Raw genomic sequence first — 229154 nt, 5'->3', positions numbered from 1 at the left:
ATATCGTGACTCAAGTCGAGGGGGGCGAGAGGCTGGCTGTCGAAACGGACTGGCTGCCGGGCCGCAGCCTTGGCATGTTCCGGCTGGGCGATACGGTTCTGGCGGTAAAGATCGATCTGTCGCCATCCGCCATCCGATTGCGTTGGCATGGTGTGGACATCATCGCCCAGGTTCGCAGCCCTCGCGTCGCCGAACTTGCGCGTCTCATGCCGGAAAAGCTGCCGCCGGACACATCGAAGATGCTGCTCTGCCCCATGCCAGGCGTCATTACCTCGATCTCGGTCGCGGAGGGGGATGAGGTCGAGGCCGGACAGGCGCTGGCAACCGTGGAGGCGATGAAGATGGAAAACATTCTTCGCGCCGAGCGCAAGGGCCGCGTCGCCAGGGTTTGCGTGAAGGCTGGTGACAGCCTTGCCGTCGATGAGGTGATCCTGCAATTCGATTGACGAGGGTACCCACCTAAGATTCCGCTTCCCTGTCCTGCCTTTTCTGGAATAGATATTCCAATCCAGGAGAGACGATTTCATTTTTGGGGGAGTGAAACGAGATGCAGGATCTTGCTGCACCGGCAACGGTGAAGGAGTTTGAGGAGAGACTTGTCGAGGTTGCGCCGAAACTGCCGAAGAGATTGCGGCAGTGCGCGGATTATGTCGCAGCCAATACCGACCGGATCGCCGTTTCCACCGTGGCTGAAATGGCGGAAGCGGCAGGAGTCCAGCCTTCCGCCTTCATGCGCTTCTGCCAGATTTTAGGCTTTTCCGGCTTCTCCGAAATGCAGCGACTGTTCAAGGAAAGCTATTCCGGCCGCTGGCCGGATTACGATACGCGGCTCACCAACCTGCGCGACAAGGGTGAAGACAGTGGCGGACGGCTTCTGGCGGAATTTGTCGAAGCCGGGCGTGCATCGCTGGAAAACCTGCTGAAAACCGTCGATCAGTCTGCTTTTGAGGCCGCAATCCAGGTGCTGGCCGACGCGCAGATGATCCACATCGTCGGCTTGCGCCGCTCCTTCCCGGTCGCAAGCTATCTCGCCTACGCTTTCGAGAAGATGCAAGTGCCCTCCATGCTGCATGCCTCTGTCGGCCAGCTGCAGAGCGCCAATGCAATCCGCCAGGGCGATGTGGTTCTCGCCATCACCTTTGCGCCCTATTCGGCTGAGACGATGGAGATCGTTTCCTCAAGCCGTGCCCGAAAGATTCCGGTCGTGGCGATCACCGATACGGCTGTCAATCCGCTACGACAATTCGATGCCACAGTGCTGACCGTGTCAGAGGTCGATTTCGGCGCATTCCGTTCTCTGTCGGCGACCCTCTGCATCGCCATTGCCCTTGCAGTCGGTGTGGGAACGCACCGACAAAATTGAATATTCGTATTGAAAATAGAAAAAATAGAATTTATAGTCCAAATATAAACGAGGGAGAAAAGTGACGGATATTTAGTTCCGTCCTTTGTAGCGCTGACAGCGCGGAGGAGACAGATCGTGAAGACACTCGATCTCATCACGATCGGCCGCTCGTCGGTCGATCTTTACGGCGCGCAGATCGGCGGACGTCTGGAGGACATGTCCTCCTTCAACAAATACATCGGTGGCTCTCCGACCAACATTGCAGCAGGTGCCGCACGACTTGGTCTGAAGAGTGCCGTCATTACCCGCGTCGGCGACGAGCACATGGGTCGCTTCATCCGCGAACAATTGGTGCGCGAAGGCGTCGATATTCGCGGCGTGCAGACCGACAAGGAGCGCCTGACCGCACTCGTCATTCTCGGCATCCGCGACCAGCAGCAGTTCCCACTGATCTTCTATCGCGAGAACTGCGCCGATATGGCGCTGAGCGAAGACGACATCGACCCTGCTTTCATCGCCGACGCGAACTGCGTTTGCGCGACCGGCACGCATCTTTCTCATCCGCGCACGGAAGCGGCGGTTCTGAAGGCGTTGCGGCTGGCACGGGGCAGCGGCGCGAAGACGGCGCTCGACATCGATTACCGCCCGAACCTCTGGGGTGTGGCTGGTCATGGTGACGGCGAAAGCCGCTTCGTGGAATCGGCGAAGGTGACGCAGAAGCTGCAATCCACCCTCACCCTCTTCGACCTCATCGTCGGCACCGAGGAAGAGTTTCACATCGCCGGTGGCTCTACCAATACTCTGGAAGCGCTGCGCGCCGTGCGGGCTGTTTCCAACGCCACGCTCGTCTGCAAGCGCGGACCGATGGGAGCAGTGGTCTTTCCAGGCGACATTCCAGGCAGTCTCGACGATGGCGAAAGCGGCGAAGGCTTCCCCATCGAAGTCTTCAACGTGCTGGGAGCCGGTGATGGCTTCATGGCAGGCCTCTTTCGCGGATGGCTGCGCGGCGAAGATTGGCCGACCACATTGAAATACGCCAATGCCTGCGGCGCTTTCGCTGTGTCGCGACATGGCTGCACGCCCGCCTATCCAAGCTGGGAGGAGCTGCAATATTTCTTCCGCACGGGCATTCGCAACAAGGCGCTGCGCAAGGACGACGCGCTGGAACAGGTGCATTGGGCCACCAATCGCAAAGGCGACTGGAGCACCATGCGCGTCTTCGCCTTCGATCACCGCATGCAACTGGAAGCCATCGCAAAGGACGTCGGCGTCGACGACAAGAAGATCGGCTCCTTCAAGGAGCTTTGCCTGAAGGCTGCCCATCAGGTGGCCGGTGGCAATGCCGGTTACGGCATTCTCTGCGATGGTCGTCTTGGCCGCGACGCTCTCTATCAGGCCGCAGGCTCAGGCCTGTGGATCGGCCGTCCCGCAGAATGGCCGGGCTCGCGCCCATTGACTCTGGAGCCGGATCTTGGGCCCGATTGCGGCGGTCTGAACGAATGGCCGGCCGAACATGTGGTCAAGGTGCTGTGCTTCTACCATCCGGACGATGACGAGGCGATGCGCGCCGAGCAGGAAGAGACGGTCTCGCGTCTCTTTGCCGCTGCGCGCCGCAACCGGCTGGAATTTCTGCTGGAAGTCATCCCTTCCAAGGTGGCACCGATCGATGATGAAACGACTGCCCGCATCATAGACCGCTTCTACGAGATCGGCGTCTATCCAGACTGGTGGAAGCTTGAGCCTTTGAAGAGCGAGGAAGCCTGGCGTCAGGCGACCGATGCGGTAAAACGTCATGATCCTTACGTTCGTGGCATTGTGGTTCTCGGCCTGGAGGCGCCGCAGAGCGAGTTGGAGGAGAGTTTCAGGCTGGCGGCAGGCTTCGATCTGGTGAAAGGATTTGCCGTGGGTCGCACGATCTTTGCCGAGGCCGCACGCAACTGGCTTGCGGGCAAGGTGAGTGACGAGGAGGCGGTTGCCGACATGGCAGCCCGTTATGATGCGCTTTGCCGGATTTGGGACAAGGCGCGCGCCGCGCATGTAAAGGGAGAGGCAGCGTGAAGACGGTACGATTGACGGCGGCACAGGCGCTTGTGCGTTACCTGGCAGCCCAAATGAATGAGGATGGCGAGCCTTACATCGCCGGCGTCTGGGCGATCTTCGGCCACGGCAACGTAGCTGGCATGGGCGAGGCCCTTTATGGCATCCGCGAGGAACTGCCGACCTATCGCGGCCAGAACGAGCAATCCATGGCGCATGCGGCGATTGCCTACACCAAGCAACTTGGCCGCCGCCGGACGATGGCGGTCACATCGTCGATCGGTCCCGGCGCGTTGAACATGGTAACCGCTGCCGCCCTTGCGCATGTGAACCGCCTGCCCGTCCTGCTGATCCCCGGCGATGTCTTCGCCAACCGTGGGCCGGATCCGGTGCTTCAGCAGATCGAAGACTTCAACGACGGCACGATCTCGGCCAATGACTGCTTCAAGCCGGTGAGCCGCTATTTTGACCGGATCATGCGCCCCGAACAGCTTCTGACCGCATTGCCACGCGCCTTCCGCACCATGACGGACCCCGCCGATTGCGGTCCTGTGACACTCTCCTTCTGCCAGGATGTGCAGGCCGAAGCCTATGATTATCCGGAAAGCTTCTTCGACAAGAAGGTCTGGCGCCAGCGCCGCCCCGAGCCCGACAGAGCCGAACTCGAAGAGGCGATCGCAGCCCTCAAAGCCGCGAAGAACCCGATCATCGTCGCAGGCGGCGGCGTGCATTTTTCTGGCGCGACCGAGACGCTGAAGAGCTTCGCCGAGCGCCACTCCATACCCGTCATCGAGACTCAGGCCGGCAAATCCGCGCTGGCCTGGGATCACGAGATGAATTTCGGTCCCGCTGGTGTGACGGGTGCATCGAGCGCCAATGCGATTGCAGAAAAGGCCGATCTCGTCTTCGGTGTCGGAACCCGTTTTCAGGATTTCACCACCGGCTCCTGGGCGCTCTTCAAGAACCCGGCGCGCAAACTACTTGCACTTAACGTGCAAGCCTATGACAGCGCCAAGCACGATGCCATCAGCCTGACGGCCGATGCAAAAGTCGGCCTGGAAAAACTGACCGAAGCCTTGGGCAGCCACCGCTTTTCCGCACCCGATGCAAGCCTTAAGCAGGACTGGTTCGCCAAGGCCGACGCCGTGACCGCGGCACCGAAGGAGGCTAACAGCCTGCCGACGGATATGCAGGTAATCGGCGCGGTACAGCGCGCCTCGCGTGACAATACCGTCGTCATGTGTGCGGCAGGCACCATGCCTGGAGAGCTGCACCAGCTGTGGAAGGCGAAGCTGCCGCTTTCCTACCACATGGAATATGGCTTCTCCTGCATGGGTTATGAGATTGCCGGTGGCCTCGGCATCAAGATGGCAGAGCCCGAGCGCGACGTGATCGTCATGGTGGGCGATGGCTCCTATATGATGATGAATTCGGAACTCGCCACTGCCGTTGCCATGGGCGTGAAGATCACCGTCGTCATCACCGACAATCGCGGCTATGGCTGCATCAACCGGCTGCAGATGGGCACCGGCGGGGCGGAGTTCAACAATCTCTACGCCCACACAAACCAGAAGAACCCGATCGCCATCGATTTCACCGCGCATGCAGCCAGCATGGGTGCGGATGCGCACAAGGTCTCGACAATCGCCGAACTCGAAACAGCACTCGATGCAGCTCGTGGCGCGGAGGTTCCGACCGTGATCGTCATCGATACCGATCCCTATCCGACACCGGATGCCGGGGGATACTGGTGGGATGTCGCCGTGCCGGAAGTCTCTGAACGCAATGAAGTCAAACAGGCTCGTGCAGCCTATGAATCCGCACTGAAAGAAAGACGCTGATCATGATCCTTTACGGTACAAACCCCATCGCCTGGAGCAATGACGACGACCGCACGCTCGGCGCCCATATCAGCCTTGAACAGTGCCTGGACGAAACCTCCAAGATCGGCTTCGACGGCATCGAGAAAGGCCACAAGTTCCCACAGGAACCGGAAGCCCTTAAGGCTGTGCTGGAGCCCCGCAAGCTGCGCTACGTCTCCGGCTGGCATTCGCTCAACCTTCTGACCAACTCCATCGAAGACGAGAAGGCGGCCATGCAGCCTGCCCTCGACCTTCTGAAGGCGATGGGCTCCAAGGTCATCATCGTCTGCGAAACCTCCAATGCCATCCACGGCGAGGATGCAAAGCCGGTCAATGACCGCCCGAAGCTCGCCGACAGCGAATGGAAGCGCTTTGGCGAAGGCGTCGAAGCGCTGGCGAAACATGCGGCCGATCAGGGTGTCGCGCTCGTCTATCACCATCACATGGGCACGATCGTCGAGAGCGAAGACGAGATCGACCGGCTGATGGAGAACACTGGCCCGCACGCCAAGCTGCTGCTCGATACCGGCCATTGCCTTTTTGGTGGCGGCAATCCGGAGCGGCTGGCGAAGAAGCATATGGGTCGCGTCGGCCATATCCACGCCAAGAACGTGCGTCCGGTCGTCGCCAAGCAGGTTCGCGACGAAAGCCTCTCCTTCCTCGAAGGTGTGCGCCGTGGCGTCTTCACTGTTCCTGGCGATAGCGAGGGCGGCGTCGATTTCCTTCCCGTTCTCAAGATTGCCGCAGAGCATGGCTACAGTGGCTGGCTGGTGATCGAGGCCGAGCAGGATCCGGATGTCCGTAATCCTTTCGAGTATCAGAGCCTCGGCCTGAAATCGTTGCGCGCCTTCGCTCGCGAAGCCGGCCTGGACAAAGGCTAAAGGAAAGGTCCGACACATGGCAGATCTGCTGCGCAAACCCACCGGCACATCCGGCAAGGTTCATGACATCACGCCGGAAAGCGCCGATTGGGGCTATGTGGGCTTCGGGCTCTACCACCTGAAGCCTGGCGAAACCGCAACCGAACAAACCGGCGAGACGGAGGTCATTCTCGTTCTCGTCGAGGGCAAGGCGGAAATCTCGTCGGAAGACAAGAATTTCGGCGAACTCGGCGACCGCATGAATGTCTTCGAGCGCAAGCCGCCGCATTGCGTCTATATCCCGGCGGGCTCTTCCTGGACCGTTACGGCAACCACTGACTGCGCGCTTGGTGTGTGCACGGCACCCGCAAAGCCAGGCCGCGAGGCGCAAGTCATTGGACCGGCGGGAATTACTCTGGCGGAGCGCGGCAAGGGCGGCAATACGCGTTACATCTTCCCGATTGCCATGGAAGATCGCGACGTGGCCGATAGCCTGCTGGTCACGGAAGTCTTCACCCCATCCGGTCACTGGTCGTCCTATCCGCCGCATAGGCACGACGAGGACAACTATCCGGAGATGACCTATCTGGAGGAGACCTACTACCACCGCCTCAATCCGGAGCAGGGCTTCGGCTTCCAGCGCGTCTTCACCGAAGACGGCTCGCTGGACGAGACCATGGCCGTCTCAAGCGGCGATGTGGTTCTGGTACCGAAGGGGCATCACCCCTGCGGCTCTCCCTATGGCTATGAGATGTACTATCTAAACGTCATGGCCGGACCGATGCGCAAATGGCGCTTCCAGAACCACCCGGATCACGACTGGATTTTCAAGCGCGACAATCCATAAACGCGCAATCTCTGCCTGAAAAAAACGCTCGCACCGAGACAACGATGCGAGCGTTTTTTGTTGGTCCAAAAATCCGATCAGACGATTTGAACAGGCTTGCCTGTCTGCCAGCTTTCGGTGGCGGCATCGGCCAATTTCTGCGCCTGCAGACCGTCGAAACCGCTTGGACGCGGCGCGGTGTTGCCGGCATCGACCGCGTCGATGAAGGTGTTGATCTCGTTGGCATAGGCCTGGGCGTAGCGCTCGATGAAGAAGTTCTGCACCGGATCGCCGGCAATGCCGTTGGCGTTCCACAATTCGACGCTCGAATTCTGGATGTTGCGGGCCGAGAGCATGCCGGTCGAGCCATGCACTTCGATGCGCTGGTCGTAGCCATAGGTCGCACGGCGGGAATTGGTGATCACTGCGATCCGTCCCGATGCCGTCTGCATTTGCACAGCTGCGGTATCCACATCGCCTTCTTCGCCGATAGCCTTGTCCACCAGCGCGGAACCGAGCGCGTTGACGACCACGAACTCTTCACCCATCAGGAAGCGGGCCATATCGAAGTCGTGGATCATCATGTCACGAAATAGACCGCCGGAGGACTTCACATAGCTTGCCGGTGGCGGGTTGGGATCGCGGCTGATGATGGTGACGATCTCGATCTCTCCGACATCGCCATTGCGCAGGCGCTGCTCGACCATCGAGAAGTTGTTATCGAAGCGGCGGTTGAAGCCGATCATCAGCGTGGATTTGTTCTGTTCGACCACATCCAGGCACTGGTTGATGCGATCGACCGACAGCGACACTGGCTTTTCGCACAGGATATGCTTGCCAGCCTTGGATGCCGCCTCGATCAGATCGGCATGGCTTGGCGTCGGGGTGGCGATCAGCACGGCATCGACATCCGATGCGGCGATAATCTCTTCAACGGATGCGACCCGCGCGCCCGTCTGTAGCGCCAGTTGCTCCGCCGCCTCGGGAAAGGCATCCGCGACATAGGCAAGCTTTGCCTTGGGATTGGCGGCAATCGTTGCCGCATGGACCTTGCCAATACGGCCCGCACCCAGCACACCGAACCTGATCATTTCATTTGCTCCACGCTAAATTCCTCCTCGGGACGGCCACGCCTAAGAAGCGGGTCGCGCCCTGTCATCATCCGATCTTCTGTCGATGACGATCGATAAGACCCTAGCTCAAGCCAAGGCGAAATCAAGTGGAAATTCCATTAGAAGCGTCAGTGAAATATTTATTCTATTCACTGCTGGAATTGCGGCCTGTCGGACACTTATTGGCTCACATAGAGAGCGCTGGCCCGAAGGATGTTGACACTCTATAGCGCCTCAATGTGTAGAGCCGCGGCTCTGGGCTGCAAGCGCGGAAACGATGTGCCTGATTTCAGCTTTAGCGTCCGAGAGCACGAACGGCCCATGGTGGTGAGTGAGGGCGCTGGGGGGAACGAAAAAAATGTAAGGGATTGCTCTGCTGTCCAAGTCTTTCATCAACGGCAACATCAATTCGGCTCCGTATCGCGCATCGATGATTGCGCCGCTGAAATGCCAGTCGTGATCATGGACTGACGTCGCGGCGTAAGGACCTTGCAAAACCATCGATGCCTCAGACCACGCAGACTTGATAGCAGGCGTGAGCGTGTCGCTTTTGCCGAAGACGGCTATCGTCAAGCGGCCGTTCGTCCTCAAGCGCCGCTCCGCGTTCGTTTTGGTCATTTAGCAGTCCCTTGCATCCACCGATAATCGACTCGCCCTTCCGGCCCGTGGACGATCATCATGTCCATCCGTCTTCGCATCCCTTGAGGAACCGAACTGCGCAAACACGGTTTGGGCACATCACAAAATTGAATGTGAGCCTATCGGGAGGAAAAAATCATGAGCAATGACACGGTATTGATGCCCCATGAGCGCGGTTGGGCTGTGCTGCACAATGGCATGCTGACGAAGGTCTACCCAAGCCGTCATCTGGCAATGCAGAAGCTGAAGGACGAGATGAGCCGCCGCTCACTCAAGAACCAAAGGACGCATCAGAGCGAAGCCACCCATGCCCCGCGGCGACAGGAAAGCGCCGCGCAAAGACGAGATCAAGCATAGAGCCTCTGATTGACCCTCCGTTCCAGGATGAGGACGAAAGCACCCCCTCATCTTAAAAGACAACGTCGGAACCTCAGCCACCCTCCGGCGTTCGACCCCTGATGCTTCTGCGTCGCTTCAATGGAGGGTGGACGGATTTTTGGGGTGAACCAACCAGTTCCTTATTGCGGTCCTGCGCCGCTGCCATCGCAAGTCTGGGGTGCTTGGAACTTCGACCCGTTTGCTCTGGCGGTCGTCGTCGCGCTCACGATGCTGTCGGCGCTTTCGCTTCATAGACACCGGATATGGATTGCGACGGCCGTTTTCGCCGTATCCACCCTGCTCTTGATTTCACCACTTTGCGCTCTGACCACAGCGCTGTTTTCCGTGCGGGTGACCCATCACTTCATCTTGATGACAGTGCTTGCTCCGCTTCTCACCACGGTCTTCCGGACGAGAAGCGCTGTTTCCAGCCGCCTGCCACCGGAAATGGCGTTCATCTTTCACACTTTGATCTTCTGGTTCTGGCATATTCCGCCGGGCTATGCCTTCGCTCTTAATGGCATGATCCCCTATTGGATCATGCAGGCAGGCCTTCTTGCCAGTGCCATCTGGCTATGGGCGATCCTGCTGTCTCCGAGAACCAGTATCTTCACTGCCGTTGCCCTGGCTCTTGCGACCGTTGCGCAGATGGGCATGCTTGCGGCGATCCTGACGCTCTCGCGCGCGCCGCTTTTCGCCGCACATCTCGATACGACACAGGCCTTCGGCCTCGAGCCGCTTCAGGACCAGCAGCTTGCCGGCGTCATCATGTGGACGGTGGGCCTGCTACCCTATCTCATCGTGGCATTGATGCGCCTTTATCGCGGTGTCGCTAGCCGGGATGGCAAGGGCAGCTGGCAATGGTGATACTGCTGAAATTCATCCATATCGCAGCGATCTCCATCTGGGCCGCGACACTTCTCAGTCTGCCTGCGCTTTACGTCCAACGCGCGCATGTCGGCAATCGATCCGCTCTTTACGCGCTCCAGCGCCTCGTGCGCTTCTGCTACGTCGTCGTCGCGTCGCCAGCGGCCTTCGTCTCGATCCTGACCGGCACAGCCCTGATTTTCTTTCAGCACACTTTCACGCTCTGGTTCACCATCAAGCTTGGGCTCATCGGCGTGATGGTGACAGTGCACATCGTCACTGGGCTCGTCATCATTCGTCTTTTCAACGAGGGAGAGGTCTATCCCGTGTGGCGCTTCATCGGCGCCACCGTGCTGACCGCCGCGACCGTGCTCGGCATCTTTTTCGTCGTTCTCGCCAAACCGGATTGGAGCCTCGACATAATTCCGATCGAGGCTGGCGGGCTGAAAGAGATCGCACGGTCGATCAGTCCTTGGGCGATACCATGAGACCGACGCCATGATCGAAAATCAACTTACCGCCATGCCAGCCAGCCAGCCCCGTCAACCCCGACGCGATCAGCGACAGGACAAGGCCGTGGGGCAGGACCTCAATGCTGGAAAAATAGCGACCGCCCCAATTGGCCCCGCAAACCGCAATCAGCGACATGCCAGCCACTGCATGCGCCCAGCTTGCAACACGCGCGCGGATGCCTGGAACGAGAAAGAGCTCGGCCGAGCCGATCAAACCGGCCGCAATGGCGCTGAAGAACGCAATGCCCGTCGTCCACAGCCCGACACGCAGCCAGAATGGATCAGCGCCCCACCAGTACATGATGTCCGCACCGAGCGTCCCGAAGACAAGCGCAATCGGGAAATGCACCGTCATTGCATGAAGGGGATGGCCAGCAACGGCAACGGCCGAACTCGCATCCTTTTCCTCGAGCTTGGAGATGACCGGGTTTTTCTTCGGCGGTGTATCCAAAACACGTCTCCTCTTTCTCCGACAACCAGCGGGCCCGGGCAGAGGTTCCGCGCAATCGCGACGACGACCACCCTGCCGTTGATGCTGGCCGGCTGTTCCGGCGATCTTTCCACACTCGATCCTGCGGGACCCGCCTCAAGCGCCGTGGCGCAACTGTGGTGGATCATGCTCTTCGGATCGGCCGTCCTATTCGCTCTTGTGCTCGGCCTTTTCTTCCTGAGCGCCTTTTCTCGAAAGCTGTCACACGTCCCTGCTTCGCGCTGGATTATCGGCGGCGGGATCGTCATGCCCATCCCCGTTTTGACGGCACTTCTGGGTGCAGCCTTCCTCCAGGGCGAAGCTCTGTTCGGCGCGAGAGCAGATGCACCCGCCGACGTCATTCGTGTCCAGGCCAGCATGTGGAACTGGGATGTTCGCTATAGTGCGGCTAACACCGGTCCTGGTAGTCGCAATGTCCTCCATATCCCGGCTGGACAGACGGTCGAGATCGTCGTTTCCAGCACCGATGTGATCCACAGTTTCTGGGTGCCGCGCCTTGCCGGCAAGATCGATGCCATTCCAGGCCATGAGACGCGCATACGGCTGAAGGCGGACAAGGCCGGCACATTTGGCGGGATCTGCGCCGAATATTGCGGCACCGGCCATAGCGCCATGACTTTCAGCGTGATCGCCCATGAGCCGGACGACTATCGGCGGGTGATAGAAACACTTCCAGATGCACAGGGATCGACGTGACGCAAAAGATTTCACCCATTCGCCTGCATCGGGAACTGGAAGCCATCTGGGGCACAGGCAAAGGCTGGTGCCGCCTCGCCGCCGTCAATCACAACATTATCGGCGCACGTTTCATGCTCACCGCCCTCGTCTTCTTCGGGATCGGCGGCTTTCTCGGCATGCTGATCCGCACGCAGCTTGCGACATCCGAAAGCCGCTTCCTCGATGCGGCAGAGTATGCGCAAGTCTTCACCATGCATGGGACCATCATGATGTTCCTCTTCGCCATCCCATTTTTCGAGGGACTAGCGATCTATCTGCTGCCCAAACTGCTCGGCGCCCGCGACCTCGCCTTTCCGCGTCTCTCCGCTTACGGATACTGGTGCTACCTCTTTGGCGGCAGCATGCTGATCATCGCGCTCCTGGCCGGCGTCGCGCCGAATGGCGGCTGGTTCATGTATACGCCGCTCAGTTCCTCCACCTACAGCCCCGGCATCAACGCCGACGTATGGTTGCTCGGCATCACCTTCGTCGAAATTTCGGCGATGACGGCCGCGATCGAGATTGTCGTGACGATCCTCAAGATGCGCGCGCCCGGCATGTCGCTCGACCGGATGCCGATCTTTGCCTGGTACATGCTGGTGGTGGCGGGCATGATGGTGATTGGCTTTCCGCCGCTGATCCTGGGCTCGATCCTGCTGGAAGCGGAACGCGCCTTCGGCCTGCCCTTCTTCGATCCGACCCGTGGGGGCGATCCGCTCTTGTGGCAGCACCTGTTCTGGCTGTTCGGCCACCCGGAAGTCTATATCATCTTTCTGCCTGCAGCCGGCGTCATCTCCACCATCCTGCCCGTGCTCGCCCGCACGACGCTTACGGGATACAAGATCATCATCGCCGGAATCCTGTCGATGGCCTTCCTGTCCTTTGGGCTTTGGGTCCATCACATGTATACGACGGGCATCCCGCATGTGGCCTTGTCGTTCTTCTCGGCGGCGAGTGCCCTTGTTGCGGTGCCGACAGCAATCCAAATCTTTGCGTGGATCGCGACGCTAAGCCAAGGCCGGCCATCCTTTACCATCCCGATGCTGCACATTTTCGGATTCTTCTTCGTCTTCGTCATCGGCGGCTTGACTGGCGTGATGCTGGCGATGGTACCCTTCGATCAGCAGGCGCATGACACGCATTTCGTCGTCGCCCACCTCCACTACGTGCTTGTCGGCGGCTTCCTGTTCCCGATGCTGGCAGGCGCCTATTACTGGGTGCCTCACATCTCCGGTCGCCAGCCCATTCAGCATATGTCGCACGCAGCCTTCTGGATGATCTTTATCGGCTTCAACCTGACCTTCTTCATGATGCATCTGACAGGTCTCCTCGGCATGCCGCGCAGGGTCGATACCTACCCGGCAGAGTCGCCGTGGGAATGGCTGAACCTGATGTCGTCCATCGGCAGCTTCATCATGGCGATGGGTTTCGTGCTGGCCGCAATCGATCTCTTTCTGGTGTTTTTCTTTGGCCGTCCGTTCCGGCGCAATCCCTGGAACGCCGGCACACTTGAATGGGCTATGCCGACACCGCCGCCATCCTACAACTTCGCCGCCCTGCCATCTGTCGACAAACGGGCAGACAGGCTTGACATCAACCGCCTTGGCTCACGCCTTGCGGCAGGCGATGGCTATCTTGGCTTCACTCGCAATGGCTGGATGGAAACGCTGGGGGTAAGCGCCGTTCAGGCTCGGCCCAACCAGATCATTATCCTGCCACGCCAAACCTATCTTCCGCTCATCACGGCCCTGGCGACAGGGCTGTTCTTCGTCTCCTTGCTCGCAAAGCTCTACGTGATCGCGCCCATAGCACTTCTGGCGGTGATCCTTCTCTTCCTCAGATGGACGCCGAATGAGGCCGTGCAGACCACAGGCAGTGAACTTTACGCGGGCAAAGGGTTGGTCTTGCCACCGCATTTTGAAAGTGGAGATCCCCCCTCGCTCATGGCGATGCGCCTGACATTGCTGGTCACCGCCACACTCTTCACTTCGCTTCTCTTTGGGGGCCTGTTCCTCTGGGTCTCGGCGCCCGGCTGGGAGAACCTTCGCTCCTCCTCAGTCTCATCCATCTGGACGCTCTTGGCCTGCGTTATCGCGATAGCAGCTTCTGTGCTTGGCTCACTGCCCGCGAAAGCTCTTCTGCGCGCGCCATTCCTGCGCCTTGCAAGCATGGCTCTATACGGCATCGCGATGGCATTGCTCTTGGTGGACCTCGTCAGGACATATGGAACGGAGTTTCACGCCTCGGATGCCGTGATTTACGCCGTCAATATCTACGGGCTCATTCACATGGGTATCGGCGGGCTGTTGTCTGCGTTTTGCATCTGGAGAATCCGGACCGGCTACGTCACCGAAAACAGGCTGGTCGATCTGCTGATCGCGGGACTTTGGAACAGATATGTGGCCGCAACGACTACGATCGTGGCTGTCTATCCCTCTCTTCTGTCGCTTCTGCAGGGTGGAGGAAGCTGATGCGATATGCGCTGGCCATCGCCCTTCTGCTGCCCTTCACGGGCTGGAGCCTCGGCTTTCTCCTTCTATATGGCGCTCAGGCCACCGGCTGCTCGCTGGGATGGCAGGACATGGCGATCGGCCCAATCTCTTCGCTGAGAGCGCTTCTCATTTTGTTGTTCGCTGCCACCACCCTCACCATAGCGATAACCGTCTTCGTTGCGCTGAGTGCAGAGAAAATCTCCTCGTCCATGAGCGGAACGATGCTCTCCGTGACGCGCTACACGGCGGGCGCGGCGCTCTTCAGCACGGCTTATGTGTTTTCAGGCATTCTATGGCTGGACCTCTGCTAAAGCGACTTGGCTGACCGCGAATACGAAGAGTCGCGAGTACAGAACTTTTCTTCCGCTCAAGCATTCTCACCCTGGTGGCTTGAAAATCTGCGCCATTGCCGAACAATTGTGCCGCGAGAGGAAGCAGAATGACTGAGGAACACGAGAAACTTGCAGGCCAGAACCAATTGATCTCGTTCCTGCCGGATGACATTCGCTCAGAGCTCCTGAGGCGTGCCGTGGCTGTCGATCTGCCTGCCGGCGAAATCCTTATCAAAGCAGGCGAGAAGATTGAAAAGGTCTTTTTCATCTGCAGCGGCATCGCCTCGGTCCTCGTTCAATCGCGCTCCGGCAAGGTGACGGAATCCGGCATTGTCGGGCGGGAAGGTTATGTGCCGTCAGGCGCACTGGTCGATGCGGAGACAAGCTTTACGCAAGTCATCATGCAGGTCCCAGGACAGGCGATAGTTTTGGAGATCACCGCGTTCCAGGCTCTGCGCAATCGTCATCGAATTCTTGAGCAACTGCTGACCTGCGCATCGCATGCGCTGCGCACTCAGATCGAGTGCACGCTGCTATCCAATACTACGCAGCCCGTCAGCCAACGGCTGGCACGGTGGATTCTCGTCTGCCACAACCGGGTGGACGGCAACCAGCTTCATCTGACCCACGAATTTTTGTCGCTGATGCTGGCAGTCCGGCGACCGAGCGTGACAGATGCCCTGCATTTTCTCGAAGGCAGGGGGTTCATTCGCTCCGAAAGAGCCAAGATTACCATTCGCAATCGGGACGCCCTGGAAGAATATGCCGGCGATATTTACGGCCTGTCCGAGGAAGAGCATGACCGGGTCTTTGCCCGCTTTCGCGCCTCCGCACTTTTGCGCCCTGCGACGGCCGATACCCGCTCTGCGGGTTGAGCAAGAGCGCGGGGGCCGCCTCGATTGCGGACGGCCCCTTTCGCGACTTTGCTTTACCGCGAGGCGGTGCGGATGATCCGACAGAGCTTCACGAGATCTGCCTCATAGCCGCCCCTCATGATATCGACGCAACGCTTCGCCAGGCGAAGCTGCTCTGTGCGCGACATATCGTTGTAGGCACGGATAATGCCGTTGGCCGGCAGTGACGGGTTGGTGCCGGGGTTGACCGTTCCAGGGTTCGGTCTTCCAGGACCGGTGCCGACACCGATACCAAGATCGACGTCCAGGGCTCTCGCGCCTCCGACAGTCGCTCCGACCGAAGCATTCAATCCGCGGCTTCCGCCGACTGACGTGTTCACATCCGCATTTGCAATGCTCCGGCCTCCGACCGTCGCACTGGTATTGGCGTTCACGCCTCTGCTTCCACCAACCGAAGCGTTGACGTCTGCGCCAAGGCCACCTCCCGAACGGCCTCCGACGCTGGCTCCGGCGTTGATCCCGCCGCTTCCTCCGACAGAAGCACCGACACCCAAGCCGCCGCTACCATTGCCGCCGACACTTGCGCTAACTCCGCCCACACTGACGTCCAAGGCATGCGCATTGATCGGAAGCGCCAGACATGCGCTCACCAACAAAACACTACTCAGTCTTGTCATGATTTTTCCTCCTCACACACGATACTCACTCCACATCAGCATCAAAGATGCCATTTAAGAGTGTATATTAGAGGATTCTGTTTTGAAACACCAATGTATAAGTGAGGCCTAATATAGGGTGAAAATGACGTCACATTTCCGTGAAATCAGCAGTTTGTCTCATTTTAGTACAAGTAGTCTGCATCGGCGTGAAAGCAATGTGGTACTAAGATACTTGCCTTGCGAGTATATCGGTCATGAGGCGATTGTATTCGCTCTCTGCTTGGCCATATGAGCCACCGGCTTCCAACTCCAGCCCTTGCCGATTGATGATGGTAATCTGCCCCCGGGAGGCCCGGATCAGGCCTTTTCCTTCAAGAATATGAAGCGCGACAGTAACGCCAGGACGTCTCACTCCAAGAACAAGGGCAAGGAACTCGTGGGTCATCGCCACCGTTGCGCCATCGATCCGGTCATGGATCATCAGCAACCAGCGCGCGAGACGTTTGTCGAGTTTTGATAGACCATTGGCGACGACCGTCGACGCAGTCTGAGTGAGCAATGTGTGGATGTAGGTCAGGAATACATCACGCAAGGTATCGCTGACTCTCATGGCATCGACGATAGCGGAGGACGAAACGGCGATCCCGTAGCCGCCCACTTGAACAAGTGTGCGGTGCGTTGCTTCTGTACTACCGAGTACGATGGCGGAGCCCGACATGCCTTCACGACCTGTCAGCCCGACCTCGATGCTTTTCCCACTGGATAGATGACCGATGACGGAAGCGAGACCCGTTTCGAAAAAAATGACCCGTTCGATCGGGACACGCGGCTGCTCTATCACTTCATGGACGTTAAGCTTGACGATCTGCATGCTCGGGCGCAGCAGTTCGTAATCATCCGGACGCAAAGCTTTCAACAGTTTGTTGCGTACAGAGTTCTGTTCGGTATCCATTGAAGTCGTCATTCCCTTCGATCGTCCACAGGACGTTTGAGGGACACTAAACTGTTGAAACCTTTGAGCAATACAATGTCATCTACCGTACAGAAATTGACCCGCGGCAAACGCCCTATTCATATGATAATTATCTAATTAGTATACAGTGTACCGAGATGGGCCCACGTCATCAAAAAATGTTGGTGTTCAGGGAGTTGACGATGACATCCGCGGGATACCTCATTCGAAACACGCTTCTCAATGCCGCGAGCGAGTCAAGCTTCGGTTCTTTACGCGGCGCCCTGCAGCAGGTTAACCTACCCTCATGAACCGTGCTCATCAGGGCTGGCGAAAAGACCACCCATGTTTTCTTTATCGAGACGGGAATAGCGTCAAACCTTCTCACAATGACGGACGGACGTGATGTAGAGATTCTACAAACCGGCTTTGAAGGATTGATTGGAGGCCATGCGGTCTCAGCGGCCGCCTCAACACCGTACAGGACCGTGATGGCGACGGACGGCGCGGCACTGAGACTGTCAGTCCGTGAGTTCCACGCCGTCGTGAGCCACCACCGCACCCTCCAGCAAATGCTAGAGCGCTACGCCTATTGCCGTGAGCTTCAACTGGCGCAGCTTTCAGTATCCTGTCTCAGCCATCGTTTAAACGTGCGGGTTGCCCGATGGCTGTTGATGTGCCGCGACCGCATGCCGTCTGGTGTGCTTCCCTTCACCCATGACTTCATCGCAAGCTGTCTCGGAACACGTCGCGCCGGCGTGACAAACGAACTTCATATTCTGGAGGGGATGCATGCGATAAAGGCGTCCCGAGGAGTGATCGAAATTCGGGATGCGGAGCCTATCAGACGTGTTGCGGGAAACAGCTATGGACTGCCGGAAAAGGAATATCGACGCCTGATCCTGACGCTGGCAAAAGCCAGCCGCAAGATCGGCGTCAACTGAAGCCGAGGGCGTCTCTCTACTTCTGCATTCCCTTGACCATCTCAAGGTGATGCTGAAGGGCTGGAAGCGTGCTCGCCGCCCAGGTCTTCAACTCACCATGATCGCCGCCTTCGGAATAACGCTTGAATAGGTCGACAGCATTCTCATGCGCCGTCACCTGATCGTCGATATACCGCTCATCGAATTCGGCACCATTCAGTTCCTTCAAACCTTCCAACATATCCGCTTGTGACGACGCGAGCGTCGTTGATGGCGTGGCCTTTACCTTACCTGACTCGATCAGCTGCTTCATTTCCAGCGAGGTCTTTTCGTGATCGTCGATCATCTGCTGGGCAAAGCCTTTGGTCTTGTCGTTGCCTTTTTGAAGCGCAAGCTTGCTGGACTCGATTTCGAACATATCGCTTGCTGACGCCTGCTGAACGAAATCCTCCGTCGACGGCGCCACACCCATGACCGAGTTGATACCCGTCTTCTCGGCCGCGGATTGCGCTGCTGCGGGGCCTGCAATGGCGGCTGTTACGGCGAGTGCTGCAATGAGAAACTTCATCTCTTCGATCTCCTTTTGTCGGGACCGCCCTAACCGTAACTGCCACGGCATGTTCCCCGGTTGGAAAAAGCAAACTGCGGAACCCTCTTGGCGCACCCGGGTTGGGGCAGCCTGAAAGGAGAATGATATGACCAAAGACACGCCCTCCACCGGCCCGGCCGGTACGACCGACCAGTGGCCACGCTGGGAAGGCCCCACACCCCAAAAGCCACGAGGCTACATGCCAGCGACAGATGACCCGGAAACCGACAGGGATGCCGTCGGCGAAAATTTGAAGGATCCTGAAAAACGCAATATCGGTGACGCGCTGAAGACAAAAGATAATCAATGACAGCATGAAAGGGAGGATGTTCAATACCAGAGGTGATCCGACCGGACGGCAGCGGCGTAATTACGTAAACGCTAACATAAATCGTGAGACACCAATCCGCTGCCGGACCAGAAGAATGCAGAAATATTACTTCCATGTGCTGACGTCTGAAGCACGCGTTATCGATCCCGAGGGTAGCGAATTGAAGGACATGGACGCTGCCTATATCTCCGCGATCGAAGATGCGCGTGCTTTGATGAGCGAAGCTATTTTGGAAGGAAAGGATATTTCGTCGCGGCGAATCGAGATTTGCGATGAGATAGGGAGACCGCTGCAGGTCGTTCCGTTCCGCTCTGCCCTGACTATTCTTGACTAATCAAGACATGATGCTGAACGGGCAAGCACTTATCATCGACGACTACCTGTAGTCGCGTTCAAATCGCGCCATAAATCGCTCTATTGGGTACGCTTCCGGACGTTTACGGCCTTCAGGTACCGTCCTATACTTTGAGGCATTCTTCTTTCCTCAAGCATAGGCCGGGTTGGTACTGCTCGGAAGATATGATGTGTTTTCAATATGAACATCAAAGCCAGGGCGTTTTTTTAAACGATGATATGCGCGTCGTCCAAACCGCATATAATGGCGTGCTTTCCGAGCAGTGGGAACCAATCGGTCCCGACACCGCAGACGTGGCCCGCTACGTGCTTCGGATGTATGATCGGGGAATCGTCGACGCGGAAAAAATGACCCGTTTGGCGTCGCTGCACTTCCGCTACCGTCTTGATATGCTTCGCTACGGTTGACGCGATCCACCGCTTCAAAATCCGGAACCTCGCCCGTCCCTTGAGGTTAGCAGCCGCAAAGAAGACTATATATCTGGGGCGGTTGGACGATGGCTTACATCGATACGAATACTGACAATTGGCGGCACCTGTGCATCGACATGCAGCGGATGTTTTCGGAAGAGACACCGTGGCAGGTGAACTGGATGCCAAAGATCCTCGGCAATGTGAGCCGGCTGGTTCAGCAGTGGCCACAACAAACCATCTTCACCCGCTTTGTCCCGCCTGCCAATGCGAAGGCCGCCCACGGTCAATGGCAGTCTTATTACCGCAAATGGTGGATGATGACGGGCGATCATATTCGCCGTGAATTGACCGAAGTTATTCCGGAGCTTGCAGCCTTCATGCCGCCGGCCGTAGACTTTAGCAAATATACGTACTCTCCGTGGACCGATGGAAGACTGCACCACTATCTGAGCAAACGGGATGTCGGCACTGTCGTTATCTCGGGTGGAGAAACCGATGTATGCGTCCTCGCAGCGGTTCTGGGCGCAATCGATCTCGGCTACCGCGTCTTCCTGATCGAAGATGCGGTCTGCAGTGGGCAGGACGAAACCCACGATGCATCGCTGGCACTGCTGCGAGGCCGTTTCGCGGTCCAGTTGACGCTTGTGAAAACCGAGGAGATGATTGAAAGCCTACATGAAATTTTGGCCCACCCCTGAGATGCAGGAATGGGCCATGAAAGACATGGCAACGTGGCGGAACGCGTTAGTAAAGGTCGCGGCGCAAAGCTTCGCGAGCGCGGCTGACACGGCTCTTGATGGTGCCGATACGACACCCGCATAGATCGGCAGCGTCGGAGTAGCTGGTACCGTCCGCGATCAGGAGCAGAGCCTTCTTCTGGTCTGAATCCAGATCGCCTATAGCGCGCATGACCTGTTGATGTTCGAGGCGCCATTCTTGGCTCGGGGGCGTGGACATCATTTTCTCCACACCCGCAGGCAGGCCGATGCGCTCTCGCTGAGCGACCTTATAACGGGTGCAGAATGTGTTGCGCATAATAGTAAACAGCCAAGACTTCAACGCGGTCCCCGGCGTGAACCGATGAACGGCGCGAAGCGCCCTTAGAATCGTTTCCTGGACGAGATCGTCAACCTCTCCCTCCGTCCGAACAAAACGGCGGGCGAAAGCAGAGAGCGCCGGGCTGAGATCGGCAATGCCCATTCTCAATTCGGCAAGCTGGTCCTCGGTGACAACCAATTCGGATGCGGTGCTGGCGTTTTGCATGTCCATATTCCCCTCCGTGGATACAGTTCATAATGCAGGGGGGAAGGTCATCGTTGCTGTACGCCAGCGTACACACAGCGGTTGAATTAGAGAAAACTTAATGAACGGAACGAGAATCTGACGGTTCGAAGCATCTTTTATAGCAGGATGCCCGATGGGGAAAAGAGCCCTTCTACCGTTGGGATTAGAGCACGGTTTAAGCAAAACCGTGCAGCGGTTTTGCGATAACGACATGCGTCCCGAATACCCTTCACCGCACGTCCTCGATCAGAGCCAATAACGCAAGATGGCGACACACAATCTATGATTGAATACGCCTGCGTCTTCCTTCCATGGCGGCCAGCGCTGTACCGACGAGGATCAGCGGCAGGGCGGTGATGAAAGTACTGGAGAGCAGCGAGTTGAAGATCAGCAAGTCCGCCAGGATCGGCCACAGGATGGCGAGATATTCAAACGGCGCCAGCAAGGATGCTTCGGCGTGTCGAAAGGCCATCGTCATGGCGATATGCGCAAAGCCACCGAAAAGGCCGGCGAGAATGAGAAGTGAGAAACCTATGGGGTCCGGCATCACCCAGCCGAAAGGCACGGTGAAGAGACCGCCAATCATCGAGGCAATGACGAAGTAGAAGGCGATCGCGCCCGGATGTTCCGTTCTGCTGAGACTGCGCACCATGATCAGGGCGAAGGAGGTCAGCACCCCCATCAGCAGACCGAGGATATAACCCCACATTCGCGCGTCATCCATGACGCCGTGACCGATCTCCGGCCACACCAGCGTCACCACCCCGGCAAGCCCGAAAAGCACACCACCCACACGCCACTTGGTCAGCCGTTCGGAGAGAAGCACCACACCAGCAACACTGGTGAAGGTCGGCGAGAGGTAGGTGAGAAGCGTTGCCTCCGCCAGGGGCAGGCGCGCAATGGAGGCGAAGGACGCAAACATCGCAGCAGCCCCAAGACTGGAGCGCAGCAAATGGCCAAAAGGGCGTCGCGTCGCCAACCCACGCGGAAATTCGTTGCGCCACCATAGAAAGATCACGAGCGGGATCAGCGCAAATGCCGAGCGGAAGAAGACGATCTGGCCGACAGGCACCTCACCCGAGGTCGCCTTGATGCAGATCGACATGGCTGCAAAAAGAAATCCCGAGAGAACCCGAAGGCCAATGCCAAGCGTCTGGTTTTCGCTGATGGTTTTCACAAGTGTCCCTGGACCGTAGATGGGTGGTTGCTGCCACACATTCAGACGCGATGTTCTATCGAAGAAACTGGATATGTGGCTTGGCGTGGAAGCGCGAGGTCTCGACGACGGCTTCGACCGAAAAGACGTTCCGCAACAGATCCTGCGTCATCACCTCTTCAGGCGTTCCTGACGCCACGATCTTGCCGGTCTGCAGCACGATCAGGTGATCGCAGTACATGGCAGCATGGTTGAGATCATGGAGCGCGATGATGCTGGTGACCGGAAGCCCAGATACGAGGCGCAGAAGGCTGATCTGGTGGTGGACGTCCAGATGATTGGTGGGCTCATCGAGAATGAGTTCCTTCGGCGACTGCGCCAAGGCGCGGGCAAGATGAGCACGCTGCTTCTCACCGCCCGAGAGGCTCTGCCAGGCATCGTTGCGTTTGGCGGTCATCTCTGTGCGCTCAAGCGCTTCATTCACAGCCGCATCGTCTTCCCGCGTCCAGCCTGAGAACATTGACTTGTGGGGAAAGCGTCCCAGCTTGACGACGTCGATGACCTTCAGATTGACGTTCGTCGTGGCGTGCTGCTCGATGAAGGCGATACGCTGTGCAAGAGACTTGCGGCGGATCGTCCTGATATCCTTGCCGTCCAGCAGCACCTGGCCTGAATGGGGTTTCTTCAACCCACTGAGCAGGCGAAGCAGCGATGTCTTGCCGGAGCCATTCGGGCCGAGAAGTCCAAGCATCTTGCCGGGCTCGACCGTGAAGGAAATGCCATCCACGATCGTCTTTGCGCCGACCTTCCACACCAGATTGTCCGCTGTGATACTCATGACGCGCGTTGCAGCCTGTAGAGGATGACGGAGAAGAACGGCACTCCGACCAGAGCCGTCACCACGCCGATGGGCAGAACCTGCTGCGGCACAAGCGTGCGCGAGGCGATATCGGCGAGCACCATGAAGATCGCCCCGGTGATGGCGCAGGCCGGCAAGAGCCGTGCGTGCAGCGGCCCGACGACGAAACGTGCTGCATGCGGAACCACGAGACCGACAAAGCCGATCGTCCCCACCATACTGACGATGGTGGCGGTGATGACTGCGGTCAGCGCAAAGAGAATGATGCGCGTGCGCCCGACATTGACACCGAGTGAGGCGGCCGCCTCATCGCCGAAGGCAAAGGCATCCAGCACGCGCGCATGGAAGAGGCAGCAGATCAGACCGAGACCGACGACGATGGACACGAGACCGACATCCGGCCAACGCACGCCACCGAAGCTGCCGAGAAGCCAGAACATCACGTCGCGGGCCTGCTGGGCATTGCCGGAAGTGGTGACCACATAGGATGTGGCGGCATTAAAAAGCTGAGCGGCTGCAACACCCGCCAAGATCGTTCTGTCTGCGCCACCGCGCGCCCCATTGGACAGAATGGCAACCAGGAAGAATGCCGCAAAGGCGCCGACGAAGGCACCCAGAGACAGCGACACTGCGCCGGCACCGATCCCGAGAATGACGACGGCTACGGCACCGGTCGAGGCGCCAGCGGAAATGCCGAGAACATAGGGCTCAGCCAGCGGATTGCGCAGCATGGCCTGCATGATGGCGCCGCACATGGCGAGGCCCGCGCCGCAGAAGACGGCCACGAGAGCGCGGCTCAGCCTGTACTCCCAGATCACTGCCTCATGGATGCGGCTGATCTCGACCGACGTCCAGCCGAGCTTGTTGGTGATGGCGGCATAGGTGGTAGAGAGCGGAATTGGTAGATCGCCAATCCCGACACTGATGCCGACCACGAGGGCAATCGTCGCGAAGCACGCAAGATAGAGCGCTACGGAGGCAACAAGCCGCCGCATCCCGCTACCTGATCGATCCTTCGCCGCCACCGAACTCACTTCAGGCCGAGGGTCTTCAACTGCCGAGCAATCTGCTCGGCGCCGTAGATCGTCTGAACGCTTGGGTTCATCGCCTGCGCCGGCATGATGACGAGCGCCTTGTTCTTGACGGCATTCATCTGGCTGGTGGCAGGATCGCTATTCAGGAACTTGATCTTTGCATCTGCCTTGTCGAGTTCCCAGCGATTGCGGTCGACCTGCGTCACGACGATCACGTCGGGATCGGCGGCAATGATCGTTTCCCAACCAATGGCCGGAGATTCGGTTTCGGTGGTAATGGCATTGGTGCCGCCCAACAGATCGGCGATATAGCCCGATGGGCTGTTCTTGCCGCCGAGATAGGCGTCAGCCGACGGCGACGGGCTGGAGAACCAGAAGACATAGGAAAGCTTCTTGCCATCCTTCGCCGCATCAGCACGCAATGCAGCTTCGCGCTTCTTCAGGTCGGCGATGACGGCCTGCCCCTTGTCGGCCACGTCAAAGATCTGCGAGAGATCATCGATCTCCTTATACAGCGTCTCCATGTTCCAGAGTTTGGAGCGATTGCCATAACCGGACTTGTCTTTGGACATGTCGTCCAGCGCGCACATGCTGGGCGAAAGATAGGTGGAGATGCCAAGCTTGTCGAAATCTTCGCGCTTCGCCACCTTGCTGGTGGGGCCGACGAGTGTCGGCAAGGCGGCGGTCACAAAGTCCGGGTTCTGTGCCAGGATGGATTCGAAGGTCGGAAACTCGACGGTCAGAACCTTGACCTTGGCGTTAGCCTCGGCGACCTGCGGCAGAACCTTGTTCGGCCAGAAGGCAGTGCCGACCATCTTGTCCTGAAGACCAAGCAGCAGCATGATCTCGGCGCTGTTCTGACCGAGTGCCACGGCACGCTCAGGCGCCTTGTTGAAGGTGACCGTGGCGCCGCAGTTTTCGATCGTCAGAGGATAGGTCGTCGCGGCCGTCGCCGGGGTTGCCGCAAACCCCGCAAATGCACAAAATCCCACAGCCGCAAAAAGACGCTTCATCATCACCCAAGATCCTGTTGAACGCGGCTCCCGCCGCACAATGCCTGCGCCTATAATCACCTCTCCTTGCACAAAACAAGACCGTTTGCTTCATATTATGGTGTCGGGATTTTTCCTGTTGATATCAAGATCAGCCCAGTTCGCGTCGTTGCAACAGCCTATTGACGCACTGAACGAAATGCATACTATATCTGGTATTCAAGGTTCTTCCGATTCTGTCGGAAGCGAAGATGGGAATACGGTGCGCGAAGCCAGCAATGGTGGAGCAATGCCGCAGCTGCCCCCGCAACTGTAAGCGGCGAGCATTCTCTCAGCAGCCACTGAAACATAAGGTTTCGGGAAGGCGAGATGAATGTGACGACCCGCGAGCCAGGAGACCTGCCTTGAGTAAATACGTCCACCGGCGGGGTGCCCGGAAGGTCGCGAATGCGTACGGGATGACCCTGTGCGTCTCGCTTCCCCCATGCCTCCGCGTAGAGCCACTTCGGGGTGAAGTCCTATGATTACGAGTTCAGTCTTTTATCCGTTGGAGTAACCGGCGTCTGAGGCATGGTGCACAGAAGCGTTCGGCGCTTTTGCTACTAAGCCATGCCACAGCACTGTCCGGCAGGCCTCGGCTTTGCGTTCAACCCTGTTTTTAAACCGTCACGCGCCCCGCGGCGCGAGAGCGATTTCCCATGCCTTTTTCCAACGAGGATCAAAATGAGCATCACCGTCTACAGCAAGCCCGCTTGCGTTCAATGCACTGCGACGACGCGCGCACTCGATCGTCAGGGTCTCGACTACACGATCGTCGATGTCTCGACTGACGAGCAGGCCTATGAGCGGGTGCTCGGTCTTGGCTATCGCCAGGTGCCGGTCGTCATTGCCGGCGAGACGCATTGGGGGGGCTTTCGGCCCGACATGATCAGCACGCTTGCATCGTGACGCAGACTATGGCGGGGGAGATCGTCTACTTCTCGACGCGCTCGGAAAACACGCATCGCTTCGTGGCCAAGCTCGACACCCCCGCCCGCCGCATCCCGATCAGCGCTGCTGTGACTCTGCATGTTCCAAGCCCGTTCGTCCTCATCGTCCCGACCTATAGCGGCGAGAACGGCAAGGGCGCGGTTCCCAAACAGGTCATTCGCTTCCTCAACGATGCGAATAATCGAGCAAACCTTCGCGGCGTGATTGCTGCGGGCAATAGCAATTTCGGCGCGACCTTCGGGATCGCCGGCGACATCATCTCCGCCAAATGCGGCGTGCCCTATCTCTATCGCTTCGAGCTGATGGGGACGGGTGAGGACGTCGTCAATGTCAGACAGGGATTGGAACGATTTTGGACACGTTGACACTCGAGAGGCCCCTGAAGCAGTCGGACGCAGCAGTGCTGGATTACCATGCACTGAATGCGATGCTGAACCTTTACGATGAGGATGGCCGGATTCAGCTGGACAGGGACAGGCTGGCAGCGCGCCAGTACTTTCTTCAGCACGTGAACCAGAACACGGTGTTCTTTCACAATCTGCGCGAAAAGCTCGATTATCTTTTGAGTGAAGGCTATTACGAGCAGGTAGTGCTGGACCAGTACGCCTTCAACTTCGTCCGCGATCTCTTCGACCATGCCTATGCGAAGAAATTCCGCTTCCCGACATTCCTCGGGGCTTTCAAATACTACACGTCCTATACGCTGAAAACCTTCGACGGAAAACGGTATCTGGAGCGGTACGAGGACCGCGTCTGTATGGTGGCGCTGACGCTGGCGCGCGGCGACGAGACACTGGCGCGCGGCCTGGTGGATGAGATGATCTCCGGCCGCTTCCAGCCGGCAACTCCGACTTTTCTCAATGCGGGCAAGAAGCAGCGCGGAGAGCTCGTGTCATGCTTCCTGCTGCGCATGGAAGACAATATGGAGTCGATCGCCCGCGGCATCAACTCGGCATTGCAGCTCTCGAAGCGCGGCGGCGGGGTGGCCCTTTCACTGACCAATCTTCGTGAAGCCGGTGCGCCGATCAAACAGATCGAAAACCAGTCCTCCGGTGTCATTCCGGTGATGAAGCTCCTGGAGGATTCCTTCTCCTACGCCAACCAGCTTGGCGCGCGCCAGGGTGCAGGCGCCGTCTATCTCAATGCCCATCACCCCGACATCATGCGTTTCCTCGACACCAAGCGCGAAAATGCCGACGAGAAAATCCGCATCAAGACGCTGTCGCTCGGCGTCGTCGTTCCGGATATCACCTTCGAACTCGCCAAGAACAATGAGGATATGTACCTGTTCTCACCCTATGATGTGGAACGCATCTATGGCGTTGCCTTCAGCGAAATTTCGGTGACGGAAAAATACCGGGAGATGGTCGCCGACAGCCGGATCCGCAAAAAGAAGATAAAGGCGCGCGAGTTCTTTCAGGTGCTGGCCGAAATCCAGTTCGAAAGCGGCTATCCCTACATCATGTTCGAGGACACGGTGAACCGCGAGAACCCGATTGCTGGGCGCATCACCATGAGCAATCTCTGCTCGGAAATTCTTCAGGTCAGTGAAGCCAGCACCTATGAGGCCGACCTGTCCTATGAAACGACGGGGAAGGATATTTCCTGTAACCTTGGCTCGCTCAACATCGCAGCGGCGATGGATTCGGACGATTTCGGCAGGACGGTCGAGACCGCAATCCGCGCTTTGACGGCCGTCTCGGACATGAGCCATATCGCCTCCGTGCCATCCATCGCCAAGGGCAACGCAGAGAGCCACGCGATCGGCCTCGGCCAGATGAACCTGCATGGCTATCTGGCACGCGAGCGGATTTTCTATGGCTCCGAAGAAGGCGTGGATTTCACCAATATCTATTTCTACACGGTGACCTATCACGCACTGAAGGCTTCCAATCGCCTGGCAGTAGAGCGTGGTCAGCGCTTCAAGGGCTTCGAACAGTCCAAATATGCGAGCGGCGACTACTTCGACAAATACACGCAACAGGAATGGAAGCCGTCAACGCCGCGCGTTGCCGATCTGTTCGAAAGGGCCGGCATTCACATCCCGACACAGGAAGACTGGCTGGTACTCAAGCAGGCTGTGATGGAGGGTGGGCTGTACAATCAGAATCTCCAGGCGGTGCCGCCGACCGGCTCGATTTCCTATATCAACCACTCGACCTCCTCCATCCACCCGATCGTCTCGAAGATCGAAATCCGCAAGGAAGGCAAGATCGGCCGCGTCTATTATCCGGCTGCCTTCATGACCAACGACAATCTCGAATACTACCAGGACGCCTACGAGATCGGGCCTGAGAAGATCATCGATACCTATGCGGCCGCCACGCAGCACGTGGATCAGGGATTGTCGCTGACCCTGTTCTTCCGCGACACCGCCACGACACGCGATATCAACCGCGCCCAGATCTATGCCTGGAAGAAGGGCATCAAGACGATCTACTACATCCGCCTTCGCCAAATGGCGCTGACCGGCACGGAAGTGCAAGGTTGCGTCTCCTGCGCCCTCTGATCATTCGGTAACAACCATGAACATCCAACTGAAGACCACGGCGCCAAAGGCTGCCACCGCGATCCGCGCGATCAACTGGAACCGCCTTGAGGACGATAAGGACCTCGAGGTGTGGAACAGACTGACGGGCAATTTCTGGCTGCCGGAAAAGGTGCCGCTCTCCAACGACATCCCGTCCTGGGCAACGCTGAAGGCCGAAGAGCAGCAATTGACGATCCGCGTCTTCACCGGACTGACACTGCTCGACACGATCCAGAACGGCGTCGGGTCAGTCCGCCTGATGGAAGATGTGGCGACACCGCATGAAGAGGCGGTGCTTTCCAACATCTCCTTCATGGAGGCCGTGCATGCCCGCTCCTATTCGTCGATCTTCTCGACGCTGTGCTCTACGCCCGATGTGGACGATGCTTATCGATGGTCGGAAGAAAACGAGTTCCTCCAGCGCAAATCGTCCCTGATCCTGGAGCAATATGCCTCTGACGATCCATTGAAGAAAAAGGTAGCGTCTGTCTTCCTTGAAAGCTTCCTGTTCTATTCGGGCTTTTATCTGCCGATGTACTGGTCGAGCCGGGCCAAGCTCACCAATACGGCAGACATGATCCGCCTCATCATTCGCGACGAGGCGGTGCACGGGTACTATATCGGCTATAAGTTCCAGCGCGCGCTCGAACGGTTGCCAGAGGCGGCGCGCCAGGAGATCAAGGATTTCGCCTTTGATCTGCTGCTTGAGCTTTATGACAATGAAGCGCGATACACCGAAGCGCTTTACGACGGCGTCGGCCTGACCGAGGACGTCAAGAAGTTCCTGCACTACAATGCCAACAAGGCGCTGATGAATCTCGGCTACGAGGCACTGTTTCCGCCGGAGGCCTGCAAGGTCAATCCGGCCATCCTTTCGGCGCTGTCACCCAATGCCGACGAGAACCACGACTTCTTCTCCGGCTCCGGCTCTTCCTATGTCATCGGCAAAGCAGTCGCCACAGAGGATGAGGACTGGGATTTCTGAAGCGCCGCGCGTCCTTTGGAGCGCACGAAGGACGCCTTACCTATTTGAATCGACGCATCGGCCAGAAAATCGAGCCTGATTTTCTGGCCGATGCTGTAGGGTACAGTCAGTCCCGCAGCCTCAGGCATCTCCAATGTGCTTGAGAAAGTGCCTGAGACGTAGAGTAGTGGCGTGTCCCAACCGCGAACGATTGCGGCGATCATACTGGCGGCAAGTGTGAGAAAAGCGCCGCCAAGCCTTGTTGGATCAGCGTGCCTGTGTCCACTCCGGCAGCCAGTCGCGGTGGGCGACGAGAAGGTCATCCACCATCGACCAGATCTGATCGAGGTCGAGTTCCGCCGCCGTATGCGGATCCATCATCGCCGCGTGATAGATGTGCTCGCGGTTTTCGCTCATCATCGCCCGGACCGTCAGTTCCTGGACGTTGATGTTGGTGCGCATCAGCGCTGTCAGTTGCGGTGGCAATTCGCCGATAAAGGTTGGCTGCACGCCGTTATGGTCGACGAGGCAGGGCACTTCTGCGGCGCAGTTATAAGGCAATGAGGTGATGCAGCCATTGTTGCGCTGGTTTCCGTAGATTACCGAAGGCTCGCCGGTCCACACCGAGTTGATGATGGACGAGGCATATTCTTTCGATTGCTTGACCTCGATCTTGTCGGCCGAGCGATAGGCGGCCGCCTCACCCTTCCAGCGTTCGATCTGCTCGATACAGCGCTTCGGATATTCATCGAGCGGAATGCCGAATTTCTCGATCAGGTCCTCACGGCCTTCCTTGATGAAATAGGGCGTGTATTCCGCGAAGTGCTCGGAGCTTTCGGTGACGAAGTAACCGAGGCGCGTCAGCATCTCGTAGCGGACCTTGTTGGGGCAGCGTGGGTTCCAGCCGGGCTTCGGGGCACGGCCTTCGCGGTAGCCGCGCACCAGATCCGGGTAAAGGTTCTTGTAGCTGCCATCCGGCTGGCGGTGTTCGAATTCAAGGAAGAACGCCATGTGGTTGATGCCAGCGGAGCGGTAGCGAATTTCCTCGTAGGGAATATCAAGATCGAGCGCCAGTTCCATCGCCGTTCCCTGAACAGAGTGGCAGAGACCCACCTGGCGGATTGTCGGATATTTCTCCGCGATCGCCCAAGTGTTGATGGCCATGGGGTTCACATATTGCAGCATGATGGCGTTCGGGCAGACCGCCAGCATGTCCTCGCAAATCTTCCAGAGGTGCGGCACGGTGCGCAGACCACGCATGATGCCGCCCACACCAAGCGTATCGGCAATCGTCTGGCGCAGACCATATTTGCGCGGCACCTCGAAGTCGGTGACGGTACAAGGCTCATAGCCGCCGATCTGGAAGGCGACGACGACAAAATCGGCATCCGTCAGCGCCTTTCTTTGATCGGTGAAGGTTTCCGCCTTGGCGCTGACGCCGAGCGTCGAGATCAGCTTGTTGACGACGATGGCGCTCTCGTCCAGCCGCTGCTGGTTGATGTCCATCAGCGCAATGCGGGCGCCGGACAAAGCGGGGCGCTGCAACACGTCGCCGATGATATTTTTCATGAACACCGTGGACCCTGCCCCGATGAAAGCGATCTTGGGATTTCTTGTCATTTCTTTCTCCACTCTCGGAAATTATGCGATTTCGAACGCAGCCCGGACCAGCCGCTGCGTGTATTCGGTCTTGGGATTGGATAGGACTTCCTCGACGGACCCCTGCTCCACGATCTGCCCGCGCTGCATGACGATGACGCGGTGGCAAAGTGCCCGCACAACCTTCAGGTCGTGCGAGATGAAGAGGTAGCTCAAGCCCTTCTCATCCTGCAGCTTGCGCAAGAGATCGATGATCTGTGCCTGCACAGAGAGGTCGAGCGCCGATGTCGGCTCGTCGAGCAGCAGGAACTCGGGCTCCAGCGCGATCGCGCGTGCGATGGCGATACGCTGGCGTTGCCCGCCAGAGAACTCATGCGGAAAGCGATTGGTGACATTGTCGGGAAGTCCCGCATCTCTGAGAGCCGCTCGCACGCGATCCAGCCGCTCGGCGCTGTTGGCGCCGATATTATTGACGACCAGCCCCTCACCGATGATCTGGCCGACCGTCATGCGGGGATTGAGCGATGAAAACGGATCCTGAAACACCACCTGCATGCGTGAACGTAAGGGGCGCATGCCATCGCGATCCTTGTTGTGGATCGGCTGCTTGTCGAAGAAGATTTCCCCGCCCTCATTGCTGATCAGTCGTGTCAGTGCCTGCCCAAAGGTCGTCTTGCCGGAGCCGGATTCGCCGACGAGCCCGAGTGTTTCATGCCGCCTGAGGTCAAGCGACAGGCCATCCACCGCAACGAGATCGTGAAATACCGGGCGGAAAAAGCCGCCGCTGCGCAAACCAAACGATACCCGGACATTCTTGCCTTCGAGCAGGATGGGTTGGTCGTCCGACAGTGGCTTGGCTCGGCCGCGGGGCTCTGAGCCGAGAAGATGGCGCGTGTAAGGGTGTTGCGGCGCCTCGAAGAGCGCGGCTGTGGTATTGTGCTCCTGCAGCAGACCCTTCTGCATGACATAGACATAGTCGGAGAAGCGCCGCACCACCGTCAGATCATGCGTGATGAGGACGACGGCCATGCCGTGCTTTTGCTGCAAATCGCGCAGCAGATTGAGGATCTGCGCCTGCACGGTGACGTCGAGCGCGGTCGTCGGCTCATCGGCGATCAGCAGGTCCGGATTGTTGGCAAGCGCCATGGCAATCATCACGCGCTGGCGCTGTCCGCCGGATAGCTGGTGGGGATATTGATCGATCCTCAGTTCCGGATCCGGGATGCGCACTTCGGCCAGAAGCGCGATAGCCTGCTTGCGCGCCTCCGACTTGCTGACCCGGCGATGCGCGCGGATGGCTTCGGCAATCTGCGTGCCGATGGAGTAGAGCGGATTGAGCGAGCTCATCGGCTCCTGGAAGATCATCGATATCCGGCTGCCGCGTAGCAGGCGGCGTTTGTCGCGCGAATATTTCAGAATGTTTTCGCCGCGAAACTTCACCCGCGTATCGGGACTGACCGTGGCGCGCTTGGACAAGAGCCCCATGACCAGACGTGCCGTGACCGATTTTCCCGAACCGGATTCACCGACGATGGCAATCGTCTCGCCGCGGTATAGCTGGAACGAAATATCCTGAACGGCGGAGACTTGGCCATGCTCGGTCTTGAAGTTGACGCCGGCGTGGCGCACGTCGAGAAGCGGTTCGTCGGTATGAAGCGCTGCGTCGAGACGAAGTTCGGGGATGAGGTTTTGTGTCATCGTGATCTCTTTCTCGGCTCAATAGGGATCGATCGCATCGCGAAGACCATCGCCCAGCGCATTGAAGGCGAAGACAGTGACCAGCACGAAGCCGACAGGTGCGAGGATCCAGGGGTAGGAACCGATAACCGAATAATTGGCCGTATCCTGAAGCATCAAACCCCAGGAGATGAGCGGCGGCTTCACCGCAAAGCCAAGGAAGCCAAGGAAGGACTCCAGAAGCACGATCGTCGGAATGTTCAGCGTCACCGCCACGATCACATGGCTCATCACATTCGGGAAAATGTGCTGGAAGATGATGCGCCGGTCGGTTGCCCCGATTGCGATCGCCGCCTTCACATATTCGATGCGGGCAAGTGCGAGCGTCTTGCCACGCACTTCGCGCGACATCTGCGCCCAGCCGAGCGCCGACATGACGACGATGACGAAGCCGAGAAAGACATTGGTGGGTGCAGTAACCGGGATCAGCGATGTCAGCGCCAGATAAAGCGGCAGTTGCGGGAAGGCGAGCACGAGTTCGACAAATCGCTGCGTCCATGTGTCGAAGGCACCGCCAAGATAGCCGGAGACCATGCCGACGGTCGTGCCGATAGCGGTGACGATGGTGACGACGGTCAACGCAATCATCAGCGAGATGCGAGAGCCATAGATGGCGCGGGAGAGAATGTCGCGGCCGAGCTTATCCGTGCCGAGGAAGTGAATTGGCTTGCCATCCGTCGAGCCGAAGAAGTGGACTGTGGACGGAATGATGCCGAAGAGCTTGTATTCGAAGCCGGTCACGAAGAAGCCGAGGACCCGGGGGCTCTCATAGTCCGGTCCGCTGATGGGCTGGAACGTGATGGGATCGAGCTTTTCGGAATCGACGATCGGATAGACGCGGGGCATGACCAGATTGCCTTCCTGGTCATGGATCGAAATCGATTCCGGCGGCATGAAGGAGTCTTCCGACAGCATCGGATCGACGGGGGCTAGGAAGCCCGCGAAGACTGCCATGATGAGAAGAACGCAGACGAGCACGAGGCCAAGCATGCCGGTGAAGGATCGCCGGAAGCGGCGCCAAACCAGAGCCTGATAGCTTTCGTTGCCCGCTGTTGCAGTCGTTACGGTCGGCTCGATTGTGGTTTCGGCTGGAACCAACATGGTCACGCTCCTCCCAGTTTAATACGTGGATCAAGCGCTGCCAGCAGCATGTCGGCGATGATGTTGCCGACGATCAGTGTGGCGGCCAGCACCAGCATGAAGGTGGCTGTCACATAGACATCGCCCACATGCATGGAACCAACGATGGCTGGTCCGACGGTCGGCAGCGCGAAAATGATCGCCACCTCGATTTCGCCGGTCAGCATGTAGGGCAGAACCACGCCCTGATACATGATGAGCGGATGGAGCGCATTGGGCACGGCATGGCGCATGACGACGGCACTTTCACGCAGGCCCTTGGCCCGTGCCGTCTCGATATATTGCGCATTCAGCGTATCGAGCAGATTGCCGCGCATGACGCGCATATTGTAGGCAAGCCCGCCAAAGGTGGCGATGGCGACCACGGGCCAGACATGCTTCACCAGATCGACGAACTTGTCCCAGGACCAGGGAGCGCCGCCATAGCGGGGCGAGAAGAAGTTGCCGATTTCGCTGATGTTGAAGTGGAAGACCAGGAGATAGACCATGATCAGCGCCATCAGAAAGCGCGGAATGGTCATGCCGAGAAAGGCGATGCCGGAGAGGATCGTATCCACCCAGCTATATTGGCGTGTCGCGGCAAGAATACCGAAACTGATGCCGAGGATGGATGCCAGGATGTGGCAGACGAGCGCGAGGATCAGCGTGCGCGGCAGGCGTTCGGCAACAATCTCGCCGACCGGGCGGTTGTAGTACATGCTGTAGCCGAAATCGCCCTTCGACACCATGTTCCAGATCCAGTTGAAATACTGGATGACGAGCGGCTTATCGAGCCCGTGGGCAACGGCGTAGGCCTTGGCCTGAGCATCGGCCTGCTCGAAGGACGCGCCTCCGAGATTCATAAGCTGCGACCGGATATAATCTGCATAGTTGCCGGGCGGCGCCTGGATGATCGCAAATGTCACGATGCTCAGGATCAGAAGCAACGGTATTGCGGACAGAAGGCGAGTAACCAGAAACCTCAACATAAGAACTTCTCCTCGAGGGGACGGTGGTGGTCCGCGGCCTTAAAGCCGCCAAACCGCCACCACTTAGAGCGCCGTGCGTCCTGGAGGACGCACAAAGGACGCTCTAACTTTTTGAATCTACGCGTCGGGCTTTCCGAAAATCGGAATCGATTTTCGGGCCGATGCTGTAGGTTCCACGCCCCGCCTGATGCTGCGGGGCGCAGAGCCGGGAGGAAACGCTTACTTCTGCGGACCGTCACCGCCAGGCTTGCCTGGCAACGTGTCTTTGAAGAGCTGGTAATCACCCTGATCGGCTGCCGGAACATAGAGGCGTTCGCGGATGATCGAGTCTTCGGCCCAGTTGAACATGTAGATCGGCGCACCGTTCGGCACGTTCTTGAAGCGCTTGTTGATGATCAGAGCACCGGGATATTCCACGAGACCGACCGTGTTGACGTTGGTCGTGTAGATCTTCTGATACTGCTTGATCAGTTCGGCCTGCTCCTTCGGGTCGCTCGAGATGACGAACTTGTTGATCGTATTAGCCAGCTCCTTCTCGAATGGCATCAGGTCGAGCTCATTCTTGTTGTTGGCGCGGTGGAACCAGCTGGTGCGTGGACCGGTGGGAGCGAGCTGCGGCGTGTTCTGCACGACGGAAGCGAGTTCTGCCTGGGTGCGGTGTAGCGACCAGTCGAACTTGCCACCAAAGTTTGCCGCATCGCGATCCTTGCTGGCCTGGGCGTTCAGCACCACACGAATGCCGAGCTTCTGCATCTGAGCGATGACGCCTTCGCCAAGACTCTTGTCTGTCGTGTAGTCATTGCTGACGAGCATCGAGATTTCGACATCCTTGCCGCCGGCAGTCCCTGCCGGGAAGTTGACGATGCCATTGCCATCGGTGTCCTTCAGACCGGCTGCAGCAAGCTCCTTCTTGGCGCCTTCAAGATCGAAGGGATAGTAGAGGGTCGACTGACGATCGTAGAAGTTCGAGCCGGAAAGGATACCACCGGCATAGGTTGCGACGAACGGTCCCTTGACAAGAGAATCGCCCAATTCCTTGCGGTTGGTCGCCATGGTGATGGCTCGACGGAAGTGCTCATTCCGGTTCAGCTCGCGAATGGCCTGCTGGCGGGCATCCGGATCGCCCCAACCGTTGGCGGAGAAGTTCATCTCGATATTGTAGCCGATCAGGCGCGGTCCGAAGGCAAGTCTCGCGGGAGCGTCCTTCTGGGCGGAGCGCTTGAGCGACTCCACGAAGTTTTCCGGCTGCTCCAGGTTGGAAATGTCACCGGAGCCTGCAACTGCCTGGACGTCACGGTCGGCCCAGGTCGAGAGCTTGTAGTGCGTCTCGTCCAGGTAAGGGAGCTGGTTGCCCTTTTCGTCAACCTTCCAGTAATAGGGATTGCGGCGCATGACGATGATGTCGTCCGGGCGATACTCGACCGGGACCCACGCGCCCATTACCGGAAAGTTCATGTAGCTCGGCGGGAACGCGTTCTTGTACTGCTCGTAGGTGTTCTTCGAATACTTAGGATGCTGTGGCTTCAGCATATGGGCGGGGCCTGGGCAGAAGGTGCCATAAGCCATGTTGTAGATGAACTGCTTCGGAAACGCGTCCTTGAACGTCCACTCGATCGTGTACTTGTCGATGGCTTTCAGCGTCGTGCCGGCGCCGAAGGTCTCCTGGGTGGCACCGTTCAGCGGCGAGACGTTCGGATCGAGGACGTTATCGTCCCAGTAGAACATGACGTCATCGGAGGTGAAATCCTGGCCGTCGGACCACTTCGCACCCTCGATGAGCTTCATGGTCAGCTTGTGGCCGTCCTTGGACCATTCCCAGTTTTTTGCGAGGTTCGGCAGTGGCTGAAGGTCGTCCGCCTTGACCTGGAAGAGCGGGCCGGTGCGCGTCAGGCACTCGAAGAGACCGATATCGATGCCGCCCCATCCCTGGTTCTGACCGGCCCAATAGTTCCAGCCTTCCGGACGACCACCGATGACATGACGTAGCGTATCGCCATAAACGCCCACACCATCCGCCATGTTGCCGGTTTTGTAGACCATCGGCTCTTTCGGCAGGCGATCCTTGACGGGAGGCAACTTCTTTTGGTCGACGAACTGCTTCGTCACCCAGGAAGGCTCATGATATTCCGGCAGCGCCTTATATTCGAGGATGGCCGAGCCATCCACATATTGGACCTTGGTCTGCGCCGGAAAGTCCGGCGGCTGCGGCACGACGGTCAGTTCCGACGCCATGGCGCCATAGGCCAACGCGGACACGCCGACAAGAAGGGCGGCCGTTTTCACAAGATATCGGTTTGTCATCCTCACTCCCCTTTTTGAACAACGGGCAATACCCGCCGTGGCTCTTTGAACCGGGCCTCCCGCCCGGTCTTATCGACGGCCCTCCTCAGGGCCGTCTGATCTCTCTGCGGCGATCAGCTTGCCTGCTTGATGGCGCGCAGCTCCTCGACGGAGCGAACGGCGCGACGCGCTGACCCTTCCCAATCGCGGGTCTTGACCGTTGCGTTCTTCAAGCGCTCGCGCGCCGCTGGAACGGCATCGGCATATTGTGGCAGCCACTGGGCCTGCGCCACGACCATTTCGTCGACCATCTGCCAAACCTCTTCCGGCGTGGAGACCGCACCCACCAGCGGATCATGCAGCACGGCAAGCTTCAAGAGGTCGATATCGCCGGTCACCGCCGCATGCACCGACATGCGCTGAACATTGATGGACGCCATGCAGGTCGCCGCACAGGCTTCCGGCAAAGTGATCCCCGAGACCATGTTGATACCGAAGCGATCGACGAAGCCGGGCGACTCGATGATCGCATCCGAAGGTAGATTGCTGATGACACCATTGTTCTTGACGTTGAAGTGGCCACGATAGACGCGTCCGGTTTCCAGCGCCTCCAGAATATGGCTGGCATGTTCATTGGAGCGTTTGGCCGGATCGATCGGCTTGTCGGCAGCGGCCAGGAACTGCGGGAACTCGGTTTCGAACCAGTTGCGCGTTTCCGTCGAGTACCGGAGATAACCGCCGGTTTCGCCGTGGATCCAGTCCGACATGTCGATCCAGCGGGAGATTTCTTCCGGCCGCTTACGATACCATGGCAGATATTCCGACAGATGACCGTTGCTTTCGGTGGAATAGACGCCGAACCGCTTCAAGACGTCGATGCGAAGCTTTTCCTGCTGCGAGAAAACCGGATGGGCTTCAAAGGCAGAAGTCAGCTCCTCCTTGCCGATCTTGCGACCATTAAGGCGCAGGTCGACAAACCATGTCTGGTGATTGATACCGGAGCAGATGTAGTCGAGTTCGGAAAGCGATTTTGCGCCCAGAACTTCGGCAATCTGTTCGGCGCCATGCTGGACACCGTGGCAAAGACCGACAGTGTCGACCTTGCCATATTCGATGGCCGCCCATGTGTTCATTGCCATAGGGTTTGCGTAATTCAGGAACTTCGCATTCGGGGCAGCCACTTCGCGAATATCGCGGCAGAAATCGAGAATGACGGGAATATTGCGCTGGCCATAGAGAATGCCGCCTGCGCAGATCGTATCGCCAACACACTGGTCGATACCGTATTTGAGCGGAATGCGAATATCCTCGGCATAGGCTTCCAGACCACCGACGCGCACGCAGCTGATGATGTATTTGGCGCCTTCCAGCGCACGTTTACGATCCGTGTGCGCGGTGACCTTGACCTTGAGGCGGTTGGCTTCAACGATCTTGTCGAGAATGGCCTTGATCATATCGAGATTGTGCTGGCTGATATCCGTCAGCGCCACCTCGATATCGTGAAACTCCGGTACGCACAGAAGATCGGTAAAGAGCTTTTTTGTGAAGCCGACGCTCCCCGCCCCGATTATAGCGATTTTGAAACTCATAACGCCACCTCTTTTTCAAATGGAAAGGGTGAAACGGGCCAAAGGATTCTCGCGTCACAAAAACTCAGATGACCTTCCATCTTATTGGAAAATCAGAATTATTGACTATATCGTTTTTAAAAAATCCTGCTGGCTGTCTCCTCTGCGGGCGATTATGCGTATAAAGATGGTCAATGCCAGAGAAGGATTATGCTTTAATGGGTAATTTTGTGCTGCAAGATTTGATCGACCAAGGCCCTTGCATGCGCACCGTATCCCTGCCGCGCGGTCGCCAGACGCTTCATACGATGCCGACCAGCAGCGGGTACGAGATCCGCCGCGGCGGAAATTACGACTGGGATGGGCGAAAGCGTGGACAGACGCCGTTCACAGTCCTGCAATATTGCATCAGTGGTTCGGGCAATCTGCGCTACGACAATCGTCGCTACCTGGTGAAGCCCGGCGAGACGTTGCTGCTTCTTATTCCCCACAATCACCGTTACTGGTTGGAAGAAGGCCAGGAGTGGGAGTTTTTCTGGATCTCCATGAATGGCGAGGAGGCGCTGCGTATTCACCGCAACATCCTCGCCGTCACCGGCCCGATCCTCAAGTTGAAGACGCAGACGATCGATCAACTGGCGGAATGCTGCTCCCGTCTCGTCAACGGCGCGGAAACACCTGGGGCCGCCTCAGCGGTCGCCTATGAAGCCGCAATGACCCTTTATGATGATGTCTTTGGCTCTCACGCATCCTTCGGCGGCGAATACCGTACCATGCAACAGGTGCTGAGCTATATCGACGGACACCTTAACGAGCGCTTGTCAGTCAACGATCTGGCTGCCGTGGCTGGGCTCAGCCGAGCCCATTTCTCACGGATTTTCACAGCGAATGAAGGCGTTCCTCCAGCAGAGTTTGTACTGCAGCGGCGCCTTCGACGCGCAGCCAAGCTTTTGACCACGGCGGCGAATATTCCGATCAAGGAAGTCTCCGTCCTCTGCGGCTTTGACGACCCGAACTATTTCTCAAAGGTGTTTCGCAGGCTTTACGGCGCCAACCCAAGCGAATTTCGCACCAGCGGCATGTATCCAAGCGCGCCCCAGAAATAAAGCATGCCGTCGAAAAGAGAGATACTGCCATGCGGCGCCCTGGGCGCAGCCTCCACATGGCCGCTTTTAAACATATTTTTGAAATGACAAAGTTATGAAGTATTAACTTCCGTCGTAAGACGGGGTTTTAAACTTTTATCTTATCAGTCTCATCGACAGCGAGGCCAGTCAGACGATCGTCCGGTCGGTCAGCTTTCTGTCGCGCGATCTGTCACTCGATTGCGTCGTCGAAGGCGTGGAGACCGACGATCAGCTCAATATGCTGACCGAAATGGGCTGCAACCTGATCCAGGGCTACATCTGTTCCCGCCCGCTGAAAGCCATCGATGTTCAGCCCTTCCTGGACCAGCAGGTCCGGACGGATGTTGTGGCCGTCGGCTAACGAAGCCAAAGCATGGTGTAACTCAAGAGGTCTCAGTTCCGCGGTGCATTATTCTCGACCGGTCGCGGTGATGGCAACGGAACATCGGCGGCAGCGGCTTCATTCTGCCAGGTCGTGATGCGGTGAACGATGCCAGGTATTTCATCATTGAGATAGCTTGGCTGGCCGGGAAGCCCCATCGGATACATGGCCTCGCGCGACGCTTCATATTGAACGCTTTGATTGGTGCAAAGCCGCACTCTCATATCTTCCGGCTTGACCTCGGGCCTGTTGGCGATCGACTCCACGGTTCCGAAGCTCGGAGGCAGCCGCCCTTCAAAGCCCTCGTCCAGATATTTTGCAGAGCGTTCGTTGCGCTCGCGCTCGGTGGTCGCCCCCATCACCACCACCATGAGGCGGCGGTTGTCGCGCGTGGCGACGCCGACGAAGTTGCGCCCGGATGCGCAGAGGAACCCGGTCTTCATACCTGTGGTGCCGCGGTAGCGGGTGAGGAGCAAATTGTTGGATGGGATTTCCTTGCCGTTGATCGATACGGCAGAGACCTGGAAGAAGTTCTGGAACTGCGGGAACTGCTGTTCGATGGCGAGCCCCAGGATCGCGAGATCGCGTGCGGTGGTGTAGTTGTTCTTGTCGAACAATCCGTTCGGATTGGAAAAATGCGTCCCCGTCATGCCAAGGCGCCGGGCTGCTTCGTTCATCTTCTCAACGAAAGGTGCCTCGCCATGGCCCACCCGTTCCGCGACGGCCATCGCAACATCATTGGCTGAGGCGACGATCATGGCATAAAGAGCATCTTCCAGCGTCATCGCCTGACCTTGAGACAGACCGGACTCCAGAAACGCCTCGCTGACGGATTTCTTCGTCATGGTGACAGGCGTGGAGAGCGAAATCTCGCCATCACGCAAGGCCTCGAACGTCAGAAACGCCGTCATCAACTTGGTTGTCGACGCAGGATACCAGGGAACGCCGGCATCTTCCTGAACGAGCACCTGATGGGTATCGGCATCCAGCACGAGCACCGGAGTTGCGTTTGCAGCAATCGGCGCGGCAAACAAGGATCCCAACAAAACGGAGCCGATCAGTCTTTTCATCTTACTGCATATCCACTGTCTTGCAAAAGCGGTTCCCATATCAGCTAAACGATCCGGATGCCACCTGAGCAAAGATGGCCGAGCATGTGAGCTGATATGCAATAAAGACATATCGAAAGTTTTTGATTTTGAGAATTTGGAGCGGGCGAAGGGATTTGAACCCTCGACCCCAACCTTGGCAAGGTTGTGCTCTACCCCTGAGCTACACCCGCTCAAAGTCCGACGGTTCGGGGTAGATCGCTGAACCGCGGGTCGCCGTCATGCGGCAACGGGCGCTATATCGCTCAACCGACTTTCAAATGCAAGAGATAAATGCAGGGAGGGTGCGATATATCTTTCGCACGCCAGCGGCCAGCCGTTTGCGCCACAAACGCGGACTGCGCCGTGGTCTATGGCGAAGAAGGAGAATGAACATTGAAAAGAGAGATTTGGAGCGGGCGAAGGGATTTGAACCCTCGACCCCAACCTTGGCAAGGTTGTGCTCTACCCCTGAGCTACACCCGCTCAAAAATCCAACGGTTCGGGGTAGATCGCTGAACCGTGGGCGCCGTCTTGCGGCGACGGGCGCTATATCGCTCAACCGATTTTCAAATGCAACAGGGAAATGACGAAAACCCGGAGAAAAATTTGTGCCTCATCGCAAGCATCGGAAAAGGCTGATCTTTTGCGGGCTTCACGGCAGAATGGATTGCAAAAGCGGTGTGTCGGGCCTATTCACTTTGTCAAAGACAGACGAAATCCGGCAGAGGCACGCAGTGATGGTTGCAGAGCATTCCCCCAAGACGGCGCAGGATCTTTTCAGCTTTCTCGATGGCCTTGGCGTAAAACACACGACCACGCAGCATCAGCCGGTCTTCACAGTCGCTGAATCGGAATCCCTGCGCGATCTGATCCCGGGCGGCCACACGAAGAACCTTTTCGTCAAGGACAAGAAGGACCAGTATTTCGTTCTGACCGTCGAAGAAAACGCGACGGTGGACCTGAAGACGGTTCACAAGACCATCGATGCCGCCAGCAAGGTGTCCTTCGGCAAACCGGAAAAGATGCTGGAATATCTGGGCGTCGTTCCCGGTTCGGTCACCGTCTTCGGCGCGATCAACGATACCGACAATCAAGTGACCTTCGTGCTTGATAGCGAGTTGATGAAATCCGACCTGATCAATGGCCACCCGCTGACCAACGACGCGACGACGACGATCGGCCGTGACGATCTCGTGCGCTTCCTGGAGGCGACGGGGCACACGCCGCTGATCTTGAAAGTCACGGAATAAACCACGATCTGTGCGGTATGAGCGCACCGGCACGAGATGATATTGGAGACGAGATATGAGCGGAATGGATAACCCTTACGGAGCCTCGCTCGGAGGTCAGATGACGGGTTCGGCAAGCTTCGGCGGCGGACAATCCGGCGCTCAAGGCTCCTATATCAAGGATACGACGACCGCGAATTTCTCCAAGGACGTCATGGATGAATCGCGCCGGCAGCCGGTGCTGGTGGATTTCTGGGCGCCGTGGTGCGGCCCGTGCAAACAGCTGACGCCCGTTCTGGAAAAGGTGGTCAATGAAGCGGGCGGACGCGTCAAGCTGGTCAAACTGAACATTGACGAACATCCAGCCATCCCCGGACAGCTCGGCATTCAGTCCATCCCCGCGATCGTCGCATTCGTCGACGGCAGACCGGTCGATGGTTTCATGGGTGCCGTTCCGGAAAGCCAGATCCTGCAATTCATCGAGAAGCTCGCAGGACCGGCAGGCGATGATCAGGAGGCCGAAATCGGGGCGGCGCTCGCCGAGGCAAAACAGCTGCTGGAGGCCGGCGATTTCCAGAATGCCGCCCAGCTCTTCGGCGCCGTGATGCAGGCTGATCCTGAAAATGCCGCCGCTGTCGCCGGCATTGCCGAGTGCATGATCGCGGTCGGGCAATATGAGCGCGCCAGCGAGCTTCTGTCGGCCCTGTCGGAAGAACTTTCCAAGGACGCAGCCGTGCAGGCGGCGTCGAAAAAGCTGGCGCAGTTCGAAGAAGCCCGCAAGCTCGGCGATCCGTTGGCCTTGCAGCAAGCCCTACAATTGAACCCGGACGATCACGCATCAAGGCTGAAGCTCGCCAAAATCCTGAATGCGCAGGGCAAACGGGAAGAGGCCGTCGAAGAGTTACTGACCATCATGCGCAAGGATCGGACCTTTGAAGACGACGGCGCGCGCAAGCAGCTGGTGGAGTTTTTCGAGACCTGGGGTTTCAAGGATCCGGCCAGCATTTCCGGTCGCAGAAAGCTCTCCTCCATACTCTTTTCCTAAAACCGTCTTGCGCTTTGCCGACCCGCTCCTCATCTAGATTGGAGCGGGAACGATGAGACATAAGGAATCCCTCCGATGCATGTCGGAAATGCGAGATATCTGAAAGAAAGCGATCTACCCGAGACTATTCCCGTTTTTCCCTTGCCGGGCGCCTTGCTGCTGCCGGAAGGGCACCTGCCGCTGAACATCTTCGAGCCACGATATCTGGCGATGTTCGACGCGGCCATTGCGAGCCACCGACTAATCGGCATGGTCCAGCCCGCCCTGCAGGCTCTTGAAGCCGGAACCGAGGGTGGCGCACTGAGCCCCATCGGCTGCATCGGTCGCATCACCTCATTTTCCGAGACCGGCGACGGCCGCTACGTCGTGTCGTTGACAGGCGTCTGCCGCTTCAGGCTGCTGGAGGAGATCGAAGAAAAGACGCCTTACCGCGTGTTCAAGCAAGCTCCGTTCATTGCCGATCTCTCCGGTGAAGATGGGGAGGAAGATATCGATCGCGCCAATCTCTTGCGCATCTTCCGCAATTTCCTTGAATCGAACCAGTTGGAAGCGGATTGGGACAGCGTCGAGCGCGCGGGAAATCGTGTATTGGTCAATTCATTGTCGATGATGTCCCCCTTTGGACCGGCGGAAAAGCAGGCTCTCTTGGAGGCTCCTGATCTGAAATCCCGCGCGGACGCACTGATCGCCATCATGGAGATCGTGCTGGCTCAGGGCGGGGCAGAGGGTGGTGTCATCCTGCAATGAGCCACACCCATGGATGAAAAGCTGAGCAAGGTCGATCCGAAGCTTCTGGATCTTCTGGTCTGCCCTTTGACCAAGGGCAGGCTCACCTATGATCGAGAACATCACGAATTGATTTCCGAACGCGCCAAGCTGGCCTACCCGATTCGTGACGGCGTGCCGATCATGCTGATTTCGGAAGCGCGCAAGATCGAAGACTGACGACCTCAAGTCGCCCCCGTAGATAGACAGCACGCTTCCAAAAGACTCCGCGGCACACAGCACCCGCTTGCTTCACGCCTGGGAACCGGTATTCCCCCCACGCGTTCGATCTTTGACGACAATCGTCACATTGCGATGAGGAGTTCGAACGATGCAAGACAAAAACGCCCGCGAGGCGATCGAAGAAAAAAACGTGAAGACCGAGCGCAATGAAGATATTCCCGCTGCCGGTCCGCACGCGAAAAAGCATCTGACCGACAACAGCAAGACGCCAGGTGCCGGCTCCCTCCCAGACGAGGACGACAGCGAGGTCAACCCGGGAGCGGGCTAACCTCCAGGTAAAGTATTAGTATGGGTTCTGGCCGCAGCGATCACAAATTTTATGAACGTTGCGGCCATAACTGTGCTGGGTCAACAAGCGGGCTATCGCATCGGCTCGAAGACCGGGTACGAATTTCCAATATCGCGCACATTGCTCTGGTCGTCCATTTAATGGGCAGCCACTGACCGCTCATGGCACCAGCAAAAAATACGGTCTTTTTTTAACGCTTTTTCAAAGCTTGATTGCAAAAGTCTCCTCTGCCGGAAAACCGATAATAATCAACGGCATAATAATAATAGAGGCTCTGGGACAGCATGTTTATTGATAGAGTTCTGGCACGGTTTAAGATCCAGACAAAGGTTATTGTCTTCATTGCACCATTCATCCTTAGTATTCTTGCGGTTGGTCTCTCGGGTCTTTACACCTCAAAGCTGCTTCAAGGTCGCATGGATATTTCCAACACGACCCTGCAATCCTTGACCGGCTTCAAGCAGGTCTATGAAAGCATGACCTCGTTTCTTCACAACACCACCGAAGAGACGCGAAATACGCTTCATCATCAAATCGATGAGCAGATCACCTTTCTCAAGATGACGGGTGACGGAAGCGATCCGGCCATTCAGGACGCGATTAAAAGTACCTCGCTGATCGGCGTTCAGGTGGATGAGCTGTGGTCCTTTTACCAAAAAGAACAGGCGCTCAGATCGCAAATGAATGGCGATATGGCGGGCGTGACAAAAGAGCTTAATGGCCTTTTGGCAAACGCCACCAACATCCGCAGCACGCTCGAAACCGATGAGACGAAGGCCAAGGAGATGTTGCGCGAGGCCGACAGGCTGGTTCGCGGCGCGACACTGATCGCAACCGTCGTCACCGAATTCAACAAGCGTACAGTTCCGGAAGAAAAGATTGCGGTCATTCGCGATTCGATTGGCGGGCTTGAGGCTACGGCAAAGTCGCTCTCTGCCATCGCTAGTGCCGACCAGAAGCTGGTCATTGATCAGATTTCCGAAAATGTGAAGCAAATCCGCCAGCAGGTCGATGTCGGCGTCGTCAACGACATGACGGTCGGAACGATCGATCAGGCGATCAACATGATGCGCCCGGCAACCATCCGCCTTCAAGGATTTGCAACGGTAAAGTCGCGCCAGGCCACCGAGATGTTCGGACAGTTGGATGGCAAGATCGAGCCCGCCGTCAACTTCCTGACGATGGCGCGCCAGATCGGCGACGACGCAAAGAACATGCAGCTTGAAATGGCCGGCTTTGCCGCAGCCCCGACGAAAGACGGGTTGGAACGGTTTCGCGATATGGCCTTCCGTCTGAGCGTCTCTGCGGGTGCGGTGATGTCCGACAAGACGATGTCCGAAAGCGCCATCAAAAGCGCGACCCTGATCGATGCGCTGTCCACAAAGCTCGACAAGAATGCCACCGACCTTCTGACCATGTTCAACCAGCGCAAGGCTGCCTTCGCCAAGGCAACGGAAGAAATCGGCCATATTTGGGAGCAGCTGACAGGCTTTGCCGAATCCCAGCGTCTGGCGGCTGATAGCGAACGCAGCAAGGCTGACGGCATCTCTATCTCTGCCATGCTCACCGGCATCCTGATCGCGATTTTCGCCGGCATCGGTCTGGTCATGACCTTCAAGGGTCCGATCCTGACGATCGTCAGCGCCATGAAGCGTCTTGCCACCGGCGACGTCAACGTACCGCTCAACGGCAACACCCGTCATGACGAGATCGGCGACATGGCACGCGCATTGGAAGTCTTCAAGGAAAATGCCGCTCAACGCCTGCGCCTCGAAGCGCAGACGGAAGAGCAGCGCTCTGCCGCCGAAGCGGAGCGGCAGATGAACGAAGCGGAGCGCCGGGAACTCGACCGTCAGATCCAGTTTGCGGTGTCCGCACTGGGCGATGGCCTGGAACGGCTGTCTGCTGGGGATATTTCCACCATGATCGATACGCCCTTTACGGGACACCTGGAGGAGCTGCGTCTCAACTTCAACCAGTCCATGCAGCGGCTGCGCCAGACGATCGGCGGCATTCAGGACAATGTCGGAACGATCCGCGTCAACGTGCAACAGATGTCGGCCTCGACGCTTGATCTATCCCGGCGCACCGAGCGCCAGGCAGCCTCGCTGGAAGAAACCGCAGCAGCCGTGGATGAGGTCAACTCCAACATGCGCAATGCGGTGGAGCGCGCGCGCCAGGCCAACAGTATTGTCGACAATACGCGCCGCCACACAGACGAGTCCCTTGCTATCGTCAGAAACGCAATAGCGGCGATGGAGAGGATCGAGGCGGCTTCGCAGACGATCGGCAATATCATCGAGGTGATCGACTCCATCTCATTCCAGACCAATCTTCTGGCGCTCAATGCCGGCGTGGAAGCGGCCCGCGCGGGCGAAGCCGGCAAGGGCTTTGCAGTCGTTGCGCATGAAGTGCGGGAACTGGCGCAGCGTTCTGCCTCTGCCGCCAAGGAAATCCGCCAGCTGGTTGCCGTCTCGACGCAAGAGGTCTCGGCAGGCTCAAACCTCGTCAACCAGACCGGCGACTCCTTGGCGGAAATCGGCGTTCAGATTTCCAAGGTCAGTGATCAGGTGCACCAGATCACCCAGGCTACCCAGGATCAGGCGGTCGTACTGCAACAGATCAACGGCTCCGTCGGAGAAGTCGATGTGCTCACCCAGCAGAACGCCGCCATGGTGGAGGAGACGAGTGCAGCAACGCAGCAACTCAACACCGAGACAGACCAGTTGCTGCAATTGCTGCAGCAATTCCGCCTGACGAAGGACAGTGCTGCAACCCGTTACGCAGCCTGATTTTAAGAGAGCATGCCTTCTACAACAGGTCCGGTCATTCGGCCGGACCTATGCGTTTGTAGAAGAAGGTCGTGTCGCAGTAACGCCCATCGGGGAAGAGCGCGAAATCCGGGATGACGCCGGCGCGTTGCCACCCGAAGCGCGGATAGATGGCTTCGGCCTCGCTGCCTGTTGCCGTATCCAGCACGAGAAGCGTCCGACCAAGGCTTGCCGCCTCCGCTTCCACATGCGTCATCAGCCGGCGTGACAGACCAAGACCACGGGCTGTTCGATGGATCAGCAGCTTCATCACGTCGCCCCGGTGAGGCTGGTTGGGCTTGGTGGCAAGACCCACCTGAACCGTGCCAACCACTTTACCATCGCGCTCCGCCACCGCATGGAGTGTGGTGCCACGGCCCACCGCTTCTGCAACATCCTGCCAGAAGTTGCGCGCGTCGTCTGGTCCGAAGGGCAGCATGAAGCCGACAGAAGCTCCGCCATTGACGCAGTCCGACAGGACGTCGCAAAGATCCGGCAGGGCATTCAGTGTCTCCTGGCGGTCTAAAAGCCGGATGTTGATAATATTCTCTTCCATCATATGCGCTTTCTCTGGTCCAACACGACGGCATAGCGAGCGGGACTATCGGACGGATTGTGAAAAATGTGGCCCTCGCCAACGGGCATGAAGAGGCAGTCACCCGGCTCTAGCCGGTACGTTTCCTCGCCAAGCGTCATGTGGAGCACGCCCTCGAACAGCCAGACATATTGGGTCATGCCCTTGCTGGCCGGGTGGGGCGGGAAGCTGACGCGCGCGGATGCCGGCAACGAAACTTCGACGATGTCGACATCCGAGCCCGTACGGGGTGGCGAAATGGCGCGGCGGACATAACCGGTTTCCGGATCTTTCCACGTCGGCTGATCGCTTCGTTTTACCAAAGGTGATGGCGGCGCCTCGCCCTCGGCGAAAAACTGTGACAGCGAAAGGCCGAGTGCGGCGCAGATGCGCGCAAGCAATGATGCCGTAGGGCTCGCCTCGCCTCTTTCGATGCGGGATATCATGGCGCGGCTCACGCCGGACGCCGTCGCAAGTCCATCGAGCGTTAGTCCACTCTGTTTTCGCAGAAGCTTGAGCCTTGCGGCGATTACCGGTTCAAGCGGGTCACTTTGATTTTCCATGATAAGAGAATATTCGATCTTATAATGGAGTCAATGGACAAAAATGAAGCCGGGGCGCATCGCGCACTCCGGCTTCCTTACCGTTAATCAGACGCTTGCCCGTTCGACTTGCAGCTGCGCACTCTGCTCATTGAGCCTGACATCGATCCGCTTACCGGTGTCCTTGTCGAAGAAATGCAGCCTGCCGGGATTGATGGTGAGCGCGAAGATTTCCGGAAGCTCCAGTTCGGCGGAAAGCGACACCGTCAGCGGCTGATCGCCAACGACGCCATGCACCAGCCGCTGCGAGCCGAGCTCTTCGACATAATCGAGACGGAACGGCAAGGCTGGCTCATCACCATTTGCAATGCGCAAATCTTCCGCCCGTATGCCGACCGTCACCGGGCCGGAGGTCGGCGCAACACCATTCAATGACAAGACAGCAGGACCGATCGCCAGACGATCACCATGCAGTTCGCCAGACAGGAGGTTCATGGCTGGCGAGCCGATGAAGCTTGCGACAAAGGTGGAGGCAGGCGTGTGGTAGACATCGAGCGGCGCGCCGATCTGTTCGATGCGTCCCGCATTCAGAACCACGAGACGATCCGCCAGCGTCATGGCTTCCAACTGGTCATGTGTGACATAGATGGAGGTGGTGCCAAGGCGGCGTTGCAGCCGCTTGATCTCGCCGCGCATCGAGACGCGCAGCTTGGCATCGAGGTTGGACAGCGGCTCGTCGAAGAGGAAGGCCGCGGGCTTGCGCACAATGGCACGGCCCATGGCAACGCGCTGACGCTGACCACCGGAAAGCGCCCGTGGTTTGCGGTCCAGATAGGGCTCGAGCTGCAGCATGCGTGCGGCTTCCGCCACACGCGCATCGATCTCCGCCTTTGGCGTCTTGCGGTTCTTCAGACCATATTCGAGATTTTCGCGTACCGACATATGTGGGTAAAGCGCGTAATTCTGAAACACCATAGCGATGTCGCGCTCGGCAGGCTCCACGTCATTGACGATGCGATTGCCGATGCTGACGGTGCCCTCGGAGATTTCCTCCAGGCCAGCAACCATGCGCAGAAGCGTGGACTTGCCACAGCCGGAAGGGCCGACGAGCACGATGAACTCTCCATCCTTGATGGAGATATCCACATCATGAACGGCGCGCATGCCGTTGGAGTAATCCTTGCAGACCTGACTGATTTCGATCTCGGCCATTGTCGGTATCCTTTACTTATCGCTTTCGGTGAGGCCCTTGATGAACCAGCTCTGGAAGATGATGACGATCATCACCGGGGGCAGCATGGCGAGAACCGCAAGCGCGAAAGCCTCGTTATAATCGGGAAGTTGCGAACCGACCCAGACCTGTAGGATCGACTTGATGCCGCGCATCAGCGTGAAGAAGCTCTCATCATTGGTCATCAGCATGGGCCAGAGATACTGGTTCCAGCCATAGACGAACATGATGATGAAGATCGCTGCCACCATGGTGCGCGATAGTGGGATCAGCACGTCGATAAAAAACTTGATCGGCCCCGCACCATCGATGCGCGCCGCCTCCAGCAACTCGTCCGGCACGGATTTGAAGAACTGGCGGAAATAGAAGGTGCCGGTGGCAGAGGCCAGAAGCGGGACGATGAGGCCGGTATAGGAGTTCAAAAGCCCGAGTTTGCTCATCACCTCGTAGGACGGCATGATGCGCACTTCGAGCGGCAACAGCAGCGTGGTGAAAATGATCCAGAAGGCGAGCGTAGCGAAGCGGAAGCGGAAATAGACGATGGCGTAAGCCGCCATCATCGACAGCACGATCTTGCCGACGGCAAAGCCGATGCCGAGGATCAGCGAGTTCATCACCATGCTGAAGCCGGTCACCTGGCCGGTGAAGCCACCCTTTTGTGTCAGCACCTTCTCATAGGTCGCGACGAAATTATTGCCTGGCGTCAGAGCCAGTCCATTCATGTGGATTTCGGCTGCGGTATGCGTCGAGGTCATGAAGGCAACGATGACCGGCAGGACCAGAAACAGCGAGCCGATGATCAGCACCAGATGGTCGAGAGGCTTTGTCTTGTACATGGGTCAACACCTCAACCGTAATGGATGCGTTTTTCTAGAAAGCGGAACTGCATGACGGTCAGCACGAAGACCACGACCATCAGAATGACGGATTGCGCCGAGGAGCCGCCGATATCGTTTCCACGGAAACCATCGAGGAACACCTTGTAGACCAGCGTGATCGGATTGTTGGCCGCCTTGTCCTTCACCATCACATCGATGATGCCGAAGGTATCGAACAGGGCATAGGTGACGTTGATGATCAGCAGGAAGAAGGCGGTCGGCGCCAGAAGCGGCATGATGACGGTCCAGAACCGGCGAACGCCGGAACGGCAATCAAGATAGGCCGCCTCGCGCACCGAGACCGGCACACTCTGCAGGCCCGACAGGAAGAAGATGAAATTATACGGGATCTGCTTCCAGACGGAGACGAAGACCATGGCGAAAGCCGTGTCGAAGTAACTGACGCCCACCTGCATGTGCCAGCCGAAGAAGGAGGCGATCTTGACGAAAGGGCCGATATGCTGGTCGAAGAACATCATGCCGATCAGGCCCGCAACCGGCGGCGCGATCGCATAGACGGAGATCAGCAGCGTCTTGTAGGCCGAAGAACCGCGGATGACCGCGTCGGCCTTCACGGCCAGCAGCAGCCCTATGGCCAGAGAAAACACCGTGACGAGGATGGTGAATATGCCTGTAAACTTGGCGATGCTCAGATATTCGACGCTGAAAAGCGCATCTGAGTAATTCGAAAAGCCGACGAAGGTCGAGCCGAAGCCGAAGGGATCCTCGATATAGAAGGAGGACTGGACTGCCTGGACCGACGGCCAGTAGAAGAAGACGAAAATGACCAGAAGCTGGGGCGCGAGAAAGAGATAGGGCAGCAGCGAAGGGGAAAACTGGACGCGCTTGGCCGTTTCTGTCGCCACGACAGGCTTCTTCGCTTTCGCGGCAAGACCGGGAAGAACCTGTGTGGCGCTCGGTTGGGAGGGAACGTAGGTCACGTCCGCAAACCTTCCTTGGTTATGGACCAGACATCTTGTGAAGACGTCGGTCCCTGAATTTTGAGAGAGCGCTGCTTGTGTACTGTGCGTCACGCCCTGCCTTGGAGGCGAGGATGACAGAGCCTTGGAAGCGCCTTGCAATTGGAACGGACCTCCCCTCGATTAAGAGGAGAGGTCCTTCGATAGGGTGACGGTATGATCAGCCAGCGGTCTTGGCGAAACGGGCCAGAAGGTCGTTGCCTTCCTTCTCGATGATGTTGAAGGCGTCCTTTACGGAGACTTCGCCGGAGAAGATGCGACCATATTCACGTTCCATGATGGCGCGGATCTGCGGGTAGAAGCCGAGGCGGTAACCCTTGGACCATTCGCCGCCAGGCAGTGACAGCTGCTTGATGCCGACTTCGGCAACAGGCTGCTTCTCGTAGTAGCCTTCCTTCTTCGCCAGCTCGTAGGCTGCCTTGGTGATGGCCACGTAGCCGGTCGCTTCATGGTAGAACTTCTGGATCTCAGGCGAGGTCAAGAACTGGAAGAAGTCCGCCACGCACTTGTTTTCAGGCTCAGGCTTGCCGGACATGGCAAACAGGGCCGCACCGCCGATGAAGGAGTTGGTGCCAGCGCCCTTGATTGCGCCCCAGTATGGCAGGAAGGTTGCCGAGAACGGCATTTGCGCTGTCTTCTGCAGACCGCCGAAGGAACCCGAAGAACCGATCCAGAGAGCGACCTTGTTTTCTTCGAATGGCTTCTGGTTGTCGTTCCAGCCGGCACCGTAGTAAGCGAAGTAGCCCTGATCCTTCCAGGACTTCAGCTTTTCGAACATCATGATGAGGTTCGGGTCGGTGACCTTGAGCTTGGTATCTACAACGCTGTCATAACCGTTGTTGTTGGTGGCGAACTGGACGTTGTTACGCGAGAAGAAGTTCTCGGTGAACTGCCAGGTCAGCTGCGACTGAACGAGGGGTATGAAACCGGCTTCCTTCAGCTTCGGGGCAATGGCTTCAAACTCTTCCCAGGTCTTCGGCGCTTCGACACCGGCCTTCTTCAGGGCGTCCGTGTTGATATACATGATCGGCGCGGAGGAGTTGAACGGCATGCCGACGAACTTGCCATCAGCTGCAGCGTAGAAGTAGCGAACGCCAGGAATAAAGGCTTCGCGATCGAACGTGTAGCCAGCCTTGGTGATGATATCTTCCGCCGGGATGACGGCACCCTTGGCGTTGATGATGGTGGCGGCACCGGCATCGAAGACCTGGAGAATGTTCGGCTGCTCGCCGGAGCGGAAGGCGGCGATGCCGCTTGCCAGCGCTTCCTCGTAGGAGCCCTTGGAAACGGGCGTCAACGCGCATGCGCTCTGCGCAGCGTTGAACTTCTGCGCGACCTCGTTGATGACTTCGCCATTGCGGCCGCCCATGCCATGCCAGAAGGTGATGTTGGTTGCCGCCATGGAAGATGTTGCGGAAACGCTGAGGGCCATCACGGCCATGGAAATTTTCTTGATCATCTTTCGATCCTCTACCGCCCTTGTTGGGTGAGGATGCGAATAGGGACGTTCCGTGACGGGAATTTAACAATTTCATGTCAGATTTGTTACGTGAGAAGCTTCGAAATTGCAGGCCGATCGCGCCGGGCAATCGCAGGTAGATTATTTATCTCGGGTCGAGCGCGCCGGGTTGCCGACGACGATGTCGCCTGGCGCGGCGCTCTTCGTCACCACCGAACCGGCACCGACGATGGCTCCATCGCCTATTGTCACGCCCGGCAGAATGATGGCGCCGCCGCCGATCCAGACATCCTTGCCGATCACTACCGACCGTGCCCTTTCGATCCCCTGCCCGCGCAACGTGATGTCGCGATGGTGATCGGCACAATAGATGTGAACGGCAGGGCCGAGCATGGAGCCCGCACCAATCTCGACGCTGCCGGAGTCGAGGATGGTGCAGCCTGCATTAAGATAGACCCTTTCCCCCAGGCTGATATTGAGGCCGTAGCTGCAATGGAACGGCGCTTCGATGAAAGCGCTTCCGGCGGCCGATTTTAGAAGCTTGCCAAGCAGCGGGCCAATCGATCCACGCTCGTCCGGCGGCAGTATATTGTGCTGATGAACGGCAAAACGCGCTTTGACCCGAAGCGCGTCCAACTCGTCATCGAGACAGCAATACCATTCGCCAGCAGCCATTTTTTCACGTTCGCTCGACATGGAATCGTCCTCAAAAAGCATCGATGAAATGGACTGGCAGACGCCGCGGCAAGACAGCGACGATGTCGAAACGCAAAGACAACAGATGCGCATCTTTACGTCGTGCCAGCCAGAGATCGGCAGACGCGCGAATGCGCCGTTGCGATTGCCAGCTGACAGCATCAACCGCGCCATTTTCCGATCGACGGGCCTTCACCTCAATAAAGGCGACGACGTCCTTGCGCCGGGCAATGAGATCGATCTCGCCAAGCGGCGTGCGATAGCGCAGCGCCAGGATGCGATAGCCCTTCAGCATGAGATAAAACGCCGCCCAATATTCGGCAGCGTGGCCGCGTTTTTCCGCACGGCGTCTTTTCACATGCCGCACATCAACCGCCATGGCTGTCCTTCATGTCGAGCAGTCGCTGATAGAGTTCCTTGCGTGGCAAGCCGGTGAGCTTTGCCGCCTCGGCAGCCGCCTTGGCCGCCGGCATGGTGGAGACCAAATCCTTCAACAGCTTTTCGACATCCTCAATATCGGGGATGTCATCATAGGATGGCGGCTCGACGAGAAGCACGATCTCACCCTTCACCGTGCGGTCTTCGTCATAATAGTCCGCAAGCTCGCCCAAGGTCCCGCGACGGAACTCCTCGAAAGTCTTGGTCAGCTCACGGCACACAACGGCGCGGCGATCGCGCCCAAGCACCTCTGCGGCGACACGCACGGATGCACCGATGCGGTGCGGGGATTCGAAAAAGATGAGCGTTGCCGGAATTTTCGAAAGCTCGGCAAAGCGATCGCGCTTGCCACGATCTTTCACCGGCAGGAACCCCGCAAACAGGAAGGCGTCGCTCGGCATGCCAGATCCGACGAGTGCGGCAAGCGGTGCGGAGGCGCCTGGAATGGGCACGACGCGATAGCCCGCGTCCAGCGCCAGCTGGCCAAGCCGATAACCGGGATCGGACACGAGCGGCGTGCCTGCATCGGAAACGAGTGCCACCGACTTGCCCGCCTCTAGAGCAGCAACCAATCTCGGCCCTACCTCCTGGGCATTATGTTCGTGATAAGCGTAAGGGCGATTGCGAATGCCGTAGCGCTCCAGAAGGATGCGGGTGACGCGCGTATCCTCGCAGGCCAGAACATCGGCGGAGCTTAGCGTTTCGAGCGCGCGCAATGTGATGTCGCCCAGATTGCCGATGGGCGTCGCCACGAGATAAAGGGCATTCTCGAGCGGCCGTGCCGGAACCGAAACGCCCGCGATGCGAAAGCTCTTGCCCGAAGACGTCTCCGTCTGGTCGTCGTTGGTTTCGTCTGTCACGGGTCAGTCCAATCTATTTTGCCATTCCAAGGAAGCACTTATGGGCAATCGGACGCGGCTGAACAAGCGCAAGATGTCACTCTTATCTGTGGATCACGCACGTTAGCGGGGAATAGCAACGGCTAGCGTATGCTGGCCTCTTGCATTTCACACGATAACTCTGCCATTTTGCCTGTCCCATTATCCGGCATCAGGCCGGGAAAGACTATCTTGCCGATCCGGCACCGCCGGATCGCAACGGTTGAAAGCGGTAGCGTCCATGCGTATTACTCTTGAGCGGTCCAACCTTTTGAAGTCGCTGAACCACGTGCATCGCGTGGTCGAACGGCGCAACACTATTCCGATCCTGTCGAATATTCTGCTGCGCGCATCCGGCGCCAATCTGGACATGAAGGCGACCGACCTCGATCTGGAAGTGACAGAAGCGACACCGGCCATGGTGGAACAGGCGGGTGCGACGACCGTGCCGGCCCATCTGCTTTATGAAATCGTCCGCAAGCTGCCCGACGGGTCGGAAGTGCTACTCGCGACCAATCCCGACGGTTCGTCGATGACGGTGGCGTCCGGGCGCTCCAAGTTCTCGCTGCAGTGCCTGCCGGAAACGGATTTCCCTGACCTGACCGCTGGCACCTTCAGCCACAGCTTCAAGCTGAAGGCCACCGATCTCAAGATGCTGATCGATCGCACGCAGTTCGCCATCTCCACCGAAGAAACCCGCTATTACCTCAACGGCATCTTCTTCCATACGATCGAAAGCGGCGGCGATTTGAAGCTGCGTGCAGTTGCGACAGACGGCCACCGCCTGGCACGCGCCGATGTCGACGCGCCATCCGGTTCCGAGGGCATGCCGGGCATCATCATTCCGCGCAAGACGGTTGGCGAATTGCAGAAGCTCGTCGACAATCCCGAGCTGGAAGTCGCTGTCGAAGTGTCCGACGCCAAGATCCGTCTGACCATCGGCGACATCGTCATGACCTCGAAGCTCATCGACGGCACCTTCCCGGACTATCAGCGCGTCATCCCGACCGGCAACGACAAGGAAATGCGCGTCGATTGCAGCAGCTTCGCCAAGGCCGTGGACCGCGTCTCCACCATTTCCTCGGAACGCGGGCGTGCCGTCAAGCTTGCCTTGACCGACGGACAATTGACGCTGACCGTCAACAACCCGGATTCTGGAAGTGCGACGGAAGAAGTGGCTGTTGGCTATGAGAACGATCCGATGGAGATCGGCTTCAACGCCAAATATCTCCTCGATATCACGGCGCAATTGTCTGGCGAAGATGCGATCTTCCTTCTGGCCGATGCAGGCTCGCCCACGCTGGTGCGCGATACGGCGGGGGACGATGCGCTCTACGTGCTGATGCCGATGCGCGTGTAAAACAACAATCTTGGAAAAAAGCCGGCGGAATTTTCCTCCGGCTTTTTTTGGCTCCAGCATTGCGATAAGTTTTTCCACTTGCGACATTTTGCTTTTGATTTGCGCCATACGAGACAAGATGTCGCCACAGTTTCAACAAATGGTGTTTGACGACAAATAAGGGGACGAAAAATGGGACTGAGCCTGAAAGAACGCTTCGGCCGAAAATTCGAAGAAGAAATTCGCTTCTTCAAGGGGATGGTCAATCAGCCGAAAAAAGTCGGCGCGATCGTTCCCACCTCCGGCATTACCGCGCGGCGGATGGCAAGCGTCATCAACCCTCATTCAGGCCTTCCCGTTCTTGAACTTGGACCCGGAACCGGCGTTATCACCAAAGCCATCCTCGGCCGCGGTCTTCGGCCCGATCAGGTGACAGCAATCGAATATTCGACGGATTTCTATCAGCAGCTTTTGCGCAACTATCCTGGCGTGAACTTCATCAATGGCGACGCCTTCGATCTGGATAAGACGCTGGGCGAGCAGAAGGACCAGATGTTCGACTGTGTCATTTCCGCCGTTCCCATGCTGAATTTTCCGATGGCTGCGAGAATCAAGCTGCTGGATGAGCTGCTGAATCGCGTCCCGCACGGCCGTCCCGTCGTTCAGATTTCCTATGGCCCGGTCTCGCCGATCGTGGCGCAGCCTCACCTCTATCACATCCGCCATTTCGACTTCGTGGTGCGCAACATTCCGCCTGCGCAGCTGTGGACCTATACCCGCACCTAGTCTAATCTTTGGGCATGTACGCTCTCTACATAACCCATCCGCAGGTTCGCATCGATCCGAAGGTTCCCGTTCCGGAATGGGGACTATCGGATATAGGGGCAGAAAGAGCCCGAAGGGCGTTTTCGCAGCCCTGGGCTCGCAACTTTCGCCGTATCGTCAGCAGCACCGAGACCAAAGCGATCGAAACGGCGCAATATCTTGCTCGAGCCAGCGGTCTCGACGTCGAAACTGTTGAGGACATGCACGAGAACGACCGAAGCGCGACCGGCTTTCTTCCGCCTGACCTCTTCGAAAAGGCCGCTGACTGGTTCTTCGCCCACCCGCATGCAAGCTACAAAGGCTGGGAAACCGCAGCCGACGCACAGGCTCGCATTGTAAAATCGGTCGAAACCATCCTCGCCACCCACGATTCCAGCCAGCCCATTGCCTTCATCGGTCATGGCGCGGTCGGCACCCTTCTCAAAAGTCACCTCAGCCACGATGTCATCCGACGCAGCACCGACCAGCCGCCCGGCGGTGGCAATCTTTTCAGATTCGATCTTGCGGACCGGAAAGTGACATGCGACTGGACGCCCATCGAAAATTGGCAGGGGTGAAGATGATGACCACGAACGAGCGCCTGATCGTTGGCTTGGATGTTCCAACCGTCAAGGAGGCCGAGGCGATCGTCACCGCCATTGGCGACGATGTCATCTTCTACAAGATCGGTTATCAGTTGGTCTTCGCCGGTGGGCTGGAGTTCGCCCGCGAGCTTGCCCAGAGCGGCAAGAAAATCTTCCTCGACATGAAGCTCTTGGATATCGACAACACCGTTGCCTCCGGCGTGGAAAACATCGCCAAGATGGGCATGTCGATGCTGACCCTGCACGCTTATCCAAAGGCCATGCGTGCTGCTGTTGCTGCCGCCAAGGGATCGGATCTTACGCTTCTCGGCGTCACGGTTTTGACCTCGATGGACGATGCCGATCTGGTGGAGGCAGGCTACCAGGGTGACGCGCGGTCGCTGGTTCTCAAGCGCGCCGAACAGGCGAGACAAGCAGGCATGGGCGGCATTGTCTGCTCGGCTGAAGAATCCTCAGCCGTCCGCGACATCCTCGGACCCGACATGGCGGTGGTCACCCCCGGCATTCGCCCGACCGGTGCAGACGCCGGAGACCAGAAGCGCGTCGTCACACCTTTTGACGCCATTCAGCGCGGTTCGAGCCATCTGGTCGTTGGCCGTCCCATCGTCAAGGCGGCAGACCCGAAGGCTGCGGCACGCGCCATTCTGGACGAAATGCTGCGGGCCAGCTTCCCAGCCAATCGATAAGGACGACAGCCATGACCAAAGCCTACTGGATCGCCCGCGTGGATGTTCGCGATGCCGAGCGCTACAAGGATTATGTCGCGACAGCCAAGCCGGCTTTCGAACGCTATGGTGCAAAGTTTATCGCTCGCGGCGGTGCCTTCACAGAACTGGAAGGCCAGGCACGCGCCCGCAACGTCATCATCGAGTTCCCTTCGATGCAGCACGCTGTCGATTGCTATAACTCCGAAGAGTATCAGGCTGCAGCTAAAATTCGCCAGGAAGTGGCCGATGCGGAAATGGTCGTCGTCGAGGGAATTTGAATAGCGCCGGAAGGCTCTCTCAGTCGCCGTTCTGCTTCATACTGTTCTCTCTTCCCGTGCGCCTAGCTTTCGGCTAAGACACCAGAATATATCCATTAACGCTTCGCAGGAGCCGTCCCATGCCCTTGGCCAACCTTCCTCCTCTCGTCACCGTTTTTGGCGGCTCGGGCTTTGTCGGGCGGCATGTGGTTCGCACGCTGGCAAAGCGCGGCTATCGTATCCGCGTTGCGGTGCGCCGCCCGGATCTTGCAGGCTTCCTGCAGCCGCTCGGCAATGTCGGCCAAATCTCCTTTGCCCAGGCAAACTTGCGTTACAAGGACTCGATCGTCCGTGCTGTCGAAGATGCCGATCACGTCGTCAATTGCGTCGGGCTGCTGTTCGAAAATGGCCGCAACACCTTTGACGCCGTGCAGGAGTTTGGTGCGCGCGCCGTCGCTGAAGCGGCAAAAGCGGCAGGCGCGACGCTGACCCATATTTCGGCAATCGGCGCCGATGCGAATTCTTCGATTGGATATGCCCGCACCAAGGGCCGCGCAGAAGCCGCGATCCGCTCCATTCTGCCAGACGCCATCGTTCTGCGCCCGTCCATCGTTTTCGGCCCTGAGGATGACTTCTTCAACAAGTTTGCCGGCATGGCCCGCACGCTCCCCTTCCTGCCATTGATCGGTGGTGGAAAGACGAAGTTCCAGCCCGTCTATGTTGAAGATGTTGCGGAAGCCGTTGCCCGCAGCGTCGACGGTCAGCTGAAGGCGGGCGCCACCTATGAGCTTGGCGGCCAGGACGTTTTGACCTTCCGTCAATGTCTTGAGGCTGTATTGGAAGCAACCTACCGCGAACGCCCGATGGTCAACCTGCCGTTCGGCATTGCCTCGTTGATGGGTTCGGTGGCGTCCCTCATTCCGCTGATCAAGCCTCCCTTCACCTCCGACCAGATTGCCCTTTTGAAGAATGACAATGTGGTATCGGCTGAAGCGGAAAAGGCGGGTCTGACGTTGGAAGGGATGGGGATCACACCCGTTCGCATCACCTCGGTGCTGTCGTCCTATCTGGTCAGCTACCGCCCGCACGGCCAGTTCAGCAATGCGGGAAAAGCTGCTTAAAGCACAACTCTTCCTCTTCTCAGCACGAACGGCGCTTCAACTCTCTGAGTTGACGCGCCTCGTGCTTTGATGAGTCGATTGCGACTGCGCTACGATGCCTCCGGTTTTTTTCAAAACGCGCTGCAACCAAAGATTACTCCACCCGTTATGACCCCAACGAGCGTTCGGCGACGAATTCGTCGCTACGTTCAAGGGGTGGGAATGTCGCGGAAACGCGTGGGGAATGCCGCAAGCGTGGCGCAAGGGCAACGGTGGAAAAGTCTTCACATTAACCCGGTGTTCAGCAACGTCAGTTATTGGTAAACGCCACAATCACGACACATCCTCCATCGAACAACCAAGCAGCGGCGCGACCGCTCGTATTTTAATTTTGAAAGGCAATGAGAAATGGGCAGGTCTATCGCACTCTTTTTTGCGTGTGCGGCGTTGGTTGTTCTGGCAGGTTCGTTCATGGCTCCGGGCACGGTTGCCGCGGGCAAGACCGGTTGCTCTCCTGCCTATGGGGTTGACCCATGCGCAACGAGCTCCATCTCTGCGCAGTGAGGTCGATGGCCCTGACGGCCGTTGCGTGAAAAGGCTAAGCGCCCGGAGAGAAAATCCAGGGCGCTTTTTTATTGCAGCCGCTCAAGGCAGTCGCGAAAGAGAAAGAGTCCCGTGCATCCTTGAATGCACAAGGGACGCTCCATCTTATTCGAGCCCACCCATTGCGTTTTCTGAAAATCGTCTCGATTTTCGCGCCCATGCTGTGGTGCAACGCAGCATTAAAGTTACGTTAAAAAAACTTCGTCTATTATTTCGTGCCGAAGCCGCACTTTGAGCTTTTTTCCACCACAGATAAGCAACCGCAAGAAACACAAACTCTGAGCGCAAATGCCAACTCTTTATCATTCCTCCATGTCGACAGCATCACGGTTCGTCCGGCTGATCCTTGCCGAATATGGCTTCCAGATCGATCTTGTCGAGGAGCAGCCCTGGGAAAAGAGGCGGGAATTTCTAGCGCTCAATCCGGCCGGTACCTTGCCCGTCTATCTCGACGACAACATGCGCTCGCTCTGTGGGCCTTATGTGCTGGCAGAGTTTCTGGATGAGGCGCATGGCGTGCTGAAGCGCGATCGTCGTCTTCTGGCGGAAGAACCGTTTCAACGCGCTGAAATCCGTCGTCTGACCGAGTGGTTTCTTCAGAAAATGGAAAACGACGTCACCAAGCCCTTGGTGCGCGAGCGTGTCTACAAATTGCAGATGACGGCTGCCCAAGGTGGCGGACCGCCGGACTCGAAACTTCTGCGGACCGCCCGGTCGAACATTCGCCAGCATATGAAGTATCTCGAATGGCTTGCGGGTTCGCGCACCTGGATCGCCGGTGATCGCTTGAGCTATGCCGATCTCGCGGCCGCAGCATCGGTCTCCATTCTTGACTATCTCGGGGAGATCAACTGGCTGGAAGCGCCGATTGCCAAGGAATGGTACCAGCGGGTGAAGTCACGCCCGTCCTTCCGTCCGCTGCTGGCCGAACGCGTGCCACGTCTGGCACCCTCTTCCCATTATGCCGATCTCGATTTCTAATCCTGTCACCACGCATTATATATAGCGTCTCAGTCGGCGCAGTGCCGGCAGGCGTCCCAGGAGAGAAGCAATCGACACGGTCTTGCAGAAGCAGGAGCTGCGCGCACGCAAGCTGACGGATTTCGTCAAAGCGGAAGCAACGGCGCTTGGCTTCGACCTCTGTCGGATCACCTCGCCGGACGCTATTCCGCAGGCGCCGGAGCGATTGCGTGAATTTCTCGACAGCGGCTTCCACGGCACCATGGGCTGGATGGCGGAAACGCAGGAGCGGCGGGCCTCCCCCAAGACCCTGTGGGGCGATGTCCGCTCGATCGTGATGTTCGGCCTGAATTACGGACCGGATGAAGACCCGCGCACAATCCTTGAACAGCCGGACAAGGCCGCAATCTCCGTTTACGCCCGCAACCGCGATTATCATGACGTCATCAAAGGACGACTGAAGGAGATCGCAACACGCTTTGCGGCGCGTGCTGGCGAAGACGTGAAAGTCTTTGTCGATACCGCGCCAGTCATGGAAAAGCCACTGGCTGCCGCTGCCGGTCTTGGCTGGCAGGGCAAGCACACCAATCTCGTCAGCCGCTCTTTCGGCTCATGGCTCTTTCTCGGCAGCATGTTCACCACGGCCGAACTCTGTCTCGATGAGGCTGATAGGGATCATTGCGGCTCCTGTCGCGCCTGCCTGGACGCATGCCCGACCAACGCCTTTCCCGCGCCCTACAAGCTCGATGCGCGGCGCTGCATTTCCTATCTGACGATCGAGCATAAAGGGCCGATACCACACGAATTCAGACCGATGATTGGCAACCGCATCTATGGCTGCGACGATTGCCTGGCTGCGTGTCCCTGGAACAAGTTCGCCGCCAGCGCATCGGAAATGAAGTTGCAGGCGCGAGAGGATCTCAAGGAACCCCCCATCGACTTTCTTCTTGGACTCGATGACGCTGCATTCCGAACCTTCTTCAGCGGGTCGCCAGTCAAGCGGATTGGTCGCAATCGCTTCATCCGTAACGTTCTGATCGCGGCCGGCAATTCGAAGGACCAAGGCTTGGTCGAAAAGTGCAAGCGTCTGACAAGCGATGCATCACCAGAGGTGCGCGGCATGGCCGTCTGGGCACTCTCACAGTTAATGGACAGCCATAGCTTCCATGCTTACGCTGCGGCGCACACGACCGAAGACGATTCGGATGTGCAGGACGAGTGGCGTATCGCAGGAGCATAGATGTCGCAGCTGATGATTTTCGGTGCCGGATATTCCGGCAAAGCAATCGCCAAAAGTCTTCAGGACAGCATGGACCTGGTGTGCGGTACCACGCGAAGCGCCGACCAGGCCGACAAGCTGCAATCGCTCGGCATCACCCCGTTCATCTTCGATGGCGAAATGCTCAATGACGATTTGTGCGCGGCACTCTCAACCGTCACCCATCTCGTCCAATCGATTGCTCCCGGCAAGACGGGCGATCCATTGTTGCGCCTGTGCGGCGGGAATCTGCAATCGCTCATGCCGCAGCTAAAATGGGCTGCCTATCTTTCCACCGTCGGCGTTTACGGCAATCACGATGGCGCATGGGTCGATGAGGCAACGCCTTGCAAGCCCGTTTCGGCACGCTCGCTGGAGCGCGTGGAGGCTGAGCAGGCGTGGATCAAAGCGGCGAACGACGCCTCGGTGCCGCTCTGTATTCTGCGTCTGTCGGGCATTTATGGACCGGGCCGCAACGGCTTCATGAACCTGGAAAAGGGGACTGCCCGGCGCCTGATCAAGCAGGATCAGGTCTTCAATCGCATCCGCGTCGAGGACATCGGTGCAGTGAGCGCTTTCCTTGTGTCGCGCAACGCCAACGGCATCTTCAACGTGACGGACGACGAGCCGGCACCGCCGCAAGATGTCGTGACGTTCGCCGCGGATCTGATGGGGATCGACCCTCCTCCCGAACAATCCTTCGAGACGGCGGAACTGAGCCCCATGGCCCGGTCCTTCTATGGCGAGAACAAAAGGGTCTCGAACGGCAAGCTCCGCCACATGGGCTTTACGTTTCGCTACCCCGATTACCGCGGATCGCTGCGCCAATTGTCGGAAAGCGGCACCTGGAAAGATGAATGAACGTTCATCTTCAAAGGGTGAAAAATCCATCCAAGTGGCGTTTTGAGAATGTTTATCATCGTTAAATTTGTCTTTAACCTTTTATTAATGTACAAATTTAGAGGATTTTTTCAGCTTTTAGAAAATTATTTCACTCGACTTTTGTGAAGTCGTGACTCGTAGGCTGGTGCCGCAATCCTTTTGCGCTTGTGGTTTGATTCTAAAGAAATTTTTCCGAAACCATAGACGGCTATCTAAAATTGGCTTTCACGCCGGCGATCACGAATGTTACAGACTGTAACAGTTCGTGATTGGAAGAAGGCAAGTTTTTGCCATTTTTCCGCGTCCCTAAACTCTCCGCAATTCATTCGGCGCGGGGCCGAGTATCAGGGAAGCACAGTTTGACGACTATCCGACGCATGACTATCGCGGCAGCAACTATTGCCGCCTGCTGTTTTATCGCTCCTCTTCAAGCCAATGCTGCAAATGGTTGCGGCGGCGCATCTTGGTATGCTCTCACTTCCAAGACTGCTTCCGGCGAAAGGATGAATCCTTCCAATCTGACCGCAGCGCATCGCTCCTTGCGCTTTGGCACCAAGGTCAAGGTGACCAATGCACGCAATGGTAAAGCCGTTGTCGTTCGCATCAATGACCGTGGCCCGTTCATCAAGGGTCGTGTTCTCGACCTGTCCAAGGCTGCAGCCAAGAACCTCGGCATGGTTAGCTCCGGCACCGCCAAAGTCTGCTATGAGATCGTTGCCGCCAAGTAAGACTTGTTTTGCCGCATGTCGTTCTCGCGAGGCCGTTTAGACGCTTGACGTGAACCATGCTTTGATTTCCGAAGCGCTTGTTCGGGAATTCCAGCCTAAGCCTTGCCCTCGCCGCCATTCGCGTCTACCAACCGGGCAATCACGAGATGAGGTAGACAATGCGTTTGGGCGGGCGTTTGGCCGGAGCAATCGAAGTGTTGGCAGATATCGAGGCGCGCAGACGCCCCGTCGCCGACGCACTGAAGGACTGGGGACTGGCGCATCGTTTCGCTGGTTCCGGCGACAGGGCCGCCATCGGCAACATCGTCTACGATGCCCTTCGCATGAAACTGTCCCACGCATGGTTGATGGATGACGATAGCGCCACGGCGCTGGGCTACGCCGTCATGCTGCGCCAATGGGGCAAAACGCCTGAGCAACTGGCGCAAGAATTCGATGGCGATAAGTTCGCCCCTCCGCCTCTTTCCGAAGATTCAATCAACGCACTGAAAAGCCGCTCGCTGGCCGACGCGCCTCTGCACATCCAGGGCGATATTCCAGAATGGGTTCAGCCATCGCTTGAAGCGGCATTTGAAGACGACTGGCTCCGACAGGCAAAAGCACTGAATGAACGCCCGACGCTCGATCTTCGTGCCAACACGCTGAAGGCAAACCGCGACAAGGTGCTCAAGGCGCTGGAAGAGACCGCCGCCGTCGCAACCCGCATCGCGCGTCAAGGTATACGCATTCCGGCGGGCGAAGGTCCGTCGCGCCTGCCGAACGTCACAGCCGAGCTTTCCTTCCAGAAGGGTTGGTTCGAGGTGCAGGACGAAGGCTCGCAGATCGTTGCCGATCTCGCTGGCGCCACTGAAAGTGAGCAGATCCTCGATTATTGCGCCGGCGGCGGTGGAAAGACGCTGGCCATGGCCGCGTCCATGACCAACAAGGGCCAGGTTCACGCCTTCGATGCCGATCGCAAACGCTTGGCACCGATCATCGAGCGGCTGAAACGTGCCGGCACGCGAAACGTCCAGGTGCATGACAGGCCGGCCGGACTGAACGCGTTCCGCGACAAGTTCGACCGCGTCCTCGTGGACGCACCGTGCACAGGCACGGGCACATGGCGCAGGCGGCCGGACACAAAATGGCGTCTCACACAACGCAATCTAGACGAGCGCGTCGGTCAACAGGCCGAAGCTCTGGATCAGGCAAAGGCCTTTGTGCGTCCGGGTGGTGAGCTTCTCTATGTGACCTGCTCCGTGCTGCCGGAAGAGAACGAGCGTCAGGTTCATCGCTTCTGCGCTGAAAACCCGGAATTCTCCATCACGTCGGCACTTGACCGGTGGACGAAGACCTTCGGGCCGGCCGCAACCAAGCCCCATTCTGCAGATGGTGAAACGGTAACTCTGACGCCAGCGACGACGGATACGGATGGCTTCTTCTTCTGCGCCATGACCCGCAAGGGCTAGAAAGGATTTCCTCATATAAACGCTGCTGCAAGGCGATAAGACCGTGTCAGTCCGTTTGTTGGAAGCCTTCTAAACTAGAATATTTGACACCAGTTTACGATTGGTTCAGAACTCGCCTTCACAGCCTCGTTACCGCAGTGCTGGACAGGAGAGAGCATGTTTCGCAAAACCGTTCTAAGCGCCAGCATGGCGCTTTTCGCTGCATCGTCAGCCTTCACCGCGGCCCCCGCAAGAGCAGCGACCGATCCCGCCGCCGTGGTCAAGCATTATGCCGAGTTGGCTGAGGCGAAGTATCAGGATTCACTGACCACCGCACAAGCGCTGGACAAGGCGATCGACGCGCTGATTGCAGCGCCGAGTGACGCGACATTGAAAGCTGCCCGCGAAGCATGGATCAAGGCGCGTGTTCCCTACCAGCAGTCTGAAGTCTATCGCTTCGGCAACCCGATCGTTGATGAGTGGGAAGGCAAGGTCAATGCATGGCCGCTCGATGAAGGCCTGATCGACTATGTCGATAGTTCCTACGGCACTGAGAGCGACGAGAACGAACTCTACACGGCCAACATCATCGCCAACAAGAAACTGACCGTTGGCGGAGAAGTGGTCGATGCATCCAAGATCACGCCCGAACTGATCCGAAGCCTTGCAGAAGCCGGCGAAGTGGAAGCCAACGTTACTACGGGCTATCACGCGATCGAGTTTCTGCTGTGGGGTCAGGATTTGAACGGCACCGGCCCAGGAGCGGGCAACCGTCCCTACACCGACTACGACACGAAGAACTGCACGGGCGGCAATTGCGACCGCCGCGCCGATTATCTGAAAGCCGCTTCGACCCTGCTGGTCTCCGACCTGAAGGAAATGGCCGCGAACTGGGCGCCGGATGGCGAGGCGACGAAGAATGTCGAGGCCGATCCCAAGAAGGGCTTGTCCGCGATCCTCACCGGTATGGGCTCGCTGTCCTATGGCGAGCTTGCGGGCGAGCGCATGAAGCTTGGCCTGCTGCTGCACGATCCGGAAGAAGAGCATGATTGCTTCTCCGACAACACCTACAACTCGCATCTCAACGACGCGATTGGCATCGCTTCGGCTTATACCGGCGAGTACACGCGCGCTGACGGTACCAAGATGAGCGGACCTTCACTCTCCGAACTCGTTGCCGCCAGCGACAAGAAGCTGGACGACGAGATGAAATCCAAGCTCAACAAAACGCTCGATGCCATGCACGCGATGGAAAAGCGCGCCCAGACCGTTGAGGCCTACGACCAGATGATTGGCGAAGGCAACAAGGAGGGTAACGCCGTGGTGCAGGCCGCCATCGACGGGCTTCTCGACCAGACCAAGACGATCGAACGCGTGATTGCCGCTCTCGACCTCGGCAAGATCGAGCTTGAGGGGTCCCAGAGCCTCGACAATCCAAACGCCGTCTTCAAGTAAGATAGATTGATCCGAAAAATAGATGAGGCTGCCGTCCCGGACGGCCTCATCACCTCGTTTCCATTTCTCCAAGCCGGGTCATCGTGAGCCGAGGACATGAAGCGCACTGATCTCGTTCGGCTTGTCACGCCCACCCTCGCCCTTCTCATATGCGGCCTGCCGTCACTGGCTGCCGATGCGACACGCCGTGACATCTCCCAAAGCGATCTAGATCGCGTTCGCGCCGTCACCAGGCCTACGACCGATTTCTCCAAGGCCGAGCCTTTCGAAGCCATGTCCGCCGGTGCGGCGACAACGAGGGTTGCGCCGGGCAATACGTCCTTCTCCCAACCGTCCGCCAACATCGCCCTGGAGCAGGACCAGGACTTCAAGCTCGGCCATGCGCTGTTCCAGAAGCTGTGGGTGTCCTCACCTTCGTCGACGCAGGCCTCCGATGGTTTGGGGCCGCTCTATAACGCCCGCTCCTGTCAGACCTGTCATATCAATGACGGACGCGGGCGCCCGCCGCGTGAGGGCGAGGATGCCGTCTCGATGATCGCCCGCCTTGCACGCGCTCCACGCACGCCTGAGGAAGACAAGCTTCTCCAGGATCATCGGGTCCTCAACTTTCCCGACGTGACCTACGGCGCCCAACTGCAAAACCTCGCCGTGCCGGGTTTGCAGGCGGAAGGCAAATTGACCGTTTCCTATGAGGAGCGGACGGTGACGCTTGGCGACGGCGAAATCGTGTCACTGCGCAAGCCGACCTATCGCGTCGATGGCTTGGTCGATGGACCTTTCGAAGCCACAACCTCCATCTCACCCCGGATTGCGCAGCCCACGCTTGGCCTGGGCTTGATCGAAGCGATCGCTCAGGAAGACATTCTCGCCAATGCCGATCCTGAGGATAAAAACGGCGATGGGATTTCCGGCAAGCCCGCCTTCGTACGCGACCATCGTTCAGGCACGTTGTCGCTCGGTCGTTTCGGCTGGAAAGCCCAGAACGCAACCGTGCGGGATCAGGCCGCAATGGCCTTTTCGCATGATCTCGGCATATCGACGCCTGACGCACCCAATGCCTATGGGGATTGCACGGAAAGGCAGACGGACTGTCTTGCCATGCCGACCGGCGTGCAAAAGCGGTTGGGCGACACCGAAGCACCCTCTCCTGTCCTCGATCTCGTGACGGTCTATACCGAAAACCTGAGCGTTCCTGCCCGACGCAATGTGGATGCCCCCAACGTTCTGCGCGGCAAACAAATGTTCTACGACAGCGGCTGCGCCACCTGTCACACGCCAAAATTTGTCACAAGACGAAACGCCGACGATCCCCTTCACTCTTTCCAACTGATCTGGCCCTATTCCGATTTTCTTCTGCATGACATGGGCGACGGTCTGGCGGATGGGCAGCAGGTTGGTGACGCGACAGGCAAGGAATGGCGCACGCAGCCGCTCTGGGGTATTGGCTTGACGCACGCCGTTAACGGCAACGAATTCTACCTGCATGACGGGCGGGCGCGCAGCCCGACCGAAGCAATTCTCTGGCACGGGGGTGAGGCACAAAAAGCGCGCGACGCCTTTGCTGCCTTGCAAAAATCTGACCGGCAGGCATTGCTGACATTTCTGGAGTCTCTTTGATGGACATTTCGATGCGTAAACTTCTGGCAAGCCTGCCGCTGACGATCCTTCTCTTCATGGGTACGGCGAAGGCCCAGGATGTCGAGTTGATGCCACCTCCGCCGCTCGACCCCGTCAAGGTGCGTGTGACGATGGAAAAGGCTGTCGACGGGTTTATCCGCCCTGGCTATGAGACATTCCGCGACAAGGCACGCGCGCTGGAAAGCACGATGCAAGCGCTCTGTGCCGATCCATCCGCCAATAAGATGAACGATGCCAAGCAAGGTTTTGCCGATACGGTGGACGCCTGGTCGCATATCGAAATCGTCCGCGTCGGTCCGGTCATCGAACAGAACCGTTTCGAGCGCATTCTCTATTATCCGGACAAGAAGGGTCTGGGATTGAAGCAGGTGCAGCGCTATCTCGCCGACAAGGATGAGAGCGTGACGACGGCAGACGGATTGAAGACAAAGAGCGTCGCAGCACAAGGTCTGGGTGCTCTGGAGTTCGTGCTCTACGGTACTGGCGCTGAGGCTTTGACTGGGCAGAAAAATGATTTCCGCTGCCGCTACGGCGCGGCGATCGCCGGCAATCTTGCCAATATCGGAAACGAACTGGTGACGATCTGGACGGCACCGGACAGGACCGCAAAGAACTGGAAAGAGCCAGGCCTGGCCAACCCTGTCTTTCGCGATGAGCGGGAAGCACTGGTTGCCCTTCTCGGCGTTCTCGTCCACGCTTCCGAGGCGATCCGCGATCAGCGCATCGAGACCTTCTACAAGGGGACGGACAATGTGAAATTTCCGCGCACCGCTATCTACTGGCGCTCCGGCCTCACCTGGAAGAGTATCGGCGGCAACATTTCTGCCGTCCAGGACCTACTGCACACCGCCCGTATGGGCGATCTCCTGCCACCGGATCAACGCTCGATCATCGGCTCCATCGACTTCATCGCCAAATCCATGGTCCGCGTCTCCGGCACCATAAATCCCGATGTCGAAAAAGCCTTGGCTGACGACAAGGAGCGGGCCAAGGTCGATTACCTGCTGTTGAACGGCAAGGACCTGATCTACCGCATCAACGACCAGTATGGCGGCGCCATCGGTCTGAGCTCCGGTTTTTCGTTCTCGGACGGAGACTGACGTGGACAAGGACCGGCGGCTTCTTATCGACAGACGCAGCTTCATCAAGGCTGCCGGCGTCCCCTTTCTGGCATCGCTTGCGCCGCGGTCGCTCTTCGCGCTCGAGCGCACCGACGCCGTCTTCGCTTCCGCCTTCCGTAGTCGAGACGGTGCTTATGGCGTGGCGACGCTCAGCGAGGCGGGAGAGATCATCGACAGGGTCGCCTTGCCGGCACGCGCCCATGGTATGGCTTTCAGCCCGGAGACGGGTATGACGGTCGCCTTCGCCCGAAGGCCCGGGACCTTCTTCGTCGCCTTCGATGCACGCGATCGTCGCGCTTCAGTGGTGATCAACACACCCGAGGGGCGGCACTTTTACGGTCATGGACAGTTTTCGCCGGATGGTAAGACCCTCTATGCCAGCGAGAACGACTTCGACGGCAATCGTGGCGTCATCGGCCTTTATGACGCGCAAGACGGCTTCCGCCGCTTCGGTGAATATGACGCCCACGGGATCGGCACCCACGACATGACGGTGAGCACCGATGGCGCGATGATCGTGATTGCCAATGGCGGTATCGAAACCCACCCGGATTTTGGCCGCACCAAACTCAATATCGATCGCATGGAGCCCTCGCTGGTGCTTCTGGAGGCTGCGACCGGCAACCTGATCCAGAAACACACACTCCCGGAGCAGCTAAAGCAGCTTTCAACCCGTCATGTCGATCTTGGCAATGACGGTCGGATTTGGTTTGCCTGCCAGTATGAAGGCCCGCGCAACGACCTGCCGCCACTTGCAGGCTATTTCTCCAAGGGCGACGATCTGCGTTTCGTCGACCTGCCCGATGAGACGACCGGGCGGCTAGCCAACTATGTCGGGGCCATCGCGGTCAACCGCGAGGCGGGTGTCGTCGGATTGACGTCTCCCAACGGCAACGCCTTCGTCACGCTTGACGAGAAGCGTGGCACGGTGCTGACGCAGACAACATTGCGCGAAGCGGCAGGCGTCGCCGCATCGAATAGCGGCGTCATCGCCTCCTCCTATGACGGAGATTTTGCGGGCCGGATGAGTGCTGTTTCATGGGACCAGCACATCGCGCGCATCTCTCGCTAATTTGTTGAAATGGCGCGGGAACCAAAGCCTGTCGCCACCATTCATGCGGCATGAAGAACGCGCTCGTCGTCTATCTCGTTTTTATCGCTGTCGTCGTGACCTGTGGCGCGTTGATCGGCATCAACAACGTTCCCGGCGACTGGTACCAGTCGCTGAACAAGCCGCCATTCAATCCTCCCAACTGGATTTTCGGCCCCGTCTGGACGACGCTTTACGTGATGATCGCCATCTCCGGCGCGCGCACATGGTTGCGAAGCCGTATGGGCGGACGGATGCAGCTGTGGGGCAGCCAGATGCTGCTGAACTTCCTCTGGTCGCCGATGTTCTTCGGCATGCAGAGCCCGGCCGCAGGTCTGATCATCATCGTTCCGATGCTGATCTGCATCATCGCCTTCATCATTCTGACCTCCCGCCGCGACCGGCTGTCTATGTTGCTCTTCATCCCCTACGCGGCCTGGGTCGGCTTTGCCACGCTTCTGAATGCCAGCATTCTCTATTTGAACTAAAGCGCCGTGCGTCCTGCTGGACGCACAAAGGATGCCGGACCTTTTTGAATCGACACATTGTACTTTCCGAACATCGAGGCCGATTTTTGCAAAGCACGATGCTGTAGTCGCAAGTCTGCTCCGCTTCCGGCAACCATTGGGAGCACCGGAGTGGAAACCCAAACCGAAACTGGTTAAGCTCTCTCCGAGAGCCATGGGAGGCGGCGATCGAAAGCCGGCAGTCTATGAATGTTTCGGATCATATCAAAGAAATCGAGCATGTCGCAGATGGCAGGAACACCGGTCGCGATGCCGTCGTCCTGGAATCCTGGAGACGCTGCCTCGATACCTACCAGTTGGACCCGGCAAAAGCCCGGGAAGCGGTGATCGTTTCTGACACGCGGTTGCGTGAACATCGGCAGCGATCCGGAGATCTGGTGCACATTGCCCGTTCAGCCCTGGAAGCGCTCTATCGCCAGGTGGCGGAGCAGAATTATGTGCTCCTTCTCTCCGATCGGCAGGGAGTGACGGTGGAATTCCTGGGGGATCCCTCCTTCAACAACAATCTGCGCAAGGCAGGACTTTACCTCGGATCGGAGTGGTCCGAACCCCGCGCCGGCACCTGCGCTGTAGGGGCCTGTATTGCGACGGGCGAAGCGCTGACCATTCACCAGACCGACCATTTCGATGTCACCCATACGCCGCTCTCCTGCACCGCCGCACCCATCTACGATACGCAAGGCGCTCTCGCGGCCGTGTTGGATATCTCGCTTCTGAGTTCTCCCATCCTCAAGACGAGCCAGAACATGGCCCGCCACCTTGTGTCTTCGACGGTACGACGCATAGAACTGGCAAACCTGATGGCGAGCAGCCGACATGATCTCGTCCTGCGCTTTGCCAGCGCACCGGAGTTTCTGGATGTTGATCCGGAGGCGGCCCTTTCGGTCGATGGCGCCGGCCGGATCACGGGCATGACCCATGGCGCTGCCCGCTTCCTTGCCGCATCACAAGGTTTGGACTGGCGAAAGCCGGACGAACTTCTCGGACAGCGCGTCGAGGCGTTTTTCGAAGCCGACCTTGATGAGCTCGCGTCCCATACCCGCTCCAGCCTTCCGCAGGAAAGGCGGATCGTGGTCAAAGGCGGGACCATTCTTTACGCGCATGCAATCGAGCCGCAGCAGACGAGATCGACCGTGCCGCTCGTGCGCTCGAAATCTCAGGCGACGGTTTCCCGAATTGGTGATAGCGGACCGGCGGTCCAAAACCTCCAGCGGAAGGTGGAGAGACTGGCACCTTCGAAACTCCCGATCCTGCTGCAGGGCGAGACGGGTACCGGCAAGGAGCATCTGGCGCGCATCATTCATGATTTAAGCGGGCTCTCCGGCCGCTTCGTCACGATCAATTGCGCAGCCATTCCCGAACAGCTGATCGAAAGCGAATTGTTCGGCTATCTTCCAGGCGCCTTCACCGGCGCTTCGCCGAAGGGACGCAAAGGGCTCGTGGAAGAAGCGGATGGCGGCACGCTTTTCCTGGATGAGATTGGAGACATGCCGCTTGTCGCACAGAACAGGCTGCTGCGTGTTCTCGCCGAGGGAGAGGTTCTGCCGGTCGGTGGCTCGACACCGCAGAAGGTTGATTTCAGGGTCATCTCCGCGTCGCACCGCCCTTTGAGGGACATGGTCCTTACCGGAGATTTCCGCGAGGACCTGTACTATCGGCTGAATACCGCCGTCATGACGTTGCCGCCGCTGAGAGAACGGGAGGACTTTACGTGGCTGCTTGAGAGGACCCTGGAGAAGCACAGCGTGCCGGGCCGCCCACTTTCTCTCTCCAACGCCGCACGGTCCGCGCTCGTGCATCATCGCTGGCCGGGCAATATTCGCGAACTGGACAATGCGATAGCCTTCGCGGCAGCGCTCTGCGACGACGGATTTATCACGGTGGACGATCTCCCAGAGCATCTCGTTTTCGCCTCGACAACGCCTGTGACCGATGAGCGGGAACTTGATCTTCGTGCGCTGCTTGCCGCATGCGACGGCAATGTCTCCGAGGCGGCCAGAAGGCTTGGTATTGATCGCACCACGCTCCATCGTCGGATGCGCAGGCTTGGCATCGGCAAGCCTCACTGAGTGAGGCACGCGCCACAGCTGTAGCACCACAGCTGTGGCGGAATGCAAAACCGGCCTGTCGCGAAACCCCAGCAATCTCCGGCGTCTCAGCCTGGGAACGCGTCTGGCATGGGCATTGCACCTTCTCTGGCATCAGACGCCATGGAGGAAAAAAATGCGCGCCCTTAGATTTCATGCGGCCAAGGATCTGCGGATCGAGGATGTTCCAGATCCGAAACATCCCGGACCGGGACAGGTGCTCGTCCGTAACCGCTTCGTCGGCATCTGCGGCACCGATCTCCACGAATACAGCTACGGTCCGATCTTCGTGCCCACCGAGCCGCACCCGTTCACCGGCGCGCATGGTCCGCAGATCCTCGGCCATGAATTCGGCGGTGTGGTGGAGGCCATCGGAGAGGGCGTGACCTCGGTGCGCGTCGGTGACCGCGTATCGATCCAGCCACTGGTCATGCCGCGCTCCGGCGATTACTTTGCCGATCGCGGTCTCTTCCATCTGAGCCCGCAACTGGCGCTCGTTGGACTGAGCTGGGACGGCGGCGGCATGGCCGAGGCAGCGCTGGTCAATGAATACAACGTCCAGAAAATTCCGGACGACATGACCGATGAGGAAGCAGCGCTGGTAGAACCGACGGCCGTTGCCGTCTATGCCTGCGACCGCGGTGGTGTAACCGCTGGTAACAGCGTCCTGGTAACAGGTGCCGGCCCGATCGGCATGCTGACGCTTCTCGCCGCTCGCGCCGCCGGTGCCGCGCAGCTTTTCGTATCCGATCTCAACGATGCGCGCCTCGAACTTGCTCGAAACGTCATTCCCGACGTGATCACCATCAACCCCAAGCGCGATCGTGTCGGCGATGTCGTGCGCGCGGCAACCGAAGGGCTTGTCGGCTGCGATGTCGCGATCGAATGCGTCGGCAACGAACATGCACTCAAGGCCTGTGCCGATGCGGTACGTAAGCAGGGCGTCGTGGTCCAGACGGGCCTTCACCCACACGAAAATCCGCTCGATTGGTTCCAGGTGACTTTCCGGGACCTGGAAATCAAGGGCTCCTGGGCCTACCCGACCCATTACTGGCCCCGCGTGATCCGTTTGATTGCCTCCGGGCTGTTACCCGCCACGAAGATCGTCACCAAGCGCATCACGCTCGATAACGCCGTGTCTGAGGGCTTCGATACCTTGCTGGACCCGGCCGGCACGCATCTGAAGATCCTCATCGATCTTTCCAAATAGCCCATCCCTGTCGCAGCCCGGGAAGAGGAGCCCGGAATGCGGCAGGTCAATAGTCTGGCAAGTGGAGAGACCGCCGCTTGCCACAAGACCCAAGCAAACCATGGAGGAGATGAATATGCTTGACGTCAGTCCCGCCACCAAAATCGACACTGTTCTTTCCAAGTTCGGCACAGCGCTTGAAGCAGGCGACATAGATGCTGCCATCCACCTGTTTCAGGCCGATTGCCACTGGCGCGATCTGGTAACCTTCACCTGGAACCTGAAGACGCTGGAAGGCCGCGAAGAGATCCGCGACATGCTGCAGAGCCAGCTTGCCGCAATCAAGCCTTCGGGCTTTGTGCAAGACGGTAAAGAGCCGGCCTCGGAAGGCGGTGGCGTCACCGAAGGCTGGTTTGAGTTCGAGACTGCGACAGCGCGTGGATACGGCCATATCCGCCTGAAGGACGGACTGATCTGGACCTTGCTGACCACGATGAGCGAGTTGAAAGGTCACGAAGAGCCGAAAGGCATGCGCCGTCCGATGGGCGCCGAACACGGCCATGACCGCAACCGCCGGACCTGGAAAGAAAAGCGCGAGGCCGAAGCCAGCGAACTTGGTTACTCCGAGCAGCCCTATGTCGTCATTATTGGCGGCGGCCAGGGCGGCATTGCCCTTGGTGCCCGCCTTCGTCAACTCGGCGTTCCGACGATCATCATCGAAAAGAACGAGCGGCCGGGCGACAGCTGGCGCAAGCGTTACAAGTCGCTCTGCCTGCACGATCCCGTCTGGTACGATCACCTGCCCTATATTCCCTTTCCGGAAAACTGGCCGGTCTTTACCCCCAAGGACAAGGTGGGCGATTGGCTGGAGATGTATACCAAGGTCATGGAGCTGAATTACTGGGGCTCAACCACCTGCAAATCTGCGCAGTATGACGAGGCCAAAGGCGAATGGACGGTTGTCGTAAACCGAGCCGGTGAGGACGTCGTGCTGCGGCCGAAACAGCTGGTGCTGGCGACCGGCATGTCGGGCAAGCCAAACGTACCGAAAATTCAAGGGCAGGATATCTTCAAGGGTGAACAGCAACACTCGTCGCAGCATCCTGGCCCGGATGCTTATGCGGACAAAAAGGTCGTGGTGATCGGCTCCAATAACTCGGCCCATGATATTTGCGCCGCCCTTTGGGAGGCCGGCGCGGATGTCACCATGCTGCAGCGGTCGTCCACCCACATCGTCAAATCGGACTCGCTGATGGAAATCGGTCTGGGCGACCTCTATTCCGAACGCGCGGTCGCGAGTGGGATGACGACGCGCAAGGCCGATCTCATCTTCGCCTCGCTCCCCTACAGGATCATGCATGAGTTCCAGATCCCGATTTACGACAGGATCCGCGAGAAGGATGCCGATTTCTACGCGGCGCTGGAGAAAGCCGGCTTCATGCTGGACTTCGGCGATGACGAATCCGGTCTGTTCATGAAGTATCTGCGTCGCGGCTCCGGCTACTACATCGATGTCGGCGCCTGCGATCTAGTGATCGACGGCTCGATCAAGTTGAAATCCGGCGTGGATGTCTCGCATCTCACTGAAAATGCCGTGGTGTTGAAGGACGGCACCGAGCTGCCGGCGGATCTGGTGGTCTACGCAACCGGCTACGGCTCGATGAATGGCTGGGCCGCAGATCTCATCTCCCGCGAGGTAGCAGACAAGGTTGGCAAGTGCTGGGGTCTCGGCTCCAACACGACGAAGGATCCCGGCCCTTGGGAAGGGGAGCAACGCAACATGTGGAAGCCGACCCAACAACAGGCGCTGTGGTTTCATGGCGGCAATCTGCATCAGTCGCGCCACTACTCACAATATCTGTCGCTTCAGCTGAAGGCGCGCCACGTCGGGCTTGAAACCCCGGTCTATGGTCTGCAAAAGCCCCATCATCTGGCATGATGTGAAACTGGCCTCGATCCGTCGGTTGGCAACGACCGACGGATCAGCCACCCTTGTCTTGCGCGTGAACGGACGCCATGTCATTTTTGCGTAAAAATGAAAGGCAGGGGAATGGCATTCACCGATCCTGGCGATTTTCGCCAGCGCATTGAAAAGAGCTTTGCACGTCAGGGCGTCGTACAGGCGATCAAAGCCGAGCTCTCGCGTATCGAGCACAGGCTGGTCGAAATCGAACTGCCCTTTCATCCCAAGCTCACCCAGCAACACGGCATCTTGCATGCTGGCGTCATCGCCGCAGCGCTCGACACCGCCTGCACCTATGCCGCCTACACCATCGTAGAGCCTGAAGCGTCTCTTTTGACGATCGAGTTCAAGGTCAATCTCATGTCTCCGGGGCGTGGTGAGCGTTTTCTCTTCCGCGGCGAAATCACCAAGCCCGGCAGCAACATCATCGTTGCCGACGGGCGCGCCTATGCGATCTCCGACGGACCAGCCAAACTGATCGCCTCGATGACCGGTACGATGATGGTTCTCAAGGGCCGCGAAGGGTTCAACGAAAATGAGCTATGAAATGGTCGATATCGACGGCAAGCGCCTTCTCTTCGTCATGGCGGCAGATGCCGAGTATGGCCCGCATCTGAAGGCCCGCTTCCGGCCGCTGATGACCGGCGTTGGCCCGGTAGAGGCCGCCGTCTCCTTGACCGCGACACTGAGCGACCTTAACGGCCAGGCGCGCCTGCCGCATCTCGTCGTTTCGCTCGGTTCCGCCGGTTCGCGCACACTGGAACAGGCGGACGTCTATCAGGCGGCGAGCGTCTCGTACCGCGATATGGACGCTTCAGCCTTCGGCTTCGAAAGAGGGCGCACGCCCTTTCTCTATCTCCCGGCAGAGGTGCCGCTCCCATTCATCATCCCGCAGATCCCCACTGCCCGGGTTTCGACCGGCGCAAACGTCGTATCCGGAAGTGCCTACGAGGCGATCGACGCCGACTTGGTGGAGATGGAGACCTTCGCGGTTCTGCGGGCCTGCCAGCGTTTCGGCGTTCCGCTGATCGGCTTGCGCGGCATCTCCGATGGCAAGGCGGACGTCCACCATATCGGTGATTGGACCGAATATCTGCACGTCATCGACGAGAGGCTGGCAGAGGCCGTCGACAGGCTGAAGGACGCCATAAAGGCTGGAGAGATTCCGCTCTAAAGCTTGCACTGAAGCCCATTTTCTGGCTTTTCAAGGCATCTGCCGGGTTGCCTTACGCCCGGCAATTCTTTAAAGGCTCGCCATGACCCAGATAGCCCATCCCGACAGCATCCTCATCATCGATTTCGGCAGCCAGGTGACGCAGCTGATTGCGCGCCGTATCCGCGAAGCCGGGGTCTATTGCGAAATTCACCCGTTCCAGAACGCCGCCGAGGCATTCGAGAAGATGCAGCCGAAGGGCGTCATCTTCTCCGGCGGCCCCGCATCTGTCACGGCAGAGGGAAGCCCGCGCGCACCGCAGGCGGTGTTCGATGCAGGCATCCCGATCCTCGGCATCTGCTATGGCCAGCAGACACTCTGCACCCAGCTGGGCGGCACGGTCGAAGGCGGCCATGCGGCGGAATTCGGCAGAGCCGATATCGAGATCAAGAAGGCAAGCCCGCTCTTCGACGGTTTCTGGGAGCTCGGCGGCCGTTACCCGGTCTGGATGAGCCACGGAGACCGCGTCACACAATTGCCGGCCGGTTTCGAAGTGGCGGCGACGTCCGAGAACGCCCCCTTCGCCATCGCAGTCAATGAAGAGCGCCGTTATTACACCACCATGTTCCACCCGGAAGTGGTTCACACGCCGGATGGCGCAAAGCTGCTTTCCAACTTCGTTCACAAGATCGTCGGTCTGAAATCCGACTGGACGATGGCCGCCTATCGCGCCGAGATGATCCGCAAGATCCGCGAGCAGGTCGGCGATGGCCGCGTGCTTTGCGCGCTTTCCGGCGGCGTCGATTCCTCGGTTGCAGCGATCCTCATCCATGAGGCCATCGGCGACCAGCTGACCTGCGTTTACGTCGATCATGGCCTGATGCGTCTTGCTGAAAGCGAGCAGGTCGTCGGCATGTTCCGCGATCATTACAACATCCCGCTCGTCCATGTGGATGCCTCCGACCTTTTCCTCACTGAACTGGCTGGCGTTTCCGATCCCGAAGTCAAGCGCAAGACCATCGGTCGCCTGTTCATCGAAACCTTCGAAGCCGAAGCTGCCAAGATCGCAGCCGACGGGAAGGGTGCTCCGGCGTTTCTGGCGCAGGGCACGCTCTATCCTGACGTCATCGAAAGTGTGTCCTTCTCTGGCGGCCCGTCCGTCACGATCAAGAGCCACCACAATGTCGGCGGGCTTCCCGAGCGCATGAACATGAAGCTGGTCGAACCGCTTCGTGAATTGTTCAAGGACGAAGTCCGCGCTCTTGGCCGCGAACTCGGCCTGCCGGAAAGCTTTATCGGACGTCACCCCTTCCCGGGCCCAGGTCTGGCGATCCGTTGCCCCGGCGTCGTGACGCGCGAGAAGCTCGATATTCTGCGCAAGGCGGATGCGATCTATCTCGACGAAATTCGCAAGGCTGGTCTCTATGACACCATCTGGCAGGCCTTTGCGGTTCTGCTGCCGGTTCAGACCGTGGGTGTTATGGGTGACTACCGCACCTATGACTTCGTCTGCGCATTGCGCGCGGTCACCTCAGTCGACGGCATGACGGCGGATTTCTACCCTTACGACATGAACTTCCTCGGTCGTGCGGCCACCCGCATCATCAACGAGGTCAAGGGCATCAACCGCGTGGTCTATGATGTGACGTCGAAGCCACCCGGCACGATCGAGTGGGAATGATCGCGCTCCCGCTGTAAACTGGCAGCAAGTTGCGAGAAAATACTGAAAGCCCGCTTATTGCGGGCTTTCAGCTTTTTAAAACAGGCCGATTGATGCAACGTTTACGCGATACAATGAACCGATAGGCTGTCCTCACGCTGCTGGTCAGTACCTTGCGGTCAATCACCTCGTGAAAGCCCTCTCGCCGCGAAGGGTTTGCGGGCCGCTTCAGACTGTCTTGATCGTACCGCCATCGATGACAAACTCGGCACCGTGGATCGCAGCGGCCCGGTCGGAGGCAAGGTAGGCAATAAGGTCGGCAACCTCTTCGGGTTCGGCTCCGCGCCCGATCGAGATCCCGCCCAGCGCATCGAGCACGGACTGACGCGCGTCTTCGATCGTGCCGCCATTGGCATTGCGCAGCATGTCGAGGAAGTCGCCAGCGGCATCGGTCATGATCCAGCCGGGAGAGACGGAATTGACCCGCACACCTTTGGGCCCGAGTTCTTTCGAAATCGACTTGCTGTAGGTTCTCAGCGCCGCTTTCGCAGCGGCATAGGCTGTCGTGGATTCCGGCAGCGGCAGCACGGACTGGATGGAGGTAACGTGCACGACGGTGCCCTTACCGCGCTCCAGCATCTGAGGGATCAACAGTCGGTCGAGCCGGACCGTTGCCAGCAGGTTGAGGTTCAGTTCGGCAAGCCAGTGCTCATCCGTCAGCGCAGCGAAGCCGCCCGCCGGCGAAGCAGAGCCACCGATAACATGGGCAAGAATGTCGATACCGCCGAGCCGCTCGATTGCCGCCTTGGCCACCGCTTCGCTACCCTCAGCAGTGGTCAGGTCCGCCTGAACATATTCGACGCCTTCAATCGGATCCTTGATCGTGCGGGCAGCCGTAACGACGCGAGCGCCGCCGGCGAGGAAGCGTTTCACCGTGGCGCGGCCGAGACCCTTGGTACCGCCGCTGACGAGCACACGCTTGCCGGCAAATTCATGGGGAAGTACCTGGACACTCATATCGTGGTCTCCAGGGTCTTGATGGCATTGTGCGCCAGCGTAAATCGATAGGTGAAGCGGAGGGGGCTGCCGGGGAAGTCTCCGTGAGCTGGACCTTCGAGAACAATGTCGCCGTTTTCCTTCCGAACAGTATCGGGCTCGAAGATCGCTTTGACCGCGATCGCTTCATCCTCAAGGAGCTGGCGGATTTTGGCTGGGCCTACGTAACGCTTACCGTTATCTATGAAGACGGCATCATTCGTGAATTGCTTCATCATGCCTTCCAGATCGAGACGCGCATTTGCCTCGATGTAATCGGCAATCGGTTGAGGTAGGTTCAGTGACATGATCATCTCCTTCTAAGTGATGCGGCTAATTTAGCGCTGGACTTTTCTCCCGATAAGCGAGATGAAACCGCATGAGGTGTAACGGAAATCGGGACAATGGCGCGCCACTCTCTCATTGAACTTGAGGCGGTCTTGGCCATTGTTCGGTGCGGTTCGTTTCGAGCAGCGGCTCTCGAACTCGGCATGTCGACCACGGCGATCAGCAGCGCTGTCGGCAAGCTTGAGCGGGAGCTTGCCGTTCGTTTGTTCAATCGCACCACGCGCAGCGTCTCGCTCACCTATGCGGGACGCATCTTCGTTGCACAGATCAAGCCGGCGCTCGAAAACATCCAGAAGGCGATGAACACGGCACGCTCCCAGCAGGAGACACCGTCCGGTACGTTGCGCATCAATACTTTCGCGACGGCGGCTCGCGAGATCATGGCGCCGCTGGTCCTGAACTATCTGCAGCGCTATCCCCAGGTGCATATCGACATCGTGACTGAGGGGCGGCTCGTCGACGTCGTAGCGGCGGGCTTCGATCTGGCAGTGCGCAGCGCCGATCTCGTGCCCAGCGATGCGATCGCAATACCGCTGGGCCAGATGCGACGCATGGCCGTTGTCGCATCTCCTGCCTTCTTCCAAAACCAGGCTGTCCCCCAAGTGCCGCAGGATCTGCTCAACCACCCCTGCGTTCGCGCCAGGCTTCCGGATGGCACATTGCTCCGGTGGCGGTTCGAGAAGGGTGGCGAAGGTCTGCAACTCGACGTCGATGGGCCGATCACGCTCGACGAAGCCTCTCTGGCGCGGATCGCGGTGACGAGCGGTTTAGGGATCGGCTATTTCATGGAAATGGATGTCCGCGAAGACATCGCTGCAGGACGGCTTGTGCGCATCCTCGATGACTGGACGCCGCCGCTCGTACCGCTGTGCCTCTATTATTATAATCGGCGCAATTCCTCGGCTGCCTTCCAGGCCTTCATCGCATTGGCGCGCGACTATGCCGCCGGACGGCTCGCGCAGCCCTGAGCTTTTATCTCGGCAGTCGCTGAAAATCGGTCTCGGAGGCCCCATCTCTGCGAAAAGGTGACGACGACGTCGGGACTTTTTTTACTCCCGGCTCAACCATTCATCCGCGCGGCGCGTTAGGGATCCATTGTTCCCAGCACCGCGGTCCCGTCATGCCCTCAACCTTTCGATTCGATCTGCTCGCCAAGAGTGGTTACGCCGCACGCGGTATCGTCTTCATGCTCGTTGGCGGGCTGGCGCTGCTGTCCGGTGTCTCCGGTGAGAAAGCCGAAACGAAGTCGGCACTCTCAACGCTTCTGAACCAGCCGTTCGGACGCATCTGGGTGGGCGCCATCGGCATCGGGCTTCTGGGTTTTGTGTGCTGGCGGTTGGCGCAAGCCATTGCCGATACGGACGATCACGGCACCAGTGCAAAAGGACTTGTCATTCGTACTGCTCTCATCGGAAGTGCGATTACCTATTTGGGTCTTGCCGGCTTTGCGCTTGGCCATAGCTTTCTTGCCGGTGGTGGCAATGAAGGATCTGGCGAGAAAGATCTTGCTCAATGGATCATCTCCCAGCCTTTTGGATCTTATCTGCTGATTGTGGTTGGAGCGGGGTTCGTCATCGGCGGCGGTGTCACTGCTGCGAAGGGACTGACGCGAAAGTTCGAGCGTTATCTCCGCATCCCGGATCAAAACGCAGTCGCTACCTGGATCTGTATCTACGGCCTCGTCGCGCGCGGCCTGGTGTTTGCCATCATCGGCATCCTGTTTGTCATGGCGGGAATGAAGGTCGATCCGCAGGAGGCTGGCAGTATGGGCGATGCGATGCAGTGGCTGAGGCAGATGCCATTCGGCAGCGCTCTTTACATCTGCGTTGCAGCAGGGCTTGCCGCCTTCGGCATATACAATCTGATTGAGGCCCGCTACCGGACGATCCCGAGCCCTTCCTTAAGCGCAGTAACGCAATCCGTGCGCTCCGCTTTGCCCGGGCGATGACAGCGACGTTCCAAGACATTCTGATGATCCAACGCTCAAGAAAAGGAGCCTTCCATGGCCAGCAAGACAATCGAAGACATTGCTTCAACGATGAAGAAGATCGACTTCTGCATGATGGCAACGCACGGCTCATCCGGCGCCATCACCAACCGCCCGATGAGCAATAATGGCGATGTCGCTTATGATGGCGATTCCTGGTTTTTCTCGATGAAGGACACCCACAAGGTCTCCCACATCAATCGCAATTCTCAGGTGACGCTTTCCTTCACCGAGCCGCCAAGCCTGCTTGGCAAACCCGGCATGTTCATTTCGATCGAGGGCGCTGCAGAGCTCATCGAGGACAAGGCCGCCTTCGAGCGCCACTGGGTGTCCGACCTCGATCGCTGGTTCACAGAAGGCGTCGACACCCCCGGTTTAGTCCTGATCAAGGTGCGTGGCGTTCGCGTGCAATATTGGGACGGGGAAGAGAACGGCACGATCGAACTCTAGAGCGCCGTGCGTCCTATCGGACGCACAAAGGACGCTCTATCTTTTTTGATCTACGCATCGTGCTTTCCGAAAGTCGATTCCGATTTTCGGGATGGCGCTGTGACGGGGCTAGCGAACTTTCAGATTCGCTCCGTATGCTGTGAGTTCTTCTCCTGCCGTATGTCGTTATCGCAAAGCCGTCACGCAGTTTTGCGCGACATGCGCCAGGCTGGAATCGCGTAGAACTCGGCGGATGGATTGACGATAGTGGGTCTGATCACAACCGCCCCTGCTTTGAGCCCCGTTATTTCACATTCGGTCGACCGTCGAATCAACATCTTCAGGCTCCGCCAAGCCCTTCTGACATTCCCTTTGCGATCACCTGCAATTGCGATCCGAGTTCGGATATTCTGTCGTCGCTTGCTTCGCTGCGCAACATACTGATCGCAATTCCTGCAACCGCGGAACCCGAGTGATCTCGAAGTGCTGCCCCAATACAGATCATCCCCTCACGGATTTGCCCATCGTCAATAGAAAAGCCACGTTCTCGCGTGAGCTCAAGCTCCTTCTCCAGCTCTTCGACGGTGCGGACGCTGCGTTGCGTCAGGGGCTTGGGAAAATCGGCCAGCAGATGATCGAGTTCTTCACGTTTAAGATCCGACAACAGTATCTTGCCAGTGGCAGTAAACGGTGCCGCCAGTCTCATGCCGATGCGGAATGTCTGGCCTAAAGGCTGATCTGAGTTACGACAGCCAACATAGACGACCTCTGCGCCTTCGCGTACCGTCAGCGTAACAGTGTAGGGGTCAAGTTTCCGGTCCCGTGCAAGCACTTCCTGAAATGTCGTGACGATGTCGAGCTGCGACAAAAAGGCGTTCGCCCATCTGAGTGGATGAGGTCCAATCTTCAACGTTCCATCCGGCGATCTCGCCACAAGATCGAGCTCACTCATCACCGCCAGGAGTCCGTGGGCCGTGCTCTTCGGCAGACCAAGTGCGCGGGCGATTTCAGCAGCCGTCAGATTTTTGCCAGAGGTGAGAATATCGAGAATGCCAACTGCCCGGCGCAGGGCCGGTACCGTTTGCGCGGACGAAGAGTCGGGCTCGTCATTTTGCATTTCGTCTCCTTGACAGGATCGGCAACAGCGATCATAGTTCAATACACGGACCACGGTTCAATTAGATGAACTTATCTGGAGATCGCACAGTGCTCAAGTTGAGAAATCCTTGCCTTCTTACAGATGCATGTTTGATCAACGGAAAATGGATTCAATCGGATAGTTCCCAAACGATCAAGGTTGAAAATCCGGCGACCGGGAAGGTCATCGCTGAAGTTCCGTCACTGACATCCAGCCAGGTAGCGCACGCTGTCGAGGCAGCTGAACAGGCTTTGGTCGGTTGGAGAACCCGCTCCGCCAAGGAGCGCGCATCCATACTGAGGCGCTGGTTCGATCTGATGGTGGCAAACGCCGACGATCTCGCAGCGCTGATGACGGCAGAACAGGGCAAGCCGCTCGCCGAAGCCAAGGGTGAAGCGCTCTATGCCGCCTCCTTCGTGGAGTGGTTTGCAGAGGAAGCAAAACGGGTCTACGGCGAAACCATTCCTGCGCCCACCACCGACAAACGCATCACCATCCTAAAACAGCCGATCGGTGTTTGCGCTGCCATCACGCCCTGGAATTTTCCGGCGGCGATGATCACCCGCAAGGCCGCGCCAGCGCTTGCCGCAGGCTGCACGATGATCGTCAAACCTGCAGAGCAGACGCCGCTTACAGCATTGGCGCTTGGCGTTCTTGCTGAGGAAGCCGGCATTCCCGCCGGTGTGCTGCAGGTGGTGACAGGCGAGGCACGGGAGATCGGAAAGATCTTTACCGAAAGCGACACGGTGAGGAAGATATCCTTCACCGGATCGACCGAGGTTGGACGCGTTCTAATGGCGCAATCGGCCCCGACAATCAAGAAACTCTCTCTCGAACTTGGCGGCAACGCACCGTTCATCGTCTTTGACGATGCCAATATCGATGCGGCAGTCGAAGGCGCGATTGCATCGAAGTATCGTAATGCCGGGCAGACATGCGTGTGCAGCAATCGCATCTATGTCCAGTCAGCAATCTTCGACATCTTTGCGCAGAAATTGGCCACAAAAGTGAACGCGATGAAGGTCGGCATTGGTACCGAAGAGGGCGTGACGATCGGTCCGTTGATCGACGAGGACGCTGTCAAGAAGGTCGAGGAACATGTGGCCGACGCTCTGGCGAAAGGTGCTGCTATCATCACTGGCGGCGGACGACACGCACTTGGCGGCACCTTCTTCGAGCCGACCGTTATTGCGGGCGCGACAAAGACCATGAGGGTCGCGCGCGAGGAGACGTTTGGACCGGTTGCGCCACTTTTTCGCTTCGAGACGGAAGAAGAGGCGATTGCCATGGCCAACGACACCGAGTTTGGTCTGGCGGCGTATTTCTACACCGAAAACTTCAGCCGCACATGGCGCGTCGCGGAAGCGCTGGATTACGGCATGGTCGGTCACAACACCGGCCTGATCTCCAACGAGGTTGCCCCCTTCGGTGGCGTCAAGCAATCCGGCCTTGGCCGAGAGGGCTCCCACTTCGGCATCGATGAATATCTTGAAATCAAATATCTCTGCTCGGCTCTAAGCTGAGACGTGATTGGGAGGATACTATGACCATCAATCCGTTCGAGTTTCGAACCGTCCCCTCCATGCAGGTCGCCTGGGGCGGGGCAGCAAAGCTCGGTGAAATTCTGGCTGGCCGTTTCGTACAGCGAAAAGCGCTTCTGATAACCGACAGCGGTCTGGTGAAGGCAGGGCTTATCCAACCGATTGCCGAGGCGCTGTCTGTCAGCGGCTTTTCCGTCGAGACCTTCGACAGGGTGGTTGCCGATCCGCCCGAACATGTGGTTGCGGAATGCGTCGCCTCCGCCAAAGCCTTCGGCGCGGATATCGTCATCGGTCTTGGCGGCGGTTCGTCGCTCGATATCGCGAAGCTTGTGGCTGTGCTTCTGGTTTCCGATCAGTCACTCTCGGACATGTACGGCATCGGCAACGTCAAGGGTTCGCGTGCGCCTCTGGTACTGGTTCCGACCACGGCCGGAACGGGCTCCGAGGTCACCAATATCTCGATCATCACCACCGGCGAGACCACCAAGATGGGCGTAGTTTCGCCTCAGCTTTATGCGGATTTCGTGCTGCTTGACGCAGAGTTGACGGTGGGCCTGCCGCAAGTCCACACCGCTGCCACCGGCATCGATGCAATGGTTCACGCGATCGAAGCCTATACCAGCAAGCACAAGAAAAACCCGCTCTCCGATTGTCTGGCGCGCGAAGCCCTGCGTCTCCTGGGAGACAATCTGGTCGCAGCCTGCAAGGATGGCAAAAACCGTCACGCAAGAGAAGCCATGTTGCTCGGCGCCACGCTGGCCGGTCAAGCCTTCGCCAACTCGCCGGTAGCGGCCGTGCATGCTCTCGCTTATCCGCTTGGCGGACACTACCACATTCCCCACGGCCTCTCTAACGCTCTCATGCTCGGCCCCATCCTTCGTTTTAACGCCGCTGCAGCAGCACCGCTTTATGCGGAGCTTGCCGACGTATTGAAGGTGCCGGGCGAAGGTGACGCGACCACGCGATCCACCGCATTCGTTCAGCACATGGAAAAGCTGATGGACGAGAGCGGTGCGCCGCGCCGTTTGAGAGATGTCGGCGTTACCGACAACAGCCTCGCAATGTTGGCGGCGGACGCCATGAAGCAGACGCGTCTGCTCGTCAACAACCCCGTCGAGGTGCGCGAGGAGGATGCGCTGGCGCTTTATCGGGAAGCGTTCTGATCACACAAACCATTCAGCAATCTACTCTCAGGGAGGAAACGTTTATGACCGATATCAGGCTTTATATGCTTCAATCCGGAACCTTGAAGTGCAAGGTGCACAACATCAAGATGAACCAGGGAGACGGCGCGGACTACGAAATTCCCGTTCCTTTCTTCCTGATCACCCATCCGGACGGGCATACGGTCATCGATGGCGGCAACGCGATCGAAGTGGCAACCGACCCGCGCGGCCATTGGGGCGGCGTGTGCGATGTCTATTGGCCGGTTCTGGACAAGGATCAGGGCTGCGTCGATCAGATAAAGGCGCTCGGCTTCGACCCTGCTGACGTCAAATACGTCGTCCAGTCCCACTTGCATCTCGATCACACTGGCGCCATCGGTCGCTTTCCCAATGCCACCCATATCGTCCAACGCCGGGAGTATGAATACGCCTTCACGCCGGACTGGTTTGCGGCAGGCGGCTATATCCGAAAGGACTTCGATAAGCCGGGCCTGAAATGGCAGTTCCTCAACGGCGCGGATGACGATCTCTACGACATCTACGGCGATGGCACCCTTACGACCATATTCACCCCCGGACACGCTCCGGGCCACCAGTCCTTCCTGGTGCGAGTGCCGGATAGCAAGCCGTTGCTGCTCACCATCGACGCTGCCTACACGCTCGATCACTGGGAAGAAAAGGCATTGCCAGGCTTCCTCGCCTCCACTGTGGACACCGTGCGTTCCGTACAGAAACTCAGAACAATTGCCGATAAGACAGATGCGATCGTGGTGACGGGGCATGACCCCGACGCTTGGTCGACCTTCAAAAAAGCTCCCGAATATTACGGCTGATATGCCGTTCTCATCGGCGGCGAGGCTCCATCCACGTCGAAAAGGTTGAACTCAGTTTCAAAAACAGAAAAACCGGGCTCTGCATCAAGCAGAGCTCGGTTTTTTTTGATTGAGCTTTACGGTGCGCAGCCCTTTAAGGCGCGCGACTGAATGTTACAGCTGAACCTTGTCGAAAGCCTTGGGATCGATGCCAAGCGCATCGAGATCAGAACCGGCAGGCTTGCGATGGGCACGCACAGCGGCGGAAACCGAAACGGCGGCGCCGAAAACAGCAAGGGTTTCACTGAAAAACTTACGCGATGTCTTTGCAACCGAACGCATTTCTTTCTCCTTTTGGGTTGACCTGAATATGGGTAAATCCACCCGTTTCTACAACTCGTGATATAGCGGGGGAGCCATGCGGCAGAGCTCGAACTCCTTCGGATGACAGCTACGGCAAATTTGCATGGGTGATGGCGCTTTGACTACGGCCCCGATTTTGTTAATCCGTGGAGAGAAAGGGAGATTGAGAGCATGGCGACGGTCATTTACGGCATCAAGAACTGCGACACGATGAAGAAGGCGCGCAGTTGGCTGGAAGCGCACGGCATCGACGCCGCCTTTCATGACTACAAGACGCAAGGCATCGATCGCGCCCATCTGGAAGCTTGGTGCGAGGCGGCGGGATGGGAAACCGTTCTGAACCGGGCGGGGACCACTTTCAAGAAACTGGACGATACGCAGAAGGCCGATCTGACCCAAGAGAAGGCGATCGGGCTCATGCTGGAGCAACCGTCGATGATCAAGCGCCCGGTCCTGGAAAGCGACGGCGAGATCACTGTCGGCTTCAAGCCTGATACCTACGCTTCGATTTTCGGCAAGTAGGCTCCATGTCCAAGACGACCCGTGCAACGCAGATGCTAACCAAGGCCGGCGTGGCTTTTACCACCGTATCCTATGAGTACGATCCGAATGCCGAGCGCATCGGTCTTCAGGCAGCCGAGTCCATTGGCGAGCCGCCGCATCTGGTGCTGAAGACGCTGATGGCCGAGGTGGACGGCAGGGCCGTCTGTGTTGCCGTCCCTTCCGACCGGGAAGTCAGCATGAAGAAGCTGGCGGCAGCCTTTGGTGGAAAGTCCGCCCATATGATGAAGCCGGCCGATGCCGAGCGGGCAACCGGTTACCATGTGGGCGGCATCAGCCCCTTCGGGCAGAAGAAACTGGTTCCCACAGCGATCGAGGTTCAGTCGATGGAACATGCATACGTCTATATGAATGGCGGCCAGCGCGGGCTGCAGGTACGCCTTTCGCCCCAAGATGCGCTCGCTACTTTGAAGGCGAAGGCTGCCCCGCTTGTCGCAGACTGAGCATTGCCGTCTGGGAAGGTGGTTGGCTTTCCCGATGGATGGTCTATTGTCCAAACCCATTCAAGCAGACATGTGAAGGCAGATCATGAGCGTTTCTCCTATCGATCCCGTCAAACTCGAAAAGCTGGCCGAAGTCGCCGTCAAGATTGGACTTCAGCTCCAGAAGGATCAGGATCTGGTGATCACGGCGCCGCTGGCGGCCTTGCCGCTGGTCCGTTTCTTGACCAAGCACGCCTATATGGCAGGCAGCGGCCTGGTCACCACTTTCTATTCCGATGAGGAAACGACGCTGGCGCGCTATCGCCATGCAAGTGACGCCAATTTCGACAAGGCGTCCGGCTGGCTCTACGAAGGCATGGCAAAGGCTTACGCCAACGGCGCAGCAAGACTGGCAATTTCCGGCGACAACCCCATGCTTTTGTCTGAACAGGACCCGACCAAAGTCGCGCGCGCCAACAAGGCCAATTCCACGGCCTACAAGCCGGCACTTGAGAAGATTTCCAACTTCGACATCAACTGGAACATCATCTCCTACCCCAACCCATCCTGGGCCAAGCAGGTCTTCCCGGATGTCAGCGAAGACGACGCCGTTCGTAAGCTCGCGGATGCGATCTTCGCAGCATCGCGTGTGGATGTCGCCGATCCGGTGGCAGCCTGGGTCGAGCACAATGCCAATCTTGCCAAGCGCTCCAAGTGGCTGAATGGGGAGCATTTCGCCTCGCTGCGCTTCACAGGCCCCGGCACTGATGTCACCATCGGCCTTGCAGACGGCCATGAATGGCACGGCGGCGCCTCCATGGCGAAGAACGGTGTCACCTGCAATCCGAACATCCCGACCGAGGAAGTTTTCACCACACCCCATGCGCTGCGCGTGGACGGTTATGTCTCCAGCACCAAGCCGCTCTCCCATCAGGGCACGCTGATCGACAATATCCAGGTGAAGTTCGAGGCCGGCCGCATCGTCGAAGCCAAAGCCTCGAAGGGCGAATCGGTGCTGAACAAGGTGCTCGATACAGACGAGGGTGCGCGGCGCCTCGGCGAAGTGGCGCTGGTGCCGCATTCCTCGCCGATTTCGGCAAGCGGCATTCTCTTCTACAACACGTTGTTCGACGAAAACGCCTCGTGCCATATCGCGCTCGGCCAGTGCTACTCCAAGTGCTTCATCGACGGGGCGACGCTCAGCCAGGATCAGATCAAGGCGCAAGGCGGCAATTCCAGTCTGATCCACATCGACTGGATGATCGGCTCCGACAAGGTCGATATCGACGGCATCAAGCCAGATGGCTCCGTCGTGCCCGTTATGCGCAAGGGTGAGTGGGCCTGATCTCGGCACGGGCCCTCTAGAGCGCCGTGCTTCCTTTTGGACGCACGGCGCTCCACGTTTTGAATCGGCGCACCGTGCTTTGCGAAAATCGAGTCCGATTTTCGGGCCGATGCTGCAGGATGAGAGGCCCGGCCCGCCACCGCGGCAGAGCGATTGGCGACAGCGATCGTAACGGATCGCCGCTCGTACCTGCTAATCGCTCTCGATCGCTTCTGAAGAGCGCGTGTCTATTAGACTAAAGTCATAAGCCAAAAGCATCGCTCTTCCTTTCGTTAAAATTCTGTCACTTTGGAATCAGGTGCATCGCGCCCGGAAGGGCCAGTTCGAGGGGAGTCGAGCTGTTGCGATGCGTCTTCTTGATTTCTGTGGAGGACAGCCAATGGCAAATATAGCAGCGACGGGCGTGGAAAAGGCCCGCCCCATGACGGGGGAGGAGAAGAAGGTCATTTTCGCCTCTTCTCTCGGTACGGTTTTTGAGTGGTACGACTTCTATCTCTATGGTTCGCTTGCCATCTATATCGGCGCGAACTTCTTCAGCCAGTATCCGGAAACGACGCGCAACATCTTCGCGCTGCTGGCCTTTGCGGCGGGCTTCCTCGTTCGTCCCTTCGGCGCTCTGGTCTTCGGCCGTCTCGGCGATATCGTCGGACGTAAATACACCTTCCTCATCACCATTCTGATCATGGGCTTCTCGACCTTTGTGGTCGGTATTCTGCCAGGTGCCGCACAGATCGGTATTGCAGCGCCTATCATCCTCATTCTGCTGCGCATGCTTCAAGGTCTGGCACTCGGCGGTGAGTACGGCGGTGCTGCGACCTATGTGGCAGAGCACGCGCCGAACGGCCGTCGCGGCTATTACACCTCGTGGATCCAAACCACCGCGACACTCGGACTCTTCCTGTCGCTGGTCGTCATTCTCGGCGTGCAGTTCAGCCTCGGCAAGGAAGCTTTCGCAGCCTGGGGCTGGCGCATTCCATTCCTGCTCTCCGTCATTCTGCTCGGCGTATCGGTCTGGATCCGCCTGAAAATGAATGAATCCCCTGCCTTTAAGAAGATGAAGGAGGAGGGCAAGACCTCCAAGGCCCCGCTCAGCGAAGCCTTCGGTCAATGGAAAAACGCCAAGATCGCCATCATCGCACTTCTCGGTGCGGTCGTCGGTCAGGCAGTCGTCTGGTACACGGGCCAGTTCTACGCCCTCTTCTTCCTCCAGAGCATTCTGAAGGTGGATGGCCAGTCAGCAAACATCATGGTCGCCTGCGCTCTTCTGCTCGGCACCGGCTTCTTCGTTCTCTTCGGTTGGCTCTCCGATAAGGTCGGCCGCAAGCCCATCATCATGGCTGGCCTCGTTCTGGCGATGCTGACCTACTTCCCGCTGTTTAAAGCGCTGACATGGGCGGGCAACCCAGCCCTTGCTGAGGCCCAAGCGACCGTTCGGGCAACAGTGACGGCTGCCCCCGGGGACTGCAAGTTCCAGTTCAACCCAACAGGCACGGCAAAGTTCACGACATCCTGCGATATCGCAACCTCGTTCCTGACCCGCAACTCCGTTCCTTATGATGTGGTGGAAGGTCCTGCGGGACAACCCGCCACCGTCAAGATCGGCAACACCACCGTAAACAGCTACGACGCTGTGGCAGCAGGTGCAGACGCAGCCGCCAAGGATCGCACTTTCCAGAAGCAGATCAACATTGCCCTGCATGACGGCGGTTATCCGCTGGTTCGTGGCGCCGCTCAGGTTCCAGCCGCAAAGCTCGACGCTTTTGTTGCTGCAAACCCTGAACTGGCGCTCAACGCCGATGCCATCCGGGCAACGCCTTCCAAAACCGTGCCGGTTGACAAGCTTGTCACCGACAAGCTTCTGACACCGGCGGAAGCCAGTGGCGCAACCGAGATGGCCGTCTATACGGTTCCGGGCGGCGGTGCCTTTAGCATGGTTGCCGATCCGGCAGCCGTGAACTGGGTGGTCATCATCGCGGTTCTGACCGTTCTCGTCATCTATGTGACGATGGTCTACGGCCCGATCGCAGCGCTTCTGGTCGAGCTCTTCCCGACCCGCATCCGCTACTCCGGCATGTCCCTGCCCTACCACATCGGTAACGGCTGGTTCGGCGGTTTGCTTCCTGCAACGGCGTTTGCGATGAGCGCTGCCAAGGGTGATATCTACTACGGCCTCTGGTACCCGATCGTCTTTGCCGGCATCACGCTTGTGATCGGCCTGCTCTTCCTGCCGGAAACGAAGGACCGCGACATCCACAAGATGGATTGAGGACCCCTCAGATCCAAAAGAAAACCCGGCGAGACGATCGCCGGGTTTTTTGTTGCTCGAGAATGGGAAGCTTAGGCCTTCAGGCCCTGCAATTCGGCATTGACGCGATCGCGCCAGGGGCGGTTCTGAACGAGTGCTGGCGGGAAAAGTCCGTCGATAGCGAATAAGGACGCCGACGGGTCGCTCGGATCGACATTGCCCGCGGCGACAAGGATTTCCTCGCGACGTGGATCGTCGAGATTTCCGCGCTTGTGGATCGAGGCGATCCAGAGCGCGATCACATAGGCAAACTCCGCAGCATCTTGGCCCGCCTCCAGCGTTTCCACGGTTGCCGCCAGAACACGCTGCGGCAGCTTCTGGCTGGTGTCCATGGCAATCTGAATATTCTTGTGCGCAATCGTCGGATTGGCAAAGCGCTCGACGAGCTCATCCATATAGGCAGGCAGGTCAATGCCCGGCACCGGATCGAGTGTCTTGACCGCTGCCTGCATGTGCCGCCTGACCTTCTCGACGAATTCCGGCACAGCCATCACGTCGCGCACGAACTCCAGGTCATTTATGATGCCAAGATGGGCAATCATCGTGTGCGGTCCGTTGAGCAGACGCAGCTTCATCTTCTCATAGGGTTCGACGGCCTTGGCGAAGACAACACCGCCCGCTTCCCAAGCGGGTCGACCAGAGACGAAATTCTCTTCGATGACCCACTGCATGAAAGGCTCTGTCTCGATCGACAGCGTGTCTTCAACGCCAAGAAGTGCTTCCGCCCTTGCGCGGCTCTCGGCCGTTGCCGCTGGAACGATACGGTCGACCATGCTGCACGGGAATGCACCATTTTCGGCAATCCAGCGCGCCAGTTCGGGATCGCGACGTTCCGCCATGTCGAGGACAAGGCGACGAACCACGTGACCGTTGGAGGGCAGGTTGTCGCAGCAGAGAACGGTATAAGGAGCGATCCCCTTCTCACGACGCTTCGCAAGACCCTCAACGAGGAAACCGACCGCACCGACCGGCGCGTGAGGATTGGCGAGATCGGCCGCGACGGAAGGATGCTTCAAATCCAGACCACCCGTGACGGGGTCAAGACCATAGGCCTTCTCGCTGACAGTCAGTGTGACGATCTTGATGGTTTCGTTGGCAAGATAGTCGAGCACATCCGTGCCGCGTTCTGCAGCGCAAAGCCAATCAACCGTGGCGCCGATGACTTCCGCCGTGTCGCCCTCTGCGTTACGAACGATGATCGAGTAGAGACCATCCTGCTCGGCAAGCGCTTCCACCGGATCAGGGGACCGTAGATTGACCGCAACGATGCCCCAGCCGCCGAACTGTTCCGACAAAGCCCGCTGCGTATAGACGGCCTGATGGGCGCGGTGGAAAGCGCCGAGCCCCATGTGGATGATGCCGGGCTGCAAATTCGCGCGGTCATAGGAAGGCTGTGCAATGACGTCAGGCAATAGGGTTGAAGAAGACAATCTGCTCATAATCAAATGATTCCATAGTTGGGATGAGAAAGGGTACGTTCGATACCGCGAAGTTCCGCGAGACCCTTCAGCCGGCCGATAGCCGGATAACCGGGCTGGGCGCCGCGGGTCACATCATCCAGGATTTCCTGTCCGTGATCCGGTCGCATGGGTATTTGATGATCGGAAAGACCGGCATCCAGGCGGCGCTTCTCTTCTGCGAGAAGGGCAGCAATCACCGCAACCATATCCGTTCCACCTTCCAGATGCTCGTCCTCAAAGAAGGAGCACGGCACGGTATCGGTGTCGCGGGTGACGTTGCGCAGGTGAACGAAGTGGATGCGATCGGCAAAGCGCTTGGCGATGAAAGGCAGGTCGTTATCCTGTCGCGCACCAAGAGAGCCGGTGCAAAGGGTCACGCCGTTCGCGCGGCTATCGACCGCTTTGAGCATATGTGCGTAATCTTCTTCCGTCGAGAGAATGCGCGGCAGACCGAGCAACGGCCACGGCGGGTCGTCGCCATGGGCGCAGAGATTGATGCCGACCTCTTCGGCCACCGGTACGACCTCGGAGAGAAAATCGATGAGATTCTGCTGCAGCCTTGCCCGATCGATACCATGATAGCTGCGCAACTTCTCCAGAAGCTGGTCGAGCGTGTAGCCATCGGCGGAGCCGGGAAGGCCAGCGCCGATGTTCCTGCCAAGTGCGGCAATCTTCGCGTCCGGCATATCGGCAAAGCGGCGTGCCGCCTCGTCCACCAGCCAATCGGGATAATCGGCAGCAGCGTTCGGGCGCTTGAGAATATGAATATCGAAAGCGGCAAAATCGGTCAGGTCGAAGCGCATTGCTCTCGCCCCGTGGCGGGTTTCCCATCTGAGATCGGTTCGCGTCCAATCGAGCACCGGCATAAAATTGTAGCAGACGGTGCGGATACCGCTCGCTGAGAGCCGGCGAAGCGTTTCCTGCCAGTTGGTGATGTGCTGCTTCCAGTTGCCCGTCTGGGTCTTGATGTCTTCCGACATCCAGACGCTTTCCACCACATCCCAATAAAGCCCGCCGGCCTTGATCTCCGCATGACGCTTCTGGATTTCCTCCACAGGCCAGGCATCGCCGGTTGGAATGTGATGCAACGCGCTGACGATGCCGACAGCACCGGCCTGTGCGGCGTCCTGAACCGTCACTCTGTCCACTGGTCCGAACCAGCGCCATGTATGTCTCATGATCCTATCCTCTGAATTTTAATTCTGGTCGCTGAAGGTGATCTGCACCTTGCAGGCCACCTGGCGGTCACCGGCCTGCTCGAAGGCCGCAACAGCCTGTTCAAGCGGAAAATGATGCGAAATGATCGGCCGCACATCGATGGCGCGGGACGAAATCAGCGAGACGGCCTCACCGAACTCTGCGTCGAAACGTTGCGACCCGCGCCAGTTGATTTCCTTACCCACCAGAAGGTTGAGCGGAATGGTAATGTCTCCCGTCACTCCCACCTGCACAAGGGTGCCGCGCGGCCTGATAGCACTAAAGGCGGATCGAAGCGCAGGCGCGGCGGCCGAGCAATCGAATACCACGTCGAAACTGCCCTTGTTTTCCTGATAAGGCGCTAGCGCCTCCGGGTTACTGGCAACGTTGATTGTTCCTGTCGCCCCCATGGCCGGTGCGCGGGCGATGGCAGCGTCTGTAAGGTCGGTCACGATGATTTCGGCCGCACCTGCGTGTCTTGCGGCGGCAACGGTCAGAAGCCCGATCGGCCCCGCTCCGGTGACGAGGACGTTTTTGCCGGAAAGATCGCCCGCTTGCGCAACGGCATGCAGGCAAACAGCCAGCGGTTCGGCACAGGCGGCCTCATGTGCGCTCACGCCCTCGGCGAGGGCAAAACATTGCTTCGCAGGTACGACCAGATGGTCGCGGAACATGCCCTGCTCATGCGGCAGTCGCATGGCGCTTCCCATGAAACGCATGTCGAGGCAATGGATGGGTTGTCCCTTGAGGCAATAAGCGCATTGGCCACAGGGCTGCGATGGATTGACGGCTACCAGCGCACCGATCGCAAGACCGCTGACACCCGCGCCGAGTTGCTCGACATAGCCTGAGGCTTCATGGCCGGAAATGATCGGCTCGCGCACCTGTACAGGCCCAAAACCGCCATCCTGATAATAATGCAGGTCCGATCCGCAGATGCCTCCGGATGCCATGCGCAGAAGGACTTCGCCCTCCCCCGGTGCGGAATATTCCTGCGTTTCGACCTTGAGGTCTCTTTTGCCGTAAAGACGCGCCACGCGTGTCAGCATTTCCAGTCGACTTTCCTTGTCGTGACAGAGGAGGTCCGCGCGAGCCTAAACCGCGCGGACCGATTTCATACCCTATCGGATCAGACCCATTTCCGTTGGTAGCCACAGCGTGATTGCCGGAATGAAGGTGATCAGGATCAGCGCCACGAAGAGCGGAACGAGCCAGGGCAGAATGGCAATCGTCGTGCGCTCCACCGAAAGCTTCGCCACACGGGACAGAACGAAGAGCACCATGCCGAGTGGCGGATGCAGGAGACCGATCATCAGGTTCAACGTCATGATCAGACCGAAATGCACCGGATCGATATGGAACTGCAAGACCAGCGGCAACAGGATCGGCACGAGAATGGTGATGGCCGCAATCGTGTCAAGGAAGCAACCGACGAACAGCATTAACAGGTTGACCAGCAGGAGGAAGATCCATTTGCTGTCGGTCAGCGTCAGGATCGCTGCCGAGAGCAGTTGGGCCGCCTGGCTGACAGTCAGGAGCCATGCAAAGACCGAAGCCGCCGCCACGATGAATAGAACCGATGCCGTGGTTTCGATCGTGTCGAAGGTCGCCTTCGCCAGCGTCTTGAACGTCATCGTGCGATAACGAACAAGACCGAGGAAGAGCGACCAGAGCACGGCCGCGACCGCCGCTTCCGTCGGCGTGAACCAGCCCATCGTCATGCCGCCGATGAGAATGACCGGCGTCATCAGCGCCATCACGGCGGAGAAGTCGAAGTACCAGTCGCAGAAGATCAGCACGGCCAGCACGATCAGGATGGAGAGGTTCAGCGACATGCCAAATAGCGTCAACACATAGATGCTGGCGGGAACGAGCATGACGATGAAGACTTCCAGCGAGGCACCGAAGATGGTGCGCAGGCTGAAGGGCGTGTCTGAACCCCATTGCTTGACATAGGCGAAGACCGCAACAGTGATCATCATCAACAACGTCATGACGACACCGGGCACGATGCCCGCCATGAACAACGCCCCGATGGAAACGTTGGCCATCATCCCGTAAATGACGAAGGGCAAGGAAGGCGGGAAGATGGGCCCAAGCGTTGCCGAAGCGGCGGTGACGCCGACAGCGGCTTCCACCGGATAGCCGTGATCCTTCATCGCCTTGATTTCGATAGTGCCGATGCCGGCAGCATCTGCCAGGGCCGTGCCGGACATGCCGGAGAAGATCACCGAGCCGATGATGTTGACCTGTGCCAGGCCACCCTTCATCCAGCCGACGAGGGCCACGGCGAAGGAGTAGATGCGCCCCGTCACGCCGGCAGAGTTCATCAGGTTTCCGGCCAGGATGAAGAACGGGACCGCGAGAAGCGGAAAGCTTTCAACGCCCGCGATCATGCGTTGCGCCGCGATGATATCCGGCGCGACATTATAGAAGACGATGTAGAGCAGCGACGACGTCGCCATGGAGATAGCCACCGGCAGGCCGACGACCATCAGAAGGAGGAAAGAACCGATCAGCAGCAGCATCTCAAATCTCCTCGCTCGACTGGAATTCTTCCGGTCGCTCGAGAACCGAATAGCCGCGACGCTGATTGGCCACGAAGACCTGGATCGCGCGCAGGAACATCAGCACGAAGGCGCCGAAGACAGTGTAGAAAACGATATTACGTGGCAGCGCCACGGTGACCATTTCCTCATCCGCAACGATCTCCAGATAACGCCACATCAGCCATGAGCCGTAGGCGAAAAAACCGATGCGGATGATATCGACCGCGATCGCCATGATGCGTGTCAGATGCGGTGGAAGGTAGTGATAGAGAACATCGACCTGGATATGGCGCGACATGCGCACGCACATGACCGAGCCAAGGAAGACGACCCCGATCAGGCAGTTGACGGCGATTTCTTCGGTCCAGGCATAGCTGTCATTGAGAACGTAACGGGTGAAGAACTGGAGGAAGACGCATCCCGTCATCATCCAGAACAGGGCGAGCGTCAGCCAGTCTTCGAAGGCATAAACGGAAAGGTCGGTATCGGGCGGTGCCTCGTCAAAAGTATGGGCAAGCTCCTCGGGCGTAACCTGAGTATGGATTTCCTGCGTCATTGAATTGTTCCGGTTGGAGCATCGGCGCGAGCAGCAGTTTCGAGATGCGCTCACCTGCCGGTGCTGAAAACGAGAAGGGTGGCGCGGAGACGAGCTCCGCGCCAGGCGCAATTTACTGGATGGCGCGGATCGCTTCCCAATCGGTCTTGTTGTATCCGAAGTCTTCGAACTTCACCTTGTCGAGCACGTTCTTTTCGAAGTCGGCCTTGTCGACTTCCGTCACCGTCAGGCCACGCTTCTTGAAGTCGTCCACGAGCGCCACTTCACGCTCTTCGATGATCTTCGTCGTCTTGGTGGCAGCCTCCTGCATCACGTCGACGAAGATTTTCTTGTCTTCGTCAGACAGGCTCGCCCAGCGCGACTTGGAGATCACCGTATTGAGATGGTCGACGATATGGCCGGTCAGAACGATGTTCTTCTGCACTTCGAAGAACTTCTTTGCTTCGATGGTCGTCAGCGGATTTTCCTGCGCGTCGACCGTGCCGTTTTGCAGCGCGAGGTAGACTTCGGCAAAAGCGATTGGCGTGGTGTTGGCGCCGCAGGCGCGCGGCATGGCAAGATAGGCCGGCACATCCGGAACGCGCATCTTCACGCCGTTCAAGTCACTGCACTTTTCGATCGGCTTGTTCGATGTCGTGTGACGCGTACCGTAATAGCTGACCGCCGTGATGACGTTGCCGGTCTTGTCCTCGTAACCCTTGGCAAGACGCTTGAAGACATCGCTCTTGGTGTAGGCGATCAGGTGCTCCGGATTGCGGAAGATGTAAGGGAAGTAGGTGACGCCAATTGGCTTGGAATCGCGCGCTGCAAAGCTCGAACCGGAAATGATGATATCGACCGTGCCGAGTTTCAGGCCCTGGTTGATATCGGCTTCCTTGCCGAGCTGGGATGCCGGGAACACGTCGATCTTGTAGCGACCCTCCGTGCGCTTCTCGATCTCCTTCGCCGCCCATACCGATTCCGTGTGGAACGGTTCTGTGGTCTCGTAAACATGGGCCCATTTGAGCACGGTTTGCGCCTGCGCAGACAGCGCAGAGGCCATGATGATGGCTGTGGCACCCAGCAGGCTTCTCAATCTGAACGTCATTTCTGTCTCCTCCCGAAATAGTGTCAGATGTTGCTTCTCTACCGCCGCGCCGAACGCGGCAGCACCTTACCTCCCCTCAAGCCTCCTCTCCGAAGCTTTGAGAAAATCTCTTTTGCGACTGGCTGAGATGTCGCTGCATGGCAGCTTTCGCCGCCTCCGGATCGTTTGCGGCAATTGCATCACGGATCACCACATGCTCCTCAAGCGCCAGGCGCCAGGTCCGCGGCCCTTCGAAATGGCTGGCAAGACGCTCGAAGTAAGGCGTCATGCGGCGGTCGAAGATATGTCCGGTGAAGCGATGGAGTGTGACATTGCCGATGATGTCGGCGATCGCCAGATGAAACGCCCGGTCGTGAACCAGCATCTTCACCGCGTCGCCGATGGCATCTTCCATCCGCTTCAAATTCCCATCCAGCAGAGCGACATGCGAGGCATTGGCGCGCTTTGCCGCCTCTTCAGCAATGCCACCTTCAATGATGCTGCGCGCCTGGAGAATTTCGAAAGGCCCGTCGCTGTCGTCCGCAGGCAAGATCGAGTGCGCTTTCGGACGTTGGCTTACATAGACCCCTGAGCCCATGCGGATCTGGATGTAGCCTTCAACTTCCAGCACGATCAACGCTTCGCGAACGGTCGGCCTTGATACGGCAAAGCGTTCGGCAAGATCGCGTTCTGCCGGAAGCTTGGCTCCGTCCGCGATTTCTCCTGCCTCTATCAACGTCCTGATCTGATCCGCCACCTGCCTGTGGAGGCGACGCGGCTCAAGCGCCACAAACATGATATCCCCTCCCGCTGCGGCATCTGGTAAAGTGGTCTTACCAATCATCTCCATTAAGGCTGTTTCGCCGATGAAGTCAATTGGTAAACGTGGATCTCGCTTCCGACCCCGTTACATCAGGCAAATGGCTGCGTAATACCCAATCGATTTGCCAGATCTGCGAATGACTGCCGCGTCGCCGGGTCCAGGACGACACCTTGACGCTCCCTTTCGGCCGCGACTTCCCACTCGCGGTCCCCTGGCGCCATCACCCGCGCGCCCTCACGTGCCGGTGAGTTTCGCAACGAGTCCAGATAACGCGTCATCGCTCCCTCGAAGACGCTTTTCTCCAGAAATGCCTCGGGCTTCAGCGCAAGAACGAAGGCACCCATGCCGCGTGGCGTGGAAAAATCCGGGCCACCCATGGATGCGATGTCGAAGCTGAGCTTCATACCGGTCAACACCGCGCTGAAGATTTCCGCCAAACCGCCAAGTGCTGCGCCCTTGAAGCCGAACTCGCCACCAAGCGGCGCAAGCATGGCCGCAGCATGCGGATCCTTGGTGTCATGGCCGCCTTCGTCAGACGCGGTCGCATTGGGCAATGGCTGACCAAGGCTCCGATAGAGCAGCACACGGTTATAGGGGATGGAGCTCGTCGCCATATCGAGAAGCCACGGGTTGTCTCCAGCGGACGGAACACCAACCGCAATCGGATTTGTGCCGTGAAAACGCTGCGCGCCGTCGTGCAAACGCACGAAGCTATCGGAGTTGCAGAAGGTGATGCCGATAAACCCTCGCTTGGCTGCCTCAAGCGAATAGGCGCCGGCGGGACCAAAGTGTGAGGTGTTGCGAATGGCAACGGCCCCGATGCCGAACTGCGTCGCAAGCTCGGTGGCGTGGGTCATCGCCGTATAGGCAGCCAGCGCCCCGTGCGCATCATCCGCATCCAACGTCTCGACAGCGCCCAGCCCAGCCACCTTGCGAAGGCGGGGTGTGCGGTTGATGCGTCCACCCTGCATAGCGGTCACATAATGGTCGAGCAGACGAACGCCGTGGCTGTCCACGCCATAGCGTGTTCCATGCATCATGGCACGCGTCGCCGCATCCGCTGTTGGGGCATCAGCACCGCAAGCGGCGAAGACCGCGCGGCAGAACCGGTCCAGCAATGTCAACGGGACATGGGCGCGCACTTCGTCTCGCAGCATCCCGGCTTCTCCTTCTCAAAATGTCTTATGCATACACTAGACATTGTTTTTTGGCCGTGCAATCCCTGTAGCGCTAAAAACGATTGCTGGTCAGCAACCAGACCGAGAGCGAGAGAGGAGAACGATGAAGAGCGCCACGACCGGAATCGCGCCCCGCCTGTACCGTAGAGCCTGCGATCTTCTGGCTGCGGACATCGCCAATGGCGTCATCGTTCACGGTACGAGGCTGACCGAGACCATGGTGGCCAATCGCTTCGGCATCAGCCGCGCACCCGCACGCCAGGCGCTGGCTGAACTGGAGCGTCTTCATCTAGTGCGCAAGGCCGAGAGCCGCGGCTATGATGTCGTGGCAAAAAGCAAATCGGTGCCAAAGATACGCACAACCGATGAGAGTTCGGTCCCCACGACCGACACTATGCGCATGCAGCCGAGATCCAGTTGGGAACTCATCTACGACAATATCGAGATCGAGATCGTCTCGCGCACATCGCTCGCAGATTGGCGAATAAACGAGGCGATGCTGGCCAAGCATTATGGCGTCAGCAGAACCGTGGCGCGTGATGTCGTCGCGCGTCTGCAGCAGCGCGGTATCGTTCACAAGGACGAGAGCGGGCGATGGTATGCACCGGCGCTCACGGCCAAGCATATCGACGAACTCTATGAGCTACGCTGGATTCTCGAGCCCGTCGCGCTGGAAAAGGCGGCCGCCAATTTTCCGGACGGGCTGCTGCTCTCCTTGCGCAAAAACGTTGCGGACGCCATCCACTCGATCGACAAGATCGACGGCGAAATGCTCGATGCGCTTGAACAACAGTTGCATGTCGAGCTGCTCGGCTACTGCGAAAACGCCTCGCTGATGCGTGCCATCAGCCTGCCGCAGGCGCTGCTCGTCGCCCACCATTTTCTCTATCACTGGACAATGGGGCTTTTCGACACCGAGCCCTTCCTGCCGGAACACCTGGCGATTTTCGACAGCCTTCTGGCAGGCGATATCCAAGGGGCGAAAGCCGGGCTGACACGCCACCTGCAAATCTCCAGAAGCCGCGCGATGATGCGCATCAAAGCCGTTGCGGAGGTCATTTCGCCTGACGAGCTGCCTTATCTCGAGAAGATGGAAGGCGGCTGAGCAGCAGAATTTTACAAGACATACCACCCGATAACCGGAGGAGGGTTATCCGTCATGAAAATTGCATCTATCCATCCCTTCATTCTTCATCTGCCGCTCACGTCCGATTCCATTTCGGACTCGACCCATTCCATCACCCATTGGGGCGTCGTCGGCACGAAGATCGTCACAACGGATGGGCTGGAGGGTTACGGCTTTACCGGCACGCATGCACATCTCGCCTCGGACCGGCTGATCACTGCCTGCATTCGCGATTGCTATGCGCCTCTTCTGATTGGCGAAGATGCCAATGACCATTCGCGGCTCTGGACCAAGCTTGCCCGCTATCCATCGCTGCAATGGGTCGGCCGTGCAGGCATCACCCATCTGGCACTTGCCGCGGTCGACGTCGCGCTCTGGGACTTGAAGGCGAAGAAGGCGGGCCTTCCGCTGTGGAGCTATCTCGGCGGAGCCCGCACTGACAAGCTTGAGGCTTACAATACCGATATCGGTTGGCTCTCATTCACGAAGGACGCTCTGATCGAGGGGTCGGCAAGAGCCGTCGATCAGGATGGCTTTACCCGGCTAAAGATCAAGGTCGGTCACGACGATCCGAATGTCGATATCGATCGGCTGACGGCGGTTCGCGAGCGTCTTGGCGGGTCGGTGCGCATCGCCATCGACGGAAATGGCAAATGGGATCTGCCGACCTGCCAGCGTTTCTGCGCGCTCGCACGGGATCTGGATATCTACTGGTTTGAAGAACCGCTCTGGTATGACGATGTCGGCAGCCACGCAGCACTCGCCCGCAACACGGCAATTCCGATCGCGCTCGGTGAACAGCTCTACACGGTCGATGCCTTCCGCTCCTTCATATCAGCGGGCGCGGTCGCCTATGTTCAGCCGGATGTGACCCGGCTTGGCGGCATTACCGAATATATTCAGGTGGCGGATCTGGCCCTGGCGCATCGCCTGCCCGTCGTGCCGCATGCAGGCGAGATGAGCCAGGTCCATGTCCACTTGAGCTACTGGCACCCGGCCTCGACGATCCTCGAATACATTCCCTGGATCAAGGATCACTTCGAGGAGCCGGCAGATGTTCAGGGCGGCGTCTACAAGCGGCCGCAACGCCCCGGCGCTGGCACGACCGTGCTGGAAAAAAGCTTTGCCCGTTTTGGCAAAAGCATAGGCTGAAGCGACGTTGGCGCGTTTAGAGCGTGCGATAAGCCCGCTTGAAGTAAAGCAGCGCCTCTTCCCCTTCTCCTACGGCAGTATCGACCACATCGCATATGATGATGTCGTGGGTACTGCCATCATGGATTGCGCGAACACGGCAATCGAAGGAGGCGAGTGCGCCTTTCAGAATCGGTGCACCGGTTTCGAGCGACGACCACTCACCGCCTGCGAAACGCTCCTCCATCGGGGTCTTGCCTCCGAAGAGCTGGCTCAATGGCTGCTGATCTGCTGAGAGCGTGTTGACGCACACGACGGCGTTCTCAAACAACATCCGATACGCCGATGAACTGCGATTGATGCAGACGAGAAGGGTTGGGGGATTGTCCGATACGCTACAGACGGCGGTGGCGGAAAACCCCGCCCTGCCTGCCGGTCCATCTGTGGTGACGATATTGACTGCGCCGGCAAGCTGCGCCATCGCGTTTCTGTAGTCCAGGCTGCGCTCTTCCGCAGTCTTAATCCCCATTGCGGCTTCCTTCTCACCATCTGACATACGCATCTCAAGCGACTGTTCCTAAAGAGTCGTCAAATACAGGACGTCTGTTCCGCTCCACATTAACGTCTCGAGGCCGCAAGGGAATCGAAAATTCTTCCCGCAGCGAATAAATGCGGGCCGACCTCAATTCGCTGTCCCCCAGAGCGCCTTACGTCGTCTTGTTGGATGCACAAACAAAGCCTTACCTTCTTGAAGACGCGCATCGTGATTTTTGCGAAATTTCAAGCCTGATTTTTACACCTCTATTGGTGACAGAAAAAAAGCCCCAGACGACGTCCGGGGCCTTTCATCAGCGATGCTGATCGCGCAGTTTCAGAACTCTTCCCAGCTGTTTGCCTTCAGCGCCGCGTTCCCGTTGAAGGAAGACGCAACGCGATTGACGAGACTACGAACTGGAGAGCGCTGAGGTGCCGCGGATGGAACGACGGGACGTGCCGAGACCGCCGTCTGAGCGCTGCGCTGCGAACCCGTTTCGAACGCGCCCACGAGGGAAAACAGCGAATCCGCCTCTCTGGCGAGCGAGTGGCTGGCTGCCGTCGACTCTTCCACCATGGCAGCGTTCTGCTGCGTGCCCTGATCCATTTGGGAAACCGCGTTATTGATTTCCTTGATACCGGTGGACTGCTCACGCGATGCCTCAACGATTGAGAGCACGTTGACGCTGATATCCTTCACCTGCGCGACGATGTGGGTGAGCGCCTCACCCGTCTCACCGACAAGGCCAACACCGTTTTTGACATGATCGCCTGACTTTGCAATCAGTGCCTTGATGTCCTTTGCAGCACTGGCCGATCGTTGGGCAAGCTCGCGCACTTCCTGGGCGACGACAGCGAACCCCTTACCGGCCTCACCCGCGCGTGCGGCTTCGACACCAGCATTGAGTGCTAGCAGATTGGTCTGAAACGCAATCTCGTCGATGACTCCAATAATATTGGAAATCTCTCTTGAAGACGCTTCGATCTCGTTCATGGCGCCGATGGCCTTTGTCACGACAACGCCGGAGCGTTCTGCGTTTTCACGCGTTTCGCTCACGAGGCGACCGGCTTCCTCTGCCCGGCGCGTCGTATCCGCCACCGTGGTCGTGATCTGCTCCAGCGCCGCGGCGGTCTCTTCGACCGACGCTGCCTGCTGTTCTGTGCGTCGTGCCAAATCGTCGGCAGATGCTCTGATCTGGTTGGAACCCGCCGCAATCCCCTGCGCGTTTCCGCTGACCTTTATGATCGTATCCTCAAGCCGCTCTATCGCACCATTGAAGTCCACGCGGATCTTGTCGAGACGGTCAGCGAAGCTGTCTTGGATGCGGTAGTTCAGCTTGCCGTTTGCAAGAGCGCCGAGACCCGCACCGAGCGTATCGACCACGTGCTGCACTTCCGCTGCGTCCTGGGCCTGCCGCGCTTCGCGCTCCAAACGTTCACGTTCAGTGAGCGATCGGTTGGCCTCGGCTTCGGCCTCAAGCTTGAGACGCTCCTGGGCGTTGGTTTTAAAGACTGCAACGGAGCGAACCATTTCGCCGATCTCGCTGCAGTCAGGTTCAACATCCAATGCAGCATCGGCGCGACCTGCTGCGAGTTCACGCATGGTGCCAACCACGCTGCCGATAGGGCCCGTGATCGAGCGGGTAATGATTGCGGCAAGAACAGCCACGACGGCAAGGACACCTAAGGATGTTAGAATTGATACAGTAAGGCCACGTTGTTCAGACGTCGCAACGCCTGTAGCATAGGCACTCAGTTCCGCACCGACTTTGTCTTCGACCGTCTTGAGAACGTTGATGCGGTCCGTGGTCGCTTTGTACCAAGCTTCTCCGCTGATGCCACTCAACTGGCCTCCAAAGGGCGCCTGTAGAAGAACAGAGCGCTGCGTATCGACAAGCTTGGCGGCATCGCTGCCAAGTGCAGCCTCCAGCGCTGATTTTTCAGCAGCACCTGCATAGGAATCGAAGATCGAGAAATAGACGCCCTGCATGGCACCGAGGCGAACGAATTTCTGATAGCTTTCGGGAGTGATGCTTCCGGTGGTAAAGGCCGCGGTTCCGACTGTTCGTTCCTGGCCCGCCCGTTCCTTCCCTTGCAGGAGTGCAGAATAAGCGATTATCCGATTGGAAATGCGGCTGTCCGACGTCAGAGAACTCATCGATTCGATGAGCTTGATCTGGCTGCCGATCGTATCGGCGAAATAAGCACCAATATCGGCAACAGATGCCTTTAGCGAGGTAATGTCCTGCCGCATGGCGTCAAGCTTGTCGAGCTTTGCTTGCGCGGTAATGGCGAGCTGCATGAAAGCAGGAGTGCCGGCGGCTTCTTCGGTCGTCAGATTAAGCTTTCGAAATCTCGCAATCGCGGCATCGGTCACGAGGCGCTGTTTTTCGAGAAGAGGTCCGAACTCGCCCTGCCCCTTCGCACCCACAAAGCCGGCAGAGGCACCGCGCTCCTTCTGAATTTCGTGGACCATACCACCGATCAGAGGTGCCATGGCTGAGATCTCAGAGACGGAACTGGCTTGAGAGGCAACGTCCAGCCTTCGGAAATTATCTTGGACCACAGCGCCTAGGAGGGCGATTGTAGGGATAGCGGCAACCACGACGATGCGGGTGCTGATTTTCAAGTTCCTGAAAAAATTCACTTTTGCCTCGATCCATCTGAAGACTCTTCGACGGCGCTTGAACGCCTGCGACGACTTTCGTCATGGATGAAGGTAATAGGATAAAATAATTTATTATCGGTTTAATTGCCTAAATGATGATCAGGTGTAACAGCAGTTGATCACATTTTTCATGGCTTAACCAACAGGTAAGGATTGGAGGTGCCTTCCCCTGCGGAGATACTGGGGAAGACGATCCATCGCGAGGCTGTACTGGCCTTAGTCCATCTGAACGTTGGCTTCCTTCACCACCGGACCCCATTTGGCAATCTCTTCCGACACGTGGGTCTTCAGCTCCTCCGGCGACGAACCGACGATTTTAGCGCTGAAATCCGCCATGCGCTTTGCCACATCCGGATCGGACAGTGCCGTTTTGGCAGCCTCATTCAGCTTGGCGATTGCCTCAGGCGGCGTTCCGGCCGGTGCAAAAAGCGCATTCCAGGTATAGGTCTCATAACCTGGCACGGTTTCGGCAATAGTCGGCACATCCGGGAAGGAGGACGCCCGCTCCGCCGTCGTCACACCCAGCGCCTTCAAGGTACCCGACTTGATGTGCGCGGATGAGGATGGCAGGTTGTCGAACATGATCGAAATCTGATTGCCCAGCAGATCGTTCAATGCCGGGCCGGAGCCCTTATAAGGCACGTGCTGCATGTCGACGCCGGCCATGCTCTTGAACAGCTCACCAGAAAGGTGAAGCGGCGTGCCGTTACCGGATGAGGCATAGGCATGCTTATCCGGCTCTTTCTTCAGGAGCGCGATCAGCTCGGCAACATTGTTGACCGGCAGCTGCGGATTGACAACCAGCACGTTCGGCACGACGACCAGCAACGAAATCGGTGCGAAATCCTTTTCAGGATCATAGGGCTTCGTCTTGAGGATCAATGGGTTGAGGGCATGTGTCGCCACCGTACCCATGAGGATCGTGTATCCATCGGGCTCGGCGCGCGCAACGCGGTCAGCACCGAGATTTCCGCCAGCACCCGCGACATTCTCGACAATGATCTGCTGGCCAAGCGTGTCACCCATTTTTTGTGCAATGACGCGTGCAACGACGTCGGTGGAGCCGCCTGCCGCAAAAGGCACGACGAGCGTGATCGTGCGCTCGGGAAAGGCCTGCGCATGAGCGCCTGTGTTGAACGTTAATAAAGCTGCCGCAGATGCAGCAAGCATCAAAGCTGCACGGCGTTTCAAATACCCAATTGCCATAAAATCTCCTCCTCACGGCCCAACGGCCTGGAAGGCATAGTACTAAAAGCAACGACCGTAGCAACCTCTACATGCGATCTGAGCTTTTTCAGGAGTCAATTTGTTATGAAATACACGTATGACGCGTTTCTTATATTTGGATGTATAATCTGAGCAATAAAAAACCCGCCATGAAAGCGGGTTTTTCAGCATCATCACATGAAGCACAGGATTACGCGCGAAGCACGCCGCCCGTTGTCTTCTCGACATTACCGACGATTTTTGCCGTCAAGGCTTCGAAGTCCTCATCCGTCAGGGTCTTGTCCATCGGCTGGATCTGAACTTCGATCGCAATCGACTTCTTATTCTCACCGAGCGACGCGCCTTCGAAGACGTCGAAGACGTTGACGCCGGTGACGAGCTTGCGATCGGCGCTGGTTGCCGCCTTGATGAGGGCGCCCGCTTCGACCGACTTGTCGACCACGAAAGCGAAGTCGCGTTTCACCACTTGGAACGGTGAAAGCTCCAGCGCCGGCTTGGTGCGCGTTGCCTTCTTCTTCGGTTCTGGCATGGCGTCGAGATAAATCTCGAAGCCGCAATAGGCACCGGAGATATCCAAAGCGCCGAGTGTCTTCGGATGGAATTCGCCGAAGTAACCAAGAACCACCTTGGGACCCATCTTGATCGTGCCGGAACGGCCAGGATGGTACCAGGACGGAGCACCGGCCTCGATCTGCACATTAGCCATCGGCAAACCGCAGGCTTCGATCACGGCAAGCGCATCCGCCTTGGCATCGTAGACATCGACGGCCTTTCCACCGCCCTTTGCTGTGTTCGACCACATGCGGCCTGCACCGGCAAGCGATGCGGTGCCGCGGCGAACGCCACCGGCGACGCGCCGCTGGCCTTCCGGCGTATCGCCCTCATAGGTACCCGACACTTCGAAGATCGCCACATCGCCATAGCCCTTGTCGGCATTGCGCTGGGCTGCGGTCAACAGACCGGGAAGCAGGGACGGCCGCATGTCGGACATATCGGCAGCAATCGGGTTGGCGAGCTTGAGCGCGGATGAGCCGCCGCCGAAGAGCTTCGCCTGCGCTTCCGGAATGAAGGACCAGGTGACGGCCTCCAGCATACCGCGGCTTGCAAGTGCACGGCGCGCGGTGCGCGTGCGGATCTGCAGCGTCGTCAAAATGCGTCCGTTGATGGCGCCGAGGCTCTCAAGCGGTTCCGGCTTGATGTTGTCGACGCCGTGGATGCGCATGACCTCTTCCACCAGATCCGCCTTGCCATCGACATCCGGACGCCATGAGGGCACCGACACGGAAACACGCTCGCCGGAGCCTTCGATGCCGAAACCGAGACCTTTGAGGATCGCAAGGCTTTCTTCCGCCGAAACCTCGAGACCCGTGAGGCGCTTCACCTCGGAGAGTGGGAAATCGATCCACTTCGGCTCGAAGCCCTTGTAGCCGACAACCTTGGCTTCTCCGGCCAAACCACCGCAAAGCTCGAGCACCAGTTCCGTCGTGCGCTCGAGGCCCGGCACCATATATTCCGGATCGACGCCGCGTTCGAAACGATAGCGCGCATCGGTGATGATGCCGAGAGAACGTCCGGTCTTGGCAACGTTGATCGGATCCCAGAGTGCCGACTCGATCAGTACATCGACGGTATTCTCGTCGCAGCCGGAATGTTCGCCGCCCATGACACCACCGATGGACTCGAGCCCGTTGTCGTCGGCAATCACCACATTGTTTGGACCGAGCTTGTATTCACGCTGATCGAGGGCAAGGATCGTTTCACCTTCTTTCGCGCGCCGCACGACGAGATCACCCTTGACCTTCGCCGCATCGAAGACGTGCATTGGACGGCCCTGATCGAAGGTCATGTAGTTGGTGATGTCGACCAATGCGTTGATCGGGCGCAGGCCGATTGCCAGCAGGCGCTGCTGCATCCACTTCGGGCTGGGGCCATTCTTCACGCCGCGCACGATGCGAAGCGAGAAGCCCGGGCAGAGAGCCGCATCATCAAGCTCCAGCTTGACATCGACCGGCGTTGCGCCTTCGACCTTGAAGCTCGGTGCAGGCCGCGTCTTCAACGTGCCGAGACCGGAGGCCGCCAGATCACGCGCGATGCCATAGATCGAGGTGCAATCCGGACGGTTCGGCGTGAGGTTGATCTCGATGACCGGATCGTCAAGTCCGGCATAGGACGCGAAAGACGTGCCGACCGGCGCATCTTCCGGTAGATCGATGATGCCATCATGATTGTCGGACATGTTGAGCTCCTTTTCGGAACACATCATGCCGTGGCTTTCGACACCGCGGATCTTGCCGACGGAAAGCGTCACATCGATGCCTGGAACATAGGTCCCCGGACGCGCCAAAGCGCCAACGAGGCCTGCGCGCGCATTCGGCGCTCCGCAAACGATCTGCACCGGCTTGCCGTCACCGGCATCCACCGACAGCACCTTCAGGCGATCCGCTTCAGGATGCTTTTCCGCCGACAGAACCTTGGCGATGACGAAGGGCTTGTAAGCCGCCTTGTCGTCGACATCCTCGACCTCCAGACCGATTGCCGTCAGTCGTTCGCAGATCTGCTCCAGAGAGGCATCCGTATCGAAATGCTCTTTCAGCCAGGAGAGTGTGAATTTCATACTATATACTCCTCGACTTGACCGATCAGGCGCTCAGACCGCCGAACAGCGTCGGCATGTCGAGCGGGCGGAAGCCGTAATGGTTCATCCATCGAACATCGGCGTTGAAGAAATCGCGCAGGTCCGGCATGCCGTATTTCAGCATGGCGATGCGGTCGAGACCCATGCCCCAGGCAAAGCCCTGATACTCGTCCGGATCGAGCCCACCGGCGCGCAGCACATTGGGGTGCACCATGCCGCAGCCGAGGATCTCCATCCAGTCCTTGCCTTCGCCGAACTTGATGGTCGGGCCGGAGCGGTCGCACTGGATATCCACTTCGAAGCTCGGCTCGGTGAACGGGAAGAAGGACGGGCGGAAGCGCATGACGACGCTGTCGACCTCGAAGAAGGTCTTGCAGAACTCTTCGAGAATCCAGCGAAGGTTTCCGACATGTGCTTTCTTGTCGATCACCAGGCCTTCGACCTGGTGGAACATCGGCGAATGAGTGGCATCGGAATCCTGGCGGTAGGTCTTGCCGGGAATGACGATACGGATCGGCGGCTTCTGCGCTTCCATGGTGCGCACCTGAACCGGCGAGGTATGCGTGCGCAGAACCTTGCGCTCACCCTTTTCATCCGGCTGGAAGAAGAAGGTGTCGTGCATTTCGCGGGCGGGGTGTCCTTCCGGGAAGTTCAGCGCCGTGAAGTTATAATAGTCGGTTTCGATATCCGGGCCTTCGGCAATGGAGAAGCCCATATCGGCAAAGATCGCCGTGATCTCATCGACGATCTGGCTGATCGGATGAATGCGGCCGCGTTCGGCAGGAGACTGACGGACGGGTAAGCTGACGTCGAGCGTCTCGGCCTTCAGCCGCGCTTCGATGGCTGCATCCTTCAACTCGCTCTTGCGGGCGGTAAGAAAGTCCGTCACTTCATTCTTCAGCTGGTTGATGGCGGCGCCGCGTGTCTGGCGCTCTTCCGGCGTCATGGTGCCCAGCGTTTTCAGAAGCTCGGAAACCGAGCCCTTCTTGCCAAGCGCCGACAGGCGCACGGCCTCGATGGCCGTCTCGTCTGCCGCCGCAGCGATCTCCGACATCAGTTGCGATTTCAAAGTGTCCAGTTCAGTCATCTTTTCCTGCCCTGCCGGAGGTCTTGGCCCCGACATCGGTTTCAACAGCATTCTTTAGAAAGTCGGTCGCCACGATAAAGCGTTGCAGATCACTACCCATCTGCACGCGGCCAATCAACCGGGCGAGCGGCAAAAATCGGCCAAGCACACGCACCAGGCGACGCAATTCATCGATGGTCGCCTGTGGTGCATGGGCGGACCATCCGCGATAGGCAGCGCCAAGCGTTGCATCGGTGTTTTCGGCGAAGGCACTCAGTGGCAAGAATAGCAGCCACAGGTCGCGCGCCTGAGCGCTGGCCAGCGGCATGACCGCCTGCGGCTCTTCTTCGAAATCCATGAAGCCGATCCGGCCACCTTTGAGAAAGAAGTCGCGAATATGCGGGCGCCCATGGCAAAGACCGGCGGCATGAAGCTCACCAAGCTCGATCGCCGACTGAACCAGCAACCGGTCGGGATGTCCTTCGCTTGCCTTGCGCGCCACGATGCCCTGGATGGTTGGCCCCACATCCTCCAGCACGATGGCGGTATCGGAGGAATAGATGATCGCCGGAACGGTGAAGCCCGCATTGCCGAACTCGATCATCCGACGCTTTTCGCGCGCCATCATCTCGACAGGCGAAAGCACCGGCGACGGTCTGAGAAAAGCATATGGAAGAAGGCGGGCAGCAAAGCCCTGCAACTTGCTCCACCACCGTGGTTCTTCCGTGCCTTGACGCTTGATCCAGACGGCGCCGGAACTCAGCTCCAGTCGCTGGATGCGCTTTTCGCTCATCAACAGGGTCTGCATGAGCGCAGCAATATCGGCGTCTTCCAGATGAACATGGAAGCCCTTTTCCCTCTCGCTCGCATTGGCAGCCTGAAGCATGATAGTCCCGTCGGCGCCAAAGCGCCCAGAGGGCTTCCTTCTGAAAAGGAAGCATTTTCAAACGTAAAACCCGCCCCGGTTGCCCGGCGCGGGTTTCAAATGAACAACAATTTGTCCGCGCCGTAATTACTTTACAGCGGATTCAAACTCGTTGGCCGTACCTGCATCCTTGAGGTACTCAAGAGCCTTCTTCGCGGCGTCGACGAGCGCGCCGAAAGCTGCCGGCTCATGGATAGCCATGTCGGACAGAACCTTACGGTCGACTTCGATGCCAGCCTTGTTCAGGCCGTCGATGAAGCGGCCATAGGTCAGGCCGAATTCGCGAACAGCAGCGTTGATACGCTGGATCCACAGAGCGCGGAAGTTACGCTTGTTGACCTTGCGGTCGCGGTAAGCGTACTGCTTGGAACGGTCAACCGCTGCCTTTGCTGCACGGATGGTGTTCTTGCGACGGCCGTAGAAGCCCTTGGCTGCCTTGAGTGTCTTGGTGTGCTTGGCGCGGGAAGTTACGCCACGTTTTACGCGTGCCATGTCATGATCTCCTTAAAGTGTCCAAAAATGCGGAAGAGTCTTAGAGACCGTTCGGCAGGTAGTTCTTGACGACTTTTTTGCCGTCAGCTTCGGCCAGAACCATGGTTCCGCGCGCGTCGCGAATGAACTTGTTGGAACGCTTGATCATGCCGTGGCGCTTACCGGCGGCGGCTGCGAGAACCTTGCCGGTGCCAGTGATCTTGAACCGCTTTTTTGCAGCGGATTTCGTCTTCATCTTGGGCATTTTGCTACTCCGTTATTTTGTATCGAAACAGGCAGACGAAGCCCGCTTCAAGCTATTCAAGAACGGCCACGGCATGCCCTGCCGGACCGTTCGGACGCGCGCTTATAACCGCAGTTATGAGAAAGCGCAACGGGGAAGCCAAACTTCCCCTGCGAGAGTGGAAAACGCCGACCTCGATGTCAGCGCGCCCAAGCATTACTTCGGTGCAAGCACCATCATCATCTGGCGGCCTTCCAGCTTCGGCTCGGCTTCCACCTTGGCGATTGTCAAGGTATCTTCCTTCACCTGCTGCAGCAGCTTCATGCCGAGTTCCTGGTGAGCCATTTCGCGGCCACGGAACTTCAGCGTTACCTTCACCTTGTCGCCTTCTTCGAAGAAACGGTTCATCGCCTTCATCTTCACCTCATAGTCATGGGTGTCGATGTTCGGACGCATCTTGATTTCTTTGACCTCGACGATCTTCTGCTTTTTGCGCGCTTCGGCCGCCTTCTTCTGCGTCGAATATTTCAGCTTACCGAGATCGAGAATTTTGCAAACAGGCGGTTCTGCATTCGGCGAAATCTCGACAAGATCAAGACCGGCCTCTTCCGCCATCTTCAACGCCTGGTCCGTCGGCATCACGCCGAGGTTCTGGCCTTCTTCATCAATCAGCTGAATTTTGGGAATGCGAATTTCCCTGTTGGAGCGCGGGCCTTCCTTGACGGGGGCATCGGCTTTGAACGGTCTGCGAATGGTCGTATTCTCCTGATCTGTTTCGATATCGCGTCGGCAAAAACAGCTTGTCGGTGCAAATGGCTGAAATGTCGTGAACGCCTCTGGGAAGTCAATAGCATGGCTTTGCAAAAAAATCACCTCCTGTCGTGGTTTTTACGAATCTGGTCTACAGGGGAAAGAAACGTATGGAGAATAAGATGACGCAGCCACACGAAGCCCCACAGTATATTGTCGTCGGTGAAGGTGACGCCGCGCGCGAGATCGCCATCCTGTCTCGATCGGCTCAAACGTCGGATCATCGCCCTGCCCTCGTCTGGCTCGGGGGCTACCGCTCCGACATGACAGGCACGAAGGCTGTCGAGCTCGATCGTTTTGCGCAACAGGAGGGGCTCGCCTGCATCCGCTTCGATTATTCTGGTCATGGCGCATCGAAAGGCGAGTTCAGAGACGGCACCATTTCACGATGGCTGGAGGAATCTCTTGCCGTTCTGGATGACAAGGCACCTAAAAGCGTCATTCTGATCGGTTCGTCCATGGGTGGATGGATCGCACTCAGACTGATTGAGGAACTGCGCAAGCGCGGCAAGGGCCCGAACGTTTCAGGTCTTGTCCTTATTGCGCCAGCGCCGGACTTTACTGCGGAATTGATCGAGCCCAATCTGACGGAAGCTGAACAGGCGTCGCTTACCGAGCGCGGCTATTTCGAAGAGCCATCGGAATACAGCCCCGAGCCCAACATCTTCACCCGCGATCTGATGGAGGACGGCCGCAAAAATCTGGTTTTGAAGGGCGTGATCGATACCGGCTGCCCCGTTCATATTCTGCAGGGCATGCGTGATGAAGACGTTCCGTACCAACATGCCCTGCGACTGATGGAACACCTGCCTGCCGACGATGTGGTCTTGAGCCTTATCCGTGATGGCGACCATCGGCTTTCGCGTCCCCAGGACATCGAAAGAATGCTCGGTGCGGTCAAAAGCCTCGTAGCTTCGGGCACCGCGCGTCTTTAAGGGCGCACAAAGAATGCTCTACTCCTTTGAATCGATGCGCCGTTCTTTCCGAAAATCGATTTCGATCTTCGGGCCGATGCTTTAAGCATTTCGGCAACGCTCTTAACCATAATATTCATCTTGCGTTCATAGAGGGCCCGCTTCCGATTGACACTTACCCCTGATCTCTCTTAACACTTTATTAAGACTTCAAGGGACGGGTTTGATGATGAATGCATCGCAGGCACGGGCGCTGCTCATTGCAGTGGCGGCCGGACTACTTTCTGCGGCCTCCGTGCAGGCTGAAAACAAAGGCAGCCCGGCCATGGTGACGGGCGGCATTACATCGCAGCCGATCGGCCATTACGAATTCTGCCAGAGATACGCATCCGAATGCGATATCCGCAGCAAGCTGACACCCGCTCCTCGCGTGACGGATTATGGCTGGACTGTCATTCGCGACATCAACACTGAAGTGAATACCACCATCGTCGCCATGACCGACCAGGAAGTCTATGGCAAGGACGAATATTGGGAATATCCCAAGACCGCAGGCGATTGCGAAGACTTCGTGCTGTTGAAGCGCAAGAAGCTGATCGAGAAGGGCTTTGCCGTCTCCGATCTTCTCATCACCGTCGTGCGCAAGCCCGATGGCGAAGGCCACGCCGTGTTGACCGTGCGGACCAATGACGGCGATTTCATCCTCGACAATTTGTCGAACGAAGTGAAGCTGTGGACCGACACCAACTACACCTATTTGAAGCGTCAGGCTTCCTTCAACACCGGTCGCTGGGTCTCCATCGAAGATGGCCGTGATGTTCTGGTTGGCGCACTGCGCTAAACAGACAGCATTGGCAAACACCGCTTAGGTATCGCCTTATCGAAACGCAGAACGTGATGTGTCACCTGAGGCGTCGCGCTTTTCTTTCAGGCGGGGAACAACAGACCAGCCCAATGTCGAACCTGCTGCGGCCGCAAGAATGGCGACCACGCCGATGATCTGCAGTGGCTGCAGGTGATGGCCGAAGGCAATACGATCAATCATGATCGCCGCCACCGGATAGATGAAGGACAGGGAGCCGGTGAGGTTGGTCGGCAATTTCTGGATTGCGCCATAGAGCAGAATATACATCAGTCCGGTGTGAACGACGCCAAGCGTCACCAACATCATCCATGCCTGTGCCTCGATGCGAGGACCGTCTGCCGAAAATGGCAGGAGCAGAAAAATGCCGGTGACCACCTGAATGAGCGCGATCAGTTGCGGCGGAACGCCCTTCAGTGTCTTGGCGATGATGGCGGCCACCGCATAGAAGAAGGCGGCGGCGAGAGCGAGCGCAATTCCGGCGAGATAGTTTTCACCAGAATATCCGACACCGAGCTTCGCATAGATGATGGCCAGCGTGCCGACAAACGAGATGGCGAGCCACACCATCTTATTGAGCGTCAGCCGCTCGGACAGGAAGACAGCGCCCATGGCCACCAGCATAAAGGGTTGGGTATTGTAGACCGCAGTCGCAATCGAAATTGAAGCGCGTGGATAGGCGGCGAATAACAGCAGCCAGTTCGTGACGATCGCCATTCCGCCGAGCACTGCGAAACCCAACTGTTTGCGCGACATGATACCGAGCCTGAAAAATCCCATTGCTGCGCAGATCGGCAGCAGGATCGCCGCGCCGAAAACGCAGCGCCAAAATACGACGCTCGTCACCGGTTGGCCGGACAAGACAACAAACAGACCGATGGTGCCGGAAATCACCATCGCGCTTGCCATTTCAATCACGCCGCGCATCTTTTCAGTCATGGTCAGGCCCTCATTGTGATGCAGGGATCCTAATGGACTTGATTGGAGATTGCCTTGAATTTTAAAAGGCGTTACCTCAAAAAATCCTATCAAAAGAAGGCTGTAATTGGCCTTCGCTTTAAAGGACAAAGCCTATGCTCGACGATGTCGATAAGCGCATTCTGGAGCTTTTGTCGAATGACGGGAGAATGTCTGTCAAAGATCTTGCGCAGCATGTGGGACTGTCGGCGCCGAGTACATCCGAGCGGATCAAGCGACTGGAGGAGCGGGGCGTCATCCGCGGCTTTACAGTGGAAATCGACCCGGCGAGTATCGGGTTCACGCTCCAGGCTATCATTCGTGTTCGTCCCTTGCCTGGCAAGCTGCATGTTGTTCAGCAACTCATCGAGGCAATCCCTGAGATTTCAGAATGCGACAAGGTGACAGGAGACGATTGCTTCATTGCCCGTCTGCATGTCCGCTCGATCGAGGAGCTGGACACCATCCTCGACCGGATCGCCGACAAGGCGGAAACCAACACGTCGATCGTGAAGCTGCAGCCGGTCAAACGCCGGCTGCTTCCTTTGTCGTGACGCTCATCCGTGGCCGATGATAATGCCGGCCGCCAGAACCAGCGAGCCGCCAAGAACCACCTGAAAAACCGCGCGCAGGAACGGCGTTTCCATGAACCTGTTCTGGATGAAAGCAATCGCCCACAACTCGATGAAGACGACGACGGCGGCGATCGCGGTTGCCGTCCAGAAGTGCGGAATGAGGTAGGGAAGTGCGTGGCCGAGACCGCCGACAGCCGTCATGATACCGGACGCCAGGCCGCGCTTTATCGGCGATCCGCGTCCTGAAAGCTTGCCGTCATCATGAGCGGCTTCGGTAAAGCCCATGGAAATGCCCGCACCGACCGAGGCGGAAAGACCGATCAAAAAGGTCTGCCACGTATCCTGAGTGGCGAAAGCTGCGGCAAAGATCGGCGCAAGCGTCGAGACCGAGCCGTCCATCAGGCCCGCTAGACCAGGCTGCACATAGGTCAGCAAGAACTGGCGCTTGGAGGTCTCATCTTCTTCCGATCGCGCATCTTCGGGAAGATGCTTGTCGCTGAGCATGCCGGCAATGTCTTCATGCCCCCGCTCCGCTTCGGCAAGATCGCCGAGAAGCTTGCGGGTTTCTGCATCGGTCACGTGGCGAATTGCCTCGTCGTAGAAGCGAATGGCCTGCTGCTCCATCTCTTCGGCCTGCTCGCGGATATGGTCTAGCGTCAGCGTATTGATCAACCAGTCCGGCTTGCGCTCATAAAAGCCGCGCACATGCTCGCGCCGAATGAGTGGAATGACATCGCCAAACCGGCGCTTGTGCATATCGATCAGGACATTGCGGTGCGCGTGCTCCACTTCAGCCATGTCGTCGAAAATCTTGGCGGATTGCGGATATTGAGCGCGCAAATGATCCGCATAGGACCGGTAGATCCGTGAATCATCCTCTTCCGACGAGATGGCCAGAGCAAGGATTTCCTGCTCGTTGAGAGAGGAGAAGGGACGTTTGGAGGAAGAGAAGAGACTGCTGAACATGGTGCCATCCTTTTAGAATGATTCTAATTACTCCTGTGATCCGTGCTTCGCAAGTCTTTTTAGAATAATTCTAAGTAGGTTTTTTGCATGGCCGGAAAGCTGAAGGACATGTCTCGCACACCAATGGTGGCGCCGGTATTCGACCAATGATGGGATGCGAGCAAAGCGCCACAAAACACAAGCGCAGGCAGCACATTGGCCTAACAGCCATCAACCCATGTGCAGCACCCCGTTTATAGAACCGACTGCCAAACGGAATCCGGATCCGACACGCTTGGGGCAGACCATCATGTCCTTGATCCGGAACATTGCTGAAGGTTCGGCATTCCTCATTGGCAATGCCGCATCCGGCTGCGTTGCTCCCCAATCAAGCGAGTTTCGAGAGCGCAATGCCATCACCAGAACAGAAAATCCGTTACGCCGTCGTCGCCGGAGGCCAAATCTCACAGCAGGCCTTCATGCCCGGCATCAAGCAAACCAACAATTCCGAGCTGGCAGCGCTTGTGACCGGTGATCCGGTGAAAGCGGACAAGCTTGCAAAACTTTACGGAATAAAACCCTGGTCGTACGAGCAATATGATGAGCTGCTGAAGTCCGGCGAAATCGACGCCGTTTATGTTGCCACCCCAAACTTCCGTCACGCCCCATTCGCCGTTGCTGCTCTCGAGGCTGGCATTCACGTGCTTCTGGAAAAGCCGATGGCGTCGAGTGTCGAGGAGGCTGAACAGATCCTGGCGGCACAGAGAAAAAGCGGCGCCAAGCTGATGATCGCATACCGTCTTCATCATGAGCCCGGCAATGTCGAGCTTTTCACACGCGCTCGTAATGGCGACTTTGGTGATCTTCGCAGCTTCTCCTCAACCTTCGCCCAGAATGTCGCAGAAGAAAACTCTCGTGGTCATAACGGCTATTGGGGCGGCCCTGTGCCAGATATGGGTGCCTATCCGCTCAATGCAGTGCGCAACCTCTTTGGCAGCGAGCCCGTCGCGGTTCACGCGGTTGGAACCAAGGCCAAAGATCGCGGCTTCAACTTTCATGATACGGTCGCGGTCACTTTGGCGTTTCCGCAAGAGCGCACCGCGCAGTTTACCGTGAGTTACGCCACCGCATCGGCCGAAAACTTCACACTGGTCGGAACGAAGGCGACGGTCGAGGCTTCGCCCTGCTACATGTTCGGGCCTTCCATGGGGATCGCTTACCGCGAGATTACTGACGAAGGGGAGAAGGAACACGTCTTCGAGCCGGTAGACCAGTTTGGTAACGAGACGCAGTATTTTTCCGACTGCATTCTGAACGACCGCGATCCGGAAGCCAATGGCGAGGAAGGCTTGATGGATATGCGTGTCCTGGCTGCGGTTGAGCGATCGCTTGAGACTGGGGAGACCATCACGTTACCCGCAGCTTCACGATCTCGCAGGGTCGAAGCCGACCAGGCGCTTCACCTGGACCCCGCTGAGCAACCATCGGAAGACGAGATGATCAGCATCATTCCCCAGTCGAAGTAATCAGATCCACGCGCCTCCATGCGTCAGGAGCAATCTGCGACACGGGAACAAGCCTTTCGTGTCGCGGTTACGAGACGATGTTCACCTTGGAGGAGACGACAATGGCTTTGAAAGCAATCGCGCTTAATGCAACCTTGAAGGCATCTGGCGGCGAGCCATCATCGACGGATCGCATGCTCGCACTCATTTCGTCGGCGATGTCAAAAGACGGTGTGGAGACCGAGACGATCCGCCTTGCCGATTTTAACATAAAGCCGGGCGTGTCCTCTGATGAGGGCGACGGAGATGATTGGCCGGCGATTCGTCAAAAGGTTCTCGACGCAGATATTCTCATCCTCGGCACACCAATATGGCTTGGACAGCCCAGCAGCGTGTCGAAGCGTGCATTGGAGCGAATGGACGCGTTTCTTGAAGAAACCGATGACGCGGGCAGAATGGCATCCTATGGACGGGTGGCTGCCGTAGCCGTTGTCGGCAATGAAGATGGCGCCCACCATGTCTGTGCTGAACTCTATCAAGCCCTGAACGATGTCGGCTTTACGATCGCCCCCAACGCGGTGGCCTATTGGGTGGGCGAAGCGATGGGTAGCACAAACTTTTCCGATCTGGAGCATATCCCAGAAACAGTGACGAAGGCCGTCGACATGCTGGCTCGCAACACCGTGCATTTGGCAAGGCTGACCAAAGAAAACCCCTATCCAGGTGAAGCGTAAGAACGGGTATTCTTATCTTCCTGCATCAAGCGAGTGACGCCTCGGGTCTCAATCATACCGTTAATTAGTCGGCTAATGAAAGCGCCTTGATCGGTTCTTTAAAAGCTCGGAGGCGTGCAGGCGCTGATCACCTCGCAGGGCACGGGCCCAACGCAGCGAAAAACATGGGGACGCCTGCTTTCGAAATAATAGGCGTCACCCGGCCCAAGAATGCGGCGTTCGTCATCGACGGTGACCTCCAGCCGGCCAGACAGCACGATGCCACCCTCCTCCCCCTCATGCACCAGAGGTACACGTCCGGTGCTGGCGCCGGGTTGATAGCACTCTTTAAGAATCTGCAGGCTCCTGCCGAACAAGTTATCTCCGATTTGCCGGTAGGAAATCGGCCCCTTGCCGATCTCGACCAACTCTTCCGCAGCATAGAACGCCTTGCGCGGCTTGTCCGGCTCGAAGGCAAAAAACTCTGCAAGGCCAATCGGGATGCCGTCCAGAATCCGCTTCAGGGCACCAACCGACGGATTTGCCGAATTGGACTCGATCAGCGAAATCGTCGAGTTCGTTACGCCTGCCCTGCGGGCCAACTCGCGTTGCGACAACTTGTGCATCGACCGAAGATGACGCAATCTGTTGCCAATATCGACGCTCATTAAAATCTCCGCGTTTCACATGTTCGGTATAGCGCAAACATACACCCTTCTACTCAGTTAAAACAATAGGTTAGGACTGAATAGAAAAGGACTTGTTTACAGCCACAAAGTCGCGGATGGATGCATCATCCAAGTCAAGGGGACCCTCATGGACCATCAAACCAAAGCCAACATGCCAAACCTCGCCAATTTCTGGATGCCGTTCACGGCGAACCGCCAGTTCAAGGCGTCACCCCGTCTGCTGGCAAGTGCCGAGGGCATGTACTACACCGATGTTGACGGCAACCGGATCCTCGACGGCACGGCAGGCTTGTGGTGCGTGAATGCGGGCCACGGCCGCAAGCGGATTTCGACGGCTGTCGAGCGACAGCTCTCCACGATGGATTTCGCGCCCACCTTCCAGATGGGCCATCCCATCGCTTTCGAATTTGCCGAAAAGCTCGCCGCACATGCGCCGGGCGGTGCCGCTGCCGAACTCGATCGCGTCTTTTTCACAGGTTCTGGTTCTGAATCCGTAGACACAGCGCTCAAGATTGCGATCGCCTATCAGCGCGCCATCGGTCAGGGAACACGCACACGCATCATCGGCCGTGAGAAGGGTTATCACGGCGTTGGCTTCGGCGGCATCTCGGTTGGCGGTCTCGTCAACAACCGCCGCGTTTTCCCGCAGATCCCCGCCGACCATATGCGCCACACGCTCGATTTGGAGCGCAACGCGTTTAGCAAAGGCCTACCACAGCATGGTTTGGAGCTTGCGGAAGATCTGGAGCGTCTGGTCGCCCTTCATGGCGCAGAGACAATTGCCGCGGTGATTGTCGAACCGATGTCGGGTTCGGCCGGCGTGATCCTGCCACCCAAGGGCTATCTGGAAAGGCTTCGCGCCATTGCCGACAAGCATGGCATCCTGGTGATCTTCGACGAGGTGATCACCGGCTTTGGTCGTCTTGGTCAGCCATTCGCCACCGATTACTTCGGCGTCGTTCCGGATCTGGTCACCACAGCCAAGGGTATCACCAACGGCTCGATCCCGATGGGCGCGGTGTTCGCGAAGCGCTATGTCTATGATGCGCTGATGCACGGCCCAGAAAACCAGATCGAACTCTTCCACGGTTACACCTATTCAGGCCACCCGGTTGCCTGCGCCGCCGGCATCGCGACGCTCGAGATCTATGAGGAAGAAGGCCTTCTGACACGCGCGGCATCGCTGGCGCAGAAATGGGAAGATGCCCTCCATAGACTGAAGGGTGCACCACATGTGGTCGATATCCGCAATCTCGGCCTCGTCGGCGCCATCGAACTTGCCCCGCGCGACGGTGCTCCAGGAACACGCGCTTACGACGTCTTTGTCGATTGCTTCAAGAAGGGCCTTCTTGTCCGCGTTACGGGAGACATCATAGCGCTCTCCCCTCCCCTGATCATCGAGGAAGACCAGATCGATACGATCGTCTCCATGATCGGGGACGCACTTCAGCGGGCTGTGTGATCGCTCACGCTCTGAAGAATGTCCGGGGTGAGGAACCCGCCCCGGACCATATCTGACCAGATTTAGTCAAAATTTAAGAATTTTCATCCCGTTGTAATATAACGAAAAAAATCCTCATATCAAAGCAAAGTCACGCTTTGCTTTCTGCACTTCGTATAGCTGTTTTTGTTGGATTCTGATCGCTTTGCGATGACCTGACTTGAACACGTTGTTCGATCGATTCGGCGACTTTGCGAGTCTGCACGCGTATGTCAGGCACAGCAGTAATTTCCCAAAACTGCCCCGCTGTCAAGGCACCCACAGCGAATAGGTCAGACTGCGCATGCCCATCAGGCTTGAGAACATGGGACTGCGCATCGACCCTGATGCCCAATCCAAGTGGGTCGGTATCGATCATTTTATCTGTGACCATCTGCTGCAGAAGCGGAGAGTGAGCGATCCCAGCTCGTTCCATGCCAGTACAATTTACCAGCCAGTCGAACGGCAAACAGACCTGGCCCGTTTCACCTCGTTTACGGTAGGTCAGGAAAGGCCCCTCCTCCGCCCTGGCAATACTTTGTACGAAACCAGCGTGAACTTCGACCACATCCTGCTTCAGCAATCCATCGAAGACCTCATGCACTTGCGGTGCGACCCGGTGCCGGTGAATATTCCACCAGGCAAGGGCATGGCGAAGGAACCGCGCTCGCTTCGGCTCATCCAGGGACTGCCAGAGCTTTTGGGTCTGTGGACGCAAACCATCCATAACGGCACGCCATTCCGTGCCCGCCCTCACCACGCGTCGAAGATCGGCCAGGATCTGACTGATTTCGCTGTGGCCTGGATTGAGCTTCGGGTCTACAGCGGTAACAGGCGAAGTACTGTGACAATGGGGGACAAGGCCACGGCGCGAGATCACATGGATCTTTCCGCGATGCCCCATGTTCCGGAGCGACAAAACCTGATCGATCATCGTCAAGCCGGACCCCAAGATACAGATCGTGTCATCGGGCTGAACTCTGGAGAGCCAGTTGAGACGCCATGGGTTTCGGACGACGCGGCGCAGGAGCGCCATATCGGCTTCTCGAGTTAGCCGCGGTAAACTTGCCGTCCCCACACCAAGACACAGGACCCCCCTTCCGGCAATCAGCGACGTTCCGTCACTAAGCCGAAAGGCGACACGGCCTTCACCAATGGCTGCACACGACATCGCCTTGGCCTTGATAAAGTCAACTCGGATTCGCTGCCTTTGATCTCGAAGAAGGGCGGCGAGTGTATCGCGCAAATAGAGTCCGTAGTCATTTCGGCTGGCAAAGCCAGACCCGTCTACGTCCCGTCCTCGGCTACTCAGCCAGTTGAGAAAGTCGTCGGGACGATCGACAAATGCGCTCATTCGCGCTGCTGGTACATTTAACCGATGAAGATGCAGTTCAGTGCGATATGCCGTTCCTCTTCCGAAGCTCGCATCATCACCGACGATGGCAATCGATGTCCCTGCCGGAAGCAATTGCAAAAGATTGGTCACCAGACTGATCGCTGAAAATCCGGATCCCACCACCGCGACGTCATAGATCATATTGGCCTCCTTGCTATTGCATGACCAACAAAGCTCACGCCGACTCAAAAAGCAAATGAAAGCATCGACACACTTGAACTGAGGTACCGCTCGGCAGCGCTCCAGAAATCGGTTAGCCGCGGCTAACACGGGGAACGCATAATGGAGGTTCCGCCTCGCGCATTTGCCGAGCCACCAAACTCTATTTCTGATTCAAAATGCCGTTGTATGACGCTGGAAAGATTCATGTTTGGCTTAAGAAATGCCTATTGCGTCAAAAAGAGAATCGGCGCTTATATTCCAGTTGCGGAAAAATCCGATTTCGACGGAAAAAACCGCAACTGATCTAACGAGCGGAAAAGAGAGAAATGACACCTGGTGCTGACCCCAACATTGCTGAGAGAGCGCCCGATCTCACGAGCCTCATCTTACAGCATTCGGCAGCTTTGTCTGCACAGCTTCAGGCGCACAATGCTCACACATTTGCGCCGTTGTCCGAAAAGACCATGCGCACATTCTCTCCTTCCGAGACAGCAAAGCTGATCGGTATTGGTGAGGCCTATCTTCGCCAGATCGCCGCCGAGATGCCGGACCTCAGCGCATCGCAGAGCGGCGGTCGCCGAAGCTATTCCGTCGATGACATCCACGCGATCCGCAAACACCTCGATCAGGGTGCACGCGGTACACGCCGCTATCTTCCGCATCGCCGTGAAGGTGAGGCGCTCCAGGTCGTCGCAGTCATGAATTTCAAGGGCGGCTCAGGCAAGACGACCACCTCCGCGCATCTCGCTCAATATCTGGCGTTGCGCGGCTATCGCGTTCTCGCCATCGACCTTGACCCGCAGGCCAGTCTGTCCGCCCTCTTCGGTCACCAGCCTGAATTGGATGTCGGTCCAAACGAAACACTATATGGTGCCATCCGCTACGACGATGAACAGCGTCCGGTGGCAGAAATTGTCAGGGGCACCTACATCCCTGACCTCCACATCATTCCTGGCAATCTGGAGCTTATGGAGTTCGAGCATGACACGCCTCGTGCTTTGATGCGCCGCGCGCCTGGCGACACTTTGTTCTTCGCCCGCATCGGTCAGGCAATCGCTCAGGTGCAGAACTTCTACGACGTCGTTGTCATCGATTGCCCTCCGCAGCTTGGTTATCTGACACTCTCGGCCCTGACAGCTGCGACCTCGGTTCTCGTGACCGTTCATCCGCAAATGCTCGACGTGATGTCGATGAACCAGTTCCTGGCAATGACCGGCGATCTTCTCTCTGAAATCGGCCGTGCCGGTGCGCGCTCGGATTACCATTGGATGCGTTATCTCGTGACCCGCTTCGAACCGAGCGACGGACCACAAAACCAGATGGTGGCGTTCCTCCGTTCCATCTTCGGTGAGAACGTTCTGAACCATCCAATGCTGAAGAGCACGGCGATCTCCGACGCCGGTTTGACCAATCAGACCCTGTTTGAAGTTGAACGGACCCTCTTCACACGGTCGACCTATGACCGTGCCTTGGAAGCCATGACTAACGTAAATGCCGAAATTGAAGGCCTGATAAAAAAAGCGTGGGGTAGAACCGCATGAGCAGAAAGCAAATCTTCGCCAATCTCGGCGGCACCGGTGCCGATAACAACGAAGCCGCTGCGGACCGTCCGCGCCCACGTATTCGGCCTATTCTCGGTTCGCCGGATCTGGTGACCGACACCGTGAACTCGCCGGTTGGAATGATAGGTCAGTCCCTCAACGAGGTTTCCGAACGCAGCAAGCGTGCCGAAGAAATCGAAAAGAAGCTGGCTGAAGGCCTGGCTATCGTTGCGCTTGATCCTGCCGATATCGATCCATCCTTTATTCCCGACCGCATGCCGGCGTCGCGCGAGGCAGATGTGGGTCTGGTCGAAGCCATTCGTGAGCAGGGCCAACAGGTCCCGATCCTGGTTCGCCCGCATCCAGATAGGCCCGGCCGCTATCAGGTCGCCTTCGGACATCGTCGTCTGCGTGCTGTCGCGGAAATCGGTATTCCTGTTCGTGCCGTCGTTCGTGATCTGACAGACGAGCAGCTTGTCGTGGCGCAAGGCCAGGAAAACAACGAACGCCGCGATCTCAGCTACATCGAGAAAGCGCGCTTTGCACAGAAGCTGCAGCTCAAGTTTTCGCGTGAGACCATCATGGCGGCGATGTCTCTCTATAAGAGCGATCTTTCCAACATGCTGTCGGTCGTAGGCCGCATTCCCGATGATATCGTGGACAAGGTTGGTCCTGCTCCTGGCGTCGGTCGTCGCAACTGGATGGATCTCGCTGATCAGTTGACGTCATCCAAGGTGAATGATGTCGCACGGTCCTTCCTTGAGGACGATCGCATCGAAAGGCTCGCCTCGGAAGAACGTTTCAAGGCTCTGCTGGAGTATCTCAAGCCGAAGGTGGAACCCAAGCGCAGCGGTGTTCTAGCGTCGAAGAGCGGTCAAAAACTCGCGAAGATCGTCGAGACGGACCGTAAGATCGATATCTCCATCGACCGTAAGGAAGCTCCTGAGTTCGCGTCTTTCGTTCTGGAGCACCTGCAGGCTCTGTTTGAGGAGCACCGCTCTAAACAATAGTGCCCGTCAGTTGCGCGAGGTCAACCAAGGCTTTGCGATAGCGACAGGTTCGAACACGACATCCAAGCGCGAGACGGCTTTATCAAGATTCGACGCGCTTTAACGAAACCAACGAGTGAAACAGAAACAGGAGCATCTGGCCCAAAAGAAAAAAGCCCCCGAACGTTGCCGCGCGGAAGCCTTTCTTTGATTTAAGCACCCGAAGAATCTCATTTCCGCGAATCATAGTCAAGAGTCTTGGCATCGAATTCTTTTCGGTGAGCGATTTTCTTTTGCCTTTTTGAAGGTGAAAGACATGAATAGCGATACTGTAACGACGCCCTTTGGGCGGCGAGGGGTTAGTTATGCCCAACTCGCACACCAATTTGCGTCTCAACGCATCAATACGGAACATTCCATCGACAAGTGGAAACTCTTCCGTCGCATCTGTGAAGCAAGAACCGTCCTAGGCGTTTCGGACCGGTCTCTTGCCGTTCTCAATGCGCTTCTCAGCTTTTACCCGAAAACAGAACTATCCGACGAACATGGTTTGGTGGTCTTCCCATCCAACGAGCAACTGTCACTGCGGGCCCATGGAATGTCAGAGCAGACATTGCGCCGGCATCTTGCAGCACTCGTCGACGCTGGTCTCATTCTGCGCAAGGATAGTCCAAACGGAAAACGCTATGCCAGAAAGAACCGCGCGGGCAGTATCTGCGATGCTTTCGGATTCTCGCTCGCACCTCTCATCGCACGCTTTGACCAAATCGAGGCCATTGCGGAAATGCTGGCCGAGGAGCGCCTTCAGCTCCAGCGGATGCGTGAAAAAATCAGCCTGTGCCGGCGTGACATTGTCAAACTCATCGAACTTCTTGCGGACTGCATCGACCAAGATCGACTGGAGGTCTTTCACGCACGTCAAATCGTCATCACTGCAAAGATGGATCGCAAGACAAAGGCACCGCAGCTCAACCTTATTCTCGATGAACTGAGCGAAATCCGGGATGATATTGCTAAGCTTTTGGAAAAACAGCTAGAAATCGAAAAAATAAGCGCCAATGCCTATCAAAATGAGCGGCTTATACAGAGTTCAGAATCCGAATCCTATTTTGAAGATGGTAGCCCTGTGGAAAACGCGGACGCTCCGGAAGCGGAAACGGTGGAGGCACGCCCATTGGCGATCAACGCAAACCAATCCTCGAAAAGCGAGGGAACCCTCAGCGAAGAGAAATATGATCTCCAGACGGTGCTACGAGCATGCCCTGAGATCGCGCTTTACGGCCCCAATGGCACTGTGAGGAGTTGGATGGACCTCAAAACTGCAGCCAATGTGGTGAAAACCATGCTCTCTATCAGTCAATCGGCTTACGATGAAGCAGAGAGACAGGTAGGCCCACAAGCCACAAGTGCAATCATAGCGTGTATTCTGGAGAGATCTGGACAGATCAATTCCGCCGGTGGCTATCTACGAAGCCTGATCAAAAAGAAGCATAGCAACAGCTTCAGTGTGAAACCGATGCTGATGGCGCTTCTCAGGTCCAAAATGTCAGCCAACCTGGGCCCAGCACCACTTCGTTGCTGAAGAACACCTAACATGCCGCATATTCGGCCTGCTGAACCAAAAGGGCGAAGACAACGACCGAGATCAAAACCAGTACCGTAGACACACCATCCCTTCGCAATCTGCATTGGGCTTCCCATATCAGAAACAAGAAGAGCAATGACACGGAGCAGCCCATTGAACGACCAGAGCGTATCACTGAAGCCCATGGGACCTGTAACGGAAGCGTCGACGGCCAGAGCGCTGCTGGCGCTTATCCGCAACCCACTCGAAGCACTGCCACCGGCAGTCTTCACCGAACCGCTGGTGTTTTCAAAAGTCGCCGGGCGGGTCAGCATCTACATCTCCGACCCGGCGCTTATCCATGAAGCACTTGTGAAGAATGCGGATGTGTTGGGAAAGGGCGATCAGGTTCGTCGTGCACTTGGCCCCGCGCTTGGGTCAGGACTATTGACGGCCGACGGAGCACACTGGAAATGGCAACGCCAGTCAGTCGCCAGCGCGTTTCGCCCATCTTCCTTGACGGCACTTCAACCCGCCATGCTCGACGCTGCCAGACAAACGCGCGATCGATTGTTGGGTCACCAAGGTGGAACGGTCGATATTGGCCACGAGATGATGAAGACGACCTTCGATATCATTGTCGAAACGATGATGTCCGGTGGTCATGGCATTGATGTTGAACGGGTTGAGCGCAGCATCACCGATTATCTTCGCCCTAGCGGCTGGACCTTTGCACTTGGCGTCGTCGGCGCACCGGACTGGACTCCCTATCCGGGAAGACAGCGGGCCATAAGGGCGGTGGAATTTTTGCGCTCGAGCCTGATGAGCGTCTTGGAAGAGCGCCGGCGTAACCCGTCAGATCGTCAGGATCTCGTTTCCATGCTGATCTCCGCGAGCGATCCCGAAACCGGGCGTATGATGACCGATGTCGAGATCATCGATAATCTCATGACCTTCATCACGGCCGGCCATGAAACGACAGCTCTTGGTCTCGCCTGGGCCTTCGATCTTCTGGCGCGGAATCCCGAATGTGAGGCCCGGCTGTTGGCGGAAATCGAAGAGGTCACGCGAGGCGGGGAGGTGAGGCCGGAGCACATCGGGGAGTTTAATTACACGAGGCAGGTGTTTTCCGAAGCAATGCGGCTTTATCCACCAGCGCCGATCATTACGCGAACGGCGCTAAAGGACTTCAAGCTTGGAGATTATCTTGTGCCGGAAGGCACCGTCATGTTCGTTCCGATCTATGCCGTCCATCACCACGCCGCGATCTGGAATGAACCGGAGAAATTCGATCCCGACAGGTTCCTGACTGACGCGACGAAGGCCCGGCACCGTTATGCCTATATGCCTTTTGGGGCAGGCCCGCGCGTGTGCATCGGCAACGCTTTCGCCGTGATGGAAGCCGTCGCGGTTTTGGCTGTTATCTTGCAGAAGCTGCGATTGAGAACAGACGGCATCACGCCCGAGCCGCTGATGAAGGTAACGCTGAGACCGAAAACCAGCCTGAAGATGAAGGTTGCATCAGCGTGATACTGGGCTGAGAGCCATGTGCAGGCTTGCAAGAAAATGGCCAGCGGATCGTCGCTGGCCATAATGGTTTCACATATCGACTTTGGCGTTTTCGCCCATATCTGGACGGGTGTTGCTGACGGCTGCGGCGGCCATCTTGATGTAGCTAATGACGGTGCCGGGGCTGTCCCAGTACTCAGCGGAGGAAGGCATGACTTTCAGGACACGAATGGACGGGTCTTCTGCACTGTCCCACCAGGCTTTCGCCGGCGTCGACCACAAGTCTCGGATCCGCTCACGGTCGTTTTGAACTTCAGCGGTGCCGGAAATCGAAACGTATTTCTGTCCCTTCGAGTCGGCGAAGGCGAGGCAGACATTTGGGTGTCGGGCGATCTCCTCATCCTTGTGACTAGCAACATCGGTGAGGAAGTAAAAAGCATTCTCCAATCGCTCTGCATGCGCTGCCATGGGTCGTGCGCGAAGGTCGGACCCGGTCTGCGTTGTCAGCATGCAAAAGCCGATCTTTTCAGCCAGATCCCAAACCTTGGTGGTGTCGTCTTCGATATGTGCCATCTGGCCCTCCTCTGATCGATCCCCCTTCAACGAGCTTCGCTATGACATCGTTCCTCTCAAGGAACTTCGAACGCACATGGCCATTTTTCCTTCAGGTCCTATCGGCAGAGAGACAATCACATGCAAAGCAAAGAACTGGGTAAAAGCGATCGATGGAGCGAACGCAACTTCGTGCTCGTCCTGGACGATGGCGAAGAGGCGTTTGGCGCCATCACCAAATTCTGCGAGGAGCAGAACATCACCGGAGCCTCACTCACCGCAATCGGTGCTTTTAAACGCGCTAAGCTCGGCTTTTTCGACTTCGCTCAGAAACGCTATATCGACATTCCGGTCGATACCCAATCGGAAGTTCTAAGCGCCATCGGGGATGTGGCCGTCGATGACGAAGGAAAGGCCAGCGTCCACATGCATGCTGTTCTCGGTTTTGCCGATGGCTCAACCAAAGGAGGGCATTTCATCAGTGGCATCGTTCATCCGACATTGGAAATCATCATCCGCGAAAGTGCTGTCGCTTTGCGTCGACGCAAACGGCCTGATCTGGGGATCGCGCTTCTCGATGTGTGAGGGGGGTGCTTCGGATCGCGTGCCCCGGCGATGTCTCGTCTAGCGCTTGTTCAAAGCTCAATATAAGAAATCATTAAATAAACCTTGGCGTTTAACCACCGTTGTGAATCATCTAATGATTTCAGATAGACAATGTCTTCTAAAAAGAAGCGCAGATGCCGATATAACAATTATCAAATTTTTATAAAATACTTTCCCTGTAAAAGACCCAATTGTGAGACGAACAGACGATCATTTTAGCAATGTAATGATTTTTATATTGAATTTCTATTTATGGAATTCACCGTTGATATTCGACGTTAACCATTCATCAGACGTTTCGCTCGGAATTTATCTCGAATTCAACGAGAGGAAATCCTATGCAGTTCCGTTCCCTGAAAAGTAAAATAGCAGTCTTATCCGCCTTCAGTGTTCTCGCGGCCGTCGGTGGACTGTTGACCTACAGCCTTATAGCAACGCAGAACAGTCAAGCGGTGGTCGCAGAGAGCGTGTCGGAGTTGACGCGCGACTTGACGAAGGAAAGCCTGCAGCGCCTTGCCACAGCACAGGCTAGTAAGATCCAGGGGTCGCTCAACGAAGCTTTCGATGCCGCCCGTAACATGGCGCGTAGTTTCGAAGCCTTGACGAACGGCGATGCATCTATTCCCCCAGAGACGCGCAGAGGTCGCCTCAATCAGATCCTGCTGAATGTGCTGAAGGACAATCCAGCGTTCAACGGCACCTATAGTGCATGGGAACCGGGTGCTCTGGATGGGATGGACGAGCGTTTCAAGGACAATCGCAAGGCTGGCTCAGACGCGACGGGCCGTTTTCTGCCCTACTGGACGCGAAACGCCGCGGGTCAGATCGATATCCAGCCTCTGGTGGAATATGACAGCCGGGATCTACATCCCAATGGCGTCACGAAAGGGGGCTGGTATCTCGGTCCCCAGAGCGGTGGGGGCGAGAGCATTCTCGATCCATTGCCCTATGTCGTTCAAGGCAAGAATGTCTATCTTGCCACCATGTCGGTGCCGATGACGGTCAACGGCCGCTTCGCGGGCGTAGCCGGCGCAGATTTTGACCTGTCTTTCGTTCAGGAACTGGCACAGTCCGTAAAAGCCGGAATCTACAGTGGCCGGGCCGTCGTGGAAATTATCAGCCACAAGGGCCTGATCGTCGCCTCCAGCCGCAATCCGGACCTCATCGGTCAACCATTTGACCGCAACGATCCTGAACTTCGCGCCGTCCTTCAAAAAATCCAGGCCGGTGAAGCCAATGTCTATAACGACGAAAAGGACCTGCGTGCCATCGCGCCGATCATGATCGGACGGACAAAAACGCCCTGGTCCGTCATGATCGAGGTTCCCGTCGAGGTCGCGCTCGCCAAAGCTACCGACCTTGATCATACGCTTGCGCAGACAAGTACGCGTGACGGCTGGATGCTGGCGGCCGTAGGTTTCGCAGTCCTGCTCTTCGGTGTCGCTACAATGTGGTATGTGGCCCGCTCCATCGCGGCCCCGATCAGCGCCATGACATCGGCGATGAGCAGTCTTGCAAATGACAACTTCGAGGCCGTCATTCCCGGTATTGGACGCCCTGACGAGATCGGAAAGATGGCCGCAGCCGTGCAGGTCTTCAAGGAAAATGGCCTGCGCGCGCGCACGTTGGAAAAGGAGACTGAAAGCAATCGTCGTGAAACCGAGGAGGAGCGGCGTCGCAGTGCAGAGCGTGATGCCAAGCGGAACGACGAGATGCGTCACGCCACCGAAAATCTGGCGGAGGGTCTCAAGCAGGTTGCCGAGGGCGATCTGACTTTCAGCTTCGACCAAGCCTTCGCCGATGAATACGAAAGCTTGCGGCGAGATTTCAATGCAGCGGTGACGCAGTTGAGGCAGGCAATGGTTTCCGTCGCGGCTGCGACCACTGCAATCGACGACGGATCACGTGAACTCAGCCAGGCTGCCAACGATCTTTCCAGGAGGACGGAACAACAAGCTGCGGCGCTTGAGCAAACCGCTGCGGCTCTTGACGAGATTACGGCGAATGTCTCGAGTTCAACCAAGCGCGCTCAGGAAGCGCGTACCGTTGCGATCGATGCGAATGAGGCGGCGCGCAAATCCGGGGTCGTGGTGGCGGACGCCGTGGATGCCATAAAGCGCATTGAGACGTCGTCGAGCCAGATATCCAACATCATCGGTGTGATCGACGAAATCGCCTTTCAAACCAACCTGCTAGCCCTTAATGCCGGTGTAGAGGCGGCTCGTGCCGGCGAAGCAGGCAAGGGTTTCGCCGTGGTGGCGCAGGAGGTCCGCGAACTCGCACAGCGTTCTGCGCAGGCGGCGAAAGAAATAAAAGGGCTGATCCGCAATTCATCGATGGAAGTGGAGGGCGGTGTCAGACTGGTTCAGGAAACCGGGTCCGCTTTGAAAGCGATCGAAGACTATGTGGCGACTGTCAATCACCACATGGATGCGATCGCAACGTCTGCACAGGAGCAGTCCCTCGGTCTCTCAGAGGTCAATGCCGCCGTCAACCAGATGGACCAGACAACCCAGCAGAATGCCGCGATGGTGGAAGAGGCAAGCGCATCCAGTACCTCGCTTGCCAACGAAGCAGATAAGCTGCGCCGGCTGGTCGCGCAGTTCGAGACAGGCGGAACGCTATCCCGGCAGACCGCCGCAGCCCGGCCCGAGGCAGTCCGCTATGACCACAGGGCAACGCAATCGTCAGCGCGGCGTCTCCTCGCCAAAGTGGCAGGTGGTGTCGGGTTGCGCGGGGAGGCTGCCGCTGAAAGCTGGGAAGAATTCTAGGGTATGTCGCGCAAAACTGTGCCGGGGTTTTGCAATAACGACATGAGATAAAACAAAGAACCAAAGCGTAATGAGCGAATTGAAAGATCGCGACAGGCTTTAAGGGAACTAGACGACGTTCATTCTGTGCCCAGGGACGGTGTTTCGACTCGTCTCTGTGCAGCACCGTTCGATAGAGACGATTGCCTGGGAAAGGCTCTGTCGCTGCAAGATAGAATGGTGCGGTGTACGTCTCTACCGGCGGACCACCGATACTCCGGGATTTTTTATTTTTAGCGCAAACAGGCAACGCGGTTATCCTCGACGATCTCGCGGTTCACAAGAGCACTAAGGCGGCACAGGCGTTGAAAGAACAGGCGCTTGGTTCCTGTTCCTGCTGCCTTACAGCCCCGATCTCAATCCCATTGAGATGCTTTCTCCAAGATTACGGCCCACCTGCGCGCCGCAGCCGCAAGAATGTTCAAGACCCTTTCAAATGTTCTCGGATCAATCTGCAATCTCTTCGAGAGAACCACGTGCTAAAAATATCTCAAAGCAGCGGGGCTATGCATCCGATTAAACGCATAGTGGTTTGAGTAGATACTGTGAGCTGAATGTACCGAGCCGACCCTTTGCCGTTCAGGCGATGGGTTCGTTCGTGAATAGGTGGCAAGCGGTTCGATCGCCTGAACCTCAGCTCCAGTCTCCCGACCAAACCTGGACAACATGTCCGGGCGAGACTTCCTGATAGGTGCGTGCAGGAGGGTTGAAATCCTTGTTGCGGATGGGGCTTTTCAGCTCGCCGATCGTCAGTTTACGGCGCAACCGCCTGCGCGACGGGTCTGGTACGGGAACAGCCGATAGGAGCCGGCGCGTATAGGGGTGTTGCGGGTTGGAAAAGACCGCTTCGCGAGGTCCGGTTTCGACGATTTCTCCCAGATACATGACTGCCACGCGATGGCTGATGCGTTCTACCACGGCCATGTCATGGGAAATGAAGAGAAAGCCGAGCTTCAGTCTTTCCTGCAAATCGAGCATCAGGTTCACGACCTGCGCCTTGACAGAAACATCGAGTGCCGAAACCGCTTCGTCTGCAATGATCAGTCCGGGCTCAAGTGCCAGGGCTCTGGCAATGCAGATACGCTGGCGCTGCCCACCGGAGAATTCATGCGGGTAGCGGCTTCCCATATCAGCCGAAAGCCCGACTTCACCGAGCAGATCGCGTGCAAGCTTGCGCGCATTCCTCGGCGTCTCCAGTCCGTGGATGAGCAGCGGTTCCGCAATCGCATTCTCAACTGTCAGCCGCGGATTGAGGCTTGCAAACGGGTCCTGAAAAATCATCTGCACCTGGCGGGACAGATCGGCACGGCGAAAGGACTTAACCTCGTTGCCATTGATCCGGATCAAGCCGGAGTGCGGGCTGTTCAATCCGGCGAGCAGGCGTCCCGTCGTCGATTTTCCACAACCCGACTCTCCGACGATGGCAAGTGTTTCCCCTCGTGCCAAAGAAAAGCTGACATTTTCCACGGCGTGAACACGCGCTTGCACCATGCGGGTATAGGGAGAGCGTATTTCGAAGCGACCGGACAGCTTCTCGACTTCAAGCAGCGGGGGACCCGACGTATCGACCGTATCTGGCCGACTTGGGACCGGCAGAGCAAGACCTGTCTCCATATCGATGATGGGGAAGGGCCGCGGCCCGCCTTCACCGGCGGAGCCCAACTGCGGCACGGCGGACAACAGGGCTCGGGTGTAGGGGCGCTTGGGCGCAGCGAAGACATCGGACGTCGCGCCCGCTTCGATCTGGTCGCCGCGATACAAGACCATTGTGCGATCGGCGATTTCGGCAACGACCCCCATATCATGGGTGATGAACAGAACGGCTGTGCCTTCCTCTTCCTGAAGGGTTTTGATGAGGTCCAGAATTTGCGCCTGGATGGTCACGTCGAGAGCGGTCGTCGGTTCGTCGGCAATCAGGAGAGCCGGCCGGCAGGCCAAGGCGATCGCGATCATGACGCGCTGGCGCATACCGCCTGAAAATTGATGCGGATAATCGTCGATGCGCCTGGCTGCTGACGGAATGCGTACCTTTTCCATCAGCTTGATTGTTTCTGTCCGCGCCTGCTTCTTTGAGATGCCACGGTGGGCGATCAACGGCTCAGCAATCTGCTCACCGACCGTCAGCACTGGGTTGAGGCTCGTCATCGGCTCCTGAAAGATCATCGCGATCTGGTTGCCTCGGATCGTCCGCATCCCGGCGGGGGAGGTGCCGATCAGCTCTTCCCCATTCAACTTGATCGAACCTTCGATCTGACTCGAATTCTCCGGCAGCAGTTGCATCACCGACAGTGCCGATACGCTCTTTCCCGAACCGCTCTCGCCGACGATTGCAAGCGTTTCGCCCGCGTTGATATCGAGATTGAGGTCGCGAACGATGGCATTGAACTTGCCCTCGCGCAGGAAGGAAATCTTCAGGTTGCGAATCGAGAGAACAGGATGAGGGGTGGCTTCGGTCATTGTGTCTTTTTCCCTTAGGCGCCGGGTTTGCCGACGCCGCCCAATGCGGCGGAAGAGCGTGGATCGAGCCAGTCTCGGAGGAGGTCGCAAACACCGTTCAGGATCAGGATCATCGCCACAAGCGCAAGGCACGGCCAAACCAGCAGCATGGGTTGATGCGCGATGGCCGCGCGCCCGGTCCCGATCATCAGTCCCAGCGACGGGGAGGGCGGTACGACCCCCAATCCGAGAAACGAAAGACCCGATTCCAGAACGACGGCGGCCGCGGTGACGAAGCTTGCCTGGACCAGCAGAGGGCCCATGATATTGGGAAGGATGGTCTTCACCATGATCCGGCCATTGCTCGCGCCCATGGCCCGCACGGCTTCCACATAGTCCTGGGAGCGTACAGTCAGCACACTGGCATAGGCGACGCGGGTAAAGCCGGGAACGAAGACCACCGACAGGACAGGGATCAGCGTTATCGGACCGGGGCCGTAGAGCGTGACCGCGAGCATCGCAAGGAGAAGTGGCGGAAAACACAAGACGATATCCATGGCGCGGAGCGTGAAGATTTCCGACAAGCCACGCATATAGCCGCCGAAGATACCAAGCGCCGTGCCAACGATCGCCGACAGGAGCGCCGTCGACAAGGCTATGAAAATCGAGATACGAACACCAAACAGCAGACGGGAGAAAACGTCGCGGCCCATCTCATCCTGCCCGAGCAGGAAAGCAGCGGAGGGTTGGGCAAACCGCTGTCCCATGTTCATCTTCAGCGGATCTGGGATCGGCAGGACAGGAGCGAGGAGGCACGCCATCACCATGAGCGTCAGCAGCACCGGCCAGATGAGACGGAGTGAGCGCGTCATTTGCGGACCCTCGGATCAGTAATGCCGTAGACGATATCGACGACGAGATTGAGCGTGATGAACATGGCGGAGATCACCAGAATGACAGCCGTGACGCTTGGATAATCGCGTGAATTGACGGCACTCACCAGCATGCCGGACAGTCCCGGCCAGTTGAAAACATATTCCACAAGAACCGTTCCGCCGAAGAGGCCGCCGAGGTTGAGCGCGAAGACCGTGATGACCGGCATGAGGGCATTGCGAAGAACGTGACGCACAACGATCCGCCTTTGCGGCAATCCCTTAGCGCGGGCAGTGCGGACATAATCGAGCGGCAGAACATCCAATACCGCGGCGCGCGCGATACGAATGACGATCGCAGCAAGGCCGAGAGCGATGGCAAAAGCCGGCATTGCCAGCAGGATGAGATGCTTGCCGGGGTCAACGCTGAAATCGACATAGCCTCCAGCCGGCACCAATTTCCATATTTGAGCGAAGAGCAGGATGATGATCGTTCCGGCAACAAAGACAGGAATACCCTGAGCAAAGCCCGCAAGCACGTTCGATATACGATCAAATCTGCTGCCCTGCCGCAATCCTGCTGCGACGCCTGTCGGGATGCCGACCAGCAGGCTGAGAAGGGCAGCTGCTGCGACCAGTTCCAGTGTGCGGGGCAAACGTTTGGCGATCTCCGGACCGATAGGCGACCCGTCGATCATGGAGTTGCCGAGATCAAAACGCATCAGTCCTGCAAGGCGATCGGCATATTGGGCGGCGATGGGACGATCAAGGCCAAGGTCGCTGCGCAGCTGCGCGATCGATGCGGGGTCGGGCGTCATGCCATCGCCGGAGAGCAGAAGCTCTGCCGGGTCTCCGGGAACCATGTAGATGGAAAGGAAGACGAGGCTGGTGACGAGCCAGAGCAGCGCCAGGGAAATGGCAATTCGCTGCAGAAACCAGAACATGAGGGCAATCCTCCACGGATCTGCCATGCAATGCGGGGAGGACGGACTTCAGCCATCTCGACCGTGCTGCATGGAGGAAAAGAGATGACGGCCGGTCCTCTTGTCAAGGACCGGCCGACCCGGATGTTATGATATCGAAAGCTCGTCGAAGAGACGCCCAGAAAAAGGAGATATCTGGTCAGGCAGCATGTGGAAGTCTTTGACCTGATTCAGATGCGCAAAGCCTGTGGCGCGATAGGAGAGACCGCAGAAGGGCGTATATTCGATCACCAGCTTGTCGACTTGCGCGTAGATTGCCTTGCGCTTTTCGAGATCGAACTCGGCACGTCCCTTCGCCAGCAGCTCGGTGAGCCCCGGAACCTCGAAATTGCGTGAGCGGAAGAAAGTCGGAGAGAGCGTCGGATCGATCAACGAGCTCGCCGCATCCGGATCGAATGTTTCGAGGCCGAGGCCCTGGACGGCAAAGTCTCCCTGGCCGCGATTTCCCATGGTGACGCGGGTGGACCAGTCGGGCATGGTCAGCGTGACATTGATCCCGACTTCGGCGAGATGGCCCTGGACGATGACGGCAGTATCCCGGTGCATGCCGTATTGTGCCGTCGAAAGCAGGTTTACGGTCACGCCTTCTGCACCGGCTTCCTTGATCAGAGCCTTTGCCTTGTCGGGGTCATAGGTCTGGCCATTGGCCAGTTCTGCATTGTAGTAAGGTGTCGTCAGCGAGCGGGGAACGCCGCCAAGCACGGCGCCGCGACCAAAGAAAACGCCATTGACGATTTCCTCGCGACGGATGGCCAGTGCCACGGCGCGCCGCAGACGGGCATCCTTGAAGACGCCTGCGCCGTTGAAGGAAAGGAACATGAAGGCGCCCGTCGCAACGGTTTCGAGCTTCACATTGGCGTCCTTCTCGAGCTGGTCCATCGCGCTCCAGGGAACGTAGTCGATCACATCGACGTCGCCGGCGGTGATGGCGGCAACGCGCAGGTTTTCATCCGCATAAGCAGTGACGCGCGCTTTTTTGAATGTCGGCAGCCCGCTCTTGAAATAGTGCGGCGACGCTTCGAAATCAAAACCAACGCCCTTTTCCGCATTGGTGAGGGTGAATGGCCCGGCGCCTATTCCGTGGTCTTCCGTATCTGTCGAACCCTTGGCGATAATCTGCAGAAAAGGATTGGCAAAGAGCGCGGGGAGCGCGGCATTTGGTAGCTTCGTCATCAGCTTGAAGGTGCGCTCGTCAACGATGTCAACCTTCTCGACATCCAGCATGGAATCGCGTGTCGACGCGCCGGAACCCTCTGCCTTGATTTTCTCGATATTCCATTCGACATCCGCGGAGGTTACCGGCTGGCCGTTGGAGAATTTCGCGTCTTTCAGTTTGACGATCCAGCTGCGGTCGCCGTCGCGCTCAAAGCTTTCAGCCAGCTCCCCAACCAGCTTGCCGTCCGGCGTATAGGCCATGAGGAAACGATTAATCAGCGATGATACGAGTTGACCGGCATAGCCGACATTCACCCAGGGCTTGAGATGAGCCGGATAGGTGGAAAGACCGATGCGCAGTGTGTCGGAGCTTGCAGCGGAAAACGCACGCGGCGCACCACCCATCGCAAGTGCGGCACCAGAAGCGGCAGTGAGTTTTAGAAGGGTACGGCGATCGAGTATCATGGTTAGTTCCCCATTATGTGTTGATACATGCTTGCCAGCCGGCGTGACGTGTCTGCGGCCCCTTTTTCTGGTTTTGCCAGTCCGAACTGAGCGTGCAGGATTGGTCTCGTCGTTATGGAAAACAATAAAGAGACCCTTTTCGGGGTGTCAAGTGAAATTCCATTAATTAGTCCAGCAGATAAATATTATGCCAATTATCGGAATAAGAAGTGTCCGTTGGCCGAGATAAGTGCCTCAACCGCTTCTTATTGTCATTATAGGAATATCATTATTCTTTTGGTCTTAATAATGGAATTTGATTGACAAGGAAGAACGGCCCGCCTTAGGCTTTTGTTACGGACTGAGATCATCGATCTGCCGTGTTCAGGTGCCGTGGCTTTTTCTCTCGGCCTCCGGCGCTTTCATGAAAATGCCGCGGCCACTGGCTTCAGGGGAAGGGTCGCTGGGCGATATCGAAAAAGGAGCGACCATGGCTTGGCGTGTTGGCGTGGATTCAGGTGGGACTTTTACCGACGTGTGTCTGTTCGAGGACGAGACGGGTGAATTGATGATCTGGAAGGTCTCCTCGACGCCGGATGACCCCTCCCGCGGGATCACGCAAGGTGTGGCCGATGGTATCGAGCGCGTGGGTATCCAGGCGAGTGAGGTGTCCTATGTTGGTCATGGGACGACGGTTGCCACCAATGCCCTCATCCAGGGTCGAGGTGTCAAGACCGGGCTCTTGACCACGGGCGGATTTCGCGACCTTTTGGAAATAGGACGCCAGAAGCGACCCGATCTGTATGATCTGCAGGCGGAAAAGCCGGAATTGCTCGTGGAACGGCATCTCCGCTTCGGTATTTCCGAACGGGTACTGGCAGACGGCACAGTCGAGACGCCGCTTGATGAAGTGAGCCTGCGTGACGCGGTCCGCGCCCTGAAGGCTGCGGGCGTGAAGGCCGTTGCGATCAACTTCCTCTATTCCTTCAGCCATGCCGAGCACGAAAAGATCGCGGCGCGTATTCTCGAAGAAGAATTTCCGGAAGCCTTTCATTCGCTTTCGCACCGGATCGCGCCGGAATTCCGCGAATTCGAGCGCCTGTCGACAACGGTCGTCAATGCTTATCTCGGGCCCGTCATGCAAGGGTATGTGAAGGCGCTTTCCGGCAAGCTGTCTGATCTCGGAATTGCTGTGGCACCGCAGCTAACCCAATCCAACGGTGGGGTCATCAGCTTCGATGCCGCCGCGGAAATGCCGGTTCGCACCGTGCTGTCCGGTCCGTCCACCGGTGTCGTCGCCGCGCAGGCCGTCGGCCGGATGACTGGCATCGACAATCTCATCACCTTCGACATGGGGGGAACCAGCTCCGATGTTGCGCTTCTCGCCGATGGTCATTGCCGGGTGGTGAACGAGTCCGTCGTGCATGGATATCCAATCAAGGCGCCTATGCTCGATATCCACACCGTCGGTGCTGGTGGCGGATCGATCGCCTATATCGACTCGGGCAATCACCTGAAGGTGGGGCCACGTTCGGCAGGAGCCAATCCTGGTCCCGCCTGCTACGGCCTCGGAAATGACGAGCCGACGGTGACGGACGCCAATGTCGTATTGCAAACACAGCATCCTGAATATCTGCTCAATGGTCGCATGAAGATCGACCGGTCCCTATCGGTAAAGGCCGTCGAAAAGCTGGCTGACAGGCTCGGCATGGGTGTTCTGGAAACCGCCAACGGTATTCTCGATATCGTCACGGCCAATATGGCCAAGGCCATCCGCGTCATCTCCGTGCAGCGCGGGCATGATCCGCGCGATTACGCACTTGTGGCCTTCGGCGGCGCTGGTCCGGTACACGCGGTGCGCCTTGCCAGAGAGCTGGGCATGAAGCGTATCGTCATACCGAAGACGCCGGGCGTCCTGTGCGCCCTCGGTCTGCTGATGACGGATCTGAGAACGGATTTTTCAGCCACCGTTCTGCACCGTCTCGATGATGTGGAGGCTTCGACGATCTCGTCATTGTATGACGCTCTCTCAGAACAGGCCGAGATATGGTTCGAGCGGGAAAAAATTCTGATCCCGGCGCGGGTCGTCAACCGTACCGTCGATTGCCGTTACGCCGGCCAGAATTACGAGATTGCAGTCGCTCTTCCAGATGGACCGATCACGTCCGAAACCCTGCGTCTGATCAACGACCGTTTCGAGCAGGCACACTGTCAGCTCTATGGTTTCGTTGCCGAAGGTGAGCCCGTTCAACTCGTTACCTACCGCCTCGCGGCAAGCGGCCGCGTCGAGAAGGCGGCGTTCAAGCCCCGTCCGATGGAGGGGGAAGACTCCTCTTCTGCGATCACCGGCACGCGCGACGTATGGATGGCGGAGGCGGGCGGCTTCACGTCAGCGACGCTTTATGATCGCGACCTGCTGAAGCCCGCCAATATCGTTGTCGGTCCCGCCATTATCGATCAGATGGATTCCACCACCGTCCTGCCCCTCGGCTACACCGCCAAGGTCGATGCCTATCTCAATCTCATCGTGGAGGAGAAGTGATGACCAACGCCGCTATTGCCGAGAAACCTGTCTCGACGCTCAATCCCATTACAGTCGAAGTCATCGGCAGTGCTTTCGCCTCCACGGTCGAAGAAATGGGCGAGGCCCTCGTTCGCGCCAGCTACTCAACAAATATCAAGGAACGGCGCGATTGCTCCACCGCCTTGTTCGATGCGGCCGGCTATATGCTCTGCCAGGCAGAGCATATTCCCATGCATCTTGGGTCGTTCATCGGTTTCATTCCCTATATTCTCGACCATGTGGATGCGGGCAGCCTTGCGCCCGGGGATGTTTTCATCGGCAACGATGCCTATGAGGGCGGCGGCACGCATCTGCCGGATATCGTGCTCGCCGAGCCGATTTTCCATGAAGGCAAGCTGACGGCCTGGGCTATCAACACGGCTCACCATTCCGACTTCGCCGATCGTGGCCATGCGCATATCTATCAGGAAGGATTGCGCATTCCGCCGGTTCGGCTTTACCGCGAAGGAATTCTTCAGGAAGACATCCAAAAGCTCTTTCTGCTGAACTGCCAAGTGCCGCATGAGCGCATGTCTGATCTTCGCGCGCAGATGGCAGCAAACCGTCTCGGCGTCACCCGCTTCAAGGAACTGTGCGAGAAATACTCGACCGACACGGTTCTCGCAGCTGGTCGCGAGTTGATGGATTATGCCGAACGAAAAATGCGCTCTGGTATCGCCTCAATACCGGACGGGACCTATCGTTTTTCGGATCTGTTCGATGCCGAGTCACTTCGCGAGCAGCTGGAATTTTCCGTCACCATCACCGTGAAGGGAGACGAGATACATCTCGGCTTCGTCAGCCCGCCGCAGGTGCGTGCCGGCTTGAACGTGGTCTATACCGCGCTTCTCTCCACTGTCTATTACGCGGTAAAGACGGTTGTCGACCCGACAGTCCTTCCCAATGCCGGGCTGGCAAGGCCAATCCACGTGACCGCGAAAAAAGGGACGCTGCTGAATTGCGCGCACCCCGCTGCCGTCGATGGTCGCATTGCGGCATGCCAGCGGGTGGTGGATCTGATCCACGGCGCACTGGCAGAAGTCGTGCCGGACCGCGTCACTGCGGCCTGCAACGGTTCTGTCGCCGTCGCAAGTTTTTCCGGGACACGCCCGGATGGCAGTCTCTGGGTCTACCTCGAAACGATTGGCGGGGGCTTTGGCGCGCGGCACAACAAGGATGGCCTTGACGGCGTCCACGTCCACATGACGAACACATCCAATCTGCCGCTGGAATCGTTGGAGACCGAGTATCCGCTGACATTGGTTGCCTATGAGCTGGTGGATGGTTCGGGCGGTGCCGGGGAGTTCAGGGGCGGCATGGGCTTGCGCAGGGTCTACCGCGCCGAGGCGGACTGCCGGGTGTCGGTGGGCGGTTCACGCTTCGTCTCGCACCCGTGGGGATTGAAAGGCGGTCTTTCGGGCGCCTGCGGCTCATTCACCGTCATCGGCGCACCTGATCGCTTGGTCAATGGCGCCGGCGATATCCATAAGGGCGACGTGCTGGAAATCATTACACCCGGCGCTGGTGGATATGGCGCTCCGCGCGAGCGGGCTCCCGCATCCGTTGCTGCAGACATTCGGGACGGGCGCATTCCGCTCGACATCGCCAAGTCCGTCTACACTGTTTGATTTCCCGCCTGGCCCGGGTTTCGGCGCGCTGAAACTCGGGCCTCTTTTGATCGGCTTTCCCATCGGTGCAACTCATTGTTGCGCTTGACTATCGATCTTCCTTTTTCTATCGGTTCCAATAATCGGATTTTAATCCATGTTATATTCACTGGAGATCGAGGAACCGGATGGCCAAGCAATCTTCCAGCAATGTCGAACGCGGTGCGGAAATATTGCTTTCGCTGGGCAATGCAGGGCGCGCGGGTATGAGCCTGGCGGAGATCGCCGAAGATATCGGCGATGCGAAGTCCGCTGTCCATCGCGCATTGACAGGGCTTTCTCATTACGGCTTCGTCGAGCAGAGTGGTCGTCGCGGCAATTATCGGCTGGGCAATGCCATCTACGCCCTGGCGCAGCGCGTGCCGGGCATTGGCGATCTGGTGGATCTTTTCCGGCCCGCGCTGATTTCCGTCACCGCTGGGACTGGCATATCGAGCTTCCTCATGGCCCGTTCGGGTTTCGAATCCGTCTGCCTCGATTTCCAGTTGAGTGCAGCCCCCGTTCAGCCACTGCTTTCAGGCGTCGGTGGACGTCTTCCTCTCGGCATAGGCCACGCGGGTGTCTGCATGATTGCACGGCTCGACAAGGAGTCGCGCGAGCGCATTCTCGAGATCAACGCGCCGCATTACGAGGAATGGAAGATCGAAACGGATACGATACGAGCCGAGATCGAGATGTTCCTGGAGAAGGGCTATGTCATCGGCACCCGCAAGGCGGCGGGCTACGAGGTTTGGACACTGGCATTCGCGCCCGCTCCCGGCGACAACCGCTACGGCGAAACAGGTGTCTCGCTTCTGGCGCTGGCCAACAGTGTCTCGGACGAGGAGGCGAAGCGCTGCATCGCACTGATGACAGAGTCGTTGCCTTACAAGTGGTTCGGCAACAGGGCGTAACGCCGTACCATCTCCTGGATATGCGCAAGCCGTGCACTGCGTGCCGGTTCGGACAGAACGTCACGCTCGAAGGTAAAGCGTATTGTGTGAACTGTGGCAACGGTGGCCCAACAGAGATTGGAGATCGAAAGCCAGAGTTCCACCGGGTCGAGGCCCTGCCGAAAAAGGCCCGCGGCCACGCCTTTCTCGAGAATGCCGGCAACCATGCGGGAGATATTTCCGGCATGCACGATGTCGCGATCGGACTCGCGGATGTTTTCGCCGCCATGCAGGTTTTCGATGCCGACGAGCGTCAGAAAAGACTGGTTTTCGCTGTAGTAGTCAAAGGTGAAGGCGGTCAGGCGGTCCAGTGCCGCAACGGGATCCGCCGGCATGTCCAACGCCTGTTCCGCATCGCGCATCGCCCTGTAGGCATCTTCCAGAACATGGCGGAACAGCAGTTCCTTGCGAGAGAAGTGACGGTAGATCAGCGCCTTGTTCACGCCCGCTGCATGCGCGATCGCCTCCATATTCGCGCCCTCAAGCCCGTGCGCAACAAATTCTCCCGAAGCCGCCGCCAGAATGGCCTGGCGGGTGCGCATGCTGCGAGCAGCGTGCGTTCCAGAGGAGGTCTTTCTCGGTTTTCGGATCTGAGCGTCGTCGTCCATACATCTGGTCCTGTGATCAGTGCTGAATATCACTTTTTGGCCTGTCGTGTGCCACTTCGTGCCACACCGATGAAATTCGAACTTCAGCCGGTAAAAACCCTTTACAGGGCCCTGTACTTCTGTTTTTGTAACGACAACGTTACTGTTACACAAGAGCTAATCATGACCCCCCATATTCGCGTTGCTTCCGATGTCGGTGGTACCTTCACCGACAGCATTGCCTATGACGAAAAGACGAGGACGATCACGGTCTCGAAGGTCTCCACAACGCCCGTCAATCGGGCGCTCGGCACATTGGAAGGGCTACGCATAGCGCTCAGCCTTCAAGGCGGGACCGGCGCGGATGTTGCTTATGTCGGCCATGGCATGACGACTGCGACCAACGCCGTCATTCAGCGCAATGGTGCAAAGACCGCGTTTCTTACCAATCACGGCTTTCGCGATATTCTCGAAATCGGTCGGCAGAACCGCCCGACGCTGTTCGATCTCACCAAGGTAAAGCCGGAGCCGCTCGTCCCGCGCGAGCTTTGCTTCACCGCGCGCGGCCGTATCCTGCCGACAGGCGAGGAATTGCAGCCGCTTGACGAGTCCGATGTGCGCGAGGCTGGCGCGGCCATGAAAGCGGCAGGCGTTGAGGCTGTCGCCATTCTCTTCCTTCACTCCTATGCCAATGCCGCTCATGAATTGAGGGCGCGCGATATTCTAGCCGACATGCTTCCGGATGTGGCGATTTCTGCCTCGGTCGAGGTCAACGCAGAGTTCCGCGAGTATGAGCGTGGTTCGACGGCAGTTCTCAACGCCTATCTTCGCCCCGTCATGAACCGCTATCTTTCCTCGCTCTCGGGCATGTTGCAGGATGAGAAGGAGGGCCTGGGCCTTGCGGCTGACCGTCCGGTCATGGTGATGGATGCCGCGGGAGGTTTGATGAGCCTTGAGGGCGCGCGGCTAAAGCCGGTCCATACCGTTCTGTCCGGTCCTGCAGGCGGCGTGGTGGCGAGCGCCCATGTCGCCAAGCTGGCTGGGATTGCCGATATCATCACCATGGATATTGGCGGGACGTCCACCGATATCAGCCTCATTCGCGGCGGCCGGCCGGAAATAACCCGCTCGGCCAACCTGGAAACAGTACCGATCAGGTTGCCGGTCATCGACATCAATGCTATCGGCGCTGGTGGTGGCTCCATCGCCTGGATCGACGAGGGCGGTGCTCTGCGAGCGGGCCCGATGAGCGCCGAAGCGGTACCCGGACCAGTCTGCTATCGGCGTGGCGCAACCTTGCCCACCGTGACCGATGCAAATCTGGTGCTTGGTCGTTTTTCGCCCCAGTCACGACTGGGCGGCACGATGACACTCGATCTCGATGGTGCGCTGAAAGCGATCGATACGGTCATTGCCAAGCCGCTGGGGCTCGATGTTTACGAAGCGGCGGCGGGCATATTGCGGGTCGCCCATGCCAATATCGTGCGCGGTATCCGCGTGGTGTCCGTCGAGCGTGGTTACGATCCTCGAGACTTTGCTCTGGTGCCGTTCGGTGGCGCCGGACCCATGCATGGCAGCCCTGTCGCCCGTGAGTTGAAAATGCCGCGCGTGATGGTGCCCCCCACTCCAGGTATTCTGTGTGCGCTCGGCCAGCTGATATCGGATTTGCGTCATGACTTCGTCGAGACTCATGTGGTTGCCTATGAGGCGATGACGGAAACTGAAGCCTCAGCTCGTATCAGGCGCCTGACGGACCGGGCCGACTCCCATCTGGACCACGACGGCGTTGCCCGGGAAAATCGCGAGATGGAAGTGCGCATCGATATGCGCTACCGCGGCCAGTCCTTTGAATTGCCAGTCACGGTTGATCCCATGAAGCCGGGCTGGTGGGCAATTCTTCCCGACCGCTTCCACGCGGCGCATCGCGCTCGCTTCGGCCATGCCGACCAGAGTGCGGCTCTCGAGATCGCCGGCTTCGGAGTGACAGGCATCGGCCGCATCGAGACGCCGGTCTTGCCGGAGCTGGAGCGGGGTGGTCCCGTTCCTTCTGAAGATGCCCGCATCGGCGACCGGCAGGTTTACTATGAGCCCGGCGACACCGGCGCCAATGGCGCATTTCAGACCGCTGCGGTCTACGCCCGCGACATGCTCAAGGCGGGCAACGTCATCGCCGGTCCCGCCATTATCGAGGAAGTCTCCTCCACCACCGTCCTTTATCCGGGTGATCGTCTGACCGTTCATGCATCCGGCAGTCTGATTGTTGAGGTAGCAGCATGAGCAATTTCGATCCAATCCGCCTTGAAGTATTGCGCAACGCGTTGGAGGCGTCCGCACAGGAAATGGGAGTGGTGCTGAAATGCACCGCCTTTTCTCCCAATATCAAGGAGCGCATGGATGCATCCTGCGCCATCTTCAACGCCGAGGCGGAACTAGTCGCCCAGGCGGAGCATGTTCCTGTCCATCTGGGCTCCATGCTCAAGGCCGTCGGCCCTACGCTTGCAGAGCTGCCGGCGCTGAAAGAAGGTGACGTCGTCATCGTCAACGACCCGTTCATCGCCGGTGCTCATCTGCCCGACATCACGCTGATCGCGCCGGTCTTCGCTGAGGGTGAATTGGTCGCCCATGTGGCCAGCCGTGCCCATCACTCCGATGTCGGCGGCATGGAGCCAGGCTCCATGCCGGGAAGTTCCACCGAGATTTACCAGGAAGGTCTGATCATTCCGCCCGTACTCCTTTACGACGGTGGTGTGGAGCAAAGCGGTATCATGCGCATGGTGCTTGCGAATGTGCGCACGCCGGAAGAGCGGCGGGGCGATCTCAATGCCCAGCTTGCGGCATTGCGCGTGGGCGAAACCCGAATTCACGAACTTGCCGCGCGCTTTGGTGTCGGAGGCCTGAAGGAAGGGCTGTCGGCCATTCTCGCCTATTCGGAACGACGCATGCTGAAGCGTCTCGCCGAATTGCCGCCGGGGCGCTATGTCGCGAACGATTGGTTGGATGACGATGGGTCCAGCCCGGAACGGGTCATGATCAAGGTCGCTGTCGAAGTGTCGCCGGAACGGCTCGTCTTCGATTTCGAGGGAACCGCACCGCAGCGGCGCGGCAATGTCAACGCGGTCAAGCCCATGACCCATTCGGCAGTGTTTTACGCCATCAAGATTTTGACGGATGCGACGCTTCCGCCCAATGCCGGCGTGCTGCGTCCTGTGGAAATCCGCATTCCACTCGGCTCTTTCCTCGATGCCCGTGCGCCGGCGGCTGTCTGTGCCGGCAATACGGAGACGACCCAACGGGTTGCCGATACGGTGCTGCGCGCCTTTGCCCAGATCGCTCCCGATCGTATTGCTGCCGCCAGCCAAGGCACGATGAACCTCATTGGCATAGGAGGACGCGATCCCAGAAGCACTCGGCCCTACACCTATATCGAAACGATTGGCGGTGGACAGGGCGGGCGTCCCTACGGCCAGGGGATGCATGGCGTCCATGCCAATATGTCGAACACGCTCAACACACCGGTCGAGGCGCTCGAAATCAGTTATCCTCTGCGCGTCGAACGCTACGAACTTCGCGAAGGTTCGGGCGGCGGCGGTCATCATGCCGGCGGTGAAGGGTTGATCCGTGCCATTACAGCTATCGATCACGAGGCGCGTGTTTCGCTGCAGTCCGACCGGCGTCTCACAGGCCCCTACGGTCTGCATGGCGGAGCATCCGGCGCCACCGGGCAAAATTCCGTGCGGGACAGGCAGGGCAAGGTCACTGCGCTGCCGGGCAAGGGATCGGTCACATTGGCCCCAGGAGAAACCGTCATCGTGGAGACGCCAGGCGGGGGAGGGTGGGGTGCCCCGCAAGCGGCCGATAGTCGGCTATCCGTGGCTGCGGCGCGGGTAGACGCCTGATACTGGGACACTATCAGCGCATACGAAGGCGGAAAGGATAAGGGCATGATCTCGGAAAAGCGGGTGGCGATGGTGAGCGGTGCGTCGCGCGGCATCGGCGCAGCCATCGCGGAGACACTGCTCTCTGCTGGCTGGAACGTCAGCCTTGGGGTGCGCGCGCCTGCATCGTCGCGTTTTTCAGATCATCCTGATGCCTTGGTCTGCCCATTCGATGCGCTTGATCCGGAAAGCGAGAGGGCATGGGTCGAGGCAACCATCGCCCGTTTTGGCCGTCTGGATGGCCTGGTTCATAACGCTGGTATCATGATACCGAAGTCAGTTCTTGACGCCGGGGACGATGACTTCGACATGATCTTCAACGTGAATGTCAAATCGCCGATGCGGCTGAGCCAGCACGCCTGGCCCTACCTTGCCGATGCGAAGGTCGGGCGCATCGTTACGGTCGCGTCGCTGTCTGGCAAGAGGGTGAAGTCAGCCAGTTCCGGTCTCTACGCAATGTCCAAATTTGCGGTCGTTGCACTCGGCCACGCGCTACGCCAATGCGGTAAGGAAAGCGGAGTACGTTCTACGATCATTTGCCCAAGCTTCGTGGCAACGGATATGGGTAACGCCCTTGCGGGCAGAGATAGCAATGAGCTAACCCAACCGGAGGATATTGCGCGGATCGTGCATATGGTGCTGGAGCTGCCCGTCACAGCCAGTATTTCTGAGATACCGGTGCATTTTAGTGTGGAAGACTGTTACTGACATGAACGCTGCCTTTTCGTATCACATGCCCGCGATCACCCCTGTCGCGAATGCCGAAGACCTGCCCGAGGCGGTTGATGTGGCAATCATCGGCGGCGGGATCATCGGTGTTTCGGCCGCATTTCAGCTCGCCAGGCGTGGCGTCCGGGTCGCAGTCTTGGAAAAAGGCATTGTCGGTGGCGAACAGTCCGGTCGCAACTGGGGCTGGGTGCGTCTTACCGGTCGTGACACACGCGAATTGCCGCTGATGCTGCAATCCCATGCGATATGGGAAACGCTGCATCAGGAGACCGGCGTGGATGTCGGCTACCGAAAGCGTGGCATCATTTATGCAGCCAAAACGCCAGAGGCGCGCGCGCGATATGAGCGTTGGGCCGTTCTGGGGCGTGAGTTCGGTATCGGTGTCAGAAGTCTTGAACCACAAGACGTTGCGGCGTTTGTGGCCGGGATGGACAGGACGACGTTCGGCGGCATCTTCGTCCCGGAGGATGCGTCAGCCGAACCGCAACTGGCTGCGCCCGCCATCGCCTCACGCGCCCAACGGGACGGCGCCTTCATCCTTCAGCGGTGTGCCGTCCGTGGTCTCGATATCGAAGCGGGACGCATTGCAGGGGTGGTAACCGAGAAAGGCCGCATAAGAGCCTCGACCGTCATCGTCGCAGGGGGCGCTTGGTCCTCGCATCTTCTGTCGCGCCACGGCCTTCGCCTGCCGCAGTTGAAGGTCTTGTCGTCGGTCATGCGGACAGCTCCCGTCGATGCAGGTATTGAGCCTACGATGGGCTTTTCGGATTTCACACTTCGCAAGAGGATGGACGGCGGTTACACGGTGGCGTCTTCGGCCACCAGCCTTGTCGATATCGTGCCCGATAGCTTTCGTTTCTTCCGTGACTTTCTGCCCGCTTTCATGATGGAGCGGAAATCCCTGAAGCTGAGCTTCGGCAAACCCTTCTTCGATGAACTGATCGGATACAGACACCGGGCTTTCGATCAGGCAAGCATCTTTGAAAAAATCCGCGTTCTCGACCCAACGCCCGACGCCAATCTTTTGACGAGTGTCGAGGCTGCAATGCGAACAAGTGTTCCGGCACTGCGGGACGTTCCGATTGCCCAGAGGTGGGCAGGGATGATCGATACGATGCCGGATGTCATTCCGGTCATATCAGAGGTGGAGGCCCTCCCTGGCCTCATCGTCGGAACCGGCTTTTCGGGCCATGGTTTCGGCATTGGGCCGGGGGCCGGACGTCTTCTCAGCGATCTCGCAACAGGCGACACGCCCTGTGTCGATCCGACACCATTCCGCTTCTCGCGGTTCAGCGATGGTAGCCGTCCGGAAATCCAGTATTGGCTTTAAAGAACGCCCCATAGTGTGCAGCGCTCTTGCGATGCCGACACGCTGGCGAATCTCGAAGACTGCGACGGGCATTAGTCGCAGCGCCGTGAATGGATCAGGCGAATTCCGCGCTCATTCTAACGAGATCGTCCCATAGGCTTTCGGCAAAGCCGCGCAGCACGATGATCTCGAAGGCGCTCTCTTCCAAACGAGTGAGGTGGGCGGTGATATGGCCGACCAGTGTCGTGACAGAACTGCCCACAGGGAAGGCCGGAAGAGAGAGATCGACCGCCGTCCCCTTGGCCAGAACGCGTTCGACCATCTTGCCCTCGATACGGATGCGAACCCGACCCTGACTTTGGTCCACACCCATCGCTTGTGGCTCTAGCGCGTCGAGCAGAGCCTTCAACTCGCCGTGAGACAGACGTTCATCGCTGACGATAAACCATTGCGCCGGCGATACAGTGCGAACATCACCCTTGCCGATTGCGCGCAGGCGGTCTTCCACCGCAGGCGCGGATGGTTCTGCCAATACGTGGATGACGCTGCCTTCTTGCAAGGCGGACAGGGTAATCATGTTGGACGCGAAAGCTTTTTTCATGCCAAGCACGGGGCGTAATGTCGGCTGAAAGCCGGATTTGAAATCAAGCTTTTGATCAGGCATGGAGCTTCTCGTTCTTGGGATCGAGGAAAACCGGATCGCACAGGCGCGCGGCGGTATATTCGTTGCGAATGCCATTCCACACGATGACCTCCTCGCCATGCCTGTGTGACCCCTTCTTCACGAGGGCAAGGCCGATGGTCGATCCGAGATGGGGAGAGAAAGCGCTGGAGGTGACGTAACCCTGATCGTTCTCCAGTGTCGCAGCGGCGTCCTTCGCCAGAATATGGGAGCCGGTGCGGAAGCTATGGTTTTTATCGATCGGGACAACGCCGACCAGATTTGGCCGGTCGCTGGCTGACAGCCCTTCGCGCTGCAGCATCGCCTTGCCGATGAAATCCACCTTGGTGGCGGACACCATCTTGCCGAAGCCGATATCGGCCGGCACGACCGTGCCGTTGATCTCATTATGGGTGACGTGACCCTTCTCGATGCGCAGGACGCTCAGCGCCTCGACGCCATAGGGCATGATACCCTCCGGCTTGCCTGCCTCCATCAGCGCATCCGCAACGCTCTCGCCATAGCCAGCGGGAACGGCAAGCTCATAGGCGAACTCGCCCGAGAAGGAGATGCGGAACAGGCGTCCGTTCAGCTTTCCGCCAAACAGAGAGACCTCTTTCGCGGCAAGGAAGGGAAAAGCGTCATTCGAAAGATCATCATCGACGATCTTCTCAAGAATGGTTCTCGATTTCGGTCCGGCAATCGCCATCTGCGCCCATTGATCGGTGACGGAGGCGAGCCGCACATCGAGATCCGGCCACAGCGCCTGGGCGCAGAATTCCAGATGGTTCATCACGCCCGCGGCATAGGCCGTGGTCGTCGTCATGAAGTAGCGGTTTTCGTCCAGCCTGCTGGTTGTGCCGTCATCATAGATCATACCATCCTCGCGCAGCATCAGGCCGTAACGCGCCTTGCCGACGGCAAGCTTGAGGAAGCCATTGCAGTAGACCCGGTTGAGGAATTCTGCGGCGTCGCGCCCGCAAACCTCGATCTTGCCGAGCATGGAAACGTCGCAGAGCCCTGCATTCTTTCGCACATTCAGAACTTCGCGATCAACGCTTTCGCGCCAACCGTTTTCGCCCTGTCGCGGAAACCAGGATGAGCGATACCAGAGCCCGGTTTCGACGAACACAGCGCCATTCTTCTCCGCCCATCCATGCAGTGGTGATTTGCGCACCGGCTGAAAATGATGGCCGTGATAGGCACCGGTGAGCGCGCCGAAAGAAACCGGCGTATAGAAAGGTCGGAAGGTGGTGGTGCCGACCTCTGCCGGAGAAACGCCGCGCGCCTCAGCCAAAAGACCAATGGCGTTAACGTTGGAAAGCTTGCCCTGGTCCGTTGCCATGCCATTGGTCGTATAGCGCTTGGCAAGCTCCACATGGGCATAGCCTTCGGTCACCGCCAGGCCGAGATCCTTGCGATGCACATCGTTCTGGTAATCGACGAAAGCCTTGGCTTTCACGCCAGGAATGGACCAGAGCGGCTTTGCCGGTGCGGCAACGACATCGTGTTCGACCGGTCCGAAGGACGGCGCGGTCGCGGCAAAGCCGATCGCTTTCGCCAACTCCGCACCCTTGTTTGCACCCTCTTCAAGGCATGCGGCGAGGCCATGCGTGGCAGAGACGGCACCGGCGAGATCAAGCCCTTCGAGACGACCGGGCGCGAGGAAGGCCGCCTCTTCGTCCGACCATACGGGTTTTCCGCCCCGGTGGCAGGCGAGGTGAATGACCGGGCTGAACCCGCCAGACATAGCAAGCGCATCGACATCCAGATGCTCGGTGCTGCCGTTTCTGTAGACTTCGACTCCGGTGAGCGCCTTGCTGCCCCGGGTGTTGGCAACGACGCCGCCTTTGATGACGCGCGCCTTTCCGCCATAGGAGAGATTTCCCTCACTGCGGCTATCGATAATGGCGACGAGCGAGACACCTTTCGCTTCCAGGTCACGCGCCAGCGCATAGCCGCTGTCATTGGTGGTGAAAATCGCCGTCGCTTTGCCGGGGCTGACGGCATAGCGGTTGAGATAGCTGCGCATCGCGCCCGCCATCATCACGCCTGGAACATCATTGCCACCGAAAACCAGGGGCCGTTCTTCCGCACCGGTTGCCAGAAGCGCGCGTTTCGCGACGATCCGCCACAACCGTTCCACAGGCACATGAAGCTTGGGATCGGGTAGATGTTTCTGCACGCGCTCCACCGCGCCGAACACATTGCCATCATACCAGCCGAAGGCGGTTGTTCTGGTCAGGACGGTGACATTCGGAAGGGATTCAAGCTCGGCAATACAGGTTGCGGCAAAATCCGGCGCGCTGGTGCCGCCAATGGTCGCCGTTTCTGAAAGCAGCCCGCCGCCCGCGACGGGATGTTCGTCAACAAGGATAACGCGCGCACCTGTCCGTCCGGCGGTGAGAGCGGCTGCGAGTCCGGCAGAACCAGCGCCGATTACCAGTAGATCGCAATGCGCCCAGCATTTGTCATAGGCGTCGGGGTCGGCCTCGTAGCTTGCCTTGCCGAGGCCTGCTGCGCGGCGGATGAAGGGCTCGTAGAGCTTTTCCCAGAAGGCGGCGGGCCACATAAAGGTCTTGTAGTAGAAGCCCGCGCTGAGAAAGGGCGAGATCAGGCCCGTCATCGCGCCGATGTCGAAGTCGAGAGACGGCCAGCGGTTCTGGCTTCGCGCTTCCAAACCGGCATAGAGCTCCTGCATCGTGGCGCGGGTATTGGGCTCGGTTCTGCCGCCGTTGCCGATCGTCATCAGGGCGTTTGGTTCTGCTGCACCCGCGGTCAGGATGCCGCGGGGACGGTGGTATTTGAAGCTGCGGCCGACGAGTTGCTGGCCGTTGGCAAGCAGGGCAGAGGCGAGGCTATCGCCTTGGAAACCCTGCATCGCCTTTCCATCGAAGGTAAAGAAGAGTGGCTTGGAGCGGTCGATCAGACCGCCAGTGGGCAGGCGGTGGGATGTCATGCGCTTTTGACCTTTGTCTTGTCGGCTGCATCTTCGCAGGTGCTGATCTCGTGCGTTGCCGTATTGCGGGTCACCACAAGCCACCGGCGGCAGCCTGCCGTGTGGTGCCAATATTCCTCATAATCGCCACGCGGATTGTCGCGGAGATAGACATAGTCGAACCATGCCTCCGCGCTGGCGTCCGGTGCGGGTCGCTGAAGAACGGCACCCTTGATGGTGAACTCTTCCTTGGGTCTTGGCCCGCAATGCGGGCAGGGCACGAGACTTGCCATTTCGAACGTCCTTGATCCGCTTTGTCAGTGAAGATTGGGCTGGGCGCCTTGGCCCTTTTCGTCGATGAGATAGCCGCGTTGAAAGCGATCCAGACGGAACGCGGTGGCCGTTTCCTGCGGTGCACCGCGCGCCAGAAGATGAGCAAAGCAGAAGCCTGAGGCAGGCGTTGCCTTGAATCCACCGTAGCACCAGCCAGCATTCAGATAGAGATTGTCGATGGACGTGCGGTCTATGATTGGCGACCCATCCATCGACATATCCATGATGCCGCCCCAGGAACGAAGCACGCGGACCCGGGAAAGCGCGGGGATCATCGCCTTGCCGGCTTCCGCGACATGTTCGACGGTCGCGAGATTGCCGCGCTGTGCATAGGAGTTGTAGCCATCGATATCGCCGCCGAAGACGAGACCGCCCTTGTCGGATTGTGAGACGTAGAAATGTCCGGCACCAAAGGTGACGACGCCATCGATGAAGGGTTTCAGTCCTTCCGAAACGAAAGCTTGCAGCACGTGGCTTTCTATTGGTAGCCGAAGCCCGGCCATGGCGGCGACCTGGGAGGAATTGCCGGCGGCTGCGAGCGCCAGCTTGCCGCAGCCGATAAAGCCGCGGCTCGTTTCGACACCAACCACCTTGCCGTTTTCGCGGCGTATGCCTGTCACTTCGCAGCCCTGGATGATGTCGACGCCGCGTTGATCGGCCCCACGGGCATAACCCCAGGCAACCGCATCGTGACGTACTGTGCCGCCGCGCCGCTGTAACAATCCCCCTTGAATGGGAAAGCGCGCATTGTCGAAATCGAGAAACGGCAGCATGGACTTGACGGCGGCCCGATCCAGCAATTCGGCATCGACGCCGTGCAGCCGCATGGCGTTGCCGCGACGCGTATAGGCATCGCGCTGCGCGTCTGAATGATAGAGATTGAGAACGCCGCGTTGGGAAACCATGGCGTTAAAGTTGAAATCCTGTTCCAGACCTTCCCACAGCTTCATCGATAGTTCGTAGAACGGATTGTTGCCCGGCAGCAGGTAGTTGGACCGAATGATCGTGGTGTTGCGCCCGACATTGCCGGAGCCGACGTAGTTCTTTTCCAGCACCGCCACATTGGTGATGCCGAATTCCTTCGCCAGATAATAGGCGGTCGCCAACCCATGTCCGCCGCCGCCCACGATGATGATGTCGTAATGGGGTTTGGGCGCGGGGTCCCGCCAGGCAGGCTTCCAGGCCTTGTTGCCACGAAGGCCGTTCATCAAAATGGAGAGGGCTGAATAGCGCATGGCAATACCTCGACGGATGTCCGACCAGAGTAATCGTGCAATCCGTCACACGATTGCATAAAAAGGACGTTTCTATATAAGAATGGGACATGCGCCATCCCGATCAAAGAAATGTCCAGCGCATCGGCTTCGTTCTTATCCCGAACTTTGCTTTGATGTCCTATGCCTCCGCAGCCGAGCCATTGCGCGCAGCAAACCTGATTGCCGGCACGGATCTTTATGACGCTGTTCCCCTATCCTTCGGTGGCGAGGCGGTGAGAAGTTCGTCTGGCATCACTGTGGAGTGCCAGCCGCTGATGAGCTTTGGCGAAGGGTGCAACACGATTTTTGTCTGTGCAGGTGGCACGCCGCAGGACTGGGCTTTATCGGAGGGTTCACTTGCGCTTTTGCGCCGTCTTGCACGGCAGGGTGTCAAGATCGGCGGCATTTCCAGCGGCGCCTATGTTCTGGCGGCGGCAGGCTTGCTCGATCATCGCGACTTCACCATTCACTGGGAACACGCGCCCGTGCTGCGAGAAGCCTTCAACCATCTGACGCCGCGGCAGGCGCGCTTCGTGTTCGATGGCGACCGGATCACCTGTGCGGGCGGGGTTGCACCGCTCGATATGATGCATGCGATGATTTCGCAGCGCATGGGCGCCCATTTTGCAAGGCGTGTCAGCGATTGGTACCTGCATACGGCGGTGGCCGAACCGGGTGCGCCGCAGCGTGGCTCGATCGCCCAACGCTATGGCACCCATCATCCCGCCTTGCTCACCGTACTGGAGAAGATGGAGGCGACGATTGAGAACCCGCTCGATCGCAACACCATGGCGAAACTTGCCAGAACCAGCATACGCCACCTCGACCGACTTTTCGCCGATCAACTTGGGGCGTCATTTTTGGAAACCTATCGTGCCATCAGGCTTGATCACGCCCGAAGACTGCTGGAACAAAGCCCACTGTCCATAGCGGAAGTGGCCTTTGCCACCGGCTTTTCCAGCGCGGGTCATTTTTCCGGGAGCTTCAAGGCTCATTTCGGAAAAACGCCGGGCGCTGTCCGACAAAGATTTCCTACGAATTAAAATATTCTTCCTTTAAAGAAGAGTGACCATACCCTTCCGGAGGCTCCATGGCGAAAAAATCCATCAGCATAGAAGCCGCGCAACAGGTCCTGTCGCAGGATCCGCATGCCGTTCGCGAACCGAGGGTCAACAATCTGGAGATGGCCATCGGTCACGAGGTGAGAGCCTATCGGAAGAAACTTGGCATCACCGTCACCGACCTTGCTTCCGCAACCGGCGTGTCGGTTGGCATGTTGTCGAAGATCGAGAACGGTAACATCTCGCCATCGCTGACGACGTTGCAGACGCTCTCCAAGGCGCTGGGTGTACCGATCACCGCCTTCTTCCGAGGCTTTGAGGAGCCGCGCAGCGCCACCTTCGTCAAGGCCGGGCAAGGCGTCAATATCGACCGCAGAGGCACGCGCGCAGGCCACCAGTACAGCCTGCTCGGGCATATCGACAACAACACCAGCGGAGTGACGGTCGAACCCTATCTCATCACGCTCACGACCGATTCCGACGTTTTTCCCACCTTCCAGCACGAGGGCATGGAGTTTCTCTACATGCTGGAGGGCGAGGTCGTTTATCGCCACGGAGAACAGCTTTTTACCATGCAGGCGGGGGATAGCCTGTTTTTCGATGCCGATGCGCCGCACGGACCGGAAGTGTTGGTGCAGCTTCCCGCACGTTACTTGTCGATCATCTCCTACCCTCAACGACGAGTAACGGGCGATTGATAAATTGCTTTAAAGGAAAAAAATATTCCTCATAGTTGACGTCTTGAAATTTCGTGTGATACGCCTTTGTTCAGAAACGAACGGAGGTGCCTGTCGATGTGCGGCATTGTTGGACTATTCCTGAAAGACAAAAGCCTGGAACCGCAGTTGGGTCAGCTGCTCTCTGACATGCTGATCACCATGACCGATCGTGGACCGGACTCGGCCGGTATCGCGATCTACGGCGGCGCTGCCGCAGGACGCGCCAAGGTAACGATCCAGTCCGCCGATCCTGATGCAGACTTTACAGGACTTGCAGAGGCGCTGAAGGAGAAGGGCGTTGCGGCTGCGGTGACGGTTAAGAGCACGCACGCGGTTCTGGACATCCCGGCGGACAAGCTTGATGGCATCCGTGCCGTTCTTTCCGCTCTCCGCCCCAATGTCCGCGTCATGGGCTCCGGTGACAGCGTCGAGATTTACAAGGAAACCGGTCTGCCGAAGGATGTGGTGGCCCGTTTCGACGTGCGCTCCATGGCAGGCACCCACGGCATCGGCCACACCCGCATGGCAACGGAATCGGCGGTGACGACGCTTGGCGCGCATCCCTTCTCCACCGGCTCGGATCAGTGCCTCGTGCATAATGGTTCGCTCTCCAACCACAACAATCTGCGCCGCGAACTGGTTCGTGAAGGCATGAGTTTCGAAACCCAGAACGACTCCGAAGTGGCTGCCGCCTACCTGACAGCAGAAATGGCCAAGGGGAAGGACCTGGGTGAGGCGCTGACCGGTGCACTCGACGATCTGGACGGCTTCTTCACCTTCGTTGTCGGCACGAAGTCCGGTTTCGGCGTCGTTCGCGATCCGATTGCCTGCAAACCCGCTGTTATGGCCGAAACCGATCAGTATGTCGCTTTCGGCTCGGAGTATCGCGCCTTGGTCAATCTGCCGGGCATTGAGACCGCCCGCGTCTGGGAACCGGAGCCTGCGACCGTTTACTTCTGGGATCACGAAAAAGCAGCCTGATGCCGCTCTCGGCCTATCCGTGTGAAAGTCATATCCATGCCAGTCTTCGATCTCTCTCATACGCCGCTGCGTGACCTCAACAAGGCGCTGCACGGCCTTTCTGCTGGTGTAAACGACACCGAATTTGAAGTCGTCAATCCGCGGGGCCATCACGCCGTTGCCGTCGGCATCGACAGTCCCGTAACCGTCGATGTGCATGGTTCGGTCGGCTATTATTGCGCCGGTATGAATGATGGTGGCACCGTCACCGTTCACGGCTCCGCCGGTCCGGGTGTCGCGGAAAACATGATGTCCGGTACCGTCGTCATTGAAGGGGACGCCTCTCAATATGCGGGTGCCACCGGTCGCGGCGGGCTTCTCGTCATCAAGGGCAATGCCGCCTCCCGTTGCGGGATTTCGATGAAAGGCATCGATATCGTCGTGCAGGGCAATATCGGCCATATGTCGGCCTTCATGGGCCAGTCCGGCCATCTCGTCGTCTGCGGCGATGCGGGCGACGCCTTGGGCGACAGTCTTTACGAGGCGAAGCTTTTCGTGCGCGGCTCGGTCAAGAGCCTCGGCGCCGACTGCATCGAAAAGGACATGCGGCCCGAGCATCTGGAAAAGCTGGCGGAGCTTCTCGACAAGGCCGGCATCACCGATGTCAAGCCGGGCGAGTTCAAGCGCTACGGCTCTGCCCGCACGCTCTACACCTTCAACATCGACAACGCCGATGCGTATTGAGGCAGGGATTTACCGATGAGCTATCACAACCCATTCACCCCGCCGCGCAAGTCCGCAACCTTTGACGACCATACGTTGGCGGAAATCCGCCGCGCTGCGGCCACCGGCATTTACGACATTCGCGGTGCGGGCACGAAGCGCAAGGTGCCGCATTTTGACGACCTGCTGTTTCTTGGTGCTTCCATTTCGCGCTATCCGCTCGAAGGCTATCGCGAGAAATGCGATACGAGCGTCACGCTTGGAACCCGCTTTGCCAAAAAGCCGATTACGCTCAAAACGCCAATCACGATTGCGGGCATGAGCTTCGGCGCGCTGTCCGGAAATGCCAAGGAGGCCCTTGGCCGTGGCGCCACGATTGCCGGCACCTCCACGACGACGGGCGATGGCGGCATGACGGATGAGGAGCGCGGCCACAGCCAGACCCTCGTCTACCAGTATCTGCCCTCGCGTTATGGCATGAACCCGAAGGACTTGCGCCGTGCAGATGCCATCGAGGTGGTCGTTGGCCAGGGCGCCAAGCCCGGCGGTGGCGGCATGCTGCTCGGCCAGAAGATTTCCGACCGCGTTGCCACTATGCGCAATCTGCCGAAGGGCATCGATCAGCGCTCGGCCTGCCGCCATCCTGACTGGACCGGCCCGGATGATTTGGAAATCAAGATCCTCGAACTGCGCGAAATCACCGACTGGGAAAAGCCGATCTATATCAAGGTCGGTGGCGCGCGCCCCTATTACGACACAGCGCTTGCGGTAAAGGCCGGTGCCGATGTGGTGGTGCTGGACGGTATGCAGGGCGGCACGGCTGCAACGCAGGACGTCTTCATCGAAAATGTCGGCATGCCAACGCTCGCCTGCATTCGTCCCGCAGTCCAGGCCCTTCAGGATCTTGGCATGCATCGCAAGGTGCAATTGATTGTATCGGGCGGCATTCGCTCCGGCGCCGATGTGGCGAAGGCTCTGGCGCTTGGCGCCGATGCGGTGGCGATTGGCACCGCGGCACTCGTGGCGCTTGGCGATAACGACCCGAAATGGGAAGAGGAATACCAGAAGCTCGGCACCACCGCTGGCGCTTATGATGACTGGCACGAAGGCAAAGACCCGGCTGGCATCACGACGCAGGATCCGGAGCTTGCCGCGCGTCTCGACCCGGTCGCCGCTGGTCGCCGCCTTGCCAATTATTTGAAGGTGATGACGCTGGAAGCGCAAACCATCGCGCGCGCCTGCGGCAAGAACCACCTCCACAATCTGGAGCCGGAAGATCTCGTGGCCTTGACCATGGAGGCCGCAGCCATGGCGCAGGTGCCGCTGGCGGGAACGAACTGGTTTCCCGGTAAAGGTGGCTTCTAAAAAAGCATGCCTTAAGGACGGGCGCGTTTGGGAGGATGCGGCCGTCTTTCTAAAATCAAGTGTCTGATACCAAAAAAAGGGGAATGACGTGACACTGGACCTCTCCGCATATGCAGCCGAAAAGGGCATCAAATATTTTATGATCAGTTACACCGATCTCTTCGGTGGGCAGCGCGCCAAGCTGGTACCTGCCGAAGCGATCGCTGACATGCAAAAGGACGGCGCGGGCTTTGCAGGCTTTGCCACCTGGTTCGATTTGACACCCGCTCATCCTGATCTTTTTGCCGTGCCAGATGCCTCCTCGGTCATCCAGCTTCCATGGAAGAAGGATGTCGCCTGGGTCGCTGCCGATTGCGTGATGGAAGACCAGCCGGTCGAACAGGCGCCGCGTGTGGTCTTGAAGAAACTGGTTGCCGAAGCCGCAAGCGAGGGCTTGCGGGTGAAGACCGGTGTCGAGCCGGAATTCTTCCTGATTTCCGCCGACGGCAGCAAGATTTCCGACGAATATGATACCGCCGAAAAGCCCTGCTACGATCAGCAGGCGGTGATGCGTCGTTACGATGTGATTGCCGAAATTTGCGACTACATGCTGGAGCTGGGTTGGAAGCCGTACCAGAACGACCATGAAGACGCGAACGGCCAGTTTGAAATGAACTGGGAATATGACGACGCGCTTCAAACGGCCGACAAGCATTCCTTTTTCAAATTCATGGTCAAATCCGTTGCAGAAAAGCATGGGCTTCGCGCCACCTTCATGCCGAAGCCGTTCAAGGGCCTGACAGGCAATGGCTGCCATGCGCATATTTCCGTGTGGGATCTGGACGGCAAGGTCAATGCCTTTGCCGACAAGGCAATGCCGTTCGGCCTTTCCGCCAAGGGCAAGACCTTTCTTGGTGGTATCATGAAACATGCCTCCGCGCTGGCGGCTGTCACCAATCCCACCGTCAATTCCTACAAGCGCATCAATGCGCCGCGCACCATATCCGGCGCCACATGGGCACCCAACACGGTGACATGGACCGGCAACAACCGCACCCATATGGTGCGCGTGCCGGGGCCCGGGCGGTTCGAGCTTCGTCTGCCGGACGGTGCGGTGAACCCCTATCTGCTCCAGGCCATCATAATCGCAGCCGGCCTTTCCGGCGTTCGCGCTCAGGCCGATCCAGGTCCACATCACGATATCGACATGTATCGCGAAGGCCATACGGTCACCAATGCGCCGAAACTGCCGCTTAATCTTCTCGATGCGTTGCGCGAATATGAGAAAGATGAGGCGCTGCAGCAGGCGCTCGGCGTCGAGTTCTCCAAGGCCTATTTGAAGCTTAAGCATGGTGAGTGGAACAGCTACTGCTCGCAGTTCACCGCCTGGGAGCACCAGACCACGCTCGACGTTTGACGACGTTTCCCCGCCGCTTTGCGGCTTTTCCCGCGCTCCTTGCATAGCGCGGGTTTTTTCCATCGATGACAGAGAGGGCGCCGGATGACGACCTATGTATTGACCGTAGCTTGCAAATCCACACGCGGCATCGTCGCCGCCATTTCGGGTTATCTCGCGGACAAGGGTTGCAACATCGTCGATAGCTCGCAATTCGACGACCTCGAAACCGGCAAGTTCTTCATGCGCGTCTCCTTCATTTCGGAAGAGGGCGTGTCGCTTTCAGACATCAAGGAAGGCTTCAAGCCGGTTGCCGAGCGCTTCAAGATGGAGGCCGAGATCTACAGCGATGGCGAACGCACCAAGACGCTGCTGATGGTGTCGCGTTTCGGTCATTGTCTCAACGATCTGCTCTATCGCTGGAAGATCGGCGCGCTGCCGATCGACATCGTCGGCGTCGTCTCCAACCACTTCGATTACCAGAAGGTTGTCGTCAACCACGACATTCCCTTCCACCACATCAAGGTGACGAAGGAAAACAAGCCGAAGGCCGAAGCGCAGCTGAACGACCTGATCGAAAGCACCGGCACCGAACTCGTGGTCCTGGCACGCTACATGCAGGTTCTGTCAGACGACATGTGCCGCAAGATGTCAGGCAAGATCATCAACATCCACCACTCTTTCCTGCCAAGCTTCAAGGGCGCCAACCCTTACAAGCAGGCCTATGAGCGTGGCGTGAAACTGATTGGCGCCACCGCCCATTACGTCACCGCCGATCTCGACGAAGGTCCGATCATCGAGCAGGACACAGTGCGCATCACCCACGCCCAGTCGGCAGACGATTACGTCTCGCTTGGCCGTGATGTGGAAAGCCAGGTTCTGGCCCGTGCCATCCATGCGCATATCCACCACCGCACCTTCATCAACGGCAACCGCACCGTGGTCTTCCCGCCAAGCCCGGGTTCCTATGCGTCGGAGCGGATGGGGTAAGTTGCTGCATGCGCCGAACGCCACCGCCGGAGTTCGGGCCATAGCAATGGATGCCCTTACTCTACTCAGTTGCGGATAATTGTCTTTTCAACAACATTAGCAGCGCACGAGGCAAATCAAGAATCCGGCTAAAGAGGCGCAATAGCGCTACATCCGATGCCGGTGCGCGCGATATATCAAGCTCACGAATAGAGAGGCGTCAGATACTTGTCGCCTCGCGGTCCGCAGCAGGCCAAGATTGTAGCGGAGCAGAACGAGCGCGTCTTCCTAGGTCCGTCAGCCGACACGGGCGAAAAGCCATCTGTAAACTGACCGGTTGAATTCTTAACGTTGGAAGCAAGGAACGAGGCAGCGCATGCCTGACCTGCCACCGAAGATTCATCCGGTCGCGTTCGGAGCTTAAGCGGTTTTGAACCGCCAGATGCCGATCATCCCGGCATATTCCGCTGGGGTCTAGTCAGAGCGATGAGTGCGCCAGGAAATTGTTGTAATCGTTGCCCATTCCGCAATGGCGTTGCGGTAAGACCGACCCAAAGACCATTTGTCCGTCCTCGATGGGCCGGACCATCATCAGTTCTGGCGGACATTCTCAGAGGCAGACCGGTTCTCCTCTGCTTGACCCAGACGAAACTCTTTCGCGAACTCACTCACACGCATAGTTTTCGCTGCCACCGTTTGCAGCGGTGGCGCTGGCTTGGTTGGATGATGAACGATCGTATCCGTTCAGGACCACGATATGCTCAACGAAAATGCGCGAGATCCAACGTAATCACGCTGGATCGAACTTTGGAGTAAGCGGAGGTCGCCGCTTGCAGAATTCTTGGGCGCAAGGCATCGAACGCCATCAAATAATCTGCCTCGGTGACATTTCGGGACGATTTCCCATGGGCCAAGACTTCGGTCGCCAGATAGAATTTGATCTCGAACATACCGTCGTATCCGGTGAAACGGACACAGCGCTTTCTGTCGTCAAAACTACGAGCTTTGTTTGGAAACGAGATGCCCATCAGCGTCCACCGTCATCTTGCCAATGATCACCAGCGCTACTCTTTGGCTGGGGATCTGGACTTGCTCGTGTCGACGACTGTTTCCGGTTGGCGAGGGAACTCAGGAGAGCCGATTTGGCTCTCACACCCCTGCGTGACACGGCTGAGAGGATGGGCGAGGCGTCACGCTTCATGTCGGAACTCTCGTTCGACTGAGATTCCCGACGGCCGGCGGACTTTAAGACTTCCCTCACCACCTTGGAGCCGGCGAGGTCGATAGACGAGGCTGCTGGATTGGAAGACATTCCGTCCTCCTTTGTTGGGGCAAGGTTTTGCACCCTTGATGACAGCACCCTGAAGACGAGCCGTCACTGCTATCTTAAGTCGTGCTGGAATATCGGATTACAAGGGGAGGCTGGGCCAAAGCGTAGAGTGCTGGATCATGAGGGCCTGTCCCACCGGCATTCGATGCTGATGGCGGGAAACTTATATATTGAGACGGTGGGTGCTTACCGCACGCATCAAGACGCTATGCGGATCGTGTCAGGTCGATTGGCCAGGCCCCACATCCGCTTCGAGGCTCCCTCGTCTTGCCGGGTTGCCGTTGAGAATGGAGCGCTTCATCACAAGGCGCAATCAATCCAGGCACGATGGCCAAACGCCGCTCAAGCTTCTCCCATGTCGCCGTCGGTCAGCTTTAGTTTGAAAGCAAACATCCATTCGAGGACGGCAACGGCTGAATAGGCCGCGCGCTCGCTTCAGCAGCTCGTGGAAATCGGTGCACTGACGCGTACGGGCAAACGTCGGCATAGCCGGTACTGGCTGTCATCGCAGGCATAAATTGCTGCTCGTCTAACGAACTCCACCAACGTCATCAGCTAGGGGAGTGATTGCTCTCTGCCGCTCAGGAGCTTTGAGGTCCCGCGCCGGACGGTCCGAGGTTGGCGAAAACCAGCTCGGCCGTCTCCAAACGATCACGCTACCAGCGCAAGAGGCGCGTGCCGAGCGCCATGCCGATCAGGCCGCATATAACAATACCGAGCGAGTACCACAGCGTCACGAATGGAAGGCCGTTTTCGATACATGCCCAGGAATAGGTCCACGCCCCTGCGGCCCCTGCCATCATGCCAGCGGTAAATCCGGCGAGTCGATACCGCGTCGGTGCGCAACGTCGCAAGAACCAGATATTGGCGGCGAAGACGGGAGCGGCGGACGCGACAATGATCAGTGGGCAGAACCAGTAGGAGACGCCGAAAATCAAATTCGGATAGTCCATAGCTGGCGATGCATGCAACTGCCAGAGCCCCAGCATTGCTAGCAGCATATAGATGCCAATCGAGGCCAAGCCTGCCGATATCGGCAGCCCACCGGGGCGCGAGACAATCAACACGGCGCAGATACCATTGATCGCCAGCGCCAGCGGATAGAATGATTTCACCCAGAAGGCGGGAAGGGACATTGCCGAGATTATGTCTGGACGCAAACCGTGCAGGAGCAGGATAAATGCACCAGACAGCAAGACGCCAGGCAGCAGCGCTTTGGAGAGTAAGCGGAGAAGAGCATGCGACCGTATAGGCTGCAGCCCTCTTGCCAGGCTATCGATCAGATCATCCGTTTTCGCCACGTTCGCCTCTCAATCTCGCAGCCAGCGCCTTGATGCCGCGATGAACGCTGACCTTGACCATTGCTTCCGTCTTGCCACTGGCAACTGCCGCCTCGGCGACCGAACGACCCTCCAACCTCACGCGCCGGATCAAGTCGCTTTGCCACGCCGGAATGCCAGAGAGCAATCGCTCCACATCCATGCTCGCGAGGATCGCGTCTTCGGAATAGCCGTCCGCGACGCCCTCGACCAGTTCCAGGCTGACAACCGATCGCCCGCCTCGTCGCCTGTGGTGATCGACCAGCTTGTGGCGTGCGATGGTAAAGAACCAGGCCGTGAACGGTCGCTCGCGATCGTAGGTGATCCGGCGCTGATGCAGCGCCAGAAGCGTATCCTGGATCAGATCGTCCGTGTCCTGCGCGTTCGACGTCAGCCGTCGTTTAAAATAGCTCTCCAGCAGATGCCGCAAAATACCGAGCAGACAGCGATAGGCATTCTCGTCCCCGTCAAGGGACAGAAGCATCAACGCCTTCAGCTCAAATTCGCTCATCGCCATCATGTCTTCCAGCTTCATACGGCCCTACGGCGAAACGGTTACACAGCATCGATGGTAAAATCGAGAAAAGTTCAGCCAGACCGAGTTTGCGATCACAAACGCGTGATGCCTGTTACCAACTCCCGCCTTCCGCGAATGAGCCTGATGTGAACCTTCGGCGCAAACACGCGGCGAGCACATCAAACGGGAGACGCATCATGACTATTCGTTCCTTCGCTGTCGCCATCGGCGCCGTCATTCTTGGTCTTTCCTTTGCGGCAGGCACCGCTGAGGCTCAGTCCTCCGACGCAATGAAAAAGACCGATACCATGAAGATGGATACGATGAAGAAAGACACCATGAAGACCGATAGCATGAAGATGGCCGGCAGCAAGACCGACTGTATGCACAAGGCCGGCATGGAAAAGGACTCGATGAAAAAGTCCAACATGATGAAGAAATGCGACGCGATGAAATGATCCTGTCCGCCCCCGCGAAACGCAACTTTTGCGGGGGCGGTTTCGTATCGACGATAACGCTGGCGCTCGAGGGAAATTATGGATGCGACCGCACAACCCGTCACTGGAAAACGAATTCTCATCAGGCGACACAGTCTGACCGTACGCCTATCGCACTGGTTGAACGTTCTGTTCATGACTGTGCTGCTGTTTAGCGGACTGCAAATCTTCAACGCGCATCCGGCTCTCTATTGGGGTCAATATGGCGCCGATGACGACCCGGCCTTCATTGCCATGGACGCGGTGCAGGACGGCGACCGGGTCAAGGGCATGACACACATCGGCGACGTCTCCTTTGAGACGACCGGTTTCCTGGGCGTGTCCAATGTCGATGGGGAGCTTACGGCCCGCGGCTTTCCCGCCTGGCTGACGTTGCCGAGCTATCAGGATCTCGCCACCGGTCGGCGGTGGCACTTTTTCTTTGCCTGGCTCTTCGTCATCAACGGACTGATTTATATTGCCTATGGTTTCATTGCCCGCCATTTCCATCGGGACCTTTTGCCTAGGCGCGGTGAACTCGCGGTACCGCATCTCGTCCAAGAGGTGGTTGATCATGCTCGTTTGCGCTTTCCGAAGGGCGAAAAAGCGCGTCACTACAATGCTCTGCAGAAGCTCACCTATCTTCTGGTCATCTTTTTTCTGCTTCCCTTGATGATTGCGACTGGTTTGACAATGTCACCGGGCTTCAATGCCTTCGCGCCCTGGCTTCTGGATCTGTTCGGCGGTCGACAGTCGGCCCGGACACTGCATTTCATCACAGCCAGCGCACTGATCGCCTTTGTCGTCATTCACATCGTGATGGTTCTGGTCTCCGGCGTATTGAACAATATGCGCTCGATGATCACCGGACGTTATGTCATCATCGAAGAGCCGGAAGGGGAGTTCAAGCCATGAGCCGCCTCATTACCCGTCGCCGTTTCCTGATCGGATCAACGCTTACCGCATCCGCACTCGGTCTGAGTGGCTGCGATGCGCTTGTCCAAAACGATAAGGTCCAGAAAACCCTGAAACTCGCCGAGGGCCTGACGAAGCGTGCGCAGCGCCTGCTGATCGGCGACAACACCCTGGCGCGCGAGTATACGCTCGCGGACATCTCGCCAAGTTTTCGCGCCAACGGCACAAGCATGCCCGAGGGCGCGCAATATCAGCAATTGTTGTCGACGCAATTTTCGCAGTGGCAGTTGGAGGTCGGTGGCCTCGTCGAGCGCCCAACCAAATTCCCCCTTGCAACCCTGAAGGCAATGCCGGCACGCAGCCAGATCACACGCCACGACTGCGTCGAAGGCTGGAGCGCGACCGGTCAGTGGACAGGTGTGCCGCTCGCTGCCGTTCTGGACAAGGTCGGCCTCAAGCCGGAAGCGCGTTATATCGTCTTTCACTGTGCCGACGAATACGAAAAGACCCTGGATGGCAGCGGCTGGTATTACGAGAGCATCGATCTTGTTGACGCTTTTCATCCTCAAACCATTCTCGCCCATTCCATGAACGGAAGAGATCTCGAAGTCGCGCATGGCGCGCCGCTGCGGCTGAGGGTCGAGCGGCAGCTTGGTTACAAGCAGGCGAAATATCTGATGCGCATCGAGGCCGTCGCAGATTTCTCCAATCTCTACGGCGGAAATGGCGGCTTCTGGGAGGATCGCGGCTACGAGTGGTATGCCGGAATATAGGTCGAAATCCAGATTTCCATAGCTAGCGGATTTTTCAGCCCGCCTCCGCCGGTTGTTCAGCAGACAGGGTTTGAAACACAAAGGAAGCACAATGTTCTCAACCTCAAAAACAGGTTTTACCCTTTTCGCCGGCGCGCTGGTTGCGTTGACGCTCGGCGGAGGCGCCAAGGCCGCCGATCAGGTTCGTGTCCGTGGCACCGTCGAAAGCCTTCAGGGCAACATCTTGTCCGTCAAAACGCGTGAAGGCAGCAGCGCAAAGATCATGCTGAAGGATGGCTGGAAGGTCTCCGGCGTCGCCAAGGCATCGGTTGACGATATCAAGCCAGGTGACTTCGTCGGTATCGCATCACTGCCAACGGCGAGCGGCGGCGATGGCGCTTTGGAAGTGCTGATCTTTCCTGCAGCGATGAAAGGCACAGGCGAGGGGAGCTACGCCTGGGACCTGAAGCCAAACAGCTCGATGACCAATGCGACTGTTGCCGACGCCGTAAAGTCGGTTGACGGTCATGCGGTGACCGTGAGCTACAAGGGGAAGGAAAAGAAGATCACCATTCCGGATGGCACGCCGGTTGTCACTTTTGCCAATGCTGCGGAAACCGACATCAAGCCTGGCGCAACCGTTTTCGTACCCTCCGAAAAGGCAGACGACGGTTCGATGTCGAGCGGTCGTGTGGTTGTCGGCACGAATGGTGTCGTTCCGCCGATGTGAGCGGAGGAAACCGCCTCAGGTAGACAGAGACCGTCGGGCGATAAAGGCCGGCGGTCGAAACATGCCAAAAGGGCGGAGCACTTGGCTCGATATTCACGTAAGCTTGGCAAGCTTCGCCGTCCGGAGAGCGATGAAGGCTCACGGGACTGGTCCTCGCCGAGCCGCCGTCGGCGAAGCGCGCGCAGAAGCGATCGCCTGACCCGACCATAAGCGGCCGTATATCGCCTCGCTTCGGCCATGCGAAAGACCGTCTATCGGCGAGTCCGGTGCGGGCCGTGGAAGAATTTACAGAAACCAAAGGGAAAATTGAGGAAGGCGAGCGGTCGCTGAAACTAATGGTTCGCCGCGTTCGTAACTGGTCGGAAAGCAAGGCCTGAACGTGGGCGCGAAAGGTCGCGCAAGGCGCTCAGGATGAAAACGCGCTGCTGAACTGTCGCGTGATTGCTCTGCTTCGGAATCGCATGAGGCAGTATCGGCTGGAGGCCATGGCAATGTCGGAGTTGACCACATGAGGACCTGTCCCACTGCCCATCTTGCCACGCTCATGGTGTTTGTCGCGATCGGCTTCTTCCGGTTAAGCAGCATGGAGAGCCGCTTTCGCTCCTTGCCATTTGATCGATCGGGCAACACTCAGGAGCCATTCGACGATGCTGACGCGCGGGGGCTGATCGGGAGAACTCTTCTCTCGACAGTTACGGCAGGATCCGGTCTCTGGCTCATCCGACGCCAGTTGAGAACCTTGGATGCGTCGCGATGAGCAATATTCGGGGCAATCGCCGATCATGGACTGACAGAAGCAGCGTCTTTGTCGGGTTTACCGCCCGTCGCTCCTTGTTTTTTCCAGAAGCCAACCGCTATAAGGTTGGAGTGGCAAGGTTTTCTTCAATGCAAAGCAACGACATCGAAGTTTTGATCAATCGTGTCGCGATGGGAGACCGCGCCGCCTTTGTCGCACTTTACCAGGCGACTAGCCCAAAATTGATGGGCGTATGTTTGCGCATCCTCAAAAATCGCAGCGATGCTGAAGAGGCACTGCAAGAAATATACATCAAGATCTGGCAACGCGCGAAAACCTTCGCGACCGGACATAGTGGTCCGTTTGCATGGCTTGCGACAATCGCGCGCAACCACGCGATCGATACGATCCGCGCCCGCAAACCTGTTTCCGATGATCTTGACGCAGCATATGATCTTGCCGATGACACAACCCCGAACCCAGAGCAGCGCATGGGCATCATCGATGAGGGCCGCAGGATCGACAGATGCATGGCAGAGCTCGATCCGGCACATGCCAGCGCAGTTCGTCGCGCCTATGTCGAGGGCCTGAGCTACATCGAACTTGCAGACGACCTGCGGGTCCCGCTGAATACGGTGCGCACCTGGCTGCGCCGTAGTCTCCTCAAGCTTAAGGAGTGCATCCAGCGATGACGCGTGATCCCGGCTCAAGCGAGCACTCAAAAGACGAAATCCTGGCAGGCGAATATGTCTTGGGTGTTCTGTCCATCGAAGGAAGAAGGATGGTCGAGCGCCGCATGGCCAGCGATGAGGCGTTTTCGCAAATCGTTGCGCGCTGGCAGGCCGACATGGAGTCCTTCAATCAGGACTACGACGAGATAACGCCTCGCGCCGCCGTGCTGGAACAGCTTGAACAGCGCCTCTTCGCAGCGCCGCTGACGAGTAAGGTGAACGTCAGCCTTTGGAATTCAATGGCTTTCTGGCGTTGGCTTTCACTTGGCACCTCCGTGGCCGCTGCTGCCGCCCTGATCTATGCGTCGGGTATCGCGCCGCCGTCTTCTCGGGATGGTAGGCTGGTTGCGGAACTCTCGGCACCCAGTAATTCCGTCAACATGCTGGCGTCCTACGATGCCGAAAGCGGGCGAATGCGCATCGTACCTGTCGCGGCAGGGCGCGCGCAGGAGAAATCGCTGGAGCTCTGGCTTGTGCCTGGGCAAGGGGATCCCTTCTCGCTCGGCATATTGCCGGCAGATACGGGCGGAGAACTGGTCATTCCATCGGACATGCGTGATCGTCTGAGCGGGGGCGCAACGCTTGCAGTGTCGCTGGAACCGTTCGGCGGCTCGCCCACAGGCAAGCCGACCGGAGCGATCGTGGCGAGCGGCACGGCAAGAAGCCTCTGAGCTTTCGCTTTCCGGGGCGATGCGCTGCGCGATGGCACAAGGCACCTATTTGGAGGGGAGATGGGATACTCCGTGGCTGCTTCTCTGAGGACGGAAGCTTGGCGGCGCAAATGCGCGACAGGGCTCGCCTGCCTGTATGGCTTCGTCGGCACGATGCACCTTCTGTGGCCGGTGCCATTTCTGAAAATCACGCCGGATTGGGTTCCGTCGCCGCATTTGGTGATTTTGCTGACAGGGCTTTGCGAAATCGCTGGTGCGTTGGGGATCGTAACCGCACGACTTCAGCGGGCCGCAGGCATTGGTCTGGCGCTTTATGCGGTCTGCGTTTTTCCCGCGAATATCAAACACGCCATCGATGCGCTTTCTAGTGACCCGTCGGTGTGGGAGTGGATCTACCACCTTTTGCGCTTACCCCTCCAGCCCGTCCTGATATGGTTGCCTTTGTTTGCTGGCCGCGTGGTGAGGTGGCCACAGCAAGAGAGATGATCGTGTAAAATAATTCGACGGCCCTGAAACTTCTTCTCAAGCCTTTCCGTAACCTCCTTGTCCCGGAAGAGGGAAGCCGACCCTTAGGAGATGCAGCCTTGCATCTGGGTGATCGGCCAGGAGGAATCACCATGTTCAAGCTCGCAATCCGTTTCGCAGCCTGTGCCACCGCAATCGCGATCGCTGCTGGCAGCGCATACGCAGCCAATCCCAAGGTCGGCGGCGCCGCGATGTACGAAGACAAAAACATCGTGGAAAACGCGATGAATTCGAAGGACCACACGACGCTTGTCGCCGCCGTCAAGGCAGCCGGGTTGGTCGAGACGCTGCAAGGAAAGGGGCCATTTACCGTGTTCGCCCCGACGAATGAAGCGTTTGCAGCTCTTCCCAAGGGAACCGTCGACACACTCCTGAAGCCTGAGAACAAGGCACAGTTGACCAAGGTCCTGACCTGCCACGTCGTCGCAGCCAATGCCATGTCAACGGCGATCGAGAAGATGATCAAGGACGACAAGGGCACGCATGACGTCAAGACCGTCGGCGGCTGCGTTTTGAAGGCCAAGGAAAGCATGGGCAAGATTACGCTGACCGATGAAAACGGCAATGTCGCGCATGTCACGATCGCCGACGTGAAGCAGTCGAACGGCGTCATTCACGTCATCGACAAGGTGCTTCTGCCAAAAATGTAATTTGCGTCTTTGAATTGAGATAAAGCCGGACAACAAACCGGCTTTATTTTCATTGAGCCAGGCCTCGTAGCGGCTGTCCGAGGGGAGATCTGGAGCTTCGCAACTCCAGCGATTTCTCGATCTCACTCTTTGATTTTCATATTGGGCTTCAACTAAAGCCTTTCGCGCCCTTCACCCCGCCCAGGGCAGTTCTCAAGTTTATTTCCTGTAGAGAGTGGCCTTGTAAAAGGCGCCGGAGATCACCGATCGATCCCGACGCTTTCGGTTCCGTTGTCTGGCGCTTCAACGGAACTTACGACAAAGCGCCGGCACCGAGGCCGAACGCCACCATCGCCGCTTCACACGCTCGCGTAAACCGCATCGACGGGCCTTCATTTCCAGTTGCAAGCTTGCTGACGCGCGCTCCCTCCAGCAGCATGGAAAGCGTATCAGCCAAAAGTTCCGGATCGCTCGCACCCGTTGAACGACAGAGATCGGCAAGGCGGGAATGCTGTTGCATCTTCAGGGATTCGATGACCGCGTGTGCCGGGTGTCCCTGCTCTTTCAACTCCACGGCGGCATTGGCTAGATCGCATCCATATGGCTCACTTGAGAGACACTGAGCGCGCGCTTTTACCCATGCAGCAAGCTGAGCCCTCGGGTCGCCGGGGTTGTCTGTTTCGAGGTCTTTCCAAGCATTCTCCAATGTTTGAGAACTGTGCTTGAGCGCCTCGCACACAAGATCGTCCTTCGAGCCGAAATGTCGATACAACGTCATCTTGTTGGTGGCTGCGGCTTCTGCGATGGCATCGACGCCTATGCCGCGTATCCCATATTCACGAAACAGTTGACAGGCCGTTGAGACGATACGGTCACGAGGTGGGATTTTCTGTTCGGAGGAGCGATCAGATTTCACGGATTTCATGATTTTTGATTTTTATCCTGAAGTGACGTTGACACGGGTGTGACTGGTCGGTAACTATCCAGTTGTTACTTACCGGTAACACCATGCGAGGTGGCCGTCAAGTAACTGCCGCCTTCTGGATTTAAAACTCGTCGAAAGGAGACTGTCATGACCGTTACGACAGGGGAGATGACGCTCACTGAAATGTATAGAGATCCACTGATCCTTTCGGTGATGCGCGCGGATGGTATCGCTCTGAATGAGTTCAAGGAGATGATGGCTGCGGCTACCGCGTCTCTGAAGACACGGGGCGCAACATTGCCAGAGGTGCGATTCCGGACGACTGAAGCCGCAGCGTCTTCGAGAAGTCCGCAGGTGGCGACGATGCAGCCGTTGTTCGCAGGTTCATTTCAATCGTGCTGTGCAAATTTGTAACGTCTGATCAGCGATTTGGCGTTCGACAGGTCAAACGCACCCGATGTGACGTTGGGATTTTGGTTGAATTTTAGTGGTACGCCAGAATGGAAGCCGAGGCCTGTTTGGTGATAAGTTCATCATAAATCCAGACAGCATGGTCCTTAATTTCCAGGCAGCAAGAGCGTCCCCCCAAGAAGGCGGAAGCCAACGTGCATTGGGCTGTGCAAAGCGCAGTCCGATTAGGGGGCAGAGGTTCGGTAACTTTCAAGAGCTTGCGATCGCTACCTCAGCCCATCTGAATTTCCGGGCGCCACAGCCATGTCAGTTTTTTGGCCGCTTTGACTTTAAGCTCCTGCGGAAATCCGGTTCGTAGTATTTGTCAGATAAAGACGTGTGAAGTCTATCGCCTTCATAGGGCGCCCGTATAGATAGCCCTGTCCTTCATCGCATGCGTAGTGCTGCATCAGGTGTTCTTGTTCGACCGTCTCAATGCCTTCGGCAATGACTTCGAGGTCAAATCCCGCAGCAAGTTTTGCGACCGCTTCAACGATGGCCTCGTCTTTCTTATTGCGCTCACTGCCGCTTACGAACGACCGGTCGATCTTCAAGCGCGTAACAGGATAGTCCTTTAAAAGGCTGAGCGACGCGAAGCCGGTTCCGAAGTCATCGAAAGCAATTCCCACGCCGAGTGAGCGAAGGTAATGAAGGGGCTCCATGAGCCGGTGTTCATTTCGCAGGATGATGTTTTCCGTTATTTCTAGTTCCAGCGCCGTTGCCGGTAAATGACTGTCCGCAAGCGCTGTCTCGACGGATTTTGCAAAATCCCTTGCCCTAAATTGGGCTGCAAACAGATTGATACCGATCCTGAAATTTTTGCAACCGGCCTGCCGCCACTGCGCCGCCTGCGCACATGCCGTGCGCAATATCCATTCGCCCACGGGAACAGCAAGAAGGCTTGCCTCCAGTACAGGCAGAAAGGCGCCAGGCGAGACGACGCCAAGCTGTGGATGGTTCCACCTTATCAGCGCTTCCGCGCCCGCTAGGCTGCCATCGCTGAGTTTGATCTGAGGCTGGTAATAGAGCTCAAACTCCTGATTTTCCCAGGCTTGACGGATCGAGGAACTCATGGCTCCCTTCTTCAAAGCCGTTTGGCGAAGCTCAGGTGTGAATATGCGCACGAGATGGCGACCATCTGCCTTGGCCTGATAAAGCGCCAGATCGGCGTTCCCCAGCATCTGCTCACTGTCGTCTTCCGGGCTTGATTTCAAGGAAATGCCGATACTCGCCCCGATGTGAATGGGCTCGTTGTCGAATTCTATAGGTTCCTCAATAATGGAGATGAGCCTCGAAGCAAGCTCACTGGTCTTCATGGGATCGACCGTTTCAGAGATCACGATGACAAACTCATCCCCGCCCAACCGGGCCACCATGTGGTGGTCAGGGACGCTTTCTCTCAGACGCTGTGCAACAATCTTGAGGACAACATCCCCCGCGGAGTGCCCCAACGTATCATTCACGTCTTTAAAACCGTCCAAATCAAGAAGGAGGAGCGCCAAAGGCTCATGGCTTTCGCAAGCCTGCCGAATACGCCGCTTCAAACTTGATCTGTTTGCAAGGCCGGTAAGATCATCGTATTCAGCAGCATGTTTTAGTCGCTTAACAGCTTCCAAACGGCTGGTTATGTCGCGGATGATGGCCCCGAACTGTGGCTCGCCGGCCTCGTTCCATTGCGAAAGGGAGAGCTCTATCGGAACGTCGGAGCCGTCGCGACGCTTCGCCGTCAAATTGACAGAGGTTCCTATGATGCGAGCGGGTCCGCCTGACGCGACTCTGGCAAGGCCCGCACCGTGCCTGGCACGCATTGAGTCCGGCATGATGATGTCGAGAGGTTTGCCGAGCGCTTCTTCCTTGGAATACCCAAAAATCTCTTCTGCAGAAGCATTCCAAGACGTGATCTGGTTTTTGCTGTTTGCGCAGATGATGGCGTCTGGAGATGTCGATGTAATATTGATGAATTTGTTACGGCTAGTCTCGCTCTCCCGTTCCAACCGGCGCAATTCCATTCTTTCGAGGACCATCGCTGCCAGATCCTCAAGTATTCGCTGGTCACGATCCGAGAACGTCAATCTCGGTTTAGGGTCGATCAAGCAGAGGCTTCCAAGTGCGTGTCCTTCAGACGTGATGAGGGGTGCGCCAGCATAGAACCGAATGTTCGGATACCCCGTAACCAACGCATTCGTTCGGAAGCGCTCATCTTTGGTTGCATCCGGGATTACAAAAACTCTGGATTCCATCATTGCGTAGGTACAAAACGAGACATCTCGTCCGGTCTCACATACGTCCAGGCCGATACGGGCTTTGAAAAATTGTCGATTACGATGCACTAACGAAATCAGAACAGTTGGGACATCGAAGATTCGTGACGCCATCTGTATGATATGGTCGTACTCCTGCTCGGGCGCCGTATCCATCAGCGCGAAGCTATCCAGCACCTCGATTCGTTTTTCGTCATCGCTGGGAATCGGGTAGAGGCTCATCACAGTCGCTCGCTGGTTTATATCACATATGAGCAAAAGCGAAAAAGCTTAACGCACAGTAATTCCGAGACGAAAGGTTCGGCCAGCACGTTAAACCGTGCGATTAGCCTTTATGATTTCTAAATAAACTTAAGTCGGTACCAACTGAATTACAAAATGACAGCAATGCAAACAGACATGGGCGGCCCGCCTACGCCGCCCAGAACGAAGACACTCGCACATCATCGTCGTCTCAGTGTCCGATAATCCGTGCAAAGATCTTTGAGCGGACATTCTATCTGCAATCTTCGTCGAGCTCTTCACAGCGTGCTTGTACCGCTGCAGTAGCTAAGGCATTTGCTGTCCGACGAGGAGCCACGGCTCCGGATGGGCGTTGTCCTGCCGAGCGGGAAACGGCCCACGTTGCGCTTTTTGTCGTTGGCTAGTTCGTGGCCGCTGCTGTCTACTCTTCCACCATGGCAGCGTTTTGCTGCGTGCTTTTGGTCGCTGTATTGATGGCGCGGTTAATTTCGATAGGTGCAGTAGACTGCTCACGCGACGCCTCAACGATCGCTGTAATATCGCTGGTTGCATCGACCATTGATCAGGAGAGATCCATGCCCCCTCGCATCGTCGGCATTGCCGGAAGCTTCAATCGCCCGTCGAAGACGCGCGCACTCGTGGAGCATGTCGCAGCCATTGCAGCCGACCGCTATGGTTTTTCCGCCAATATCCACGATTTGCAGGATGTCGGTCCGTCGCTCGGCACAGCGCTCTGGCGCAACGAACTCGACGAACAGGCGAAGGGAGTGATCGACGAAATCGTCCATGCCGATGCGTTGATCATCGGCTCGCCGACGTTCAAGGGCTCTTATCCCGGCCTCTTCAAGCATCTCATCGACCTGATCGAACCAAACGAGCTGCGAGGCAAGCCGATCATCATCACCGCGACCGGCGGTGGCGATCGTCATGCCCTGATGGTCGAGCATCAGCTGCGGCCGCTTTTCGGCTTCTTCACCGCGCATACGCTGCCGACTGCCGTCTATGCCTCCGACCGCGATTTTGTCGATTACCGCGTGAACTCGGAGCCGCTTGCAGCGCGTGTCGAGGCCGTCATCGACGAGTTCTCTGCCTTCTTTCCTCCAGCGCGCGTCCGCCTCAAGGCTGCCCTGTGACATTGGCCGCTCGGACCCTGCAGGCTCAGCGCCGTCAGTGCGTCGCTATCCTCGGCGGCGGCTTTTCTGGAGCGGCGGTCGCGCTGCATCTCGCCGACGCAATTCCGGGGGGCAGCGTGGAAATCGTCGTCTTCGAGCCGCGCGCCGAATTGGGGCGCGGGCTCGCTTATGATAGCCTCGATCCGGCCCATCGGATCAATGTGCCGGCAGCGCGCATGGGTCTTTTTCCGGATCGGCCGATGGATTTTGAGGAGTGGCTTTCCGAACACGACGCGGTGGCCGATGATCCGGCTGCGCGTCGTCCTGACGGAAGCCTCTTTCCGCAGAGGCGCGTTTTCGGAGCCTATGTCGCGAGCCGCTTGAAGCCGCATCTCGACGCGGATCGTATCGTTCACCGCCGAACCATGGTCGCTGGCGTCCGGCGCTTGGGCGATGGCTGGGTGATCACCGACAAGCATGGCGACGAAACGCGCGCCGATTTCGTCGTGATCGCCACGACACATCCAGCGCCGCAGCCGCCACGTCATCTGCAGGAGCGTCTTGCCGGCCATCCCCGCTATGTCGCCGATCCGACGCTGCCGAACGCGCTGGCGGCGATACGCCCCGACGACCGGGTGCTGATCGTCGGCAATGGCCTGACGGCTGCGGACGTGGTGGCGTCATTGGTTTTGACGGGCTATCGCGGTTCGATCTTCTCGCTGTCGCGTCGCGGCTTGCGGTCACGAGGACATGCGCCAGATCCTCAGGAGCCGTTCGGTGATTTCGCAATCTCGCCGGCAAAGAGCGCTGCAGTGCTGCTTCATCATGTCCGCCGAACGCTTACGCAGGCTGAAACAGCTGGCATCGGCTGGCATGCGGTGCTTGATCAGGTTCGGGCGCAGGGGCGGACAATATGGCAGGCGCTTTCGATGGCCGAGCGGCGCAGGATCGTCCGGCATTTGCGACCCTTTTGGGACGCACATCGTTTCCGTGTCGCGCCGCAGGTCGAGGATGTCCTTGATCGGGCGATCGCCGAAAACCGTTTGAAAATCCTCGCCGGCTCGATCCAAGAGGTGACCCGCGATGGCGACGATATTCTCGCGACCTTTAGGCCGCGCGGCTGCGCTCCCGAAACGGCGCGGTTCGACGCCGTCGTCGTCACTACCGGGCCGGCACATGGTGCGATTCTGAGCAGCCAGCCCTGGCTCAATCAACTGGCGCGCGACGGGTGGCTTACGGCTGACCCCGCCGGTCTTGGCATCGCCTGCAACGAACAATCGGAAGCGTTGGGCGAAGGTAGCGCAGCTGAAGCCACGCTTCTCATCGCCGGGCCTCTGGCACGCGGGACCTTCGGCGAACTGATGGGATTACCCCAGGTCACCGAGCACGCGGTCTTCGTCGCTGGCCAACTGCAGTCAAAGCTCGTCGCGCACCAGATTTGCAAGCCCTGAAGCAGGTTGCGCAAACGTGGTCACGGGTTGCTAGTTTAGTACCGCGCAGCAATTCTTGTGAGCTTTGCACGAGGTGCGGAAACCATTTCTTCGATGTCTACAGAGCCCATCAGCTACACTGGGTCAATTGACGCCTGGAGTTGCCCCTAGACCGAGCCAAGGCCATCATGACATTCCAGTGTTATGTCGACATCCCGTGACCCGAGCTGAACGGTGCTTTCTGGTCTGACACCGTGGTCCGTTCATGCGGTTTTTGAATGCAGCCCGCGCCTGCAAAGACGGTTATGGGGTGTAAGGATCTGTGAAGATTGCCTTGCTTCATGAGCGAAGCCCCGTCTCCCGCGTCGCGACCGCTTACGGGCTCGGCAAAAGGCCTGCCAAAATGCCCTAGACGTAATATTGAAGGCCATCTGGGAGGTCACCTTTTGCGTGTGACGTTCGGGGCGATCGCCAGACGGCAGAAGGACCAAGCTCGATGAGACCGTCTCCTTCGTGCGCACCAAGAGCCGCGCCTGGGTAGACAGCGGCGTAGACAACGCCTGGGATGATCCCTACACGATCCAGGCTGTCGGCGATTTGACACTGCGCCTGCATGCGGCGCAGGCGTTGCTTGAGAAAGCCGGTTACGCCATCGACCGGGCTATCCAGAATCCGAACGCTGAAACGGTCGCCGAGGCGCAGATCGTCACTGCCGAGGCAAAAATCCTCTCGACCGAAATCGCCATTACGGCGACCAACAAGCTCTTCGAACTCGCCGGGACACGCTCCACACTTGCGGAGCATCACCTTGATCGCCATTGGCGCAATGCCCGCACCCACACGCTGCACGATCCGGTCCGGTGGAAATACTCGATCCTGGGCAAGTACTTCCTCAACGACGAGAAACCCCCGCTTCACGCCTGGAGCTGAGGCCCTCTATGACAGGGGCGCTCCAATGGGCGCCCCCTTCACCTCTCATAGAGCACACACGTTGACGGAAGCGGAAACTCGATACGTCGCGATTTACGCTAGCTTGCCATTCCGAGCCTAAGAGGACGGTCACTAATGCATCTCGCGGCGTTTCCCGCTCACCTGCCACTGAGAATTTCCTCGGTGCGAGGTCACCGCACCAATTGTACCAGTCGAATAGAGCCAGAGCAAAACCAATTAGCGCCGGTATTGTGTGATCATTGAGAGCGCCTCGATATGTAAATAATTCTTCGAGGCTTCCCGCTCTGCATCGGGCAGTTCGTGGGTTTTCCGCTTATTGTCGCTATAGATATCTCTGCGTCGCTCTCGAGCATTCTACGCGCGAATCAACCGCCGTTCTCAAATCAGGTGAACGACAGTTTGGAGGATAGGGGCATATCCTCAGCGCGCAAATTTCTCTTTAACTTCATCACGCGTCTGTCACTATCCAGAGTTAGGCCAGCCTTCACATAGGATCATCGGTCATGGCGAATTTGGAAGATGTAGCGAAGAGGGCGGGCTGCTCAATCGCAACCGCCAGCCGTGCTCTGGGTGCGCGCGGTCCCGTGAGCGATGCGGTGAAGGCGCGCGTGCGGGTGGCGGCAGCGGAGCTTGGTTATCGCCCTGGAGTGGCGCCACTTTCTCGTGGGGGGCGGAGGCCATTGGTGGGGGTGCTTATTCCGAGCATTACCAATCCAGTCTTTGCGGCCTCGCTGTCGCAAATCCAGAACCGTATGCGGGTAGGTGGTCATGCCGTTGTGCTGGCGCAATCCAACTATGATCCTGCGCAGGAAGCTGATGCGATCGAGGCGCTCCTTTGCGAGCGTCCCACCGGACTCATCCTGACGCTTTGCAATGCGGAGAATGGCGTTCGGCAGGCAAGCCGGCTGCCGCCTACCGTGTTGCTCAACAACCGTCCTACCTCTCTTTTTCGCGCAGCCGTCACAGTCGATAATTTTGAGGCTGGCCGTCGGATCACGCAGCATTTGATCGATCGCGGACATCGCCGCATTCTCTTCGTGTCGGGCAGTTTCGCTGCGTCCGATCGAGCCCTGTTGCGCTACGAGGGATACCGAAAAGCGCTCGCAGACATCGAGGTTGCTCCGTTGGCCGCGCTGCAGATTCCGTTTGTCGAGAACCAAGAGCAACCAGATATTTTCGTCGCTGTCATGGAATTGAGGCCGACGGCCATCATTGCCTCGAACGATCTTCTGGCCTGCGGCGTGATCGGCGCTTTGCGTCGCGAAGGGCTTTCGGTTCCGCAGGACGTATCGGTCGCTGGGTTCGACGGTATCGCCATTGGTCAGTTGATGACACCACCGCTGACGACCATCGCAATGCCTGATGCCAGTATGGGAGCGGTCGCAGCCTCCCTTTTGCTGGATATTGCAGAAAAGGGCGTTGCGCCACGGCATCTGCAGGTCGAGTTTGCCCTCAGAGCGGGGGGATCGGTCCGCTCCATCTGATTGTGGCCCGCCGCAATCGATGCGGCGGGTATCGTTTCATCTAACGCATGTCACGCGAAAGTATGTAGCGGTCTTGCGATAGGAACATGCGGCAATACTAAAACTTGGAGCGTGAGGAGCGGATCTGGAAGATCGCGACACGCTTGAGTTCAGTTCGTGCGCGGCAGAAGGCGTTTTACTTCCTTGGCGGCATCGTCGAGCGCCTCTTGCGGAGACGCCGATTGGTCGACGACGCGCGAGATGTTGTCGACGATGGTTTGCGTCACACGTACACCATTGGCGCCGGGGAAGGCGTACCAGGGGGTCATGCGCGGCATCTGGTTAAGGCCGGCCAGAAACAAGGGGTTTTTCTTGTAGAAGTCGCCGAGGTATTCCGGGGACTTTGCAGCCAATTCATTGTTCGGCACATAGCCGGTGCCGGGGACGACGACGGATGCGCCGTACGGACCTGCCGCGAACTTGGCGAACTTCCAGGCAGCGGCCTGCTTGGTTTCATCATGTGTGAGGATGACGACGGCATTGCCGCCGGTGGGAAGCTTGCCCTTGACGGGATCGATCAGCGGGATCGGTGCCGTACGCAGATTGAACTTGTCGCCGACATTCTTGATGGTATTGCGTAACGCGCCGGTGGTCTGGAAGGCAAAGCCCACTTTTCCTGCCACGAAGGCCTGCTCGCCGGCCGCCTTGGTGAAAACGGGCATGCCTGCTTCCTTGACCAGGCGGTCGATCATTCCCATGGCCTTCTGACCTTCCGGACCGTTGAAGGCGACTTGCGTTTCGTCGGCACTGAGCATTGTGCCGCCAGCGCCGAAGAGAAGGGCGGAGAACATCCAGTCGTCGCCCTGCCAGCGGAAGTCGATGGAATCCACGCCGTTTCCAAGCGCCTTTATCTTCTTACCAAGCGTGATGACCTCGTCCCAGGTCTTCGGCGGCTGGTCAGGATCGCCGCCGGCGGCCTTCACCAGATCGGCGTTGTAGTACATGATCGGGTTTGAGGTTGCGAAAGCAAGACCAACCTGTTTGCCATTGACTTGGGCGAGCTTCATGATCGTGTCCGAGAAGCCTTGATCCGCCATGCTCTGCTTGTCCTTGGCGATCATCGGTCCCATGTCGACAGGAATGTTGCGCTCGTCGGCCATGCGCAGACGATTGAGACCGATGAAGGTCACGTCAGGCATTTCGGCGGTGCCCACCTGGCGCATGATTGTCTGGATGCCCTCTTCATAGGTCGCGGAAGGGTTGGCGAACTGGATCTTGATATCCGGGTTCTCTTCCATGAACTTCTTCGAAATCGTGTCCATCACGTCCTTGAAGAAACCTGGCATAGGGTAGTGGACCGTGATGGTCGTTTCGGCATGGGCCGGTAGAGCCACCATCATGGAGACGGCGGCGGCAGTGAGTATCTTGGTGAAATGCTTCATGGCATGTCTCCTTGTGTGAGAGGTAACCGGTCAGCCCTTGAGACCGGTCATGGTAATGCCCTCGACGAAGCGCTTTTGGGCGAACAAAAACGCCAGGACGAGAGGAAGGGTGATGATGAGGGTTGCGGCCATAAGCGCGCCGTAGTCGTCGCCTGCCTCTGCTGCACGGAAATAGAGTAGACCGAGCGGAGGGGTGGCGTAGGTTTGGTTAGAGACGACGATCAGTGGCCAGTAGAGATCGTTCCAGTGAGCCACCACCGAGAAAATGGCGAAGGCCGTAATGGCCGGCCAGGCGTTGGGCACGATAACCCGGGCGACGATGCCCATCTCCGACATTCCATCCAGCCTTGCGGCATGAATGAGATCATCCGGCATGGCGCGGAAGAACTGCAGAAAAAGGAAGATGCCGAACACCGAGATGGAGAAGGGCGCGACGAGCGCGGTGTAGCTGTTGAGCACCGCCAGATTGTTGAAGGCCACATAGAGTGGAAGCGCTGTCGCGTGAATGGGGACCAGCAGGCCCAACATAACAAGCGCCATCATCAGCCTCGCGGCGCGAAAGTTCAGCTTGGCAAGCGCATAGGCGCAAGGAACCGCAATCAGAACCTGAAAGAAGAGGATAAGACAGCAGACCACGACGCCGTTGAACAGCAGGCCCAGCATATTCACGCGGGTAAAGGCCTTCATGAAATTCTGCAGGAAGAAGGAGTGTTGCGGAATGAGGGAGAGCGACGAGGTGAAAATCTCGCTCTGGCCCTTGCCGGCAGTCGACAGCATGAACACGTAGGGTGCCAGGAACATTAGCGCGCCGAGGCAGAGCAGGCCAAGACGCAGGGCCCGACCAAAAGTGAAAGTGGCTTGCGGGTTCATGTGTAGTGCACCTCGCGGTCGAGCAGGCGGTATTGGATGAACATCATGACGACGAGGACGGCGAGGAAGATAACCGTCATGGCGGAAGCGTAGCCGACCCGCAGATATACGAAGCCCTCTTGGTAGATGGTGAAGAGAAGCACCTCGGAGGACTTGTTGGGCCCGCCTTCAGTCAGAGTCTTCACTGTCTCGAACACCTTGACGGCGTTGATGACGCTGATTGTGATGACGAAGAGCGTGGTGGGTCCCAACATGGGCCATGTCACGAGGAAGAAGCGATCGAGACCGAATTTTGCCCCATCGACATTTGCCGCGGCATAGAGGTCGCGTGGGATCGCGGTCAGGCCCGCCAGAAAGAGGACCATGTTGAAACCGGCGCTCTGCCAGATACCGATGATCGCCAAGCTGTAGAGCACGGTGCTCGATGAGCCGAGCCAATTCGGGCCGGTGATCCCGACCAGCTGCAGGGCGGCGTTGATCGGTCCAATGGTCGGATGAAACAGGTATTGCCAGACGGTGGCCATGGCGACGAGCAGCGAAGCGACAGGCAAGAAATAGGCGGTGCGGAAGAAGGACTGACCGATCTTTTCGCTTTCGATCAAAAGCGCGATGCCAAGTCCTAGGAACAGTGAGACGGGTGCCACGATGGCACTGTAGATCGCCGTGTTCCACAGTGACTGCCGGAAGGTGCGATCAAAGAAGAGTTCGGCATAGTTTTCGAAGCCGACGAAGCGGAAGCTGCCGTAGCCAAGCTCGAAATCGGTAAATCCCAGGAAGACCACAGCGGCAAGCGGGGCGAGAATGAAGGCGATCATCAGTATGACAGCCGGCAGTGCGAGCAACCAAGCGGTTCTTGCCTGCCGCGCAGCGCCGATATCCGGCAGTGCGAGGGACGTTGCGGGATAGGTTGCCTCAACCATGAGCAACCTCCAGTGCGTCCGCCGTCACGGGCTGAGAAGACAGGCGTTTGCCATCCTGTGCGAAAAGGAGCGCGCGGCCCGGTTCTGCAAGGATGGAGACCGGCATGCTCGCGGACATGCCTTTGGCTTCAGCAGGTGTCAGCTTCGCGACAATCGGCTGGTTCAGTCCATCGATCACCATATAGACGATGACCTCGGAGCCGAGAAACTCCAGGCGCTCCACATGGGCGGCAATGCCGCTTAGATTAGGGGACGACACGCGCAGATGTTCCGGCCTGATTGCGATGGTAACTTCGTCCCCTTCGCGTGCAGCACCACTCACCGTCAGACAGATGTTCCCGAGCTTCACTGTCCTGTCCGACGTTACCCGCGTCGTGAGTGTGTTGATCCGAGGTTGACCAAGAAAACGGGCGACCTCGATATGGACCGGATCGTCATAAATGGCCTGGGGTGAGGCGAGCTGGAGAAGATTGCCGGCAATCATCACGGCAACCCGGTCCGCCATCGACAGGGCCTCCGCCTGGTCGTGGGTAACGTAAAGGGTCGGCACGCCTGCGCGTCGATGCAGATCGACGATTTCTCCGCGGGCATGCACACGCAAATTGGCGTCGAGATTGGATAGCGGCTCATCCATCAGGAAGAGGGCCGGACGCCGTACCATCGCCCGTGCCAATGCCACGCGCTGACGCTGACCGCCGGACATCTGGCCGGGCTTGCGATCGAGCAAATGCTCGATCTTCAGCGATTGCGCCATGTCCTGAACCTGCCGTTGGATGGCGCTGCGGGCTTCTTTCTGACCGGGCAGCAGGTTGCCAAGAATCGGCAGCCGCTGAACGCTTGTCAGTTTGCGCATTGCCAGCGGAACGGCGATGTTTTGTGCAGCGGTTAGATGGGGATAGAGCGCATATGACTGGAAGACCATCGCGACATTTCGCTCGGCCGGCGCGAGCGCCGTCAGTTCACGGCCGTCCGCCACGACGCTGCCCGAGGTGGGATGCTCGAGGCCCGCCACAATGCGTAGAAGCGTGCTCTTGCCGCAGCCGGAAGGGCCGACCAGCGCGATGAATTCGCCAGGCTCCGCCTCCAGGCTGATGCCTTTGAGAATGGCGTTGTCGCCGAAGGATTTGGTAATGCCGGAAAGACGAAGCGCGCTCATTCAGCAGCCTCCCCGGCGGGTTGCGGCTTCGGGTAGACCTCGTCGATGACATCGTCGATGTAGTAGGACGTCATGCCTGGAACGGCGACGATCTCGCTCGATACTGTGGCACCTTCGAAGGTATGAATGACGGCGCCGATGAGGCGCTCTCCTGGCATTTCACGCTCCAGCGTGTCGATGAGGAAAGCGGCTGACGGTCCCCAGACAAGACTGGTCTGGTTCAGCGTACCTTGCCAAGCCCAGTGCAGGTGACCGGTGGCAATGAGACCGACATCGTGCTGGCGCATCAAGTCGTAGAGCCGCGCGCGCGGCGCGGGGCGGATGCCCCAGTAACCTGTGTCGCCTTCCAGGGGGTCGTCCACAAATATTGGCTTGTGGGTAAAGAGAGCGATACGACGATCGCCCGCAGCGGCGAAGGCCTGCTCCAGCCAAGCGAGCTGAGCGTCCTCATTTTCGTCTTCCATGCCAAGCAGAAGAGAGTTGAAGCCGATCAGCCTCCAGCCGTGGATATCGCAAGTGAACCGATCTGGACCGACGAGGCTGAGCCAGCGATCAAGACGTGTTTGTGTAACCGGCTGTGGTGATCCCCGCAGGTGGCCGACATCATGATTTCCCGGAACAATCAGAACCGGCGCCGGAGCCTGACGCATCAGCTCCATGCAAAATGTCATGTCGTCGGCGTGATCGGCACCGTCGACGGTGAGATCGCCGGTATGAATGATTAAATCCGGCTTCTCTGTCTCAAGCCAGGCCAGCAGAGGCGCCCAATTGCTGTTGAAATGCGTCTTGGACGGGCTAAAGTGGGTATCTGTGATCTGGATAACCTTCACGGGCAAAACTCCGATGCGTGGGATGAAGGCAATCAGCCTCACCGTCTTCGGGCCCTGATAGAGGCTGAGCTTGTCAGGCGCGTTACAGCGCTTTCCAGTTCCTTTCCATTTTTGTCATCAAACGGTTACAAGCGCCTTTGGTTATTGTGCTCTGGGCCTGCGCAAATTTTTGTGGTCACCCTGATGTTGACCAAGCCTCGTGAAATTCGCTCTTCGTGTAGCGGAGCCTAGCCATGCCCTAGCTCAGGAAAGGCTTCGGCTTTACGCTCGCGCGTCTCTTCGGCCTGCAAAGGTTAGCAAACATGAAAATGTAAAGGCTCACGGGATCACCTCAGTCTACTTGATAGCTGCGACGAGCCCAGCAAAGTGGTCGCCAGCATCTCAATAACGACATTTGAAGGAAAAAAGCCTGAAAGTACAAGGAGGTAATCTGAAAATTCGCGACATGCTTTAGGCTGAAGTACTGATCTAAATTAGTAGGCACCAATTTTTTCACGACTAAATTATTAACTTCAATATGAGAGGTTCGTCCAAACCGCACTTCAGGAACAAAGACCATGGCGCTTTTCTTCAATTCCGATGCCGAAAAAATATTGAACGCACTGGATCTTTCCTTTGCCGTCATCGAGTTTGACGTGGATGGCAACATCCTTAAAGCCAACGAAAACTTCTGTGACCTGATGGGATACTCGCCAGCGGAGCTTCGAGGGAAGCATCACAGTATTTTCCTGGACAGTGACTATGCGCGGTCTGCCGACTACAAGACCTTCTGGAACAAGCTTCGCGGTGGAGAATTCGTTTGCAGCGAGTTCACCCGCCTTGCCAAGGACGGGACTGAGATCTTCATTCGCGGCAACTACAATCCGATCAAGAACAGTGCCGGCAAAGTGCTGAAAATCATCAAGTTTGCCAACGACATCACGCAAACCAAGATGCATGGCATCGACACAGGTGCGAAGATTGAGGCGATCTCCCGGGCTCAAGCCGTGATCGAGTTTAAGACCGACGGTACGATCCTTTCTGCGAACCAGAACTTCCTGCAGGCGCTTGGCTATACGGCCTCGGAGGTTGTGGGCAAGCATCACAGCATGTTCGTCGATCCAGCTTTTGCGGCAAGCCCTGACTACGCAGAGATGTGGCGCAAGCTCAACGCTGGAGAGTTCATCGCCGACGAGTTTATGCGCGTTGGCAAAGGCGGCCGCCACGTCCACATTCAGGCATCCTATAATCCGGTTTTCGACTTCAAGGGGCGGGTCATCAAAATCGTCAAGTTCGCAACGGATGTGACGGACCGCGTCGAAAACGTCGAGAGACTTGCCAATGCTCTGACGAGCCTGGCGCATGGCGATCTGTCGCAAACAATCGATAAGCCCTTCATGGCGGCACTCGATCGGCTGCGCCGTGACTTCAATGCCGCATCGGCCAGGCTGCGGGATGCCATGGCGACCGTGCGCAATAATGCCGAGACGATTTCCGCCGGCGCCCATCAAGTCCGCATCTCCGCTGACGATTTGGCAAAGCGGACGGAGCAACAGGCGGCTTCGGTGGAAGAGACAGCTGCAGCGCTTGAGGAAATCACCACGACGGTGAAGGATTCGAGCCAACGCGCGGAAGACTCCGGCCAACTGGTCGGGCGTGCGAAGGCCCACGCGGACCGTTCCGGTGAGATCGTCAACGAAGCCATGGTGGCGATGGACCGGATCAATCAGTCTTCGAATGAGATTTCCAATATCATCGGCGTCATCGACCAGATTGCCTTCCAGACGAACCTGCTTGCCCTGAATGCGGGCGTGGAAGCCGCGCGTGCCGGAGAAGCCGGAAAGGGCTTTGCCGTCGTCGCCCAGGAAGTCAGAGAATTGGCGCAACGTTCGGCCTCGGCGGCGAAAGAAATCAAGACGCTGATTACTGCTTCCGGTGCACAGGTTGCTAACGGTGTCACGCTGGTTGGCAAGGCTGGCGAAGCGCTGCAGGAAATCGCCGGCAATGTTCAGGACATCAACAAGGATATCGGTGCCATCATCGAGTCCGCCCGTGAGCAGTCGACCGCTCTCAACGATATCAACCGCGCCATCAACCTCGTCGACCAGGGCACGCAGCAAAATGCGGCCATGGTCGAAGAACAGACAGCAGCAAGCCACGGGCTTGCAACAGAAGCGAAGGCACTCTTCGCTTTGCTGGAGCAGTTCCGTTTCGATGACCGCCCGCCGGCAAACCTGGTGACGTCCAAACCCGTTCAGGCCAGACCGCCGGTCCAGCGCGCCAGCCCAAAATTCGCCTCGCATGGCAATGCCGCGGTGAAGGCTGAATGGACGGAGTTCTGATACGGCCATCTCAGGTCTGGCGCTATCAGTTCCCACAGTTCCGATCGTCTAGAGCGCAGTGCGTCCTGTTGGACGCACTGCGCTCTATCGTCTTTAAATCGACGCATCGTGCTTTCCAAAAATCGAGTCCGAACTTCTAGCCGATGCTGTAGGGATCATAAAAAGTGCTAAGCCTCAGGAGAAACGCTGCTCTTGACGCCACAGCTTGACTTTGCACGGGATTGTCTCACCAATCGCGAGGGAGCGTCCCCGGGGCTCTCCCGCCTCAAGGCCGTGTATATGGCGCATTTAAATTTGACTTTAAAAGGAAAGATTTTTATGTGCAAAAACGCTGATGAAAGCGCAAATCTATAAACAGGACGATCACAGAATATGAACAGCGTGAGCCCCATCGTGGATGAGAGCCAAATCGAACCCAGCCGCACGAAGCGTCTGAAAGCGAGCACGCGTGACGCCCATGGTGCGCTCGACAGCTTCATCATGACCGCCAAGCCGTTCGAAAGCCGCGAAAACTTCGGCAAGTTCGTAAAGACGCAATATCTCTTTCACAAAGATCTCGACGCGCTCTTCTTCAATGCGACGCTTGACGGTCTTCTGCCGGATCTGAAAGGACGCCGTCGAATCGGGCTGATCGAACAGGACCTTCAAGATTTGTCCCTCGATGCCCCGGAAAATCAGGGTGCTCGCTTCCAGCAGGATGACCAAAATTTCGATCTGCCGGAGGCAATGGGCTGGCTCTACGTGGTAGAGGGTTCCAATCTCGGTGCTGCTTTTCTGCTGAAAGACGCTGCCAAACTGGGACTTGGAGAAGAGTTCGGCGCACGCCACCTTGCCGGTGCTCCGGAAGGCAGGGGCTTGCATTGGCGTACGTTTACCGCAGCGCTCGATGAGATCGAGCTGACGGAAGAGGAGGAGCGCCGTGTCGTTTCGGGTGCGCAAGACGCCTTCGTCGCGGTTCACAATTACGCCCGTCAGATGATGGCTTAAATTGCTTCGATCATCATGAGAACATCTTGCCAAACGTCTGAGTGACGGAGCAGACCTGTGTGAATAAAACTCACAGATCACGCTTGCAGCGCTGGTTGTCTTTAAAGGTGCTCTATCCTACATCAGACGGGCTTTTGAAAAGGAATTGCGCATGGCGAAGATCAAGAACGTTGCGATCCAGATGGATCATGTTTCCGGCATCAACATTGCCGGGGATTCAACATTCGCCATCAGCCTTGAAGCCCAGGCGAGGGGATATCGCCTGTTCCACTATACGCCAGACCGCCTGTCGATGCGCGATGGAAAGATTTACGCCACCGTCGAGCAGATGGAACTGCGCGATATCAACGGCGACCATTTTTCGCTGTCCGAACCTGAGCGGGTCGATTTATCGACAATGGATGTGATCCATCTGCGCCAGGATCCGCCCTTCGATATGGCTTACATCACCTCCACGCACCTCTTGGAGCGCATTCACCCGAAGACTCTTGTCGTCAACGATCCGGCCTGGGTGAGAAACTCGCCTGAAAAGATTTTCGTCACGGAGTTTGCGGATTTGATGCCCGCAACCCTGATCACCAAGGACGTTGCCGAAATTGCCCGCTTCCGTCAGGAGATGGGCGATATCATTCTCAAGCCCCTTTACGGAAACGGTGGGGCAGGGGTGTTCCACTCCACCCGTGACGACCGCAATTTCTCCTCGCTCTTGGAAATGTTCGGCCAGATGTTCCGCGAGCCCTATATCGCGCAGCAATATCTGCCGGACGTGCGCAAGGGCGATAAGCGTATCCTACTGGTAGATGGCGAACCCGTTGGCGCCATCAACCGCGTGCCAGCGGAAAACGACGCGCGCTCCAACATGCATGCTGGCGGTCGACCCGAGCCGACTGAACTGACGGCGCGCGAAAAGGAAATCTGCGAGCGCATCGGTCCAGCTCTGCGCGAACGTGGCTTCCTCTTCGTCGGCATCGACGTTATCGGCACCTATATGACGGAAATCAACGTCACCTCTCCAACCGGCATTCGCGAAGTGAAGAAGTTCGGTGGCGCCGATGTCGCCAGCCTTCTTTGGGATGCGATCGAGCGCAAGCGCGACGCTCAGGGCTGAAGCCACCACCACAACGCAACTGCCATCAGACCGTCTCAGCCGGTTCGATGGGGTATTCTATCTTAGCGCCTCAATCCCAGAAGGATTAGCACGAAGGCGGCCGCGAGCGGCAGCCATAAGTGCATGAGGCCGATCGCGCTGAAGACGGGAAACTCTTGCCTGCAACCTGTCGGGTTCATGCCGCAGCCAAGCGGGACAAAAAAGAAGAACCAGACGAAGGTCAGACAGACGAGTAGCGCCCCTGCGATCAGCAATATTATCTTCACCTCACTCTCCTTTCGGCCAGCCGCTTCCGGCAGTTTGTGAAAACGTACTGCCGGACGTGCTGAAGCCTTTGGTCGGTATCATTACCACGTCCATGATAGACCGCTAACATACAAACAAACCAACGCGCCATCGATTGATCGCGTCTATCATGTGATGCTTCGAACCGGTGCGGAGAGCCATAGCTGTTATACCCCTCTTGGCGTATGTCCTGTGACGCGCTTGAAGGCGTGGGCGAAGGCGCTTTGCGAGCTGTAGCCGACGGCAAGTGCCACGTCCGAGATGCTGCCCCCATTCGCCAAGTGCCGCTGTGCCAGGACCATACGCCAGCGTGTCAGATAGTCCATCGGAGCGCGGCCGACGCGCTGTGAGAAGCGCAGTGTCAGGGCGGAGCGCGACATGCCGATTTCTCTTGCGAGAGCATCGATCGTCCACCGGCGGGCCACATCGGCATGCATAAGCCTGATCGCCTTTGCAACACGAGCGTCCCCAAGCGCCGTAATCCAACCGACATTCGCAACCGGAGCGCTGGAGATATAGGAACGGACGGCCTCAATAATAAGGATTTCGGCGAGTTTCCCAGCCACCAGATCTCCGCCGATCTGACCGGCATCGGCCTCTTCTTTCAGCGCGGACAGGGTCCGAGCGATTGATCGGGCACCTGGTGAGCCAGGATCGACCCGCAGAAATGCTGGGAGTGCATCGAGGAGAAAAGACGCGTTCACACTGGCAAACCCGCTGCCGCCGCCGATCAGCATCGTGTCGCAACAATCTCCTAGACGCACTGTGTTGTGACCGGGAGGAGCATAGAGCGCCATACCATCGGAGGGCTCAATGTCCGGGTGGCTTGCCACCGCGTAGGAGATGTTGCTGAGCAGGATGACATCTCCCTCAACCAGCGCTTCCGGATCACGATCAGGCAGCACAAGCCAGCAACGTCCCGTCAGGACGGCGACGAATTTCAAGCGCTGCCTTCCGTCGAACGATAAGGCCCAGGTGCCACCCGCCTCAAGGCTCGTTCCACGCACACTGCGCGGTTCCAGGACGGTCAGAACATCGGAGAGAGGATCATTCATTTCGATTTTGGCCGATTGCGAAAAAGATATAACCTATCAAGCATAGATCGTCCAGGAACGCCACCCTATCCTGACGGCTCTCAAGTCAGGAAGGAGAATCTCATGACCATTCAGGGCAAGGTTGTCGCGATGACGGGTGCCGGACGCGGAATTGGGCGGGCGACGGCGATTTATCTAGCCGCACGCGGCGCGCGCGTGGTGCTTGGGGCGCGTAGCGAGACAGAACTCCTCGACGTAGCAAAGGAGATCGAAAGAGCGGGTGGTGACGCGGCGTTGCGCAGCACCGATGTGACGAGGAGAACTGACCTTGAATCGCTCATCCGTCTTGGCCGCGACCGTTTCGGCAGCGTCGACGTTATCGTCAACAATGCCGGCATCGGTCCGATCTCCCGCTTCGATGCGTTGCGGGTGGAGGACTGGGACGCGATGATCGACGTCAACCTCCGCGGAGCTCTCTATGGAATTGCCGCTGCGCTCCCAGTCTTTGCGCAGCAAGGGAAAGGCCATGTGATCAACGTGATTTCCACGGCGGGTCTGAAAATCGTGCCGACCATGGGCGTTTACGCCGCTACCAAGAACGCGCTACGCACCGCCACCGAAGCCCTGAGGCAGGAGGCCGGCGCAAAGCTGCGGGTCACGGAAGTCTCTCCCGGCTTCATCGACACGAGCTTTGCCGATTCATCAATCACCAATCCGGACGTAAAAGCCATGATCAACCAGCAGAAGGAGCGGTTGGCGATCTCGCCGAACGCCATTGCGCGTGCCATCGCCTTTGCCATCGAGCAACCCGAGGATGTCGAGATTGGCAGCGTCGTTGTCCGTCCGACCGCGCAAGATTAGAGCAGGTTACGGTTCTGCTCACTGCTACGGACTGCTCGCCATGGCTCTATGAACGTGACATCGCTCAAAACGTCATTGCGCCTGCATCCGGGGCTTCCGGATGCAGGCGCAAGTGCGGGTTCGTCTCAAGACAATGGCTTTGAGGCCGTAGTGATCCTCGAAAATCGTTTACGGCTCAAGCGCTTGCCGATCAGACGACTTGTCGGAATTCCTCGTCTGCACCGTCCGGGCCACCCATCGACATGTCGAGTGCGAAGCCGTTGGCGCGGGCCTGCTGGGCGTGGACGGATTGCGACGGGGCAGGGCGACGAACCGGAGCAGCAGATTTTGCCGCAGGACGGTGCGCGACTGAGGGGGCAGCTGCGCGAGCCGGGGCGGGGCGAGCATTCGTATTGGCACGCTCGACCTTGAAGAAGGCGATGCTGGCCTGAAGCTCTTCGGCCTGTGCGGCCAGTTCTTCCGAGGTGGCGGACATCTCTTCGGAAGCACCCGAGTTCTGCTGCGTCACCTTGTCGAGCTGCTGGATCGCTTCGTTGATCTGGCTTGCACCAATGTCCTGCTCGCGGCAGGCTGCAGAAATCTCAGCCACCAGTTCCGCAGTCTTGCGGATATCCGGAACCAGACGGTTCAGCATATCGCCGGCTTCGGTCGCAACCTGAACCGTCTCGCCGGAAAGCGAAGAGATTTCAGCGGCGGCCGCCTGGCTGCGTTCTGCGAGCTTGCGCACTTCAGAAGCAACGACGGCAAAGCCCTTGCCGTGTTCACCGGCACGCGCGGCTTCGACAGCGGCATTGAGTGCCAGAAGGTCGGTCTGACGTGCGATTTCCTGGACGATGGAGATCTTCTGCGCAATGGTCCGCATGGCGACGACGGCACGGCCAACCGCTTCACCGCTGGCCTCGGCATCCTTGGAAGACTGACGCGCGATCTTCTCGGTCTGGGCCGCATTGTCAGCGTTCTGCTTGATGTTTGCGGCCATTTCTTCCATCGAAGCGGAGGCTTCTTCAGCAGAGGATGCCTGTTCGGTGGCACCCTGCGACAGCTGCTCGGAAGACGAAGACAGTTCCTGGCTGCCGGAGGAAACGTTGTCTGCCGCAGCGAGCGCATCGCCGACGACGCCGCGCAGGCGCTCAACCATCGACTGAAGAGCAATGCCGAGCGTGTCACGCTCCGACAGTGGCTTCGGAGTGACGGTCAGATCACCGTTCGAAATCTTGTCCGCAACCGTTGCCGTTTCGCGCAGATTGGTCACCATGTTCAGCATCGCGATGCCAAGCGTGTCCTTCTCGGAGAGAGGCTGCACGTCCTTTGACAGATCGCCAGCCGCAATCGTGCCAGCAACATCGGCTGTTGCACGGAGATTACGAGTCATTGTGTTAACGCGATCGACAAGGTCCTTGATCTCGTCGTTGCTACGGATCTGAACATTCTGCTCAAGGTCGCCCACAGCAATTGCTTCCGCTACCGTCATAACCTTGCGCAACCCCGAGCTGATACCCAGGGCAATCCAAAAGGCGGTGAGGACTGCAATGAGAATCGCTGCTACAGAGCATGAAATCAGCATAAATCTGGTTTGATTATAGTCGTCTGAAGCTACCTGTTTAGACTCCTGCAGTCGTGCCCTGTTCATCTGGACGCCTTCATCGAGCTTCTTCGTCAGGGCGTTGGCGGCGTCGCGTCCCTCTCCGGCAGAATAAGCCTCGGCAGCAGCGGTGTTTCCTTCGTCTATCAGAGCACGTACGCGATTGTCGCTGGCTTCGAAGGCTGTTGTGATCGTCTGCAGATCCGCCCAGTAGGAGCGCGTCTCAGAACTTGCCGTTGCCGCCATCTCATTCAAGAGTTCCGTGAGATGGGCTTTGCTTTCATCACCCACCTTTTTGTGTTGAAGCATTTCCGCAGGGGACTTCGCCAGGATCATGTTTTTCTGCGCCCGGATCGTCACAAGCGACAAGGCATTTATCTGGTGGACCTTGTCGAGACGAGGAACGGTGCCTTCAACCACTTCGTTCATCGCGTCTCTTGCTATGCCCAGGCTATAAATCCCATATCCTGAGGTGCCCGCTAGCATGAGAATGAGAAGACCGAAGGCGAGAGCCAGTTTTGTTTTGATGGTGAACCGCATATCAGACGTCCTTGAACGCGAGGTTATTGTCGAGAAGACACCAGGCCAGAGCCATTGGCTCGAGCTGTGGGTGGCGCCGACTGGAATGTTGAAGTGCGCAGCTAAGTGGGCTTCGGGATGAATACTATGTAAGGGTAGTCGTAGATTCCGCGCCCGTAACCCGGCACCAAGCAGCTAAGTGCTGAGGAAAGCCATTCAGTTAAGGTGGTTCTAGGTGCTTACGAAACAGCGTTGGAGGGCGGTTGATCGGGCTTATCGGCTGCGCAGGGCACAGACGCTAAGGCAGCAAAGCGACGTGTTTCGATCAGTGTGGTCGGCATGATTTTCTCATCGCATGAGAGTTAGAAACTCCGCATCGACCCTTCCAGGATGGTCGGCGCTCTCGGATCAAGCGGCATCTTTAAAGGAGACCCGTGCGCATCATGCGTGCGAGGAAGACAATCCTTGAAGGATTTCAAGGGTAGCTTTTGAATGGAATCAATTTATCGGTTTGTGGTAAAAATAACGTTACTGCTTTTGGCAAACAACAATTGTTGCCAGGAACCTCGCCCTCGATTTGAGGGCCGCGACGACTTCTTAAAAGATACCCTTGGTGCCCTAGTTGACCCAACGACGTCGATGACGCGGGCTGGCCTCACGGCGTTTGCGCACCCGTCGTCGCGAGATAAACGGAGTAGAGGGATTTGGTCGCCGTGATGAAGAGCCGGTTCTTCTTCGCACCGCCAAAAGTCAGGTTCGCCACCGTCTGCGGCACCTTTATCTTTCCAAGAAGCGTACCCTCTGGTGAGAAGCAGTGGACACCGTCGCCGGCGCTCGTCCAAAGGTTACCGGCCGTATCGAGGCGGAAGCCGTCGGGCAGGCCACTATCCAGGTGGCAGAACTCTTTGCCGTTCGTCAGCGTCTTACCATCGACCACGTCGAACACCCTGATATGACGCGGGCGTGAGACATCATGGCTGTAGGAGCTGTCGGCAACATAGAGTTTTGTTTCATCCGGGGAAAATGCCAGGCCATTCGGCTGCACGAAGTCGTCGACGGCGATCTCCACCTCGCCGGATGCAGGATCGATCCTGTAGACATTGCGGGTCTTCTGTTCCGGCTCGGATTTATAGCCTTCATAGTCGGAAAGAATGCCGTAGGTCGGGTCGGTGAACCAGATGCTGCCATCGGATTTGACGACGACATCATTAGGTGAGTTCAGCCGCTTGCCATTATAGCTGTCCGCCAGCACCGTGATCGAGCCGTCGATTTCGGTCCGCGTCACGCGACGGCCGCCATGCTCGCAGGAGATCAGCCGGCCCTGACGGTCTCGCGTATTGCCATTGGCGAAATTGGACGGCTGGCGGAAAACGGAAACTCCGCCATCCGGCACCCAGCGAAGAATGCGCTCGTTTGGAATGTCGCTGAAGAGCAGGCAGTTGAGGTCGGCGAACCAGACCGGTCCCTCGCTCCAGCGGCAGCCGGAATAGAGTTCTTCCAGTTCGGCGTTGCCGACGATCAGATGTCGGAAGCGGTCGTCGCGAATGTCATAAACGGAGCTTTGATCTTTGGTCATGGGCGTCAATCGGCTTGAAAGTGTTGCGTTGGTTCAGCGGGTGGCTTTGGGGCCGCTCGCCAGAAAAATCACGGAAATGATAATGAGGCCAGTGAGGATAAGGCGCGCGCCAGCACCGAACCCATAAGTGTTCAGCATCGAGACCACAAGGAACATGAAGAGCGATGCGCCCCAGATGCCCGGCACGTTGGAATCGCCGCCGGCAACGGCTGTGCCGCCGATGACGACCACGGCAATCGACATCAGGAGATATTCCGACCCCATGTTGAGCGCTGCACCGCCGGAAAAGCTTGCCAGAAGATATCCGGCGATGGCGGCGAGGACGGAGCAGAAGACGTAGGTGGTGAAGCGCGCGCCATCGACGGGAATGCCGGTCATGCGGGCCGCAAAGGTGCTCTGGCCTATGGCCGAAATCCAGCGCCCGTAGAAGGACCGGTCAAGCAGCACCCAGGCGATGACCGAAAGGAAAAGTGCAACGAGCGCCACATTCGGTATGCCCAAAGTACTGGAGATAGCGAAGTTAGCCAGTGTTTCAGGTGGTCTGATCCGCAGCCCGCGATTGGACCAGATCGCAATCGACTGAACGATGAAGCTCATCGACAGTGTCGCGATGATGGGCGGGATTCGTAAAAGCTTGATCAAGGTGTAGTTGCCGATACCCACCGCAATCCCGATGAGGATGGCGACGAGCAGTCCGGGAAGGATAAGACTGTCGGACACATCCATGAACTTTAGCGCCAGCGTGCCGGACAGCGTCATGGTGGCGGGGACGCAGAGATCGATATTGCCTGGCCCAAGCGTGATGACGAACATCTGGCCGATGCCGACGATGACCGAGAAGGCCGCGAATGTCAGCGCCGCATGGGAAAGCCCGAAGGAGCTTGCGCCGCCGGTGAACATCACGGTGATGACCCAGACAGCAACCGTCGCGGCAAAGGACCAGATCCACGGTTTTTTGGTGAAGGCAGCGAGGCGGCTCATTGGTTTTTCTCCCGCTTCTCGAGACGGTTGAGCAGAATGCGCAGGGCAAGCACGATGATGAGGATCGCGCCCTGTGCACCGATCTGCCAGTCTGGCGAAATGCGCATGAAGGACAGGAAAGAGCCCGCGAGCGTCAGCGTCAGAGCGCCGATCACAGCACCGATCGGGGAAACACGCCCGCCGACGAATTCACCACCGCCGAGAATGACGCCGGCAATCGATAAAAGCGTGTAGCGCAGAGCAATATTGGCATCGGCCGACGTCGTCAGTCCGACGAGCGCTATCCCCGAGAGGACGGCAAAGAAGCCCGCCAGTGCAAAGGTCGCAGCACGGATGCCGACCACCGACCAACCGGACCGCTCAACGGAGCGCAGATTGCCGCCGACGCCGCGCATCAGAACGCCGAAGGACGAGCGCATGACGATGTAATGGGCGACCACTGCGATCACGATGCTGGCAATGATGGCGACCGGGATGAATGGCGGCTTTGCCGTCATCAAGGCGCGCACGAAGGCGGGTGCCTGTCCACCAGGGGACGGCAAGATCAAAACGGCGAGACCACCCCAGACGAAGCTCATTCCGAGTGTTACGACAATGGAGGGCAGGGCGCGCAGGTGAATGACGGCGCCAAGCACCGCATAGACGGCGATCGCCGCTGCGAAAATGCCGATTCCGATGACGGGAGAATCCTGAAGAAATGTTGCGGTCACGCAGGCGCAGAAGCTGACGAAGGTGCCCATCGACAGATCAAGATCGTTGACGGACATGATCAGCATCTGCGCGATGGTCGCAAGTGCAATCGGCACCGCCAGATTGAACAGCAGGTTCATGCCCGTATAGCTCATGGCCCGCGGCTGCATGTAGAAGACCGCAATTAGCAGGAAAGCCAGCGACGCGGCGGGAATGACAAGGCGAAGGGTGTTGGCTGAAACTTTCATGGCTGCGCCTCCCCGGAAAAGGATGCAGCCAGCACATTCTGTTCGGTAATGTCGTCGCCGACAAGTTCTGCCTGTATGGCACCATCGCGGAACACATAGACGCGGTCACACAAGCGAATCTCGTCCATCTCCGTCGAGTACCAGATGAAGGTCCGGCCGTGCGCGGCTTCCGTTCTCAAGATGTCGTAGACCTCCTGTTTGGTGCCGATATCGACGCCGCGCATCGGGTCGTCCATCAGCACGGTGCTGGCGGTCGTCGCCAGCGCGCGAGCGAAGAGCACCTTCTGCTGGTTGCCGCCGGAAAGTGAGAGAATCTTGTTGCCCATGTCGGGGGTACGAATTTCGATCCGCTTCTTCCACTCGGCGCCGAGTTCGCTCTCACGTGACCTGTCCACCAATCCACCGGACGAAATGTCCCGCAGTGATGCGACCGACAGATTTTTAAGAATGCTCCAAAGCGAGAAGGTGCCGTTCAGGCTGCGGTCCCCAGCAACGAAGGCGAGGTCGGCCTTACGGTTGGGCAGCCAGCTGCTGTTCTTTGCCAGATAAAGATCGAGCAGCGCTTCCGTCTGGCCATGACCGCCAAGGCCGGCAAGACCAATGATCTCGCCGCGATAGGCCTCAAACGCGATCTCTGAACCGCGGCGTGGCGCCATGGAGAGGACTCTTTCACCGGACCGGACGCGGGCAGTCTTCTGCCTGTCCTGATCCTTGACGACACTGCCCATGGCTTCGACCAGCGTCCGTGTCGTAAATTCACCGGCTAGACGGTCCGCGACGACGCGGCCATCCTTCATCACGACAATGCGGGTGGCGGTCGACAGGATCTCACCGAGAATGTGGGAGATCAACAGCACCGAGCCGCCCTCGCGCACGAAGCGGCGCACATAGGCCATGAGTTGCTCCGCTAGACCTGCATCGAGCGAAGAGGTCGGTTCGTCGAGGATGACGAGCCGCGGCGTGTCCGGCGTGCGGCAGAAATTGATTGCGATTTCCACCATTTGGCGTTCTGCGATGGAAAGGTCGGAAATCGTCGCTTCGCAATCGATCCCGTGGCCTGGAAAGATGTCGTCGATGGTCTGACGTATCGCGGCAAGCGCGCGTCCGCGCCAGTTCCGGCCGCTCATGCCGGGATGCATGATCCGCACATTCTCACTGATCGTCAGGTTCGGGCAAAGGGATAGTTCCTGGAATACGCAGCGAACACCGCCGGCGCGTGCTGCCGAAATACCCTGCCTACCCGGTGCTCCGCCATAGGAAATCGTGCCCTCATGCGGCGTCAGGCCACCATTGATGACATTGACGATGGTGGATTTGCCTGCGCCATTGTGGCCAACCAGGCCAAGGCATTCGCCTGCGCGGATGATGAGATCGGCGCCGTCCAGTGCCTTGACGGCGCCGAAGACGACTTTGACGCCGCGTGCGGCGACGACTTCTTCCGTCTCGATGATGTCATTCATGAGCAAAACGCCAACGATCTGAAATGATGAAAAAAGGGATGGCCGCTGCGGCGACACGTCAGCCGCAGCGGATAGGAGGCGATCTTCGGCCTTACTTGCCGGCAATCACCTTCTGCGCATCAGCCTGGGAGTAATCCACGTTGGCAACGCCACCCTTCTGGGTGTTTTTCAGGTTCTCTTCGAGATTGTCCTGATCGATACGCAAGAAGGGAACGGTGAGATCCTTCTTCACATCCTTGCCGTCGAGAATCTGCTGTGCCACCCAGAAGGCGAGCGTCGAGACGCCGGGCGCAATCGAGACCGACATGGTCTTGTAGCCGCTGGCATCCTTCTGCTGCTTCCACCATTGCAGCTCATCTTCACGGTTGCCCATGATGATGGTCGGGGTCGGGCGCTTGGCAGCGGCAAACGCCTGGGCAGCACCGTAACCGTCACCACCCTGGGTCACGACAGCCGCGATTTCAGGCAGGCTTGGCAGGATGCCGGCGACGGCGCGCTGTGCGACGTCCTGAGCCCAATCGCCATTGACCGAACCGGCGATCTTGAACTGCGGGTTCTTGGCAACGCCTGCGGCGATGCCCGCATGGATCTCGTCGTCGACGGAGACGCCTGCGAGACCGCGGATTTCAAGCAGGTTGCCGCCCTTCGGCATGGCCTTTGCAAGATAATCGATCTGGCTCTCGCCCATGGCCTTGAAGTCTACGGCGATGCGCCAGGCGCAAGGTTCGGTGACGATCCCGTCGAAGGACACGACGATGATGCCGGCATCACAGGCTTCCTTGACCGCGCCGTTCAGCGCTGTGGGAGAAGCGGCGTTGATGACGATCGCATCATAACCTTGGAGGATGAGGTTCTGGATCTGGGCTGCCTGCTCCGTTGCCTGGTTTTCGGCAGTGGTGAAGGCGTCCGCGGCTGCGACCTGCTTGTCGGCAACCGCCTGCTTGGTGATCTTGTCCCAGCTCGTCAGCATCGCCTGACGCCAGGAGTTGCCGGCATAATTGTTGGAGAGCGCGATTTTCTTCGCCGATGTATCGGCGTGAGCGGTGATGGGCATCGCGGCGCATAGGACAGCCGCCGATGCGAGAAGCATCTTTCTAAAAGCCATTGATTTTCCTCCCTGTGGCTTGCTCTTTCGGAGCCTGGAATATGTTTCGCCGCAAACCTTCCCCACGGCGGAAACGCAATTCCGTTGCACTGGAGCTCCTTTCCCCAGTAAGAGCTAAAATGACGAAGAAGGTTCGGCTTGTATAGGCGCATCACGGCAATCTTCGTGCGGACTTACGCACAAAGCTTGCGGGTTCCCGCAAGACGAAGAGCGTTGCGGAGCGCAGAATGCGAAACGGGCGCTTTCGATAGATCGCCGCCCGTCAGGGAAGATGCTTGGGAGGGCATCGGCACATGCTGGATAAACCGAGCAGCACGCTGTTTCACCACTATATGGGCATTTCGCGTCTGCTCGCCGGGCAGCTTGAATTCAACGCCATCATCCAGGCCGTGGCGACCGAGATCAGCCATATCATCCCGCATGACCACATGGATGTCTGCATCAAGCAGCTCGATGACAAATATCATATAGCCTATGAAAGCGGCCTTGCCAGTGCGTGGAGCCTCCAGCCTCCAGCGCTTCTGACGGGCAGCCCCATACGCTCGGTTCTGTCAGGGGAGGTCGATTATCTCCTGAGCGGGGACGCCTGCGCCGACCCACGCTTTCATTTCGACGGTGCGTTCTCCAGCCCGATCCACGAACTCGATCTGCACAGCCGTCTGCACGTGCCGATGAAGGTGCATGGCGATATCATCGGAGCACTCAGCTGCTCGTGCCATCAGTCCAACGCCTATACGATGGAGGATGTTGCCAATGCGCGTGCCGTTGCCGACCTTCTGGCGCCCTACTTCTATGCGATCCGCGCCGCCGAGCAGGCCAAGCGCTCGGCCATCGAAGAGGCGCAGGCCAATGCCCGGGAGGAGGGCTTGCGCCTCGGTGCGCTGCAACTGACCGAGGCACTGGAGGCCGAGCGTCAGCGGATCGGCATGGATTTGCACGATCAGACGTTGGCGGATCTGACACGGCTTGTACGTCGTGTCGAACGCATGAGCCACGCGACCGAAGTGTCGGGAGAAATGCTTGAGCCGGTGATGCGTAGCCTGCAGCAATGCATGCAGGATCTGCGCGGCATCATCGAAGAAGCCAAGCCATCCATCCTGCAGCTCTTCGGCCTGGTTCAAGCGATCGAAACCTATCTCGACAGGTCGGTGAGGGACAGCGGATCGCCGATCGACTGGTCTGTCTCCGATACCACGGACGGGCTTGTCGACAACCTCGATAACTCGGTCGCCGTCTCATTGTTGCGCATCGTCCAGGAGGCGGTCAACAACGCCATCCGCCATGCACAACCGACGAAGATAGAAGTGGTGCTATCGCAGGCGGATGACGCGCTGCGTGTCACCGTGTCGGACGACGGTTGCGGCGTTCCCGACGATAGCGGCTCCGGTGGAGGCCTTGGCATCGGCAACATGAAGACGCGTGCGCGACTGATTTCGGCGCATTTTCATCTCGGCCCCAACGCTCGGGGGACTGGCACCCGCATCACCCTGACCTTACCGACTGGGCTCGGCGAAAAGCCTGAGGAGGCATAAGATGGACGTTTTGATCATCGAGGACGATGTTCTGCATCGCGCCTATCTCAACGAAGCGGTGAGGGCGGCTCTGCCGGAATGTGGCACGGTACTGGAGGCGGAGAACGGTAGGGCAGGTGAAAAGCTGGCGCGGGAAAATCGCGCCGCCCACATCGTTATGGATTTGCAGATGAACGAGCGAAACGGCATCGAAGCCGCGCGAACCATCTGGAAGGAGAGGCCGGACACTCGCATTCTCTTCTGGTCCAATTATTCGGACGAAGCCTATGTGCGTGGCGTCTCCCGCATAGTGCCCGAAGGTGCCGCCTATGGTTACGTGTTGAAATCCGCCTCGGACGACCGCTTGAGGCTGGCGCTACGCAGCATCTTCATCGAAGCGCAATGCGTCATCGATCGCGAAGTCCGGGGGCTGCAGGAAAAGAGCCTCGGCAAGGCGCATGGCTTTTCCGACGCTGAATATGAAATCCTGATCGATATGGCGCTGGGGTTGACGGACAAGGCCATTGCACGGCGTCGGAACCTGTCGCTGCGCAGTGTGCAGAACCGCCTGCAGAGCCTTTACGAGAAACTGAACGTGCATCAGTCGACTGGTGAGGACGAGGCGGAAGGGCGATATAATCTGCGTACCCGCGCCATCACCATTGCCTACCTGCGCAAGCTTCTCAACTACAGTGCACTGGAAAGAGCCGAACGCGAGTTGGCCGAGTGGCATGGTGGAAAATGACGAAAGGCCCGGCTTTTTGGCCGGGCCTTCGAATTTCGATCGATATGATCAGTTCATCTGGCTGACGAAGCGGGTCTCGAGATAGGCCTCGACCGCTTCTGAACCACCTTCCGTGCCGTAACCGGAATCCTTCACGCCGCCGAAGGGCACTTCCGGAATGGCAAGGCCATTGTGGTTGATCGTCAGCATACCGGCTTCAACGCGCTGGCCGAGAGCGTGCGCGGTCTTCACCGAGCCGGTGAACGCATAGGAGGCCAGGCCAAAGGGCAGGCGGTTTGCTTCCTCGATCGCATCTTCCATCGTGGAGAAGCGGTTGACGATCGCCACTGGACCGAAGGGCTCTTCGTTCATGATCTTGGCGCTTGTCGGTACGTCGGTCAGAACCGTCGGCTCGAAGAAATTACCCTTGTTGCCGATGCGCTTGCCGCCGGTCTTCAGCGTGGCACCGTGCGAAACGGCGTCCTGAATCAGCGCTTCCATCGCCGGAATGCGGCGTTCATTGGCCAGAGGTCCCATGCCGGTGTCGGCATCCAGACCGTTTCCGATCTTCAGGCCTTCGGCATATTTGACGATGCCGTCGATGAACTTGTCGGCAATGCTATCCTGGATGAGGAAGCGTGTGGGTGCGACGCAGACCTGTCCGGCATTACGGAACTTGGCTGCAGCCGAGACTTCGACTGCCTTGTCGAGATCGGCATCCTCAAACACCAGCACGGGTGCGTGGCCGCCGAGTTCCATCGTGGCGCGCTTCATGTGCTTGCCGGCGAGTGCTGCGAGATGCTTGCCGACCGGGGTGGAGCCGGTAAAGGAAATCTTGCGGATGACCGGATGCGGAATGAGATACTCCGAAATCTCGGCGGGAACGCCATAGACGAGGTTGACGACGCCTGCCGGCACGCCCGCATCGGCAAAAGCGCGAATGAGTTCTGCCGGTGAGGCAGGTGTTTCTTCAGGGGCCTTCACGATGATCGAACAACCGGTTGCGACCGCTGCCGAAAGCTTGCGGACTACCTGATTGATCGGGAAGTTCCAGGGCGTGAAAGCTGCAACCGGGCCAACGGGGAACTTGATCGCCAGGTTGGAGACGCCGCCGAAACGCGCGGGAATGACCTGACCATAGGTGCGGCGTGCCTCTTCGGCGAACCAGTCGATGGTGTCGGCAGCGTTGTTGATTTCGCCCTTAGACTGGGCGATCGGCTTGCCCTGTTCGCGGGTCATCAGCCAGGCGATGTAATCGATCCGCTCACGCAGAAGATCGGCGGCCTTGCGCATGATCTTCGAACGTTCGAATGCGGAGGTATCGCGCCAGACCTTGAAACCTTTGTCGGCGGCGGAAAGTGCCAGATCCAGATCTTCCTTTTCCGCATGCGCGATGGAGCCGATGATCTCATCGGTCGCAGGGTCGGAAACGGCGATCGTTTTGCCGGAGAGCGCGTCGCGCCACTCGCCATTGATGAAGAGTTTAACGTCGGGGTAGCTGTGCATGTGAAGACCTTCGCGATTTTACCGACCGGCAGGGCGCCGGTGCATTTCGTTCAATCAGCAAATCGATTGCCGCCTGAAGCGGAACGGGATGTCTTCGGTAAACCGAAGACGGTGGTGAGCCTCTTATATTATTTCGCCCGGTCGCGGTTTCAACCGGTAACTTCTAAAAGTATGATTTATTTCGCATTGCAAAAGACCCGGTTTGGGACCGGGTCTTGAGGGTACGTGTGTGGCTCAAAAGAACGCCTGAAGGCCTGTCTGGGCGCGGCCGAGGATCAGCGCATGCACGTCATGCGTTCCTTCGTAAGTGTTGACCGTTTCCAGGTTCTGCGCGTGGCGCATGACGTGATATTCGATCTGAATTCCGTTGCCGCCATGCATGTCTCGGGCCTGCCGCGCGATGTCGAGCGCCTTGCCGCAATTGTTGCGCTTGATGATGGAGATCATCTCCGGTGCCATGCGATGCTCGTCGAAGAGACGACCAACGCGCAGCGATGCCTGAAGGCCGAGCGCGATTTCGGTCTGCATGTCGGCAAGCTTCTTTTGATAGAGCTGCATGCCAGCGAGCGGCTTGCCAAACTGCTTGCGGTCAAGCCCATATTGCAGCGCCCGGAACCAGCAGTCTTCCGCAGCACCCATCACGCCCCAGGAAATGCCGTAGCGTGCCCGATTGAGGCAGCCGAACGGGCCCTTGAGCCCGGAGACGTTTGGCAGCAGCGCGTCTTCGCCCACCTCCACGCCATCCATGACGATTTCGCCGGTGATGGAAGCGCGCAGCGACAGCTTGCCACCGATCTTCGGCGCGGAGAGGCCCTTCATGCCCTTCTCCAGAACGAAGCCGCGGATCTCGTTGTTATGCGCTTCGGATTTTGCCCAGACGACGAAGACGTCGGCGATCGGTGCGTTGGAAATCCACATCTTCGAACCGCGCAGACGATAGCCGCCCTCGATCTTCTCAGCGCGCGTCTTCATGCCGCCGGGATCAGAGCCGGCATCCGGCTCGGTCAGGCCGAAGCAGCCGATGAGCTCGCCTGAAACCAGACCCGGCAGATACTTGTCCTTCTGCTCCTCACAGCCATAGGCAAAGATCGGGTAGATGACGAGCGAGGACTGGACGCTCATCATGGATCTATAACCGCTGTCGATACGCTCAACTTCACGCGCGACAAGACCGTAAGCGACGTAGCTGGCGTCGGCTGCGCCGTATTTCTCCGGCAGCGTCACGCCGAGCAGACCGGCCTGACCCATCAGGCGGAAGAGTTCCGGTTCCGATGTTTCGGAGAGATAAGCGTCCTGAATGCGTGGGAGAAGTTCGGCTTTGGCGAAGGCGGCGGCGGAGTCGCGGATCATCCGCTCGTCGTCGTTGAGTTGATCCTCAAGCAGAAACGGGTCCTGCCAGTTGAATGATGCACGTTCGCTCACGATGAAGTCTCCACTTTTGTTGCTGCGATTATTGGCAATCGATCGTCGCCGGGCAAGCCATGTTTACTCATCCGGCTATTACCGATAGGAATGCGCCATGACGTCACTCAGCCGCAAACTCCTGCCCTCCACCAGCGCGCTCGCCGCCTTTGATTCCGTGGCGCGGCTTGGCAGTTTTTCGCTGGCGGCGGACGAGCTTTCCCTGACCCAAGGGGCGATCAGCAGGCAGGTCATGTCGCTGGAAGAGCAACTTGGGGTCAGGCTTTTCGAGCGTGGAGCGCGGGGCGTTTCGCTGACGCGAGAGGGCGAAATCTATGCGAAAGCGATCGGTATTGCGCTTGGCGATATTCGCTCCGCCTCGCTTCAGGTCATGACCAAAACGCATGCCAATACGCTCAATCTCGCCATGCTGCCCACCTTCGGCACGCGTTGGCTGTTGCCGCGCATTCCAAAATTCGTCGCTGCCCATCCCGAGATCACGCTGAATTTTGCCACGCGGATCGGTCAGTTCGATTTCGAAAAGGAAGGGCTGGATATGGCAATCCATATTGGCCAGCCGGATTGGCCTGCGGCAGAAAGTATCTTTCTGATGGACGAGATGGTCGCGCCTGTCTGCAGCCCGGCTTTCCTCGCCAGCCATCCAATCGCCAGGGCTGACGACATTGCCGGTCTTGCTCTGCTGCATATGGCATCAAGGCCCGGTGCGTGGGATCACTGGTTCAAGAGTTTGGGTATCGTCGCGCACCAGACGCCCGCCATGCGCTTCGAGCAGTTTTCAAGTGTTGCCCAAGCCTGCATCGCAGGTCTCGGCGTTGCCCTGATGCCGCTGTTTCTGATCGAAAGCGAGCTCAAGTCAGGGCAACTCGTCCAGGCCTTCGATCACCCGGTCAAAAGTCCCAGCTCCTATTATGCCGTCGCTCCGCTGTCGCGCATCAACCACGGTCCCGTCGTCCTCTTCAGGCGCTGGCTGCTCAGTGAAAGTGAAACGTTTCGCGCGCAGACGGCTGGCTAGTTCTCGCTCTGTTTGCAGAGTTTCAAGGCCAAGCCGATGCTTGTGGCGGGAATTTCATCCTGCATCAATTTTAAGCTTGCGAAGACCTGGAATATGGTCCTAGATCGCCTGCGACGAGGACTGGTTGAATTGCGGCACGACGCCGATCACCCTTTGCTCGTATCATCCCATCCGTCGATAAGCCTCTGGTTTATAACGATAAAAGTCTGCGTCAATCCTGGAATAACTTGAAATGCAATTGGTTTTCGACGGACATAACGATGTGTTGCTGCGTCTGTGGCACAACGGTAAAAAAGGCGGGGACCCAGTCGCAGAATTCATCGACGGAACGTCGCAAGGCCATATCGATGTGCCGCGTGCCAAGGCTGGCGGTCTGGCTGGCGGTCTGTGTGCCGTCTACATCCCTTCCGGCGATCTGATTTTGCAAGAGCCGGACGAGAACGGCCACTATGTCACGCCGCTCGCCGCACCTCTTCAGCGTCAGCCCTCTCTCGATATCGCAATGGAAAAGCTGGCGATCGCTTATCGCGTGGAGCGCGCAGGCGGCTGGAAAATTTGCCGCTCGACAGCCGATATCCGCAAAGCCATGAAAGAGGACATTTTTGCTGCGGTCCTTCATATGGAAGGCTGCGAGGCGATCGATGAAGATCTGGATGCGCTGGAGGTCTTCTACGCCGCGGGTCTTCGCTCGCTCGGACCCGTCTGGAGCCGCCATAACGCTTTCGGCCATGGTGTTCCCTTCGCCTTTCCTATGTCGCCGGATAGCGCGCCCGGCCTGACCGATGCCGGTTTCGAACTCGTCAAGCGCTGCAACCAGCTCGGCATTCTGATCGATCTGGCTCACATCACCGAAAAGGGTTTCTGGGATGTGGCAAAGACCAGCGATCAGCCGCTGATCGCCAGCCATTCCAACGCGCATGCCCTGACCGGTGTTGCCCGCAACTTGACCGACGTCCAGATGGACGCGATCAAGGAAAGAAACGGGCTCGTCGGTCTGAATTACGCCGTGACCATGCTGCGTCCGGATGCGCGCGACGATGCGAAGACACCGCTCTCCGACATGGTTCGCCACATCGACTACATGGTCGAGCGCATGGGCATCGATTGTGTTGCGCTCGGTTCCGACTTCGATGGCGCGACCGTGCCTGCGGACATCGCAGATGCGGCGGGCAATCAGAATCTGGTTGCCGCTCTCGAGGCTGCTGGCTACTCTGAAGTAGAGCTTGCTAAAATTTGCCGGGAAAACTGGCTGCGTGTTCTGGCTCAAGCTTGGCATGAGCCGACCTGATCAAGAGTGATATGAACCTATGAAGGGGAGAACAATGACGAAGTCGCTCAATAAAATGGCCCGCATTCTGGCAACCAGCGCCGCGCTGTCGCTGATCGCGCTGTCCGCGCCTCAGGCCTTTGCCGCCACGCCCGCCGATACGCTGGTGGAAGGTTTTGCCATCGATGACATCATCACGCTCGATCCGGGTGAGGCGTTCGAGCTGTCGGCTGCGGAAGTCACCGGCAACACCTACTCCAAGCTGGTCTCGATCGACCTCAACGACACCTCCAAGGTCGTGGGCGATCTGGCCGAAAGCTGGACGACGTCGGACGATGGTCTGACCTACACCTTCAAGCTGAAGCCCGGCCTCAAATTTGCATCTGGTAACCCGGTAACGGCGGAAGATGTCGCGTTTTCCTTTGAGCGCGCCGTCAAGCTCGACAAGTCGCCCGCCTTCCTTCTTACGCAGTTCGGCCTGAAGGGCGACAATGTCAACGAAAAGGCCAAGGCGACCGCGCCCGATACCTTCACGCTGACGGTGGACAAGCCCTATGCGCCGAGCTTCGTCCTGAACGTTCTGACCGCGACCGTCGCCTCGGTCGTCGACAAGAAGCTCGTCATGGAAAAGGCCAAGGCGATGACGCCGACTGCCGACTACAAATACGACACCGATTTCGGCAATGAATTCCTGAAGACCGGCTATGCCGGTTCCGGCCCGTACAAGATCCTTGGCTGGAAGGCCAACGAAGCCGTCATCCTTGAAGCCAACCCGAACTACTACGGCGAAAAGCCGAAGCTGAAGCGTGTCGTCTATCGCCACATGAAGGAAAGCTCCGGTCAGCGCCTGGCGCTGGAAAACGGCGACATCGACGTGGCGCGTAACCTGGAGCCGGGCGACATGGAGGCCGTTTCCAAGAAGGAAGGTCTTTCCGTCACCTCCGCTCCTAAGGGCACCGTCTATTACTTCAGCCTCAACCAGAAGAACGAGTATCTGAAGAAGCCGGAAGTTGTCGAAGCCTTCAAATATCTTGTCGATTACGATGGTATCGGTGCGACCCTGATCAAGGGTATTGGCGAAATCCATCAGACCTTCCTGCCGAAGGGCCAGCTGGGTGCGCTTGACGAGAACCCTTACAAGTTGGATGTCCCCAAAGCGAAGGAACTGCTGGCCAAGGCTGGTCTGAAAGACGGCTTTACCGTGACCATGGATGTGCGCAACACCCAGCCCGTGACCGGTATTGCCGAGAACGTTCAGCAAACGCTGGCGCAAGCCGGCATCAAGCTGGAAATCATCCCGGGCGATGGCAAGCAGACGCTGACCAAGTTCCGTGCGCGCACGCACGACATCTATATCGGTCAGTGGGGCTCGGACTATTTCGATCCGAACTCGAATGCCGAAACCTTCACCATCAACTACGACAATTCCGACGAAGGCAAGAACAAGACGCTTGCCTGGCGCAATGCCTGGGACGTTCCGGAGCTGACGAAGGAAACGCAATCTGCACTTCTGGAGAAGGACAGCGCCAAGCGCGCGAAGATTTATGAGGACCTGCAGAAGAAGGTTCTCGAAACCGGACCTTTCGTCATCATCTTCCAGCAGACGGAAGTTGCGGGTTACTCCAGCAAGCTCAAGGGTCTGAAGCTCGGCCCAAGCTTCGATACCAATTATGTCTATAACATCTCCAAGGAATGATCCGGCAGGATCGGTCCATTGAGTATCGTTGAAACCCCCGCAAGCCTGAGGCACGGCAAACGCCGTGCCAACAGGCGCCGCATGGCCGTTCTCGGCTTCATCGTTACCGTCGTCACGACCTTTTTAGGCTTGCTGGCGGTAACCTTCTTCATTGGTCGCGTCATTCCCATCGATCCGGCGCTGGCGATCGTCGGCGATCGCGCGCCTGCCCATGTTGTGGAGCGCGTGCGCGAGGAACTCGGCCTGAACCTGCCGCTCTGGCAGCAGTTCTTCATCTATCTGAAGCAGGCGCTGACCGGTAATTTCGGCACGTCGGTGCTGACAAGCAATCCGGTGATGGACGACATCAAGCGCGTCTTCCCGGCCACCATCGAGCTTGCGACGCTTGGTACATTGATCGGAGCGCTCTTCGGCGTTCCGCTTGGCGTACTGGCAGCCGTCAAGCGCGGCAGCATCATCGACCAGATCGTTCGCGTCATCGGGTTGATCGGCTATTCCGTGCCGATCTTCTGGCTCGGCCTTCTGGCGCTTCTGGTGTTTTATGCCAAGTTGAACTGGGTCGCCTATCCCGGCCGTATGGATATCGTCTACGAGTTTACCTTCACACCAACCACCGGTTTCTATCTCTTCGATGCCCTTTGGCAGGGCCAGTGGGATGTGTTCTGGGATCTCTTCCGCCACATCATCCTGCCCGCAGGACTGCTCGGTTACTTCTCGCTCGCCTATATCAGCCGCATGACGCGCTCCTTCATGCTGAATGAACTGGCGCAGGAATACATCGTCGCCGCACGCGCCAAGGGTCTGTCGGAAACGCGCATCATCTGGTTCCACGCTCTGCGGAACGCCGCAGTCCCTCTGCTCACGGTGATCGTGCTCTCCTATGCCGGTCTGCTGGAGGGTTCGGTTCTGACGGAAACGATCTTCTCCTGGCCGGGCCTTGGCCTCTACATCACCAATTCCCTGCAGAATGCGGACATGAATGCCGTTCTCGGCGGCACCATCGTGATCGGCGCCGTCTTCATCGGCATCAATCTCTTGTCCGATCTGCTCTACCGGACGCTCGATCCAAGGACGCGCAGCCGATGACGGATACCATGTCCATTGTGAAACCCTACAGCCGCGAGTGGCTTCTGTCCGACCGCCCGACCTCGCGAAAGCAGGCGCGGCTCGGGCGCGCCTATGTCATCTGGCGGCGCTTTTCCGAAAATCGTCTGGCGCTAGCAGGACTCGGCATCATCCTGGCGCTGGTGTTCGTCGCAATCTTCGCCAATGTCCTGGCGCCGCATTCCCCGGTTCAGGGCGATCTTCGCAATGCCCGCTTGTTGCCTCCGGGGACAGACGGATATTGGCTCGGCACGGACGATCAGGGGCGAGATATTCTGTCCCGCCTGATCTACGGCTCGCGTTTGACGCTTTTCGTCGTCGTGCTGGTGGCGATCATTGCCGCCCCGATCGGTCTCATCGTCGGCACCGTCGCCGGTTATGCCGGTGGATGGATCGACGCGGTGCTGATGCGGATCACAGATATCTTTCTTGCCTTTCCCAAGCTCGTTCTTGCGCTTGCGCTCGTGGCAGCACTTGGTCCTGGCATTGAGAATGCGGTGCTGGCGATCGCGGTCACCTCCTGGCCGCCTTATGCCCGTATTGCACGCGCCGAAACCATGACGTTTCGAAATTCCGACTTCATCGCTGCGGTCAAGCTGATGGGGGCATCTCCCTGGCGCATCGTGCTCAAACATGTGATCCCTCTCTGTTTCTCCTCGCTCATCGTGCGTGTGACGCTGGATATGGCTGGCATCATCCTGACCGCCGCCGGTCTCGGCTTCCTAGGTCTCGGCGCGCAGCCGCCACTCCCCGAATGGGGCGCGATGATTGCCTCTGGCCGCCGCTTCATTCTCGACCAGTGGTGGGTTGCAGCGATGCCAGGTGCCGCCATCCTCATCGTCAGCCTAGGCTTCAACCTCTTGGGTGACGGGCTTCGCGATGCGCTCGATCCAAAGGAGGCTGGCCAGTGACTTCATCTTCCACCACGCCTCTTTTGACGGTCGAAAATCTGCGCGTCAGCTTTCCGACCAGAACCGGCCTTGTCGAAGCCGTGAGAGGGGTATCCTTTACGCTCGGCAAGGAACGTCTCGGCATTGTCGGCGAGTCCGGTTCCGGCAAATCGCAGACCGGTCGCGCCATCATGGGTCTGACCCCAGGGCATGCGAAGATTACGGCCGATGCACTTCGCTTTGGCGATATCGATCTCCTGACGGCACCGGCAAAGCAGCGTCGCACGATCCGCGGCAAGCGGATCGCGATGATCCTGCAGGACCCGAAATATTCGCTCAATCCGGTCATGACCATCGGGCGCCAGATCGTCGAAACGTTGAAGACGCATGAGCGGATCGGCTATTCCGAGGCGAAGAAGCGTGCGCTCGACATGCTCGAGGCGGTGCAAATCCGCGATCCCGAACGTGTCTTCAATCTCTATCCGCACGAGGTTTCCGGTGGTATGGGGCAGCGCGTCATGATCGCCATGATGCTGGTCTGCGGTCCGGAACTCCTGATCGCCGACGAGCCGACATCGGCACTCGACGTCACTGTGCAATTGGAAGTGCTGGATATTCTCGACAAGCTGGTGCGCGAGCGCGGCATGGGGCTGATCTTCGTCTCGCACGACCTGCGCCTTGTCTCGTCCTTCTGCGACCGGGTGCTCGTCATGTATGCGGGGCGCGTGGTGGAAGAGCTTCCATCCGCCGATCTGCAAAACGCGAAACATCCCTATACGCAAGGGCTTCTCAACTGTCTGCCGAAAATCGGCGAGCACCGGCATCCGCTGCCGGTCCTTCAACGCCAAGCGGAGTGGCGTCTATGACGGTCGTATTGTCTGCCAAGGATATCGTCGTAGACTTCGACGGTTATCTGGCCTTGGACCGCGTCAGCATCGAGGTGGCGAAGGGCGAATCCTTCGGGCTTGTGGGTGAATCCGGTTCCGGCAAGTCGACGCTTTTGCGTGCAATCGCCGGCCTCAACCATTTTGAAGAAGGCGCTCTTACGGTGGACGGGCGGACCTATAGCCGCAAGTCACGTGACAAGAGCTTCTATCGTGATGTCCAGATGGTGTTCCAGGACCCCTATGGCTCGCTCCATCCGCGCCAGACGGTGGATGCCATTTTGCTGGAGCCGCTCGTCATTCATGGGGTAGACAACAAGGAAGCACGGATCGCCCGTGCGCTCGACGAGGTCGGTCTTGGCACGGGTTTCCGCTTCCGCTACTCGCACCAGCTTTCGGGCGGCCAGCGCCAGCGTATCGCCATTGCCCGCGCACTGATCCTCGAGCCGAAGATCCTGCTTCTCGACGAGCCGACATCGGCGCTCGATGCCTCGATCCAGGCGGAAATCCTCAATCTGCTGGAACAGGCGCGCAAGGACAGAAACCTGACTTTCGTCATGGTCAGCCATGATCTCGGCGTCATCAGCCACATGTGCGACCGGCTGGCGGTGATGAAAAGCGGCAGGATCGTCGAGTCGATGGATGTCCACCAGCTGGAAACCAGAGAGTTTTCCGCCGATTACACGAGACAGCTGATGGTAGCGAGCGAAGGTTTCAGGCGCGATTGAGGCCAGCTTACACCTGGTGTATGACCGCAGCAGTGAGGGGGCGCTGGTTGACCCTGCCCACCAGCCTTTGATCGAACATCGGGGATGATCGCTCCATGCAATTGCGCGCATTGATGTATTTCGATGAACTCGTCCGCACCAATTCCATGCGCGCGGCGGCCGAGAACCTGAATGTTGCACCGACTGCGGTCAGTCGTCAGATCGAAAATCTCGAATATTATTTCGGCACACCGCTGGTCGAGCGCTCCAGCCGCGGCGTGAAGCTGACGGCAGCGGGCGAGCTCCTTGCAGCACGTGCCGGCAAGACGCTGCGGGAGCTGGACCATGTCAACCAGCTGATCGACGATCTGAAGGGTCTGCAACGCGGCCGCGTCACGATCTATGCCAATGGTGCCACGGTGGCCAATCTGCTGGCACCCGTCCTGGCGCAATTCAGCCTCAAATATCCAAAGCTGCGTTTCGAGGTCAACATCACCAGCGCGCGCCAGGCGATGGAGGCGTTGGGAACCGCGGAAGCCGATCTTGTCGTCAGCCTGTTTGCGCCGAAGCTCTCCGGCGTCAAAGTGCGCTCGCGCACGCGTATCAGCTATGATGCCATCTTCCCGGCGGGACATGCACTTGCCAGCGAGCCCGAAGTGACATTGAAGGAACTGGCCGGACTTCCGCTTGCCCTGCCGGACAAAACCTTTGCCGCACGTCAGGCCTTTGATGCCCTCTTTGCGGATGCCGGCATCGAACTCGATCCGGTCTTTATCACCAGCTCTCTGGAGATGCTGAAGGAGTTGGTCCTGGGGAACGCTGCCGCGACGCTTTTGCCCGCCCTTTCGGTGGCGCGAGAATTGCGCAGCGGCCAGATGGTCGCCGTTCCTCTGGCGAGCAAGAAGGGCATTCACACACAGATCGACCTCTGCGTCGCACCGGATCGCCAGTTATCGTTTTCGGCCTCCAAACTCGCCGACTTCATTGAACGTTTCATGCGTGAGGCAACGACCTCACCATAAGGCGCATCGCGATCTTTCAGATGCGCGTCCGATGCTTTACGTCTTTCTTTTGTCGCCCGTCGTCCATCGTCTATCGGTTGATTTTCCTCCCCAAGACCGTGTAGCGTTTTCCGCTACGCGGAGCACACAAAAATGCAGATTGTGTGTGCGCCGTCACCGTGCCACTCTTTTTGCAACAGATGGTCTTTCAAAGGGCAAAAAGCCCGGGCCGTCCGACAGGGGATAATGATGCCACGCACTTATTTTTCGCAGGCGGCGAAGCTTTCTCGCCGCACCGCCCTGACCCTTGCGCTCGGGACCGCACTCTGGCTGCCGTTCTCGGCTGTCGAAGCTGAGGCCGCACCCAAGACGGCGTTAACACTTGGCATGGCGATCGAGCCGACCGGCCTTGACCCGACGATCGCAGCCCCGGTCGCCATCGGTCAGGTCACGTGGCAGAACATTTTCGAAGGCCTTGTCACCATTGACAGCAAGGGGCAAGTCAAGCCGCAGCTCGCTGAAAGTTGGCAGATCTCTCCTGACGGCAAGACCTATACGTTCAAGCTGCGCAAGGGCGTGACCTTCCACGACGGTGAGGCCTTTGATTCCTCGGTTGCGAAATTTTCGCTGGATCGTGCCCGAGGCGAAAGCTCTGTCAATCCGCAGAAACGCTTCTTTGCTTCCATCGACACCATCGAGACGCCGGACCCTGAAACGCTGGTGTTGAAACTGAAGCAGCCCGCTGGCAGCCTCATCTATTGGCTCGGCTGGCCAGCCTCAGTCATGGTCGCGCCGAAGAGCGCAGAAAACAACCGCACGACGCCGATCGGCACCGGCCCATTCAAATTCGTCAGCTGGGCAAAGGGTGACAAGGTCGAGCTTGAAAAGAACCCTTCCTATTGGGACAAGAACGTTGCGGTAAAGCTGGAGAAAGCCACCTTCCGCTTCGTCGCCGATGCGCAGGCCCAGGCGGCCGCGTTGAAAGCCGGCGATATCGACGCATTCCCGGAATTTGGTGCGCCCGAGCTTATGTCCTCCTTCGAGGGCGACGCACGTCTTGGTACCTTCATCGGCAACACCGAACTCAAGGTCGTTGCGGGCATGAACAATGCCCGCAAGCCCTTCGACGACAAGCGTGTGCGCCAGGCGTTGATGATGGCGGTCGACCGTCCTACCGTCATCGAAGGCGCGTGGTCCGGTCTCGGCACCGCCATCGGTAGCCACTATACGCCCAATGACCGCGGTTATATCGATATGACCGGTGTGCACCCCTACGATGTCGAGAAAGCCAAGGCGTTGCTGGCCGAAGCCGGTTATCCGAATGGTTTCAGCTTCACCATCAAGGCCCCGCAAATGGCCTATGCGCAGCGCACCTCACAGGTTCTCCAGGCCATGCTGGCAGAAATCGGCGTGACGATGACCATCGAGACCACCGAGTTTCCGGCCAAGTGGGTCGCGGATGTCTTCAAGGGCGGCAATTACGACATGACCATCGTCGCCCATGCCGAGCCGATGGATATCGATATCTACTCCCGTAACCCCTACTACTTCAATTACAAGAACCCGACCTTCAACGAGGTCATTGCCAATGTCGAGAAGACGGCCGACTCTGGTGAGCAGGAAAAGCTCTACGGTGAGGCACAGAAGATTCTTGCCGAAGACGTGCCGGCGCTCTTTCTCTTCGTGATGCCGAAGCTCGGTGTCTGGGACAAGAAGGTCAAGGGACTTTGGCAGGATGAACCTATACCGTCGAACGTGTTGACGGACGTTCATTGGGAAGATTGAACATCATGGAGCGAGGCGCACCCATACCCCACATTGTGCCGTCGGACATCTCGCCCTCAAGGGGGGGAATCGATTGGCGGTCACCCTCTCGCTTTTCCCGGATGGTCGAGATGGGGCATGGGTATCCTTTTTTCCAATCTCCCCCCTCAAGGGGGAGATGTCCGGCAGGACAGAGGGGCGCGCGCCTTTCACAACGCGTCACCAGTGATTGCAGATCATGACGACCCTGATCCTCAAACGTATCCTTGGTCTGTTCGTCACGCTTCTGGCGGTCTCCTGCCTGATCTTCTTTATCATGGGCCTGCTGCCGGGTGATCCGGCGGCCATCATGCTCGGCACCTCTGCGAGCCCCGATACCCTCGCCGCATTGCAGAAACAGATGGGCCTCGATCAGCCGCTGCCGCTTCGGTATGTCCATTGGCTGATAGGCGTGCTGCATGGCGATCTCGGACAGTCCTATACCTACGGTGTGCCCGTGGCAGGCCTGATCGTCGAGCGACTGGCCGTTACCCTCCCGCTTGCTTTCCTTGCCGTGTGCCTTTCGGTCGCCATCGCCATTCCACTCGGTGTGGCGGCTGCGAGAAACCGCAATGGCGCGCTGGATTTCGCCGCCGGGCTGTTTTCCCATGTGGGCATTGCCGTGCCTGGCTTCTGGGTCGGGTTGCTGCTCATCATTCTCTTCTCCACAACGCTCGGCTGGATGCCGGCTGGCGGTTTTCCCGGCTGGACGCCAAGCCTTTCCGCCGGTCTCATGGCGCTCCTTATGCCAGCCATCGCGCTCGCCGTCTCACAGGCCGGTGTTCTGACCCGCGTCTGTCGCTCTGCAGTGCTGGAGGTGATGAATGAGGATTTCGTTCGCACCGCCCGGGCGAAGGGTTTGAGCGAGCGGGTCGCGCTGTGGCGGCATGCGGTACCAAACGCGATGATCCCGGTCGTCACCATGATCGGCCTGCAATTCACCTTTCTGATTGCCGGCGCGGTGCTGGTGGAGAATGTCTTCAACCTGCCAGGCCTCGGGCGGCTTGCCTATCAGGCGCTGACCCAGAGGGATATCGTCGTCATGCAGTCCGTCGTGCTGTTCTTCTCAGCACTCGTCATCATCATGAATTTCCTGGTCGATATCGCCTATCTCTTCATCGATCCAAGATTGCGGACAGGTGCGCGATGATGCGACTGCTCCGCCGCCGCCCGGCATTCGTCATCGGTATTGCTGTTACGAGCTTTCTGATCGCGGTCGCGTTGCTGTCCCTGGTCTGGACGCCGCTCTCTCCCACCAAAATGCAGATCGTTCAGAAGCTGAAGTCGCCCTTCGTCTATGGTGGGCTCGGCACGGATCACTTCGGACGCGACGTGCTCTCCATGTTGATGGCGGGCGCGTGGAACTCACTGTCGACGGCGATTGCTGCCGTCGCCATCGGCGCCTTCATCGGCACCGCCATCGGCGTCACGGTCGCAGCCGTCAGAGGGTTTACCGAAACCGTGGTGATGCGCATATGCGACATCATTTTCGCCGTGCCGCCCATCCTGTCGGCGATGATGCTCGGTGCCTTTATCGGCACCGGCCGGTTCACCGCCATCATTGCCATCGCCACCTTCATGATACCGGTCTTTGCCCGGCTGACGCTGGGTGCCGCGCTGCAGATATGGGCGAGAGAATATATTACAGCAGCAACCAGCATCGGTCAGAACCGCGCCAAGATCACGCTTCTTCACGTTGTCCCGAATATCTCCAACCAGATCATCGTGCAGGTGACGATCCAGCTTGGCCTTGCGATCCTCACGGAAGCCGGGCTCTCCTTCCTCGGTCTCGGCATGCCGCCACCCGCGGCCACCTGGGGACGGATGCTCGCCGATGCCCAGACCTATCTCGGCGTCGCCCCCTGGCTTGCCATCATGCCGGGCCTTGCCATCGCGCTTGCCGTCTTCGGCCTCAACCTGCTCGGCGATGGCCTTCGCGATCTCCTCGACCCGCGCGATACGAGCTGATCGCCCGAAGACGATATCACCCTCATCTCCTGTTATTTTTGACGAGACGATTCCATGACCGATCTCATAGACCTCAACACGCTCGAAATTCTGGCGCTCTACCGCGACAAGGCACTGTCCCCACTGGAATATTGGCAGGCCGTGGAGGCACGCATCGAGGCATTCGAGCCGATCGTCAACGCGCTTTATGCCTATGATCCGGAAGATGCCCGCAGGCAGGCGGCAGCCTCGACGCAGCGCTGGCTCAAGGGAGAAACGCTCGGTCCGCTTGATGGTCTTCCGGTCTCGCTCAAGGAGCTCATCGCCACCAAGGGCCAGCCGGTGCCGCTTGGCACAAAGGCTGTCGAACTGGTTCCAGCCGGTGAGGATGCACCGGTGGCGGCGCGCTGCCGCGAAGACGGAGCGATCCTCTATGCCAAGACGACCTGCCCGGATTACGGCATGCTTTCGTCGGGCCTTTCCAGCTTCCATAAGCTTAGCCGCAACCCTTGGGATCCGACACAGAACCCCGGCGGCTCCAGCGCCGGTGCGGCCTCCGCGGGGGCGGCCGGTTACGGCACACTCCATATCGGCACGGATATCGGCGGCTCCGTGCGTCTTCCCGCCGGATGGACCGGTCTATTCGGTTTCAAGCCCAGCCAAGGCCGTATTCCGGTCGATCCCTTCTACACCGGTCGTTGCGCCGGGCCGATGACCCGCACCGTCACCGATGCCGCTTATGCGATGGCGACGCTGTCGCGACCGGACTGGCGCGACGGCACATCGCTGCCTCCCAACGAAATCGATTGGCTCGACCTGAACGCCGATGTAAAGGGCCTGAAGATCGGTTTGATGCTGGATGCGGGCTGCGGCCTCCCTCTGGATGACGAGGTACGTGACGCTGTCCTCTCTGCTGCCAAGCTCTTCGAAGCGGCGGGCGCCATCATCGTTCCCGTCGAGCCGGTGCTGACGCGCGACACGTTGGATGGGCTGGATGATTTCTGGCGGGCGAAATTCTGGGGCGACATGGTGGCGCTCAGCGAGGAACGCCGGGACTTGATCCTTCCCTATATTCTGGAATGGGCAAGCAAGGGTGCGGACGTGTCAGGGTCGCGCGCCGTCTTCGGCTTCAACCAGACCATGGAAATGCGCAAGAGCTGCGGCCGGCTGATGCAGAGGGTCGATGCCGTCATCTCGCCGACCAATCCGATCGTCTCCTATCCGGCAGACTGGGCTTCTCCCACCAATGACCCGCAACTGCCCTTTGAACACATTGCCTTCACGGTGCCGTGGAACATGTCGGAACAACCGGCCTCCTCGATCAATTGCGGCTTCTCGAAGTCCGGCATGCCGATCGGCCTGCAGATCGTTGGCCCGCGCTTTGAGGATCTCTTTGTTATGAAGTTGTCCAAGGCCTTCGAGGACTGGAGTGGCGGTGTGAAAAAGTGGCCGCAGCCACCAGCGCGAGGCTGATCAGGCATGCGCCGAGGTTGCAAGCGTTAGCGTGCTGGGCGATGCTTCAAGCCGAGCCGTGGCACCCGAAACGAGGAATACCATGATGCCGACATGCGATTGTGCGGTCGAACTTTAAGGAGATCAGCATGCTTTTGGCCGGAACGTCCATGGAAGAAACCGGCGGGTCTGTGACCCCGGTCCTGTCGGTTCAAAATCTCACCACGTCCTTTCGCGTCGATGGCGGATGGAAATCCGTCGTGCGAGATATGAGTTTCGAGATCGCGCCGCGCGAAACGGTGGCAATCGTTGGGGAAAGCGGTTCGGGCAAGAGCGTTACGTCGCTCTCCATCATGCGGCTTCTCGATAAGAAGATGAGCCGCATCGAAGGGGAGGTCATGCTCGGCGGGCGAAATCTTTTGAGCTTGCCGGAAGAGGAGATGCGCAAGGTTCGCGGCAAGGAGATCTCGATGATCTTCCAGGAGCCGATGACCAGCCTCAATCCGATCTTTCCGATCGGCAAGCAGATCGCCGAAGCGCTGACCGTGCATCAGAATATCTCCTCATCGTCCGCAAAAGCAGAGGTCATCCGCCTTCTGGAAAAGGTGCGCATTCCCAATGCGACAAGCCGCTTTAATGATTATCCGCATCAGTTTTCCGGCGGCATGCGCCAGCGCGTGATGATTGCCATGGCACTTGCCTCCCGGCCGAAGCTCCTGATTGCCGACGAGCCGACGACGGCGCTCGATGTCACGATTCAAGGCCAGATCCTCGACCTCATCAAGCAGTTGCAGGAAGAGGAGGGCATGTCGGTTCTGTTCATCACCCATGATATGGGTGTCGTGGCCGAAGTGGCGGATCGCACCATCGTCATGTTCCGCGGCGATGTGGTCGAGACCGGCACCACGGATGATATCTTCCACCGCGGACAGCACCCCTATACGCGTGCGCTTCTTTCTGCGGTCCCGAAGCTCGGCTCGATGAAGGAGCGCATGCTTCCCGCCCGTTTCCCGATCATTGATATCAAGACGGGCGAGAGCCAGCCAGCGGTGGAGGTCAAGGATACGGTTTCGGGTGGCAAGACGCCCATCCTTTCGGTCAAGGATCTGACGACCCGCTTCGATATCCACTCTGGTCTTCTCGGTCGTAAATCCGGTGCCGTGCATGCGGTGGAGAAGGTCTCCTTCGATCTTTCCGAAGGAGAAACGCTTTCGCTCGTTGGCGAGTCGGGTTGCGGTAAGTCCACCACCGGCCGCTCGATCACTCGACTGATCGAGCCAACATCCGGCAATGTGATGCTCGATGGCTATGAGGTGATGCAGCTCGACAAAGTTACCTTGCGCGCCATGCGCCGCAGTGTGCAAATGATTTTTCAGGACCCTTTCGCCAGTCTCGACCCACGCATGAGCGTGGGTGCAGCAATCATGGAACCCTTCATCGAGCACCGCCTCGGCAGCAAGCAGCAGGCGCGTGAAAAGGCTGCGGATCTGCTAGAGAAAGTGGGCCTTAATCCTGATATGATGCGGCGTTTCCCGCATGAATTTTCCGGCGGCCAGCGTCAGCGCGTGGCCATTGCGCGCTCTTTGATGCTCGACCCCAAGGTCATTGTTGCCGACGAGGCGGTCTCGGCGCTCGATGTCTCGATCAAGGCGCAGGTGTGCAACCTTCTCCTCGATCTGCAACAGAGCCTCAATCTGGCCTTCCTGTTCATCTCGCACGATATGGCCGTGGTGGAGCGGGTCAGCCATCGTGTGGCGGTGATGTATCTCGGTGAGATTGTCGAGATTGGTCCGCGCGCCGCCGTTTTCGATAATCCTCAGCACTCTTACACGAAGAAGCTGATGTCTGCCGTTCCGGTGCCGGACCCTTCACGACGGCATATTCGACGCAACATGGCCACCGACGAGATCAAAAGCCCGATCCGCCCTGTCGGTTACGTGCAGCCGCCGCGCCATTACCGCGAGGTTTCCGCCGGTCATCTCGTACAGGAAGCAAGCTGAAGGCTCGTACCCGCGATCAACAGCCGTCTGTCGTGTCTCATGGTTTGACTTTTTACTGCAAAAAATGCCAGCACTTGGGGAGCAGACAAGTTAGGGCAGAGACATGGCCAGGCGATCCGATAGCGGTGGACGGTTAGACGATGCGGCGCGCGCCGGCTGGCTCTATTATGTGGCCGGTCGCACGCAGGACGAGATCGCCGCAGCCATGGGAATTTCGCGCCAGTCTGCGCAGCGTCTCGTCTCACTGGCGGTGGCCGAGCGTCTGATCAAGGTGCGGCTCGATCACCCGATTGCCGCCTGTCTGGAGAAGGCAGAGGCGCTGCGTGAACGCTTTTCGCTAAAGCATGTCGAGGTCGTCCCGAGCGATCCGGCAGGAACCTCCTCCACCGTTGGAATTGCCGAGGCGGGTGCGGCGGAAATCGAGCGCTGGTTGCGCCAGCCAGATCCGATCGTGCTGGCCGTCGGAACGGGGCGCACGCTGAAAGCCGCGGTGGATCAATTGCCGCCGATGGATTGTCCGCAGCATCGCATCGTCTCACTCACCGGCAATATCGGTCCCGATGGCTCGGCCGCCTACTACAACGTCATCTTCTCCATGGCGGATGCGATCAAGGCTCGCCACTTTCCCATGCCGCTGCCGGTTCTTTGCTCATCGTCTGAAGAGCGCCTCCTGCTGCATGACCAACCCATGGTTCGCTCAACGCTGGCTTTGGGTGCTGCCGCGAATGTGACCTTCGTCGGAGTTGGCGAGTTGGGAGAAAACGCGCCGCTCTGTCTCGATGGGTTCCTCGCCGTTGACGAGATGAAAAAACTGATCGCCGAGGGTGCCGCAGGCGAAATCTGCGGCTGGTTCTTCGATGGGGATGGGCAGATCATGAACAATCCCATCAATGATCGCGTCGCCTCCGTTCCCGTGCCGCCGAGGGAGACTTGCACCGTGGTCGGTATCGCTCAGGGACGAAAGAAATCGCCCGCCATTTTGGCCGCTTTGCGCGGTGGGTTGCTCAACGGCGTCATCACCGATGAGCAATCGGCTGAATATCTGCTCACGCACTGAGCAAAAATATATCATTTGAATCAGTATATTAGCTCCTTCTTTTGCGTTGCAGCGCAGGAGGATGCTTGACTTTGCGTCGAGATAAGTGAGTAATTGCCCTCGAGCAAAGCGAATGCTCATTTTTCTTCTGGGAGGAAGATCATGACATTGAAGACACTTCTGCTGGGCGCATGCTCGGCTCTCGCCCTTTCCGGCCTCGCGTCTGCAGAAACATTGACCATTGCCACCGTCAACAACGGTGACATGATCCGCATGCAGGGACTGACGAAGGAATTTACCGACAAGAACCCCGACATCCAGATCGAGTGGGTCACACTGGAAGAGAACGTCCTGCGCGAACGCGTCACGACGGATATCGCTACCAATGGCGGCCAGTACGACATCATGACCATCGGCAACTACGAAGTTCCGATCTGGGCCAAGCAAGGCTGGCTTCTGCCGCTGGAAAAGCTCGGCGACAAGTATGATGTCAACGACATGCTGCCATCCATTCGTGGTGGCTTGACGGTTGAAGGCAAGCTCTATGCGGCGCCCTTCTATGGCGAATCTGCCATGATCATGTATCGCAAGGACCTGTTTGAAAAAGCCGGCCTGAAAATGCCTGAAAACCCGACCTGGGAATTCATCGGCGATGCGGCCCGCAAGATCACCGACCGTAAGGCCGACGTCAACGGCATTTGCCTGCGCGGCAAGGCGGGTTGGGGCGAAAACATGGCCTTCATCACCGCGCTTACCAACTCCTTCGGTGGCCGCTGGTTCGATGAAAACTGGAAACCGCAATTCGATCAGCCCGAGTGGAAGAACTCCCTGCAGTTCTACGTCGATCTGATGAAGGATGCCGGTCCATCGGGCGCTGCGTCCAACGGCTTCAACGAAAACCTGACGCTCTTCCAGCAAGGCAAGTGCGGCATGTGGATCGACGCTACCGTTGCTGCTTCCTTCGTGTCGAACCCGAAGGACTCCAAGGTTGCGGACAAGGTTGGCTACGCGCTCTTCCCGACGCATGGCGAATTGAAGAACCATGGCAACTGGCTGTGGTCCTGGAACCTTGCGATCCCGAAGAGCTCGCAGAAGGCTGAATCGGCAGAGAAGTTCATCGCCTGGGCAACCAGCAAGGACTATTCCGATCTCGTCGCCTCCAAGGAAGGCTGGGCCAACGTTCCTCCGGGCACGCGCACCTCGCTCTACAAGAACGCTGACTACGAGAAGGCGGCACCATTCGCCAAGACGACGCTTGCAGCCATGAATGCAGCCGACATCACCAAGCCAACGGTCAAGCCTGTGCCTTACACCGGTGGCCAGTTCGTGGCGATCCCCGAGTTCCAGTCGCTCGGTACCACGGTCGGCCAGCTGTTCTCGGCAGTCGTTGCAGGCCAGTCTTCGGTTGATGATGCGCTCGCAGGCGCTCAGTCCACCGCGACGCGCGAAATGACCCGCGCCGGTTACATCAAGTAATCCTCCCGAAGCCTGCCGCCCGGCCATTGCCGGGCGGCGGATCTTCTCGATCGTCTTCATAATCAAAAGAATGCACCGCCTGCGGTATTATTCCCGCGCGCGATACTGGGAGGACAGCGAATGGCAACGCAGAACACCAGGAACCTGGCGCGCGTGATGATGGCGCCATCCGTTTTCCTGCTTCTCATCTGGATGATCGTGCCGCTGGCGATGACGCTGTGGTTTTCCTTCCAGAACTACAATCTGCTGAACCCGGCCAATGTCAGTTTCGCCGGTTTGTTCAACTACAAATTCTTCTATACCGATCCGGCCTTCTTCCAGTCCATCTGGAACACGCTGGTCATCGTCGGCGGTGTGCTGCTGATCACCATTATCGGCGGCGTTGCGATTGCGCTTCTGCTTGATCAGCCAATCTTCGGCCAGGGCATCGTTCGCATTCTGGTGATCTCTCCCTTTTTCGTCATGCCACCGGTCGCGGCACTGATCTGGAAGAACATGATTATGCACCCCGGTTACGGTGTGCTTGCGGACCTGAACAGGTTCTTCGGCTTTCAACCTATCGACTGGTTCTCGCGCTTCCCGCTTTTATCCATCGTCATCATCGTGGCCTGGCAATGGCTTCCCTTTGCGACGCTGATCTTGCTGACTGCCCTTCAGTCTCTCGACGGCGAACAGAGAGAGGCCGCCGAAATGGATGGCGCAAACTTCTTTAACCGCTTCATCTACCTGACGCTGCCGCACCTGGCGCGCGCCATGACGGTGGTCATCCTCATTCAGACCATCTTTCTTCTGGGCGTCTATGCGGAAATTCTCGTCACCACCAATGGCGGACCCGGCTATGCCTCTACCAACCTGCCGTTTCTGATCTACCGGACCGCGCTGCTTGGTTACGACGTGGGTGGTGCTTCAGCCGGCGGTATCATCGCCATCGTACTCGCCAACATCGTCGCCATCTTCCTGATGCGCTCGGTCGGCAAGAACCTCGATCGTTAAGGAGACGTCCCATGGCTCGTAAAGTCTCTACCCGTTCGAAGATCGGCTTTACCATCGCGGCATGGGTGGTTGCGCTCATCCTGTTCTTCCCGATCCTCTATGCCTTCCTCACCTCCATCAAGACGGAGCCGGAAGCGATTGCAGGCTTCAGCCTCTGGCCGTCGGGGACGCTGGAAAACTATGTGACGGTGAACACGCAGCGCGACTACTTCAAGCCCTTCATGAACTCGGTCGTTCTATCGGTCGGCTCCACGATCCTGGCTCTGCTCATCGCCATTCCGGCGGCCTGGGCCATGGCATTTTCGCCGACGAAGCGCACGAAAGACATCCTGATGTGGATGCTCTCCACCAAGATGATGCCGGCCGTTGCCGTGCTGGTGCCGTTCTATCTGATGTTCCGCAATGCCGGCCTTCTCGACACCCGCTTCGGCCTGACGCTGATGCTGACCATGATCAATCTGCCGATCGTGGTGTGGATGCTCTACACCTACTTCCGTGAAATTCCAGGTGAAATCCTGGAAGCCGCCCGGATGGATGGCGCGTCGCTGTGGAACGAGATCGTCTATGTCCTGACACCGATGGCGGTTCCCGGCATTGCCTCGACACTGCTTCTCAACATCATTCTGGCCTGGAACGAGTCTTTCTGGACCATTCGCCTGACGACCACAAACGCAGCACCGCTAACGGCGTTCATCGCCTCTTTCTCATCGCCGCAGGGCCTGTTCTGGGCAAAGCTTTCTGCGGCTTCGATGATGGCGATCGCGCCAATCCTGGTGCTCGGCTGGTTCAGCCAGAAACAACTCGTGCGCGGCCTGACCTTCGGCGCTGTGAAATAAGGATCATAACAATGGGCAGCATTTCGCTTAAAAATGTTTCGAAGGTCTTTGGCGAAGCCAAGGTCATCCCATCCATCAATCTCGACATTCAAAACGGTGAGTTCGTCGTCTTCGTCGGCCCGTCTGGTTGTGGCAAGTCCACGCTGTTGCGTCTGATTGCCGGGCTTGAGGACGTCAGCGGCGGCCAGATCATCATAGACGGCAAGGACGTGACCGAAAAGGCACCGGCCGAGCGCGGCCTTGCCATGGTGTTCCAGTCCTACGCGCTTTATCCGCATATGAGCGTGCGCAACAATATCGGCTTCCCGCTGAAGATGGCGAAGATGGAAAAGTCCGCCATCGACAAGAAGGTGAATGACGCCGCAGCCATCCTCAATCTGACCGATTATCTCGATCGCCGTCCCTCGCAGCTCTCCGGCGGTCAGCGCCAGCGTGTTGCCATCGGTCGCGCCATTGTCCGCGAGCCCTCCGCGTTCCTCTTCGACGAACCGCTGTCGAACCTCGATGCGGCACTGCGTGGCACGATGCGGCTGGAAATCTCCGAGCTGCACAACACGCTGAAGACGACGATGATCTATGTGACCCACGACCAGGTCGAGGCCATGACCATGGCCGACAAGATCGTGGTTCTGAACCGCGGCAATATCGAGCAGGTTGGTTCGCCGCTCGATCTCTACCGCAGCCCGGCCAATCTCTTCGTCGCGGGCTTCATCGGCTCTCCGCGCATGAACCTGGTCAAGGGTGCCTATGCCTTTGGCAAGTCGGCGGAGACGGTCGGGATCCGGCCTGAACATTTGCTGCTGTCGAAGGACAGCGGTTTGTGGAAGGGCAAGGTCAACGTGGCCGAGCATCTTGGTTCGGATACCTTCCTCCACATCGACGTCGAAGATATCGGCATGATCACCGCGCGCGCCGGTGGCGAATTCGCCTGCCAGCACGGCGATATCGTCTTCATCACGCCGGATGAGACCAAGGTCCACAGGTTCGACACCAATGGTCTGGCAATCCGGGCGTAGTGCCTGGACGCCGGC

209 protein-coding genes, 2 tRNA genes, 1 pseudogene and 1 riboswitch (1 of these 213 cut by a window edge) are annotated in these 229154 nt (G+C 58.1%); of the genes and pseudogenes, 128 read left to right on the top strand and 84 right to left on the bottom strand.

Translation table 11 applies throughout. The features are described 5' to 3' along the window. From ACTJKV_RS13620 to iolB, 6 genes are all read left to right on the top strand, one after another. On the top strand, window positions 1-446 hold the end of the coding sequence (locus tag ACTJKV_RS13620; protein ID WP_440598868.1) for an acetyl-CoA carboxylase biotin carboxylase subunit. Its footprint begins 1558 nt before the window's first position; the window shows 446 of its 2004 coding nt (coding positions 1559-2004); its start codon lies beyond the left edge, outside the window; it ends in the stop codon at window positions 444-446. A gap of 101 nt (window positions 447-547) precedes the next feature. Continuing rightward, window positions 548-1363 carry a MurR/RpiR family transcriptional regulator gene (locus ACTJKV_RS13615; RefSeq protein WP_062423722.1) on the top strand — a complete coding sequence of 272 codons (816 nt, stop codon included), beginning with the start codon at window positions 548-550 and terminating at the stop codon, window positions 1361-1363. A 114-nt stretch (window positions 1364-1477) separates the two neighbouring features. Next, window positions 1478-3403, top strand: a complete 1926-nt coding sequence (locus ACTJKV_RS13610; protein ID WP_440598982.1) for a bifunctional 5-dehydro-2-deoxygluconokinase/5-dehydro-2-deoxyphosphogluconate aldolase — start codon at window positions 1478-1480, stop codon at window positions 3401-3403. Continuing rightward, the gene (gene iolD, locus ACTJKV_RS13605; protein WP_440598867.1) at window positions 3400-5223 is read left to right on the top strand and encodes a 3D-(3,5/4)-trihydroxycyclohexane-1,2-dione acylhydrolase (decyclizing); all 1824 of its coding nucleotides are present in this window, start codon (window positions 3400-3402) and stop codon (window positions 5221-5223) included. The genes ACTJKV_RS13610 and iolD overlap by 4 nt, the downstream gene beginning before the upstream one ends. 2 nt (window positions 5224-5225) lie before the next feature. Continuing rightward, window positions 5226-6125, top strand: coding sequence for a myo-inosose-2 dehydratase (iolE, locus tag ACTJKV_RS13600; RefSeq protein ID WP_440598866.1), 900 nt, complete (start codon window positions 5226-5228; stop codon window positions 6123-6125). A 16-nt stretch (window positions 6126-6141) separates the two neighbouring features. Beyond that, window positions 6142-6951 carry a 5-deoxy-glucuronate isomerase gene (gene iolB / locus ACTJKV_RS13595; RefSeq protein ID WP_440598865.1) on the top strand — a complete coding sequence of 270 codons (810 nt, stop codon included), beginning with the start codon at window positions 6142-6144 and terminating at the stop codon, window positions 6949-6951. A gap of 77 nt (window positions 6952-7028) precedes the next feature. On the opposite strand, the gene iolG is transcribed toward iolB, so the two are convergent. Both iolG and ACTJKV_RS13585 read right to left on the bottom strand, forming a co-directional pair. After that, complete coding sequence (gene iolG / locus ACTJKV_RS13590; protein ID WP_440598864.1) at window positions 7029-8021, bottom strand: inositol 2-dehydrogenase; 993 nt, start codon at window positions 8019-8021, stop codon at window positions 7029-7031. A gap of 255 nt (window positions 8022-8276) precedes the next feature. Beyond that, on the bottom strand, window positions 8277-8660 hold the full coding sequence (locus ACTJKV_RS13585) for a hypothetical protein (protein ID WP_440598863.1): 384 nt from the start codon (window positions 8658-8660) through the stop codon (window positions 8277-8279). 159 nt (window positions 8661-8819) lie between these two features. On the opposite strand from ACTJKV_RS13585, the gene ACTJKV_RS13580 reads away from it, so the two are divergent. The 3 genes from ACTJKV_RS13580 (at window position 8820) to ACTJKV_RS13570 (ending at window position 10414) form a co-directional block, all read left to right on the top strand. After that, complete coding sequence (locus tag ACTJKV_RS13580; protein ID WP_440598862.1) at window positions 8820-9038, top strand: hypothetical protein; 219 nt, start codon at window positions 8820-8822, stop codon at window positions 9036-9038. Between the two features lie 144 nt (window positions 9039-9182). Next, the gene (locus tag ACTJKV_RS13575; protein WP_440598861.1) at window positions 9183-9926 is read left to right on the top strand and encodes a cytochrome c oxidase assembly protein; all 744 of its coding nucleotides are present in this window, start codon (window positions 9183-9185) and stop codon (window positions 9924-9926) included. Then, on the top strand, window positions 9920-10414 hold the full coding sequence (locus ACTJKV_RS13570) for a CopD family protein (protein ID WP_440598860.1): 495 nt from the start codon (window positions 9920-9922) through the stop codon (window positions 10412-10414). The genes ACTJKV_RS13575 and ACTJKV_RS13570 overlap by 7 nt, the downstream gene beginning before the upstream one ends. On the opposite strand, the gene ACTJKV_RS13565 is transcribed toward ACTJKV_RS13570, so the two are convergent. Continuing rightward, window positions 10392-10889 carry a DUF2231 domain-containing protein gene (locus ACTJKV_RS13565; RefSeq protein WP_062423707.1) on the bottom strand — a complete coding sequence of 166 codons (498 nt, stop codon included), beginning with the start codon at window positions 10887-10889 and terminating at the stop codon, window positions 10392-10394. The genes ACTJKV_RS13570 and ACTJKV_RS13565 overlap by 23 nt on opposite strands. 81 nt (window positions 10890-10970) lie before the next feature. Here ACTJKV_RS13565 and coxB point away from each other — a divergent pair, with 81 nt between their 5' ends. From coxB to ACTJKV_RS13545, 4 genes are all read left to right on the top strand, one after another. Then, the gene (coxB, locus tag ACTJKV_RS13560; protein WP_062443914.1) at window positions 10971-11624 is read left to right on the top strand and encodes a cytochrome c oxidase subunit II; all 654 of its coding nucleotides are present in this window, start codon (window positions 10971-10973) and stop codon (window positions 11622-11624) included. Continuing rightward, on the top strand, window positions 11621-14116 hold the full coding sequence (ctaD, locus tag ACTJKV_RS13555; RefSeq protein WP_440598859.1) for a cytochrome c oxidase subunit I: 2496 nt from the start codon (window positions 11621-11623) through the stop codon (window positions 14114-14116). Before coxB ends, ctaD begins: the two co-directional genes overlap by 4 nt. Continuing rightward, window positions 14116-14448: a hypothetical protein gene (locus tag ACTJKV_RS13550; protein ID WP_440598858.1), complete on the top strand. Its 333-nt coding sequence runs from the start codon at window positions 14116-14118 to the stop codon at window positions 14446-14448. Before ctaD ends, ACTJKV_RS13550 begins: the two co-directional genes overlap by 1 nt. Before the next feature lie 128 nt (window positions 14449-14576). Beyond that, on the top strand, window positions 14577-15344 hold the full coding sequence (locus ACTJKV_RS13545) for a Crp/Fnr family transcriptional regulator (RefSeq protein WP_440598857.1): 768 nt from the start codon (window positions 14577-14579) through the stop codon (window positions 15342-15344). Between the two features lie 53 nt (window positions 15345-15397). Here ACTJKV_RS13545 and ACTJKV_RS13540 read toward each other — a convergent pair whose 3' ends face one another. After that, window positions 15398-16000 (bottom strand): polysaccharide biosynthesis GNAT family N-acetyltransferase UppQ, encoded by a 603-nt coding sequence (locus ACTJKV_RS13540; protein WP_440598856.1) that lies wholly within the window; start codon window positions 15998-16000, stop codon window positions 15398-15400. 205 nt (window positions 16001-16205) lie between these two features. Next, window positions 16206-16934: a Crp/Fnr family transcriptional regulator gene (locus ACTJKV_RS13535; protein ID WP_062423702.1), complete on the bottom strand. Its 729-nt coding sequence runs from the start codon at window positions 16932-16934 to the stop codon at window positions 16206-16208. A gap of 491 nt (window positions 16935-17425) precedes the next feature. On the opposite strand from ACTJKV_RS13535, the gene ACTJKV_RS13530 reads away from it, so the two are divergent. Next, window positions 17426-17878: a Crp/Fnr family transcriptional regulator gene (locus tag ACTJKV_RS13530; RefSeq protein ID WP_440598855.1), complete on the top strand. Its 453-nt coding sequence runs from the start codon at window positions 17426-17428 to the stop codon at window positions 17876-17878. A 16-nt stretch (window positions 17879-17894) separates the two neighbouring features. On the opposite strand, the gene ACTJKV_RS13525 is transcribed toward ACTJKV_RS13530, so the two are convergent. Continuing rightward, entirely contained in the window at window positions 17895-18425 is a 531-nt protein-coding gene (locus tag ACTJKV_RS13525; RefSeq protein WP_113226617.1) for a DUF4142 domain-containing protein, read from the bottom strand. 127 nt (window positions 18426-18552) lie between these two features. Between ACTJKV_RS13525 and ACTJKV_RS13520 the strand changes: the two genes are divergently transcribed. The 4 genes from ACTJKV_RS13520 (at window position 18553) to ACTJKV_RS13505 (ending at window position 20243) form a co-directional block, all read left to right on the top strand. Continuing rightward, window positions 18553-18756, top strand: a complete 204-nt coding sequence (locus tag ACTJKV_RS13520) for a hypothetical protein (RefSeq protein WP_113179917.1) — start codon at window positions 18553-18555, stop codon at window positions 18754-18756. 16 nt (window positions 18757-18772) lie between these two features. After that, the gene (locus ACTJKV_RS13515; protein WP_440598854.1) at window positions 18773-19111 is read left to right on the top strand and encodes a DUF6894 family protein; all 339 of its coding nucleotides are present in this window, start codon (window positions 18773-18775) and stop codon (window positions 19109-19111) included. Window positions 19112-19299: 188 nt separating this feature from the next. Next, window positions 19300-19539, top strand: coding sequence for a hypothetical protein (locus tag ACTJKV_RS13510; RefSeq protein ID WP_440598853.1), 240 nt, complete (start codon window positions 19300-19302; stop codon window positions 19537-19539). Window positions 19540-19628: 89 nt separating this feature from the next. Continuing rightward, window positions 19629-20243, top strand: coding sequence for an isochorismatase family cysteine hydrolase (locus ACTJKV_RS13505; protein WP_113179915.1), 615 nt, complete (start codon window positions 19629-19631; stop codon window positions 20241-20243). Window positions 20244-20289: 46 nt separating this feature from the next. Here ACTJKV_RS13505 and ACTJKV_RS13500 read toward each other — a convergent pair whose 3' ends face one another. The 5 genes from ACTJKV_RS13500 to ACTJKV_RS13480 form a co-directional block, all read right to left on the bottom strand. Beyond that, window positions 20290-20808 (bottom strand): sigma-70 family RNA polymerase sigma factor, encoded by a 519-nt coding sequence (locus tag ACTJKV_RS13500; protein WP_062424532.1) that lies wholly within the window; start codon window positions 20806-20808, stop codon window positions 20290-20292. Between the two features lie 301 nt (window positions 20809-21109). Further along, window positions 21110-22006, bottom strand: coding sequence for a DMT family transporter (locus ACTJKV_RS13495; RefSeq protein ID WP_113226614.1), 897 nt, complete (start codon window positions 22004-22006; stop codon window positions 21110-21112). 55 nt (window positions 22007-22061) lie between these two features. Then, window positions 22062-22823: an ABC transporter ATP-binding protein gene (locus tag ACTJKV_RS13490; protein WP_113226613.1), complete on the bottom strand. Its 762-nt coding sequence runs from the start codon at window positions 22821-22823 to the stop codon at window positions 22062-22064. After that, the gene (locus ACTJKV_RS13485; RefSeq protein WP_112358978.1) at window positions 22820-23839 is read right to left on the bottom strand and encodes a FecCD family ABC transporter permease; all 1020 of its coding nucleotides are present in this window, start codon (window positions 23837-23839) and stop codon (window positions 22820-22822) included. Before ACTJKV_RS13485 ends, ACTJKV_RS13490 begins: the two co-directional genes overlap by 4 nt. A 35-nt stretch (window positions 23840-23874) precedes the next feature. Continuing rightward, complete coding sequence (locus ACTJKV_RS13480) at window positions 23875-24894, bottom strand: ABC transporter substrate-binding protein (protein WP_113226612.1); 1020 nt, start codon at window positions 24892-24894, stop codon at window positions 23875-23877. Window positions 24895-25075: 181 nt separating this feature from the next. Then, window positions 25076-25291, top strand: a riboswitch (cobalamin riboswitch). A 302-nt stretch (window positions 25292-25593) separates the two neighbouring features. Here ACTJKV_RS13480 and nrdH point away from each other — a divergent pair. From nrdH to nrdF, 4 genes are read left to right on the top strand one after another with little or no spacing between them, the layout of a single operon-like run. Then, window positions 25594-25818, top strand: coding sequence for a glutaredoxin-like protein NrdH (gene nrdH / locus ACTJKV_RS13475; protein ID WP_062423697.1), 225 nt, complete (start codon window positions 25594-25596; stop codon window positions 25816-25818). An 8-nt stretch (window positions 25819-25826) separates the two neighbouring features. Continuing rightward, window positions 25827-26225 carry a class Ib ribonucleoside-diphosphate reductase assembly flavoprotein NrdI gene (gene nrdI / locus ACTJKV_RS13470; RefSeq protein WP_111847317.1) on the top strand — a complete coding sequence of 133 codons (399 nt, stop codon included), beginning with the start codon at window positions 25827-25829 and terminating at the stop codon, window positions 26223-26225. Then, window positions 26213-28369 carry a class 1b ribonucleoside-diphosphate reductase subunit alpha gene (gene nrdE / locus ACTJKV_RS13465; protein ID WP_111847316.1) on the top strand — a complete coding sequence of 719 codons (2157 nt, stop codon included), beginning with the start codon at window positions 26213-26215 and terminating at the stop codon, window positions 28367-28369. The genes nrdI and nrdE overlap by 13 nt, the downstream gene beginning before the upstream one ends. A 16-nt stretch (window positions 28370-28385) precedes the next feature. Then, a complete protein-coding gene (gene nrdF, locus ACTJKV_RS13460; RefSeq protein WP_111847315.1) occupies window positions 28386-29375 on the top strand; it encodes a class 1b ribonucleoside-diphosphate reductase subunit beta in 990 nt (329 codons plus the stop codon). A 246-nt stretch (window positions 29376-29621) separates the two neighbouring features. On the opposite strand, the gene ACTJKV_RS13455 is transcribed toward nrdF, so the two are convergent. From ACTJKV_RS13455 to ACTJKV_RS13430, 6 genes are all read right to left on the bottom strand, one after another. Next, window positions 29622-30974: an alpha-glucosidase/alpha-galactosidase gene (locus ACTJKV_RS13455; RefSeq protein WP_111847314.1), complete on the bottom strand. Its 1353-nt coding sequence runs from the start codon at window positions 30972-30974 to the stop codon at window positions 29622-29624. A 21-nt stretch (window positions 30975-30995) separates the two neighbouring features. After that, a complete protein-coding gene (locus ACTJKV_RS13450) occupies window positions 30996-32651 on the bottom strand; it encodes an ABC transporter ATP-binding protein (protein ID WP_111847313.1) in 1656 nt (551 codons plus the stop codon). Window positions 32652-32669: 18 nt separating this feature from the next. After that, window positions 32670-33791, bottom strand: coding sequence for an ABC transporter permease (locus tag ACTJKV_RS13445; protein WP_111847312.1), 1122 nt, complete (start codon window positions 33789-33791; stop codon window positions 32670-32672). A gap of 2 nt (window positions 33792-33793) precedes the next feature. Next, complete coding sequence (locus ACTJKV_RS13440; RefSeq protein WP_062423691.1) at window positions 33794-34798, bottom strand: ABC transporter permease; 1005 nt, start codon at window positions 34796-34798, stop codon at window positions 33794-33796. A 219-nt stretch (window positions 34799-35017) separates the two neighbouring features. Then, complete coding sequence (locus ACTJKV_RS13435) at window positions 35018-37099, bottom strand: ABC transporter substrate-binding protein (RefSeq protein ID WP_113226610.1); 2082 nt, start codon at window positions 37097-37099, stop codon at window positions 35018-35020. Between the two features lie 113 nt (window positions 37100-37212). Next, the gene (locus ACTJKV_RS13430; RefSeq protein WP_113226609.1) at window positions 37213-38667 is read right to left on the bottom strand and encodes an alpha-glucosidase/alpha-galactosidase; all 1455 of its coding nucleotides are present in this window, start codon (window positions 38665-38667) and stop codon (window positions 37213-37215) included. 197 nt (window positions 38668-38864) lie between these two features. Between ACTJKV_RS13430 and ACTJKV_RS13425 the strand changes: the two genes are divergently transcribed. Together ACTJKV_RS13425 and ACTJKV_RS13420 are read left to right on the top strand one after the other, a co-directional pair. After that, on the top strand, window positions 38865-39752 hold the full coding sequence (locus ACTJKV_RS13425; protein WP_113226608.1) for an AraC family transcriptional regulator: 888 nt from the start codon (window positions 38865-38867) through the stop codon (window positions 39750-39752). A gap of 142 nt (window positions 39753-39894) precedes the next feature. After that, window positions 39895-40134, top strand: coding sequence for an EAL domain-containing protein (locus ACTJKV_RS13420; protein WP_113226607.1), 240 nt, complete (start codon window positions 39895-39897; stop codon window positions 40132-40134). A 32-nt stretch (window positions 40135-40166) separates the two neighbouring features. On the opposite strand, the gene ACTJKV_RS13415 is transcribed toward ACTJKV_RS13420, so the two are convergent. The 3 genes from ACTJKV_RS13415 to ACTJKV_RS13405 form a co-directional block, all read right to left on the bottom strand. Then, the gene (locus tag ACTJKV_RS13415; protein WP_440598852.1) at window positions 40167-41225 is read right to left on the bottom strand and encodes a D-alanyl-D-alanine carboxypeptidase family protein; all 1059 of its coding nucleotides are present in this window, start codon (window positions 41223-41225) and stop codon (window positions 40167-40169) included. A 137-nt stretch (window positions 41226-41362) separates the two neighbouring features. Next, window positions 41363-41437: transfer RNA gene (locus ACTJKV_RS13410), tRNA-Gly, on the bottom strand. A gap of 217 nt (window positions 41438-41654) precedes the next feature. Further along, window positions 41655-41729: transfer RNA gene (locus ACTJKV_RS13405), tRNA-Gly, on the bottom strand. A 254-nt stretch (window positions 41730-41983) separates the two neighbouring features. Between ACTJKV_RS13405 and ACTJKV_RS13400 the strand changes: the two genes are divergently transcribed. The 6 genes from ACTJKV_RS13400 (at window position 41984) to ACTJKV_RS13375 (ending at window position 47609) form a co-directional block, all read left to right on the top strand. Then, complete coding sequence (locus tag ACTJKV_RS13400) at window positions 41984-42496, top strand: prolyl-tRNA synthetase associated domain-containing protein (protein ID WP_440598981.1); 513 nt, start codon at window positions 41984-41986, stop codon at window positions 42494-42496. Between the two features lie 55 nt (window positions 42497-42551). Further along, window positions 42552-43520, top strand: a complete 969-nt coding sequence (gene trxA, locus ACTJKV_RS13395) for a thioredoxin (protein ID WP_440598851.1) — start codon at window positions 42552-42554, stop codon at window positions 43518-43520. A 75-nt stretch (window positions 43521-43595) separates the two neighbouring features. Beyond that, window positions 43596-44267 carry an LON peptidase substrate-binding domain-containing protein gene (locus tag ACTJKV_RS13390; RefSeq protein WP_162693867.1) on the top strand — a complete coding sequence of 224 codons (672 nt, stop codon included), beginning with the start codon at window positions 43596-43598 and terminating at the stop codon, window positions 44265-44267. A 9-nt stretch (window positions 44268-44276) separates the two neighbouring features. Further along, window positions 44277-44465, top strand: coding sequence for a Trm112 family protein (locus ACTJKV_RS13385; RefSeq protein ID WP_027674673.1), 189 nt, complete (start codon window positions 44277-44279; stop codon window positions 44463-44465). A 151-nt stretch (window positions 44466-44616) separates the two neighbouring features. Then, window positions 44617-44796 carry a hypothetical protein gene (locus tag ACTJKV_RS13380; RefSeq protein ID WP_113326129.1) on the top strand — a complete coding sequence of 60 codons (180 nt, stop codon included), beginning with the start codon at window positions 44617-44619 and terminating at the stop codon, window positions 44794-44796. Between the two features lie 305 nt (window positions 44797-45101). After that, window positions 45102-47609, top strand: coding sequence for a methyl-accepting chemotaxis protein (locus ACTJKV_RS13375; protein WP_440598850.1), 2508 nt, complete (start codon window positions 45102-45104; stop codon window positions 47607-47609). 34 nt (window positions 47610-47643) lie between these two features. Here ACTJKV_RS13375 and ACTJKV_RS13370 read toward each other — a convergent pair whose 3' ends face one another. The 9 genes from ACTJKV_RS13370 to rsmI all read right to left on the bottom strand — a co-directional run bounded on the left by ACTJKV_RS13370 (window position 47644) and on the right by rsmI (window position 55228). Further along, entirely contained in the window at window positions 47644-48171 is a 528-nt protein-coding gene (locus ACTJKV_RS13370) for an N-acetyltransferase family protein (protein WP_440598980.1), read from the bottom strand. A gap of 11 nt (window positions 48172-48182) precedes the next feature. Next, window positions 48183-48764 (bottom strand): helix-turn-helix domain-containing protein, encoded by a 582-nt coding sequence (locus ACTJKV_RS13365; RefSeq protein WP_440598849.1) that lies wholly within the window; start codon window positions 48762-48764, stop codon window positions 48183-48185. 87 nt (window positions 48765-48851) lie between these two features. Further along, window positions 48852-49955, bottom strand: coding sequence for a sn-glycerol-3-phosphate import ATP-binding protein UgpC (locus tag ACTJKV_RS13360; RefSeq protein WP_062423681.1), 1104 nt, complete (start codon window positions 49953-49955; stop codon window positions 48852-48854). A 12-nt stretch (window positions 49956-49967) separates the two neighbouring features. Next, window positions 49968-50810 carry a sn-glycerol-3-phosphate ABC transporter permease UgpE gene (gene ugpE, locus ACTJKV_RS13355; RefSeq protein WP_062443839.1) on the bottom strand — a complete coding sequence of 281 codons (843 nt, stop codon included), beginning with the start codon at window positions 50808-50810 and terminating at the stop codon, window positions 49968-49970. 11 nt (window positions 50811-50821) lie between these two features. Continuing rightward, window positions 50822-51793 carry an ABC transporter permease subunit gene (locus ACTJKV_RS13350; RefSeq protein ID WP_440598848.1) on the bottom strand — a complete coding sequence of 324 codons (972 nt, stop codon included), beginning with the start codon at window positions 51791-51793 and terminating at the stop codon, window positions 50822-50824. Between the two features lie 199 nt (window positions 51794-51992). Continuing rightward, window positions 51993-53291, bottom strand: coding sequence for an extracellular solute-binding protein (locus ACTJKV_RS13345; RefSeq protein WP_062443834.1), 1299 nt, complete (start codon window positions 53289-53291; stop codon window positions 51993-51995). A gap of 141 nt (window positions 53292-53432) precedes the next feature. Next, on the bottom strand, window positions 53433-53987 hold the full coding sequence (locus ACTJKV_RS13340; protein WP_113226599.1) for a sugar O-acetyltransferase: 555 nt from the start codon (window positions 53985-53987) through the stop codon (window positions 53433-53435). Window positions 53988-53997: 10 nt separating this feature from the next. Further along, window positions 53998-54366 (bottom strand): YraN family protein, encoded by a 369-nt coding sequence (locus ACTJKV_RS13335; RefSeq protein WP_113226598.1) that lies wholly within the window; start codon window positions 54364-54366, stop codon window positions 53998-54000. Next, window positions 54356-55228: a 16S rRNA (cytidine(1402)-2'-O)-methyltransferase gene (gene rsmI / locus ACTJKV_RS13330; protein WP_440598979.1), complete on the bottom strand. Its 873-nt coding sequence runs from the start codon at window positions 55226-55228 to the stop codon at window positions 54356-54358. Before rsmI ends, ACTJKV_RS13335 begins: the two co-directional genes overlap by 11 nt. Before the next feature lie 316 nt (window positions 55229-55544). Here rsmI and dnaN point away from each other — a divergent pair, with 316 nt between their 5' ends. The 23 genes from dnaN to guaA all read left to right on the top strand — a co-directional run bounded on the left by dnaN (window position 55545) and on the right by guaA (window position 79877). Then, on the top strand, window positions 55545-56663 hold the full coding sequence (dnaN, locus tag ACTJKV_RS13325) for a DNA polymerase III subunit beta (protein WP_062423674.1): 1119 nt from the start codon (window positions 55545-55547) through the stop codon (window positions 56661-56663). A 171-nt stretch (window positions 56664-56834) separates the two neighbouring features. Next, complete coding sequence (gene pmtA, locus ACTJKV_RS13320; RefSeq protein WP_113261408.1) at window positions 56835-57428, top strand: phospholipid N-methyltransferase PmtA; 594 nt, start codon at window positions 56835-56837, stop codon at window positions 57426-57428. 14 nt (window positions 57429-57442) lie between these two features. Continuing rightward, window positions 57443-58024, top strand: a complete 582-nt coding sequence (locus ACTJKV_RS13315) for a histidine phosphatase family protein (RefSeq protein ID WP_113261407.1) — start codon at window positions 57443-57445, stop codon at window positions 58022-58024. A gap of 5 nt (window positions 58025-58029) precedes the next feature. Then, complete coding sequence (pyrF, locus tag ACTJKV_RS13310) at window positions 58030-58737, top strand: orotidine-5'-phosphate decarboxylase (protein WP_113261556.1); 708 nt, start codon at window positions 58030-58032, stop codon at window positions 58735-58737. Window positions 58738-58748: 11 nt separating this feature from the next. Further along, on the top strand, window positions 58749-59036 hold the full coding sequence (locus ACTJKV_RS13305; RefSeq protein WP_062423671.1) for a DUF1330 domain-containing protein: 288 nt from the start codon (window positions 58749-58751) through the stop codon (window positions 59034-59036). 119 nt (window positions 59037-59155) lie between these two features. Further along, window positions 59156-60136 (top strand): complex I NDUFA9 subunit family protein, encoded by a 981-nt coding sequence (locus tag ACTJKV_RS13300; protein WP_440598847.1) that lies wholly within the window; start codon window positions 59156-59158, stop codon window positions 60134-60136. 223 nt (window positions 60137-60359) lie between these two features. Continuing rightward, the gene (locus ACTJKV_RS13295) at window positions 60360-60953 is read left to right on the top strand and encodes a hypothetical protein (protein WP_440598991.1); all 594 of its coding nucleotides are present in this window, start codon (window positions 60360-60362) and stop codon (window positions 60951-60953) included. Window positions 60954-61006: 53 nt separating this feature from the next. Further along, window positions 61007-61699, top strand: coding sequence for a glutathione S-transferase family protein (locus ACTJKV_RS13290; protein ID WP_062423668.1), 693 nt, complete (start codon window positions 61007-61009; stop codon window positions 61697-61699). Between the two features lie 82 nt (window positions 61700-61781). Next, entirely contained in the window at window positions 61782-62918 is a 1137-nt protein-coding gene (gene queG / locus ACTJKV_RS13285) for a tRNA epoxyqueuosine(34) reductase QueG (protein ID WP_440598846.1), read from the top strand. Beyond that, a complete protein-coding gene (locus ACTJKV_RS13280; protein ID WP_440598845.1) occupies window positions 62919-63797 on the top strand; it encodes an SDR family oxidoreductase in 879 nt (292 codons plus the stop codon). A gap of 380 nt (window positions 63798-64177) precedes the next feature. Further along, complete coding sequence (locus tag ACTJKV_RS13275) at window positions 64178-64546, top strand: septal ring lytic transglycosylase RlpA family protein (protein WP_113175855.1); 369 nt, start codon at window positions 64178-64180, stop codon at window positions 64544-64546. A 158-nt stretch (window positions 64547-64704) separates the two neighbouring features. Then, on the top strand, window positions 64705-65994 hold the full coding sequence (locus tag ACTJKV_RS13270) for an RsmB/NOP family class I SAM-dependent RNA methyltransferase (protein ID WP_440598844.1): 1290 nt from the start codon (window positions 64705-64707) through the stop codon (window positions 65992-65994). Window positions 65995-66150: 156 nt separating this feature from the next. Then, window positions 66151-67428 (top strand): imelysin family protein, encoded by a 1278-nt coding sequence (locus tag ACTJKV_RS13265; protein WP_440598843.1) that lies wholly within the window; start codon window positions 66151-66153, stop codon window positions 67426-67428. 96 nt (window positions 67429-67524) lie between these two features. After that, on the top strand, window positions 67525-69045 hold the full coding sequence (locus ACTJKV_RS13260) for a di-heme oxidoreductase family protein (RefSeq protein ID WP_440598842.1): 1521 nt from the start codon (window positions 67525-67527) through the stop codon (window positions 69043-69045). Further along, a complete protein-coding gene (locus ACTJKV_RS13255) occupies window positions 69045-70166 on the top strand; it encodes an imelysin family protein (protein WP_440598841.1) in 1122 nt (373 codons plus the stop codon). Before ACTJKV_RS13260 ends, ACTJKV_RS13255 begins: the two co-directional genes overlap by 1 nt. A gap of 1 nt (window position 70167) precedes the next feature. Continuing rightward, a complete protein-coding gene (locus ACTJKV_RS13250; RefSeq protein WP_440598840.1) occupies window positions 70168-71259 on the top strand; it encodes a DUF1513 domain-containing protein in 1092 nt (363 codons plus the stop codon). A gap of 50 nt (window positions 71260-71309) precedes the next feature. Then, on the top strand, window positions 71310-71765 hold the full coding sequence (locus tag ACTJKV_RS13245; protein WP_440598839.1) for a TspO/MBR family protein: 456 nt from the start codon (window positions 71310-71312) through the stop codon (window positions 71763-71765). Window positions 71766-71989: 224 nt separating this feature from the next. Further along, entirely contained in the window at window positions 71990-73873 is a 1884-nt protein-coding gene (locus ACTJKV_RS13240) for a sigma-54-dependent Fis family transcriptional regulator (protein ID WP_111847285.1), read from the top strand. A gap of 154 nt (window positions 73874-74027) precedes the next feature. Beyond that, a complete protein-coding gene (locus ACTJKV_RS13235) occupies window positions 74028-75101 on the top strand; it encodes a 2,3-butanediol dehydrogenase (RefSeq protein WP_111847284.1) in 1074 nt (357 codons plus the stop codon). A gap of 115 nt (window positions 75102-75216) precedes the next feature. Then, complete coding sequence (locus ACTJKV_RS13230; RefSeq protein WP_111847512.1) at window positions 75217-77019, top strand: NAD(P)/FAD-dependent oxidoreductase; 1803 nt, start codon at window positions 75217-75219, stop codon at window positions 77017-77019. Between the two features lie 111 nt (window positions 77020-77130). Continuing rightward, window positions 77131-77589, top strand: coding sequence for a PaaI family thioesterase (locus tag ACTJKV_RS13225; protein WP_062423657.1), 459 nt, complete (start codon window positions 77131-77133; stop codon window positions 77587-77589). Further along, window positions 77579-78217, top strand: coding sequence for a 5'-methylthioadenosine/S-adenosylhomocysteine nucleosidase (locus ACTJKV_RS13220; RefSeq protein WP_440598838.1), 639 nt, complete (start codon window positions 77579-77581; stop codon window positions 78215-78217). Before ACTJKV_RS13225 ends, ACTJKV_RS13220 begins: the two co-directional genes overlap by 11 nt. Before the next feature lie 82 nt (window positions 78218-78299). Next, window positions 78300-79877 (top strand): glutamine-hydrolyzing GMP synthase, encoded by a 1578-nt coding sequence (guaA, locus tag ACTJKV_RS13215; RefSeq protein ID WP_062423655.1) that lies wholly within the window; start codon window positions 78300-78302, stop codon window positions 79875-79877. 207 nt (window positions 79878-80084) lie between these two features. Here guaA and ACTJKV_RS13210 read toward each other — a convergent pair whose 3' ends face one another. Both ACTJKV_RS13210 and ACTJKV_RS13205 read right to left on the bottom strand, forming a co-directional pair. Next, window positions 80085-80873 carry an SDR family oxidoreductase gene (locus tag ACTJKV_RS13210; protein WP_111847282.1) on the bottom strand — a complete coding sequence of 263 codons (789 nt, stop codon included), beginning with the start codon at window positions 80871-80873 and terminating at the stop codon, window positions 80085-80087. Next, entirely contained in the window at window positions 80870-81199 is a 330-nt protein-coding gene (locus tag ACTJKV_RS13205) for a nuclear transport factor 2 family protein (protein WP_111847281.1), read from the bottom strand. The genes ACTJKV_RS13210 and ACTJKV_RS13205 overlap by 4 nt, the downstream gene beginning before the upstream one ends. Window positions 81200-81295: 96 nt before the next feature. On the opposite strand from ACTJKV_RS13205, the gene ACTJKV_RS13200 reads away from it, so the two are divergent. The 3 genes from ACTJKV_RS13200 (at window position 81296) to ACTJKV_RS13190 (ending at window position 83676) form a co-directional block, all read left to right on the top strand. Then, window positions 81296-82207, top strand: a complete 912-nt coding sequence (locus ACTJKV_RS13200; protein ID WP_111847280.1) for a LysR family transcriptional regulator — start codon at window positions 81296-81298, stop codon at window positions 82205-82207. A 152-nt stretch (window positions 82208-82359) separates the two neighbouring features. Further along, a complete protein-coding gene (locus ACTJKV_RS13195) occupies window positions 82360-83187 on the top strand; it encodes a DUF1206 domain-containing protein (RefSeq protein WP_440598837.1) in 828 nt (275 codons plus the stop codon). A 54-nt stretch (window positions 83188-83241) separates the two neighbouring features. Then, window positions 83242-83676 carry a pyridoxamine 5'-phosphate oxidase family protein gene (locus tag ACTJKV_RS13190; RefSeq protein WP_111847278.1) on the top strand — a complete coding sequence of 145 codons (435 nt, stop codon included), beginning with the start codon at window positions 83242-83244 and terminating at the stop codon, window positions 83674-83676. Between the two features lie 319 nt (window positions 83677-83995). Here the strand turns inward: ACTJKV_RS13190 and ACTJKV_RS13185 are convergent, their stop codons facing one another. Beyond that, complete coding sequence (locus ACTJKV_RS13185) at window positions 83996-84772, bottom strand: IclR family transcriptional regulator (RefSeq protein ID WP_111847277.1); 777 nt, start codon at window positions 84770-84772, stop codon at window positions 83996-83998. A gap of 89 nt (window positions 84773-84861) precedes the next feature. Between ACTJKV_RS13185 and ACTJKV_RS13180 the strand changes: the two genes are divergently transcribed. Genes ACTJKV_RS13180 through attM form a run of 3 tightly spaced genes read left to right on the top strand, consistent with a single transcriptional unit; the run spans window position 84862 to window position 88333 of the window. Continuing rightward, a complete protein-coding gene (locus ACTJKV_RS13180) occupies window positions 84862-86316 on the top strand; it encodes an NAD-dependent succinate-semialdehyde dehydrogenase (RefSeq protein WP_440598836.1) in 1455 nt (484 codons plus the stop codon). A 20-nt stretch (window positions 86317-86336) separates the two neighbouring features. Beyond that, a complete protein-coding gene (locus tag ACTJKV_RS13175; protein WP_111847275.1) occupies window positions 86337-87497 on the top strand; it encodes an iron-containing alcohol dehydrogenase in 1161 nt (386 codons plus the stop codon). A 44-nt stretch (window positions 87498-87541) separates the two neighbouring features. Next, the gene (attM, locus tag ACTJKV_RS13170; protein WP_062423647.1) at window positions 87542-88333 is read left to right on the top strand and encodes an AttM family quorum-quenching N-acyl homoserine lactonase; all 792 of its coding nucleotides are present in this window, start codon (window positions 87542-87544) and stop codon (window positions 88331-88333) included. A gap of 153 nt (window positions 88334-88486) precedes the next feature. On the opposite strand, the gene ACTJKV_RS13165 is transcribed toward attM, so the two are convergent. Then, on the bottom strand, window positions 88487-88654 hold the full coding sequence (locus ACTJKV_RS13165) for a hypothetical protein (protein WP_165457025.1): 168 nt from the start codon (window positions 88652-88654) through the stop codon (window positions 88487-88489). A gap of 192 nt (window positions 88655-88846) precedes the next feature. On the opposite strand from ACTJKV_RS13165, the gene ACTJKV_RS13160 reads away from it, so the two are divergent. The 4 genes from ACTJKV_RS13160 (at window position 88847) to ACTJKV_RS13145 (ending at window position 93269) form a co-directional block, all read left to right on the top strand. Then, a complete protein-coding gene (locus tag ACTJKV_RS13160) occupies window positions 88847-89197 on the top strand; it encodes an ArsC family reductase (protein ID WP_440598835.1) in 351 nt (116 codons plus the stop codon). Window positions 89198-89202: 5 nt separating this feature from the next. Then, window positions 89203-89679 (top strand): Cys-tRNA(Pro) deacylase, encoded by a 477-nt coding sequence (gene ybaK, locus ACTJKV_RS13155; RefSeq protein ID WP_440598834.1) that lies wholly within the window; start codon window positions 89203-89205, stop codon window positions 89677-89679. A gap of 85 nt (window positions 89680-89764) precedes the next feature. Then, window positions 89765-91003: an aminopeptidase gene (locus tag ACTJKV_RS13150; RefSeq protein WP_440598833.1), complete on the top strand. Its 1239-nt coding sequence runs from the start codon at window positions 89765-89767 to the stop codon at window positions 91001-91003. A gap of 379 nt (window positions 91004-91382) precedes the next feature. Then, the gene (locus ACTJKV_RS13145; protein WP_440598832.1) at window positions 91383-93269 is read left to right on the top strand and encodes an MFS transporter; all 1887 of its coding nucleotides are present in this window, start codon (window positions 91383-91385) and stop codon (window positions 93267-93269) included. Between the two features lie 71 nt (window positions 93270-93340). On the opposite strand, the gene ACTJKV_RS13140 is transcribed toward ACTJKV_RS13145, so the two are convergent. The 8 genes from ACTJKV_RS13140 to ACTJKV_RS13105 all read right to left on the bottom strand — a co-directional run bounded on the left by ACTJKV_RS13140 (window position 93341) and on the right by ACTJKV_RS13105 (window position 102116). Next, on the bottom strand, window positions 93341-94750 hold the full coding sequence (locus tag ACTJKV_RS13140) for a mannitol dehydrogenase family protein (protein ID WP_440598978.1): 1410 nt from the start codon (window positions 94748-94750) through the stop codon (window positions 93341-93343). Then, window positions 94750-95946 carry a mannonate dehydratase gene (gene uxuA / locus ACTJKV_RS13135; RefSeq protein ID WP_440598831.1) on the bottom strand — a complete coding sequence of 399 codons (1197 nt, stop codon included), beginning with the start codon at window positions 95944-95946 and terminating at the stop codon, window positions 94750-94752. Before uxuA ends, ACTJKV_RS13140 begins: the two co-directional genes overlap by 1 nt. A gap of 18 nt (window positions 95947-95964) precedes the next feature. Next, window positions 95965-97014 carry an L-idonate 5-dehydrogenase gene (locus ACTJKV_RS13130; RefSeq protein ID WP_440598830.1) on the bottom strand — a complete coding sequence of 350 codons (1050 nt, stop codon included), beginning with the start codon at window positions 97012-97014 and terminating at the stop codon, window positions 95965-95967. Window positions 97015-97086: 72 nt separating this feature from the next. After that, entirely contained in the window at window positions 97087-98493 is a 1407-nt protein-coding gene (locus ACTJKV_RS13125) for a TRAP transporter large permease (RefSeq protein ID WP_062600371.1), read from the bottom strand. 1 nt (window position 98494) lies between these two features. Continuing rightward, entirely contained in the window at window positions 98495-99070 is a 576-nt protein-coding gene (locus tag ACTJKV_RS13120; protein WP_440598829.1) for a TRAP transporter small permease, read from the bottom strand. Window positions 99071-99182: 112 nt separating this feature from the next. After that, a complete protein-coding gene (locus ACTJKV_RS13115) occupies window positions 99183-100157 on the bottom strand; it encodes a sialic acid TRAP transporter substrate-binding protein SiaP (RefSeq protein ID WP_440598828.1) in 975 nt (324 codons plus the stop codon). Between the two features lie 76 nt (window positions 100158-100233). Further along, window positions 100234-100932, bottom strand: coding sequence for a FadR/GntR family transcriptional regulator (locus ACTJKV_RS13110; RefSeq protein WP_440598827.1), 699 nt, complete (start codon window positions 100930-100932; stop codon window positions 100234-100236). 116 nt (window positions 100933-101048) lie between these two features. Continuing rightward, window positions 101049-102116, bottom strand: coding sequence for an Ldh family oxidoreductase (locus ACTJKV_RS13105; protein ID WP_440598826.1), 1068 nt, complete (start codon window positions 102114-102116; stop codon window positions 101049-101051). Window positions 102117-102240: 124 nt separating this feature from the next. Here ACTJKV_RS13105 and ACTJKV_RS13100 point away from each other — a divergent pair, with 124 nt between their 5' ends. Further along, window positions 102241-103242: a GntR family transcriptional regulator gene (locus ACTJKV_RS13100; RefSeq protein ID WP_440598825.1), complete on the top strand. Its 1002-nt coding sequence runs from the start codon at window positions 102241-102243 to the stop codon at window positions 103240-103242. 54 nt (window positions 103243-103296) lie between these two features. Continuing rightward, window positions 103297-104415, top strand: coding sequence for a mandelate racemase/muconate lactonizing enzyme family protein (locus ACTJKV_RS13095; RefSeq protein ID WP_113179862.1), 1119 nt, complete (start codon window positions 103297-103299; stop codon window positions 104413-104415). A gap of 16 nt (window positions 104416-104431) precedes the next feature. On the opposite strand, the gene ACTJKV_RS13090 is transcribed toward ACTJKV_RS13095, so the two are convergent. The 9 genes from ACTJKV_RS13090 to infC all read right to left on the bottom strand — a co-directional run bounded on the left by ACTJKV_RS13090 (window position 104432) and on the right by infC (window position 114917). Next, entirely contained in the window at window positions 104432-104956 is a 525-nt protein-coding gene (locus ACTJKV_RS13090) for a flavin reductase (RefSeq protein ID WP_112520606.1), read from the bottom strand. Window positions 104957-105265: 309 nt separating this feature from the next. Beyond that, entirely contained in the window at window positions 105266-107425 is a 2160-nt protein-coding gene (locus ACTJKV_RS13085; RefSeq protein WP_112359034.1) for a methyl-accepting chemotaxis protein, read from the bottom strand. Window positions 107426-107812: 387 nt separating this feature from the next. Further along, window positions 107813-108802 (bottom strand): Bug family tripartite tricarboxylate transporter substrate binding protein, encoded by a 990-nt coding sequence (locus ACTJKV_RS13080; RefSeq protein ID WP_112520605.1) that lies wholly within the window; start codon window positions 108800-108802, stop codon window positions 107813-107815. Between the two features lie 211 nt (window positions 108803-109013). Beyond that, window positions 109014-111437 (bottom strand): phenylalanine--tRNA ligase subunit beta, encoded by a 2424-nt coding sequence (gene pheT / locus ACTJKV_RS13075; RefSeq protein WP_440598824.1) that lies wholly within the window; start codon window positions 111435-111437, stop codon window positions 109014-109016. Window positions 111438-111462: 25 nt separating this feature from the next. Continuing rightward, window positions 111463-112545, bottom strand: a complete 1083-nt coding sequence (pheS, locus tag ACTJKV_RS13070) for a phenylalanine--tRNA ligase subunit alpha (protein WP_440598823.1) — start codon at window positions 112543-112545, stop codon at window positions 111463-111465. Then, the gene (locus ACTJKV_RS13065; protein WP_113175845.1) at window positions 112538-113410 is read right to left on the bottom strand and encodes a serine/threonine protein phosphatase; all 873 of its coding nucleotides are present in this window, start codon (window positions 113408-113410) and stop codon (window positions 112538-112540) included. Before ACTJKV_RS13065 ends, pheS begins: the two co-directional genes overlap by 8 nt. A 126-nt stretch (window positions 113411-113536) precedes the next feature. Continuing rightward, window positions 113537-113941 carry a 50S ribosomal protein L20 gene (gene rplT / locus ACTJKV_RS13060; RefSeq protein ID WP_027674723.1) on the bottom strand — a complete coding sequence of 135 codons (405 nt, stop codon included), beginning with the start codon at window positions 113939-113941 and terminating at the stop codon, window positions 113537-113539. 40 nt (window positions 113942-113981) lie between these two features. Next, window positions 113982-114185, bottom strand: a complete 204-nt coding sequence (gene rpmI, locus ACTJKV_RS13055; RefSeq protein WP_027674722.1) for a 50S ribosomal protein L35 — start codon at window positions 114183-114185, stop codon at window positions 113982-113984. A gap of 195 nt (window positions 114186-114380) precedes the next feature. Continuing rightward, a complete protein-coding gene (infC, locus tag ACTJKV_RS13050) occupies window positions 114381-114917 on the bottom strand; it encodes a translation initiation factor IF-3 (RefSeq protein WP_111847509.1) in 537 nt (178 codons plus the stop codon). A gap of 179 nt (window positions 114918-115096) precedes the next feature. On the opposite strand from infC, the gene ACTJKV_RS13045 reads away from it, so the two are divergent. Together ACTJKV_RS13045 and ACTJKV_RS13040 are read left to right on the top strand one after the other, a co-directional pair. After that, window positions 115097-115909 carry an alpha/beta hydrolase gene (locus tag ACTJKV_RS13045; RefSeq protein ID WP_440598822.1) on the top strand — a complete coding sequence of 271 codons (813 nt, stop codon included), beginning with the start codon at window positions 115097-115099 and terminating at the stop codon, window positions 115907-115909. A 205-nt stretch (window positions 115910-116114) separates the two neighbouring features. Then, on the top strand, window positions 116115-116729 hold the full coding sequence (locus tag ACTJKV_RS13040; protein WP_062423626.1) for a transglutaminase-like cysteine peptidase: 615 nt from the start codon (window positions 116115-116117) through the stop codon (window positions 116727-116729). 36 nt (window positions 116730-116765) lie between these two features. Here ACTJKV_RS13040 and ACTJKV_RS13035 read toward each other — a convergent pair whose 3' ends face one another. Further along, a complete protein-coding gene (locus tag ACTJKV_RS13035) occupies window positions 116766-117689 on the bottom strand; it encodes a DMT family transporter (RefSeq protein WP_440598821.1) in 924 nt (307 codons plus the stop codon). A 134-nt stretch (window positions 117690-117823) separates the two neighbouring features. Here ACTJKV_RS13035 and ACTJKV_RS13030 point away from each other — a divergent pair, with 134 nt between their 5' ends. After that, window positions 117824-118261 carry an Lrp/AsnC family transcriptional regulator gene (locus tag ACTJKV_RS13030; protein WP_111847257.1) on the top strand — a complete coding sequence of 146 codons (438 nt, stop codon included), beginning with the start codon at window positions 117824-117826 and terminating at the stop codon, window positions 118259-118261. 3 nt (window positions 118262-118264) lie between these two features. Here ACTJKV_RS13030 and mbfA read toward each other — a convergent pair whose 3' ends face one another. Continuing rightward, complete coding sequence (gene mbfA, locus ACTJKV_RS13025) at window positions 118265-119248, bottom strand: iron exporter MbfA (RefSeq protein ID WP_440598820.1); 984 nt, start codon at window positions 119246-119248, stop codon at window positions 118265-118267. A 389-nt stretch (window positions 119249-119637) separates the two neighbouring features. On the opposite strand from mbfA, the gene ACTJKV_RS13020 reads away from it, so the two are divergent. Further along, window positions 119638-120753 carry a Gfo/Idh/MocA family protein gene (locus tag ACTJKV_RS13020; protein ID WP_440598819.1) on the top strand — a complete coding sequence of 372 codons (1116 nt, stop codon included), beginning with the start codon at window positions 119638-119640 and terminating at the stop codon, window positions 120751-120753. 101 nt (window positions 120754-120854) lie between these two features. After that, on the top strand, window positions 120855-121466 hold the full coding sequence (locus ACTJKV_RS13015) for a flavodoxin family protein (protein ID WP_440598818.1): 612 nt from the start codon (window positions 120855-120857) through the stop codon (window positions 121464-121466). Between the two features lie 98 nt (window positions 121467-121564). Here the strand turns inward: ACTJKV_RS13015 and ACTJKV_RS13010 are convergent, their stop codons facing one another. After that, a complete protein-coding gene (locus ACTJKV_RS13010) occupies window positions 121565-122113 on the bottom strand; it encodes a cupin domain-containing protein (protein WP_062423622.1) in 549 nt (182 codons plus the stop codon). A gap of 148 nt (window positions 122114-122261) precedes the next feature. On the opposite strand from ACTJKV_RS13010, the gene ACTJKV_RS13005 reads away from it, so the two are divergent. Next, complete coding sequence (locus tag ACTJKV_RS13005; protein WP_440598817.1) at window positions 122262-123596, top strand: aspartate aminotransferase family protein; 1335 nt, start codon at window positions 122262-122264, stop codon at window positions 123594-123596. Between the two features lie 130 nt (window positions 123597-123726). Here ACTJKV_RS13005 and ACTJKV_RS13000 read toward each other — a convergent pair whose 3' ends face one another. Further along, window positions 123727-125151: an FAD/NAD(P)-binding protein gene (locus ACTJKV_RS13000; RefSeq protein WP_440598816.1), complete on the bottom strand. Its 1425-nt coding sequence runs from the start codon at window positions 125149-125151 to the stop codon at window positions 123727-123729. A gap of 347 nt (window positions 125152-125498) precedes the next feature. On the opposite strand from ACTJKV_RS13000, the gene repA reads away from it, so the two are divergent. From repA to ACTJKV_RS12980, 4 genes are all read left to right on the top strand, one after another. Continuing rightward, window positions 125499-126713, top strand: a complete 1215-nt coding sequence (gene repA / locus ACTJKV_RS12995) for a plasmid partitioning protein RepA (protein WP_082479330.1) — start codon at window positions 125499-125501, stop codon at window positions 126711-126713. Further along, window positions 126710-127723 (top strand): plasmid partitioning protein RepB, encoded by a 1014-nt coding sequence (repB, locus tag ACTJKV_RS12990; RefSeq protein WP_440598815.1) that lies wholly within the window; start codon window positions 126710-126712, stop codon window positions 127721-127723. Before repA ends, repB begins: the two co-directional genes overlap by 4 nt. 295 nt (window positions 127724-128018) lie before the next feature. After that, a complete protein-coding gene (repC, locus tag ACTJKV_RS12985) occupies window positions 128019-129284 on the top strand; it encodes a plasmid replication protein RepC (protein WP_440598814.1) in 1266 nt (421 codons plus the stop codon). 138 nt (window positions 129285-129422) lie between these two features. Then, window positions 129423-130796, top strand: coding sequence for a cytochrome P450 (locus ACTJKV_RS12980; protein WP_440598813.1), 1374 nt, complete (start codon window positions 129423-129425; stop codon window positions 130794-130796). A gap of 69 nt (window positions 130797-130865) precedes the next feature. Here the strand turns inward: ACTJKV_RS12980 and ACTJKV_RS12975 are convergent, their stop codons facing one another. Beyond that, entirely contained in the window at window positions 130866-131348 is a 483-nt protein-coding gene (locus tag ACTJKV_RS12975) for a pyridoxamine 5'-phosphate oxidase family protein (RefSeq protein WP_062423616.1), read from the bottom strand. Between the two features lie 120 nt (window positions 131349-131468). Here ACTJKV_RS12975 and ACTJKV_RS12970 point away from each other — a divergent pair, with 120 nt between their 5' ends. Together ACTJKV_RS12970 and ACTJKV_RS12965 are read left to right on the top strand one after the other, a co-directional pair. Further along, entirely contained in the window at window positions 131469-131912 is a 444-nt protein-coding gene (locus ACTJKV_RS12970; RefSeq protein WP_440598812.1) for a PPC domain-containing DNA-binding protein, read from the top strand. A 359-nt stretch (window positions 131913-132271) separates the two neighbouring features. After that, the gene (locus ACTJKV_RS12965) at window positions 132272-134704 is read left to right on the top strand and encodes a methyl-accepting chemotaxis protein (RefSeq protein ID WP_440598811.1); all 2433 of its coding nucleotides are present in this window, start codon (window positions 132272-132274) and stop codon (window positions 134702-134704) included. Window positions 134705-135376: 672 nt separating this feature from the next. Here ACTJKV_RS12965 and ACTJKV_RS12960 read toward each other — a convergent pair. The 4 genes from ACTJKV_RS12960 to ACTJKV_RS12945 form a co-directional block, all read right to left on the bottom strand. Continuing rightward, a complete protein-coding gene (locus ACTJKV_RS12960; RefSeq protein WP_440598810.1) occupies window positions 135377-137200 on the bottom strand; it encodes an ABC transporter ATP-binding protein in 1824 nt (607 codons plus the stop codon). Window positions 137201-137214: 14 nt separating this feature from the next. After that, complete coding sequence (locus tag ACTJKV_RS12955; RefSeq protein ID WP_112953430.1) at window positions 137215-138051, bottom strand: ABC transporter permease; 837 nt, start codon at window positions 138049-138051, stop codon at window positions 137215-137217. Then, window positions 138048-138995: an ABC transporter permease gene (locus ACTJKV_RS12950; protein WP_440598809.1), complete on the bottom strand. Its 948-nt coding sequence runs from the start codon at window positions 138993-138995 to the stop codon at window positions 138048-138050. Before ACTJKV_RS12950 ends, ACTJKV_RS12955 begins: the two co-directional genes overlap by 4 nt. 126 nt (window positions 138996-139121) lie before the next feature. After that, window positions 139122-140654: an ABC transporter substrate-binding protein gene (locus ACTJKV_RS12945; RefSeq protein WP_440598808.1), complete on the bottom strand. Its 1533-nt coding sequence runs from the start codon at window positions 140652-140654 to the stop codon at window positions 139122-139124. A gap of 469 nt (window positions 140655-141123) precedes the next feature. Here ACTJKV_RS12945 and ACTJKV_RS12940 point away from each other — a divergent pair, with 469 nt between their 5' ends. From ACTJKV_RS12940 to ACTJKV_RS12930, 3 genes are all read left to right on the top strand, one after another. Next, window positions 141124-143175 (top strand): hydantoinase/oxoprolinase family protein, encoded by a 2052-nt coding sequence (locus ACTJKV_RS12940; protein ID WP_440598807.1) that lies wholly within the window; start codon window positions 141124-141126, stop codon window positions 143173-143175. Then, on the top strand, window positions 143175-144824 hold the full coding sequence (locus tag ACTJKV_RS12935; RefSeq protein ID WP_440598806.1) for a hydantoinase B/oxoprolinase family protein: 1650 nt from the start codon (window positions 143175-143177) through the stop codon (window positions 144822-144824). The genes ACTJKV_RS12940 and ACTJKV_RS12935 overlap by 1 nt, the downstream gene beginning before the upstream one ends. 167 nt (window positions 144825-144991) lie before the next feature. Further along, complete coding sequence (locus ACTJKV_RS12930; RefSeq protein ID WP_440598805.1) at window positions 144992-145756, top strand: IclR family transcriptional regulator; 765 nt, start codon at window positions 144992-144994, stop codon at window positions 145754-145756. Here the strand turns inward: ACTJKV_RS12930 and ACTJKV_RS12925 are convergent. Continuing rightward, window positions 145729-146403 (bottom strand): TetR/AcrR family transcriptional regulator, encoded by a 675-nt coding sequence (locus ACTJKV_RS12925; RefSeq protein ID WP_062600397.1) that lies wholly within the window; start codon window positions 146401-146403, stop codon window positions 145729-145731. The two genes, ACTJKV_RS12930 and ACTJKV_RS12925, sit on opposite strands and share 28 nt — an antisense overlap. 162 nt (window positions 146404-146565) lie before the next feature. On the opposite strand from ACTJKV_RS12925, the gene ACTJKV_RS12920 reads away from it, so the two are divergent. From ACTJKV_RS12920 to ACTJKV_RS12905, 4 genes are read left to right on the top strand one after another with little or no spacing between them, the layout of a single operon-like run. Beyond that, a complete protein-coding gene (locus tag ACTJKV_RS12920) occupies window positions 146566-148659 on the top strand; it encodes a hydantoinase/oxoprolinase family protein (protein WP_440598804.1) in 2094 nt (697 codons plus the stop codon). Beyond that, window positions 148656-150278, top strand: a complete 1623-nt coding sequence (locus ACTJKV_RS12915) for a hydantoinase B/oxoprolinase family protein (RefSeq protein WP_440598803.1) — start codon at window positions 148656-148658, stop codon at window positions 150276-150278. Before ACTJKV_RS12920 ends, ACTJKV_RS12915 begins: the two co-directional genes overlap by 4 nt. Window positions 150279-150323: 45 nt before the next feature. Then, window positions 150324-151025: an SDR family NAD(P)-dependent oxidoreductase gene (locus ACTJKV_RS12910; protein ID WP_440598802.1), complete on the top strand. Its 702-nt coding sequence runs from the start codon at window positions 150324-150326 to the stop codon at window positions 151023-151025. A gap of 1 nt (window position 151026) precedes the next feature. After that, the gene (locus ACTJKV_RS12905) at window positions 151027-152376 is read left to right on the top strand and encodes an NAD(P)/FAD-dependent oxidoreductase (RefSeq protein ID WP_440598801.1); all 1350 of its coding nucleotides are present in this window, start codon (window positions 151027-151029) and stop codon (window positions 152374-152376) included. A 94-nt stretch (window positions 152377-152470) separates the two neighbouring features. Here ACTJKV_RS12905 and ACTJKV_RS12900 read toward each other — a convergent pair whose 3' ends face one another. The 4 genes from ACTJKV_RS12900 to ACTJKV_RS12885 are packed head-to-tail and all read right to left on the bottom strand — an operon-like array spanning window position 152471 to window position 157522. Next, window positions 152471-153019 (bottom strand): sarcosine oxidase subunit gamma, encoded by a 549-nt coding sequence (locus ACTJKV_RS12900; RefSeq protein WP_274101817.1) that lies wholly within the window; start codon window positions 153017-153019, stop codon window positions 152471-152473. Then, entirely contained in the window at window positions 153012-155975 is a 2964-nt protein-coding gene (locus tag ACTJKV_RS12895) for a sarcosine oxidase subunit alpha (RefSeq protein ID WP_274101819.1), read from the bottom strand. The genes ACTJKV_RS12900 and ACTJKV_RS12895 overlap by 8 nt, the downstream gene beginning before the upstream one ends. Next, complete coding sequence (locus ACTJKV_RS12890) at window positions 155972-156247, bottom strand: sarcosine oxidase subunit delta (RefSeq protein WP_062600402.1); 276 nt, start codon at window positions 156245-156247, stop codon at window positions 155972-155974. Before ACTJKV_RS12890 ends, ACTJKV_RS12895 begins: the two co-directional genes overlap by 4 nt. Before the next feature lie 24 nt (window positions 156248-156271). Beyond that, window positions 156272-157522, bottom strand: a complete 1251-nt coding sequence (locus ACTJKV_RS12885; RefSeq protein WP_113227547.1) for a sarcosine oxidase subunit beta family protein — start codon at window positions 157520-157522, stop codon at window positions 156272-156274. 89 nt (window positions 157523-157611) lie between these two features. On the opposite strand from ACTJKV_RS12885, the gene ACTJKV_RS12880 reads away from it, so the two are divergent. The 7 genes from ACTJKV_RS12880 (at window position 157612) to purU (ending at window position 164736) form a co-directional block, all read left to right on the top strand. After that, window positions 157612-158586: a GlxA family transcriptional regulator gene (locus ACTJKV_RS12880; protein WP_440598800.1), complete on the top strand. Its 975-nt coding sequence runs from the start codon at window positions 157612-157614 to the stop codon at window positions 158584-158586. Window positions 158587-158633: 47 nt separating this feature from the next. After that, complete coding sequence (locus tag ACTJKV_RS12875; RefSeq protein WP_440598799.1) at window positions 158634-159302, top strand: helix-turn-helix domain-containing protein; 669 nt, start codon at window positions 158634-158636, stop codon at window positions 159300-159302. A 96-nt stretch (window positions 159303-159398) separates the two neighbouring features. Then, window positions 159399-160304 carry a class II glutamine amidotransferase gene (locus ACTJKV_RS12870; RefSeq protein ID WP_112359871.1) on the top strand — a complete coding sequence of 302 codons (906 nt, stop codon included), beginning with the start codon at window positions 159399-159401 and terminating at the stop codon, window positions 160302-160304. Window positions 160305-160340: 36 nt separating this feature from the next. Continuing rightward, complete coding sequence (locus ACTJKV_RS12865; RefSeq protein ID WP_440598798.1) at window positions 160341-161027, top strand: protein GlxC; 687 nt, start codon at window positions 160341-160343, stop codon at window positions 161025-161027. A gap of 15 nt (window positions 161028-161042) precedes the next feature. Continuing rightward, window positions 161043-162371: an FMN-binding glutamate synthase family protein gene (locus ACTJKV_RS12860; protein ID WP_062600408.1), complete on the top strand. Its 1329-nt coding sequence runs from the start codon at window positions 161043-161045 to the stop codon at window positions 162369-162371. A gap of 88 nt (window positions 162372-162459) precedes the next feature. Further along, on the top strand, window positions 162460-163767 hold the full coding sequence (glnT, locus tag ACTJKV_RS12855; RefSeq protein ID WP_440598797.1) for a type III glutamate--ammonia ligase: 1308 nt from the start codon (window positions 162460-162462) through the stop codon (window positions 163765-163767). Between the two features lie 84 nt (window positions 163768-163851). Beyond that, on the top strand, window positions 163852-164736 hold the full coding sequence (gene purU, locus ACTJKV_RS12850; protein ID WP_313557336.1) for a formyltetrahydrofolate deformylase: 885 nt from the start codon (window positions 163852-163854) through the stop codon (window positions 164734-164736). A 740-nt stretch (window positions 164737-165476) separates the two neighbouring features. On the opposite strand, the gene ACTJKV_RS12845 is transcribed toward purU, so the two are convergent. The 3 genes from ACTJKV_RS12845 to ACTJKV_RS12835 all read right to left on the bottom strand — a co-directional run bounded on the left by ACTJKV_RS12845 (window position 165477) and on the right by ACTJKV_RS12835 (window position 167884). Beyond that, the gene (locus ACTJKV_RS12845; RefSeq protein WP_062600410.1) at window positions 165477-165743 is read right to left on the bottom strand and encodes a DUF1488 domain-containing protein; all 267 of its coding nucleotides are present in this window, start codon (window positions 165741-165743) and stop codon (window positions 165477-165479) included. Window positions 165744-166701: 958 nt separating this feature from the next. Beyond that, entirely contained in the window at window positions 166702-167346 is a 645-nt protein-coding gene (locus tag ACTJKV_RS12840) for a DUF1109 domain-containing protein (protein ID WP_440598796.1), read from the bottom strand. Further along, entirely contained in the window at window positions 167330-167884 is a 555-nt protein-coding gene (locus tag ACTJKV_RS12835) for a sigma-70 family RNA polymerase sigma factor (protein WP_440598977.1), read from the bottom strand. Before ACTJKV_RS12835 ends, ACTJKV_RS12840 begins: the two co-directional genes overlap by 17 nt. A gap of 194 nt (window positions 167885-168078) precedes the next feature. Here ACTJKV_RS12835 and ACTJKV_RS12830 point away from each other — a divergent pair, with 194 nt between their 5' ends. The 8 genes from ACTJKV_RS12830 (at window position 168079) to ACTJKV_RS12795 (ending at window position 174067) form a co-directional block, all read left to right on the top strand. After that, complete coding sequence (locus ACTJKV_RS12830) at window positions 168079-168339, top strand: pentapeptide MXKDX repeat protein (protein WP_296099933.1); 261 nt, start codon at window positions 168079-168081, stop codon at window positions 168337-168339. Window positions 168340-168417: 78 nt separating this feature from the next. Then, window positions 168418-169272 carry a cytochrome b/b6 domain-containing protein gene (locus ACTJKV_RS12825; protein ID WP_296099931.1) on the top strand — a complete coding sequence of 285 codons (855 nt, stop codon included), beginning with the start codon at window positions 168418-168420 and terminating at the stop codon, window positions 169270-169272. Continuing rightward, window positions 169269-170045, top strand: a complete 777-nt coding sequence (locus tag ACTJKV_RS12820) for a molybdopterin-binding protein (protein ID WP_440598795.1) — start codon at window positions 169269-169271, stop codon at window positions 170043-170045. Before ACTJKV_RS12825 ends, ACTJKV_RS12820 begins: the two co-directional genes overlap by 4 nt. Window positions 170046-170136: 91 nt before the next feature. Further along, complete coding sequence (locus ACTJKV_RS12815; RefSeq protein ID WP_062423840.1) at window positions 170137-170754, top strand: hypothetical protein; 618 nt, start codon at window positions 170137-170139, stop codon at window positions 170752-170754. Window positions 170755-171639: 885 nt separating this feature from the next. After that, window positions 171640-172182, top strand: a complete 543-nt coding sequence (locus ACTJKV_RS12810; protein ID WP_440598976.1) for a sigma-70 family RNA polymerase sigma factor — start codon at window positions 171640-171642, stop codon at window positions 172180-172182. After that, window positions 172179-172892: an anti-sigma factor gene (locus tag ACTJKV_RS12805; protein ID WP_440598794.1), complete on the top strand. Its 714-nt coding sequence runs from the start codon at window positions 172179-172181 to the stop codon at window positions 172890-172892. The genes ACTJKV_RS12810 and ACTJKV_RS12805 overlap by 4 nt, the downstream gene beginning before the upstream one ends. 72 nt (window positions 172893-172964) lie before the next feature. Continuing rightward, window positions 172965-173378 (top strand): DoxX family protein, encoded by a 414-nt coding sequence (locus tag ACTJKV_RS12800; RefSeq protein ID WP_440598793.1) that lies wholly within the window; start codon window positions 172965-172967, stop codon window positions 173376-173378. A gap of 131 nt (window positions 173379-173509) precedes the next feature. Then, a complete protein-coding gene (locus ACTJKV_RS12795) occupies window positions 173510-174067 on the top strand; it encodes a fasciclin domain-containing protein (RefSeq protein WP_027676880.1) in 558 nt (185 codons plus the stop codon). A 292-nt stretch (window positions 174068-174359) separates the two neighbouring features. Here the strand turns inward: ACTJKV_RS12795 and ACTJKV_RS12790 are convergent, their stop codons facing one another. After that, the gene (locus ACTJKV_RS12790) at window positions 174360-174971 is read right to left on the bottom strand and encodes a TetR/AcrR family transcriptional regulator (RefSeq protein ID WP_440598792.1); all 612 of its coding nucleotides are present in this window, start codon (window positions 174969-174971) and stop codon (window positions 174360-174362) included. A 147-nt stretch (window positions 174972-175118) separates the two neighbouring features. On the opposite strand from ACTJKV_RS12790, the gene ACTJKV_RS12785 reads away from it, so the two are divergent. Continuing rightward, window positions 175119-175385: a hypothetical protein gene (locus tag ACTJKV_RS12785; protein ID WP_440598791.1), complete on the top strand. Its 267-nt coding sequence runs from the start codon at window positions 175119-175121 to the stop codon at window positions 175383-175385. Between the two features lie 326 nt (window positions 175386-175711). On the opposite strand, the gene ACTJKV_RS12780 is transcribed toward ACTJKV_RS12785, so the two are convergent. Beyond that, entirely contained in the window at window positions 175712-177904 is a 2193-nt protein-coding gene (locus tag ACTJKV_RS12780; protein ID WP_440598790.1) for a sensor domain-containing phosphodiesterase, read from the bottom strand. 596 nt (window positions 177905-178500) lie between these two features. Between ACTJKV_RS12780 and msuE the strand changes: the two genes are divergently transcribed. The 4 genes and pseudogenes from msuE to ACTJKV_RS12760 all read left to right on the top strand — a co-directional run bounded on the left by msuE (window position 178501) and on the right by ACTJKV_RS12760 (window position 182902). Beyond that, entirely contained in the window at window positions 178501-179058 is a 558-nt protein-coding gene (msuE, locus tag ACTJKV_RS12775) for an FMN reductase (RefSeq protein WP_440598789.1), read from the top strand. Beyond that, window positions 179055-180488, top strand: a complete 1434-nt coding sequence (locus tag ACTJKV_RS12770; protein ID WP_440598788.1) for an FAD/NAD(P)-binding protein — start codon at window positions 179055-179057, stop codon at window positions 180486-180488. The genes msuE and ACTJKV_RS12770 overlap by 4 nt, the downstream gene beginning before the upstream one ends. A gap of 471 nt (window positions 180489-180959) precedes the next feature. Further along, window positions 180960-181397, top strand: a pseudogene (locus ACTJKV_RS12765) (acyl-CoA dehydrogenase family protein); the annotation flags it as partial. Between the two features lie 524 nt (window positions 181398-181921). Continuing rightward, on the top strand, window positions 181922-182902 hold the full coding sequence (locus tag ACTJKV_RS12760) for a substrate-binding domain-containing protein (RefSeq protein ID WP_113227106.1): 981 nt from the start codon (window positions 181922-181924) through the stop codon (window positions 182900-182902). Between the two features lie 149 nt (window positions 182903-183051). On the opposite strand, the gene ACTJKV_RS12755 is transcribed toward ACTJKV_RS12760, so the two are convergent. From ACTJKV_RS12755 to ACTJKV_RS12735, 5 genes are read right to left on the bottom strand one after another with little or no spacing between them, the layout of a single operon-like run. Continuing rightward, entirely contained in the window at window positions 183052-184323 is a 1272-nt protein-coding gene (locus ACTJKV_RS12755; RefSeq protein ID WP_440598787.1) for an ABC transporter substrate-binding protein, read from the bottom strand. 30 nt (window positions 184324-184353) lie between these two features. Next, window positions 184354-185193 (bottom strand): carbohydrate ABC transporter permease, encoded by an 840-nt coding sequence (locus ACTJKV_RS12750; protein ID WP_062423848.1) that lies wholly within the window; start codon window positions 185191-185193, stop codon window positions 184354-184356. After that, window positions 185190-186113: a carbohydrate ABC transporter permease gene (locus ACTJKV_RS12745; RefSeq protein ID WP_440598786.1), complete on the bottom strand. Its 924-nt coding sequence runs from the start codon at window positions 186111-186113 to the stop codon at window positions 185190-185192. Before ACTJKV_RS12745 ends, ACTJKV_RS12750 begins: the two co-directional genes overlap by 4 nt. Further along, window positions 186106-187269 (bottom strand): ABC transporter ATP-binding protein, encoded by a 1164-nt coding sequence (locus ACTJKV_RS12740; RefSeq protein ID WP_113227103.1) that lies wholly within the window; start codon window positions 187267-187269, stop codon window positions 186106-186108. Before ACTJKV_RS12740 ends, ACTJKV_RS12745 begins: the two co-directional genes overlap by 8 nt. Further along, entirely contained in the window at window positions 187266-188099 is an 834-nt protein-coding gene (locus tag ACTJKV_RS12735; protein ID WP_113227107.1) for a metallophosphoesterase family protein, read from the bottom strand. Before ACTJKV_RS12735 ends, ACTJKV_RS12740 begins: the two co-directional genes overlap by 4 nt. 557 nt (window positions 188100-188656) lie before the next feature. Between ACTJKV_RS12735 and ACTJKV_RS12730 the strand changes: the two genes are divergently transcribed. From ACTJKV_RS12730 to gshB, 3 genes are all read left to right on the top strand, one after another. Continuing rightward, window positions 188657-190420: a methyl-accepting chemotaxis protein gene (locus ACTJKV_RS12730; protein ID WP_113227102.1), complete on the top strand. Its 1764-nt coding sequence runs from the start codon at window positions 188657-188659 to the stop codon at window positions 190418-190420. A gap of 372 nt (window positions 190421-190792) precedes the next feature. After that, entirely contained in the window at window positions 190793-191407 is a 615-nt protein-coding gene (locus ACTJKV_RS12725) for a biliverdin-producing heme oxygenase (RefSeq protein ID WP_113227101.1), read from the top strand. A gap of 151 nt (window positions 191408-191558) precedes the next feature. Then, a complete protein-coding gene (gene gshB / locus ACTJKV_RS12720; protein WP_062423610.1) occupies window positions 191559-192515 on the top strand; it encodes a glutathione synthase in 957 nt (318 codons plus the stop codon). Between the two features lie 62 nt (window positions 192516-192577). Here the strand turns inward: gshB and ACTJKV_RS12715 are convergent, their stop codons facing one another. Beyond that, window positions 192578-192781, bottom strand: a complete 204-nt coding sequence (locus ACTJKV_RS12715) for a hypothetical protein (RefSeq protein ID WP_062423609.1) — start codon at window positions 192779-192781, stop codon at window positions 192578-192580. 186 nt (window positions 192782-192967) lie between these two features. Further along, window positions 192968-193855, bottom strand: a complete 888-nt coding sequence (locus tag ACTJKV_RS12710) for an AraC family transcriptional regulator (RefSeq protein ID WP_440598785.1) — start codon at window positions 193853-193855, stop codon at window positions 192968-192970. A 102-nt stretch (window positions 193856-193957) separates the two neighbouring features. Between ACTJKV_RS12710 and ACTJKV_RS12705 the strand changes: the two genes are divergently transcribed. Further along, window positions 193958-194695 (top strand): SDR family oxidoreductase, encoded by a 738-nt coding sequence (locus ACTJKV_RS12705; protein WP_440598784.1) that lies wholly within the window; start codon window positions 193958-193960, stop codon window positions 194693-194695. Window positions 194696-194885: 190 nt separating this feature from the next. Here ACTJKV_RS12705 and ACTJKV_RS12700 read toward each other — a convergent pair whose 3' ends face one another. The 6 genes from ACTJKV_RS12700 to ACTJKV_RS12675 form a co-directional block, all read right to left on the bottom strand. After that, on the bottom strand, window positions 194886-196817 hold the full coding sequence (locus ACTJKV_RS12700; protein ID WP_062423606.1) for a methyl-accepting chemotaxis protein: 1932 nt from the start codon (window positions 196815-196817) through the stop codon (window positions 194886-194888). Between the two features lie 634 nt (window positions 196818-197451). Beyond that, the gene (locus ACTJKV_RS12695; RefSeq protein ID WP_440598783.1) at window positions 197452-198372 is read right to left on the bottom strand and encodes an SMP-30/gluconolactonase/LRE family protein; all 921 of its coding nucleotides are present in this window, start codon (window positions 198370-198372) and stop codon (window positions 197452-197454) included. A gap of 33 nt (window positions 198373-198405) precedes the next feature. After that, window positions 198406-199353, bottom strand: coding sequence for an ABC transporter permease (locus ACTJKV_RS12690; RefSeq protein WP_440598782.1), 948 nt, complete (start codon window positions 199351-199353; stop codon window positions 198406-198408). Further along, window positions 199350-200291, bottom strand: coding sequence for an ABC transporter permease (locus ACTJKV_RS12685; RefSeq protein ID WP_440598781.1), 942 nt, complete (start codon window positions 200289-200291; stop codon window positions 199350-199352). Before ACTJKV_RS12685 ends, ACTJKV_RS12690 begins: the two co-directional genes overlap by 4 nt. Next, window positions 200288-201751 carry an ATP-binding cassette domain-containing protein gene (locus ACTJKV_RS12680; protein ID WP_440598780.1) on the bottom strand — a complete coding sequence of 488 codons (1464 nt, stop codon included), beginning with the start codon at window positions 201749-201751 and terminating at the stop codon, window positions 200288-200290. The genes ACTJKV_RS12685 and ACTJKV_RS12680 overlap by 4 nt, the downstream gene beginning before the upstream one ends. A gap of 91 nt (window positions 201752-201842) precedes the next feature. After that, window positions 201843-202856, bottom strand: a complete 1014-nt coding sequence (locus ACTJKV_RS12675; protein ID WP_062423601.1) for an ABC transporter substrate-binding protein — start codon at window positions 202854-202856, stop codon at window positions 201843-201845. Window positions 202857-203149: 293 nt separating this feature from the next. On the opposite strand from ACTJKV_RS12675, the gene ACTJKV_RS12670 reads away from it, so the two are divergent. Together ACTJKV_RS12670 and ACTJKV_RS12665 are read left to right on the top strand one after the other, a co-directional pair. Then, on the top strand, window positions 203150-204388 hold the full coding sequence (locus ACTJKV_RS12670; RefSeq protein WP_440598779.1) for a GAF domain-containing sensor histidine kinase: 1239 nt from the start codon (window positions 203150-203152) through the stop codon (window positions 204386-204388). Window position 204389: 1 nt separating this feature from the next. Further along, the gene (locus ACTJKV_RS12665) at window positions 204390-205112 is read left to right on the top strand and encodes a response regulator transcription factor (RefSeq protein ID WP_062443644.1); all 723 of its coding nucleotides are present in this window, start codon (window positions 204390-204392) and stop codon (window positions 205110-205112) included. Window positions 205113-205160: 48 nt separating this feature from the next. Here ACTJKV_RS12665 and ACTJKV_RS12660 read toward each other — a convergent pair whose 3' ends face one another. Together ACTJKV_RS12660 and ACTJKV_RS12655 are read right to left on the bottom strand one after the other, a co-directional pair. Then, on the bottom strand, window positions 205161-206597 hold the full coding sequence (locus tag ACTJKV_RS12660) for an NAD-dependent succinate-semialdehyde dehydrogenase (protein WP_111849751.1): 1437 nt from the start codon (window positions 206595-206597) through the stop codon (window positions 205161-205163). A 234-nt stretch (window positions 206598-206831) separates the two neighbouring features. After that, window positions 206832-208019: an acyl-CoA dehydrogenase gene (locus ACTJKV_RS12655; protein ID WP_440598778.1), complete on the bottom strand. Its 1188-nt coding sequence runs from the start codon at window positions 208017-208019 to the stop codon at window positions 206832-206834. Window positions 208020-208116: 97 nt separating this feature from the next. Between ACTJKV_RS12655 and ACTJKV_RS12650 the strand changes: the two genes are divergently transcribed. The 18 genes from ACTJKV_RS12650 (at window position 208117) to ACTJKV_RS12565 (ending at window position 229139) form a co-directional block, all read left to right on the top strand. Then, the gene (locus ACTJKV_RS12650) at window positions 208117-209031 is read left to right on the top strand and encodes a LysR family transcriptional regulator (RefSeq protein WP_440598777.1); all 915 of its coding nucleotides are present in this window, start codon (window positions 208117-208119) and stop codon (window positions 209029-209031) included. A 232-nt stretch (window positions 209032-209263) separates the two neighbouring features. Continuing rightward, window positions 209264-210319, top strand: coding sequence for a dipeptidase (locus tag ACTJKV_RS12645; RefSeq protein WP_440598776.1), 1056 nt, complete (start codon window positions 209264-209266; stop codon window positions 210317-210319). A gap of 34 nt (window positions 210320-210353) precedes the next feature. Beyond that, window positions 210354-211994 carry an ABC transporter substrate-binding protein gene (locus tag ACTJKV_RS12640; RefSeq protein WP_440598775.1) on the top strand — a complete coding sequence of 547 codons (1641 nt, stop codon included), beginning with the start codon at window positions 210354-210356 and terminating at the stop codon, window positions 211992-211994. 18 nt (window positions 211995-212012) lie between these two features. Then, entirely contained in the window at window positions 212013-213080 is a 1068-nt protein-coding gene (locus ACTJKV_RS12635; protein ID WP_062423593.1) for an ABC transporter permease, read from the top strand. Then, the gene (gene nikC / locus ACTJKV_RS12630; protein WP_062443630.1) at window positions 213077-214009 is read left to right on the top strand and encodes a nickel transporter permease; all 933 of its coding nucleotides are present in this window, start codon (window positions 213077-213079) and stop codon (window positions 214007-214009) included. The genes ACTJKV_RS12635 and nikC overlap by 4 nt, the downstream gene beginning before the upstream one ends. Beyond that, window positions 214006-214854: an ABC transporter ATP-binding protein gene (locus ACTJKV_RS12625; protein WP_062443627.1), complete on the top strand. Its 849-nt coding sequence runs from the start codon at window positions 214006-214008 to the stop codon at window positions 214852-214854. Before nikC ends, ACTJKV_RS12625 begins: the two co-directional genes overlap by 4 nt. Beyond that, a complete protein-coding gene (locus ACTJKV_RS12620) occupies window positions 214851-215600 on the top strand; it encodes an ABC transporter ATP-binding protein (RefSeq protein ID WP_440598774.1) in 750 nt (249 codons plus the stop codon). The genes ACTJKV_RS12625 and ACTJKV_RS12620 overlap by 4 nt, the downstream gene beginning before the upstream one ends. 95 nt (window positions 215601-215695) lie before the next feature. Continuing rightward, on the top strand, window positions 215696-216601 hold the full coding sequence (locus ACTJKV_RS12615) for a LysR family transcriptional regulator (RefSeq protein ID WP_440598773.1): 906 nt from the start codon (window positions 215696-215698) through the stop codon (window positions 216599-216601). 228 nt (window positions 216602-216829) lie between these two features. Beyond that, window positions 216830-218365 carry an ABC transporter substrate-binding protein gene (locus tag ACTJKV_RS12610; protein ID WP_440598772.1) on the top strand — a complete coding sequence of 512 codons (1536 nt, stop codon included), beginning with the start codon at window positions 216830-216832 and terminating at the stop codon, window positions 218363-218365. Between the two features lie 217 nt (window positions 218366-218582). Continuing rightward, window positions 218583-219533 carry an ABC transporter permease gene (locus ACTJKV_RS12605; RefSeq protein WP_440598771.1) on the top strand — a complete coding sequence of 317 codons (951 nt, stop codon included), beginning with the start codon at window positions 218583-218585 and terminating at the stop codon, window positions 219531-219533. Next, a complete protein-coding gene (locus ACTJKV_RS12600; protein ID WP_062423587.1) occupies window positions 219530-220351 on the top strand; it encodes an ABC transporter permease in 822 nt (273 codons plus the stop codon). The genes ACTJKV_RS12605 and ACTJKV_RS12600 overlap by 4 nt, the downstream gene beginning before the upstream one ends. Window positions 220352-220405: 54 nt before the next feature. Next, window positions 220406-221803 carry an amidase gene (locus tag ACTJKV_RS12595; RefSeq protein WP_440598770.1) on the top strand — a complete coding sequence of 466 codons (1398 nt, stop codon included), beginning with the start codon at window positions 220406-220408 and terminating at the stop codon, window positions 221801-221803. 128 nt (window positions 221804-221931) lie between these two features. Next, window positions 221932-223782 (top strand): ABC transporter ATP-binding protein, encoded by a 1851-nt coding sequence (locus tag ACTJKV_RS12590; protein WP_440598769.1) that lies wholly within the window; start codon window positions 221932-221934, stop codon window positions 223780-223782. 103 nt (window positions 223783-223885) lie between these two features. Further along, entirely contained in the window at window positions 223886-224839 is a 954-nt protein-coding gene (locus ACTJKV_RS12585; RefSeq protein ID WP_062443615.1) for a sugar-binding transcriptional regulator, read from the top strand. Between the two features lie 141 nt (window positions 224840-224980). Then, window positions 224981-226294: an ABC transporter substrate-binding protein gene (locus ACTJKV_RS12580; RefSeq protein WP_062443612.1), complete on the top strand. Its 1314-nt coding sequence runs from the start codon at window positions 224981-224983 to the stop codon at window positions 226292-226294. Between the two features lie 120 nt (window positions 226295-226414). Beyond that, complete coding sequence (locus ACTJKV_RS12575) at window positions 226415-227287, top strand: carbohydrate ABC transporter permease (RefSeq protein ID WP_440598768.1); 873 nt, start codon at window positions 226415-226417, stop codon at window positions 227285-227287. Window positions 227288-227298: 11 nt separating this feature from the next. Beyond that, complete coding sequence (locus ACTJKV_RS12570) at window positions 227299-228123, top strand: carbohydrate ABC transporter permease (RefSeq protein ID WP_062423581.1); 825 nt, start codon at window positions 227299-227301, stop codon at window positions 228121-228123. Between the two features lie 11 nt (window positions 228124-228134). After that, window positions 228135-229139 (top strand): ABC transporter ATP-binding protein, encoded by a 1005-nt coding sequence (locus ACTJKV_RS12565; RefSeq protein ID WP_112359366.1) that lies wholly within the window; start codon window positions 228135-228137, stop codon window positions 229137-229139. The last annotated feature ends 15 nt before the right edge of the window (window positions 229140-229154 follow it).

This window comes from Agrobacterium sp. 22117 (assembly GCF_052045735.1).
In the GTDB taxonomy this organism is placed as follows: Bacteria; Pseudomonadota; Alphaproteobacteria; order Rhizobiales; family Rhizobiaceae; genus Agrobacterium; species Agrobacterium cavarae.
The sequence above is the reverse complement of the archived record's forward strand: the minus strand, read 5'-3'. Positions and strand labels throughout refer to the sequence as shown.

What these genes read in the sequence shown, in the direction of transcription:
- ACTJKV_RS12710 (WP_440598785.1), bottom strand. Translation starts at nt 193,855, where the DNA reads ATGAATGATCCTCTCTCCGATGTTCTGACCGTCCTGGAACCGCGCAGT.
- ACTJKV_RS12610 (WP_440598772.1), top strand. Translation starts at nt 216,830, where the DNA reads ATGCCACGCACTTATTTTTCGCAGGCGGCGAAGCTTTCTCGCCGCACC.
- ACTJKV_RS12705 (WP_440598784.1), top strand. Translation starts at nt 193,958, where the DNA reads ATGACCATTCAGGGCAAGGTTGTCGCGATGACGGGTGCCGGACGCGGA.
- ACTJKV_RS12650 (WP_440598777.1), top strand. Translation starts at nt 208,117, where the DNA reads ATGACGTCACTCAGCCGCAAACTCCTGCCCTCCACCAGCGCGCTCGCC.
- ACTJKV_RS13615 (WP_062423722.1), top strand. Translation starts at nt 548, where the DNA reads ATGCAGGATCTTGCTGCACCGGCAACGGTGAAGGAGTTTGAGGAGAGA.
- ACTJKV_RS13110 (WP_440598827.1), bottom strand. Translation starts at nt 100,932, where the DNA reads ATGTTTGTGGCGCTTGAGCCGCGTCGCCTCCACAGGCAGGTGGCGGAT.
- ACTJKV_RS13030 (WP_111847257.1), top strand. Translation starts at nt 117,824, where the DNA reads ATGCTCGACGATGTCGATAAGCGCATTCTGGAGCTTTTGTCGAATGAC.
- ACTJKV_RS12780 (WP_440598790.1), bottom strand. Translation starts at nt 177,904, where the DNA reads ATGAGCCTCTACCCGATTCCCAGCGATGACGAAAAACGAATCGAGGTG.
- ACTJKV_RS13490 (WP_113226613.1), bottom strand. Translation starts at nt 22,823, where the DNA reads ATGAGTATCACAGCGGACAATCTGGTGTGGAAGGTCGGCGCAAAGACG.
- nrdF (WP_111847315.1), top strand. Translation starts at nt 28,386, where the DNA reads ATGAACATCCAACTGAAGACCACGGCGCCAAAGGCTGCCACCGCGATC.
- ACTJKV_RS12785 (WP_440598791.1), top strand. Translation starts at nt 175,119, where the DNA reads ATGACCGTTACGACAGGGGAGATGACGCTCACTGAAATGTATAGAGAT.
- ACTJKV_RS12965 (WP_440598811.1), top strand. Translation starts at nt 132,272, where the DNA reads ATGCAGTTCCGTTCCCTGAAAAGTAAAATAGCAGTCTTATCCGCCTTC.
- ACTJKV_RS12880 (WP_440598800.1), top strand. Translation starts at nt 157,612, where the DNA reads ATGCGCCATCCCGATCAAAGAAATGTCCAGCGCATCGGCTTCGTTCTT.
- ACTJKV_RS12755 (WP_440598787.1), bottom strand. Translation starts at nt 184,323, where the DNA reads ATGAAGCATTTCACCAAGATACTCACTGCCGCCGCCGTCTCCATGATG.
- ACTJKV_RS12645 (WP_440598776.1), top strand. Translation starts at nt 209,264, where the DNA reads ATGCAATTGGTTTTCGACGGACATAACGATGTGTTGCTGCGTCTGTGG.
- ACTJKV_RS13390 (WP_162693867.1), top strand. Translation starts at nt 43,596, where the DNA reads ATGCATGTCGGAAATGCGAGATATCTGAAAGAAAGCGATCTACCCGAG.
- ugpE (WP_062443839.1), bottom strand. Translation starts at nt 50,810, where the DNA reads ATGTACAAGACAAAGCCTCTCGACCATCTGGTGCTGATCATCGGCTCG.
- ACTJKV_RS12845 (WP_062600410.1), bottom strand. Translation starts at nt 165,743, where the DNA reads ATGGGCATCTCGTTTCCAAACAAAGCTCGTAGTTTTGACGACAGAAAG.
- ACTJKV_RS12665 (WP_062443644.1), top strand. Translation starts at nt 204,390, where the DNA reads ATGGACGTTTTGATCATCGAGGACGATGTTCTGCATCGCGCCTATCTC.
- ACTJKV_RS13125 (WP_062600371.1), bottom strand. Translation starts at nt 98,493, where the DNA reads ATGCTGCTGCTGATCGGTTCTTTCCTCCTTCTGATGGTCGTCGGCCTG.
- ACTJKV_RS13260 (WP_440598842.1), top strand. Translation starts at nt 67,525, where the DNA reads ATGAAGCGCACTGATCTCGTTCGGCTTGTCACGCCCACCCTCGCCCTT.
- ACTJKV_RS12685 (WP_440598781.1), bottom strand. Translation starts at nt 200,291, where the DNA reads ATGAAAGTTTCAGCCAACACCCTTCGCCTTGTCATTCCCGCCGCGTCG.
- ACTJKV_RS12970 (WP_440598812.1), top strand. Translation starts at nt 131,469, where the DNA reads ATGCAAAGCAAAGAACTGGGTAAAAGCGATCGATGGAGCGAACGCAAC.
- ACTJKV_RS13445 (WP_111847312.1), bottom strand. Translation starts at nt 33,791, where the DNA reads ATGTTGGTTCCAGCCGAAACCACAATCGAGCCGACCGTAACGACTGCA.
- ACTJKV_RS13290 (WP_062423668.1), top strand. Translation starts at nt 61,007, where the DNA reads ATGCCAACTCTTTATCATTCCTCCATGTCGACAGCATCACGGTTCGTC.
- ACTJKV_RS12890 (WP_062600402.1), bottom strand. Translation starts at nt 156,247, where the DNA reads ATGGCAAGTCTCGTGCCCTGCCCGCATTGCGGGCCAAGACCCAAGGAA.
- ACTJKV_RS13340 (WP_113226599.1), bottom strand. Translation starts at nt 53,987, where the DNA reads ATGTCGAGCGAACGTGAAAAAATGGCTGCTGGCGAATGGTATTGCTGT.
- ACTJKV_RS12815 (WP_062423840.1), top strand. Translation starts at nt 170,137, where the DNA reads ATGTTCTCAACCTCAAAAACAGGTTTTACCCTTTTCGCCGGCGCGCTG.
- ACTJKV_RS13100 (WP_440598825.1), top strand. Translation starts at nt 102,241, where the DNA reads ATGAAGAGCGCCACGACCGGAATCGCGCCCCGCCTGTACCGTAGAGCC.
- ACTJKV_RS12810 (WP_440598976.1), top strand. Translation starts at nt 171,640, where the DNA reads ATGCAAAGCAACGACATCGAAGTTTTGATCAATCGTGTCGCGATGGGA.
- ACTJKV_RS12725 (WP_113227101.1), top strand. Translation starts at nt 190,793, where the DNA reads ATGAACAGCGTGAGCCCCATCGTGGATGAGAGCCAAATCGAACCCAGC.
- ACTJKV_RS12795 (WP_027676880.1), top strand. Translation starts at nt 173,510, where the DNA reads ATGTTCAAGCTCGCAATCCGTTTCGCAGCCTGTGCCACCGCAATCGCG.
- rplT (WP_027674723.1), bottom strand. Translation starts at nt 113,941, where the DNA reads ATGGCACGCGTAAAACGTGGCGTAACTTCCCGCGCCAAGCACACCAAG.
- ACTJKV_RS12585 (WP_062443615.1), top strand. Translation starts at nt 223,886, where the DNA reads ATGGCCAGGCGATCCGATAGCGGTGGACGGTTAGACGATGCGGCGCGC.
- ACTJKV_RS13090 (WP_112520606.1), bottom strand. Translation starts at nt 104,956, where the DNA reads ATGCGTATGTCAGATGGTGAGAAGGAAGCCGCAATGGGGATTAAGACT.
- ACTJKV_RS12805 (WP_440598794.1), top strand. Translation starts at nt 172,179, where the DNA reads ATGACGCGTGATCCCGGCTCAAGCGAGCACTCAAAAGACGAAATCCTG.
- ACTJKV_RS12615 (WP_440598773.1), top strand. Translation starts at nt 215,696, where the DNA reads ATGCAATTGCGCGCATTGATGTATTTCGATGAACTCGTCCGCACCAAT.
- ACTJKV_RS13105 (WP_440598826.1), bottom strand. Translation starts at nt 102,116, where the DNA reads ATGCTGCGAGACGAAGTGCGCGCCCATGTCCCGTTGACATTGCTGGAC.
- ACTJKV_RS13045 (WP_440598822.1), top strand. Translation starts at nt 115,097, where the DNA reads ATGACGCAGCCACACGAAGCCCCACAGTATATTGTCGTCGGTGAAGGT.
- ACTJKV_RS13365 (WP_440598849.1), bottom strand. Translation starts at nt 48,764, where the DNA reads ATGGAAAATCAAAGTGACCCGCTTGAACCGGTAATCGCCGCAAGGCTC.
- ACTJKV_RS13450 (WP_111847313.1), bottom strand. Translation starts at nt 32,651, where the DNA reads ATGACACAAAACCTCATCCCCGAACTTCGTCTCGACGCAGCGCTTCAT.
- trxA (WP_440598851.1), top strand. Translation starts at nt 42,552, where the DNA reads ATGAGCGGAATGGATAACCCTTACGGAGCCTCGCTCGGAGGTCAGATG.
- ACTJKV_RS12660 (WP_111849751.1), bottom strand. Translation starts at nt 206,597, where the DNA reads ATGCACAGCTACCCCGACGTTAAACTCTTCATCAATGGCGAGTGGCGC.
- ACTJKV_RS13190 (WP_111847278.1), top strand. Translation starts at nt 83,242, where the DNA reads ATGGCCAGCAAGACAATCGAAGACATTGCTTCAACGATGAAGAAGATC.
- ACTJKV_RS12925 (WP_062600397.1), bottom strand. Translation starts at nt 146,403, where the DNA reads ATGGACGACGACGCTCAGATCCGAAAACCGAGAAAGACCTCCTCTGGA.
- ACTJKV_RS13385 (WP_027674673.1), top strand. Translation starts at nt 44,277, where the DNA reads ATGGATGAAAAGCTGAGCAAGGTCGATCCGAAGCTTCTGGATCTTCTG.
- ACTJKV_RS12790 (WP_440598792.1), bottom strand. Translation starts at nt 174,971, where the DNA reads ATGAAATCCGTGAAATCTGATCGCTCCTCCGAACAGAAAATCCCACCT.
- ACTJKV_RS12595 (WP_440598770.1), top strand. Translation starts at nt 220,406, where the DNA reads ATGACCGATCTCATAGACCTCAACACGCTCGAAATTCTGGCGCTCTAC.
- ACTJKV_RS13115 (WP_440598828.1), bottom strand. Translation starts at nt 100,157, where the DNA reads ATGACGTTCAGATTGAGAAGCCTGCTGGGTGCCACAGCCATCATCATG.
- ACTJKV_RS12580 (WP_062443612.1), top strand. Translation starts at nt 224,981, where the DNA reads ATGACATTGAAGACACTTCTGCTGGGCGCATGCTCGGCTCTCGCCCTT.
- ACTJKV_RS12975 (WP_062423616.1), bottom strand. Translation starts at nt 131,348, where the DNA reads ATGGCACATATCGAAGACGACACCACCAAGGTTTGGGATCTGGCTGAA.
- ACTJKV_RS13455 (WP_111847314.1), bottom strand. Translation starts at nt 30,974, where the DNA reads ATGACAAGAAATCCCAAGATCGCTTTCATCGGGGCAGGGTCCACGGTG.
- ACTJKV_RS13305 (WP_062423671.1), top strand. Translation starts at nt 58,749, where the DNA reads ATGACCAAAGCCTACTGGATCGCCCGCGTGGATGTTCGCGATGCCGAG.
- ACTJKV_RS12895 (WP_274101819.1), bottom strand. Translation starts at nt 155,975, where the DNA reads ATGACATCCCACCGCCTGCCCACTGGCGGTCTGATCGACCGCTCCAAG.
- ACTJKV_RS12915 (WP_440598803.1), top strand. Translation starts at nt 148,656, where the DNA reads ATGAGCAATTTCGATCCAATCCGCCTTGAAGTATTGCGCAACGCGTTG.
- ACTJKV_RS12860 (WP_062600408.1), top strand. Translation starts at nt 161,043, where the DNA reads ATGAGCTATCACAACCCATTCACCCCGCCGCGCAAGTCCGCAACCTTT.
- ACTJKV_RS13065 (WP_113175845.1), bottom strand. Translation starts at nt 113,410, where the DNA reads ATGCTTCAGGCTGCCAATGCGAGCGAGAGGGAAAAGGGCTTCCATGTT.
- ACTJKV_RS13535 (WP_062423702.1), bottom strand. Translation starts at nt 16,934, where the DNA reads ATGGATACCGAACAGAACTCTGTACGCAACAAACTGTTGAAAGCTTTG.
- ACTJKV_RS12745 (WP_440598786.1), bottom strand. Translation starts at nt 186,113, where the DNA reads ATGGTTGAGGCAACCTATCCCGCAACGTCCCTCGCACTGCCGGATATC.
- ACTJKV_RS13530 (WP_440598855.1), top strand. Translation starts at nt 17,426, where the DNA reads ATGGCGACGGACGGCGCGGCACTGAGACTGTCAGTCCGTGAGTTCCAC.
- ACTJKV_RS12900 (WP_274101817.1), bottom strand. Translation starts at nt 153,019, where the DNA reads ATGCCTGATCAAAAGCTTGATTTCAAATCCGGCTTTCAGCCGACATTA.
- coxB (WP_062443914.1), top strand. Translation starts at nt 10,971, where the DNA reads ATGCTGGCCGGCTGTTCCGGCGATCTTTCCACACTCGATCCTGCGGGA.
- ACTJKV_RS13255 (WP_440598841.1), top strand. Translation starts at nt 69,045, where the DNA reads ATGGACATTTCGATGCGTAAACTTCTGGCAAGCCTGCCGCTGACGATC.
- ACTJKV_RS12830 (WP_296099933.1), top strand. Translation starts at nt 168,079, where the DNA reads ATGACTATTCGTTCCTTCGCTGTCGCCATCGGCGCCGTCATTCTTGGT.
- ACTJKV_RS13505 (WP_113179915.1), top strand. Translation starts at nt 19,629, where the DNA reads ATGGCTTACATCGATACGAATACTGACAATTGGCGGCACCTGTGCATC.
- ACTJKV_RS13425 (WP_113226608.1), top strand. Translation starts at nt 38,865, where the DNA reads ATGGGTAATTTTGTGCTGCAAGATTTGATCGACCAAGGCCCTTGCATG.
- ACTJKV_RS12700 (WP_062423606.1), bottom strand. Translation starts at nt 196,817, where the DNA reads ATGCGGTTCACCATCAAAACAAAACTGGCTCTCGCCTTCGGTCTTCTC.
- ybaK (WP_440598834.1), top strand. Translation starts at nt 89,203, where the DNA reads ATGTCCAAGACGACCCGTGCAACGCAGATGCTAACCAAGGCCGGCGTG.
- ACTJKV_RS13145 (WP_440598832.1), top strand. Translation starts at nt 91,383, where the DNA reads ATGGCAAATATAGCAGCGACGGGCGTGGAAAAGGCCCGCCCCATGACG.
- ACTJKV_RS12835 (WP_440598977.1), bottom strand. Translation starts at nt 167,884, where the DNA reads ATGATGGCGATGAGCGAATTTGAGCTGAAGGCGTTGATGCTTCTGTCC.
- ACTJKV_RS13220 (WP_440598838.1), top strand. Translation starts at nt 77,579, where the DNA reads ATGAGCTATGAAATGGTCGATATCGACGGCAAGCGCCTTCTCTTCGTC.
- ACTJKV_RS12565 (WP_112359366.1), top strand. Translation starts at nt 228,135, where the DNA reads ATGGGCAGCATTTCGCTTAAAAATGTTTCGAAGGTCTTTGGCGAAGCC.
- ACTJKV_RS12935 (WP_440598806.1), top strand. Translation starts at nt 143,175, where the DNA reads ATGACCAACGCCGCTATTGCCGAGAAACCTGTCTCGACGCTCAATCCC.
- iolG (WP_440598864.1), bottom strand. Translation starts at nt 8,021, where the DNA reads ATGATCAGGTTCGGTGTGCTGGGTGCGGGCCGTATTGGCAAGGTCCAT.
- ACTJKV_RS13345 (WP_062443834.1), bottom strand. Translation starts at nt 53,291, where the DNA reads ATGATCAAGAAAATTTCCATGGCCGTGATGGCCCTCAGCGTTTCCGCA.
- ACTJKV_RS13080 (WP_112520605.1), bottom strand. Translation starts at nt 108,802, where the DNA reads ATGGCAATTGGGTATTTGAAACGCCGTGCAGCTTTGATGCTTGCTGCA.
- ACTJKV_RS13205 (WP_111847281.1), bottom strand. Translation starts at nt 81,199, where the DNA reads ATGTCACTGAACCTACCTCAACCGATTGCCGATTACATCGAGGCAAAT.
- ACTJKV_RS13485 (WP_112358978.1), bottom strand. Translation starts at nt 23,839, where the DNA reads ATGCGGCGGCTTGTTGCCTCCGTAGCGCTCTATCTTGCGTGCTTCGCG.
- ACTJKV_RS13510 (WP_440598853.1), top strand. Translation starts at nt 19,300, where the DNA reads ATGTGTTTTCAATATGAACATCAAAGCCAGGGCGTTTTTTTAAACGAT.
- gshB (WP_062423610.1), top strand. Translation starts at nt 191,559, where the DNA reads ATGGCGAAGATCAAGAACGTTGCGATCCAGATGGATCATGTTTCCGGC.
- ACTJKV_RS12865 (WP_440598798.1), top strand. Translation starts at nt 160,341, where the DNA reads ATGCCAGTCTTCGATCTCTCTCATACGCCGCTGCGTGACCTCAACAAG.
- ACTJKV_RS13160 (WP_440598835.1), top strand. Translation starts at nt 88,847, where the DNA reads ATGGCGACGGTCATTTACGGCATCAAGAACTGCGACACGATGAAGAAG.
- ACTJKV_RS13085 (WP_112359034.1), bottom strand. Translation starts at nt 107,425, where the DNA reads ATGGCACCTCTGATCGGTGGTATGGTCCACGAAATTCAGAAGGAGCGC.
- ACTJKV_RS13225 (WP_062423657.1), top strand. Translation starts at nt 77,131, where the DNA reads ATGGCATTCACCGATCCTGGCGATTTTCGCCAGCGCATTGAAAAGAGC.
- ACTJKV_RS12870 (WP_112359871.1), top strand. Translation starts at nt 159,399, where the DNA reads ATGTGCGGCATTGTTGGACTATTCCTGAAAGACAAAAGCCTGGAACCG.
- ACTJKV_RS13580 (WP_440598862.1), top strand. Translation starts at nt 8,820, where the DNA reads ATGAGCAATGACACGGTATTGATGCCCCATGAGCGCGGTTGGGCTGTG.
- ACTJKV_RS12640 (WP_440598775.1), top strand. Translation starts at nt 210,354, where the DNA reads ATGACGAAGTCGCTCAATAAAATGGCCCGCATTCTGGCAACCAGCGCC.
- ACTJKV_RS12950 (WP_440598809.1), bottom strand. Translation starts at nt 138,995, where the DNA reads ATGTTCTGGTTTCTGCAGCGAATTGCCATTTCCCTGGCGCTGCTCTGG.
- ACTJKV_RS12680 (WP_440598780.1), bottom strand. Translation starts at nt 201,751, where the DNA reads ATGAATGACATCATCGAGACGGAAGAAGTCGTCGCCGCACGCGGCGTC.
- ACTJKV_RS13005 (WP_440598817.1), top strand. Translation starts at nt 122,262, where the DNA reads ATGGACCATCAAACCAAAGCCAACATGCCAAACCTCGCCAATTTCTGG.
- ACTJKV_RS13525 (WP_113226617.1), bottom strand. Translation starts at nt 18,425, where the DNA reads ATGAAGTTTCTCATTGCAGCACTCGCCGTAACAGCCGCCATTGCAGGC.
- guaA (WP_062423655.1), top strand. Translation starts at nt 78,300, where the DNA reads ATGACCCAGATAGCCCATCCCGACAGCATCCTCATCATCGATTTCGGC.
- ACTJKV_RS13175 (WP_111847275.1), top strand. Translation starts at nt 86,337, where the DNA reads ATGACCATCAATCCGTTCGAGTTTCGAACCGTCCCCTCCATGCAGGTC.
- ACTJKV_RS12940 (WP_440598807.1), top strand. Translation starts at nt 141,124, where the DNA reads ATGGCTTGGCGTGTTGGCGTGGATTCAGGTGGGACTTTTACCGACGTG.
- ACTJKV_RS12960 (WP_440598810.1), bottom strand. Translation starts at nt 137,200, where the DNA reads ATGACCGAAGCCACCCCTCATCCTGTTCTCTCGATTCGCAACCTGAAG.
- ACTJKV_RS13400 (WP_440598981.1), top strand. Translation starts at nt 41,984, where the DNA reads ATGGTTGCAGAGCATTCCCCCAAGACGGCGCAGGATCTTTTCAGCTTT.
- ACTJKV_RS13430 (WP_113226609.1), bottom strand. Translation starts at nt 38,667, where the DNA reads ATGAGTTTCAAAATCGCTATAATCGGGGCGGGGAGCGTCGGCTTCACA.
- ACTJKV_RS13210 (WP_111847282.1), bottom strand. Translation starts at nt 80,873, where the DNA reads ATGAGTGTCCAGGTACTTCCCCATGAATTTGCCGGCAAGCGTGTGCTC.
- ACTJKV_RS12600 (WP_062423587.1), top strand. Translation starts at nt 219,530, where the DNA reads ATGATGCGACTGCTCCGCCGCCGCCCGGCATTCGTCATCGGTATTGCT.
- ACTJKV_RS12875 (WP_440598799.1), top strand. Translation starts at nt 158,634, where the DNA reads ATGGCGAAAAAATCCATCAGCATAGAAGCCGCGCAACAGGTCCTGTCG.
- pyrF (WP_113261556.1), top strand. Translation starts at nt 58,030, where the DNA reads ATGACCACGAACGAGCGCCTGATCGTTGGCTTGGATGTTCCAACCGTC.
- ACTJKV_RS12690 (WP_440598782.1), bottom strand. Translation starts at nt 199,353, where the DNA reads ATGAGCCGCCTCGCTGCCTTCACCAAAAAACCGTGGATCTGGTCCTTT.
- dnaN (WP_062423674.1), top strand. Translation starts at nt 55,545, where the DNA reads ATGCGTATTACTCTTGAGCGGTCCAACCTTTTGAAGTCGCTGAACCAC.
- msuE (WP_440598789.1), top strand. Translation starts at nt 178,501, where the DNA reads ATGCCCCCTCGCATCGTCGGCATTGCCGGAAGCTTCAATCGCCCGTCG.
- ACTJKV_RS12820 (WP_440598795.1), top strand. Translation starts at nt 169,269, where the DNA reads ATGAGCCGCCTCATTACCCGTCGCCGTTTCCTGATCGGATCAACGCTT.
- ACTJKV_RS13280 (WP_440598845.1), top strand. Translation starts at nt 62,919, where the DNA reads ATGTCGCAGCTGATGATTTTCGGTGCCGGATATTCCGGCAAAGCAATC.
- rpmI (WP_027674722.1), bottom strand. Translation starts at nt 114,185, where the DNA reads ATGCCCAAGATGAAGACGAAATCCGCTGCAAAAAAGCGGTTCAAGATC.
- ACTJKV_RS13500 (WP_062424532.1), bottom strand. Translation starts at nt 20,808, where the DNA reads ATGCAAAACGCCAGCACCGCATCCGAATTGGTTGTCACCGAGGACCAG.
- ACTJKV_RS12945 (WP_440598808.1), bottom strand. Translation starts at nt 140,654, where the DNA reads ATGATACTCGATCGCCGTACCCTTCTAAAACTCACTGCCGCTTCTGGT.
- ACTJKV_RS13040 (WP_062423626.1), top strand. Translation starts at nt 116,115, where the DNA reads ATGATGAATGCATCGCAGGCACGGGCGCTGCTCATTGCAGTGGCGGCC.
- pmtA (WP_113261408.1), top strand. Translation starts at nt 56,835, where the DNA reads ATGGGACTGAGCCTGAAAGAACGCTTCGGCCGAAAATTCGAAGAAGAA.
- ACTJKV_RS13185 (WP_111847277.1), bottom strand. Translation starts at nt 84,772, where the DNA reads ATGCAAAATGACGAGCCCGACTCTTCGTCCGCGCAAACGGTACCGGCC.
- ACTJKV_RS12575 (WP_440598768.1), top strand. Translation starts at nt 226,415, where the DNA reads ATGGCAACGCAGAACACCAGGAACCTGGCGCGCGTGATGATGGCGCCA.
- ACTJKV_RS12885 (WP_113227547.1), bottom strand. Translation starts at nt 157,522, where the DNA reads ATGCGCTATTCAGCCCTCTCCATTTTGATGAACGGCCTTCGTGGCAAC.
- ACTJKV_RS13245 (WP_440598839.1), top strand. Translation starts at nt 71,310, where the DNA reads ATGAAGAACGCGCTCGTCGTCTATCTCGTTTTTATCGCTGTCGTCGTG.
- ACTJKV_RS13375 (WP_440598850.1), top strand. Translation starts at nt 45,102, where the DNA reads ATGTTTATTGATAGAGTTCTGGCACGGTTTAAGATCCAGACAAAGGTT.
- ACTJKV_RS13540 (WP_440598856.1), bottom strand. Translation starts at nt 16,000, where the DNA reads ATGACAAGACTGAGTAGTGTTTTGTTGGTGAGCGCATGTCTGGCGCTT.
- ACTJKV_RS13235 (WP_111847284.1), top strand. Translation starts at nt 74,028, where the DNA reads ATGCGCGCCCTTAGATTTCATGCGGCCAAGGATCTGCGGATCGAGGAT.
- ACTJKV_RS13315 (WP_113261407.1), top strand. Translation starts at nt 57,443, where the DNA reads ATGTACGCTCTCTACATAACCCATCCGCAGGTTCGCATCGATCCGAAG.
- repA (WP_082479330.1), top strand. Translation starts at nt 125,499, where the DNA reads ATGACACCTGGTGCTGACCCCAACATTGCTGAGAGAGCGCCCGATCTC.
- ACTJKV_RS13035 (WP_440598821.1), bottom strand. Translation starts at nt 117,689, where the DNA reads ATGACTGAAAAGATGCGCGGCGTGATTGAAATGGCAAGCGCGATGGTG.
- purU (WP_313557336.1), top strand. Translation starts at nt 163,852, where the DNA reads ATGACGACCTATGTATTGACCGTAGCTTGCAAATCCACACGCGGCATC.
- iolE (WP_440598866.1), top strand. Translation starts at nt 5,226, where the DNA reads ATGATCCTTTACGGTACAAACCCCATCGCCTGGAGCAATGACGACGAC.
- ACTJKV_RS12980 (WP_440598813.1), top strand. Translation starts at nt 129,423, where the DNA reads ATGACACGGAGCAGCCCATTGAACGACCAGAGCGTATCACTGAAGCCC.
- ACTJKV_RS12620 (WP_440598774.1), top strand. Translation starts at nt 214,851, where the DNA reads ATGACGGTCGTATTGTCTGCCAAGGATATCGTCGTAGACTTCGACGGT.
- uxuA (WP_440598831.1), bottom strand. Translation starts at nt 95,946, where the DNA reads ATGAGACATACATGGCGCTGGTTCGGACCAGTGGACAGAGTGACGGTT.
- ACTJKV_RS13480 (WP_113226612.1), bottom strand. Translation starts at nt 24,894, where the DNA reads ATGATGAAGCGTCTTTTTGCGGCTGTGGGATTTTGTGCATTTGCGGGG.
- pheT (WP_440598824.1), bottom strand. Translation starts at nt 111,437, where the DNA reads ATGAAATTCACACTCTCCTGGCTGAAAGAGCATTTCGATACGGATGCC.
- ACTJKV_RS13130 (WP_440598830.1), bottom strand. Translation starts at nt 97,014, where the DNA reads ATGCTGACACGCGTGGCGCGTCTTTACGGCAAAAGAGACCTCAAGGTC.
- pheS (WP_440598823.1), bottom strand. Translation starts at nt 112,545, where the DNA reads ATGACTGAACTGGACACTTTGAAATCGCAACTGATGTCGGAGATCGCT.
- ACTJKV_RS13230 (WP_111847512.1), top strand. Translation starts at nt 75,217, where the DNA reads ATGCTTGACGTCAGTCCCGCCACCAAAATCGACACTGTTCTTTCCAAG.
- ACTJKV_RS13415 (WP_440598852.1), bottom strand. Translation starts at nt 41,225, where the DNA reads ATGAAAAGACTGATCGGCTCCGTTTTGTTGGGATCCTTGTTTGCCGCG.
- ACTJKV_RS12905 (WP_440598801.1), top strand. Translation starts at nt 151,027, where the DNA reads ATGAACGCTGCCTTTTCGTATCACATGCCCGCGATCACCCCTGTCGCG.
- ACTJKV_RS13520 (WP_113179917.1), top strand. Translation starts at nt 18,553, where the DNA reads ATGACCAAAGACACGCCCTCCACCGGCCCGGCCGGTACGACCGACCAG.
- ACTJKV_RS12605 (WP_440598771.1), top strand. Translation starts at nt 218,583, where the DNA reads ATGACGACCCTGATCCTCAAACGTATCCTTGGTCTGTTCGTCACGCTT.
- ACTJKV_RS12930 (WP_440598805.1), top strand. Translation starts at nt 144,992, where the DNA reads ATGGCCAAGCAATCTTCCAGCAATGTCGAACGCGGTGCGGAAATATTG.
- ACTJKV_RS13095 (WP_113179862.1), top strand. Translation starts at nt 103,297, where the DNA reads ATGAAAATTGCATCTATCCATCCCTTCATTCTTCATCTGCCGCTCACG.
- ACTJKV_RS13195 (WP_440598837.1), top strand. Translation starts at nt 82,360, where the DNA reads ATGCCCTCAACCTTTCGATTCGATCTGCTCGCCAAGAGTGGTTACGCC.
- ACTJKV_RS13435 (WP_113226610.1), bottom strand. Translation starts at nt 37,099, where the DNA reads ATGACAAACCGATATCTTGTGAAAACGGCCGCCCTTCTTGTCGGCGTG.
- ACTJKV_RS13360 (WP_062423681.1), bottom strand. Translation starts at nt 49,955, where the DNA reads ATGGCCGAGATCGAAATCAGTCAGGTCTGCAAGGATTACTCCAACGGC.
- ACTJKV_RS12955 (WP_112953430.1), bottom strand. Translation starts at nt 138,051, where the DNA reads ATGACGCGCTCACTCCGTCTCATCTGGCCGGTGCTGCTGACGCTCATG.
- ACTJKV_RS12730 (WP_113227102.1), top strand. Translation starts at nt 188,657, where the DNA reads ATGGCGCTTTTCTTCAATTCCGATGCCGAAAAAATATTGAACGCACTG.
- repC (WP_440598814.1), top strand. Translation starts at nt 128,019, where the DNA reads ATGAATAGCGATACTGTAACGACGCCCTTTGGGCGGCGAGGGGTTAGT.
- nrdI (WP_111847317.1), top strand. Translation starts at nt 25,827, where the DNA reads ATGGCGGGGGAGATCGTCTACTTCTCGACGCGCTCGGAAAACACGCAT.
- ACTJKV_RS12570 (WP_062423581.1), top strand. Translation starts at nt 227,299, where the DNA reads ATGGCTCGTAAAGTCTCTACCCGTTCGAAGATCGGCTTTACCATCGCG.
- ACTJKV_RS13000 (WP_440598816.1), bottom strand. Translation starts at nt 125,151, where the DNA reads ATGATCTATGACGTCGCGGTGGTGGGATCCGGATTTTCAGCGATCAGT.
- ACTJKV_RS12740 (WP_113227103.1), bottom strand. Translation starts at nt 187,269, where the DNA reads ATGAGCGCGCTTCGTCTTTCCGGCATTACCAAATCCTTCGGCGACAAC.
- ACTJKV_RS13380 (WP_113326129.1), top strand. Translation starts at nt 44,617, where the DNA reads ATGCAAGACAAAAACGCCCGCGAGGCGATCGAAGAAAAAAACGTGAAG.
- ACTJKV_RS12760 (WP_113227106.1), top strand. Translation starts at nt 181,922, where the DNA reads ATGGCGAATTTGGAAGATGTAGCGAAGAGGGCGGGCTGCTCAATCGCA.
- ACTJKV_RS13300 (WP_440598847.1), top strand. Translation starts at nt 59,156, where the DNA reads ATGCCCTTGGCCAACCTTCCTCCTCTCGTCACCGTTTTTGGCGGCTCG.
- iolB (WP_440598865.1), top strand. Translation starts at nt 6,142, where the DNA reads ATGGCAGATCTGCTGCGCAAACCCACCGGCACATCCGGCAAGGTTCAT.
- ACTJKV_RS13240 (WP_111847285.1), top strand. Translation starts at nt 71,990, where the DNA reads ATGAATGTTTCGGATCATATCAAAGAAATCGAGCATGTCGCAGATGGC.
- ACTJKV_RS13440 (WP_062423691.1), bottom strand. Translation starts at nt 34,798, where the DNA reads ATGTTGAGGTTTCTGGTTACTCGCCTTCTGTCCGCAATACCGTTGCTT.
- ACTJKV_RS13010 (WP_062423622.1), bottom strand. Translation starts at nt 122,113, where the DNA reads ATGAGCGTCGATATTGGCAACAGATTGCGTCATCTTCGGTCGATGCAC.
- ACTJKV_RS12695 (WP_440598783.1), bottom strand. Translation starts at nt 198,372, where the DNA reads ATGACCAAAGATCAAAGCTCCGTTTATGACATTCGCGACGACCGCTTC.
- ACTJKV_RS13200 (WP_111847280.1), top strand. Translation starts at nt 81,296, where the DNA reads ATGGCGCGCCACTCTCTCATTGAACTTGAGGCGGTCTTGGCCATTGTT.
- ACTJKV_RS13020 (WP_440598819.1), top strand. Translation starts at nt 119,638, where the DNA reads ATGCCATCACCAGAACAGAAAATCCGTTACGCCGTCGTCGCCGGAGGC.
- mbfA (WP_440598820.1), bottom strand. Translation starts at nt 119,248, where the DNA reads ATGTTCAGCAGTCTCTTCTCTTCCTCCAAACGTCCCTTCTCCTCTCTC.
- repB (WP_440598815.1), top strand. Translation starts at nt 126,710, where the DNA reads ATGAGCAGAAAGCAAATCTTCGCCAATCTCGGCGGCACCGGTGCCGAT.
- ACTJKV_RS13015 (WP_440598818.1), top strand. Translation starts at nt 120,855, where the DNA reads ATGGCTTTGAAAGCAATCGCGCTTAATGCAACCTTGAAGGCATCTGGC.
- ACTJKV_RS12750 (WP_062423848.1), bottom strand. Translation starts at nt 185,193, where the DNA reads ATGAACCCGCAAGCCACTTTCACTTTTGGTCGGGCCCTGCGTCTTGGC.
- ACTJKV_RS13120 (WP_440598829.1), bottom strand. Translation starts at nt 99,070, where the DNA reads ATGACGCAGGAAATCCATACTCAGGTTACGCCCGAGGAGCTTGCCCAT.
- ACTJKV_RS12910 (WP_440598802.1), top strand. Translation starts at nt 150,324, where the DNA reads ATGATCTCGGAAAAGCGGGTGGCGATGGTGAGCGGTGCGTCGCGCGGC.
- attM (WP_062423647.1), top strand. Translation starts at nt 87,542, where the DNA reads ATGACCGATATCAGGCTTTATATGCTTCAATCCGGAACCTTGAAGTGC.
- ACTJKV_RS13585 (WP_440598863.1), bottom strand. Translation starts at nt 8,660, where the DNA reads ATGACCAAAACGAACGCGGAGCGGCGCTTGAGGACGAACGGCCGCTTG.
- ACTJKV_RS13150 (WP_440598833.1), top strand. Translation starts at nt 89,765, where the DNA reads ATGAGCGTTTCTCCTATCGATCCCGTCAAACTCGAAAAGCTGGCCGAA.
- ACTJKV_RS13335 (WP_113226598.1), bottom strand. Translation starts at nt 54,366, where the DNA reads ATGGCGGTTGATGTGCGGCATGTGAAAAGACGCCGTGCGGAAAAACGC.
- ACTJKV_RS13515 (WP_440598854.1), top strand. Translation starts at nt 18,773, where the DNA reads ATGTTCAATACCAGAGGTGATCCGACCGGACGGCAGCGGCGTAATTAC.
- ACTJKV_RS13295 (WP_440598991.1), top strand. Translation starts at nt 60,360, where the DNA reads ATGCCGCAAGCGTGGCGCAAGGGCAACGGTGGAAAAGTCTTCACATTA.
- ACTJKV_RS12670 (WP_440598779.1), top strand. Translation starts at nt 203,150, where the DNA reads ATGCTGGATAAACCGAGCAGCACGCTGTTTCACCACTATATGGGCATT.
- nrdH (WP_062423697.1), top strand. Translation starts at nt 25,594, where the DNA reads ATGAGCATCACCGTCTACAGCAAGCCCGCTTGCGTTCAATGCACTGCG.
- ACTJKV_RS13265 (WP_440598843.1), top strand. Translation starts at nt 66,151, where the DNA reads ATGTTTCGCAAAACCGTTCTAAGCGCCAGCATGGCGCTTTTCGCTGCA.
- ACTJKV_RS13550 (WP_440598858.1), top strand. Translation starts at nt 14,116, where the DNA reads ATGCGATATGCGCTGGCCATCGCCCTTCTGCTGCCCTTCACGGGCTGG.
- ACTJKV_RS12920 (WP_440598804.1), top strand. Translation starts at nt 146,566, where the DNA reads ATGACCCCCCATATTCGCGTTGCTTCCGATGTCGGTGGTACCTTCACC.
- ACTJKV_RS13545 (WP_440598857.1), top strand. Translation starts at nt 14,577, where the DNA reads ATGACTGAGGAACACGAGAAACTTGCAGGCCAGAACCAATTGATCTCG.
- ACTJKV_RS12590 (WP_440598769.1), top strand. Translation starts at nt 221,932, where the DNA reads ATGCTTTTGGCCGGAACGTCCATGGAAGAAACCGGCGGGTCTGTGACC.
- ACTJKV_RS12825 (WP_296099931.1), top strand. Translation starts at nt 168,418, where the DNA reads ATGGATGCGACCGCACAACCCGTCACTGGAAAACGAATTCTCATCAGG.
- ACTJKV_RS13570 (WP_440598860.1), top strand. Translation starts at nt 9,920, where the DNA reads ATGGTGATACTGCTGAAATTCATCCATATCGCAGCGATCTCCATCTGG.
- nikC (WP_062443630.1), top strand. Translation starts at nt 213,077, where the DNA reads ATGACGGATACCATGTCCATTGTGAAACCCTACAGCCGCGAGTGGCTT.
- ACTJKV_RS12675 (WP_062423601.1), bottom strand. Translation starts at nt 202,856, where the DNA reads ATGGCTTTTAGAAAGATGCTTCTCGCATCGGCGGCTGTCCTATGCGCC.
- ACTJKV_RS13165 (WP_165457025.1), bottom strand. Translation starts at nt 88,654, where the DNA reads ATGCGTTCGGTTGCAAAGACATCGCGTAAGTTTTTCAGTGAAACCCTT.
- ACTJKV_RS13270 (WP_440598844.1), top strand. Translation starts at nt 64,705, where the DNA reads ATGCGTTTGGGCGGGCGTTTGGCCGGAGCAATCGAAGTGTTGGCAGAT.